The organism is Mesorhizobium sp. 1M-11, from assembly GCF_001303895.1.
Classification (GTDB): Bacteria; Pseudomonadota; Alphaproteobacteria; order Rhizobiales; family Rhizobiaceae; genus Mesorhizobium.
Genome location: NZ_LJSD01000050.1, coordinates 57,672 through 240,000 on the forward strand (window position 1 = coordinate 57,672; position 182,329 = coordinate 240,000).

Consider the following 182,329-nt stretch of genomic DNA (forward strand, 5'->3'; position numbering starts at 1 on the left):
GGCATCGCCCTTGCCGGCCTTGGCGATGGCCAATGCCACGATCGCACCCGCATCGTAGGAGCGGTCGGCAGCCGGCGCGTCGGGTTTGATGCCACCGGAGAAGGCTTCATAGGCGCCGTAGAAATAGTCGGTCGAGGCCGTCTTGCTGGTGCCCGACGAGGTGCCATAGGCCTCATTGAGATATTGCGCGCCGACGGCATCGATGAACTCGGCCGAGTTCATGCCGTCATTGAGCAGGAATTTCTGCGCGCCGCCTCCGGAGATCCAGGCGCGCGCGATCGTTGCGCCGTCGACCGGATAGCTGACGAGATAAAGCGCCTCGGGTTCGCCGGCCATCGCGGCGCTCGCCTCGGCCGAATAGCTCGCCTGCTTTTCGTTGTAAGGCGTCGTCGAGGTGATGGTGCCGCCGAGCTTCTTGTAGGCGTCGGCGAATTCCTTGACCATGTTGACGCCGAAGTCGTTGTTGACGTGGATGATGGCAAGCTTCTTCAGGCCCTGGTCGATGGCGTATTTCGCGGCGGCCGTACCTTGCAGCGCATCCGAGGTGATGGTGCGGAAGAAGACCCCGTTGGTCTTGCCGTCCTTGCCAAGCGCGGTCAGCGTCGGCGAAGACGAAGCCGGCGACACCTGCACGATACCTGCGGGCGCGGTCACAGAGGTCAGGATCGGGATCGACACCGACGAGATGATGCCGCCGATGATGACCGGCACCTTCTTGATGTTGACCAGCTGCGTCGCCTGGTCGACGGCGACATTACCCTGGCTCTGGCTGTCGCGCGTGTCGGTGACGAGCTTGCAGCCGCCGACGCCGCCGGCCTCGTTGAAATCGCGGAACGCCATCTCGACGGATTTCGCGCCGGCCTGGCCATACTCGCCGGCAGGCCCGGTCAGTTCCATGACCAGTCCGACGGTGATGTCGCAATCGGCGGCAAGCGCCGGCGCGGCCGAAGCTGCCAGTGCAGCCAGCATGGTGGTGGCGAAAAGATGTTTCTTCATGTCACTTCCCCTTTGTTATGGCCATGCTCCCGACACGGCCCTGTTTGGTCTGCGAGAGGTCCGAGCTGCCTTCGATCAGGCAGCTCCCTTGTTGAGGTTGTATTTCATGATCGAGCCGTGGCGGCCGTGGCGGTCGCGCTCGAGCGTGTAGACATCGCCTTCGATCTCGCTCGCCTTGGCGAGCACTGCAGCGATCTGTTCCTGATCCCGGTCGGTCAGGCTGATGTCCGAGATGGCGAGGTTCGAAGCCAGATGCGCCCGGCTGCGTGCGCCGACGATGACCGCCGCCACCGAGGGGCGCGACAGCATGGCGGCACTGGCGATGGTGGCGATGTCGGCGCCATGGCGGTCAGCCACCGCACGCAGGGTCCGCAACAGCTCCTGGAACAGGTTCCAGCCGCCGAAATCGTCGATGATCAGTTTGTATTTGACGAGCGAACGGTTCTCATAGGGCTCGGCGGGCTCAGCCGCACCGAGCCAGCGATCGCCCAGGAAGCCGCCGGCGACGGTGCCGTAACACAGGAACGCAATGCCGTTTTCCGCGGCAAGAGCGGCCATGCGCTTGGCCGGCCGCGCATCAAGCAGCGAATATTGCACCTGCATGGAGGTCAGCGGCACACCGGCCGCAACGATCGCCTCGACATGATCCGTATCGAAATTGGTGCCGCCGATCCGATCGATCTTGCCGGCCTGCCTCAGCTCGTTCAGCCAGCCCGCGGTCTCCAGCCACCGCGGCGCTTCGTAATCCCACCAGTGAAACTGCACCAGGTCGAGCCGGTCGAGATTGAGCCGCCGCAACGACTGGTCGATGACGCCTTCGACATAATTCTTGGTGATACGCGGCAGGACATCGAGATCGGGCACGAACTTGGTATGCACCTTGATGCGGTCGAGCGCTTCCTGCCCGCGCTCGTCCCTGTAGCGCAGCCGGAAACGGCCGATCAGTTCCTCGACGCCTGTATAGATATCGGCGCAGTCGAAGGTGGTGATACCGGCATCGGCAAAGGCGATCATGTCGGCAATGGGGTCGTCGCTGGAGGCAGCGCCGTGGCCGCTGGCCATCTGCCAGCCGCCGCGGATGACCCGCGAAATCTCATAATCCGATGCCAGTCTGGTTCTCTGCATGCTTGTCGTCTCAATCGTCGTTCAGCGGCACGGCCGTCGTCTCGGCATGGCTGAAGCGGCGCAGGCCGGTTCGGGTGATGCGGAAACGCGAGCTGCAATTGGGATCCGGACAGGCCACCTCGGCGTCGGTCGTCATCCAGTCGTTCTTATGGGTCGGCCGCTGCTTGGCCGGCAACAGCGGCAGAAGAGCCGCCAGCGAATAGATCGAGAAGCCCTGCCCGGGCGGCAGATGCAACATCTCGCCGCGCATCTCGAAATAATCTCCAACCTTGGCGCCGCAATAGATCGCTCCGCCTTCCGGCGCGGTCACTTCGACGCGCAGATCGTGGAGCTCGAAGGAATCATCTTGCCTTTCAGCCATGCCGCAGCTCCCGCGCTTCGATCTCCTCGGCGTCGAGGCGACCGCGAATCAGGTTGAACGAACGGGTGATGTCGTCGGTCAGCGCCTTGACCGAGCCGGCGACATCGCGGCGCTCCAGGGCCTCGATCAATGCCCAGTGATGATGGGTGGCCGGGATGTCGCGGTTCTCGTCATGGATCTGGGCCGCCTTGCGGACATAGGGACCGGATTGCAGCCACAGGCTTTCCACGATGGGGATCAGCACCGCTGAGCCGGCAGCCCGGTAGACGTAGAAATGGAAGGCATGGTTGAGCTCGGACGTCTTGTGCGCCTTGTCGCTGTCGTTGCTGGCGAAAGCGGCCTCGCAGGCCGAGGTCAGCTGCCTGAGTTCAATGAAATCGGCAGCAGCGAGATTGGGCAAGGCAAGTGCCGTGATCTGTCCCTCGATGAGACAGCGGGCGCGGGCAAGATCTTCCAGTCTTTCGCGCGTGATCAGAGGCACCCGGACGGACCGGTTCGGCAGCGCCTCCAGCGCCTGTTCTGAAACCAGACGGCCGAGTGCCTCGCGCACCGGCATGGTGCTGGTCGCCAGGGTCTCGGCGAGGTCGACGATGCGCATGATCTCGCCCGCGTCGAACATGCCGTGGATCAGCGAGCGGCGCAGTTCGGCATAGACGCGGTCGTGCAATGTCTCGCGCACGACCGGCGAAAGCGCGCGGCGACTCATGCCGCCGCCCTGTCACGGTGGTTCGGACCAGTTCTGCAAATTTCGCGATCAGGCATTTCGTCCACCATTCGGAGCCGGACACCTCAAGCCATTGCTCATTTTCGTAGTTGCAATTTGCTGCGATGTAAAGTTTGATCAAACATCACAGATCAAAATAATCGATCGGCCACGATGCAGCCTGTCGCACATGCCTCTTCGGATACACCCAACGGCCCGCTCGTCGAGGCGCGCGATCTGGTCAAGCAGTTCGGCGGCCTGCGCGCCGTCGACTGCATGTCGATCACCTTGCATCGCGGCGAGATGGCAGGGCTGATCGGCCCGAACGGCGCCGGCAAGACCACCCTCTTCAATTTGATCGCTGGCAGCCTGAACCCGACATCCGGCTCGATCCGGATCGGCGGTGTCGAGGTTGCGCAGGAGCGACCGGAACGGCGCATCGCACGCGGCATCGGACGCACGTTCCAGATTCCGCGCCCCTTCGCCGAAATGACGGTGCTGGAAAATGTCCTGACCGGCAGCCAACGGCAGTCCGGCGAACGCATATGGATGAATTTTCTCCAGCCGGCCCGTGTTGCCGCTGAGGAGCGCCAGGCCGTCGAGAAAGCGCGCGCCCTGCTCGACTTCGTCAAACTGTCCGGATTGGAAGCCGAGCCGGCACGGGTGCTGTCGGGCGGACAGCGCAAGCTCCTGGAACTGGCGCGCGTGCTGATGGCGGACCCTGAGACCATCCTGCTCGACGAACCGGCAGCCGGCGTCAACCCGACGCTGCTGGAGCTCATCATCGATCGCGTGCTCGAACTCAACGGCCAGGGCAAGTCGATCCTGCTGATCGAGCACAATATGGACATGGTTGCCCGGCTGTGCGGTCGCGTGGTCGTCATGGCGGCGGGAAAGCTGCTGACGGAAGGAACTCCCGACGAGGTCTCGCGCAATCGCACCGTGATCGAAGCCTATCTCGGCGAGGTCGCGGCATGACCGGACCGCAGCCCAGCGCGCTTTCGACGCGAGCCCTTGTCGCCGGCTACGAACCCGACCTGCCGATCGTGCGCGGCGTCGACTTTTCGATCCGCAGCGGCGAACTCGTCATCGTGCTCGGCCCCAACGGCGCCGGCAAATCCACCTTCGTCAAGGCGATCGCCGGCCTGGTGCCGATCCACTCCGGCGCCACGATGCTCGGCGGTTTCGACATCACCGCAGTGCCGACGCATGAGAAGATCCGCCACGGCCTGGCCTTCGTGCCACAGACCGAAAACATCTTCGCGACGATGTCGATCCACGACAATCTGCTTCTGGCCGCAAATGTGCTGCCCAAGGAAAAACGCAGCCGCCGCGTGGCCGACCTCTATGCAATGTTCCCCGATCTCGCAGCGCGGCCTTCGTTGCGTGCCGGCCAGCTTTCGGGTGGCCAACGGCAGATGCTGGCGGTGGCGCGCGCGCTGATCGTCGAGCCGAGCGTGCTGATCCTGGACGAGCCTTCGGCGGGCCTTTCGCCCAAGATCGTGCAGGAAGTGTTTGCCCAGTTGAAGGCGATCAACGACACGGGCGTCACCATCATCCTGGTCGAGCAGAATGTGAAGGCGGCACTGGCCATCGCCGATCGCGCGGCGATCCTGGTGGAAGGACAGTTGCGGCATGAGGGGCCGGCAGCCACGCTCGCCGAAGACCCGATCGTCGCCGAACTCTATCTCGGCGCCCGCCCTGCGGGAAAGGCGGCAACGCCATGAACCCGCAACTGATCATGGATGGCCTGATCGCCGGCGCGATGATCGGGCTTGGCGCCATCGGCATCACGCTGACCTATTCGATCCTGCGTTTCGCCAATTTCGCGCATGGCGAGATGATCAGCTGGGGCGCCTATCTGGCGCTCGCCACCAGCGGCCTGCTTGGCTCATTGTCGGGGGCGCTGCTCAAGCCGATCGGACCATTCTCCTTCGGCTGGTCGCTGCCGCTTGCCGTACTCGCCGCCGTGGCGCTGACGGCCGGTCTCGCGCTTCTGGTCGACGCGCTGTTGTTCGGCCCGCTGCGCAAGCGCCGCAGCGCCGTCATCATCATGGTGATGGCAAGCTTTGGCGCCTCTCTGGCGCTGCGCAGCCTGCTTGAATTCATCTTCACCTCGAAGCCCGTCTATTTCTCGAAGGCCTTGCAGATCGCGCTTCCCCTCGGCGGCGGTTTGAGGGCAACGCCCGACCAGCTGCTGTCGCTGGCCGTCGCGGCCATTCTCGTCGTCGCGATCCATATCCTGCTGACGCGTACGGCGATCGGCCGTTCCATGCGTGCGGTTAGCGAGAACCAGCAGCTTGCCGGCGTTGCCGGCATCGATGCGCGCAAGGTGATCCGCACCGTCTGGATGCTGGGCGCAGGGCTCGCCTGCATCGCCGGCGTCATGGCCGGCCTACTGGTGCAGATCCGTCCCTATATGGGCTTCGACCTGTTGCTGCCGCTGTTTGCGGCCGCGATCCTCGGTGGCATCGGCAGCGTGCCCGGAGCGATGCTGGCAGGCCTGATCGTCGGTCTTGCGGAAGCTCTCGGTGTGCAGCTGATCGGCGCCGAATGGCGCGCGGCCGTCGCCTTCATGATCCTCGTCTTCGTCTTATTGCTGCGCCCGCAAGGCCTGTTCGGGAGGGCGGAATGAGCGTCGAACTCGTCGCCTATGTCGCCTTTTTCCTGACAATGGCCCTGACCTATGCGGTCATGTGCCTGGGCCTCAACGTGCAATGGGGGCAGACCGGCCTGTTCAACGTGGGCGTTGCCGGTTTCGTCGCCATCGGCGCCTACGTCTCGGCGCTGCTGACCACGCCCGACGCCCCTGACCGCTTTGGCGGCTTCGGCCTGCCCATCCTGGTCGGCTGGCTGGGGGCAGCGCTTGCCACGGGCCTCGCCTCATTTCTCGTCGGTTGGCTGACGATCCGGCTACGCGCCGACTATCTCGCCATCGCGACCTTCGGTGTGGCGGTGACGGTGCAGCTTGTCGCGCTCAACCTGCAAAGCATCACCGGTGGTCCCTTCGGCATCGGCTTCATTCCAAGGCCCTTCGCCAATCTGGCCGGCGATCCGCTGGCCTTCAGCCTGCTCAATCTCGGCGTGCTGATCGTCGTGGTCGCCCTGCTCTATCTCGCGCTCGAACATCTGCTGCGCAGTCCATGGGGACGCGTGCTGCGCGCCATCCGCGAAGACGAGACGGCCGCGCTGGCGCTCGGCAAGAACGCCACCCGCTTCCGCTTGCAGGCCTTCGCGATCGGCGGTGCCATCATGGGGCTGGCCGGAGCAACCCAGGCCCATTTCGTCGGCTTTATCGCGCCCGACAATTATGTGCCGCTGCTCACCTTCCAGGTCTGGGCCATGCTGATCGTCGGCGGGTCCGGCAACAATCGCGGAGCCATCCTTGGGGCCATCCTGGTCTGGGGCATCTGGGCAGCTTCGGCCGGCGCCATCGCATCCCTGTTCCCGCCGGACCAGCAGGCACGTGCCGCCGCGCTGCGCATCGTGCTCATCGGCATCGGGCTGTGCGCCATCCTGCTTTTGCGGCCACGCGGCATTCTGGGAGAGGAGCGGATCGTTTCACGCCATCTTGCCCGCCTCAAGCCAGCGCGCCGGACAGCGTCCAACCCGACTTCTCCCGAACCCTGAGCGAGGCCCATGATGCCAACCACTCCCGAGCGCACGACGCTAGCCGGGCTCGACATCAGCCGGCTGCTGTGCGGGCTATGGCAGGTCGCGGACCTGGAGAAAAGTGGCGAAACACTCGACGCCGAACGCGGCGCCGATGCCCTGCAGGCCTATGCCAAGGCCGGCTTCGACACATTCGACATGGCCGACCATTACGGCAGCGCGGAGATCATCACGGGTCACCTGCTGACTCGCTACCCTGCCGGCAATCGCCCTCTGGCCTTCACCAAATGGTGCCCGGAACCCGGCCCGATGACGGCAGAGGTCGTGCGAAAGGGTGTCCAGGAAAGGCTTGACCGGCTCGGCGTCGAGAAGGTCGACCTGCTGCAGCTCCACTGGTGGAGCTTCGAGCACCCGGCATGGCTGGATGCTCTGCACGAAATGGCGCGGCTCAGGCAGGAAGGCCTGATCGGCGCGATCGGCGTCACCAATTTCGATGCCGCGCATTTGGCCCTGGCACTCGCCGACGGCATCCCGCTTGCCTCCAATCAGGTCTCCTTTTCCCTGATCGACCGCCGCGCCGCCGGTGCACTTTCCGAAGTCTGCGCGCGCAGCAACGTCAGGCTGTTCGCCTATGGAACCCTGTGCGGTGGTTTCCTCGCCGACAAGTGGCTTGGCGCGCCGGAACCGACCTCGATCCCCGACTGGAGCCGCTCGAAATACAAGCGCTTCATCGACACGGCCGGCGGCTGGGGTGCGTTCCAAGGCGTGCTCGCCGCAGCTGGCGAAATCGCGCGCAAGCACACCGTCTCGATCTCCAATGTCGCGACCCGCTGGGTGCTGGAGCATCCGTCGGTCGCAGTCGCCATCATCGGCGCGCGGCTCGGCGAAAGCGAACACCGTGACGACAATCTGAAAGCCTTTTCCTTCGCGCTCGATGGAGAGGACAAGGCCCGGCTCGAGGCGGCCTTTGCGGGCACGCAGCCGATCCCGGGCGATTGCGGCGACGAATACCGCCGTCCACCCTATCTCACTGCCTCGGGCGACCTCAGCCATCATCTCGACGCTCTGCCCTCGATCTTTGTGGCCGAGCCTGTCCCGGGGCGGCCGGAGCGCTCGCGCGTGTCGTCCGGCAGCATCTGGGAACCCATCGCCGGCTTCAGCCGCGCCGTGCGGGTGAAGGATACGATCCGGGTTTCGGGCACGACCGCCACCCATGGCGCCGACCGCTGCGTCGCTCCCGGCGACGTCGGCGCACAGACCACCTATGTCCTCGACAAGATCCTGGCTTCGATCGCGGCACTTGGCGGGCGCGCCGAGGATGTCGTGCGCACGCGCATCTATCTGCGCGATGCCTCGCAATGGGAGCCGGCATCGCGGGCACATGGCCGTTTCTTCGGCGAGATCAAGCCGGCCAACACCATGATCGCGGCGGGCGACCTGATCGGCGACTACGAGGTCGAGATCGAGGCGGAAGCGGTGGTAGACTGAGCACCGTTCCCGACTTTTCCGCCGACGTCAGCCGATCCCGCCAGTGGCGAGAGGCTGCGCGTACCCCGATTAAAGCCGTGCAGCCGTTGAGACAGGCACTCAGTCGCGCTTGTTGACGCGGAAGAACTCGACGCTGTAGCCTCCGGGATCGCGCATCAGGAAGGTGGAGACCATCTGCTCTTCCGCCTTGGCCGGATCGAAATGCACGACGATCTCGGCGCCATTGCCTTTCATGCGCTCGTACCAGGCCTCGATCTCCGGCGTTTCCATGCTCACCATGACCGCCTTGGCGTCGGAAGCCTGGTGATGTCCCTTCGCTTCATCGACGAGGCCGACATAAGAATGGTCGGTGATGCGGAAGAACTTGACCCAGCCTTTGTCGAAGGTCTTCTCGAAACCCAACTGCTCCCCATAAAAATGCTCGGGGGCCGCAAGGTCCTTGTAATAGAGGAAGGTGACCTGCGCATTGACCGGCAGTGTTCCCTTTTTTGTCGGTGTAGCCATCGTTTCTCCCCTCCGCGAATAAAGCTCTGCCTGAACGCCTTCGATGCCCTGGGTTACGCGTCGCAGGCTCCCTCATCAACCCACTTGCCAACCTCTCCAGCTTCTGGCGCTTGCGCGTGGCCTTTGATCTATTGCGTGGAAGAAACCGACAATACGGCCATCGGATCAGCCTGCCGCGAGCCTGCCCCCTTGCCGATTCAACTGCGTACGCTGGTATGCTGTTGATGGGATTCAGACGGGCGCGTCTGTCGCGGTGGCTCACATCGCCCCGATCGCCAGAGCAAGCGCCTCGATCTCACTCCCGCCTGTATCGTGCGAGGTCACAAATCGAGCTGCATTTCGGCCGTCCGGCTGCTTGATAAAATAATGCAAAAACCCTCTGTTTCTCAAGGCGTCGCTTTGGTCGCGGGTCATCTCGACGAAAACCATATTCGCTTCCACAGGATAGAGTGGCTCCATGCCACTGTCGCGCAATGCCTTGCCGAGAAGAGCGGCCATCGCATTGGCATGACCGGCCGATTGCAGCCAGAAATCGTTGGCGAGCCAGGCATCGATCTGCGCAGAAAGGAACCACATGCGGGCCCCAAGATGACCAGCGCGCTTCATCGTCCTGCGGAACTCCAAGGCATCCGCTTTCGAAAAAAAGATTACCGCCTCAGCCCCGATTGCGCCGCCTTTTGTGGCGCCAAGACACAAGACGTCGACCCCGGAACGCCAGCTCAGATCGGCAGGGGAAGCGCCTGTGAATGCAAGGGCATTTGCGAAACGAGTTCCATCCATGTGCACTCGCAGGCCAGCATCCTTGGCCTTTCCAGTCAGCAGCGCGATTTCCTCGCTACGATAGGCGATCCCTGTCTCGGTGCTCTGGCTCAGGGAAAGCACCGTCGGTTTGCCGCGGTGCACGTCGCCATCGTCCAGCAGCTCTGGAAGATCTTCCAGAGCCAGCTTGCCTTGTTGACCCGCGACAGGTCGAAGCCGTGCGGAGGAATGAAATTCGACAGCCCCGCACTCATCGACAAAAATATGGGAGTTGCGATGGCAGATGACCTCGCCGAAACGGCCGGAGATCTGGGATATCGCCAAGGCGTTGGCGGCCGTTCCAGTGAATATCGGGAAAAACTCCAGGTCGCATTCGAAAATCACCCTGAGCTTGTCCTGAACCTTCGCAGTAATCTCGTCTTCAGCATAAGCGGTCCGGCCGCCTGCCAGCACTTTCTGAAGATCCTCGAGAATAGCTGGAGCGACCGGACAGGTGTTGTCCGAACGAAAATCATTCATGCCATGGTCTCGATCGACCTCAGGATTTCGCCGCGCTCGATCTCACCCAGCAATTGAAACAAGCAATCGCCACTCCTGCTCCGACCCATGGCACGGATGACAGAAACGATCCCTCGGCTGGCGAAATGCAACTCCAAGGGCGGCTCCAGCGGGCGTTCCGGCGCGTGCAGATAGCCGGCAAGTTGCCCGACCTCGACGGTTTCGCCCAATCTCGCCAAGGGCTCGAAGACACCCTCTCTTGGCGCGTAGACGAAATCGTCCTGAACGTTAGAGACGAAGCGTGTGGAGATTTCAGTGCGCCACCGGTCTTCCATGTTCAGGATACCCAAATGGTCGAGCAGTCGGTAGACACAGCGTTCGGCAACTTCGAGCGCGTCGGCGCCGAGATGGCCACCACCGCCGAACTCGCCTGAAAGATGCATGGCTCCCTTTCGAACAACGGCACGCCCGGCAACCGAGCCGGCCGGACATCCGAACTGTGCCCAGGAAAGCGGGGCGTTCATTGCTTCCAGGGCAGCGAACGTTTTTTGAGCCATCGCCTTGTCGGTTCCAAGATCGGCATAGGAGCATGGCAGATGGTTCAGCGAGCTGCCCCCCGAATGCAAATCCAGAACCGCGTCGCAGCGCCCGATCAATTCCTGCGTGATGAACGCGGCAATCCTGCCGGTCGGGGTATCGATATGGCTATCCCCAAATGACCGGTTCAGGTTTCCTCCGTCGAGCGGTGAGATGCGCGACCCTTCAATGACCGCCGGCTGATTTGCCGCCGGCAGTACCAGAATCCGTCCATTGATCCGCTCCACGTCGATGGTTCGGATCAGACGTGCCAAGGCGAGTTGGCCTTCATATTCGTCGCCATGCGAACCGGCCATCAGCAGAAGCGTCGGCCCGAGGCCATTCGCGAACACAGCCAACGGAACGGGGATCGTTCCATAGGCCGAGCGATGCACGGAATGCTCGACACGTATCAGCCCGACCTGTCGACCTGGTGCGTCCAGATCCACATCAGTCCATGCCATAGCCAATGACATGAGAACCCTCCCGCAAGCGATTGATGGCCACTTCGACAGTGATCAGACGCTTTAGTTATTCGTCGAGCCAGACGCGTTCGATGATGCGATCTCCGGACAGATCCGACACGCCGCTCGGTTCAAATCCCTGAACTTTGACGGATCTGGCGTCCAGGAAATCAGCGAAGATCGGGATGATGCTTGGCCCCTCGTCATTCAGGATCGCCTGCAGTTCACCGTAGATTTCCTTACGCTTGTCGAAATCGAGGGTGGCTTTGCCTTCTGCCAGGAGTTTGTCAAACCGAGCATTGGACCAGTAGCTTTCGTTCCAGGCGGAGTCGGTGCCGTAGATCAGCGAAAAGGTCTGGTCGACCGGGCGGTTAAGCCAGCTCGAAACCGTGAATGGCCTCTTCATCCACGTGTCAGACCAGTAACCGTCTGCTGGACGCCTGATCACCTTGAGATCGATGCCCGCCGTACCCGCCTTGCTCTGATATACCTCCGACAGGCTGACAGCCTCAGGCAAGGCGGCATCCGATGTATAAAGATCGAGAGTCAGCCTTTCGAGACCGGCCTTCTTGAGGTGGAAACTTGCCTTATCGGGGTCAAACACGCGCTGTTCCAGCGCGCCGTTATAATAGGGATTGTTTGGTGCGATCGGATGATCATTTCCGAGCGTTCCGAGCCCGCGCATGATCAAATCCAGCATGGCCTGCCGATCGCAGCCGAACTTCAACGCCTGCCGGACATCATTGTTCTTTGTCGGCTCAGCATTGAAGGCGCCGATGAACGTCCAATGCACGGCCCCCGGGGAACGCACGACTTTCAGTGCCTGGTTTCGTTCGACAAGAGGAAAGACCTTGCGGTCAAGCTGGTTTATGACATCCGCCGCCCCGCTCTGAAGAGCAGCCAGCCGTGCGGTGGAATCGTTCATGACCGTCAGGGTGACCCGTTCGACGTGAGCGCGATCGGTTTTCCAATAGTTGCCGTTGCGATTCAACGTGGCGCGAATCCCCGGCTGGAAGCTCTCCAGAATGTAGCCCCCCGTCCCGACGAGTTTTTGCCAGTCTTCGAAACCCGCAGGCACGATCATTGCGTGGTAATCGGCAAATGTATGCATAAACTCCGCGTTCGGGCTTGCGAGTGTCACGGCGACTTCATGAGGGCCGTTTGCCTTGATTTCGGAGATCGCATCAAACAGGGACTTTGCGCCGGAGGTCGTTTTGCCCCGGTGAAGATTGATCGAGTAGACGACATCTTCGGCATCGAGCGCCTTGCCGTTGTGGAACGTGACGCCCTGGCGAATCTTGAGAATCCAATTGATTGCGTCGTTGCTTTGCCAGCTTTCGGCCAGCTCCGGTGTCAACGTTCCGTCTGGAAGGATTTCCACCAGCTGATTGCAGACAGCGACACCAATCACTCTTTGGACTTGTTGGGTAAATGCTCTCGGGTCGAGAGAGTTGTCGGAACTGCCGCCAGCCATGGCGAGGCGAAAATCACCACCTTTGCGCGGTGTGGCGGCACAGGCCGTCCCGAAGGGAAGCAGTAGTCCCGCAGCAGCGGTTGAGGCCAAAAAGCCACGTCTGGTTAGCGAGGATGTGAGGATAGCCATGTTTCCTCCTTCAAATGGCAAAATTACTGCGGGGGTTTGTTCTGCAGATCCTGCATATCGTCATGCAGGCTGCGCTGCGTATGGGCTCTGACAGCCGCCGCCGCAGCTTCCGGGTCCTCGCTGAGGACCGCGTCGAGGATGGGCTTATGCCAGTCGAGCAGGTTAATTCGTCTTGGCCAGCTGTTCTCCGACCAGCGATATAGCCACTCTGTCTGACCGGCGATGCTTTCATATTGCCGTATCAAGAGCTTGTTTTCGCTCGCCTGGATCATGCTTGCATGGAAACCCAGATCCGCTTGCAGACGAGACTCGGCGTCTCCGTTCCGTTCAGCCTCGATCAGCTGATCGTAGGCGGCCTCCAGGGTCTTACGTATGCTTTCATTCAACGACACGGCCACAAGGCGTGCCGAGAGTTCTTCAAAAGCACCTCGGACTTGATAGTGCTCGCGCAGCAACTCGTTGTTGACCGACTGCACGGTCCAGCCGGCATAGGGACGCCGCACCACCAGGTTTTCAGCGACCAATGCAGCCAATGCCGCGCGGACCGTGCCGCGAGCAACCTGCATTTCATCCGACAACTCCTGCTCGGTCAGACGCTGGCCCGGCGAAAGATCCGCTCCAACAATCATCTGGCGCAGTTGCTGCGTCGCACGATCCACAAGGCTGAGCTTTTCGAGTGCCACTGGTCAATCTCCTGCCTTATTCGTATTGCTAATTGTTAACAATTGTCAATACAACATCACCTACAACTCAATGCTGGGACATATGACCGTGTGATCATCCTGCCGATTGGCTACGGCGGAACAAATACCGTCGATTGGGCTGTCGGCGGCACGTTCAACTACAGGTTCAAACTCGCGTTCAAGCGGCTGGCGTCGATTGGCCTGTCAGCCGATTTCATCCTTCAGAGCCTCGGTGGCGCGGATCAGGCGCAAGCGAGGCCCACAGCCGAGGTGCGTGCAAACCTTAACTCGATCGTTTCAAGCATTAGGGAAGCCGGCTTTGCCAGCACGCCGATTCTCATGGCGATGAGTTCGTGGGGAACTGGTGGAACCGGTGGCGCTAACGGAACTGCGGTGCGAACCGGTATCACGCAAGCCATCGGCGACAACGCCCACCTATATGCCGGGGCCGATACCGATACGATCCCGCTCGGCAACCGCTACGACACGAACCATTTCGATGCCACGGGGTCGGACACAGCGGCAACGCTGTGGAAGAACACTATGGCAGCGATCTAGCAGCCGCCCTACAGGATGCTGTTCGCGATATAGAGCTTTTCGCCGGGCTTACATGCCGGATCGGCCTGAGCCAGTGCATAGCACGCAACAAGACCAATCACCGCTAACCCAGATCGAATGTACCACATCATTTGAAGCCCCCTTCAACCAGTAGTAACAGATAGGTTCAGGCATGTCTCGTTAGTAGCCGTCGAGATAAAATTTCTTTGAAACGTTTGGAATTCTCAAGCCATGGCGCAGTGGCCATGGCGATGCCGAGGGCGACGATCGCAGTCATGAAAAGGCTTAAGACGGCTCCGCGCCTAGACGTAAGGCCGGCGGCAATCGACAACGACAGCCCGAGTTCGATCAACGGGAAGTGCAAGACATAAAGCGTATAGGAGTAGCCGGCGCTCGCCATAAGAGGGCGGGGCCAGCGTCGTTCAGCATATTTTGGCAGCAGGTAGCCGACTGCAAACACCAAGCAGAAGAGCGCTTGTATTCCGACAGCGAACCTTGTCGCATCGAAACTGTTGCCCGGGTTGAACGGCGCGAAGACGAACACGCCCGCCAGAAGCAGGATGGCGCCGGAGACAGCCATCAGAGCTGTGGAGCGGAGATTGATGGATGCGCCAAAGGCCCACATAGAGGCGAAGAACCAGAAGCCGATGTCGACCTTTGCCCAGAAAAGCGCGACGAAGGCACAAACACATCCTCCGACGATGCGGCTCATGGCCGATTTGCCGAAAAAGACAAGAGCAACACCCATCGCCAACAGGTAAAGCTTGACCTCGATATAGAGCGTCCAGAGAGGACCGTTCATCGCAGTTAAGCCGCTATGGAGGAGCAGGGACTTCCAAAGCTCTTGCGGCGCGTAAACCAATCCATCGGGGCGCAACTGCCCAAGTGGCCCTGCGCCGCCCGGAAACCCAAAGAAGTGCACAAAGGCCGCCAGTCCGACCATGACGACAAACGCGAAGAGAAATGGCGGGTAGATGCGCGCTGCGCGACTGATCAAGTAGTCGGCAGGGTCGAATGCCCCGTTACGCCTGATGTTGGCAATAATGCTACCGGTGACCAGTAAGCCGGATAGCACGAAAAATGCGAGCACCGCGCCTCGAGCCGCGATTCCGCCGATGAATTCCAGCCAAGAATTCGGCGGAACCAGGGGATAGAGGAAAGCTTGGCTAAGATGAGCCGCGAACACGATGAGGGCAGCAACGCCCCGCGCCAAATCGTATCTGACAATCTCGTGCTGCACTAACCACCCCTGAACCTTCAGGGCAGGCATAGCTGGCAATCTCTAAAACGACAATCCGCGCAGCGAAGGCATGATGTAGCTATCTTCGCCTATAGGCCCCAGCCAGAAACGCAAGGACCGCGAACATCGGTCCGATCTGAATTAGCAACTCGCGCAAGACACACCTCCGTCTCGACGCCTTAAAGCGTAGCGGCGCACCAGTCGCGTCCCCCAAACGGGGCATCCTCCAAGAAAAGGACTATTCCATGACGAACGCACCTGCGGGCGCGGGCGACCGCTATGCTGCCTACCGCCCGATGCTCGACCTAATCGGCAAGTCAGAAGGCACCGACAAGGGCGACAGCTACAACGAGACGCTGAACTACGGCGCCTATACCGGTGGCGACGTGGATCTCGTCAGCATGACGCTCGACCAGATCGACGCGCTGCAGACGAAGATGTTGGCCAACCGGAAGAACAAGCTGAAGTCACCGGCGCTCGGCCGGTACCAGATCATCCGGACGACACTCCGCACCATGCGGCAGCAACTCGGGCTTACCGGCCGCGAGAAGTTCGATGCAGACATGCAGGATCGACTGGCCTGCTATCTGCTTGGCCAGCGCGGCATCGACAAGTGGCTCGCCGGCCGGCTGAAGCTGGACACGCTCATCGGCAATTTAGCGATGGAATGGGCGTCATTGCCCAAGCCGAACGGCAAGGAGCACTACGAGGGTCAGAACGCCGGCGTGTCCGTGTCCATGGTCAAGGCTGCGCTGGCAGAGGGTCGGCAAGCGCCATGCCCAAAGCCAGCCGAAGGTCGTTGAGAAGGTTCCAGTCACGGTCGAAACGCCTGTCGTGCCCAAGGAGGTAGACAAGGAGGTCAAGAAGAAGACCAACCTGTGGGGCCGGCTGACTACGATCTTCGGTTCTGGCGGCGCTGGTATTGCCGGTCTGCTCGGCGCGAACTGGCAGACCATCATCGCAATCGGGGGCACCGGCATTGTCATGCTGGTGATCGTCATCTTGCTTCGCCGGCAGATCATCGGGGCCGCGCAAGACATCCGCGGCGCTGTGGAGGGCTGACCATGTTGGCCTTCCTCAACTCCAAGATCGGCGTCCACGCCATCTGCGGCCTGATCGGGGCCGCCTTCATCGGATGGACCTACTACGAGGTCTACCAGTCCGGTCGAGCCTATGAGCGCTCGGCCGTGCTGGAAGCCACTGTCAAAGCACTCAGGGACCGCGCCAATGAAAACGCTGCTGTTGAAGCTCTCGATCCTCTTGCTCTGTGCATCGAGCTTGGCGGCCTGCCAGACGAATGCACCGCCGAGTTGCAGCGGCTGGGAGTGGATCTCGGTCAAACCGGCAACGGCGGTCTACCTCGCCGGTAACGACATCACCGCGGGGCAAGGCATCGCCTCGCACAACAAGCATGGCCGCAACGCCGGCTGCTGGAAATAGCAAGACAGGGGCACAGGGCATTGAAACAGGAAGGCGACGACATGGCGAACCTCTCTGAGAAGATCGTCAACAACATGTGGATGACCGCCATTGCGCGGCTGTCGATGACCCTTGCTCTGCCAACCTTGGGCTTCATCTTCTGGCTCTATGCCGGCTGGCAGGGACGAAAAGCTCAGCAAGTTTGAGGACAAGATCGAGACCTCGCAGAAGTCCGCTCAGACGGCCTCTGATCTCTCCACCAGGCTTTCGGAGCGCCTGACCACGGTCGAGACGAAGCAATCCGAGGCCGCCACCGTCAACGAAAGATTTCAGACCGCGACGCTCAATCGCCTGGATAGGGTGCAGGATTCGATTGTCGGATTGTCCAATACCGTCGCGGCTCTGACGGCCACCCTCCAGTCAATCGTCGAGGAGAAACGCCGCCAGCCACCGTAACCGGATCAAAATTCCACAGAACAATGATGCGCCCCGCTCGGCTTCGGCCTGGCGGGGCGCTTTTCTGCGTTTGGGGCACTTTTCCCCAAGGATGGGGAAAGGTGTTGCCATGATGGCAATGCCCAAAGGGGCGTCTCATGTCGCGTTCTATGTCGCGTGGACTGGCGGGGGCTTGGAAGAAGCCTTGCAAATCAAGGGAAACCGCGCGCAACACAACGCAACATGAAAGTTGCTCATAGCGGAAGACGGCTTCGCGTAAGCGCTTGAATTCACTTGGGAAAAGATGGCGCGCCCGAAGAGATTCGAACTCCTGACCCCCAGATTCGTAGTCTGGTGCTCTATCCAGCTGAGCTACGGGCGCGCAACAGGCTTTGCCTGATACCGATCGGGGCCAGCTTTCGGGGCCAGCCGCGATGCGAGGTGTTCCCTAACGACTCAAATTCCGAAAAGCAAGCCGATCGATGCAAAAGTTTTGCCGTCATTGTGAAAGGTGGCCGGAAGGCTCCATCAGGCTGACCGCCTGAGACCGCGGCGCGCGCGGTCAAGACTGACGGGCTGGTCGGGGATGCTGACCGAAAACACGGTGCGGCCACCAATGCTTTCGAGAAGTTCGAGCTTGCCGCCGTGAGCACGAACCAGTTCATGCGCGATTGCCAGGCCAAGGCCGGTGCCGCCGCTGCGCGCCGCGCCGCGAAAGGCCAGGAAAAGATTCTCCCGTGCCTTCGGGGGCAAGCCCGGGCCGGTGTCGATGACCAATATCTGGCTCACTCCGCCCATGCGCTCGGCTGAAATGGCAAGCTGCCGCACGACGGAGCCTTCGGTGTCGGCCGCCATCGCCTGCACGGCATTGCGCGACAGGTTGGTCAACACACGAAACAGCTGTTCCGAATCGGCATCCACCTCGAACCCGGCATCGACGCCGTTTTCGAACTCGATCCCGTCCCCCATGTCGAGCAGGCCATGCACCTCATCGACCAGTTGGCGCAGACGCAGCATGCGGCGGGCTGGTGGCGCCTCCTGGGCGCGGCCATAGGCCAGCACACCTTCGGTGTAGGAAACGGCGCGGTCCAGGGCCTTCAGCAATTTGGGAGCGAAGGCCTGAACGCTGGCATCCTTCACCTGCAGCAGGCGATCCGACAAGAGCTGCGCCGACGCCAATATGTTGCGCATGTCATGGTTGATCTTCGATACGGCAAGACCGAGATCCGCGAGATGCCGCTGTTCGGCGAGCATCTTTTGCAGACGCGTCTGCATCTGCGCCAGCTCACGCTCGGCAACGCCGATTTCATCTGCGCGGGTAGCCGGACAAACAATACGGGTCGGATCGTCAGGTGCCTCCGAGAAAGCCAGCATCGAGCGCGTCATCGTCCGCACCGGACGGATCATGATCCGGTCGACCGCGACATAGACGAGCATCGCGGAAAAGACCGAGATCAGCAGTCCGATCAGAGCGATGTTGCGTGAAAAGGACAGCATGGCCGCGCGCAGCCGGTAATCCGGCATGATCAGCTCGAATTCGCGACCCTGCTCCCCGACAGACCCGAAGATACGAAGCGTGCGATCTCCTCCCGAGAACAATGTCTCGAGCGCGCCTGAAAGCTGAGCGAACATGCCGGTGTTGGCCATATCGACATGCTCGTCCACCTTGGGGGGCATGGCCGCGACGGCAAGCAGGCGCGAGGCATCGCCGTCGCGGACCGCGATTGCCTTCGCGCCCAGCGCCATCAGAAGATCGTCCTGGGCTGTGCGGGAAAGGGCTCCCGGGTCGCCTTCAATCAGAACCACCGATACCGCGGCCGCCGTATTGAGGCGCTCGCGCAGCCAGCGCATTCTGTAGTCGGCAATCGAGGGCAGGAAAATCAGCACTTCGGCAAGCAGCACGAAGACGATGGTGAGCAGAATGAGTTTGGCCGACAGGCCGCGTGCCAGCGGCACAACCCGAGCCAGGGCGCCAGCCGCGGGCCTGGCGGCTTCCGTACTTTCAATCGTGGAAGGTTCGACGCTCATACACCCAGTGCCGCCATGCCTTGCCATGCAAACTAGGCAATTGTGACGGAATTTCCAGCCATATGACGAGATGGGCCAACGCGAGCGAATCTTTGCCGCCGAGTCGGATTGACTTCCAAAACCCTTCTACCTATAAGCCCCGCTCACGCTCGGGCCCCAGAACCCGGCGCGGTTTCGGTCGCGCCAAACAGGGCCCAGCCAACAAGCTCCTGTTACAGAGTGACAGACACAAGAAGGGCCGCACGCCGCGGTATTTAAACAAATGAAGCGCACCTACCAACCCTCCAAGCTCGTTCGCAAGCGCCGGCACGGATTCCGTGCTCGCATGGCCACCAAGGGTGGCCGCGGAGTCGTCGCTGCCCGCCGCAATCGCGGTCGCAAGCGGCTGTCCGCTTAAGCGGACGCTACGGCCGTTGCCCTCGACCCGGCCAATGGGACAGGCACCCAAACGGCTTCTGAAACGCACGGATTTCCTGACCGTCCGGCGCGGTGAAAAGCGGCGCGGGCGGTTTTTCCTCGTTGAAGTGCTGAACCGCGGCGATCGCGAAGCGCCGCGTGTCGGCTTCACGGTCACCAAGAAGGTCGGCAACGCCGTCGTGCGCAACCGGGTTCGCCGGCGGCTGAAAGAAGCCGTGCGCACTTATGCCGCCGCTGACATGGAAAGCGGCCATGACTATGTCATTGTGGGGCGCGAGGATGTACTCGCCGCGCCATTCGGTGAGCTGAAAGCCGAGCTTTCCCGCCGTATCCACGCAAAACGCTAGCGCGACAGGCCAAGGTCTCGATGGAAAACAACCGCAATTTCTTCATCACCATCGCCCTGTCGGTGCTGATCCTGACGCTGTGGCAGGTGTTCTACATGAACCCCCGCGTCGAATCCCAGCGCGAGACGGCACGCATCGAGGCCGAGCGCCAGGCCAAGACGGCACCAGCGGCGGGCACTCAGGCGCCGGCACAGCAGGGCGCCGTGCCGAGCTTGCCCGGCACTGATGGGTCGACCCCGGCCGGACGCGAACAGGCGCTTGCGGCCACCAGCCGCGTCAAGATCGACACACCGAGCCTCGAAGGCTCGATCAACCTGACAGGCGCACGCCTCGACGACCTCAAGCTGAAGCGCTACCGGCTGACGGTCGACAACAATTCGCCCGAGATCGAGCTGCTCAACCCATCGGCGCTGCCGAACGGCTACTATGCCGAACTCGGCTTTGTCGGCAATGAGACGACCGGCAAGGTGCCGAGCCCGGACACGGTATGGACTGTCGACGGCAACGCCACGCTGACGCCGACGACGCCGGTGACGCTGAGCTATACCAACGACAAGGGCCTGACCTTCAAGCGCACCATCTCGGTGGACGAGAACTACATGTTCAAGGTCTCCGACACGGTGCAGAATGCCGGCTCGGCCCCGGTTACCCTCTCGAATTATGGCCGCGTCACCCGCTTCGACAAGCCGAGCACGCCCTCGATCTACGTGCTGCATGAAGGCCTGATCGGCGTGACCGGTGAGGAAGGCCTGCAGGAGCACAAATACGCGTCCGTCGAAAAGGACAAGCAGTATGTGCCAGCCAAGTCGACCGACGGCTGGCTCGGCATCACCGACAAATACTGGGCGGTGACGCTGGTCCCGACTGAAAAGCAGCCGTTCCAGCCGCGCTTCGCCTATTTCGACGATGGCCGTCCGCGCTATCAGTCCGACTTCCTGACCGATCCGATCACCATCGAACCGGGGCAGTCGACCACGGTGGAATCGCTGGTCTTCGCCGGCGCCAAGGAAGTGTCGAAGATCACCGCCTACGAAAAGGATCTCGACATCCGCCGTTTCGATCTGCTGATCGACTGGGGCTGGTTCTCCTTCATCACCAAGCCGATGTTCTGGCTGATCGATACGCTCTACAAATTCTTCGGCAATTTCGGCCTGGCGATCCTTGCCACCACCGTCATCGTCAAGGCGATCTTCTTCCCGCTCGCCAACAAGTCGTACAAGTCGATGGCGAACATGAAGAAGGTGCAGCCCAAGATGCTGGAGATCCGCGAGAAATACGCGGATGACAAGATGAAGCAGCAACAGGCGATGATGGAGCTGTACAAGACCGAGAAGATCAATCCGATCGCCGGCTGCTGGCCGGTGGTGATCCAGATCCCGGTATTCTTCGCGCTCTACAAGGTGCTCTACGTCACCATCGAAATGCGGCACGCGCCGTTCTTCGGCTGGATCCATGACCTGGCCGCACCCGATCCGACGTCGCTGTTCAACCTGTTCGGTCTTTTGCCTTTCGCCACGCCGGCCATGCTGCACATCGGCATCTGGCCGCTGCTGATGGGCGTGACCATGTTCCTGCAGATGCGCATGAACCCGGCGCCGCCCGATCCGACACAGGCCGCGATCTTCACCTGGATGCCGGTGATCTTCACCTTCATGATGGCAGGCTTCCCAGCCGGTCTGGTGATCTACTGGGCCTGGAACAACCTTCTGTCGATCTTGCAGCAGGGTGCGATCATGAAGCGGCAGGGCGCCAAGATCGAGCTGTGGGACAATCTGGCCGGCATGTTCAAGAAGAAACCGACACCCGCCGAATAGCGGTTCTAAACCATCCCCCGAAAAAAGGCCCTGGCACAGCCGGGGCCTTTTGCTATTGGCGAAAAGATTGGGCTATCTTTCAGGTCCGCCGCAATCTCGCCGGAGATCACAATGAACGGCCCTAATCCCAACACCAAACATCCGACCCTGCATCACAATCGGGTCGGCTTCCTGAAGCCGATCGTCCACGCTCCCAACATCGAGATCGGCGACTACACCTACTATGACGATCCCGGCGGGCCGGAGAGTTTCGTCGAGACCTGCGTGCTGCATCATCATGCCTTCATCGGAGACAAGCTGATCATCGGCAAATTCTGCGCCATCTCCGAGGGTGCCCGCTTCATCATGAACGGCGCCAACCATGTCATGGGCGGCTTCTCGACCTATCCGTTCAACATCTTCAGCCATGGCTGGGAAAAGGGTTTCGACGTCGCGACATGGAAAGCCGAGCTGCGCGGCGACACCGTGATCGGCAATGACGTGTGGATCGGCATGAACACCGCGATCATGCCGGGTGTGAAGATCGGCGACGGCGCCATCATCGCCGCCAAGTCGGTGGTGACACGCGACGTGCCGCCCTATGCGATCGCCGCCGGCAACAGCGCCAAGGTGGTGAAGATGCGCTTCGACGATGAGACCATCGCGCGCCTGCAGCAGATCGCCTGGTGGGACTGGCCGGCAGACAAGATCACTCGCAACCTCGATGCCATCCGAGGTGCCGATATCGACCGGCTCGAGGCATCGGCGTGACGGCGGAAACGATCACCGCGGTCGGCGAGGACATCTTCACGCGGCCATGGGTCTTCATCCGCGGCGTGCCCGCCATGAAGTTCCTGCCGCCCGAAGGCCCGTCGGAGATCGCTTTTGCCGGCCGCTCCAATGTCGGCAAATCGTCGCTGATCAACGCGCTGGTCGGCCAGAAGGGGCTGGCCCGCACGTCCAACACACCCGGGCGCACGCAGGAACTCAATTATTTCGTGCCCGACGGGTTTTCCGGGGAAGGCGCCGACCTGCCGCCGCTGGCGCTGGTCGACATGCCTGGCTACGGCTATGCCCAGGCACCGAAGGATCAGGTCGACCAGTGGACCAAGCTTGTCTTCGACTATCTGAAAGGCCGGGTGACGCTGAAACGCGTCTATGTGCTGATCGACGCGCGGCACGGCATCAAGAAGAACGACGAGGACGTGCTGACACTGCTCGACAAGGCGGCCGTCTCCTACCAGATCGTGTTGACCAAGACGGACAAGATCAAAACCGCAGGCGTGCCGCGGCTGATCGAAGAAACACTTGCAAAGATCAAAAAAAGGCCGGCGGCTTTCCCGGGCGTGCTGGCAACGTCATCGGAAAAGGCGGGCGGGCTCGAAGAACTCCGCACAGCGATCGTTCTGGTCGCCAATGGCGGGTGATCGGCGCCCCGCCGTTTAAGCCTTACGCCTGGCTCTGTCCTGAGCGGCGAACACTTCCGTTCCATAGGCTTTCAGGAAGACGTCGACCCCCGACCGCACCACATGCCTGATTTCGTGCTCGGGGGGCGACTGGCGGCGGTAGCCATACAGGCGCTGCCTGAGCAGGCCTGCCATGCAGAGTTCGGAAAGCTGGTAGGCGGCAAGATCGACGTCGGATATCTCGAGCAGGCCTTTTGCAACGGCCCGGCTGAGGAACGCCCCCACCTTGGCGTGACCTTTCTTCGGGCCTTCCTCGTAGAAACGCAGGCCCAGCTCGGGAATCCGCTCGGCGGCACCGATGACGGTGCGCTGCGCCATCACCACCTTGTCCGAGGTGATCTTGTAGGAGAGGGCCATGCCGAAATCCTCAAGGACATCCCTCAGATTGTCCTCACGGTCCAGAACCTCATAGAGATTCTGGAATATCTTGCAGCGCTCTTCCTCGACCAGAGCCTCGAACAGCTCTTCCTTGTTGTCGAAATAGACGTAGATCGTGCCTTTCGAGACACCGGCCTCGCGGGTGACGTCGTTCATCGAAGCCGCGTCAAAGCCTTTGTCCATGAAGACGCGGCGGGCGCCCTCCATGATCTGGTCGCGTTTGACCGGATCCTGGCCAGCGGCGGGCCGGCCGCGCACCGAGGCCTCGTCGGCTTTGTCCGATTTCGCTTCGGTATCGATGAGTGTCTCGCTCATTTTCCCTGTACACGTAAATAATTCGAACCAACCGGTTCGATCACTCTTGATATGAGCCTGTTCTTACGTTAAGTCAACATCGAACCGAACGGTTCAGTTCGCAAACCACAAGAGCGTTGTCATGTCGAACTCCACTACACCGACCTCAGCCGAAGTCCATCCGTTTCCGAATGCCAAGGCGCCGGCTGCCGAAGCGCCGACGGCTCCCGTGGAAAATGCAGCCGCGCCTGCAGCTCCGGCAAAGAAGAAACGCTCGGCGCGTTCGCTGCTGTTGCCCATCATCGGAGCAGGCTTACTAGGCGCCGGCCTCTGGTATGGCTATGGCTACTGGACCGACGGTCGTTTCATGATCTCGACCGACGACGCCTATGTCCAGGCCGACATGGCTTTCGTGTCGCCGAAGGTTTCCGGCTACATCGACGAGGTCAAGGTCGAGAACAACCAGCAGGTGAAGGCTGGCGATGCGCTCTTTGTTGTCGACGCCGGCGACTACCGCATCGCGGTCGACCAGGCCGCCGCCCAGATCGCGACGCTGGACAAGACGCTGGCGCGTATCGATGCACAGGTCACCGCCGCGCACGCTTCCCTGCAGCAGGCGGAGGCGCAGAGGAATTCGGCTCAAGCCGCCGCCGACAATGCCCAGCGTACCCAAGCGCGCACCGCGCAACTGGTGAAGACCCATGTCGCCACGCAGGCGCAACTGGACGATGCGCAGACAGCGGTCGATCAGGCTCGCGCTTCGCTCGCCAGTGCCGAAGCACAGATCGCGGCGGCCAGCGCCAATATCGGCGTGCTGGAAGCGCAGCGCGCGGAGACGGCCAGCACACAGGCATCGCTGCGCCTGACCAAGGACAAGGCCGAGCGCGACCTCGGTTTCACCGTACTGCGGGCTCCTTACGACGGCATCGTCGGCAATCGCTCGGTCGAAAAGGGCAATCTCGTCAGCCCGGGCCAGAAGCTCGCCGTGATCGTACCGATGAACAAGCTGTACGTCGTCGCCAACTTCAAGGAGACACAGCTTGCCCGCCTTGTGCCGGGTGAGAAGGTGCGCATCGCGGTCGACGCCATGCACAACGAGATGCTCGACGGGACCGTCTCGTCGCTGGCACCAGCCTCGGGTGCGGTCTTCTCGATGCTGCCGCCGGAAAACGCCACCGGCAACTTCACCAAGGTGGTGCAGCGCGTTCCGGTGCGCATCGACGTGTCGCCCGAAGCCATCGCGACGGGCAAGCTGCGCGCGGGTCTTAGCGTCATTGTCGACGTGGACAGCCGCACCGCACCGGCTGCAACGAGCAAATAACAGGAAGCGACCATGTCGAGCGTCGACGCCGTTGCCGGAGCAAGGCCTGTCGATCATATCGAACCCAGACGCATCATCGCCTTCCTGGCGATGGTGTTCGGCATGTTCATGGCGATCCTCGACATCCAGATCGTGTCGGCGTCGTTGGCCGAGATCCAGGCCGGCCTTTCCGCCAGCTCCGACGAAATCCCGTGGGTGCAGACTTCCTATTTGATCGCGGAGGTCATCATGATCCCGCTGTCGGGCTTCTTGAGCCGCATGCTGTCCACGCGCGTGCTGTTCACGATCTCGGCTGCCGGCTTCACGGCGGCCAGCGCGCTGGCCGCGACCGCCACCAACATCGACCAGATGATCGTCTACCGCGCTATCCAGGGCTTCATCGGCGGCGGCATGATCCCTTCGGTCTTCGCGGCAGCCTTCACCATCTTCCCACCGTCGCGGCGCGCGATCGTGTCGCCGATGATCGGCCTGGTCGCCACACTGGCGCCGACCATCGGCCCGACGGTCGGCGGCTACATCAGCCACGCCATGTCCTGGCACTGGCTGTTCCTGATCAATGTCGTACCCGGCATCCTGGTTGCGACGGCAGCCTGGACGCTGATCGACTTCGACAAACCGGATATGAGCCTGCTGAAGAAGTTCGACTGGTGGGGCCTTGCCGGCATGGCCGCTTTCCTCGGCTCGCTGGAATATGTCCTGGAGGAAGGCCCCAATCACGACTGGCTGCAGGAACAGTCGGTCTTCATCTTCGCCGTCGTCATGACCATCGGCGCGATCGTCTTCTTCTGGCGTGTGTTCACCGCCGAGGAACCCATCGTCGACCTGCGCGCCTTCAGCAACATCAACTTCGCCTTCGGCTCGCTGTTCTCCTTCGTCATGGGTATCGGCCTTTATGGCCTCACCTATCTCTATCCGATCTATCTCGGCCGTATCCGCGGCTACGATTCCATGATGATCGGCGAGGCGCTGTTCGTGTCGGGCCTCGCCATGTTCTTCACGGCACCGGTCTCGGGTATCCTGTCGAACAAGCTCGACCCGCGCCTGATGATCGCAGTCGGCTTTGTCGGCTTCGCCGCCGGCACGTGGCAGATGACGCATCTCACCGCTGATTGGGACTTCTGGGAGCTGTTCGTTCCACAGATCCTGCGCGGGGCATCGATGATGCTGTGCATGGTGGCGATCAACAACATCGCGCTGGGCACCTTGCACCCGTCGCGGCTGAAGAATGCCTCAGGCCTGTTCAACCTGACCCGCAATCTGGGCGGCGCGGTGGGGCTGGCGCTGATCAACACCATACTGATCGACCGCAATGCCTTCCACTACGCCCGTCTGTCGGAACATGTGCAATGGGGCAGCGAAGCAGCGCAGGACAAGCTGCGCAACATGACTCTGAACTTCCAGACGCAGAGCGGACTGGATGCCAACAGCGCGGCCCTCTCCAAGCTCTCGGGCATCGTGCATCAGCAGGCCGCGCTGCTGTCCTTCATGGACGTATTCTATCTGCTGACGATGCTGTTTGCCTCGCTGGCCGCCTTCGTAATGGTCATCAAGCGGCCGCCAGCGGCAGCGGGCGGCGGCGGAGGCGACGGCCACTGAGCTTGCGTCGAATGGGTCAGGCCGTGACGGGCTTAAAGCTCAGCGCAACGCCGTTGATGCAATGGCGCTTGCCGGTGGGCGGCGGTCCGTCGTCGAAGATATGGCCGAGATGGCCGCCGCAACGGCGGCAATGGCATTCCACCCGCACCATGCCGAGCGTCCTGTCCTCATGAGTGCCGACGGCATTCGGCAAGGCTTCCCAGAAACTGGGCCAGCCGGTGCCTGAATCGAACTTCGTCTCCGACGCATAAAGCGGCAACTCACAGCCGGCACAGGCGAAGACACCCTTGCGGTGCTCATTCAGCAGAGCGCTGGTCCCGGGATATTCCGTATCCTCCTGGCGCAGCACCGCATATTGCTCGGGCGTGAGCCTGGCCTTCCATTCGGCATCGCTCTTCTGGATTTCGAAAGTCTCGGCCCGCGCCGGCTGCGGGCCGCCAAGGCGCGAGAATGCCCAGGCGCCTGCTCCGGCCGTCACAACAGCGGCTGTGCCAAGAAGGAAATCACGCCGATCCATGAGCCTCATTCCTTTTTTCGTATCCTGCCCTGTCCGGCACTCGTGGTGAAATCAATTGCTGTTGACCCGACAGGGGTTGATTGAGAACGGCCGCGCGCCAGTCTGGAAGGACCAACGCGCGACCGCCATGCCTTCTTCCTGCTTTTCGCTGGAAACCGGCCTGCCGTTACATCTTGGGCAGCAGAACCTTGTCGATGACATGGATGACGCCGTTCGACTGCTCGACATCGGCGATGGTGACATGGGCGACATTGCCGCTTTCATCCGTCACTGTGACCTTGCCGCCCTTGTCCTTCAGCGTCAGTTCGCAGCCCCCGGCGGTCTTGACCTTGTGCGCACCGCCATCGGCCTTGACCATCTTGGCGACGTCGCCCGACATCGCCTTGGCGGCGACGACATGGCAGGTGAGGATCTTGGTGAGCTTGTCCTTGTTTTCCGGCTTCAGCAAGGTTTCAACGGTGCCCTTAGGCAGTGCCGCAAAAGCCTCGTTGGTCGGCGCCAGGACCGTGAACGGACCCTTGCCCTGAAGGGTCTCCACCAAGCCTGCGGCCTTGACCGCGGCGACCAGCGTGGTGTGATCCTTCGAGTTCACCGCATTCTCGATGATGTTCTTCTCGGCGTACATCGGCGCACCGCCGACCATGGGATTCTTGGCGTAGGCGACGCCGGCAAGCGCGGAAATGGCAACGGCGCCGGCGAACAGCAGCTTGGTGATCTTGCGCATATTTCAATCTCCTCTGGTTCCAACCCTCTTTGGGGACGCGAGGAGATACGGGGCGTGATCTTTCCGAGTTTCAGCCGGTCGGAAATTTTTTGGCGGCGCTGGCTGAATCAGATGTCCTTCAGATCGCCGGCAGCTACCACGGGCCCGGTCGGCTGCCCGGTTGGCGAACCGCCTTTCGGTTCGAGGCTGATGGCGAGAACTGCACCTTGTGCCAGCTTCTCCTGAACGGGCGTCGACGGGGTCAATTGCGCGGTGGTGCCGGCGGGAACAACACCGACCGATACCGGCGCGTTCGTGCCTTCGATCAGCCAGAGTTCGAAATCCTTGTCCGATGCGAGCTGACCGGCAAGGCGGGACAGCCGCACCTCGTTGCGGACCCCATCATAGACCGCAACATAGCGGACGTCGCTGCCTTCGGCAGCCAGCGACGCGACCAGTTCCGCCTGCGGCGGCGAAGGTGGCGCGCCGAGATAGGGAATGGCGACGGCAAGCACCAGCGCTGCGACGGCAGCGGCAGCCAGACCGCGCCAGAAGGCGAGGCTGGACCAGACACCGCCACGATCCTGCTGGGTGGTACCGTTCGCAAACAGGCGACGATCGATCGCTGCTTTCACCGCTGCCGGCGCTTCCACCTCGGCATAGCCGGCAGCAAGAGGCGAAAGCCGACCCTCCCAGGCATCGACCAGGCGCGCGAAGGCAGGATCCTGTTCGGCCCGCTGTGCGGTCGCCCGACGTTCATCCGCCGAAAGCACGCCGAGCACATACTCCGCGGCCAAGGCGTCGTCGTCGCGTTCCGGTCCGGTGGGGTCGCTTGCCGTCATCGCTCCAGGCATTCCCGCAATCTGATCAGGCTGCGCCGCAGCCAGGTTCGCATCGTGTTGAGCGGAACGCCATGGCGTTCCGCAAGTTCGACATAACTCTCTCCCTTGAGATAGGCGCCCCGTACGGCATCCGCCCGATCCTGCTCAAGCTCCTCCAGGCAACGGTGGATGCGGTCAGCCTCGCCACCCGCCACCGCCATTGCCTCGGGTCCCGGCGCCGGATCGGCCACATCGAGCGCGGCGTCGATATCGGCAGCCGGTCTGCGACGCGCCCTGATGCGATCGATGGCATGGTTGCGCGCCACCGCGATCAGCCACGACATCGGGCTCAGCTCCGAGACGGCGAAGCGGTCGGCTTTCGTCCAGACCTTGACGAACACCTCCTGCAAAGCCTCCTCGGCCTCCGCGCGATCGCTCAAGACACGCAGGCAGACGCCGAAAAGTTTCGCGTTCGTCTGCCGGTAGAGCAGATCGAACGCGGCCCGGTCCTTCAGCGAAGTCCGGACGATCAGTCTCGCGATGTCCTCGGGCGTCATCGGCGCCAGATTATGATGACCGTCGCGTCTTGCATAGCGGCAGCAAGGAAGCTCCCGGCAGCGATCAAGCCTCGCGACAAAACGTGCCGAAGTGGAAATGCTGCGTCGCGCCCCACGGCGTAACATGGTCGTGGCGCCGGCCGTCGACGAGCCGGAAGCCGGCACCGAGCGCAGCGCCGAGGGATTGCGCGTCGTAGCGTTGCACCGTTAGGCCGCTGCATTTTTCCGGTCCATCGGGCGCAAACGTGCCGATGACCGCATGACCGCCGACACGCAGAGCTGAACGCAGCCGCTCGACATAGGCGGTCCGGCTCGCTTCCTCGACCAGGAAATGGAACGCGGCACGATCGTGCCAGACGTCATAGCTGCGTTCGGGACGCCATTGTGTGACGTCCGCGACAATCCAGTCGACCTTGCCGGCCGCAGCGCCGAGACGCGCCTGCGCCGCCTCAAGCGCAGCTTGCGAAACATCGAGTACGGAAAGATCGCTATAGTCGAGCGCGAGAAGCGTGTCGGTCAGGATCGACGCGCCGCCGCCGATATCGATGATGCCGGAGTCTGGCTTCGCGCCCACCAATTGCAACAGGTCGAGCGAGGGCGCCGGTGTCTCCTGGTACCAGCTGACGGCGGTCGTTGCCTTGCTGACATAGACGTCCTGCCAATGGGCTTTCGCATCGAACTCGGTCATCGTGACATCTCTCTGACAGTTTCACCGCTGTTCACGAACAGATGACGCCGGCTTCGCGCCAAAACAAGACTTGCGCGCCTCCTATCGATTGCCCCTCTCGTCGTTTCCCGCTAAGACCTCGCCGTTTCTTTCCAGCCAGCCGGGAAATTCGCCATGACGGACGTCGCCGCCAACGCCGAAATGCAGGCCGCGCTGCTCTCGAGGGCGCTGCCCTATATGCAGCGCTACGAGAACAAGACGGTTGTGGTGAAGTATGGCGGCCACGCCATGGGCGACATCGAGCTCGGCAAGGCATTTGCCCGCGACATCGCGCTTCTGAAGCAGTCCGGCGTGAACCCGATCGTCGTCCACGGCGGCGGCCCGCAGATCGCGGCCATGCTGGCCAAGATGGGCATCGAGTCGCGCTTCGAGGGCGGCCTGCGTGTCACCGACGAAAAGACCGTCGAGATCGTCGAAATGGTGCTGGCCGGCTCGATCAACAAGGAGATCGTGGCGCTCATCAATGCAGAGGGCGAGTGGGCGATCGGCCTGTGCGGCAAGGACGGCAACATGGTCTTCGCCCAGAAGGCCCACAAGACGATCAAGGACCCAGACTCCAACATCGAGCGCGTGCTCGATCTCGGTTTTGTCGGTGAACCCGTCGAGGTCGACCGTACCCTGCTCGACCTGCTCGCGCGCTCGGAAATGATCCCGGTGCTGGCACCGGTGGCGCCCGGCCGCGACGGCCACACCTACAACATCAACGCCGATACTTTCGCCGGCGCCATCGCCGGCGCGGTCAAGGCCACGCGGCTTCTGTTCCTCACCGATGTTCCCGGCGTGCTCGACAAGAACAAGAAACTCATCGACGAACTGACCGTGGCGGAAGCCAAGGCCCTGATCGCCGACGGCACGGTTTCCGGCGGCATGATCCCCAAGGTGGAGACCTGCATCGAGGCGATCGAACGCGGCGTCGAAGGCGTCGTCATCCTCAACGGCAAGACGCCGCATTCGGTGCTGCTGGAACTCTTCACCGAACACGGCGCCGGCACGCTGATCGTGCCGTAAAGCGAGGCATTCCCGTCAGTCTGTGTCGCTGGTCTTCAGCTTGCGCAGCTCGTTGTGCTGAAGGTCGGCCGCCGCTGTCATGAATTCCAGGATCGTGCCGAGCTCGGCATCGTTGAAGGCGCGCAGCATCTTTTCGCCCTCGCGCGCGATGCCGCCATAATAGCGCGCCGACAGATCACGTGTCTTTTGGGTGGCCCCGACCACCACTTTGCGCCTGTCCTCGGTGCTGCGGGTGCGTGTGAGAAAACCGCGCGCCTCCAATCTGTCGATCAGCGCCGTGACCGCCGCCGGCGTCAGACCCGAAACCCGCGCAATGGCGCCCGCCGACTGGGGTCCGTGATACAGCAGGCTGAGACAGCGGCCTTCGGCGCTGTTGATGCCCATTTTCTCGCGCACCGCCTCATCGAAACTCTGCGTCTCGTCCTGCCAGCGCATGATGGCGCTCAACAACGCGCTGAGCAGCTCGTCGCGATTCACGATTGACGAATTTGTTTCGATCATCTAACTATCAATCCATCGAACATTTCGACCAACGTATCATTAGATGAAAGTCGAGATGCCGACAAGTCGAACCTATGAAGAAGGAGAGGCCCGATGGCCCAATCACAGATGTCGCGAGAAGAAGAAATGCGTTTCGCCGAGCGTTCCATGGAATGGCACGGCTGGGGATCGCCGATCGGCATGGGCGTCATGATCGTTTCGCTGGCGATTGCGGCAGTGCTGCTGCGCATTGCCATCTACGGTTTCTGAGCGCCGGCGCGGTCAGGCTGCGCGAGAAACTGCAGCCCCAACGATCACCAGGTTGCGGCCGCGGCGCTTGGCTTCGTAGAGGCGCAGGTCGGCGCTGCGCATGAGATCGGGCAATGTCATCGTTTCCTGGAAAAGTGCGCCGCCGATCGACACCGTCAGTCTGACGATGCGTTCCATCGGCCTGAACAGGATCAGCTCGACTTCCGTGCGGATCCGTTCGGCGATGCGGGCGGCCTCCCGCTCGTCGGCACCATGCAGGAAGGCGGCGAACTCCTCGCCGCCGATGCGGCCGAGGGCGTCGCCGGTGCGCATCGCGCGCTTGATGGCGCCGGCAATCAGCAACAACGCCTCGTCACCGGTGAGGTGACCGTAGCTGTCGTTGATTGCCTTGAAATGATCGGCATCTATGATGAGCAGCGCGCCGCCGGTCTTGCCCCTGGCGCTTTCCAGCGCCGAAAAAAAACTCTCACGGTTGAGCATGCCGGTCATGTCGTCGCGGCTGGCCTTGTCGGACAGGCGCCTGTGCGCGACCGCCAGCTGCGCATGGGCCCGGGCAAGTTCGCGATGCGCGGCCTTCAGCCTGTCGCCCTGCGCAAACATGTACGCGCTTGTCGGCCCGGCGATGAGCAACGGACAGATCGTGCCGATGACCCAGGCATCGAGGCCAATGAGATTGCTGGACAGAAACCCGACGGCGAGAACGACCAGAAACGAGACGAGAACCGCGGCACCAGCGACAGCCGCGGAACGCATGACTATGCTGGTCATAACTGCCCTCCGTCCCCGCAAGCGGCCTTATGACGGCCAGACCTGAAGGTCTTCTTTAAGCGCTGGCTAAAATTTGAACGATCGCGCCAATTTGGCCCCAATCGGTCCGCAAAAGCGATCGACATAGCTGCTTCCGCTTCGCTGGTTTCATGCGATAACTGCGTCATGACCGAATCCCCCGATCCCGCTCGCTTTACCCATGTCACCGACTGGGTGTTCGACCTCGACAACACGCTCTATCCGCACCACTCCAACCTATTCTCGCAGATCGACGCGAAGATGACGGCTTATGTGTCGGAACTGCTCAGGCTACCGCGCGAGGATGCGCGCAAGCTGCAGAAGGAGCTCTATCTGGAATACGGCACCACGCTGAACGGCCTGATGGAGCGCCACAACATCAATCCGGACGACTTCCTGGAGAAGGTGCACGACATCGATTATTCCTGGTTGGTGCCGGACCCGGTTCTGGGAACGGCGATCCGGCAATTGCCGGGGCGCAAGTTCATCTTCACCAACGGCGATCGCGGCCATGCCGAACGTGCGGCACGCCAGCTCGGCATTCTCGATCATTTCGATGACATTTTTGACATCGTCGCGGCAGGGCTGACACCGAAGCCGGCGCGCCAGACCTATGAAAAGTTCGCGGCGCTCCATGCAGTCAGCGGCCCGAACTCGGTGATGTTCGAGGATCTGGCTCGCAATCTCGCTGTGCCGAAGGCACTCGGCATGGCGACGGTGCTGGTGGTGCCGCGCAATTTCGAGCCGACCTTCTCCGAGATCTGGGAGCGCGATCCGGACAACGCCGACGACGTCGACTACGTCACGGACGATCTCGCCGGCTTCCTGTCGACCATCATCGAAACGCCCGCTTGAGACGTCTCACCTCGTCGAAGCAGCCATCGATGACGGTTCACCGGCGACGGACGATGGGACCGTCGAACCTATAGCAATTCCAGCAAGATTGTGCATCGATCTTGCGTCCGGAATTACGAAAAAACAAAGGGTTAGAGCGTTTCCGGGAAAGCGGAAACGCTCTAGGGCCGCGCCTCAGAGCGTGTAGAAGCGGCGGACGATGTCCCAGGCTTCGTCGGCGGTGTCGACGAAGTCGATGATGTCCTGGTCGCCCGGCGTGATGGTGCCCTGCTCGGCCAGGTAATCCAGGTCGATGGCGCGTTGCCAGAATTCCTTGCCGAACAGGATCACTGGCACCCGTTCCATGCGCCCGGTCTGGATCAGCGTCAGCGTCTCGAAGAACTCGTCCATGGTGCCGAAGCCGCCAGGGAATACCGCCACGGCCTTCGCCCGCATGACGAAATGCATCTTGCGGATGGCGAAGTAGTGGAAGTTGAAACACAGCTCCGGCGTCACGTAGGGGTTTGGTGCCTGCTCATGCGGCAGCACGATGTTGAGGCCGATCGACGGCGCCCCGACATCGTCGGCACCACGGTTGCCGGCCTCCATCACACCCGGCCCACCGCCCGTGACGACCACGAACTCGCGATAATAGGATGCCGCCGAGTGCTGCGAGCACAACCGGGCAAATTTACGCGCCTCGTCGTAATAGCGGCTGTTCTTTTCGAGATTGCGTTTCTGCGTCTCGTTCTTGGCGGCCCAGGCCTCACCGCCCGGCTCAGGAATACGGGCACCGCCAAACAGGATGACCGTGGAGCGGATACCACGCTCGGCCAGAATCATCTCAGGCTTCAGCAGTTCGAGCTGCAGCCGCACCGGCCTCAATTCGCGCCGCGTCATGAACTCTTCGTCATTCCAGGCGAGACGGTAGGTGGAAGCCCGCGTCTGAGGCGTATCAGGTACGCTTCTGGAGCGCTCCAGGTCTTCGTCCGAATGAGGCAGGGGCGTCCAGCCCGTCTTTTCCATTGGGTTCATATCCACCCGTCCAAATCCCTTTCGAGCGTCGTCCCGTGACGCAGCTGCGATTGACCCTCACATTCCCTTCAAATAGGGTCCGCGCGGCTTTCAAACAGGTTAAGAGCCTGCCCTTCTCAGCATTGTAACGGAGCATTTGATGTCGAAGCCCGATCTGGCGAGCCTTGAAACGACCCTCGACAAGGCTTTCGAGGAGCGCGACGGCATTTCAACCGCGACTCGCGGCGAGATACGCGACGCCATCGAATCAGCGCTGGAACTGCTCGACAAAGGCACCGCACGCGTCGCCGAGCGCCAGGCCGATGGGCAGTGGAAGGTCAACCAGTGGCTGAAGAAGGCCGTGCTGCTGTCGTTCCGCCTCAGGCCGATGGAACTGATTTCGGGGGCGCCCGGCGGCGCTTCCTGGTGGGACAAGGTTCCGTCGAAGTTCGACGGCTGGGGGTCGCTCGAATTCGAAAAGGCGGGCTTCCGGGCCGTTCCGTCGGCGGTCGTGCGCCGTTCGGCCTATGTCGCGCCCGGCGCCGTGCTGATGCCTTCCTTCGTCAATGTCGGCGCCTATGTCGACAGCGGCACCATGGTCGACACCTGGGCCTCAGTCGGCTCCTGCGCGCAGATCGGCAAGAACGTGCATCTCTCCGGCGGTGTCGGCATCGGCGGTGTTCTGGAGCCCATGCAGGCCGGTCCGACCATCATCGAGGACAACTGCTTCATCGGCGCGCGTTCCGAAGTCGTCGAAGGCTGCATCGTGCGCGAGGGCGCGGTGCTCGGCATGGGCGTCTTCATCGGCAAGTCGACAAAGATCATCGATCGCACCACCGGCGAAGTCTTCTACGGCGAAGTGCCGGCCAATGCGGTGGTGGTGGCGGGCTCGCTGCCGGGCAAGCCGTTGCCGAATGGCGAACCTGGCCCGAGCCTGTACTGCGCCGTCATCGTCAAACGCGTCGATGCCAAGACGCGCGAGAAGACCTCCATCAACGAACTGCTGCGTGACTGAGCGGTGATCGCGTGAGCCTCCAGCAGACGCTTTGGGCGTTCTTCGGCTTCAACGGGCGACTGAGCCGGCAAGCGTTCGCGCTTGCCGGGCTGCTGCTCTATGTCATCCGCTCCTACCCGATCTACCGGCTCTACACAGCGCCCGATCAAGCGACGATGGAACAATGGGCTTCCATCTTCCTGGTGGTGCTCGGCGTGTTGATCCTGTCTCACCTGGCGCTCGCCGCAAAGCGACTGCATGATTTCGACAGGACCGGCTGGTATGGCCTGTTCTTCATCATCGGCGACATCATCGTATTTATTCTGCTCTGTCTGCCGCAGGGAACGCGTGGCGCAAACCGCTATGGCCGCGAGACCAACGCACCGGCCTGACGACAGGTCGACATCCTGATCGCCAGAGCAATCCCAGGAAAAGCTTGCAACGGTTTTCCGTCCGGAATTGCGCGAAGACAAAGAGGTGGAGCACTTCCGTGAAAAAACGGAAACGCTCCAGTCGTGTCGGCTGTAACAGAATCCTAAGAGATTCTTAGGTCATCCATGCAAGATAGAGGGGATGTTGTAGCGACATCTCAGGGGGAACGATTGTCCGACCCGGCAAAAGTTCTCGGCAGCGGCCTCGCCGAACATGCGGCGCGCCTTTTTGACTGGTTCTCGACTCCGCTGGAGAACGAACCCAAGGCTGTTCGCTCTCGTTTCCTCGAAACAACCTACGACCGAAAATTCGCCATCCTCTTCGCCAGCCTGAGCGTCCTCGTTCTTGCAGCGACGGCAATCGTGCTGACGGGGGCCTGGTGGCCCTTGTTATGGGTCGCAGCCGATCTTGCCTTGCTGGTTCTGCGGTTCACCTTGATCGTGCGCTGCGAGGCGGCGCGGCTTCACGGTGAAACTCCGCCCCTCGGTGCCCTGATGATTGCCGGCGGTGCCTGGTCTGCCGTCTTCGGGCTCGGCTGCTTCGGCTGCATCGCAAGCGAGAACTTGGTGCTTTCCGTGCTTGCCGGGCTGAATGTCGCGGGCGTAGTCGGCGTCGTCTCGTCGCGCAACGCGGCCACCCCGCGCTATGCCATCCTGGTCATGCTGCTGGTCAGCCTGCCCTTCATGCTGGGCGCCCTGCTGTCGCCGCAATCGGGCATGTGGGTGATCGGCCTCCAGATGCCGTTCTATGTCGCCGGCATCATCGGGGTTCTCGTCCACAACCATAAGATCAGCGTGCGCATGATCCGTGCGGAACTCGACAACCGGGACCTCGCGGTCAGAGACGCGCTGACGGGGCTGCCCAACCGCATCCTGCTGCAGGAAGAATTGCGCCGGATGTGCGGTCAATTGGCCACCCCGGCGGCCAATGGCGGCAAGCCCTTCGTCGTGCTCAGCATGGATCTCGACGGCTTCAAATATATCAACGACAGCCATGGCCACACCGCCGGCGACCGGCTGCTGCGTCTTGTCGGCGAACGGCTGAGAAAGACCTTTCGTGCCACCGATATGGTGTTCCGGATCGGTGGCGACGAATTCATCGTGCTTTTGCCGGGGACATCGGAAATCGAGGCCGCTCATCTCGCCAAACGGGCGATCGAAACGGTTTCCGAGGCCTTCGACATCGAAGTTGGCACTCCGGCCTATATCGGCCTCAGCGCCGGCAGCGCGCGGGCGCCGGTCGACGGGGACACCCCGGAACAGCTGCTCACCTGCTCCGATCTTGCACTTTACGAGGCCAAGCGCGCGGGCAAAGGCCGGCACCGCGCGCATCTGCCCAGCGCTGGCTGATTCGACGAACCGTGCCGTAAGGTCCGCTAGCGCAATTCCAGGAAAAGTGTGCAACGGTTTTCCGTCCGGAATTGCGTAAAACAAACAGTTAGAGCGTTTCAGCGTTTCAGTGAAAAACGGAAACGCTCTAGATCGCACCGGCGGACAGCTTCGGTGAACCTTGGCCCCGCTCTTCCGCATCCCGCACCAGGCCAGCAATGCGCTCCACCAATGGCGCTCGCACGCCTGACTTGACGGCAAGCCGGAGAATCGTCCCTTGTAACTCGTCGATTTCCGTCCTGCGTCCGCGCTGCAGATCTTCCCACATCGACGAGCGTGCCTGCGGATCGATCGCCAGCATACGTTTCGCCAGGCGAAGGAACAGGAAGTCGGGCAACCTCAGGATCGTCGGCAGCAGTGCGGGCGGCGGTCCGGCGACCCGACCGGGCTTGATACCCGCCGCCTTCATCACCGTCAGCGCTTCGGCAATCTGCGCAGCCAGGAGCAAGCGCCAATGTCGATCCGACAATTCGGTCGCCAAAGGCAGATCGGACAAGGCCACAAGTGCGTTGTTGAGGTTGAAGAGCAGCTTGCCCCATTGCACCGAGCGCATATCGGCATGCGTGGTGGTCGCGAAGCCTTCGACATTCAGCAGGCTCGAGATACCCGACGCGCCCCTCTCGATCAGAACCGTGCCCTCGCTGGCGCGATGCACCCTGAACGGGATCTCGTCTTCCTGCTGCACGACATTGAAGGGCACCATGCCGGCGAGCACGCGTCGGCCATCGACGGTCGAGGCCAAACGATCGGCATTGTCGACGCCGTTCTGCAGGCTGACAACGATCGCATGGGCAGGTGCGTGCGCAGCAATCTGTCGGCCGATCTCCTCCGTTGCACCGCTCTTGGTGGTGACGAGCACGATGTCGGCGCCATCGAGTGCCGCTTCCGCGCGTGTCTCGACCGCAAATGCTGCCTGGCCCAGGTGCCTGTCGCGCTTTTCGAGGTCGGTGACGCGCAGGCCGCCGCGCAGGAGCGCCTCCTCAATTCGCGGCCGGACCAACAGTGTCACCTTGCGTCCCGCCAGCGCCAGGCAACCGCCCGCGTAGCAGCCGATGCTTCCGGCCCCGGCAACAACGATGGATGCGTCGCGCAATGTCATCGCAATCTCCGAGCAAGGTGCCATCGGTTATTTGTCATGCCTGCCCATTGTCGGTCATATCAGGCAGTTTCGCCAAGGATAGCAACCGCATCGGTGCCAAGAGCCGTGACACGATCCCATCTTTCGAATAACGCTGCGCACATGACACTGCCGACCGATCCCGCCCAGAATCTCGCTGCCCTCATTCGTTGTCCATCCGTGACGCCAGCAGAAGGCGGTGCACTGTCGTCGCTGGAAATTATGCTGAAACCGCTCGGTTTCGCCATCGAGCGTCCGGTGTTCAAGGAAGACGGCACGCCGGATGTCGAGAACCTTTATGCGCGGCGCTCCGGCAATGGTCCGCATCTCATGTTTGCCGGCCATACCGACGTGGTGCCTGTCGGTGATGAAGCGGCCTGGACGCATCCGCCCTTTTCAGCGGCAATCGCCAATGGCGAGATGTATGGCCGCGGTGCCGTGGATATGAAAGGCGGCATCGCCTGCTTCATTGCCGCTCTCGCCCGTCATATCGCTCAGAAAGGTGCTCCCAAGGGCTCGGTTTCGCTGCTGATTACCGGCGATGAGGAAGGCCCTTCGATCAACGGCACGGTGAAGCTTCTGGAATGGGCTTCCGCCAAGGGCGAGACGTGGGATGCTTCGATCGTCGGCGAGCCTACCAACCCCGACACGCTCGGCGACATGATCAAGATCGGTCGGCGCGGCTCGCTGTCGGGCACCGTGACCGTCAATGGCCGGCAGGGCCATGTCGCCTATCCGCATCTCGCCGACAATCCGGTGCGCGGGCTGATGACGCTCACCGACGCGCTGCTCAACCCCGTCTTCGACAAGGGCACGAAGAACTTCCAGCCAACCAATCTCGAAGTCACGTCGATCGATGTCGGCAACCTCGCCACCAACGTCATTCCGGCCAAGGCGAGCGCCACTTTCAACATCCGCTTCAACGACACCTGGGACGCGGAAACGGTGCAGGCCGAAATCCATAACCGGCTCGACACCGCCAGTGGCCGCAAGAAGTACCGTAAGGGCCGCAAGGAAGCGATCGATTTCGACCTGACCTGGAAGGACCGGCCGAGCCACGTCTTCCTGACGCGCGACGACAAGCTGATCGAGACATTGAGCGGCTCGGTTGCCGCCATCACCGGGCGCAAGCCGCAGCTGTCGACATCCGGCGGCACATCCGATGCCCGCTTCATCAAGGATTATTGCCCGGTGGTCGAATTCGGCCTCGTCGGCAAGACCATGCATATGGTGGACGAGCGCGTGGCGTTGGACGATCTCGAAACGCTGACGGTGATCTACCAGCGTTTCATCGAGGACTGGTTCGGGTAAGCGGGCCATGCTTGCGGCGGATGAAATCCAATCGTCGTTGGCAGGCGCCTGGCGCATGATGCTGGGCAAGGCCGATGGGCTGCGCCTGCTCGATCTGTCGGCCGACGGATTCTGGAATTCCTTCTTCGCCATCGCGATTGCTGCGCCTGCTCTGATCGTGGGTTGGGTCGGGATTTCCAACACGGCCGGGGAAACCGCATCCGGCCGGTTCGAGTTGTTGCTGAAGCTGGCTTTCGTCGACATCGGCACCTGGGTCCTGCCCCTGCTGGCGCTGGCCGCAGTGGCCCCGCATGGGGGGCTCAGCGCCCGTTTCGTGCACTATGTCGTCGCCAGCAACTGGGCTTCCGCCATCATCGCCTGGCTGATGCTGCCGGGGGCACTCATTCGCCTGATTTTCCCGGCAGCGGATCAGGCGAGCGGTCTGGTTTCGCTGGTGCTTTTTTTCGCTTCGCTGGTGCTTAGCTGGCGCATGACCAATATCGCGATCGGCAAGGGTGCGGCGATGGCCACCGCGGTTTTTGCCGGCATGTTTGCCGTCTCGCTGATCGTGTTGTTCGCGCTGCAGAAACTATTGGGTATATCGACCCTTGGAGCCTGATGCATCCGGGCGCCATGCCGTGGTTCAGGGTGCCAGGCCCTGCGTCGGACGCTCCGCCCGATCTCGCGATCGCCAGCTTCCGGCGGCAGCTGCCACCAGCATCAGGATGAGAGCCGTCAGGGCCGCAAACGCAAATCCCCATGTCGCGTAAAGCGGGCCGAAACCCGTGGTTCCGGCAAACACCGCGAGATAGGTGACGGCACTGTTCAGGCCCATGATGGTGCCCCGGCGCGCCGGGTCGATCGCGGCTAGGCGCATGATCAACACATTCAGTCCGAAATGATTGGTCAAGCCCCACAGGAAGGTGAGCACCAGCACTGCAACGAAGCTGCCGCCTGCCAGCGCGAAACCAAGATAGACGGTTCCGACGGCCAGGAACGCGAAGGGCATGACGCGACGAGGCCCCAGCCGATCGACGATGCCGTCGAGAAGGGCTGCAGTTCCGAAGCCGATGCCGTAAACCAGCGCTACAATGCCGTTGGCGCTCACAGGCTCGCCGAGACCGGTGTGCAGGTGATCTCCCAGATAACCGTAGACACCATAGAAGGCGCTCATGAAGGCCGCGCAGGCAACGAGCAGCGGCTTGACACCGGCAATGCGCAACGCCGCCAGCGACTGCGGTACCGGACCTGCGGCTGGCAGATCACGGTAGCGGCTGGCCTTCAAAGTCAGGAAAGCGGAAAGCGCAAGCAGTGCGACGACAGCGTAAACCGCGCGCCAGTGGATATAGTCGGCAACAAAGGCCGACAGTGAGACACCGGCAACCATGCTCAGCGTCCAGCCGGTCAGAACCACGCCGATGGTGCGGCTTTCACGCCCGGTCGGCGCCACCGCTGCGGCGCTGGCGTAGATTGCCGGCAAAGCAATCCCCGATGCGACCCCGGCCGCCAGCTGGGCACCGGCCAGCGCCGGCGCGGCTGGCGAAACTGCGCTCAAGGCCAATGCCGCGGCCAGTCCGACAAGTGCCCACAGCAACATGCGCCTGGCGCCGAACCGATCGACATGGCGCGCTATCAGGAGCGCACTGGCAGCCGTACTCAGACCAAAGGCCGCCGATGCCGACATAACCAGCGCAACGCTTGTGCCGAGTGCCCGCGCCACCTCCGGCGCGATCGGTCCGAGCACCAGCGAGTTGGACCCTATGACGGCGATGCAGAAGGTCAGCACATAGGCGACCGCCGGCAACCGCGCGGCGCGTTCGGCGAACAAGGGAGGTGATTGATCCGTCTTCGTCATGGATGCATGATGACGGAATGACATTCCGCAACAAAGGGGAATTTCAGCGATGAAGCGAGAAACAGATGAGATTCGGCGAAACAGCGTTCCGGGACGGGACCTGGACGACATGGACCGAAAACTATTAGGCGCACTCTGCGAGGATGCTACCGTCAGCTATGCCGAACTTGGCGAGAAAGTCGGCCTTTCGGCGCCGGCCGCGCATGAACGCGTGAAGCGGTTGCGCCGCAGCCAGGCGATCCGCAGCACTTCGGTGCTGATCGATCCGGTCGCCGTCGATAAGCCGCTGCTCGCTTTCGTCCACGTCGACACGCGTGGCTGGGGCAAGACGCCCGAGCTGATGGCGATCTCCGCCTATCCGGAAGTCGAGGAGATCCATTCGGTGGCCGGCGATGCCTGCATGCTGCTGAAGGTTCGCGCCAAGGACACACGCGCGCTGGAGGGCCTGCTGGCGAGGCTCTATGACACACCGGGCGTCATGGCCACACGCAGCTATGTGGTGTTGTCGACCTATCTGGAACGGCCGGTGCAACCGGGCTCGACCAAAGTCTGGCCGATGCCGCGCCACATGGCACAGCCGATCGAGCACCGGCGTAATGTCGAAGTGATTGCCAAAAGCGAGTGAATGCGTCGCTTCAAAGTGTTAGAGTGTCCTTTGCGTCCGAAGGGACGCGCGGCGCTCTAACGGCCGGTGGTCAGGAGATCGGATAGTCGACACCGACGAGGAATAACCCGTCGGGTGGAGCGACTTGGCCGCAGGCAGCGCGGTCGCGCGCTTCCAGAGCTCCCTTGATATCAGCAGCCGTCCAGGCACCTTCGCCGACGCGCTTCAGCGAACCGACCATGGAGCGCACCTGGTTGTGCAGGAAAGAGCGCGCCGACGTGCGGATTTCGATCGTCTCGTCCTGCCGCGTGACATCCAGCCGTTCCAGAGTACGCAGCGGGCTGTTGGCCTGGCACTGCGTGGAGCGGAAGGTGGTGAAGTCATGCCGCCCCAGCAAAACCTTCGCCGCTTCGTGCATAGCCTCGGCATCGAGCCGCTTCGGCACCCACCACACCTTGCCCTTGTCCAGCGCCGGCGGAGCGCGGCGATTGGCGATGCGATAGAGATAGTGCCGGCCGACCGCCGAAAACCGGGCATCGAAATCATCCGGCACGGCAACCGCGCCCAGAATCGCGACACGTTCGCCGGCCCGTTGCAGGTAGGCATTGACGGCATCGCGCACCGTATCCGCCGGCCAATCCTTGGTCAAATCCGCATGCGCGACCTGAGCCGTCGCATGCACGCCCGCATCGGTGCGGCCAGCGCCCCGAATTGAGATCGCATCGCCACAGAAACGTTCGATCGCCTGTTCGATCGCCGCCTGGACGGAATGCTGGCCGGCAGCCTGCCGCTGCCAGCCGGAATAAGGCCCGCCGTCATACTCGATGTCGAGGCGATAGCGGGGCACGTCTGAGCGCTACGCTGCCAGGGCGGTGCCGAAAGCCGAAGCGTAGACCAGATCGCCGGTCTGGGGCGCTTCACCCCAGGCCTGCGCCTGCAACGCTTCGCCCTGATACTCGCTGGCAAAGCCGGCCGCACGCTCATGACTGTAGCCGAAGCGGCCGTAGTAGGCCGGATCACCCAGCACGATGGAAAGGTTCTCGCCGGCATCCTTCAAGCGGATATGCGCCTCGCGCACCAATGCGCCGCCGATGCCCGTCCCGTGGAAATCCGGTTCCACGGCGAGCGGCGCCAGCGCCACGGCCGGGAATTGGCGGCCATCATTCTCGACGTAGAGGCGCGAGAACAGGATATGGCCGACAACCTGGCCGTCTTCCTCGGCGACCAGTTCCAGCACTGCGTTACCTTCATCGACGATCGCATCGACCAAGCCAGCTTCGGTGTGCTGGCCGAAAGCATGTTCTTCGACGAGGCGGATCGCTTCGCGATCCCGCGGCGTCGCCGCGCGTATCGACATCATGCTCATGACAGTCTCATTCCTTCTTCCAACTTTGCCCCGCGCAGGAACTCCTGTGCGGTGACGGGCCTGCCGCCCGCACGCTGCACTTCGACCAGCCTGACCGCGCCTGCCCCGCAGGCGACCGTCAGCCGGTCGTCGAGAATTCCTCCCGGTTCCCCCGCACCTTCGGCGACGGTCGAACGCAGCAATTTCAGCCGTTCGACACGCCCCCCGATCGTGGCCTCGCACCATCCGCCGGGGAAGGGCGAAAGGCCGCGAATGTGGTTATGGACCTCGCCCGCGGAACGGGTCCAATCGATCCGGGTCTCCGTCTTATCGATCTTCGCGGCATAGGTCACGCCTTCGGCTGCCTGTTCCACAAAGCTCAGCCTCCCGGTCTCCAGCCTCGCCAGCGCTTCGACCACCAGTCCGGCACCTGCCGCCATCAGCCGGTCATGCAGATCGCCTGCCGTCATGTCGGGATCGATCGCCAGTTTTTCAACCAGCCCGACCGGGCCGGTGTCCAGCCCCTGTTCCATCTTCATGACCATCATGCCGGTTTCGGCATCGCCAGCCATGATGGCGCGCTGGATCGGTGCTGCACCACGCCACCGTGGCAAAAGCGAGGCGTGGCCGTTGAGGCAACCTAAGCGCGGCGCATCGAGGATCGGCTTCGGCAGCAGCAGGCCATAGGCGACGACAACGGCGACATCGGCATTCAGAGCACGAAAGGCCGCCTGTTCGGCCTCATTTTTCAGGGAAGCCGGAATGTGCACGGCTATGCCGAGCCGCTCGGCCTCGCGCTGCACCGGCGACGGGGTGAGTTCCAAGCCGCGGCGGCCGGCGGCACGTGGCGGCTGCGTGTAGACGGCGACGATGTCATGCCCGGCCTCGGCCAGCGCACGCAGCGTCGCAACCGAGAAATCGGGCGTGCCCATGAAGACCACGCGAAGTGCCATGGATTTTGCCCCGGATCAGCCGGCCAGACGGCTTGGCGCCTTGTCGCGAGCGAGTTTCTTGAACTTCTTGACCACCATGTCGCGCTTCAGCTTCGAGATATGGTCGATGAACAGCACACCGTTGAGATGGTCGATCTCATGCTGCAGGCAGGTGGCCATCAATCCCTCGGCCTGCATCTCCTGCAGGCGACCATCGCGATCCAGATAGCGGACCCGAACCGTGGCCGGCCGCTCGACCTCGGCATAATAGTCGGGGATCGACAGACAGCCCTCTTCATAGACCGACCGCTCGGTACCGCTTTCCAGAACGTCCGGATTGATGAAGACATGAGGAGCAGGCGGCTCGTCTTCCTTGGCGAGGTCGATTACCAGCATGCGCAGCGGTTCGCCGACCTGGATTGCGGCCAGGCCGATACCGGGAGCATCGTACATCGTCTCCAGCATGTCATCGGCCAGCTTGAGCAGCGGCTCGTCGACGCGCTCGACCAGCTTGGAAACCTGACGCAGGACGGGATCGGGAAGAATGATGAGCGGCTTGATCGACATATCGCTCACCTAAGACCTTCCCGATAAAGCGTCAACCGCACTGCCGTCAGCATGTTCATGGTTTGATCTTTTCCAGCTACAAGAATCATCTATGCTAAGCTGATGAACGACCTCGGCTCCATCCTTTCCGAACCCATCGCCCGGCTCGGCGCGACGACCATCACGCTTGGCCAGGCGCTCGGCTTCGTCGTGTTTCTCGTCCTTGTCCTGTTCGTCGCGTTGATTGTCGCGCTCTGGCGCGCTGCCAAGGCACGCAGCATCGCCGCGGCCGAAGCGGCCGACCACGCACGCGACGCCGAAGCCCGCATGGCCGGCATTCTGCAAAGCCAGGCCGAAATGCAGGGACGCATGGGGGCACTGACGGATGTGTTCGGTGCGCGCCAGGCGGAACTGACGCAGTCGATCGGCCAGCGGCTGGATGCCATGACCGGCCGCATCGGCCAGACCATGACCGAGCAGACCAAGTCGACGCACGAAAGCCTGGCCAAGCTGCAGGAACGGCTCGCGGTGATCGACACCGCGCAAGGCAACATCCAGTCGCTTGCCGGACAGGTCGTGCAATTGCAGGCGATCCTTTCCAACAAGCAGACGCGCGGCGCCTTCGGCCAGTCGCGCATGGAAGCGATCGTTGCCGACGGGCTGCCGCACGGTTCCTACGAATTCCAGGCCACGCTCACCAATGGCAATCGGCCGGATTGTCTGGTGAAAATGCCGAACAGCGCACCGTCACTGGTCGTCGACGCCAAGTTTCCGCTCGAGGCATGGAACGCCATCCGCGCTGCCGAAAGCCCCGAACTGCAAAAGGTGGCCGCGCAGGCATTCCGGCGCGATATCGAGGTGCATATCCGCGACATCGCCGAAAAGTACCTGATCCAGGGCGAGACCCAGGACACCGCCTTCATGTTCGTGCCCTCGGAGTCGATCTTTGCCGAGATCCACGAAAATTTCGAGGCGCTGGTGCAGCACGCGCATCGCGCCCGGGTCGTCATCGTCTCGCCGTCACTGCTGATGCTGTCGATCCAGGTCATCCAGGCGATCCTGAAGGATGCGCGCATGCGCGAGCAGGCGCATCTGATCCAGGGTGAAGTCATCCGCTTGATGGAAGACGTTTCGCGCCTCGACGAGAGGGTGCGCAAATTGCAGACTCATTTCGGCCAGGCCTCGAAGGATATCGACGATATCCTGGTGTCCTCCTCCAAGGTCACCAAGCGCGGCCAGAAGATCGAGGCGCTGGAATTCGGCGGCACGGAAGGATCGGACGAGGCCGACAAAGGGGGTGGGCAGCGCAAGGTCGAACCGGCATCACGCACGGCGGATTCCAAGACGGGACAGCTCAGGCTGCGGGTGATCGACCCCGACGACGCTTGACTGCTCCCGGGCTACTCCTTCCTACTGTGCTTCAATCGTGGTCTCGACACTTTCGAAATGCGGCAGCCAGCGCAGCGCCGAACCGTGCCATTTCTCCGACCTCGGCACGAGATCCTGGCGCTGGCGAGCGCTCCCGACCCTGATGCCGTAGACTTTCGGCCCGTCGCCCGCGCCGACGACATAAAGATGCGAACCGCAGTCGCCGCAGAAAGCCTGCAGGCGCTTGGCACCGCTGCTGCCGGTCTTCACATAGATTTTCGGCTCGCCCTTGATGAGCCTGAACTGCGCTTCCGGAGCGGGAACCGTGACGCGGAAAGCCGTGCCGGTGAGTTGCTGGCAGTCGGAGCAATGGCAGATCGAGGTTGTGCCAGGATCGACCTCAGCTTCATAGGCAATCGCGCCGCAATGGCAGCTTCCATCGATCTTCATGGTCTTTCTCCCGATGCTTGCACCAATGTAGCGCCGCAATGGAGCCGGGCAATGGCCGTTTCCAACTGGCATCATCACTGCCTGCAGGTGCCTTGCTCTTTCCGAGATCTGTTGTTTCACTGATCCCGTCTCAACGGAGGAACGAATCATGGCCAAAGGTTCGATGAAACCGGGCAAGGAGGCCCGTAAGCCCAAAAAAGACGCCAAGAAGCCCGCAGCGGCGCCGGCGATAAAGGCGCCGCCCGTGCAGGCAACGCGCATCAAGGACAAGTGAGGCGGCGGACACGCGGCGCACATCTCGCAGCCGGCGCAACGCGGCGCCGGCTGTGGCATCCGAGAAATCTCACGCCTCGCGCAGCCCGCGCCGGAACGCGGCCATGAACGGTTCCATCAGATAGGCAAGCACTGTCCGTTTTCCTGTCACGATCAGAACTTCGGCAGGCATGCCAGGCATCATGACGACGCCTTCATCCAGCGATTCCAGCTCGCTCGGCGGCACCTCGACCCTTGCAAGATAGTAGGACTGACCGGTCGCTTCGTCAGTGACCCTGTCGGCGGATACCGATTTGACCGTACCCGTCACGCGCGGCATGCCGCGACTGGAATAGGCGGTCAGGTGCACGGTTGCCTCCAGGCCCGCCGCAACGACGTCGATGTCGCTCGGCGAAACCCGTGCGTCGATCAGCAGCTCCTCATTGGTCGGGACGATGTCGAGGATCGCCTGGCCCGGTCCGATCACGCCGCCTGACGTCTTGAATTTGAGGTTGGCTATCTTGCCGGTGACGGGCGCTGTTACGACCGTACGATCCAATACATCCTTGCTGGCATTCAATCGTTCGGCAGCATCGATATAGCTCGCCCGGGCCTTCTCCAGCTGATCGGCGATATCGGCCGACTGTGTCGCCTTCAGCGACATGCTCTGGGTGTCGAGTTCGCCGATCTTCTGTTCGACCTCCGCGATCTGGCCAACAAAGCTGCCGCGATCGCCATCTAAAGCTGCCTTAGAGCGTTCCAGCTTCAGTGTTTCGGACCGCGCCAGCAGCGCCTTGTCGACCAGGCTCTTCTTGACCTTGTGTTCCTGCTCGGTCAGCGCGAGCTGTGCATCGACACTGACCACCTGCGCCCGCAGACCCGACAATTGTTCCTCGAACTGGCGTTTGCGCACGTCGAGGATCTGCAACTGCGCGTCGAGCGAAGAGCGGCGCTGGTTGAACAGCAAGGTCTGGCCGGCGATGATCTTCCTGGCGCGCTCGTCGGCGCTCGCCAGAAGGTCCGGCGGGAACAGGATCTCGCTCTTTTCCTCCTGCTCGGCACTCAACCGTGCCTGCGTCGCTTCCAGCGTCCGGGCCTGCTCCAGATAGAGATCATAGAGGGCAGCTGCCTGCGTGCTTTGCAGGGTGACCAGCTGATCGCCTGCGCGAACCAGGTCCCCGTCCCGTACCATCAATTCCTTGATGATCCCGCCCTCGAGATGCTGAACCGTGCGCCGGCTTCCATCCGGGCTGACAATGCCGGTCGCCGTGGCTCCCTCCGCCATCGGGGCCATAGCCGACCAGGCAATTCCGCCGCCGATGAACAGGCATACGAGCGCCATGCCGTAGCGAGCGGGCTTGCGAACGATGTTCTTCAATCCTGGCGGTTCGACCTTGACGTCGATGACGTCAGGCGGTTTTTTGAACAGTGCTTGCGACCTGGCGAACCGGTTTTCGGACATCCCAACCTCCCCTTGAAACATCTGACTCATCTGGGCCAACCCGTTCAGGCAATTTGCTCGATCTGTGGAGCGGGTGGCCCGATCTTCTGCGCTTTGGAGTCCGCGTTCTCATCGGCCTGCATTTCATCCGAAGCCCTGACCACATGCAGCGGTGTGCGCTCCCCTTCCTTGGCGATGGAACGCAGGCGGGTAAGGACTTCGTCACGCGGCCCGAACAGATGCATGCGGCCGTCGCGCAGGAAAAGCACCTTGTCGGCCTGCGCGAGCGTCGAAGGCCGATGTCCGACGATGATCAAAGTCGTACCCTGCGCCTTCAATTCGGCAATTGCAGCAGCCAGAGCCGACTCGCCGATCTGATCGAGATTTGCATTCGGTTCGTCGAGCACGACGATCCTCGGCGATCCGAACACGGCGCGGGCAAGGCCGATGCGCTGGCGTTGCCCTCCCGACAGGCGCGAACCGGCATCGCCGATCGGCGTCTCATAGCCCTGCGGCAGGCGCTGGATCATGTCATGGGCATGCGACAGCATCGCCGCATCGATCACCGCCCGATCCTCGGCCTTGGCCATGCGAGAAATGTTGTCACGCACGCTGCCGGAAAACAGCTCGACGTCCTGCGGCAGGTAACCCATCGCTTCGCCAAGCTGTTCGCTGTTCCAGTGCTGCACATCGGTGCCGTCGAGGCGGACGGTTCCCGAGTTCGGTAGAACGATGCTGGCGATCAGCCGACACAGGGTGCTCTTGCCGCTGGCAGAGGGGCCGATGATGGCGACAGCCTCACCAGGCTGGAACGCCACGCTCAGATTGTCGATGATGGCGGGCCGACCGGGCTGGGCAAAGTAGGAGACGTTTTCGAGCGTGATACGTCCCTCGGGCTCGGGCAGGCGGATCCGGTAGGGCTCCGCGCTGACATTCCGCAGGCGCTCCGTCAGGCGTGCATAGGCGATGCGCGTCTGGCCGAGATTGCGCCAGATCGCCATGAGATGCTCGACAGGGGCCAAGGCGCGACCGAGCAGGATGGAAGACGCAATCATGACGCCGCCGGTGGCTGCGCCCTGCAACAGCAGATAGGCACCCAGACCAAGCGTTGCCGACTGCACGAACAGCCGCACGAATTTGGTGATGCCGATGATGGTCGCCCCGCGCTGCGAGGCCTGGCCGGAGGCGCCGAGGAACGCATCGTTGCTGGCACGAAAGCGTTCCAGCAGGCCCGGCAGCATCCCCATCGCACGAACCACCTCGGCATTGCGGATCGCCATGTCGGCGTGCTGGAGGGCCTGGATCTGCGAGGTGTTCGCCACCAGGGAAGATTTCCGCGTCACCACCTCGTTCAGCACGCCGAGAAGGATCAGAAGGATCGTGGCTGCGAGCGCGAACGCACCGAGCGCCGGATGCAGCAGCCAGATCAACAGAAGGAAAACCGGCGTCCAGGGCAGATCGAACAGTGCGGTGGAAGCCTGGGACGACAGGAAGGACTGAACCTGGCCAAGGTCGCGCAATGGCTGGGTGCCGGCCTGGTCCCCAACCAAGCGCGCACGCACGCTGCCGGCGATAATGACGGGGCTCAGGCGATCGCTCAGCCAGTTCGCGGCGCGCGCCATGATGATGTTGCGCAACATGTCGAGCAGGCCGAGCAGAAGCAACGCGGCACCGGCCATGATCGTTAGCAGCACCAGTGTTTCCAGATGACCGGTGACCAGCACGCGATCATAGACCTGGAGCATGTAGATGGGAGATGCCAGCATCAGGATGTTGATGGCGAGGCTGAAGACCGCAACGATGACCATCGCGGACTTTACCTGCGCCATCGCGTCGTCCAGTTCCGTCTTTCTTGCTTTGCGAGCCCGCGAACCGACGACTGCCATGATATTACTCCGTTTTCAGATGGTTCAGGCCAAAAGCGCGGGATCGACGAACAGGTCATGCGAGACGAAGGTGTTGAACGCGTTGGTTATGGCGGCGTCCGGACTTTGGGTCGTGCGCTCGCCAAGCACCACAAAGGTCGAACTCTCCATGCCGGGCGCCGTGCTTGCGACCCTGGCAACCCAGTAGGCGAGGCCGCTGACCGTGAGCGACGCCAGCGCTGCCGATACGGCAGCAGGGTTGGAGCGGATAAAGACATCTTCGCCGGTCTGGTAGTCGAAGATCAGGTTGTTGGTGCCGCCCAGCACGCGGAAGGTATCCTGGCCAGCAACACCGCCATCGGAGACGCCATCGCCGAATACTGTCTTCGTCCCGGTACCAGTGATCGAAAGGATGTCGGCACCGCTGCCGCCGCGCATCTGGTCGTTGCCGCTGCCACTGATCAACCGGTCGGCGCCACCGGCACCGACCAGAGTGTTGGTCAGCGCATTGCCGACGAGCAGATCGTTGAAGCTCGACCCGGCCAGGTTCTCGATGCCGCTCAGCTGATCGCCCTGCGCATGGCCGCCGACGCCGGTCGCTGCACCGGTATTATCGAGTTGCACGAAGACACCCGCTGTCGAACTGGAGTAGGAAGCGGTATCGACACCGTCTCCTCCGATCAGCATGTCGGCCCCGCCACCTCCGATAAGATTGTCGTTGCCGGCGCCACCTTCGAGGCGATTTGCGCCCGACGCTCCGATGAGTTCGTCATTGAAGGCTGAACCCACGATGTTCTCCACCGCGACCAGCACGTCGTTTTGCGCATCGCCACCGCTCGACAGCACACCGGACGTCAGACTGTCGGAAAGGATCGCACGCACCGCCGCAGCGGACGTCGAATAATCGGCGGTGTCGACGCCATCGCCGCCGATCAGGAATTCATTGCCTGTATTGGCACCACCGCGGAGGAAATCGTTGCCGGCACCACCGTCGAGACGGTTGGTCGAGCCATCGCCGATGAGGGTATCGTCAAAGGCCGAGCCGATCAGGTTTTCGATCCCACTCAGGATATCGCCCGCTGCATCGCCACCACTGGCCGTCGCGCCAGCCAGATTGACCGACACGGCCGCGGAAGAGGTGGAATATTCGGCGGTATCATTGGTGCCCAAGCCGCCGTCGATGCGGTCCGCACCCGCGCCGCCGACAAAGATGTCGTTCAGCTCGCCACCGATCAGGGTGTCGTCGAAAGCCGAGCCGATGATGCGCTCGATCAACTGCAACTGATCGCCTTCGGCATCGCCACCGGTACCGGTGCCCATCGCCAGCGGATCGGCAACGGTCGTGTTGAGGTGGATCGTTATCGCTGCCGCCGAAGTGGAATAGTCCGCCGTGTCGACGCCGCCCTGGCCGATCATGGTGTCGGCACCGCCATTGCCGGTGAATGTGTTGGCATTGGCGTCGCCGACCAGGATGTCGTTCTGCGCAGAACCAACGATGTTCTCGATGCTGATCAGCTGATCGCCCGCCGCCGCGCCGCTGACGGAACCTGTGGCAAGATTGATGCCGACGGCGCCGCCTTGCGAATAGTTCACCGTGTCGGCACCTGCGCCACCATCCATGTAATCCGCACCGGCATCGCCCTGCAGCATGTCGTCGCCGGCGCCACCGAGAAGGCGATCGTCGCCCGACGATCCGATCAGCCTGTCATTGCCGTCGCCGCCATCAACCAGATCGTTGCCGTCGCCGGCTTGCAGGTCGTCGTCGCCGCCCTCGCCGAAGAGCTGGTCGTTGCCGATGGACGCAGCGACGAAGTCGTTGCCTTCGCCGCCATGCATGATGTCGTCGCCGAGACTGCCGATCAGCTCGTCGTCACCGCTGCCACCATCCATGAAGTCGTCGCCGTCGCCCGCGGTCAGCAGGTCGTCGCCGGAACCGCCATAGAGCGTGTCGTTGCCAAAGCCGCCGATCAGCGTGTCATTGCCGCTGCCGCCGAACAGGCGATCATCACCGAAGCCGCCGTCGAGCGTGTCGTTGCCGCCGCCGGGAGCGTCGATCCCATCCGGTATCCCATCGCCGTCGAGGTCGTCGGCGATGCCGTCCTGGTTGGCGTCATTGGCGCCGTCGCCGATCAGAACATCGTTGCCATCCATGCCACGCAACAGATCGTCGCCGGCATTGCCGATCAGCTGGTTGTCGAGCTTGTTGCCCGTCAGCGTATCGTTGAAAGCCGAACCGGTGACATTCTCGATCCCGCTCAATGTATCCAGCGCGGCGTCTCCGCCGGAGCCTCGCGAGGTGCGCTGCGGATCGAGGGGCAATGCAACCATCACCTTGAGGCTCGAGGCCGAATAGTCGGCCGTATCGATGCCTTCGCCGCCGTTCAGCGTGTCCGCGCCGGCACCACCACGCAGCAGGTCGTTGCCCGCGCCGCCGTTGAGGATGTCGTTGCCGGCTCCGCCGTCGAGAATGTCGTCGGTCGCGGACGCATTCAGCGTGTCGTTGCCAGCGCCGCCATCCAGATGGTCACCGCCAAGGGAGGAAGCAGCAACGGTAACGACGTCATTTCCGTCCAGCCCCTCGATGCGAAAGCTGCCATCCGCCGTCTGGGTGAAATTGTCCGCATTGCTGGAAAGCTGGATCAGCACGAAAGGATCCGCCGCCAATGCAGCCAGCCCCGCCGATATGCGTGGCGCCGCGGGCGCGGTCGGTACGGGCGCTGATGCTGCCTCATTGGCTGCAGCGGTGATCTTCTGGCTGCCGATCTGACGGGATATCGATATCTTGCGCATCTGAACCTCTCTCCGTCTGCCCTTTTTGCGCAGACAGGATTTCTGCGAGGGCACCCGACTGGAGATTAGCGGCGAAGCGACGCCGGCGGCACAACGCTTAGGTGGAGCTACACTTCAGGCGTAGACCGCACGTCCTTGGTATGATCGGATTGGCTTACCCGACGGCGGAACGAGATCTGTCCGCGTGGGGCTGGTCCGGAAGACGATGACCGAAACGCGTGATGTCGCTTCGCCGCGGCACACGAAAAAAGGCCCCGCGCGAAGCGGAGCCTTTTCGGTCAGGCTACGGCGATGGGAGGATGCGCTGCAGCCGACTGCGGGGTTGATCAGCCAGCGGCGGCGTAACCGGTCGCCGTGATGCTCGACCATTCGTCTTCCTGAACAGCCACGACGAGATTGAGATCGGTCGCGGTATCTTCGCCATAAGCCTGGACGTCGATCGCGAACGTGGCTTCGTTGCCCTCGATGTCGACGCAGACATCGATTTCGTGATCAACGTCGAGATAGCTGTCGACGTCGGAATACAGGTCGAAGTTGACGTCGATGTCCGATTCGAAATCGTACGAGGCGTCCAGGTTCACGTCAGAAGGATCGCAGTAGAAGGTCATGTCACTCTCCTTGTTGCTTTGATAAAGTCCGGTACTCAGGTCCGGCGCATTTGAAGATTAGGCCCTGTTTCATCGACTATCAAATATTCAAGTGGCGTAATTTCATTCTCTTGAAGAGTAATACTTTCGATACGCCTGCCATTGTCAAATCCTTGAAATGTAATAGGCGCCCGCCCTAATAAGGGTGAGCGCCTGAGGGAAATTATACGTTCAATATTCAACCAAAGACGGCCAGCAGATCCCCCAGCTGAAAGATGAGTTGCGTATCCGCCGATGCCGGATTCGCGTCGGCGTCCACGGCGATGGCATGCATGATCATGGCCGTTTGCTGCGGCGTGAAAGCGCCCCGCGTCGGCATCGAACCGAACTCGGGATTGTTGGAAAAGAACTCGTCCAGCGTGAGTGTCGAGCGTTCGCCATCCAGGCGCATCGTTACGACAAGGTCGTCCCGGTCGCCCCGATCGCGCTCCATCGAAAGGGCTCTCGGACCGGCGCCAAGCAATGCATCGAGACCTTCGATAGCAAGGCGGTCACCGCCTGTAACGGAAAAATCGGCGATGGTATCGTCGTCGAACGCGCCGACGATCCGATAGGTGTCGGCGTCGGCACCTCCCGTCATGAGGTCATCGCCGTCGCCGGAAGACGATCCCAGACGGAAGACGTCGTTTCCGGCGCCACCCGAAATGGTGTCGCGGCCGTCGCCACCATCGAGCAGATCATTGCCGCTGCCGCCTGTAATCAGGTCGTTACCGTCACCTCCGACAACCAGATCGTCGCCAGCGTCGCCGGACAAGGTGTCTTTGCCATCACCGCCGAACAGCCAGTCGTCGCCGTCGCCGCCACCGAGATTGTCGCGACCGTCGCCGCCAAAGGCGGTGTCGTTGCCGCCGCCACCGCTGATCCGGTCGTCACCCTTGCCGCCGAACAGCCAGTCGTCGCCATCGCCGGCGCGGATGACGTCGTCGCCACGGTCTCCCCGCACCAGCGAGTCGCCATCACCCGTCACGATGGTATCGTCCCATCCGGTGCCGACATATTCCGTATAGGTGACCTCGGCGTCGATTGCCGAAGTGGCGGACACGACGCTCGAAGAATATTGCTCCTCCAACGCGATCGCGTCAGCCTGAACATCGACGACGCTGTTCTCGCCCTGGGCGGTCACATTCGCATCGAAGGTCGCCAGATTGCCTTGCAAGGATCCGACATCCGATCGGCAGGCTTCAACTGCATCGTCATTGACCTGATGAGCCGGAGCCAGACCGGTTTCGAAAGCAAAGCTGGCGCCGATGGCCGATACGACCGTTTGCTGGCTTGTTCCGTGCGTATCCGAACCGGTGACGGTCCTGCTGTTGGTGACCGAAATATCGGCGTTGGCCATTGTGACCACGGCAGAAGCCATGGCGAACGGAGATTGATCGCCAGAGGCCTGCGCAGCCGCTTCTGCACCGACTGCCGCGATGGCGAACGATGCAAGACCACGATCGATGGTGGTCATATGGACCTGCGTGTTGGCGAGCGTGCCTTGACCGAAGGCATCCGCGCTCACTTGTGCTGAAACGCCGATTGCGCTCTGCGCCGTTACCGTTCGCACCTGCACGGTCTGCGGCGGATGGCTGCCGCAGCCGTGCTGGTGGCCTTTGCTTGAATTCGATGCGCCCATGGCAAGCTCCTCCATTGCCCGACAAGCATAGCCCGGGCGGAGGCGCCGAAAATGGTTTCATAACGCTGATCGCCTTGATTGCGGCCCTACGCCTTTCGGCGGTGCGCCCTTGGAGTGGATGGTGCGTCCAAGGCGGGTCTCATGATTTATTGTGTAGGGTAAGCCTTGGAAGACCCGGCGTATGTGTGTGCTTGTCCATCAGTCGCACAGGACACTTTCGATGAGCTCCCTTTGCATGTGAAGCGCCTCACATCGGAGACGTCCTCATTGCGATACCACTAGGTGAAACCGATACGGGAAGAGGGTTCTCGCGGCGCACAGGCAAGCGCCCACAAACCAAGGAGACCAAAATGACTGGGGATGCACAAAAGGCGGTTGTGCTGGTAGTGGATACTCTGGCGCTGAGATGCGCCGGTATCACGACTTTGATCAACGAATGGGTCAGCCCTCTGGGCAAGTCGGCCCATGCGATAGAACCGGAAAATCTCGGTTTCTATTCTCAATCAGGCACCATCGTTTCTCTTATTGTTTTAAACGTAGGCGGCTCATCGCTGCACGATCTGCAGACACGAACGATGCTGCGCGCCGTGCGGGACCAGTTCCCGACAACGCCATGCGCCATTCTTTCCGACCGAACGGAAGCCGACGAAGCTGTCGGCGCTGTAAGTTTCGGCTTCCAGGCCTTCATTTCAACCACCACGCCGCTGGCCGTGGTTCACCAGGCCCTCGCTTTCATCATGAATGGCGGCGCGTACTTCCCTCGCGAGGCCCTGCTGGAAATTGCGGATGGCAGAGACCGCGCCCGTCATCATCCTAGCGCGACGACAGGCAGCAGCCAGCTGACGCCGCGCCAGAGCCAGGTTCTCGACCGGCTTCGCTCGGGCAAGTCCAACAAGCTGATCGCACGCGAACTCGACATGCAGGAATCCACCGTCAAGGTCCATGTCCGCCAGATCATGAGCAAGCTCGGTGCAACAAACCGCACCCAGGTGGCGATCATGGCACTGATGAAAGGGGATCTGGCCGCGAGCGGACCAGAGCCGGCGATGGCATAGGCAGCAAAAGCCGCGCACCGAGGGACGACAAATACGCTTGCAGCCCGCTATCCAAGCCGTGCCGCCGCGCGTAGACTTTCTCGCGGACGAGATGATCGGCGAAACTGGACAATAAACGAAAACAGAATCTCACTTGAACTGAGATCACGCTCGGGGGCACCGATGTTGATGACCAGTCTGGACCAGGAACCAAAACACACGCTGGCGAAATTCGCCCACTATGATCGCGACTTGCTGGACAGGATGTTCGGCGACGCCAAGCCTGAAAGATACGCCGCGGGACGGCTGCTCTTTCTCCAGGATGATCCATCCGATCGCGTCTACGGCCTGCTTGCAGGATCCGTCGAGATCTCGATCTTCTCCGCCGAAGGCGACAAGCTGGTCGCCAACCTGCAATTCCCGCCGAGCCTGATCGGTGAAATCGGAGTGCTGGACGGGGGCCACAGGACAGCAACCGCTATCTGCAGGTCGGAATGCTCAATCGTGTCGCTGACGCGCAAACAGATGCTCGACCGCATAGAGCGGGATCCATTGCTCGGCCGGGCCATCATCGAACTCCTGTGCAAGCGGTTGCGATGGATCAGCGAAGAGCTCGGTGACCACACATTCCTCGCCATAGAAGCCAGGCTCGCCAAACGCCTGCTGCATTTGAGCGAACGACTTTCCGATGCTTCGGGCTGGATAGCGATCTCGCAGTCGGAGCTTGCCCAGACGCTTGGCGCGACACGGGAGTCCGTCAACAAACTTCTCAACGATTGGCGCGGCCGCGGCCTGATCGCCACGAAACGTGGCCATGTCAAAGTGAACGACCCGGCCCGCCTGCGGCGCGTCAGCTCCGAGTGAGCACGACGTCCGCAAAACCGGAAGCGCTTCCCCTCGCCACCCCTGAACCTGACCCTATTGCGGGCTGTGCCTCATGATCGTAGGACGGGCCGTCGTTGAGGACCTGGGATAACGAACGTCAGGGATGGCGTCTATTTTCCGCTTGCGCGTTGCAGGTAACTCCGAGAGCCAAAATCAATGGGCGCAAACCCGGTCGTTCGCATCTTTTGGCTTCAGGCGCGACTGTAGGTATTGCAACGCGGCCCGGCTCGGCATGAAGAAATAGCCGCCGCCACGCGTGGTGACAAAGGAAGGCAGGTTGGTCAGTTCGACCCCTCCTTCCCAGCGTGGGATGGTGAAACGACCCGCGCTGCCGTTCAGATCGATCTCCTGGTTGCCGATCAGCGGGTCCTTCTCGCCGCGCAGCCCTTGGAAATTCTGCGCCGACATCCAGGTCTGCTGGATGAACTCGTACTGCCGTTCGAAACTGGCGTTGAAGCAGATGAACAACAGGCCCTTTTCCGGCTTGCCATCGGCGCCGTTGTCCAGGCTGTAGCTGCGCCCGACACGCAGGATACGGTGACGTTTCGATATCCTGAGCTGGGTGTCTATATCGGTACCAAGCGAATCGCGCGGGTTTGAGCGCCTGATGTGCGCGCCCAGCGGACAATGCAGCCCTTGCGGATCTTCCGCACCATAGGTGAACTGGTTGTCGAGCTCGCGGCCGGGCTTGTCAGGATTGCGAATAAGCGAAGAGCCGTCCTTCCAGCGGCCCACGATGCGAGCCCCGACCCAATCGGCATCGACGGCCCGGTATGCGGCCAAGCCACTGCTGCGCAGATTGTCCGCTTCCATCCGGCAATAGGTGTTGAACCCTTCGACATCCTGCGCGAGCTGGCGAATGACGACGAAGGAGCCGTTGCGGCCAAAATCATGCACGATGCTTCTGCTGTTGACCGGCTTGCCATCGGCATCGATCGCCAGCAAGCGCCCCTCGGAGTCGAACTCGGAAGGCGTCGTGGGGCTGGGCGGATAATAGCCGTATTCGTCGCGGTAGCCGAAAAGGAACTCACCGGCGGCGATCTGGTGGATCGGGCTCGAATTGTGGTTTCGCCGGCGCCTCGTGCCTTTGATTACGGGTTGGGAGATGCCATCGATGAAACCGAAATGCTCTCGCGCCGGCGGCCGTTCTTCTTCACCATAGGGCAAAGGAGAAACAACCGATTTCGAACGCGAAGACCCGGCCACCTTTGCGGCCGTAGACTTGACCGGGCATCCAGGGCTGTCGCGGCCTATCTCGAGCGGAAGAACTGCCCGCGGAATAAGCCCGGCCGTCTTGGAGAAGCTGGCTGTTTCGAGGGTCATTTCATTCAACGCTTCCTCACAGTCGGCATAACAGAGAATGGCAAGATCCACCGGCGTTTCCTTGGAACCCCACCACCATTTCTCAGGGGCGCTGTCGCCTTGATCGTCCAGGATGCGGCTGCGATATTCATTGGCCATGCCCTGCCGAAAGGTCATCGGGAAACTGGCAAGCGGATCGCTGTTGGGACTGCTGGTCAGGCCCAGCCTCTTCAGCCCGTTCGGGCCGAACACGCAGAACATGGCTTTCCCAACCGGCTTTGTGTCGCCGAAACTCGTGTGATTCACGAGATGGTCGAGCACCTTAAGGCGCTGCGCTGCGGTGGTGTTCCTTTCATCGATTTCGAAAGCGAACATCTTGGCAAACGGAAGGCTGCCGAGCGGGCCGAAGATCAACGACTGGATTTCGCCGCTTTCCAGGCTTTCGACTGTAGTGTCTTCGGACTGGTAGAGAAGTTTACCAAGCGACGATTGCTTGACGCCTTCCTGCCGGGGCAGAGAGGTAAACAGGCTCAGCCAGTCACGTGCTTCGCTGGCGCGTGCACTATGAAGCCCTTGCCGTATCTGCGAGTTCTTCCGGATCAGCGTCGTGTTCAGTTTGGGATAGGCGGAATACCAGAAGGAGGTCGGGATCTGTTCAGCACGCGCCCAGCGCTTGAAGCGGTCTCCGTCGCGGCTGCCGTCGAGAAACAGAAAGCGTGAACGTGGAAAACCCTTGGTGTTGCTCCAGATCGCAGTGAGGCCTGCGGAAGCCTTGGTGACGAAATCCTCAAGATAGCTTTCCCAACTGCCACCATAGTTGCTGAAGAACACCAGCCGGTCGGTGCCGGGGATCCTGACCCAGCGTGCGAAATGGATCTGTCCGGTATCGCCAAGATGTCCAGGCCGGAAAGCCCATCTGGCCGTGATGGAAATCACATAGAACGAAAAACCGAGCAGGAACCACCGCAATAATCCAGGCTTCATGACGGAGACTGCCGTCATGTGGTTCTGAAGGTAACCCAGAGCATCCTCGTTCTTTTGCAATTGCTCAAGCAGCCCGAGCTTGATGCCGGCATTGCTGACCTCCTCCCGACGCTCGATGCTGCGCAGCCAGAAGGCGACCGCCGCGAACAACGCCCCTGCAGAGATGGTCAGCCCGACCACCGCCAGGATGAAAGAGTCGCCGATCCGCGCCACTGTGCGGAACCAGCTGCCGCTGGTGTCGAATTGCATCAAATAAGTCAGCCACGTGAAGACGGCGACGAGGACAGCCAGCGGAATGGCTGTTCGCAAGTTGAAGACGATATGATGCAATGCCCGCAGGAGAGTACCGCCCGGCTTTTCGAGCAGGCTGTCTGCGGGTGCGAAAACCCAGTCGAATTCCTTGCACTTGAGGCCGGACCGGACCTTCGTCAATATCGCTGCTGCCGACAGGTTGTCCGAAATCTGCGCTTTCGACGTGCTCAAAGGCGCTTTAGGGTCTTGCTTGAGCCAGATGTTCTCTTCGACGATTTCGGCGGCTTTTTTTACCAGTTTCTGCTCAGCCTTGATGCGGGCGACCGAATGTCCGGGCGTGCCGCAGAACACGAGCCCCGCCATGCTGCCGTATCGGGGCGACACCTCGACAGTATGCTTCAGCAGGAACGCTTCAAATGTCCCCTTGAGTGGGTCTGCCGCATAGCGTTCGAACAGCGGCACGAAATGACCGTGCACGGCATCGGCAAAAGCCTCTATGACTTGGTGTTTGGTGCCGTCACCCGACAATTCGAGCACCAGATAGAGATCGTCGCCGTCAGGCTTTCGGGAATCGCCGGTCGGTACAATGCTGAGGCTGGCGAAGTGAATGGTTCCGGCCTTGTCGAGATCCGCCTTGATCGCACCAATCGCCGGATTTCCGAGGCCGTCGACATCCTTTTGCAATTGCTTTTGATCGATACCGGCCTGCACCCTTGCACACACCGTGACCAGCGACTGTTCGGTGAGGCGATTTTCATCCGGAACGTCGAATTCCACCATGAGCCTGTCCGGATAAGGACCGAGGCGCGTCAGCTTGCCCTCCTTGCCGCGCGCGCGCCGGAAGCCTGGTTTTTCAAACAAGGCCCGGAAGGCTTCGGCGATTTGCACGCTGGCGATTGCGGCGCCGATACAGCGATGGATTCCAACGCCGAAGACCATGTTCTCGCTCAGGCTACGGTCCGGATTGAAAGCCCAGGGGTCGTTGACGACGGATTCGTCGAACATCGCCGAGCGTGTGGCGGGAAGGACCGCGACCCCGGCGGGGATGCTGTAGGGGCGGCCCCGCTTGACACCGATCGTCTTGGCTTCGCTGGCGTAACGCCAGGGCCAGATCCAGTGCGGCTTGAAGCGCATGGCCTCCAGGATCGCCTTGTCCAAGCGCGTGTTGTCCTTGTCCTTTATGGCCCTCTTGATGTAGTCGAAAATCTCCGGCCGGCTCAGAACGGCGTCCAGGCAGTTGATGCCCCCCAGCAGGTTCGTGGGCGCGAAGCCGACCACCATGCCGACCATGATGGAGCGCACCACCTCGCGGTCCGTCGCCTGCGGATTGGTTTCGTGCACGATCTCCATGACCCGCTTGAACGGATTATCCTTGTCGGATTGCGCCATGCGGACGAGCCGCCCGAGAGGCGTGTCGACCTCATCGCCGAGCTTGATCGCGTCTTCGGCGATGGTGATGGAACGATCGATTGTCGCGAAGAGGCTCGCAGCACCCGCCACAGCCAGCTCGCGCGTGACCGCGTCGGCGCCCCAATCTCCGAACAGGATCTGGTTGATGGAGATGGCCCAGTCGCCGAACTGTCGCGGATCCTCGATATCCAGTCCATAATAATCGCGGCAGATGAGGACCGGAACGATGCGCATCAATTCGCTGGCAGCATCGAACTTCTCGCCGGCGTGGCTCACGATCTCCCGCGAACGTTCGACCGCAATTTTGCGCACCCGGGTGTCCACCTCCTCTGGGGGAAAGGCGCTGAGCACCACGGACTTCTGTTCGCGATAGAGTTTCCCGTCCTTCAGGCTGAGAAGAAAATCGAATCCACCGGAAAATTCACGCAGCTCGCGGCCATAAGGCGTTTCGAATTCATCCTGACGCTCGAGAACCTCGCGCACATCCTCGAAGCGTGTGAGAAAGACGACTTTGCCCCAGCGCACGCGCGGAAAGAAGCGCCGGAAGAACCCAAGCCACCAATCGGGATGCTCGAAAGCCCAGGTGAAGATCCGTCCCGTAAAGGTCGTCTTGCGCAACCGTTCGCGGTCGAAAGGAGGCGCTTCCTCGCCGAACGGCAATTCAACCTGTCCCTTCAACACCCCGTCATAATATTTGGTCGAGAAGCCCATTCTGACGATCCCCCCAGGAAGGCGCAGAGAAATGCCGGCTATGCTATGGTTCGGCTTGCGCCGGGTAAGTGAACCTCTTCACATTCCCGCCGTGCGGAGCGACATAGGCTCCGGCCTTCACAGGGCTCAGCCGGCGGCGTCGAAATTGTCGAGCAGGCGCTGGTTGATGGAGCCGTCCGCAAAGGGAATCCAGTCGATCCAGCTGCGGTTGAATCTCGGATGCCTGGCCTCGAACAGCTCACGTTCGGCATGCGCCGCTTCGATCTGTCCACTCCGGACAAGCGCCCCGACCTTGAGGAAGCGCGGATAGAAATAGTCCTGGGCAAAAGACAGCGAGCGCTCGGCGGTCGTGATGACGGCGGGCCAATCCTCCATCAGCGTATACGCCGCCGTCAGCTCCCCAAGCGTATGAAACCGATAGTTCTCGAAAGGGGACAGGCGGTCGGCCCGCTTGAGCACGGTGATCGCTTCCTGCGGACGCGATGCCATGAGCCGCGCGCTGCCCATGGCCTGATAGGCCAGAACGAAACTCGGATTGTAGTGAAGCGCCTGTTGCAGGAAATCCAGCGCGACCAGCGGTCGTCGCTTCAGGACTTCGATGGAGCCCAGGAACGCATAGGGGCGGGCGTCCTGACTGTCCACGAGCAGCGCCCGCTGGGAAAGATCGGCCACGCGTGCAAGGTCACCGGGCTCGCCACGGTTGAGCCAGCCGCGCCACAGATACCACCATGCCAATTCGCTGAGCACCGTGCTCGAATTGGGATCTTCGTCGTAAGCCTGCTGGAACAGCTTGAGCGCGGCATCCATATCCGCGCGCGTACGCCGTTGCATATGCCAGCGGCCACGGCGCACCAGTTGCCAGGTCTGCAACCGCTCCCACGGAATCTGAAAGGTGCGCACCTGCTCGACGCGATCGACCTCGCGCTCGAGAGTGGACACGATTTCTCCGCCCAGATCGTCCTGGAGCTGGATGAGTTCCTCGAGCCCACGCTCGAACCGGCCGGACCAGACGACCCTGCCGTTGCTGCTGTCCGTGAGCGAAGCGCTCAAGCGAATGCGTTTGTCGAAGCTGGCAACGGAACCCGTCACGAGGTAACGCGCGCCCAGGAGATTGCCAATCGCGGCGGTCCCCAGCCACTGGTCGCGGAACTGGAAGCTGGAATCGCGCGCGATCACGGGGAGGGAGCGCGTGGCTGCAAGTCCGTGGATGATGTCATCGACGATGCCGTCCGCCAGATAGTCCGTCGACCGATCCGGACTGCTGTTCTGAAACGGCAACACTGCGATGGCCGGCTGATGATCCTTGGTATCGGCATTGGCTGGCTGGACGATGGATGAGCGAACCGCCGCGAATGCAAGAGACTTCGTCTGACCTGAAGCAGGAGCGGTGACCAGGATCCTGACCGGCAGGGCTATGTTCTTGAGCTGCATCGGGCCGAGATCGGTGAACTCGACCGAAAACCTTCCGCTGATATGTTCATGCGTCGTACCGGTGATGGCGACACCGCCCGGCGGCGAGAATTCCTGCAGCCGCGCCGATATGTTCACACAGTCGCCAAAGGTCCCATCCTCGCTCTGGATGACCACGCCTGTCGCCACGCCGATACGGAACGGCATGCGCAGCTTTTCCATGGCATTTGCATTGAGCTTGTCGAGGCGAAGCTGGGCTTCCAGCATCGATCGCAACGCTTCCACCGGGCTGCCGAACTCCGCCATCAGGCTGTCGCCCGCCGCCCCGAAAATGCGGCCGCCGAACTCACTGACCGTTTCGGCGATCAGATTTCGCCGTTCGTGGAAGATTTTGACGGCTGTTTCCTGATTTTCGTTCATCAGGCGTGAGAAGCCGACTGCGTCGATGGCGCAGATGGTGGAAAGCTGCCGGATCACCTGCTGATCAACCATTCATGTTGATCTCAAAACCTCTAAAGCCGTCAGGCCGACACAAGCCTGGACCGGCTGTCTCAAGGCCGATGGCAGATACTTTGAATCGCAGAACGATTAGAAGTACTTCGCCATTGCCCCCATCGAGCAAAGCGTCCCCACTTGGGCAAAGCCAAGAGCAACGCTAGCATGGATTTTGGCACCCGCAAAATCATTAGAGTACAAACAACCCCGACTTGCCTTGGAAATTCGTCCAAGGTCAGGGCCAGGCCGCAGAATTTCGATAAAATGAAACGCTCCGCGAAGAAAATCGTCGCGGAGCGTTCGGAACTTATTCGGTGATGTCGACGCTTTCGAAGCGATGCGAGCCGAGCGGATCCATGACATAGCCCGTCACTTTCTTCGACATCGGCAGCGACACGGTCGAATGGTCGAGCGTCGCCCAGGGCGCCTGTTCTTTGAACAGGACCTGCAGCTCATGATACATTTTGGTGCGCTCGGCCTGATCGGAGGTGACGCGGGCCTTTTGCATCAGATCCTCGACCGGCTGATAGCACCAGTTGGCGAAATTCGCGCCACCGACACCTGAACAGGCGAAGAAGTAGCTGATTAGATTATCGGGATCGCCGTTGTCGCTGGTTGCGCCGAGAATGATGGCGCCGTCGCGGTTCTTGTCGCGGGCGCGCTTCACATACTCGCCCCACTCGTAGGAAACGATCTCGACCGTGACCCCGACCTTGGCGAAATCGGCCTGGATCAGCTCAGCGGTCCGCTGCGCATTCGGCATGTAGGGACGGCTGACCGGCATGGCCCAGATCTTCATCTTGAGATCCTTCACACCGGCTGCATCCAGCATCTTCCTGGCGGCTTCAGGATCGTATTTGTCGTCGGCCACGGCATCGTTGTAGCCCCACATGCCCGGCGGCAACGGGTTCTTGGCGACCTGGCCGGTACCTTGGAAGATGGCGTCGATGATCGCCTGCTTGTTCATCGCCATGTTGAGCGCACGGCGTACCTCGGCCTTGTCGAAGGGCGGCATCAATGTGTTGTAGGCGAGATAGGCCACGTTCAGTCCCGGCTTTTCCATCACCGTGAGATTGGGATCGGCCTTGAGATCGGCGATGTCGGCGGGCGCCGGATAAGGCGCCATCTGGCATTCGCCCGCCCGCAGGCGCTGCATGCGTGCGGTCGGATCGACCGTAATGGCGAAAACCAGTTCGTCGAGCTTCGGCTTCTCGCCAAAATAGTCGGGATTGGCCTGGAACCGGATGACGGCATCCTGCTGGTAGTCGACAAAGCGGAAGGGACCGGTGCCCACCGGTTGCTGGTTGAGCTTTTCCTTTGTGCCCGCGGCGATGAGCTTGTCGGCATATTCCTTCGACAGAACGGAGCCAAAGTCCATCGCAAGCATGGCAAGCAGCGAAGCGGAGGGCTGGTTCAGCGCGATCTTCACTGTGTTGTCATCGACCTTGACGACGTCCTTGATGAGGTTCTGCATCTCCATGCCTTCGAAGATTTCCCAGCTCGAGCCGGCAATATAGCCGTACCAGGGATCGTCCTTGAGGCGCTGGCGATCCAGCGAGAAGATCACATCATCGGCGGTCAGCTCGCGGGTCGGTGTGAAATAGTCGGTGGTCTGGAACTTCACGCCCTTGCGCAGCTTGAACGTGTATTCGAGCTTGTCATCCGAGATCGTCCAGCTTTCGGCCAGGCCCGGGACCACGTTGGTGGTGCCCTGTTCGAATTCGACCAGGCGGCTGTAGATCGGCTTGGACGAGGCATCCCAGGTGGAGTTGGTTGAATAGAGCGCCGGATCGAACCCCTCGGGCGCGCTTTCCGAACAATAGACAAGGCCCTTGGCCAACGCCTGGCTGGCAAAAAGACCGGACAGGAGGGCGACGGCAACGCCTGCGGCGAGCCTTGCGGCCAGGCGGCCGCGCTGCGGAACAGTCATGATCTTCCCCTTTTTCTCGGTTATTGGCGTTCTTGGTTGTTGGCAATCGAGCGATGGCGGCCCATCCGAAGAGCCGCCACCAGACTGTGATCAGTCGGCCCTGCCGGCGGTGGTCTCCAGACCGCGACCAGCGCGCCAGACCGGATCCGGTCTGGTCCAGAGAATGTCCGACGTGATGAGTTTGGCGACTTCGCGGGCATGCAGCGCCAGGAATTTCTCACCCTTCTCGGCAGTGCCCTTGCTGGGGAAGCCCCAGGTACCGGTCTGCGGCGCGCGCTCCGAGAAAGAGTAGAAACGCGATGCGCCATGCGGCGCTTCGTTCTGGCCTGCCTGCAGGGCCTCGGCATCCTTGAACTTGTCGGTTTTGACGATGTCGCCGGCGATCGCCAGCATGACGGACGCTTCGCCCTCGCAGGCATGTTTCGGGCCATCGTCGGATTCGAACAGCGCCGAGGTTTCCTCCTGCGCCAGGAACCATGGCGTCGTCACCACGATCGGCATATCGAATTCCACCGCCAGTTCGCGCACCGCAACGGCCAGCGGGTCGACATTGCCGCCGTGGCCATTGACGATGAGCAGGCGGGTGAAGCCGATCGCCTTGAGTGAACGCACGACCGAGCGCAGCACGCCGTGGTAGGCGGCATAATCCAGCGTGATCGTGCCGCCGAACGGCAGGTGATGCTCGCTCATGCCCAGCCAGAGGCCAGGCAGGACGGCAAGCGGTACGTCGTCGGAAACCAGCCGCGCGCCGCGCACGGCGGCAGCCGCAGCACTTGCCGTGTCGGTGATCACAGGCAGATGCGGGCCATGCTGCTCCAACGAACCGACCGGCAGGATGGCCAGTGCATTGCCGCGCTCGGCGATCGCGCGCAGTTCCGGCGCCGTCATGCGCGCCCATTCGACTTCCCGAGCCATGATCTCCTCCTCGGTAGAATTTCGTTTTCCGATCCGCTAAATGATTTTCCTTGTTGCCGATATTGTCAACGGCTATCGTCTCACCGTCGAACTGGACCAACGATTGGGGACTGATGGCCAAGCACCCGAAACTCGGATCGAACCTCAAGGCGCTGCGCCAGAAACATGGCTGGAAGCTGAGCGATGTCAGCAGCAAGACCGGCGTGGCGATCTCGACCCTGTCCAAGGTTGAAAACGACCAGATGTCGCTCTCCTACGACAAGCTCCTCCAGATCGGTGAGGGGTTGGGCCTGTCGATGGCCGAACTGGTGGCCGAACCAGAAACTCCAGGCCATCTGCTGACCCGGCGCTCCGTCAATCTTCACGGCGATGGACTGCAGCAGAAGACCCAGAATTACGACTACCTCTACCTCAGCACGGACATCACCAAGAAACGCATGGTGCCGGTGCTGACGCGCATCACCACCCGCTCGCTGGAAGCGTTCGGTCCCCTCATCAAGCATTCCGGCGAGGAATTCCTCTATGTGCTCGAAGGTCCCATCGAAGTGCATACCGAGCACTATGCGCCGGTTCGCCTCGAGAAGGGCGAGAGCATCTACATCGACAGCACCATGGGGCACGCCTATCTCGCCGTCGGTGAAAGCGATGGGCTGGTGCTCGCAGTCTGCTCGAGCGCGCAGCCGGACTTCCAGTCCGCACTGATCGAGATGCTGGATCATTAGAGCGCCGCGCGTCCGCTCAGGAGGCTCCAACACGTTGAGTAGGCGCATAACGGGCGGCGGATGCCGCCTTTCCTTTCCGAAAATCGATGTCGATTTTCGCTGTCATGCGCCAGACCAGCGCTTGACGTGGTTTTCAAATTTTGAAAATGCTTAGCGTATAGGAAACGACTCTCCTCACTGGCGACCGCCGGTACCAAAGGACCGCGACGATGACGACGCAAGAGGCCGAACAAGAGCCGGTGAAAGCCGATGTGTTGATCATCGGCGGCGGCATTGCCGGCGCTTCCGTCGGCTACTGGCTGGCGCCGCATCTGAAGACGGTTCTGCTGGAACGCGAAAGCCAGCCTGGCTACCATTCGACCGGCCGCTCCGCCGCGCTGTTCAGCGAAACCTATGGCACGCGTCAGGTACGTGCCTTGGCTGCGGCGAGCCGCGCCTTTCTCGAAACGCCGCCCGCGGGCTTCGCGGAACATCCGATCCTGACGCCGCGCGGCATGCTCGTCGTGGCTTCCACGGAACAGGAACACCTTCTTGAGGAACATCAGGAAGCGGTCCGCTCGATCGGCCTTTCCGGCGAACGGCTCGATTTCGAAGGCGCCAAGGCCTGGATCCCGGTGCTGCGGCCGGAAAGCGTCGTTGGCGCCGTGTACAATCCGAATGCCGAGGACATCGACGTGCACGCCCTGCATCAGGGCTATCTGCGCGGGTTGAAACGTGCCGGGGGCACCGTGATCGGCAATGCTGAGGTGACCGCCGCCGAGCGAACGGGCGCCGACTGGCGCGTTGTCGCTTCAGGCAAGGAATACAGCGCGCCGATCGTGATCAACGCGGCTGGCGCCTGGGGCGACGAGGTCGGAACCCTGTTCGGCGCCAGACAGATCGGGTTGGAACCACGCCGGCGCACCGCCTTTGTCTTCAATCCGCCAGCCGGTCTCGAAGTGACCCGCTGGCCGATGTTCATCACCGCCGACGAGAGCTGTTACATCAAGCCCGATGCCGGCCTGCTGCTCGGCTCCCCGGCCAATGCCGATCTGATGCCGCCGCAGGATGTTCAGCCCGAAATGGAAGACATCGCGCTCGGTATCCACCGCATCGAGGAATTGACGACGCTTTCCGTGGGCCGCCCGAGCCGCGTGTGGGCAGGGTTGCGTTCCTTTGTCGGCGATGGGGATCTGGTCGGCGGCTTTGACACAAAGGTGCCGGGCCTGTTCTGGCTGGTCGCGCAGGGCGGCTACGGCATCCAGACATCCGCCGCCATGGGTGAAGCCTGCGCTGCCCTGGTGCGTGGCCAGCCGCTGCCGGCACGCATCGCCGATTTCGGGCTCGACAGCGCCATGCTCAGCCCGACACGGCTCAACGGATAGCAAGACCGGAACCAATCCGGCTACCAACCGCTTCGCGGCACATGCAAAAAGCCCGCTTCATCTCGCGTGAAGCGGGCTATTCTTTTTACCGCCGCGCGTCTTTCGGACGCGGTCAGGCACATGATCCTTTCCGAAAATCGATTCCGATTTTCGGGGTCATGCGCAATCAGCGTGCCGAGAAACCTGGCGGCGTGCGGCCAACGCGTTGCTTACGCGCCGCGTAGCGGGCGTCCCGCTTTGCCTTGCGCTCTGCCTCATCGGCCAGAAGACGAGCGATGCGTTCGTTCTCATCCGCCTCGCGCAACGCAGCTTCCTCGCGCGCCTTCGCTTCGGCCTCGAGCCTTGCGGCTTCCGCTGCGGCTTCACGCTCTGCCTTCTCGGCGGCTTCACGTGCCAGGCGTTCCTGCTTCAGCCGAGCCTTTTCGGCTTCACGAATAGCGCGTGCTTCCAGGATCGCCTTGCGTTCCGCCTGGCGGGCCAGCACTGCCGGATCGTCTGCTGCCGGTTTTGCCTTGAAGCGCTCCAGGAGCGCCTTCTTTGCCTCGTTCGCGGCATTGCGCCGCTCGAAAATGTCTTTTTCCCTGTAGATAGCCAAGTCCAGTTCCCTGAAATCCATGTGCGGGGCTTACATACGCGCGCGAAAGCAGAGATCAAGCACCAATTCGGTATGCCAGCCATGAATAGAACGCGTATGTTGCAGCGCAACGACATATTGGAGCGACGCATGTCCATTCGGAGGCGCAAAGGACGCTCCAACACTTTAAATCTATCCATCATGTTTTCCGAAAACTGAATCCGATTTCGGGCCGGTATGTCGGCACCTGGCCCAATCTCTTGATTTGGCGCTTCGCTAAGCTCGCCCTATATGCGGTCGAACCAGCCAGCGGGACACGCATATGACCGATCTTTCCGTTCTCGACCTCTCACCCGTTGGCGAAGGCAGCACGCCTGCACAATCGCTGGCCAATACGCTGGATCTCGCCCGCCATGCCGAACGGCTGGGTTACAAGCGCTATTGGCTGGCCGAACATCACAACATGCCGGGCATCGCCAGCGCCGCCACCGCCGTCGTCATCGCCCATGTCGCGGCGGGCACCAGGACCATTCGTGTTGGTGCCGGCGGCATCATGCTGCCCAACCATGCACCGCTGGTGATCGCCGAACAGTTCGGCACGCTGGCTGCCCTGCATCCCGGCCGCATCGATCTCGGTCTCGGCCGCGCACCCGGCACCGACATGATGACGGCACGAGCGCTGCGCCGAAACCTCGATGCCAGCGTCGACAACTTCCCGCGCGACGTCGTCGAACTGATGGCCTATTTCGAACCGGCAGATGAGGGCCAGCGCATACGCGCGGTGCCCGGCGAGGACGAAGACGTACCGGTCTGGATCCTTGGCTCCAGTCTCTACGGCGCGCAGCTCGCCGCCATGCTCGGCCTGCCCTACGCGTTTGCCTCGCATTTCGCACCGGCGGAACTCGACCATGCGCTCGAGGTCTATCGCACGCGATTTGAGCCGTCGCAGCATCTCGACAAGCCGCGCGTCATGCTTGGCCTCAACGTGATCGCCGCACCGACCGATGCGGAAGCACGGCTGCTGTTCACGTCGCTGCAGCAGGCCTTTGTGAACTTGCGCAGTGGTCGGCCAGGCCGACTGCCGGCACCGGTCGAAAATTATGACCACGATCTCGATCCCGTCGCGCGCACCATGCTGAACCAGGCACTGTCCTGTGCCGTGGTCGGTTCGCGGGAAACCGTGAAGCAAGGTGTCGAAGCCTTCATCGCACGCACTGGCGCCGATGAGCTGATGGTGACCGCGCAGGTCTTCGACCATGCAGCCCGCGTGCGCTCCTTCGAGATGCTTGCCGACATCCATCGCGACCTGTCTAAGGCTGCGTGACGGCCGTTCGGATGCGTTATTTCACCGCCCGCACCAACTCTGCATCGGGATAGCAGGTGGCAGGGCGGCCGTTCTTGACCTGCCACTCGCCGATCGAACGCCGCGTCTTGAACCCCGGAAGGCCGTCGGCGCTACCGACGTCATAGCCCTTCTTTTCAAGCACCCGCTGCAGAGCGGCTATGTCCGACCTGTAGAGTCCGCCGACTTCGCCCCAGTCAGCCGAAAAGCGATGGTCGCCGCGCGCGATGCGGTCGGCGCCCAGGCCAATGAACAGCGCATAGAGGTCGGAGGTGTTGTATTCCTTCAGCACATAGAAGTTCGGCGTAACCAGGAATGCCGGACCATGGCGCCCAGCCGGCATCATCAGGAAAGCTTTGGCGGCGCTCTCAGCGGACGGGAACGGCTTGCCATCGATACGGCTGACGCCGAGCCTGCCCCAGGCTGAGACCGGCTTGCCGCGATCCGGCCCCTCCAGCGAGCACGAAACCGCCTCGGGGGCGGTGACCTCGTAACCCCAGCCACGCCCCTTCACCCAACCATAGTGGACCAGATAGTTGGCGATCGATCCCATGACGTCCGGCACCGAGTTCCAGATGTCGGTCTTGCCGTCGCCGTCGAAGTCGACCGCATGTTTCAGGAAGGAAGTCGGCATGAACTGCGGCTGGCCGAGCGCTCCGGCCCAGGAAGACTTCATGGCACCAACCGGGGCCAGGCCGCGCTGTACGATTTCCAGCGCCGCCAGCAGCTCTTCACGGAACATGTCCTTGCGCGTTGCCAGGAAGGCCTTGGTGCCCAGCACCTCGAAAGCATCGTACGGCATCCTGGCCCCGCCGAAGCCGCTTTCCCGACCCCAGATCGCCAACACGACGGAACCCGGCACGCCATAGCGTTTTTCGATCTGGCGCAGCGTCGCGGCGTATTTTGCCGCACGAGCGCGCCCGCCATTCGAAACCGCCGCAACGATCTTTTCGGCAAAGTAGGCACCGGGAGAACCGAACTCGGCCTGGTGCTGTTTCTTCGGTGTCTTCGGCTTTTCGCCCGGCAACACAAGATCGGGCAGCTTGAGGTTGGGGCTCACACCATCGAAAGCAGCGTTGAACGTCGCTTGCGAGATCCCTTTCGCCTTGGCTTCGGGCCAGAGATCGTTCTGCAGCCAGGCACGGAACTGATCGTCGACGGACGCAGCGGAAACGGAGCCTTCAAAACCCGCCACAAGAGTGACGAGCAGAAGCAGGCGCCTCAACAAAGAAAACAGGAAGCGGCCAGAGAAGCGATCCATCCAGTCTTCCTCGAAAACCTCGTTTCAAAATGTCGTGCGCGACTTCAGCGCGGCGGCCAGCGTGCCCTCATCGAGATAGTCGAGCTCGCCGCCGACCGGCACGCCATGCGCCAGCCTCGTCACCTTCACGTCGAAGCTGGAGAGCTGATCGGTGAGATAGTGCGCCGTCGTTTGCCCCTCGACCGTGGCGTTGACCGCGAGAATGATTTCCTTGACCGCACCGGCAGCGACGCGATCGACGAGTGAGCGGATGTTCAACTGATCGGGACCGATGCCGTCGAGCGGCGACAGCGTGCCGCCGAGCACATGGTAGCGGACATTCATGGCGGCCGCCCGTTCCAATGCCCAAAGGTCCGAAACGTCTTCGACAACGATCAGCACGGCATCGTCGCGACGAGGATCGGTGCAGATCATGCAAGGATCTGCGGTGTCGACGTTGCCGCAGGTCGAGCAGATGCGCACCTTCTCGACGGCCTCGCCCATGGCATTGGCCAGTGGCGCCAGGAGCTGATCCTTCTTCTTGATAAGATGCAGCGCCGCACGCCGAGCAGAACGCGGCCCCAGCCCCGGCACCTTGGCCAGAAGCTGGATCAGGCGTTCGATTTCCGGACCGGCGATTCGCTTGGACATCGCACCGATTTAGGATTTTTTCGGCCGTTTTGGAACTGAGCAACCGCTTACGCTTCGCGGCCTCGAATCAGGCCGCAAAGCCAATCACTGCAGCGGGCGGCTTTCCGACACGATAAGGGCGCCGATGGCGTCCGTGTTTTCCGGCGTCGACTGGAACGACATTACCGGCTGAGGTTCGGACGTGGTGGCCGAGGCCAGAACGGGCTGGGGTCTCTCGCTGGGTACCGCCGAAGCGGTGATCACCGGCAACGGAGCTGGCTCGGCCGACGCCACCATCACAGGCGCGGCTGCCTTGGCTGCCGCCGGCTTTGTGGAAGCAAAGGCCGCCGTTGGAACCGTGGCAGCCGAAGCGACGGCAACGGTCTCAGCGGGAGCAGCCGGCGTCGCGGCGGCAATCATGGTCGGATTCTCGTCCGGCAGCGGTTTCCAGTTGCGGCCGCGCTTCTCGTAGAAGGCATTGCCGCCGGCGACCAGCACGTAGTGCATGTTCTTGTATGGGAACTTCAGGCCTGCCGTATGGAAGAACATCGAGTTCTTCGCCTTGGTCGAACGCTCGCCCTTGAGCACCGCCTCGGCGGCCTCGACGACATCGGGCAAGGCCTTGGAGTTCATGCGGCGGGTCATGACGCCGGGCGCGAACTGGCCGCGTTGACCGACGACGCCGCAAATGCTGTCGCCATATTTGCCGGAGCGCAGGCGGTTCATGACCACGGTGCCGACGGCGACCATGCCATCACGGCTCGAACGATTCGATTCGAAGAACATCGCGCGCGCCAGGCATTCCTTGTCACGGCTGGTGTAGCGGTAGCCACGGACCTTGGAGCTGGGAGCTGCTGAATCGGAAAGCTTGGCGACGGACAGGCCGTGACTGCCGGTGGTCTGGCTGCAGGCAGCCAGGAATAGCGGGCCCAGGACAACCGTCCCCAGGGCTATCAGCTTTTTCCAACGTGTGGCGATCAACAAACGTCCCTCATTCTTGCAGCCGCCTTGTCCCCAGATTATGCGGCAAGAATGAGACACTTTCGGGCAAAAAGATGGCTAAAGCCTTACTTTGCCGAACAAGGTGAACAATTCGTGGATTTAAGGAAGTCGTTACCGAGTGGTTAATCCCACGCTATAACGCAATATTTCATTCTGTAACAAAAAAGGAGCAAGAGACGCTTTCCAGATATTCTCAAGATCTTCTCTTGCTCTTGTTCAAAATACTTATTCCCTTAAATCAAAACGGCAGCTTCATGCCGGGTGGCAAAGGCAGGCCCGCAGTCAAAGCCTTGGTTTTTTCCTGCATGATCTGTTCGACCTTGACCTTGGCGTCGTTGTGAGCCGCCAGAATGAGGTCTTCGAGGATTTCAACCTCGTCTTCCTTGAACAGCGACGGATCGATCTTCAGTACCTTCATCTCGAACTTGCCGGTCAGCGTCACATTGACCAGTCCGCCACCCGCCTGGCCAGTGGCTTCGAGATTGGCGATCTCTTCCTGCATGGACTGGAACTTGGCCTGCATTTCCTTCGCCTTGCCCATCAGGCCGAGCAGATCTTTCATGGTCTGATCCTTCTCAAATATCGTTGTCGTCGTCTCCTGCCGGCTCTACCGGCAGGTCGGCATCTTCATTATCGGCAGCTGGTGAATCGGGAATGCGCACGTCGATGATTTTCGCGCCGGGAAAGCGGGCGAGGATGGCGGCCACCGCTGGATCGGCACGAGCGTCGGAAAACGCATTCTCGCGCCGCGTCGTCTCGACCTCGGCCAGCGTCTGGCCGCCTTCTTCCTTCGACAGCGACACCAGCCAGCTGCGGCCGGTCCAGGCGCGCAACTTCGACGTCATGTCGTTGAGCAGCATCTTCGGCGCATCTTCGGTCAGCGCCACATCGATACGTCCCGGCTCGAACCGCACGGGCCGCACATATCGCTTGATTTGCACCTTGAAGGCGATGTCGCGGTTCTGATCGGCAAGGGCAATGATATCGGCCAGCGATTTGACCGGTACAGACTGCTGCTCCTGCACCGGCTCGGGTGCCGGCGTGAAGGCCGGGGCTGGAGCCTGCTCGACCAGACGCATGGTCTGCCCCCCGCCAGTCGCAACCGGCATGCGCACCGAGGCAGTTGCCGTGGATCCGGTGTTTCCACCAACGGGGCCGGGGGCGCCATTCGCTCGCACTGCCGCACCGGGTGCTGGTTGGCCACTTTCCAGTGACTTCAGCGCTTCATCGAGGGTGGGCAGGTCTGCCGCGTGAGCGAGCCTGATCAGCACCATTTCAGCGGCGCTGACCGGCCGGTTGGAGCTCTGCACCTCCGGAATGCCCTTGAGCAGCATCTGCCAGCTGCGCGACAGCACCCGCACCGACAGGGTGCGCGAGAACTCGAGGCCGCGCGTGCGTTCGTCTTCGCTCAGCGCCGCATCGTCGGCCGCACCCGGTATGAAACGCAGGCGCGTGACGAGATGGGTGAATTCGGCAAGGTCGGTGAGAACGGCGGCGGGATCGGCACCGACGTCGTAGAGTGCCCTGAGGCCCTGCAGCGCCGAGGCGATGTCGCCTTTCATGAGATGTTCGAACAGGTCGACGATGCGGGCGCGGTCGGCAAGGCCGAGCATGGCGCGCACGGCTTCCGCCGTGACATTGCCGGCGCTGTGGGCGATGGCCTGATCGAAGATCGACTGGGCGTCACGCATCGATCCTTCGGCGGCGCGGGCGACCATGGCCAAGGCATCGTCGTCGGCCTCGATCTGTTCGAGGCCGGCAATGCGTTTCAGATCCGCCTTGATCATGGCTGCATCGATACGACGTAGGTCGAAGCGCTGGCAGCGCGACAGCACGGTGATCGGAACCTTGCGGATTTCGGTGGTGGCGAAGATGAATTTCACATGCGGCGGCGGCTCTTCCAGGGTCTTCAGCAGGCCGTTGAAGGCCTGCGTGGAGAGCATGTGCACCTCGTCGATGATATAGACTTTATAGCGGGCCGATACGGGCGCGTAACGAACACGGTCGATGATGTCGCGAATGTCGTCGATACCCGTGTGGGAAGCGGCGTCCATCTCGATGACATCGACATGGCGGCCCTCCATGATCGCCTGACAGTGTTCGCCAGGCACGGAAAGATCGACGGAAGGGCGATCGACCTCAGCAGTCTTGTAGTTGAGGGCACGCGCCAGGATGCGCGCTGTGGTTGTCTTTCCGACGCCTCGCACACCGGTCAGCATCCATGCCTGAGCGACACGCCCGGTGGAAAAGGCGTTGGTCAGCGTGCGGACCATCGGCTCCTGGCCGATCAATTCGGAGAAGTTGGACGGGCGGTATTTGCGTGCCAGGACGCGGTAGCCACCAGAGGCCTTTTCGGGTGCGGGATTGTTTCCGGCTTCGCTCATCCGCCCTGACTGCTCCCTGAAGCCTGTTTCCGCACATAGGTTTCGCCCGCTGAGCTGCGCGCCGTCATTGTTCGCGACAGAAGGACCGCGGGAGAAGAGCGAAGAGGCGGGAGGCTGGAACAATGACCCGTTCCGGGCTCGTTAGGGCTGCTTCCTTCCGGACCTGACCCGGTTGGCGAGTGGATCGTCCACCACCAACCTCCCACCCCCATATCGGCAATTTGGCACGAGAATGCAAGGGTCGAGAGTCTGCATCGGCCATTGAGACCGACCAAGGAGGGGCTTGCGACGAATCCAACGCCGTTTTAGCCTTCCCGCAAATCTCAGGGGGAATGCCGATGCTGCCTGGCCTGAAGGCCGGATTTTCGCTGGACGCCCGGTTGGAGGCAGACAGCGAACAATTGCTGTGGCTCGGCCTGTGCGAACTGCGCATCATGAACGATTGCCGCTGGCCCTGGTTGATCCTGGTGCCGCAGCGGCCCGGCATCGAAGAATTGCACGACCTTACCCCGCTCGACCAGGCCATGCTGACCTTCGAGGCCAATATGGTCGGTCAGGCGCTGAAGGAAGCCACCGGCTGCGCCAAGATCAACACTGCCGCTCTCGGCAACATTGTCCGGCAGCTGCATGTCCATGTCATTGCCCGCAACGAAGGCGATCCCGCCTGGCCCGGGCCGGTTTGGGGGCACGGGCCACGCGAACCCTACAAACGCTCCGATCTCCACCGGTTTGCCGAACTGATAAAGGCGGCGCTATAAGTCGCTGGCAATTCCGCCGAGTCTTCCGAGTCCCCATGACCTTTCGCCTGTTCGACGCGCCATTGCGCGAGCCCAGCCAATTCGTCGGCTTTGCCGGCAACCGCATCGATCGCCAGTCCGAGAATCGGTCCGACGATTGTGTTGAAGTCGCGCTGAAAGACCCGCGCGCGCGCATCCTGCCGATGCGAGACGGGCGGCTCTATCTGAAACTCAAGGACGGCGGTGCCTTCGATCCGTGGTTCGATCTGGCTGAAAGCACGGGCGTCGAAACAAAACTTTCCGAGGCAATCCTGCTGGGGTACGCCGACGGCCAACCGATCCTGGCGGCGCCGGCGGCCATGGCTTCGGAAACGCTGCCGGAAACCATCAAGGCCATCGATCACCGCTCGGTCTACATCCAAGGCCTGATCGACGAAGCGGCACTTGGCGCACTGGCACAGGGCGCCGCGCTGCTTTCCTGGAACGCCAGCCACCGCTTCTGCTCAAAATGCGGAAATCCGTCGGAAATGCGCGCCGGCGGTTACCGGCGGCATTGCCCGGCCTGCGGCACCGATCATTTTCCGCGCACCGATCCGGTCGCAATCATGCTGACGGTCTCGCGCGAACGATGCCTGCTGGGACGCGGCCCCCACTTCGCGCCCGGCATGTATTCCTCGCTCGCAGGTTTCATCGAGCCCGGCGAAACGATCGAAGCCGCCGTGCGCCGTGAGACCCTGGAGGAGGCCGGAATCCGGCTTGGCCGCGTCGTCTATCATGCAAGCCAACCCTGGCCGTTTCCCTATTCGCTGATGATAGGCTGTTTCGGCGAGGCTCTGAACGAGGACATCCAGGCCGATCTCACCGAGCTTGAGGACTGCCGCTGGTTTTCGCGCGAGGAGACGCGCCAGATGCTGGAGCGGCGTCATCCGGAAGGGCTGATGACCCCGCCGCCGGGAGCTATCGCGCATCACCTGATCAAGGCATGGGTGGACAGCGAAGACTGAGCGCATTGGCCTGGAAATCGCGGCCGGTCGCTCCGATATGACGGGCTCCACGCAACATGGTGCGGCGGCCCATCAACCTTCCGTCAGGAGCATTCCTTGACCCGACGCCAGACGCTCAATCCCGCCGGTCTCTTCGACAGCCAACAATATGGTTTCAGCCAGGCCCTCGTTGTCGAAGGCGGACGCAGGATGTTGCTGTCGGGCCAGGTTGGCGTCGATGAAAATGAAAAGACCGCCGAAGGCGGCCTCGGCCCGCAGGCCATCAAGGCGCTCGACAACATCGATTATCTGCTGAAACAGGCCGGCGGCGACCTTTCGCATGTGGTGATGCTGCGCATCTACATCGCCGAGGCGGCGCGCGATGACCAGGGGCCGATTGCTGAAGCCTTGCGCCGTTATTTCCCGGCCGATCCGCCGCCCTCGTCCTGGATCATCGTCACCGGCCTGTCGCTGCCGGAATGGCTGATCGAGATCGAGGCGGAAGCGGTCCTTCCCTGATGACGGGGCTTAATCCGCCACTTTCCACTGCTCGCGCGAATCGCTGGCCGGATAGACACCAAGGATGCGTACTTCCTTGGAGAAGAAGCGCAATTCCTCGAGCGCGTTCTTGACGCTGGGATCCTCCGGATGGCCCTCGATGTCGGCGTAGAACAGCGTCGCGGTGAAGGCGCCGAGCTGATAACTCTCCAGCTTGGTCATGTTGACGCCATTGGTGGCGAAACCGCCCATCGCCTTATAGAGCGCGGCCGGCACGTTGCGGACACGGAAGATGAAAGTGGTCATCATCTTGGTGTCGGGCAAGCTGCGTTCGACCCACTGCTTCGATTTCGTCAGCACGACGAAACGGGTGACGTTGGAATCGGTATCCTCGACATTTTCTTCCAGTATATCGAGGCCGTAGAGCGAGGCCGCAAGCCGTGGCGCCAAGGAGGCCATCGTGCGATCCTTCTCGGCAGCCACGAATTTCGCCGAACCCGCGGTATCGCCCGCCACCACCGGCTTCCAGCCATTCTTGCGGATATATTTCCGGCACTGGCCGAGCGCATGGATATGGCTGTGCACCGTCTTGATTTCGGAGCGCTGCACACCGGGCAGCACCATCAGCTGGAAATGGATCGGCAGGAAATATTCGCCGATGATGTGCAGCCTGGATTCCGGCAGAAGGTGATGGATGTCGGCCACACGCCCTGCGATCGTGTTTTCGATCGGGATCATGGCAAGATCGGCCTTGCCGGTCTCCACGGCATTGAAGGCGTCCTCGAATGTCGGGCAGGGCAACGGTTCCATCGTCGGAAACATGTTGCGGCTGGCAGTGTCGGAATTGGCGCCCGGTTCGCCCTGGAACGAGATGCGGTTGGTAGGGGCAGGAGACATTCTTGGCTAAGCCTTCGTCAGTGAGATAGGATTTCGCGCGCCCGCTCCAGGTCCTCGGGCGTGTCGACGCCGAGCGGAACCGAGCGCACGATCTCGGCGTCAATGCGCATGCCGGCTTCCAGCGCACGCAATTGTTCGAGGCTTTCACGCCGCTCCAGCGCCGATTGTTTCAGCGCGACGAACCGTTCGAGAGCGGTGCGGCGATAGGCATAAAGGCCGACATGATGGTAAAGTGGGCCTTCGCCCCAAGGGGCGGTGGCGCGCGTGAAATAGAGCGCCCTCAACCGCGTTTCGGACAGCGGTGAGCCAACGATCTTGACCACGTTCGGATTGGTCTTTTCTTCCTGGCGCACGATCTCGACGCCGAGCGTCGCGATGTCGACGGAGCTGTCCTCGAACGGCTTCAGCGCCGCACGGATGATGGCTGGTTCGATGGTCGGGAGGTCGCCCTGGACGTTGACGATCGTCTCGATCTCGCCTTTCGGATCGAATGTCCCGAGCGCCTCGAAAATGCGGTCGGAACCGGACTGGTGGTCGGCGCGGGTCATCACCGCATCGAAACCATGCGCGCGCACCGCTTCCGCCACCGCCTCGGTGTCGGTCGCCACCGCTACGCGGCCGAGGTCGGCTTCCGCGGCGCGGGCGGCCACATGCACGATCATCGGCTTGCCGGCGATATCGGCCAGTGGCTTGCCGGGCAACCGGGTGGAAGCCATGCGGGCGGGAATCAGGATCAATGTGGACATGGATGAAGCGGAACTGAACGGGCAGGGCGGAAAGTGGCAAAAGGTCTCACTGGAAGCGCCCTTATAAGTGTTGCAACCGAATAGCAAAAGACCTAGTTTCCGCCCGATTTGGCCCCCTCGACGGGGAGGGTCTCGATACCGACAGCCGGAAGGACGGAACGGTCTGCCGGAAAAGGGAGCTGGGGTTTATGGATTCCAACGAAGTCAACAAGGTACTGGCCGGCCTGCTCGGAACCGTGTTCGTGGTTTTTTCGGTCGGTATCGTATCCGACTCGCTGTTCGCCTCGCCCAAGCCCGAGAAGCCCGGCTTCACGATCGAAGCGGCTGAACCGGAGGCCGGTGCTGGTGGCGGCAAGGAAGCCAAGGCCGCAACGCCGGTTGCAGACCTTCTGGCTGCAGGCAAGGCAGAAGCCGGCGCCACCGTTTTCAAGAAATGCCAGGCCTGCCATAGCGGCGAGAAGGGCGGCCCCAACAAGATCGGCCCCGATCTGTGGGATATCGTCAATCGTCCGGTCGCGCATCACGAGGGCTTTGCCTATTCGGGCGGCATGAAGGATTTCGCCAAGGGCGGCGAGACGAAGTGGACCTTCGAGAACCTGAACCACTTCCTGACTTCGCCGAAGGGCTTCGTGAAGGGCACGGCCATGGGTTTCGCCGGCCTGCCCAAGGATGAGGACCGCGGCAACCTGCTCGCTTACCTGCGTACGCTGTCCGACAGCCCGGCGCCTCTGCCGGAGGCTGGTGCTGCGCCCGAGGCCACTCCTGCCGCCGCGCCTGCAGACGCCAAGCCTGCAGACGCCAAGCCTGCTGAAGGCGCGAACTGACGGTCTTATCGTTCTGACGACCACGAAAAAGCCGGGTTTGACCCGGCTTTTTTATTGCGCGGCCAAATAAGGCGGCTTCAGCCGGTTTTCGCAGGCCGCGAATAAGCTAAGGTGCCGGCTCGAACAGGCCAGCGACAGGCAGAAGGATCAGGAATGCAGCGTTTCCGGCTCGGGATGCCCTTGAAGTTCCTGGCGGCAGGTGCCGCCCTTGCCATCGGTATCCAGGCGGCAATGGCCGATGAATGGCGTACCACCTCTTCGCTGCTCGGCGAATCGAAATACGGCGAGAACTTCCAGCGCTACGACTATGTCAATCCGGACGCGCCGAAGGGAGGCACGCTGAATTCGACAGTTGTCGGCTCCTACGACAGCTTCAATCCTTACATCGTACAAGGCTCGCCGGCTGCCGGTTTCGCTCCGTTCGGGGGCGGCCTGCTTTACGAAACGCTGATGGAACAATCCATCGACGAAGGTGGCAATATCAGCCACCCGCTGGTTGCCGAAGCCTACAAATATCCGGCTGACTATTCGTCTGCCACCTATCGCCTCGACCCGCGGGCGAAATGGCACGACGGCAAGCCGATCACCGTCGATGACGTGATCTGGTCGTTCAACGTGCTGAAAACCAACAGCCCGATGTACAACCGCTATTTCGCGAACGTCACCGAGGCGGTGGCGGTTGGCGACCGGGAGGTGGAATTCCGCTTCGACCAGAAGGGCAACCGCGAGCTGCCGAAGATCATGGGCGACATGGTCGTATTGCCCAAGCATTGGTGGGAAGGCACGGACGCCAAGGGCAACAAACGCGACATAACCAAGCCGACGCTGGAAATCCCGCTGGGCTCGGCTGCCTACAAGGTGAAAAGTTTCAAGCCGGGTTCTGAAATCATCTGGGAGCGCGTGCCCGACTATTGGGGCGCCAAGCTGCCGGTGAAGATTGGCCGCGAGAACTTCGACACCAAACGCTACGTCTATTTCCTCGACGACAGCGCCGCATGGCTCGCCTTCACCAAGGGCGGCCTGGAAGACATCAATGTCGAAAATAGCGGCCGCAACTGGATGACGAAATACGACTTCCCGGCCTTGAAAGCCGGCGACGTCATCAAAAAGCAGTTCCCTGCGGCGGCGCTTGCCAATTTCCAGGGCTTCATCATCAACACCCGCCGGCCGCTGTTCCAGGACCGGCACGTGCGCCAGGCGCTGTCTTACCTTTACGATTTCGACACGATCAACCGCACCCAGTCCTTCGGCCTGAATACGCGGATCACCAGCTATTTCATGGGCAAGGATCTTGCCTCGAGCGGCCTGCCGCAGGGCAAGGAGCTCGAAATCCTCAACCAATACAAGGACAAGCTGCCGCCGGAGCTCTTTACCGAGGAATTCAAGATTCCCGCCTTCGACAATCCGCAGGCGGAACGCAAAATCCTGAAATCGGCAGTCGATCTGTTCAAGCAGGCCGGATGGGTGATCAAGGATGGCAAGATGGTCAACGCCAAGACCGGCCAGCCCTTTGCCTTCGAAATCCTCGATTTCCGGCAGGGCGCCGAGGCGACGCTCAATCCCTATGTCACCATGCTGCGCAAGATCGGTATCGTCGCCACGCTGCGCTTTGTCGACAGCAGCCAGTACGTCAATCGCGTCAACAGTTTCGATTACGACATGACCACGCAAGTGCTGCCGCAGTCTGATTCGCCAGGCAACGAACAGCGCGATTTCTGGTCGTCCAAGGCGGCCGATTCGTCCGGTTCCCGCAACTATGCCGGCATCAAGGATCCTGTCGTCGACGCGCTGGTCGACCGCGTCATCTTCGCCACCGACCGGAACGATCTCATTGCCGCCACCCGCGCGCTCGACCGCGTGCTGTTGTGGAGTTTCTACGCGGTGCCGCAATTCACGCGGCCGGATGTGCGGCTGGCCTACTGGAACAAGTTCGGCATTCCGGACAAGCAGCCGTCCTATATCGGGCCGGACATCGATTCCTGGTGGATCGATGTCGAGAAGGAGAAAGCCCTGGCCGCCAAGTACAAGGGCCTCAATTGATGGCAGGTCCGTCCCGCCGCGATGTGCTGGCTCTTGGAGCAGCGACGGCAGCGGTTGCTCTTTTGCCTGGCCAGGTCTTTGCCGGCAGTCCGACGGAAACACCCCTGCACGGGCTGTCTGCCTTCGGTGACCTGAAATACCCTGCCGGTTTCAAAAACTTCGACTATGTGAACCCGGACGCGCCGAAGGGCGGAACCTTCAATTTCGCGCCTTTCAGCTGGGTGTTCAACCAGAACCCGCAGACCTTCAACACGCTGAATTCATTCATTCTCAAGGGCGACTCACCGCCACGCATGGACATGTGTTTCGAAGCGCTGATGGCGTCGGCGCTGGACGAGCCCGATTCGATGTATGGGCTGGTCGCGGAAACGGTATCGATCGCGCCCGACCGCAACAGCTTCACCTTCAAGCTGAGGCCGGAGGCGCGGTTTCATGACGGCTCGCCGCTGACCGCCGAGGATGCCGCCTTCACCTACAAGCTTTTGAAAAACGAAGGCGCCCCGGATTTTTCCATTCCCTTGGCGCGCCTTGCCGATGCGATCGCCGATGACAAACAGACATTGAGGCTCGTTTTCGACGGCAAGCAGAGCGAACGGCTTATCCTGTCGGTGGTCGGATTCCCGATCCTGTCCAAGGCCGATATCGAAGCCAACGGCTTCAAGGGCGGCATGCGACCTTTGCTTGGTTCAGGTGCCTACAGAGTCGGGCGTGTGGCGCCCGGCCAGACCATTGAATACGAGCGCGTTGCCGACTATTGGGCACGCGATCTCAACGTCAATCGCGGCCAGAACAATTTCGACCGCATCCGCATCGATTTCTACCTTGATCGCCGGGCTGCTTTCGAGGCCCTGAAGAAGGGAGATACCTTCTATCGGGAAGAATCCGTCTCGCGCAGTTGGGCGATCGACTATGATTTTCCGTCGATACGGGAAGGCAAGGTCATCAAACATGAATTCGCAGCCGAGAAGCGGCCGCTCATGCAGGCGATGGCACTCAATCATCGCCGTGCACCCTTGAACGACATCAAGGTGCGGGAGGCTGTGGGGCTCTGCTTCGATTTCGAATGGGCGCGACGCAACTTTTTCTACGATCTCTACGACCGCTCGCAGTCCATGTTCGAGCTTTCCGACTATCGCGCGGAAGGCAAGCCGAGCGCCGAAGAACTCGCATTGCTGGAGCCGTTGCGCGGCAAGATCCCCGAGGCGGCCTTTGGCGAAGCCGTCCTGCAGCCGGTTTCCGATGGCTCGGGCCGCGATCGCAAGATGCTCGGCAAGGCATCGAAGCTGCTTGCGGAGGCCGGCTGGAAACGCAGCGGATCCTTTGTCCAGAACGACAAGGGTGAAAAGCTGACGCTGGAGATGCTGAGCGATGAGGAGGTGCTCTCGCAGAGGTTTTCACCTTTCATCGAAAACATGCGCGCCGTCGGCATCGACGCCACTTCCCGCATCGTCGACACGCCACAATATCAGCGCCGGCTGTCGGACTATGATTTCGACCTCGTCATCGCGGCAACTCTATTTTCGCCGTCGCCGACGCAGGACGAGATGGAGCAATTCTTCCATTCGCGCAGCGCGGCCATGCCGGGAACCCGCAACTATCCCGGCATTGCCGATCCAGGCGTCGACGCGCTGGTCGACGCCGTCGGCGCGGCCAAGGACCGGCAAAGCCTGATTGCCGTCATGCGCGCGCTCGACCGGGTCTTGCGCGCGCGGCACGACTGGATTCCAAACTATCACAAAGCGAATCACTGGGTCGCATTCTGGGACATGTTCGGCTTCAAGGAGCCGAAGCCGGATTATGCCTTCCCGATCGAGTCGCTGTGGTGGTTCGACAAGGACAAGGCGGCAAAGATTGGCAAAGGGTGACGTAGCTTTCCTCTCCCTGTTTACGGGGATGGGAAGCCGGCAGGCAGGTGAAGGGCGGCGCGAGCCTGGCAACATCGAGTGCTGCCCCTCATCCGTACGGAGTCTGTTCTCGGGCTTGGCCTCGGCAAGACCCTGGGAGGCACCTTCTCTCCTTGAACGGGAAGAAGGGAGAAGCTGATGGGCGCCTATATCCTTCGCCGGCTGCTTTTGATGATCCCGACGCTGTTCGGCATCATGGCGATTTCCTTCGTTGTGGTGCAGTTCGCGCCCGGTGGGCCGGTGGAGCAGGTCATCGCCAAGCTGACCAACCAGGGTGGCAGCGCAGCAGATCGCCTTGGAGGCGGTGGCGGCAGCGATCTCGGCGGCAGCAATTTCGACCCCGCCGGCAACGTCAGCTCCAAATACCGCGGCGCGCAGGGCCTCGACCCCGAATTCATCGCCAAGCTGGAGAAGCAGTTCGGCTTCGACAAGCCGCCGCTCGAACGTTTCGGACTGATGTTGTGGAACTACGCGCGCTTCGATTTCGGCGACAGCTATTTCCGCGACATTTCGGTGGTGAACCTGATCCTGGAAAAGATGCCGGTTTCGATTTCGATCGGCCTGTGGATCACGCTGCTTTCCTACCTGATCTCGATCCCACTCGGCATCCGCAAGGCGGTCAAGGACGGCTCTTCCTTCGATACATGGACCAGCGCCGTCGTCATTGTCGGCTATGCCATCCCAGGCTTCCTGTTCGGTATCCTCTTGATGATCCTGTTCGCCGGCGGCTCGTTCTGGGACTGGTTTCCCCTACGCGGCCTGACCTCCGACAACTGGGATCAGCTGTCCTGGCCTCAGCGCATTCTCGATTATTTCTGGCACCTCACCCTGCCGCTGACGGCGATGGTTCTAGCGGCCTTCGCCACCTCGACGCTGCTGACGAAGAACTCCTTCCTGGAAGAGATCCGCAAGCAATATGTGGTGACCGCGCGCGCCAAGGGCCTGTCCGAACGACAGGTGCTTTACGGTCACGTCTTCCGCAACGCGATGTTGATCGTCATCGCCGGTTTCCCCGGCGCGTTCATCTCCGCCTTCTTCTCCGGCTCGCTGCTGATCGAGAACATCTTCTCTCTCGACGGTCTCGGTCTGCTCGGTTTCAAATCGATCGTCGACCGTGACTATCCCGTCGTCTTCGCCAATCTCTACATCATGTCCCTGATCGGCCTCTTCGTCAGCCTGATCTCCGACCTCACCTACACCTGGATCGATCCGCGCATCGACTTCGAGCGGAGAGACGTGTGATGGCGGATGTCGCAGCCAATCCAGTGGCCGATACGGCGCCGATCGGTCGACCGAAGGTCTCACCGCTCAACCAGCGCCGCTGGGCCAATTTCAAGGCCAATCGCCGCGGCTACTGGTCATTGTGGATCTTCCTCGTGCTGTTCGTGCTGTCGTTGTTTTCGGAACTGATCGCCAACGACAAGCCGATCATCGCCTCCTACAAGGGCGAAATCCTGTTCCCGGTTCTCGTCGCCTATCCGGAAGAGAAATTCGGCGGCTTCTACGCGGTAACCGACTATCGCGATCCGGTGATCCGCGACGAGATCAACGCCAATGGCTGGATGATCTGGCCGCCGGTCCGCTACTCATACCGCACCGTCAACAACGCGGTGCCGGAAGCGGCTCCATCCAAACCGTCCTGGATGTACGATGCCGAGAAACGCTGCGGACAGTACCCGCAGAAGGCGGCTGATCCTGACTGCATCGTCGGAAACTGGAACTGGCTGGGTACGGACGACCAGGCGCGCGATGTGCTGGCGCGCGTGATCTACGGCTTTCGCATCTCGGTGTTGTTTGGCCTTATATTGACGTTGGGCTCGGCGCTGATCGGCGTTTCCGCCGGCGCGATCCAAGGCTATTTCGGCGGCTGGGTGGACTTGTTGTTCCAGCGTTTCATCGAAATCTGGTCGGCGATACCGGTGCTTTACCTGCTGCTCATCGTCGCCGCCGTGCTGCCGCCGGGCTTCTTCATCCTGCTCGGGCTGATGTTGCTGTTTTCCTGGGTCGCCTTTGTCGGCGTCGTGCGTGCGGAGTTCCTGCGCGCCCGCAACTTCGAATATGTCAACGCGGCGCGTGCGCTTGGTGTGCCGAACGCCACGATCATCTTCCGCCATCTGCTGCCCAACGCCATGGTGGCGACGCTGACCTTCCTGCCCTTCATCCTGAACGGTTCGATCTCGACGCTGACTTCGCTCGACTTCCTCGGGTTCGGCCTGCCGCCCGGTTCGGCATCGCTCGGCGAATTGCTGAAGCAGGGACAGCGCAACCTCAACGCACCCTGGCTCGGCCTGTCCGGCTTCGTCGTGATCTCGCTGATGTTGTCGCTGCTGATCTTCATCGGTGAAGCCACCCGTGACGCCTTCGACCCGAGGAAGACGTTCAAGTGAGCGAGACCCCCCTTCTCTCCGTCCGCGATCTCTCCGTCGCCTTCCTGCAAGGCGGCAAGATCTCGACTGCTGTCGACCACATCTCCTTCGACATCGCCAAGGGCGAAACGGTGGCGCTGGTCGGCGAATCCGGCTCCGGCAAGTCGGTCTCGGCGCTTTCGGTGCTGAAGCTTCTGCCGTATCCGCCGGCAAGCCACCCGTCGGGCCAGGTCCTGTTCGGCGGCCAGGACCTGCTCAAGCTGGACGAGCGGCAACTGCGCGGCGTGCGCGGCAACAAGATCACCATGATCTTCCAGGAGCCGATGACATCGCTGAACCCGCTGCACACCATCGAGCGGCAGATCGGCGAAATCCTGAAGCTGCACAGGGGCTTGGGCGAAGCGCAGGCACGCAAGCGCACCGTGGAACTGCTCAACGAAGTCGGTATCCGGGAACCGGAAAAGCGGCTCGATGCCTACCCACATCAGCTTTCCGGCGGCCAACGCCAGCGCGTCATGATCGCCATGGCGCTGGCCAACGAGCCTGAGCTTCTGATCGCCGATGAGCCAACCACGGCACTCGACGTAACGGTGCAGGCGCAGATCCTGGAGCTGCTGGCCAAGCTCAAGGAGAAGAACGGCATGTCGATGCTGTTCATCACGCATGACCTCGGCATCGTGCGCAAGATCGCCGACCGGGTCTGCGTGATGACCAAGGGCAAGATCGTCGAAACCGGCCCGACCAAGGAAATCTTCGCCAATCCGCAACATGCCTATACGCGCCATCTGCTCGCCGCCGAGCCGAAGGGCCGGCCACCAGCAGCCGACGAGAATGCCAAGGCGGTGATGCGCGGCGACGACATCAAGGTCTGGTTCCCGATCAAGCAGGGCTTCTTCCGCCGTGTCGTCGATCACGTGAAAGCCGTCGACGGCATCGACGTGACCGTGCGCGCCGGTCAGACGCTGGGCGTCGTCGGCGAATCCGGCTCCGGCAAGACGACGCTGGGCCTGGCGCTTTCGCGTATGATCTCGTCGACAGGCGCTATCCAGTTCGACGGCCGCGACATCAACAAGCTTTCCTTCAGCGCCATGCGGCCGCTGCGCAGCGAACTGCAGATCGTCTTCCAGGATCCGTTCGGCTCGCTCAGCCCACGCATGTCGATCGCCGAGATCATCGAGGAAGGGCTGAAGATCCACGAGCCGAAACTCAGCGCCGACGACCGCGACCAGCGCGTCGTCGATGTCCTGGACGAGGTCGGGCTCGATCCTTCGACGCGTTTCCGCTACCCGCACGAATTCTCCGGCGGCCAGCGCCAGCGCGTGGCGATTGCACGCGCCATGGTGCTGAAGCCACGTTTCGTCATGCTGGACGAGCCAACCTCGGCGCTCGACATGAGCGTGCAGGCACAAGTGGTGGATCTGCTGCGCAACCTGCAGGCCAAGCACAATCTGGCCTATCTTTTCATAAGCCACGACCTCAAGGTGATCCGCGCGCTCGCCAACGATGTCATCGTCATGCGCAACGGCAAGGTGGTCGAGGCTGGACCATCCGAACAAATTTTCGAGCGGCCGCAGACGGAGTATACTCGAGCCTTGATCTCGGCTGCATTCCGCATCGAGACCGCGCCGCTCGGCGCGGTCAACGAATAGCGCAATTCCAGGAAAAGTGTGTAACGGTTTTCCGTCCGGAATTGCGTAAAATAAAGAGCTAGAGCGTTCCGCGTTTCCGTGAAAAACGGAAACGCTCTAGCGGCAGAGTAGCTTCTGGGGAGAAGAAAGAAGAATGCCAGTTCTGGAAAAAGGCCGCGTCCTGCTCTCGGTCACCGGATTCCATCCGCAGCGCTGGCACGAACTGCTTTCGGCCGAACGCGAAGTGGTTACCGAACCCGCCGGCGCGGCTGACCCCTCGATCGCCTATGCGGTGGTCTGGAAGCACAAGCCCAACCTGCTTTCCAAACTGCCGAACCTGCGCGCCATCTTTTCGATCGGCGCCGGGGTCGACCATATCTTCAACGATCCGGGCCTGCCAGACGTGCCGATCGTCAAGGTGGTGGCCGACAACCTCACCCAATACATGACCGAATATGTGGTGTGGCGCGTGCTCGATCATCACCGCCAAGGCGCGCTCTATCGCCATCAGCAGCAGAAGAAGATCTGGCACGAGCCGCAGCAGCGGCCTGCCAGCGACATTTCCGTCGGCATCATGGGATTGGGCACGCTTGGCAGGGCCGCGGCTTCGGTGCTTCTGTCCCTGGGCTTCTGCGTCAACGGCTGGTCGCGCACCGCGCGGCCAATGGAGGGGGTCACCACCTATGCCGGTGACAACGGCCTGATCCCCTTCCTCAACGCCACCGACATTCTGGTGGTGCTGTTGCCGCTGACGCCCACCACGCAAGGCATCATCAACTACGGGCTCATCAAGGAGCTGCGGCGCAGGAACGGATTGGGCGGCGCCGTGCTGATCAATGCCGGTCGCGGCCGACTGCAAAAGGACGACGACATTGCGCGCGCGCTGGACGAGGGCGTTCTGAAGGAGGCGAGCCTGGATGTGTTCGAGGTCGAGCCCCTGCCCAAGACCAGTCCGCTATGGAGCCATCCGAAAGTGTATGTGACGCCGCACGCTGCCGCGACATCCGACCCCAACCACCTCGTTCCGATCATGCTGGCGCAGATGTCAGCCCTTGAACGAGGCGAACCGCTGCAGAATACGGTCGATCGCGCCGCGGGTTATTGAGCGGACGCAAAACCGCTACCCACTTTTGCTGGAATTGCTATCGCGCTCGCAACTTTGCGATCAGCTTTCCGCTGGCTTGGGAATGCATTGACGCCTGATCAGCGAACGGTTCATGGCGTCGACCTGGCCCGCGGCCTGATCGGCCGACTGCTTTTTCGTCGAGCGGATATCCGGCAGAACCGGACCGAGCCCAAGTGGCGTTTCGGCAAACACCGGCTTGGCATCGGTGGCGACGCCGCCGGCGCTCGCGACTGCGTTGCGCTGGGAAATCAGCCTCTTGCACTCGACCTTGTCATACTGGAGCGACGTCTGCACAGCCGCATCCTGACGCGATACCAGCGAGGCATCGCCGGCGCAGCCAGCCAGCAACAGCAGGAACAGACAAGCGGACGATCTCGGCGCCATCGGCGAATCTCCATCGGTCGGGCAGGGCAATTTCGCACGGCTGCCGCCGCTGCCGCAACCGTGGTTGCGCGTTGGCCCGAAAATCGGAACCCTATCCGCGCAATTCGCGTCTCAGGATCTTGCCGACATTGGTCTTCGGCAGTTCCGTTCGGAACTCGATGTATCTCGGCCGCTTGTAGCCTGTGAGGTTCTGCTTGCAATATTCCAGCAGCGCCTCGGCGGTGAGGTTCGGATCCTTCTTGACGACGAAGAGCTTCGGTATCTCGCCGGATCGCTCGTCCGGAATGCCAATCGCCGCCACCTCCAGCACGCCCGGATGCTGAGCAACGACTTCCTCCAGTTCGTTGGGATAGACGTTGAAGCCGGAAACCAGGATCATGTCCTTCTTGCGGTCGACGATCTTGGTGTAGCCCTTGTCGTCCATGAAGCCCATGTCGCCGGATTTGAAATAGCCGTCATCCGTCATCACCTTGGCGGTCTCGTCGGGCCGGTTCCAGTAACCGGCCATGACCTGCGGACCCTTGATGCAGATTTCACCCACTTCGCCCAGCGGCACGGCATTGCCGTCCTCGTCGCGGATGGAGATCTCGGTCGACGGGATCGGCAGGCCGATGGTGCCGGTGAATTCATCGGCGTCGAAACGGTTCGCCGTCGCCACCGGCGACGTCTCCGACAGCCCGTAGCCTTCCGAAATATTGACGCCCGTGAGCTGCTTCCAGCGCTCGGCAACCGGCCGCTGCGCGGCCATGCCGCCGGCAAAGACCAGAAGCAGCGGTTTGAAGTCGAGCTTGCGGAAGTCCTCGTTGTTGAGCAGCGCGTTGAACAGCGTGTTGAGCCCGGGGAAGACGTTGACCGGATATTTCTGCAGCTCCTTCACGAAGCCGGGAATATCGCGCGGGTTCGGGATCAGGATGTTCTGCGCGCCCTGCTGCATGCCCATCAGCGCATTCACCGTCAGCGCATAGATATGATAAAGCGGCAGCGCGCACACGAAGATCAGGCGATCCGGCCGAGCCCGCTTGATGAAGGCGGTTTCCTGCCACAGACGATTCTGTTCGACATTGGCGAGCACGTTGCTGTGCAGCAGGGTAGCGCCCTTCGAGATGCCAGTGGTACCCCCGGTATATTGCAGGAAGGCGATGTCGTTGCGCGACACCGCAACCGGCGTGAAGGCCTTGCCCGCACCTTCCCTGAGGGCGGCCGGAAATTTCACATGGCCGGGCAGCGACCATTCCGGCACCAGCTTCTTCACCTTGCGCACGACCAGATTGACGATCATGCCCTTCAAGCCGCCCAACATGTCGCCCATGGAAGCGACGACGACATGCTTGACCTGCGTGCGGGCAATGATTGCCTGCAGCGTGGTAGCGAAATTCTCCAGGATGATGATCGCTTCGGCGCCGGAATCCTTGAGCTGATGCTCGAGTTCACGCGGCGTATAAAGGGGATTGACGTTCACCACGGTGTAGCCAGCCCTGAGAACCGCCATCATAACGACCGGATATTGCAGCACATTCGGCATCATGATGGCGACCCGCGCCCCCTTCGCCAGCCCCTTCGACTGCAGATAGGCCGCGAACGCCGTCGAATGCCGTTCCAGCTCCGCATAGGTCATGGTCTTGCCCATGCAGGTGTAGGCTGGACGCGACGCGAACTGCTTGCAGGCCGTGACCAGGAGATCGCCGATCGACTCCGCTGGCAGGCCAGAGATCTTGGCCGGAACGACACTTGCGTAGCTGGCCAGCCACGGCTTCGTCGGCTGGCCAGCGGCGAGCGACGCGATTGCCCGGGGCAGGCTTTTGCCCGCGGGCCCGGCGTCTGAAGCCGGCGCTGTCGCCGCCTTGCTCGCCTTGGCTGAAGTCTTCGTGGCAGCGGTTGTCTTGACGGCAGCCGATTTCGCCGCCGCTGCGGGTTTGACAGCCGCCTTCACCACTTCGGACTTCGGTTTCGCTGCTTTGGCTTCCGCAGGTCTCGCAGCTGCCGTCTTTGGAGTTTTGGCCGGCTTGGCCTCGCTGGTCTTGGCTGGCGCCTTGGCAGCAGCGCCTGCTATGGTCGCAGCTGACTTCACCGTCCCTGCGTTTGGTTTGGTTGTCTTTGCAGCCGGAGCGGCCGCGGTTTTCGCCGCAGCAGTTGCAGTCGGCTTTGCCGTCCTGGATTTGTCGGTCGCCTTGGGCGTCACCGCCTTCTTCGAAGAAGCGGCTGGCTTTGCCGTGGCCGCTTTCACAGTCTTTGCCGTGGCCGGCGTCTTCGTTTCGGCAGGCGCCTTTGCGTTGCCTGCAGCCTTCACCGAGCCTGTTGTCTTCGTTGCCTTCGCCACCTGTTCCTCCCTCGACGACTGTGGGCCGGCTCGACCCCTCTTGGGCGGGGGCTGACGTGCCACGACTGGCGCTGTTCGCGCCGAAAACCCTGCTGCCGACTATGTATTGCGACTATTTGCTCCCGTGCAAGTCTTGCCCCAACGGCACCTTGACGGGAATCTGCAGCAGGTCGCTAACAAGCCACTGGGCGCGTCCTTTTTTGCATGAAATTGCCGTAGGAGGATTTTGCGCTTCAAGGAAAGATACGGGCGTTCATATTCTCGTGATGGACGCTTGAAGCAATAATATTATCAGGCTCTTGGCGCTTACTAGAATATTATTTCCATAACAGGACCGGGGACAGAGAGGGTGTTCCAATGCCGCAAAAACGGTGCTTATATGCGCCCTTCGCGAGCCTATAGAGGGGCTTGGCAGAACACCAGGGAGTGCTCAATGAAAACGAAACTGACTTTTGCGGCCGCGCTGCTGGCCGCAACCGTCATGGGTGGGATGGCGAACGCCAAGCAGTTGGTTTACTGCTCGGAAGCGTCGCCAGCTGGTTTCGACCCGTCGCCTTGGAGCGGCGGCAACGACTTCGACGCTTCATCGCGTACCATCTATTCCCGACTGGTCGAATTCGATCACGGCAAGACCACCATCTCGCCCGGCCTGGCCGAGAGCTGGACCGTTTCCGATGACGGCAAGGAATATACCTTCAAGCTGCGCAAGGGCGTGAAGTTCCAGACGACCGACTGGTTCACGCCGACCCGCGACCTCAACGCCGAGGACGTCAAGTTCTCCTTCGAGCGTCAGTGGAAGAAGGACAGCCCGTGGTACAGCTACCTGGCCGGCACCGGCTGGGAATACTTCACCGGCATGGGCTTCCCGGAGCTGCTCAAGGAAATCGTCGTGGTTGACGACAACACCGTCAAGTTCGTGCTGAACAAGCCGGAAGTCGCCTTCTTGCCGGACCTTGGCATGGACTTCTCCTCGATCGTGTCGAAGGAATATGCCGACCAGCTCGAGAAGGCCGGCACGCTGGCGCAGTTCTCGCAGAAGCCTGTCGGTACCGGCCCGTACCAGTTCGTCGACTACCAGGTTGACGCGGTCATCCGCTACCAGGCCTGGGACGGCTACTTCGGCGGCCGCCAGAAGATCGACGACCTGATCTTCGCCATCACGCCAGATGCAGCCGTGCGTGCGCAGAAGCTCAAGGCCGGCGAATGCGATATCATGTCCTATCCGGCACCGGCTGACATCGCCGGCCTGCAGGCTGATACCAACCTCAACGTCGCCGAGCAGGAAGGCCTGAACGTCGGCTACATGGCTTACAACACGACCGTCGCGCCGTTCGACAAGGTCGAGGTCCGCAAGGCCCTCAACATGGCCGTCAACAAGCAGGCGATCATCGATGCGGTCTATCAGGGCGCCGGCCAGGTGGCCGTAAATCCGATCCCGCCGACGATGTGGTCCTACAACAAGAACATCAAGGATGATCCATACGATCCTGAAGCGGCCAAGAAGATGCTGGCCGACGCGGGCGTCAAGGACCTGTCCATGAAGATCTGGGCCATGCCGGTGTCGCGTCCATACAATCCGGGCGCGCAGCGCGTTGCAGAGATGATCCAGGCCGACTACGCCAAGGTTGGCGTCAAGGCCGAGATCGTCTCCTACGAGTGGACCGAATACCGCGAACGCGGCAAGGCCAAGGATCGTGACGGCGCCTTCCAGCTCGGCTGGACCGGCGACAACGGCGATCCGGACAACTTCCTGTTCCTGCTCGGTTGCTCGGCCATCGGCCAGTCCAACTACGCGATCTGGTGCAACAAGGAGTTCGAGGACCTGCTCCAGGCGGGCAAGGCCACCACGGACGTCGCCAAGCGCACCGAGATCTATGAGAAGGCCCAGGAGGTGTTCAAGCGTGAGGCCCCATGGCTGACGATCGCTCACTCCAAGGTGTTCATGCCGATGAATAAGAAAGTCGTTGGCTTTGCCATGGATCCACTCGGTATTCACCGTTTCGACGGTGTTGACGTTACCGAGTAAGCCTTTCAACGCGAAATAGGGAACGGCGGCGCTGGACTTTCGGCGCCGCCGTTTTATTAAGGCCCATGTTCCGCTATCTACTCCACAAGCTGGCACTGATTGTGCCAACCATCTTCGGCATCTCGCTGGCGGCCTTCGCATTTGTGCGCCTGCTGCCAGGTGACCCGATCCTCGCTATGGCTGGCGAGCGCGGCGTGAGCCCCGAACGCTATGCCGAACTGATCGAACGGTTCGGTTTCAACCGGCCCTACATCGTCCAGTACTATGAATACATCAGCCGCGTTCTCGGTGGCGATTTCGGTATCTCGCTCTCCACCAAACGGCCGGTTTTCGGTGAATTCATGACGCTGTTCCCGGCGACGCTCGAACTTGCCCTCGTCGCCATGATCATCGCCATCCTCATCGGCATTCCTGCCGGCATCTTCGCCGCCGTCAAACGCGGCTCCTGGTTCGACCAGGCCACCATGGGCGTTGCGCTGACCGGCTATTCGATGCCGATCTTCTGGTGGGGCCTGCTGCTCATCATCTTTTTCTCCGGCTATCTCGGCTGGACACCGGTTTCTGGCCGCATCGGCCTGCAATTCTTCTTCAAGCCCGTCACCGGCTTCATGCTGATCGACAGTTTGATCTCCGGCCGCCCCGGCGCCTTCTGGTCCGCGGTCAGTCATCTCATCCTGCCGTCGATCGTGCTGGCCACCATTCCGCTCGCGGTCATCGCACGACAAACACGCTCGGCAATGCTCGAGGTGCTGGGCGAAGACTATGTGCGCACCGCACGTGCCAAAGGCCTGTCGCCACGCCGTGTCATCGGCCTGCACGCGTTCCGCAACGCGCTCATTCCGGTCATCACCACAATCGGCCTGCAGGTCGGTACGCTGATGGCCGGCGCCATCCTGACCGAGACGATCTTCTCCTGGCCGGGTATCGGCAAGTGGATGATCGACGCCATCGGCAAGCGCGACTATGCGGTCGTGCAGAGCGGGCTGCTCATCATCGCCCTCATCGTCATGGCCGTGAACCTCGTCGTCGACGTGCTCTATGCCGTCATCAACCCACGTATCCGGGTGCAGTGACATGACCGATCAAACAGCAGGCGAAACCACCGCCGCCACGGTGCCTTCAGGCCCGAAGCAGCGCGCGCTCGCCGAATTCTGGCACTACTATTCCATGAATACCGGCGCCGTCATCGGCCTGGTGGTGTTCATCCTCCTTGTCCTGGTGGCCATATTCGCGCCGCTGGTCGCGCCGCACCTGCCGGACGAACAGTTCCGCGATGCCCTGCTCACCCCTCCGGCCTGGCAGGAAGGCGGCAAGTCGACGTTTATCCTGGGAACCGATGCCGTCGGCCGCGATATCCTTTCGCGCCTGATCTTCGGCGCACGCTATTCGCTGTTCATCGGCTTTATCGTCGTCGTCTTCGCGCTGTCCTCGGGTATCGTGCTCGGCGTGCTGGCCGGTTACTTCCGTGGCTGGGTCGACGCGCTGATCATGCGTATCATGGACATCATCCTGGCCTTCCCGTCCTTGCTGCTCGCGCTTGTGCTCGTGGCGATCCTCGGGCCCGGCCTTTTCAACGCGATGCTCGCAATCGCACTGGTGTTGCAGCCACACTTCGCGCGCCTGACGCGCGCCGCGGTGATGGCTGAGAAGAACCGCGAATATGTCGTCTCGGCCAAGGTCGCCGGCGCCAGCCATTTGAGAATGATGCTGGTGACGATCCTGCCGAATTGCGTAGCGCCGCTGATCGTGCAAGCGACGATGTCGTTCTCCAACGCCATCCTCGAGGCTGCCGCGCTCGGTTTCCTCGGCATGGGCGCCCAGCCGCCGACCCCGGAATGGGGCACGATGCTCGCCTCCGCGCGTGAGTTCATCCTGCGCGCGCCGTGGGTCGTCACCTTCCCCGGCCTCGCTATCCTGATCACCGTGCTCGCCATCAACCTGATCGGCGACGGTCTGCGCGATGCGCTCGACCCCAAGCTGAAGAGGTCGTGACATGGCATTGCTAGAGATCAAGAACCTGACGGTCTCGTTCGACACGTCGAGCGGACCGTTCATGGCGGTGAAAGGCATCGACCTGTCGATCGAACCGCGCGAGGTGCTGGCTATCGTCGGTGAATCCGGCTCCGGCAAGTCGGTGTCGATGCTGGCGGTGATGGGTCTGTTGCCGTCGTCGGCGACGGTGAAGGCCGACCGCATGAGCTTCAACGGCAAAGACCTGCTCGCCCTCGATCCGGCAGAACGGCGCAAGATCATCGGCAAGGAGATCTCGATGATCTTCCAGGAGCCGATCGCCAGTCTCAATCCGTGTTTCGCGGTAGGCTATCAGATCGAAGAAGTGCTGCGCGTGCATATGGGCATGGACAAGGCCCAACGCCGCACGCGTGCCATCGAACTGCTCACACTGGTCGGCATTCCCGAACCGGCGGAGCGGCTCAACTCCTTCCCTCACCAGATGTCGGGCGGCCAGTGCCAGCGCGTCATGATCGCCATGGCCATTGCCTGCAACCCGAAGCTCCTGATCGCCGACGAGCCTACCACTGCGCTCGACGTGACGATCCAGAAGCAGATCCTCGATCTTCTGATGAAGCTGCAGGCCGAGCATGGCATGGGCCTCATCATGATCACCCACAATATGGGCGTGGTCGCCGAAACGGCCGATCGCGTCGTCGTGCAGTACAAGGGCACGAAGATGGAAGAAGCAGACGTGCTGTCGCTGTTCGAGAATCCGAAGAGCAACTATACCCGCGCGCTGCTTGCGGCATTGCCGGACAACGCCACCGGCGACCGGCTGCCGACCGTCTCAGACATGCTGTTCGAGCCCGCAGTTTCGGGAGCCGCGTCATGACCGTCGTCGTCGAAGGAAAAAACATCAAGCGCGACTACCATGTCGGCGGCGGTATGTTCCGGCCGGCGCGCACGGTGCATGCGGTGAAGGGTGTTTCCTTCTCCGTCGAGAAGGGCAAGACGCTGGCCATCGTCGGTGAATCCGGCTGCGGCAAGTCTACGCTTGCGCGCATCATCACGCTGATCGACGCGCCGAGCGCCGGCGAGTTGTTCATCGACGGCAAGAAAGTGGACATCGCCAAGGATGGTCTCACCAAGGAGATGCGCCGCAAGGTGCAGATCGTGTTCCAGAACCCCTATGGTTCGCTCAATCCGCGCCAGAAGATCGGCGACATACTGGGCGAGCCATTGGTGATCAACACCGACGTTCCGGCCTCCGAACGCCGTGACCGTGCAATGGCGATGCTGAAGAAGGTCGGCCTGGGAGCAGAGCACTACAACCGCTATCCGCACATGTTCTCCGGCGGCCAGCGGCAGCGTATCGCAATTGCACGCGCGCTGATGCTGAACCCGAGCCTGCTGGTGCTGGACGAACCGGTCTCCGCGCTCGACCTTTCGGTGCAGGCGCAGGTACTCAACCTGCTTGCCGACCTCCAGGACGAGTTCCAGCTGACCTACGTCTTCATCAGCCATGATCTGTCGGTGGTGCGCTACATCGCCGACGACGTGATGGTTATGTATTTCGGCGAAGCCGTCGAATACGGCTCTCGCGACGAGGTCTTCGCCAACCCGCAGCACAGCTACACCAAGACGCTGTTTGCCGCGACGCCGCGCGCCGACGTCGACAGCATCAAGGCAAGGCTTGCCCGCAAGAAGGCGGCCTGAGGCCGCCTTCCATGTCTCCCGTCTGCAATTTTTCGGGATCATGTTGTGACATGTGCGCCCGCTACCGGCGAGCCCGGGCGTTTGCCCGATGAGCACGCCGCGCCTGCCCGAACTGCCCGTTACCGCTGTACTGCCCGCACTGACCAGCGCACTCGATGCCGGCAGCAGCGCCGTGCTGGTTGCGCCGCCCGGAGCAGGCAAGACGACTTTGGTGCCGCTTGCTTTGCTCGACGCCTCCTGGCTCGCGTCCGGCAAGATCGTATTGCTGGAGCCGCGCCGGCTCGCCGCCCGGGCGGCGGCAAGGCGCATGGCTGCCCTGCTCGGCGAGGAGCCGGGCGGTACGGTGGGGTACGCCATGCGCATGGAGAACCGCACCTCGGCCAAGACACGCATTCTCGTCGTCACCGAAGGCGTGCTGGCGCGCATGATCCTCGATGATCCGGAGCTGCCGGGTATCTCGGCGGTGATCTTCGACGAATTCCACGAACGTTCGCTGGACGGCGATTTCGGCCTGGCGCTCGCGCTCGATGTGCAAGGCGCGCTGCGGCCGGACCTGCGCCTTCTGGTGATGTCGGCGACCCTCGACGGCGCACGCGTGGCGAAACTTTTGTCCGAGGCGCCGGTCATCGAAAGCGAAGGCCGCAGCTTTCCCGTCGAAATCCGCTATGACGAGCGCCCTGCCGGCCTGCCCATCGAAGACGCGATGGCCAAGGCCGTGCGAAATGCGCTCGCAGAAGAACCCGGCAGCGTGCTCGCCTTCCTGCCCGGTCAGCGCGAGATCGAACGAACGGCAGCGCAATTGGAAGGCCGCGTCGGCACGGACACCGATATCGTGCCGCTCTATGGCCAGCTCGACGGCAAAGCGCAGGACGCGGCCATCCGGCCGGCACAAGCGGGCCGGCGCAAGGTGGTGCTGGCAACCGCGATCGCCGAAACCTCGATCACCATCGACGGCGTGCGCGTCGTCATCGATTCCGGTCTGTCGCGGCTGCCGAAATATGAACCGGCCAGCGGCCTGACGCGGCTGGAAACAGTCCGGGCCTCGCGCGCCTCCGCCGATCAGCGCGCGGGGCGCGCGGGGCGAACACAACCGGGTGTCGCGATCCGGCTGTGGCGCGCCGAACAGACCGCTGCGCTGCCGGCATTCACTCCGCCTGAGATCCTGGAAGCCGATCTTTCCGGCCTGATGCTGGATTGCGCCGCTTTCGGTGTAGCCGATCCGGCCAGCCTCGCCTTTCTGGATACACCGCCGGCGCCGGCGCTGGCCGAAGCACGTGCCCTGCTCAAGGCACTGCATGCCATCGATGAGGCCGGGAGATTGACTGAAGCCGGTTCCGCCATGCGCAAGCTCGCGCTGCCGGTGCGGCTCGCCCATATGGTTGCCGAAGCCGCCAACCATGGCCATGCGCAACATGCCGCGCAGCTCGCAGTTCTGCTGACCGAACGCGGGCTCGGCGGCGACAGTGCCGATCTGGAGCGACGTCTGATGCGCTTTGCATCGGACCGTTCGCCGCGCGCCAATGCGGCGCGGCAATTGGCCGACAGGCTGGCGCGCACCGTTTCTTCCGCCGCGCCCGAAACCGGCGCCGCAGGCGCACTTCTTCTCAATGCCTGGCCCGATCGTGTCGCCAAGGCGCGTGGCGAACGGGGTCGCTTCGTTCTCGCCAACGGTTCCGGCGCAATGCTGGATGCAGCCGACCCGCTTGCCGGCGAGACGTTCCTCGTCGTCGCCGACCTGCAGGGCAAGGCACAGAACGCCCGCATCACCGCGGCAGCCCCTGTGAGCGAAGCGGAAATCCGCGACGCCCTTACCGACCGCATCGAAACGCGTCGCGAAGCCAGCTTCGATCGCGAGAAGCGCTCGGTGCGCGTGCGGGAAACGGTTCGCCTTGGCGCCATCGTGCTGGCCGAGCGGATGCTGCCTGCTCCAAAGGGAGCGGATGCCGACAACGCCATCATCGAGGCGGTGCGCGAACATGGTCTTGCCTTGCTGCCATGGAGCAAGGAAACGGAAAGCCTGCGCAACCGTCTCGCCTGGCTGCATCGCGGTCTTGGCGCGCCGTGGCCCGACATGAACGACGAAGCGTTGATCGGACGGCTTGACGATTGGCTGGCACCGTTCCTCACCGGCGAGGCTTCGCTCAACGCCGTTTCCGGCGGCGCATTGACGAGTGGCCTGATCGCAATGGTGCCGCATGACCTTCAGCGCAAGGTCGACGCGCTCGCCCCGACCCATTTCGGCGCGCCGTCCGGCAGCCATGTGCCGATCCGTTATGACGGGGAAGCGCCGGTGCTTTCCATTCGCGTGCAGGAGCTGTTCGGTCTCGATCGCCACCCTTCAATCGCCAACGGCACCGTACCGCTGACCCTGGAACTTTTGTCACCCGCGCATCGGCCGATCCAGATGACGCGCGACCTGCCTGGCTTCTGGCGTGGTTCATGGGCCGATGTACGTTCCGATATGCGCGGCCGCTATCCCAAACACGTGTGGCCGGAGAACCCGCTCGAAGCGGCGGCCACCAGCCGCGCCAAGCCGCGCGGCACCTGAAACTGGCGCGCGACCCATGCCGTCGCGCCAGAGCGAATTCATTCCGCTCTCTTCGTTGTTGGCGCACGATCTTATCCGAAAAGTCTACAACTTTTTCGGGATCATGCTTTAGAAAGCTTCATGATCAACATCCAGCGTTCTCCCGACTTCCAGCCAACCGACCGGTTGCGGCTCAACACGTTGATCTGGCTGCGCTGGCTTGCCATCGTCGGCCAGAGCATCACCGTGCTGGTCGTCGCCTATGGGCTGAATTTCCCGCTGCCGGTCAGCTTCTGCTTTACGCTGATCGCCTGCTCGGCCTGGATGAACCTGTTCCTGGCCTTTCGTTACCCGGCCGCGCACCGCCTTGCGCCGCCAGCCGCCTTCGGCATCCTGGTGTTCGACAGCCTGCAGCTTGCCGGCCTGCTGTACCTGACCGGCGGCCTGACCAATCCGTTCGCGCTGCTCCTCACCGTGCCGGTCGTCATTTCGGCAACGTCGCTGCCGCTGCGGCTCACGGCAATCCTCGGTGCGCTGGTCGTGGCCGCCGCAACGCTGCTTGTGTTTTTCCACGAACCCTTACCCTGGTACGAGAGCATCACACTGGTGATGCCGGTGCCTTACGTGGCGGGCGTTTGGGTGGCGGTGCTGTGCTCGATCGCCTTCACCGGCATCTACGCTTTCCGTGTCGCCAAGGAGGCGCGCCAGCTGGCCAACGCGCTCGCCGCGACGGAACTGGTGCTGCAGCGCGAGCAACACCTGTCTGCGCTCGACGGTCTGGCGGCAGCGGCGGCGCATGAACTCGGCACGCCGCTCGCCACCATCACATTGGTGGTGCGCGAGATGGAAAAGACGCTGGGCAAGGATCCGAAATACCATGAGGATGTTTCACTGCTGCGCACACAGAGCGAGCGCTGCCGCGAGATCCTGAAGCGCTTGACCAATCTCTCCTCGGAAGGAGAGCCATTGCTTGCGCAGCTGTCGTTGAGTTCGCTGGTCGAGGAAGTGGTGGCGCCGCATCGCGACTTCGGCATCAAGATCGAGCTCAAGCCGGGCGAATGCACCGGCCCCGAACCGGTCAGCCGCCGCAATCCCGGCGTGCTCTACGGGCTCGGCAATCTGGTCGAGAACGCCGTCGACTTCGCCCGCTCCTCGATCACCGTGCGCTGGGGCTGGAACGACCAGCATGTCACATTGTCGATAACCGACGACGGCCGGGGTTTCCCGCCGGAGATCATCGACCGCATCGGTGAGCCCTATATGTCGACCCGGCAAGGCACGGAACGCGGCGGCGGCGGGCTGGGGCTCGGCCTGTTCATCGCCAAGACGCTGATCGAACGCTCGGGCGCGAACATCGAGTTCCAGAATTCGGGAGGCCCGGGCGAAGGTGCGGTCGTCCGCATCGACTGGCCGCGCGAGGTGTTCGTCAACGCCAAGGTCATGTATCCGACGGGTCTCGATGCAGCGGAATAACGCAGGATGACACCGAGCGTGCGCATGCCCGCGAAATCGAAAAGGACGATGCGCCAACTCAAAATTGCTGGAACGCGCTTTGCGCGTCCAAAGGGCGCGACGCTCCAATGGAAAACCGGTGAAAATTGGACAATTAAGGCACAATCGCTATATCTGAGCCGAAAATAAAGAAGAAGGACAAGAACCAATCATGAGCGGTGAAGATGCCCAGGGCGGCATGGTGACGGGCGACGACACTTCCCTTTTGATCGTCGAGGACGACAAGCCATTTCTCACTCGCCTCGCTCGTGCCATGGAAGGGCGCGGTTTCGCGGTCGAGACCGCCGAAAGCGTCGAGGAAGCCCTGGCGAAAGCTCGCGCCAATCCACCGGCCTATGCGGTGGTGGACATGCGCCTCGGCGACGGAAGCGGGCTCGATGTCGTCGCCGCCATCCGCGAGAAGCGCGCCGACGCACGCGCGATCATCCTCACCGGCTACGGCAACATCGCCACCGCCGTGACAGCCGTGAAACTCGGCGCTGTCGACTATCTTTCCAAACCTGCCGATGCCGACGACATCTTCGCCGCTCTGACGCGCACCGGCAGCGAACGCGTCGCCCCACCGGAAAACCCGATGTCGGCCGACCGCGTGCGGTGGGAACACATCCAGAGGGTCTATGAAATGTGCGAGCGCAACGTTTCGGAGACGGCACGGCGTCTGAACATGCACCGCCGCACGCTGCAGCGTATCCTGGCCAAACGCGCGCCCCGCTGATTTCAAGCGAAGGCTATAAATTCGCCCTAGAGCATTTTGTAACCAAGTGGAATCACTTGGCGTTACAAGAATGCGACGAAAACAAAAACTTAGAGCGTTTCCGCGTTTCCGTGAAAAACGGAAACGCTCTAGTGTCGCAGACGGCACGGCTTTGCTTGCCGCGCCTCTCTGCCTTCGGCATCATCCGTCCAGCCGCAACCAGTTTCAGGAGCAGACATGGCGAATGACAACCCGCGCCCGATCTCGGTTTTCCGCGAATTCCTGGATGGCGAGGCTGCAGGCGGCATCATCCTGATCGCGGCTGCCGCACTTGCATTGATCGTCGCCAATTCGCCGCTGGCTGAAACCTATTTCGCCGCTTTGCACGCCTATCTCGGCCCGCTCAGCGTGCTGCACTGGGTGAACGACGCGCTGATGGCCGTGTTCTTCCTGCTCGTCGGCCTTGAGATCAAACGCGAGATGCTGGATGGCCAACTGTCGACCTGGCCGCGCCGCATGCTGCCCGGCATCGCGGCTGCAGGCGGCATGGTCGTGCCGGCGCTGGTTTATATCGCCATCAACCGCGACAATGCCGAAGCTCTGCCTGGTTGGGCGATCCCGACCGCCACCGACATCGCTTTCGCGCTCGGCGTTCTATCGCTGCTCGGCAACCGCGTGCCGGCTTCGCTCAAAGTGTTCCTGACCGCGCTCGCCATCATCGACGATCTCGGCGCCGTCATCATCATCGCATTGTTTTACACCAGCGGCCTGTCGTTCGCCTATCTCGTTGCGGCGCTTGCCGTCATCGTCGTTCTGATCGTGCTCAACCGCATGGGCGTGCTGACGCTCGCTCCCTATCTGGTGCTCGGCGCGGTGCTGTGGGTGCTGGTGTTGAAATCCGGCGTTCATGCGACCCTCGCCGGCGTAGCGCTGGCGCTCACCATCCCGCTCAGGGTGACGCCCGGCATCGCGCATGATCTGGAGCATTCGCCGCTGCATCGGCTGGAGCATGCGCTGCACCGCTTCGTACCGCTGATCATCATCCCGATCTTCGGCTTCGCCAATGCCGGCGTTTCCCTGGCAGGCTTCACCCCCGCCACGCTGGTCGAGCCGCTGACACTCGGCGTCGCAGCCGGTCTCGTCATCGGCAAGCTGGTTGGCGTGCTCGGCGCTTCGGCTCTCGCCATCAAGCTTGGTCTGGCCGACCTGCCGGTGCGGGCCGGCTGGATGCAGATGACCGGCATCGCGCTTCTGTGCGGCATCGGTTTCACGATGAGCCTGTTCATCGGACTGCTCGCCTTCGCCGACAACCCGGCGCTGCAGGATGCCGTCAAGGTGGGCATCCTCGCTGGCTCGCTGGTGGCAGCACTAGCAGGGGCGGCCCTGCTTCTGGCAGCACCAGGCGTGGCGGACCAGGGCGAGGACGAATAGACGCAAAAAAGCCGGCGCCTCCACACCGAAGACGCCGGCCCTTTGGTTTGAAAGATTGCTGCGTTACTTGACCGGATTGGCTGCCAGCCAGGCCTGCATTTCCTTGATTTCGGCTTCCTGCGCTGTAATCACCGCTTCGGCCAGTTTGCGCATTTCCGGATCCTTGCCGTTGGCCAGAAGCACCTTGGCCATGTCGATTGCCGCCTGATGATGCGGGATCATGCCGCGAGCGAAGTCGACATCGGCGTTGCCGGAATATTCGATCGCGGCCATCGCCTTGTGCATCTTGTCCATCGCTTCCTTGTACCCGGCGGTCGACGCGCCTTCCGCGCTCGTGGCCATCGCGCCCATGTCATGGCCGCTATGGTCTTCCTGCGCCGGTGCGGTCTCCAGGAGCACGGCGACCAGCATGCCGGCCGCCATCAGAGCGAGGACAATCTTCTTCATCAGGTTCATTCGGTTCTCCTTGTTGTAGGCCCTAGTTGGGGCCTGGGCCGGCGTCCGTCCAGAGGCGCGGATGCCGCAGGGATCAGAGCTTCAGCGTGCGCAGCCTGAGCGAATTGGCAATGACCGATACCGAGGACAGGCTCATTGCCGCCGCCGCCAACATCGGCGACAGCAGCGCGCCGAACACCGGGTAAAGGACACCGGCTGCGACCGGTACGCCGGCGACATTATACAGGAAAGCGAAGAACAGGTTCTGGCGGATGTTGGCCAGCGTGCCTTTGGCGAGCTTGCGCGCCCGCACGATGCCCGTGAGGTCGCCCTTCACCAGCGTGATGCCTGCGCTTTCCATCGCGACGTCCGCGCCTGTGCCCATGGCGATACCGACATCCGAAGCGGCAAGCGCCGGCGCGTCATTGACGCCGTCGCCCGCCATGGCGACGATGCCGCCGCGGCCGCGCAATTCCTCGATCAGCGCGCTCTTGTGCTCAGGCAGCATGTTGGCGCGCACCTGGTCGATGCCGAGCCGCTTGGCAATCGCCTTGGCGGTGCGCTCATTATCGCCAGTCGCCATCACGACGGTTATGTTCTCGTCATGCAAGGCACGGATCGCATCGGCAGCGGTCGCCTTAATCGGATCTGCGACGGCGACGATACCGGCCAGCTTGCCGTCGATCGCCACATACATCGCCGTCTTGCCTTCTGTCTGCAGCGCGCCGGCACGATCGGCCAAAGCTGCAGCGTCCAAGCCGAGCTCCGTCATCATGGCGGGGTTGCCGAGGGCCACCTTGTGGCCGGCCACGGTGCCGGACACGCCCTTGCCGGTGACGGCCTCGAAATCGGTAGCGGCGGCTATCTTGAATCCACGTTCCTCGGCGCCGCCGACGATCGCCTCGGCGAGCGGATGCTCGGAACCCTTCTCCAGCGCCGCCGCCAGTCCCAGGAGCTCGTCCTCGGACACGCCGTCCGCCGCGATGACGTCGGTGAGCTTCGGCTTGCCTTCGGTGAGCGTGCCGGTCTTGTCGACAACCAGCGTGTTGACGGAAGCGAAACGCTCAAGCGCCGCGGCATCCTTGATCAGCACGCCGGCCTGAGCGCCGCGCCCGGTGGCGGTCATGATCGACATCGGCGTCGCAAGACCCAACGCACAGGGACAGGCGATGATCAGCACCGACACTGCCGCGACGATGGCGTAGACCAAGCTGGGCTCGGGCCCGAAGACAGCCCACGCGATGAAGGCGACGGCAGCGACCAGCACCACAGCCGGCACGAAGTAGAAAGAAACACGGTCGGCCAGGCTCTGGATCGGCGCGCGGCTGCGCTGCGCCTTGGCAACCAGCTCGACGATGCGGGCGAGCGTCGTTTCCGAGCCGACCTTTTCGGCCAGCATGACCAGCGAGCCATTCTTGTTGAGCGTGCCGCCGGTCAGCGCGTCGCCTTCGATCTTCTCGACAGGCACCGGCTCACCGGTGATCATCGATTCATCGACCGAAGAACGACCCTCCAGCACGATGCCGTCCACCGGCACCGCTTCACCCGGCCGCACGCGGAGCCGGTCGCCGCCCTTCACCTCATCGAGCGGCACATCCTTTTCGGAACCGTCCGCATCGATCAACCGTGCCGTCTTCGGCGCAAGGTCGAGCAATGCCCGGATCGCCGAACCGGTTTTCTCGCGAGCGCGCAGTTCCAGCACCTGACCGAGGAAGACCAGCGCGATGATGACGGCGGCCGCCTCGAAATAGACCGGCACAGCGCCGCCATGACCACGGAACTGATGCGGAAAGATATCCGGAAACAATGTGGCGACGACGCTGTAGATATAGGCCGCGCCGACGCCGAGCGAGATCAGCGTCCACATATTCGGGCTGCGGTTGACGATGGAGGCCCAGCCCCGTTCGAAGAAAGGCAGCGCCGCCCACAACACCACCGGTGTCGCCAGAACGAGCTCGACCCACACGGCGGCCTGTTCGCCAAGCCAGTCGCGGAGGAAAGGCAGGCCGACCATCGGCCCCATGGTGATGATCAGCAGTGGAATGGAGAGCGCGGCGCTTACCCAGAAACGGCGGGTGAAATCGACCAGCTCCGGATTGGGTCCTTCCTCACCCGTCGGCATCATCGGCTCCAGCGCCATGCCGCAGATCGGGCAGGAGCCAGGCTTGTCGCGAATGATCTCGGGATGCATCGGGCAGGTGTATTGCGTACCCTTTGGCAACGGCGCGGGCACCGGCCTGTCACCGAGATAGGCCTTGGGGTCGGCCTCGAATTTCTTCTGGCAGTTTTCCGAGCAGAAATAGAGTTTCTCGCCCTCATGGCGCAGGAAATATCTGGCGCTGGCGCGGTCGACGTCCATGCCGCACACCGGATCCTTGGCGGTGAGAAACTCTTCCGGATGCGCTTCGAACTTGCCGCGACAGCCTTCCGAGCAGAAATGGAAAAGGCGGCCGCCATGTTCAAAGGTCGGCTTGCCGGCATTCGGGTTGACCTCCATGCCACAGACCGGATCGCGCAGGACACCTTCGCCCACAGCCTTGGCGCTCGAGCAGCATGACCCGTCCTTGGCGTGCTGGTGGTGGCTGTGGTCGTGATGCGCCTTCGTCATGGCCGAATCCCTTAAATCATCCGCTTTCGACCGCAGATAGGGGTTCCAGCAACTGGAAGGTCAAGAGGTAAACCATGCGCCGTTTCCGGTCGGCGTGTGCCCATACCCATAGCCGTCAAAACAGGCTATAGACGCCGCCGGAAAGGCGCTACCGAAGGCCAATGGCGAAGATCCCCCTCAAGCTCCACGAGATCATCGACGGCACGCAGCTGCGCGAAGAACTGTCCGCGCTGACCATCGAGACAAGCGGCGATGGATCAGGCGCCACGGTGCGGACGGCCGCGTTGAAGCTGCTCAAGACCAAGATGGCGGAAGGCCGCGAAGTCGCCGAACGCCTGCTGATGAACGATGGCGGCGGTACGGCTTGCGCAGCCAGACTCTCCCATCTGATGGACGAGATCATCGCCGCGCTCTACGATTTCGCCGTCACCCATGTCTATCGCGCCAAGAACCCGTCCGCCGCCGAGCGCATGGCGATCGTCGCCGTCGGCGGCTATGGCCGCGGCACGCTCGCGCCGGGTTCGGACATCGATCTGCTTTTCCTCCTGCCCTACAAGCAGACACCGTGGGGCGAGCAGATCGTCGAATACATGCTTTACATGCTGTGGGACATGGGGCTGAAGGTCGGCCACGCCACCCGCAACATCGACGAATGCCTCAGGCTGTCGCGCTCTGACATGACGATCCGAACCGCCGTGCTGGAGGCCCGTTTCGTCTGGGGCGAAAAAGCGCTGTGCGACGAACTGATCACCCGTTTCGACCGCGAGGTGGTCCGCAACACAGGCGCCGAATACGCGCAGGCCAAGCTGGCCGAGCGCGACGAACGGCACCGCAAGGGCGGCGAGAGCCGCTACCTGGTCGAGCCCAACATCAAGGACGGCAAGGGTGGCTTGCGCGACCTGCAGACCCTGTTCTGGATCGGCAAGTATTTCTATCGCGAGCGCACGGTGGAGGAGCTGGTCGCCCAGGGCGTCTTCACGACCGACGAGTTCAATCAGTTCCAGAAGGCCGAGGACTTCCTGTGGGCGGTGCGCTGCCACATGCATTTCCTGACCGGCAAGGCCGAGGAGCGGCTGCATTTCGATATCCAGCGCGATATCGCCGACCGGCTCGGCTACAAGAGCCATCCCGGCCTTTCGGCTGTCGAGCGCTTCATGAAGCACTACTTCCTGGTTGCCAAGGATGTCGGCGATCTCACCCGTATTTTCTGCGCGGCGCTGGAAGAAGAGCAGGCGAGCCATGTTTCCGGTTTCAACCGGCTGTTCCTCACCTTCTCGCGCCGCCGCCGCAAGCTGGCCGGCACCGCCGACTTCATCGTCGACAATGACCGCATCAACATCGCCGACAACAAGGTGTTCGACCGCGACCCGGTGAATCTTTTGCGCCTGTTCTGGTTCGCGGACCGGCACGCGCTGGAATACCACCCGGACGCGCTGAAGCTGGTGACACGCTCGCTCAAGCTGGTCGACCGCAACCTGCGCCGCGACCGCGAGGCGAACCGGCTGTTCCTCGATATCCTGACCTCGGACCGCCAGCCGGAGCTCAACCTGCGCCGCATGAACGAGGCCGGCCTGCTCGGCAAATTGATCCCCGATTTCGGCAAGATCGTCGCGATGATGCAGTTCAACATGTACCACCACTACACGGTGGACGAGCACCTGCTGCGTTGCATCGACGTGCTCTCGGAGATCGAACGCGGCGGCGGCGAGAAGATCCATCCCCTCTCACACAGGCTGATCGGCGAATTGAAGAGCCAGCGCGAGGCGCTTTACGTCGCCGTACTGCTGCACGATATCGCCAAGGGCCGGCCTGAGGACCACTCCGAAGCCGGCGCGAGGATTGCCCGGCGTATCTGCCCGCATATGGGGCTTTCGGCCACCGACACCTCGACCGTCGCCTGGCTGGTGGAAAACCATCTGGTCATGTCGATGACGGCGCAGACGCGCGACCTGAACGACCGCAAGACCATCGAGGATTTCGCCGATGTCGTGCAGTCGGTCGAGCGGCTGAAAATGCTGCTGATCCTTACCGTCTGCGACATCCGTGGCGTCGGCCCCGGTGTCTGGAACGGCTGGAAAGGCCAGCTGCTGCGAACGCTCTACTACGAAACGGAGCTGCTTTTGACCGGCGGTTTCTCCGAGGTGTCGCGCGCCGAGCGCGCGGCCGCTGCTCGCGAACAGCTGGAAGAGGCCCTGTCCGACTGGCCGCAGGAGGAACGCAAGCGCCTGGTGGGCCTGCACTACGAGAATTATCTGCTCACCGTCGATCTGAAAGACCAGCTGCGCCACGCCGCGTTCGTGCGTGAGGCCGATGCCGCGGGCAGAAAACTCGCCACCATGGTCAAGACGCACGAATTCGAGGCGGTGACCGAAGTGACGGTGCTGGCGCAGGATCATCCGCGCCTGCTCTCCGTCATAGCGGGAGCCTGTGCGGCGGCCGGCGGCAATATCGTCGACGCGCAGATCTTCACCACCGCTGACGGCCGGGCGCTCGACACGATCCTGATCAACCGGGAGTTCGACCGCGATGAGGATGAACGCCGGCGCGGCGAACGGGTAGGCAAGCTGATCGAAGACGTCCTGTCCGGCCGCGCCTGGCTGCCGGAAATGATCGAGAAACGCACCAGACCGAAACGCGGCGCGAAAACCTTTCGCATCCAACCGCGTGCCGAAATCCGCAACACGCTGTCCAACCGCTTTTCGGTGATCGAGGTCGAAGGTCTGGATCGGCCCGGTCTGCTCTCCGAGATCACCGGCACACTATCGGATCTGTCGCTCGACATCGCTTCGGCACACATCACCACCTTTGGCGAGAAGGTGATCGACACTTTCTATGTCACCGACCTGACCAACCAGAAGCTTGAAAGCCAGAGCAGGCTGAAGACCATCCGCGAACGGTTGATCGCGACGCTCGAGGGAAACCAGGGCGCGCGCGGCAAGACGAAAGCAGCAGCTGAATGAGACAAGTGCAGAAAGTCTCCCCCCTCGAGGGGGAGATGTCGCCGAAGGCGACAGAGGGGGTTGTCTCAGAGGGCACCATCGTAACCCCACCTGGCCGCTACGCGGCCACCCTCCCCTCAAGGGGGAGGGAAGGCGCATGAGCCTCGTCAAGAAATTCGCCACGGTTGCCTCAGGCACGCTGATGAGCCGCATCCTCGGCTTCACGCGCGAGATGTTCATGGCTGCGGCACTCGGTACGGGACCTGTGGCCGATGCCTTCAACGCCGCCTTCCAACTGCCGAACACCTTCCGGCGCCTGTTTGCCGAGGGTGCCTTCAACGCAGCCTTCGTGCCGCTGTTTTCCAAGGAGATCGAGGCGAACGGCATCGACGGCGCCAAGCGCTTCTCCGAGGAAGTCTTCGGCGTTCTGTTTTCGGTGCTGCTCGCACTGACGATCGCGATGGAACTGGCGATGCCGCTGATCGTGCGCTACCTGGTGGCACCCGGCTTCGCCGACATCCCCGGCAAGTTCGACGTGACGGTGCGGCTTGCCACCATCATGTTCCCTTATCTCATCTGCATGTCGCTCGGCGCCATGATGGCCGGCATGCTGAATTCGCTGCGCCGCTATTTCGCTGCCGCCGTGGCACCGGTGTTCCTCAACATCATCCTCATCGCCGTGCTCGCCTATGCCTGGTACGAAGGCAAGGACGCGCATTATGTCGGCTACGGGCTGGCCTGGGGTGTGCTGGCGGCGGGCATCGTTCAGCTCGCGATCGTGTGGATTGCCGTCCGCAACGCCGGCATGCGCATCGGCTTCCGCTGGCCGCACATCACACCCAACGTCAAGCGGCTGCTGTGGCTGGCGCTGCCCGCGGCGATCACCGGCGGCATCACCCAGATCAACCAGCTGATCGGTACGGCGATCGCGTCCGGCCAGAACAGCGCGGTCTCCTCGCTCGCCTATGCCGACCGCGTCTACCAGCTGCCGCTCGGCGTCGTCGGCATCGCGGTGGCGATCGTGCTTCTGCCGGAACTGTCGCGCGCGCTGAAGTCCGGCAACATGATCGAAGCCGGTAACCTCCAGAACCGCTCGGTCGAGTTCACGCTGTTCATGACGCTACCCGCAGCGGCGGCATTGCTGGTGATGTCCGAGCCGATCGTGCGGCTTCTTTACGAACGTGGCGCATTCGCCGCCAACAACTCGACCCCGACGGTGGCCGCGATTCTTGCCATCTTCGGCCTCGGCCTGCCGGCCTTCGTGCTGATCAAGGCCTTCACGCCAGGCTATTTCGCGCGCGAGGATACCCGCACGCCGATGATCTTCGCGGCAATCTCGGTGGTGGTGAACGTCGCCATCGCGCTCACGTTGTTCCCATCGATGGGCGCGCCCGGCATTGCAGTGGCATCCGCCGTCGCCGGCTGGCTCAATGCCGTCATGTTGCTTGCGGTGTTGATCAGGCGTGGCCATTGGGGCCGCGACATCCCCCTGCTGAAACGCATCCCCCGGCTGGTGCTGGCGGCTGCGCTGATGGGCGTCGCGCTCTATTTCGGCGAACGTTGGTTTGCCACGGAACTGTCGTCGGCCTCGCATCTGGCAACCAAGGCGATCACATTGACCGCACTGTGTAGCGCCGGCGCCGTGATCTATTTCGTGGTCGCGTTTGCCATAGGCGGCGCCGATCTCGGCATGATCCGACGCAATATCAAGCGCGGCGGCACCAAAACACCATCGGCGCAAGCCGACATGGAGTAAGGCAGGCTGCCATTGTTGCCGAAGCCGGTCCAACCGGCTTCGGCTCGCCGATCCCAATCTCGCCGATCAAGGAGCGGAGACAGTGATCCTACCCTTCATGTTCGGGTGGAAACGACAGAAATAGTCGAGCGTACCTGCCTTATCCAAAACGACGCTTCCCGATTTCGCGACGGGCAGCATCACTTCCCATCCTCCCTTCACTGTCGCGGTATGAGCAAACGTGTCCTTGTTCACCCATTGGACGGTGTCCCCCACGCTGGCGCTGATTTCTGCCGGAGAGAATGCCATCTTTTCGATCGTGACCGTTATTGTCTCGGCGTGAGCCGATAGTGGACCCGTGCCGAGAGCCAGCACCACAACCGGCAGAAGGCGACGATGTGTGGACATGGCCGATCCCTACTTCAGGCCGGCCGCGACCATCTCGGCATGCTGTTCGTGGCCCTGGAACAGCTTCAGTCCCGTTTCGAGCAGGCTCTTGAGTTCAGCATTCTTCGCCGACGGGATCAGCACCGTCTCCAGCGCTCCGTTGACCTGCTTGTGATAGGCAACCTCGTTGGCAACATAGGCCTTGTCGAAGGCGGCCCCGTCGAGCTTTTCAAGCTTGGCCTTCTCGGCGGCACTCGCTTCGCTCAACGCCTTGCTGGTTGCGTTGTCTTCCGGCGTCACCTTGAGTTTCTTGACGAGGTCGAGCGCCTGCACGTTGACGGCTTCGTGGTCGCGCACCATGCCGTTGGCAAAGTCCACGACATCCTTGTTCTTGGATTTGGAAATGGCCAGCTTGGCCATATCGACGTCGAGTGCGCCGGCGGTATAGGCGATGTGAGCGATCTGGGGATCGGTCGGCTTGTCCGCCGCTGCCGCGGCTCCGGCCGTGCCAAGTATCAGGGCGGCGGCAAGTGCCATATGCAATCTCGTGGTCATCGGATGAACTCCTGTTTTCATGCCCGCAACAACGAGCATTTCGGTTCGACATCCATTGGATGACCCGTTTGGCAAAACGTTCCCGCGATTGCGTGAAAATCGTCAGTCGGGGAAACCCAACCGCTTCATCACCGCCTCGGTCATGCGCTCGCAGCGGCGGCCCGCAAAGGGAAATGCCTCGAGCAGCACCGGCCCGATCTGCGCGTCGAGCTGCGCGCGCAGCAGCTTGCGGGCACGGTGCAGGCGGGTTTTGACGGTTTCGGGCCTGATGCCCAGCAAATCAGCGGTCTCTTCCACACTTAGACCCTCAATGACGCGTGCGACGAAAACCGTGCGGAAAGCTTCGGGAAGGCCGTCGGTGGCCTGTTCGACAAATCGCAGGATCTCACGCTGAGCCATGTTTCGTTCCGGGTCGACTACACTCGCGTTGAGGGGGAAGGGAATGATCCGGGTCGCCCCGGGCTCTTCAGGCAAGGGCACCATTTCGGCGCGGCGGATCTTGCGCAGGCGGCCGTATGCCTCGTTGATCACGATCCGCGACAGCCAGGTGGCCAGGGAGGAGTCGCCCCGGAAACCGGCGAGGCTGGCGAAGGCGCGCAGATAGGCTTCCTGAACGACATCTTCTGCTTCGGTGTCGTTGTGCAGGATCGAGCGCGCGAGCCGATAGAGCCGCTGATTGTACCGCGTCATGATGGCGCGAAAGGCGGCGGCCTCGCGCGCCAGCGTACCCCGCACGAGGTCGATATCGCTGGCGGCGTCGGCGGGCATCGGCGCGGATCTGACGGGCTGCATCGAAACCTCCTCATTTGGAAGTCAGATGGCGAAACTGCGATAAGGTTCCCGCCGCATGAACAAAATTGCAATCCCGTCAGGTTGGGGCAAATCCACTCGGTTTGACGGAGTGCCTCGAGTTGCTCCCACGCGAGGAATGTGACTCCCAATTTGCTGTTTTCTTAACGAAGCAAAGGTAAAATCGCGCGCGAAAACTGCCCTTCGGCAGGTGGCGTTCGCGCTGGAGCCTTCGCTATGCAGCCAACCGGCCACCGCCTCTACTATGTGGACGCCCTGCGCGTCCTGGCCTTCGGCCTGCTCATCCTCTACCATTCGTCGGCGGCGTTCCTCTACGATCTCGACTGGCTGCTCAACAGCCCCGAGAAGAGCCAGACCCTCTCGCTGATCACATTGTTTCCGCGTGCGTGGCGGCTGGCGCTGCTGTTTTTTGTCTCCGGCATGGGCACCTGGTTCGCCTTCCGCTCGCAAACCGTTTTCGGCTTCCTGAAGGGTCGTTGCGTGCGGCTGTTCCTGCCGCTGATCTTTGCCATGTGCGTGATCATCGTGCCGCAGGTCTGGTACGAGCGCCTGCTTGACGGCCGCTTTCAGGGTTCGCTGCTGGAATTCTGGGTGCTGCGCTATTTCACCGAAGGCCGCTATCCGACCGGCAACTTCTCCTGGGCGCATATGTGGTTCGTCGCCTATCTCCTGGTGATGACGGTGATCTGCACGCCGATCTTCTGGCTGCTCACCCATTCCTCGGGCCGCGGGCTGGCCGACTGGTTCGAACGGACGGCCCGCACGCACGCCATCTATCTGTTCGTGCTCCTGCCGTTGGTGCTGCACCTGATTTTTCTGCCGTTCTTCCCGCGCGAAACCAATGTCCTCTACAATGATGGCGCCTGGTTTGCGGTGTGGGCGAGCTGGTTCGGCCTGGGTTTTCTGGTCGCCAAGCATCATCAGGCGGTGGTCCCGACCATTGTCGCCAAACGGTGGTGGAGCCTCGCGCTCGCCGCAATCCTGACCGTTTGTCTCTGGCGTTACTCGTGGGTGAGCAAAGCCGCTGGCGTCGGCGGCGAAACCGGCGGCTTGCAAATGGCGCTTTACAAGGCGCTGACCTTCTCCCTGGCCTGGACGGTGATCCTCGCAGCCATCGGCTTCGCGGCGGTTCATTTGAATCGAAAGAGTGCCGCACTCTCCTGGCTGAACGCCAAGATCTTTCCGCTCTACATCGTCCACCAGACCTTCGTGGTGATGGCGCTCTACTATGTGCTGCCGCTCGACCTGTCGCTGTGGAGCAAACTTGCTCTGGTGATCGCCATCACCGCGTTCTGGTCGCTGCTTGCCGCCATGCTCGCCGATCTCTGGCCCGCGCCTTATCGTATTCTGGTCGGCCTGCCGGATGGACGCAAAGCTGGTGCCGAAAGCCGAAAGATGGCGACGGCAAACGGCGCTACATCCACCTGACAGCACCATTTCCGGGTCGCGTGAAACAAAGTCGGCGCGCCCCCTCTTGATCGGCGTCGCGGCGTCGGCCATAACGCGCCGTCCGAAATTTCGCCGCGCGCGAAACGGCCCTCCACAAGCCAAGGAAACGACCATGACCGCCTTCAAACCGCTTATCTTTTCCGGCGTCCAGCCGACCGGCAATCTCCATCTCGGCAATTATCTCGGCGCGATCAGGAAGTTCGTCGCGCTGCAGGACACGATGGATTGCATCTATTGCGTCGTCGACCTGCATTCGCTGACCGCCCAGCTCGTGCACGGGGACCTCAGGGACCAGACCCGGCAGATCACCGCCGCTTTCCTTGCCGCCGGCATCGACCCGAACAAACACATCGTCTTCAACCAGAGCCGCGTGATGCAGCACGCCGAGCTTGCCTGGATTTTCAACTGCGTGGCGCGCATCGGCTGGATGAACCGCATGACGCAGTTCAAGGACAAGGCCGGCAAGGACCGCGAGAATGCCTCGCTCGGCCTGCTTGCCTATCCAAGCCTGATGGCCGCGGACATCCTGGTCTACCGTGCCACTCACGTGCCGGTGGGCGACGACCAGAAACAGCATCTGGAACTTACCCGCGACATCGCCCAGAAGTTCAACAACGACTTCTCCGATCGCATCGCCGAGCTCGGCGTCGGCGTGGAAATCCAGATGGGCAATGAGACGGTGAACGGCTTCTTCCCGCTGACTGAACCGGTCATTGGCGGGCCGGCCGCCCGCATCATGAGCCTGCGCGACGGTTCCAAGAAGATGTCGAAATCGGACCCGTCGGACCTGTCGCGCATCAACCTGACCGACGACGCCGACACGATCTCCAAGAAGATCAAGAAGGCCAAGACCGATCCCGAGGCGCTACCTTCCGAAATCGCCGGCCTGGCCGGCCGCCCGGAAGCGGAAAACCTGGTCGGCATCTATGCCGGGTTGGCCGACACCAGCAAGGAAGCCGTGCTGAAAGAGTATGGCGGTCAGCAGTTCTCGGTGTTCAAGCCCGCACTCGCTGACCTCGCTGTCGAAAAGATGGCGCCTATTGCCGGTGAGATGCGCCGCCTGATGGCCGATCCCGCTCATATCGATGGCGTTTTGCGCAACGGCGGCGAGCGCGCCGGCGTATTGGCCGAAGCGAACATGAAGACGGTGCGCGACATCATCGGCCTGTTGCAGGGCTGAACAGATCGCCAGCCTAATCCTCAAAAGGGCGGCCGCTACACGGCCGCCCTTTTTCGCAAGACATCGCCAAGGGTTGCGCTCGGCGTCGTTCGATCGCACGATACCTTGGCTGCTCCGTCCGGAATTGGACCGCCGATGAAATTCTCCATCGCCATAGCGTTTGCCGTCCTTGCCGGTTTCGTCACAGAACCTGCGAACGCAGCCGGCTTCCAACCGGTTGATATCACGATTGTCCTTTCACCCAGGGCGGCGGCTACTCTCAGCAAGCATAAGGAGGCGATAATCGTTTCCGCCTCTTATTCCGGCGATCCCGAGAAGTCGGCTGAAAAACATGCGGACGAGATCGGCCGAATCGATCTCGGCACCGAGGAGCATTCTATGCCAGGCACGGGCGGAACGGTGCGGCTCACCGGCCCAAAAACCGACGAGGAGAAATTCGGCTGGATCAAGGGCCCGGTCCTGATCAACGTCAACGTCTATTCGGCCCGCAAGAGTTCGCAGGACAATCTGCTCAATTGCGATTTCATCGATGGGCCGTTGCCTCAGGTCGCCAAAGCGCCGGTCACGCTCAACTGCAGCTTGATTGCAGAAAACAAGTCGACACGGGCGTTGCCCTGACGGTATGGCGGAGCCGCTTGCAAGGCACCCCGCCCGAGTGGCAGATTGCGGCCAAACTCATGAAACAGGTCCCGCATGGTATCCAAACGTCTCAGCCGTGAAGCCGGGCATCGCCGCAAGTTCCTGTCGGTCATCGACGATACGCCGGAATGCGAGCGCGCCGTGGCCTATGCCTCGAAGCGAGCCCAGAGCACGGGGGGTGTTCTGGTGCTGCTTTATGTCATCGAGCCGGACGATTTCCAGCACTGGCTGGGCGTAGAGAAGATCATGCGGGAGGAAGCCAACACCACGGCCCGTTCCGCCCTCGACGCCTATGCCGGCAAGGTGCGCCAGAAGGCCGGCATCGAACCGGAGCTGGTGGTGCGCGAAGGCAAGCGCGCCGAAGAGATCCACAAGCTGATCGAAGAAGACCAGGATATCGCCATCCTGGTGCTGGCCGCCGGTGCCGGCAAGGAGGGACCGGGCCCGCTGGTCGCCTCCATTGCAGGCAAGGGTGCTGCCTTCCCCATCCCGGTCACCGTCGTGCCGCAGAATCTCTCCGACGACGAGATCGAAAGCCTGGCCTGAGGTTCCTATATAAAAGCAGTTCCAGGAAAAGTGTGTCACGGTTTTCCGTCCGGAATTGCGTAAAACAAGGAGTGAGAGCGTCTCCGTAAAAACGGAAACGCTCTGGATTCGACAGCCTTGCCGGCTTTTGCTTGAATGCCGGACGGATTGGGCTTATTTAGAACCATTCCAAACTATCGCCCGCACGATACGGGCCGGAGACAGCCATGTTCATCCAGACCGAGTCGACCCCCAACCCGGCGACGTTGAAGTTCCTGCCTGGCAAGGAAGTCTTGCGTGAAGGCACTGCCGATTTCCGCGATGCCGACGCCGCACGGGAGGTTTCGCCGCTGGCTGGCCGCCTGTTCGATATTCCCGGCGTGACCGGCGTGTTCTTCGGCTATGACTTCATCACCGTGACCAAGGACGGTCCCGACTGGCAACATCTGAAGCCGGCGATCCTCGGCGCCATCATGGAACACTTCATGTCGGGTCAGCCCGTGATGGCCAGCACCGCTCCATCCACGACCTCTGATCATGAAAGCGAGTTCTACGACAAGGAAGACGAGGAGATCGTCGTCACCATCAAGGAACTTCTCGATACGCGCGTACGCCCGGCTGTGGCGCAGGATGGCGGCGACATCACCTTCCGTGGCTATGAGAAGGGCACTGTCTTCCTGCACATGAAGGGCGCCTGCGCCGGCTGCCCGTCTTCGACAGCGACGCTGAAGCATGGCATCCAGAACCTGCTCCGCCACTTCGTGCCCGAAGTGGAACATGTCGAGCAAGTGTCGTAAGCACCGACATTCTTTCCGCGAACCCCGGGACCTCGTCTCGAGGTTCCGGATCCATCAACAAAAAACCGGGCGTCATGCCCGGTTTTCTGTTTGGGGACGTCTGTGTTGCCTAGACGGTCCGCGTACGAAACTCATGCTTGCCCGGACGGGCGAAATCACATCACGATTACCTTGGCGCCGACCTCAGCACGATTGTAGAGGTCGATGATGTCCTGGTTCATCAGCCGGATGCAGCCCGACGACATCGCCTTGCCGATCGACCACCATTCCGGGGTGCCGTGCAGCCGATAGCCAGTGTCCCCCTTGTTGAACAGATAGAGGGCACGCGCACCGAGCGGGTTCTTCAGTCCCGGATCCATGCCGTTGCGGAACTGAGCGAGCTCCGGCTGGCGCTTGATCATCTGCGACGGCGGTGTCCAGGTCGGCCATTCGCGCTTGATCGCGACGCGCGCCGTGCCATTCCATTCGAAACCTTCGCGACCGACGCCAATGCCGTAGCGGACGGCTTCGCCTTCAGGCAGCACGAAATAGAGGAACTTGTTGCCGGTATCGACGACAATCGTGCCCGGCTTTTCAGCTGTATCGTAGGCGACGATCTGACGATGGTACTTGCGCGGAACTTTTTCGATCGGGATGCGCGGCAGTTGGTAGCCAGCATCGCTGACGCCACCGTAGTCGTTGGAGAAGAGCCGCATCTGGCCCACAGTGCTGCAGCCAGCAAGCGAAGCGGCCAACGCCGCGACTACAATGGCAGATTTCAAACGCATGAACCGTTTCTACGCTCCGTCCCGTTGACCCGCGGCGATTCGGTAAAAATCGTTAACGCATTCATGCTGGCATTTCTTTTGCTTGCCAAGCAGCCGATGCTTATATGGAGGGGTGTGCTTGCCGGTAAGGCGCCAGCTATGGCATTTCGGCAACATCTGCCACGGGATTATCGAGCAAAAACAAAGAAAGCGGCCTGAAAAACATCCCGATTGAGGCCGCCAGAGGACGAGATCATGAACATCGGCGATGCCGCCCGCCGCTCCGGACTGCCAGCCAAGACCATCCGTTACTACGAAGAGATCGGGCTGATCTCGCCCGAGCGCAGCGACAACAGCTATCGCGACTATTCGGGTGACGACGTACATCGCCTGGCTTTCCTGAAGCGAGCCCGCAATCTTGGCTTTTCCATCGAAGACTGCCGCCAGCTGATGGCGCTCTACCAGGACCGTGAGCGGGCCAGCCAGGACGTCCGTGCGATCGCGGCGGCGCATGTTGCGGCGATCGAGGAAAAGGTGCGCGAACTGCAGTCCATGCGCGCGACCCTGAACAAGCTGATCCACGCCTGCCATGGCGACAACCGCCCGGATTGCCCGATCCTGGAAGAGATGGCAGGAGAGGTCGAGACGGTGGGCTGAAGGGTTCAAACCGTGAACGGAATCGGGCATGATGGGTCATGCCCATAGTCTCACCGGTATCGCAGAATCCCCTGATCGACGGTCGCCAGTCGGAGCGCGCCATGCTGGTGCGCCGCGGCGTGCAGCGGCTGCTTACCGAAATGGGAGCGCATGTGCTGCCGGAACTGTCGCTGGCGACCGGGCGGCGCGCCGACCTCGTCGCGCTGACCCGTCAGGGCGACATCTGGATCATCGAGGTCAAATCCTCCATCGAGGATTTCCGCGTCGACCGCAAATGGCCGGATTACCGGCTGCATTGCGACCGCTTCTTTTTCGCCACACACCCAGGCGTGCCGGCCGAGATCTTTCCCGAGGAGTGCGGCTTCATCCTGTCCGACGGCTACGGCGCCGAAGTGCTGCGCGACGCACCCGAACACCGCATCGCTGCGGCCACCCGCAAGGCGCTCATGCTGAGGATCGCACGCGCCGGGGCTGCCCGACTGCTGGCTGCCGAGATCGCCGGCGTTTCCGTGCCCGCGCTGGACGGCGAGAGCGAATAGCACCTGCCGGCCATCTCCTGAAACACAGCTGACTTCTCGCCATTTCGCGCGACCTTGACTCTCACCCTTTCTCGTAACATATAAAGTTGCATGAAACGAGACAGTCGACTTTCCGGTGTCCTGCACGTCCTGCTTCACATGGCCGAGGAAGGCAGGCCGATGACCTCGGAGCAGCTTTCCAAAACGCTGAGTACCAACCCTGTGGTGATCCGGCGCATTATGGCAGGCCTGCGTGACATGGGCATCGTGCGTTCCGAACGCGGGCATGGCGGCGGCTGGACGATCAGTCGAGATCTCGCCACCGTCTCCTTGCGCGATGTCTACACGGCGCTCGGCGAGCCGATGGTTTTTGCGCTCGGCAACCGACAGGAGATGCCGGACTGCCTGGTCGAGCAGGCTGTCAATGCCGCGCTGGACGACGCGTTCCGCGCCGCCGAAGTGCTACTGATCGAGCGGCTCGGCGAGGTGACGCTGGCCGACCTGGCGGCGGATTTCCACGAACGTTGGAAGCAAAACAAGACAAAGAAGGCCAATCCCCATGCAGCCTGATGTGCAGATGTTTGCAAAATCATTCGATGCCGCCGTGATCGGCGGCTCCTATGCCGGCCTGTCCGCCGCCATGCAGCTCGCGCGGGGACGGCGCCATGTGGCCGTCATCGATGCCGGCAAGCCACGCAACCGCTTCGCCACCGCCTCGCACGGCTTCTTTGGCCAGGACGGCGCTGAACCGGCGCACATGATCGCTGCCGCCCGCGAAAAACTCACCGCTTACCCGAACGTCTATTTCATCGCGGACGAAGCTGTCGACGCCTCCGGGCAGGAGGGTGCCTTTGCAGTTACCCTTGCTTCGGGGCAGACGCTGAGGGCCTCCCGCCTTGTGCTGGCAACCGGCATCACCGACATTCTGCCAGATTTGCCCGGGCTGGCCGAGCGCTGGGGCGTCAGCGTGCTGCATTGTCCCTATTGTCATGGCTACGAATTCGGCGGCGCACCGCTTGGCGTGCTGGCAACCACGCCGCACTGCGCCGAAAAAGCGATGATGATCACCGAGTGGGGCCCGACGACACTGTTCCTCAATGGCCAGCCTATGCCGGACGCCGGTGTGCTGGCAAAGCTCGCGCGGCGTCGCGTGACCGTCGAGCCAATCTCAATCACGGGCCTCGATGGCCAGGGGCAAGCCCTTCAGGCTGTCGTGCTTTCAGACGGCCGTCGACTTGCCACGACGGCCATCTACCTGACCCCGCGCACGGTGATGGCGAGCCCGCTGGCCGAACGGCTGGGCTGCGCCTTCGAGGACGGCTTCTTCGGTCCGATCATCGTCACCGATGGCAAGAAAGCGACCAGTGTGGCCGGTGTCTTTGCCGCCGGTGATGCGGCGCGCGGCATGCACAACGCCACCTGGGCATCCGCCGACGGTGTCACCGCCGGTGCGGCCGTTCATCACAGCCTGATCTTCGAAGGCTTGGACGCGGCTTGAGGAGGCCGTCCAGACCGATCAGGCGCGGCCAACATCCAGCCGTTCGCGGATGTTCGCCATCGCGCGAGAAAACACGGCGGGATCGTCAAAAGCCCGCGCCAGCGTGAGCGCACCCTGGATGCCCGCGACACTCTCCTCCGCCAGTCGTCCGGCATCCGCTGCTTCCAGGCCCGCTCGCCGCAACGCGCCTGCAAGGTCCGCCACCCAGCGCCCGAAATAGGACCTGATCTCGGCGGCGAAACGGTCGCGCGCGTCGTCCAGCGCAAAGGCTCCGACCAGGCAAACGCGACGGCCGGAATGGAAGTAAGCATCCGTTGCCGCGAGCATGCGGGCGATGCCTTCCTGCGGGCTCTCCACTTCCCGCAGCGGCGAAAACACCGCGTCCTCGAACCAGCGATCGATATGCGCCAGCACCGCTGCCGCCATCTCATCCTTGCCGCCGGGAAAGAAGTTGTAGAGGCTGCCCTTGCCGAGCCCGGTCGTCTCGGTGATCAGCGACAGGCTGGCGCCGGCATAGCCGTGCGCGCGAAACACCTCGGCAATCGCAGCTATCAACTCATCCCGACCCGGAGCGATCCTGCGCATCGCATTCCGCTCTAGAGACCGAGTTCCGTGAGGCCCGGATGATCGTCGGGCCGGCGGCCAAGCGGCCAGTGGAATTTGCGCTCCGTCTCGGCGATCGGCAGGTCGTTGATCGAAGCAACGCGCCTGCGCATCAGTCCGGCCTCGTCGAATTCCCAATTCTCGTTGCCATAGGAGCGGAACCAGTGGCCGCTGTCGTCGCGCCACTCATAAGCGAAGCGCACAGCGATGCGGTTTTCGTTCCAGGTCCACACTTCCTTGATCAGACGATAGTCCAACTCGCGCGCCCATTTGCGCGCGAGGAAGGAAACAATCTGCGGCCTGCCTTTGACAAACTCGGCGCGGTTTCGCCACTCACTCTCCTCGGTATAGGCGAGTGACACCTTTTCGGGATCGCGGCTGTTCCAGGCGTCCTCGGCCTTGCGCGCCTTCTCGGCGGCGGTCTCGGCATTGAATGGCGGCAGCGGCGGACGGCTCATCGTGATCTCTCCATCGGCTCATTTCAGGAACAGGTGTATTTGTACCAATCGGTACAATGGAGTCAAGGGAGGAGTCGTCTTCCTGTGTCGACCACGACCGGCGCTGGCCGTGCCCTCGTGGCAATGCTACGGATAAGCCATGCAGCTCAGGCATTTGAAGACGTTTGTCGCCGTCGCTTCCGATCTCAACGTCACGCGGGCCGCGGAGCGCATCCACCTTGCCCAGTCGAGCGTGAGCGAACAGATCCAGGCGCTGGAAGCCGATCTGAACGCAGTGCTTTTCGACCGCAGCGGACGCAAGCTGAAACTGACCGAAGCAGGGCAGCGGCTGCTCGATCATGCCGACGAACTTCTGGCCCGCGCCGACGAAGCGCGGGCAGCGGTAGCGACAGCTGCAAACATAACGGCAGGCACGCTGGCGATTGGCGGACTCGAAACGCTGTGCGCCAGCTACCTGCCTCCGCTCCTGGCGCATTTCGGCGCCGAGCATCCGGCGGTGCGGCTGCAACTGAAGAGCGCCGGCAGCGGTGACCTGCGCGGTGGCGTGAAGAGTGGCGCCCTCGATGTTTCTTTCGTTTTCGGCGAGACGCCCGAGACACCGGAACTCAAACACGAAGTGGTGGCCGAAGAGGAACTGGTCTTCGCGCTACCGCCCGGCCACAGGCTCGCTGGACAAGTCGCCGCAGGCCCCGACGACCTGCACAACGAGCCCTTCCTGGTGACCGAGCAGGGATGTGTCTACCGCCAGATGTTCGAAACCGCTTTCGCAAAAAAGGACACGCGGCCGCGCGTTGCCGTTGAGCTCGGCTCGATCGCGGCGATCCAGAAACTCGTGGCGGAAGGTGCGGGCTGCGCCCTCATTCCACAGGTCGCTGCCAGGGCCGGTGACGGGCGGATCGTGACGCTGCCGTGGACCGGCGACAACTCGCTGGTCCCTATTTCCATGATCTGGCACGGCCGGCGCGGCAAGCGGCCGGCTGTGCGTCTTTTCCTGGAGGCCGCGCGTCAAAAGTTCAAACCAGGCGATGCCCTCCCTCAGCGTGCAGCACCGTCCCGGTGACGAAGCCGTTTCGCATCAGGAAGCGGATCGCATCGGCGATGTCTTCCGGCCGGCCGATGCGGCCTACCGGCAGGCGAGCGGCCATGGCATCCAGCGTCGCCGTCTTGGCGTCGCCTGCGACATGCTGCCAGATCGGCGTGTCGACCCAGCCTGGCGATACGGCGTTGACCCGGATCGGGCCAAGCTCGACGGCAAGCGCGCGCACCAGCGAGGCAAGCGCACCATTCATCGCCGCCGTCACCGAACCGCGCGCCGCCGGACGATAGGCATTGATGCCTGATGTGAAGGTGATCGAACCCTTCTCGGACAACACCGGCACGCCATGCTTGGCCAGCAGCAATGGGCCGAAGAACTTCGAATCGACCACTTTCCGCGCTTCCGCAATGTCGAGCTCCGGCAACAGCCGATAGGAGGCACCGATGTCGGCGGCAGTCGAGACGATGTGATCCAGCTCGCCAGTGCCGGCAAAGAGCCCACTGACCTCATCTTCCCGCGAGATATCGGCGACCGCGGTGCGCAAGGAAGATGGATTGCCGAGACTGCCGCTGGCCGCATCGAGTTTCGCTTGCGAGCGCCCGGCAATCGTCACCTCGGATCCTTCCGACAGAAGCTGCCTGGCAAGCGCCAGTCCCATGCCGGAGCTGCCGCCCACGACGAGAACGCGTCCGGTGACGTTTTCAATTGGTGTGTTCATGAAATCTCCATTGCGGCCGCCTGTCGAAGGGGCAGCTCTGGCACGGAGTTGTCTGCGCCAGCGCGCGCAAAGGGAAACGGGAAGATACGAATGTCTCCATCGGAAACTCCGATGACAGCATTAGGCGAAAGCGTTCAGCCGGGGCTGCGCGCCACCATGGCCCGGATCGTCTGATACAGTTCGTCGCTGGCTTCGCGCGCGGTGATTTCGCCGGAGGCTGCAGCAGCGGACAGACCGGCGGCCGCTCCCAGCATGCCGCACAGGCGCGCAGTGGTAATCCCGCGCGAAAAAGGTGTCAGCGCAACCCGGCATTTTTCCAGGAACACCGCCTCGTGTTCGCGCTTCATGGTCGCCAGCTCCGGCGTGCCGACAAGGGCTGCAACCACGCCGGGGATCTCGCGACCCTGCTCCAGCACGCAGTCGACATAAGAGGAAGCGATCACCGAGGCGCGTCCGTCGAGCGTGGGTTCGCTCGCGGCCAGAGCGGCATCGATCACCTGGTTCTGGCGCGCGTCGAACTCCTGATAGAGCGCCGCCAGCAGAGCTGAGCGCGTGGCGAAGTGATCGTAGACAACTGGCTTGGTCACCGCCGCCTGCTCCGCAAGCCGACCAAGCGTGAGGGCCTCCGTGCCTTCCTCGCGCGCAATGCGCCAGGCGACATCGAGAAGCTGCCGATGCCGCTCTTCCCGCAGCAGACGCTGGCGGCGTGGAGGCGCAGATGGATTTTTCCCGCGATCGCTTGACATCACTATATACCAAAAGTAACTTACTAAAAGTATATAAGCCTAAGTCCTTCTCTGCAACATCCCAGGAGCCCTGTCATGCACGCGCTCATCGTCGTCGCGCATCCCGATCCCAATTCGCTCACCCACGTGATTGCCAACAGTGTCGGCGAGGGCGTCGCCGCTTCCGGGCCCGGCAACAGTTTTGAAATCGCCGATCTGGCTGCCGAGGGTTTCGATCCGAACTTCAACAAATCCGACATCGCCACCTTTCAAGGCCAGGCGCCGGCTGCCAGCGATGTCGCGGCGGAGCAGGCGCGTATCGATCGCGCGGACACGCTGGTGCTGGTCTATCCGGTCTATTGGTGGTCGATGCCCGGGCTGCTCAAGGGCTGGATCGATCGCGTGTTCATGAATGGCTGGGCTTACGACGAGCCGCCGGGCGGCAAGCTGACGAAGAAGCTGCAGCGGCTGAACGTGCATCTGGTCGCGGTTGGCGGCGCCAGTCAGCGTACCTATGCCAGGCACGGCTATTTCGGTGCCATGAAGACCCAGATCGACCACGGCATTTTCGACTATTGCGGCGCCAGGGTGGTCACCTCCGAACTGCTGCTCTTTCCGGAAGCGCAGGATCACGCGCAACTTCCTGCCGAGGCTCACGCGATCGGCTGCAGGCTGTTCCTGAAACAGCAGCGCGCCGCGGCGTAGAATTCTTCGCCGCATGGGACCTCAGGAGGAAGCTCCCATGCGGCAGCCAACATCGACAACCCTGCTGAACGCAACCGTTGCTCTCCTCGAACACATGCTGCTTGCCTTCCGGCTACGTTATGTTACAACGTAACAATTCTGTAGTGACCTTCCACGAATTTGGTCACTCCTCCTCAAGACGAACCACGCCCGGGTCCGTCCCCACCAAAGCCTCTGGAAAACAGTCATGCCCCCGTACAATCGAAGGCGTCTTCCCGTAACTGTCCTTTCCGGCTTTCTCGGCGCCGGCAAGACCACGCTTCTCAACCACATCCTGCACAATCGCGACGGCCGCCGGGTCGCTGTCATCGTCAACGATATGAGTGAGGTCAACATCGACGCCACGCTGGTGCGCGACGGCGGCGCCAACCTGTCGCGCACCGATGAACAGCTGGTCGAGATGACCAATGGCTGCATCTGCTGCACACTGCGCGACGATCTGCTGGCGGAAGTGCGTCGTCTCGCCGAACAGGGCAGGTTCGACTACCTGCTGATCGAATCGACAGGCATTTCGGAGCCGCTGCCCGTTGCCTCGACTTTCGAATTCCGTGACGAGGCCGGCGCCAGCCTCTCCGATGTCTCCCGCCTCGACACCATGGTGACGGTTGTCGATGCCGCGAACCTGCTGCGGAACTATTCCTCATCGGATTTCCTGCGCGACCGCGGTGAAGCGCTGGGCACGTCCGGCGAGCGCGTGCTCGTCGATCTTCTGGTCGAGCAGATCGAGTTTGCCGATGTCATCGTGCTCAACAAGGTTTCGGACACGCCCGCAGGAGATCTCGATCTGGCACGCAGGATCATACGCTCGCTCAACCCGCAGGTTGAGCTCATCGAAACAGATTTCGGCCGCGTGCCGCTCGACAAGGTGCTCGACACCGGACGATTCGATTTCGAGAAGGCCGAACAACATCCGCTCTGGTTCAAGGAACTGAACGGCTTCAAGGATCACGTTCCCGAAACCGAGGAATACGGCATCCGTTCCTTCGTCTATCGCGAACGTCGCCCTTTCGATCCGGCAAGGTTGAAGAGGTTCATCGGCCAACCTTGGCCAGGAGTGGTGCGCGCCAAGGGTTTTTTCTGGCTGGCCACGCGTCCAAACCATGTCGGCGAATTGAGCCAGGCCGGCGCGCTGGTACGGACCGGCAGGCGCGGGCTCTGGTGGGCAGCGGTTCCCCGCAACCGTTGGCCCGACAACCCGTCATGGCATGAGGCGATGGAACCCTATCTCGATCCGATGTGGGGCGACCGTCGGCAGGAACTGGTCTTCATCGGCTGCGATCCGATGAACGAAAACCGCATTCGCGCCGAACTCGATGCCTGCCTGGTGGATGAGCCCGTCTTCGCACCGGAACTGTGGCGTGACCTGCACGACCCGTTTCCAAGCTGGAGCGGGCAAGCCGCATGATCGTCAAATCCTTGCTCGCCCTGTTCAAGGGGCGCCATCATGCCTGCGACTGCCATCCGCGGCTTGCCCGCTACGTTCCGCCGGCCGAGCGGCACACCGCGACGAGCCAGGTCCTCGGCAAAGAATCGCCATTGCCAGGCGAGGGCGGTCACAATAGGGTTCCAGGCGATGGTGCTCCGAATCGAAAGGTTCGGGGTGAAAAGGGAATACGGTGAGGTTCGCAAGAACCAAGACCGTGGCTGCCCCCGCAACTGTAAGCGGTAGCAAAGTCCGAAGACGCCACTGGCCAAGCGCCGGGAAGGCAGGACAGCGCAACGACCCGCGAGCCAGGAGACCTGCCATCGCAGTGAGTTGACCGGACGGGGTGTGCCGGGAGGACGCTACAAGGGCGGCCCTGCCGTCATTTTTGGCCATCCTTCCGCACCTGATCGAATGAGGGATCGGTTGGAAGGTTTTGCCGTTTTTCGCCGCGATGATGCGTCGCACCTGGACCGCCTGCCGCGACCGCGGAGGGCTCTTTCGTGAGCGACATTGTCCTGCAAGCGTGCGGCCTTTGCTGTCGACCCGAAAAAGGCGTCACGCTCGTCGAAGACGTCAGCCTTGACGTACGTGCCGGCGAAAGGCTTGCCATCATCGGTCCGAACGGCGCCGGCAAGTCGACGCTGCTGCGCATGCTTTGCGGCATGCTCAAGCCTAGCAGCGGTCTGGTCAGCCTCGACGGCGAACCGCTCGACCGGCTGCCGACAGCAGAGCGGGCACGCCGTATTGCCGTGGTCGGCCAATCCGACCAACCAGATGCACAGCTTGCCGTCAGCGATTATGTCGGGCTGGGCCGTATCCCGCACATGGGGCTTCGCCGCCGCAGCGACGACCGCGATGTCGTGCTCGACGCGCTGGAACGAACGGGCCTGCTTGTCTTGCGGGAACGCCGAATGGGATCACTCTCCGGCGGCGAACGCCAGCGCGCGCAGCTGGCGCGCGCGATTGCGCAGCAGCCGCATGTGCTGTTTCTCGACGAGCCGACCAATCATCTCGATCCGCGCGCTCGCGGTGAATTGCTCGAATTCGTCGCCAGGCTGGGCATCGCCGTTGTTACCGTGCTGCACGATCTGCCGCTGGTTGCGCCCTTCGCCACCCATGTCGCGGTGATGAGCAAGGCACGCCTCGTCGCGCTCGGCACCCCGCGTGAGACGTTGACGGCGGCGCTGGTGCGCGAGGTCTTTGCCATCGATGTGCTGAGACTTCCTCACCCGGCCGAGCAGGACCGCGAGTTGACGGTCTTCGACGTTCCGATCCGCCTTTCCCGCTGAATCAATTTCCCCAACGGAGCCGCCATGAAACGCCTCGCCCTTTGCCTTGCCGCCACGCTTCTTTCGTCGACTGCCTTTGCCTTCCCGGTCACCGTCGACAGCTGCGGCATTCCGCTGACTTTCGACGTCGCACCGAAACGCGCGGTGATCAACGATCTCAACATGTCGGAAATGGCCTTCGCGCTGGGCTTGCAACCCGAGATCGTCGGCCTGACCGGCATCACCGGCTGGTACAAAGTGGATGACGCGTTCAAGAAAGCGCAGGGCTCGATCCCGGAACTCGCACCGAAATATCCGACACTGGAGAACCTGCTGGCGGTCGAGCCCGACTTCTTCTTCGCTGGCTGGTATTACGGCATGAAGCCGGGCGGCGACGTGACGCCCGACACCTTGGCGCCACATGGCATCAAGACGCTGGTGCTCAGCGAAAGCTGCGTCCATCTCGACAAGAACCGACCAGCGGCTTCGATGGATCTCCTGTTCGGCGACATCGAGAAACTCGGCAAGATCTTCGGCAAGGAGACCGAAGCCGACACCCTTGTCACCAAGTGGAAGCAAAGGCTTGCCGATATCACCGCCAAGGTCGGCGCCCGCAGCGGCACGCGCGTTTTCCTCTATGATTCCGGCGAGGACAAACCCTTCACCGCGGGCAAATTCGCGATCCCGAGCGCGATGATCGAAGCTGCCGGCGGGAGGAACATCATGGCCGACATGGAAACCAACTGGGGCAATACCGATTGGGAAACCGTCGCCACCCGGAACCCGGAATTCCTGATCCTGCTCGACTACCAGGACGACGCGGGCTACCGAAAGCTGCTGGATTTCCTGAAGCAGCACCCGGCGATGAAAGAAACTGACGCGGTGAAGAACGGGCGCTTCGTTGCTCTCCGTTATGCCGAATTGACGCCCGGCCCGGCCAATATCGAAGCCATCGACAAGATCGCAAAGGCAATGCACCCAGAGGCCTTCTGAGCATGCCCAGCGGGTCGTACGGTCTGGCCATCGGCACGGGTCTGGCGCTTGTCGTGTTGCTGGCGCTGCTGTCCATCGCCTATGGCTCGACCGTCATTCCGCTCGGCGACGTGATCGCAGCGCTTGGGCACGCCATCGGCCTCGACGCCGGGAGCGTTACAGCGCCGGTACAGAAGATCATCGTCGACCTCAGGCTGCCCCGCGCCATTCTCGCCATCTGCGTCGGCGCCGGCCTCGCCGTGGTCGGCGCGCTTCTGCAGACGGTGACGCGCAACGATCTCGCCGATCCGTTCCTGTTCGGCCTTTCCTCGGGCGCTGCCGCCGGCGCGGTTTCGGTCATCACCGTTTTCGGCGACCGTCTTGGCGTGTGGACGCTTCCGATCGCTGCGTTTGCCGGCGGCATCCTCTCAGCCGTCGTGGTGCTTCTGCTCGTCACCCGCATTCGTGGCCAAGGGCCGGAGCGGCTGATCCTTGCAGGTCTTGCCGTATCTTTCCTGTTCACGGCGCTGACCAACTATCTGGTCTTTGCCGGTGACCAGCGCGCCGCCCATTCGGTGCTGTTCTGGACCATGGGCGGGCTGGGCCTCGCCCGTTGGGGCAATATCGGCCTGGCAGTTGCCGGCGCCGCCGTCATCCTTGCCTTCACGCTGCGCTATCATCGCTGGCTCGACGCGTTCCTGGCTGGCGAAACCACCGCCGAAAGCCTCGGCGTTCCGGTGGCGCGCTTTCGGACTCTGACATTCCTGGCCGCGGCGCTCGCAACAGCAATCCTGGTTTCCGTCGCCGGCGTCATCGGTTTCGTGGGATTGATGATCCCGCATGTCGCGCGCCGCTTCGCCGGCCCGCTGCATCTGCGGCTGGCGCTTGCCTGCGCCGTCTTCGGCGCGGTGCTCCTGCTCGCCAGCGATCTTCTGGCGCGCACGCTCCTGCCGCCGCAGGAATTGCCGATCGGCATCATCACCAGTTCGATCGGCGCCTTGTTCGTGGTGGCCACCCTGCTGCGCAAACGGTTCTGAGCGGTCGGCCATCCAGTCGATCCGGAATAGCGCCACACTTGTTACTCACACTGTTCGGTTTCCGAAGCCAAACTGTCCGACGACGGTAAGCGATGAACCGCGAAGCTCGTCGTGCTTCGACCCTCGAGGCGCGAGACTTCGCCCAGAAGAGGAGAACAGACCTCATGACCGACAAACGCGACGATATCCTGGCCGCCATGCACAAGCCGCCGGTGGTTACGCCCGAGGCATGGGAACAGGCGCGCCAGCAACTGCTCGCAAAGGAAAAGGCCCATACCCATGCCCGCGATGCGCTGGCCGCCGAGCGCCGTCGCATGCCCTGGGTGGAAGTGACCAGGGATTATGTGTTCGAGACACCGAACGGCCGGGCGAGCCTTCTTGACCTGTTCGACGGCCGCCGCCAGCTGATCATCTACCGGGCATTCTTCGAGCCGGGCGTCTATGGCTGGCCGGAGCATGCCTGTCGGGGCTGCTCCATGGTGGCCGACCAGGTCGCCCATGTGTCCCATCTCAATGCGCGCGATACTACGCTGGTCTTCGCTTCGCGTGCGCCGCAGCCGGACATCCAGCGCGTGAAGGCGCGGATGGGATGGGATCGCATTCCCTGGGTCACAATCGTCGACAGCTTCGATGCCGATTTCGGCGTGGATGAATGGCATGGCCACAACGTGTTCCTGCGTGATGGCGATCGCATCTTCCGTACCTATTTCATCGCCGACCGCGCCGACGAACAGATGGGCGGCACCTGGAATTACCTGGACATCACGCCGCTCGGCCGCCAGGAGGCCTGGGAGGATTCGCCTGAAGGCTATCCCCAGACTCCGCCCTACAAATGGTGGAACTGGAACGACAGCTATGTTGCCGAGACCGAACCCGACAAAGGGTGGGTCGAGATTTCCGACGCGGGCGAAGAGGCGATGCGCGCCAAAGCGACGAGCGCGAAGCCATGAGCCGCTCCTGCTGCTCCATCTGGTCCGACGAGGAGGCACCTCGCCGGACCAGCGCCCGCTCAGCTATCGACGGAGCGAATGCCGCCAGCGATGCAGCCGTGCCTACGGCCAACGACGCACCCGCGCTGATGGCGTCAGACTGGCTGGCGTTAGCGGCGTCGCCAACATTCGCGGCCATGGCATTGCTGACCGGCGTCATGGGAGGGCCAGCGGAGATGTGCTCGTCCACGATGGGCATGCCGCTCGGCGGTATGATGGTGATGTATCTCCTGATGAGTGCCTTCCATCTGGCGCCCTGGCTGAGGCTGGTGCGGACCGCTATTTGACGAAATGGCCACGGCAGAGGTTGCATCCGGCGTGGTCATGAATGCCCAATCAATCCCTCCCATCAGTCGGTGCCGTCAGAGCTGCCGCGCGATCGCTGCCTTGTCGATGATCGACCAGACCCTTTCGATCCGCGCTCCGGCGAACTCGTAGAACACGTTCTCTTCGAATTGGACGCGCTTGCCGTTGACAGGCAGGTCAAACAAGGCACCGACCGGGGTGCAGTCGAAGCGCAGGCGGCTGGCGACGCGGGGAGGGTCGCCGATCAGCAATTCGATCCGAAAGTGAAGGTCTGGAATCGCGCGAAAATCGCCTTCCAGCATCGAACGGTAACCGGCAAGACCCACCTGAGCTCCGTTGTAACGGACATCGTCATGAACGAACTCTCCGAGAGCGTTCCAATCCTGCCTGTTCAGGCAATCGATATAGCAGTGATAAATGGTGATGAGATCGTTGCGGGTCATCGGATATCCGTGATGGTTTGGCGCCCGAGATAGACAATGCAGGGATCGGCATCCGGTTGCCAATATCAGACCGGATTGGTGGAAGTACTTGCCTGCGAACAGCGAATGACCGCAGCTCGGAGGTGGCCGCGATCGATGCCTTCTCCCCTCTCATCGCCAAAGGCGGATGAAATTAGCCGGGCAAGGATAAAAAGGGCTGGCGGGTACGTTAACTATCGCCACTATCAGAATATTAGCGTTTGCTTGGCAACGTCTTCGGGACGACAGTTGCGGTTTGGATGCGGCAACAACCAAACGACGATTGTCCTGACATAATAGCGCCGGGGGGGCGTTGTTCATGCGTGTCGTCTCATGCCTCGTCACAGAGCATAATCCGTGGCTCGTACTGCTCGCCGTCTTCGTCTGCATAGCTGGCAGTTGGGTCACGTTCCGGCTTTTCCGGCAAGCCGAGGTGCGTGGCGGCTGGCCGCGAGCCGGGTGGATATTCTTGGCCGCCCAGGCCGCGGGGTCCTCGATCTGGTGTACGCATTTCATCGCCGTCATCGCTTATGAGCATGATGCCCCCGTCACCTTCGATCCGACATTCACGATGCTGTCGCTGCTGATAGCGGTTGCCGGTTGCGCCTACGGCTTCTGGCTGTCCCTCAGTTTCCGCTTCCCCCTGGCCGCAGAGATCGGCGGGGGCGTGGTGGGTATCGCAATCTCGGCGATGCATTACAGCGGCATGCTGGCCTATCGCGTCGATGGCCTGATCGAGTGGAGTGCCGACTATGTGGCGGCATCGGTGGCACTGTCGGTTCTGTTCGGCGGAATTGCCATGAGACAAGCGGCAAAACCGCTCTGGGGCGAGACCACATATGTACCGGTCGCCTTCTTCGTGCTTGCCGTGGCCTCGCTGCATTTCACCGGTATGACCGCCATCTCGGTCACCCCGTTCTCGACAGCCGTCGATAACACCGCCTCATCGACGCTGGCGGCCTTCGCGGTTGTCGGCGTCGGCATGCTGGTCCTGGGCGCCGGCGTCATCAGCTACCTGATCGACGAGCAGAGTTCGCAGGAAGCATTCGATCGGCTGCAGAAGCTGGCGCTGACCGATTCTTTGACCGGCCTGCCCAATCGCGCCAGTGCCATCGAGCGTCTGGACCGTGAACTCGAACAAGCGCATTACACGGCTGCAAAGGTCGCTATCATCGGCATCGACCTTGACCGGTTCAAGGAAATCAACGACCTGCGCGGCCATCAGGCTGGCGATGAAACACTCGCGACGATCGGCCTTCGCCTCGCCGATCTTCTCGAAGACGACGAATTTGCCGCGCGCATCGGCGGCGATGAGTTCATGTGCGTCAAGCGCTTCGTCGACCGCCATCAGCTCGACGACTTCCTGACGCGCCTCGAAAACGCCTTTTCGCAGCCGCTTCGCATCGGAAATGTCGATCTTGCTGCGGGCGCAAGCCTGGGGGTCGCGCTCTACCCCGATGATGGCCATGACCGGCAAGTCCTCATCAGCAATGCCGACCTGGCCATGTACCGTGCAAAGGCCGACATCACCCGCGCGCTCTGCTTCTACGAACCCCAGATGGACACGGCGGCGCGCGAGCATCACGCCTTGGCATCGGATCTCAGCCATGCCATCGAACTCGAACAGTTCGAACTCCACTATCAGGTGCAAAAATCCGTCCAGTCCGGCGATGTGCTTGGATATGAAGCGCTGCTGCGCTGGAGCCACCCAAGCCGTGGTGCCGTCTCGCCTGCCGTTTTCATCCCCATCGCGGAAGAGACCGGTCTGATCCTCACCATCGGCGAATGGGTTTTGCGAACGGCCTGCAGGGATGCAGGCAGGCTAGGCAGGCCCTCCAAGATCGCGGTCAATCTTTCGCCGGTCCAGTTCGTCCATAATGATCTGGCCGGACTGATCCGCGACATCCTTGTGGAGACAGGATTGTCGCCAAGCCGGCTGGAACTCGAAATCACGGAATCCACCTTCATTACCGACAAGAGCCGTGCCTTGCACGTTCTGCGGCAAATCAAAGCGCTGGGCGTGAAGATCTCGATCGACGATTTCGGTGTCGGCTATTCGTCCTTCGATACGTTGCGCAGCTTTCCCTTCGACAAGATCAAGCTGGACGGCTCCTTCACGCGGGAGATGGAACGCAACGCGCAGGCCATGGCCATTGTCCGCTCCGTGCTCGCGCTAGGACAAAGCCTTGGAATTCCAGTCCTTGCCGAAGGTGTGGAAACCGTCGCCCAGTTGCAGATCCTGCGCATCGAAGGCTGTCACGAAGCGCAGGGCTACTACCTGGGACGCCCAGGGCCGAGGGAGAACATTTTGCCGGCTTCAGTGGAGCAACCACGAATACCTGTTCCAGGTCGCGGTGACGATCTTGTGATCTCGTCTGCTTGACGCGAATGCGCGGTCCGCATGTGAAAACCCCGGCGAGCAGCCGGGGTTTGTCGTTCTGCCAGACTCAACGCCAGACCCGCTCGCGCCAGCAGCGGACGTGCCAGCGACCGCGGCGGTAAACGCGGCGGCACACACGCCGCCAGCGGGGACGTCCGCCCCAATGCCTGCGCCAGGGCCTGCGGCCGGGTCGATGCCCCGGACGGTGATAGACGAGTTCGACATCGGCCTCCGCTCCGTCGTCGAGCACAGCCGCCTCAGCATCGGACTTTTCAAGTTCATCCAATATGCCACCGCGCCCCATGGGCACACCGGCGACTGCCTGGCCTGGACGTATCGCCGTCGCGATAACCGCGGCACCCGCGACGCCAAGTATTCCCGTCAGAAATAGCCGTCGATCCATTGCTTCCTCCAACACGCGCTCCCTGCCACCGCAATTAACATAGCCGCATCTGAATTGTTCCTGGAATGCTTTTTTTGGTTTTGGTCCAGGCACCTCGCGACGGCTTTCATTCCACTCTGGCAAACACCTTCGCGAAAGCATTCGCATGATCGATGCGCTCGAGGAACCGGCGGGCACGCGGAATGGCATTATGCAGATACTGATCCGGCCCCCTCATCTTCCGTGCGTTCAGCGCTGCCATATCGAGCAAGCTGAAATCGACCTTTTCGATCTCACAGCACCAGCCGGGGTGCTGTGTCGACCAGCTACGCCCGTGGTGTTCCAGAAGCCGGTTTCGATGAGAGTAGCCATGATAGTCGAAGGCGATGACGCCGTCCGTCACGTAGACGTGATTGCCGGCTAAATTGCCGGTCGGAACAATCCGCTCGGCATGAAACCCGGAAAGTGGCGGCTGCTCCAGATAGACTCCAGCCAGGATATGGCACGCCCCGTGACCAAAGAAGATACGGTCCGGCAGAGCCCATTGTCTCGGAAGGTCCTTCTTTATCCCCGGTTTGAGGACGTACATCCGGCTTCCACCTTCCAGGACTTCGCCTTAACCCTGCTTCATAAGCCCCTTCAGCCGATAGATAGCCTCCAGCGCCTCGCGCGGCGTCATCTCGTCTGGGCTGAGGGTGGCCAGTGCCTCGCCAAGCGCATCGGTCTTGACCGGCCTGGGCGCCTCCCGCTTCACCGCCACCGAAAACAGCGGCAGGTCGTCGACCAGCCGATCGGCCTTGCCGGAGGTTTCGCCTTCCTCCAACTGATGCAGCACTTGCTTGGCGCGCGCCACCACCGCTTCGGGCAAGCCGGCAAGCCGCGCCACCTGCACGCCGTAACTGCGGTCGGCAGCCCCCTTGCCGACTTCGTGCAGGAAAACGACATCGCCTTCCCATTCCTTGACCCGCATGGTCACGTTGTGAAGCCGATTAAGCTTGTTGCTCAGCGCCGTCATCTCATGGAAATGCGTGGCGAAGATCGAGCGGCAGCGGTTCTTCTCGTGCAGATATTCGACCGCAGCCCAGGCGATCGAAAGCCCGTCGAAGGTGGCGGTGCCGCGACCGATTTCATCCAGGATGACCAGCGCGCGCTCGCCCGCCTGATTAAGGATAGCGGCGGTCTCGACCATTTCCACCATGAAGGTCGAGCGGCCGCGCGCGAGATCGTCGGAAGCGCCGACGCGCGAGAACAGCCGATCGACCACACCGATATGCGCGCTTGCCGCCGGCACGAAGGAGCCGGTCTGGGCCAGGATGGCGATCAGCGCGTTCTGGCGCAGGAAGGTCGACTTACCGCCCATGTTCGGACCGGTGAGCAGCCAGATGGCGCCGTTCTTCGCGCCTCCCTCCGGCGAGAGATCGCAGTCATTGGCGACGAACGGCCCTTCTCCGGTGTGGCGCAGCGCCTGTTCCACCACCGGATGACGCCCGCCGACCACTTCGAAGGCGAGCGAGGCGTCGACCTGCGGCCGGCACCAGTTCTCGCTCGCCGACAAAGCGGCGAGCGCGGCCGATACATCGAGCACGGCCAATGCGTCGGCGCCGGCACGGATCGCATCCGCTTCGCCGACCACTTCGGCAAGCAACCGGTCGAACGCGGCAAGCTCGATGGCGAGCGCACGATCGGCGGCGTTGGCGATCTTGGTTTCCAGCCCCGCCAGCTCAGTCGTGGTGAAGCGCATTGCGTTGGCCATCGTCTGGCGGTGGATAAAGCGCGCCTTGGCTTCGTCCGTCCCGGTCATGATCGCTTGATGGTTGACCGTCACCTCGATGTAGTAGCCCAGGACATTGTTGTGCCGGATCTTGAGCGAGCGGATGCCGGTCTCTTCGATCAGGTCGCGTTCCATGCCGGCGATGACCTTGCGCGTCTCGTCGCGCAGCGCCCGCATCTCGTCGAGTTCGGCATCGTAACCGCTGCGCAGGAAGCCGCCGTCACGTTTCAGCAAAGGCAGCTCGTCGGCCAAGGCTCCGGCGAGATGTTCGGCAAGCGTCTTCGGCAGGGCGCCGATCGCGGCAAGCGCCGCAGCCAGTTCGGCCGGCGGCGCGACGCGCGCAAAGACCTGCGCAATGTCGCCGGCGGCGAGGAAGCCGGCGCGCAACGCACCGAGGTCGCGCGGGCCGCCACGGTTCAGCGCCAGTCGCGACAACGCGCGCGGCATGTCGGCAACGCCTTTGAGCGCCAGTCGCAACGCCTCGGCCAGACGCGTCTCGTCGCGGAAGAAGGAAACCGAATCGAGCCGCGCCCCGATTGCGGCTGCATCGGTCAACGGCGCCATCAGCCTGTCGGCCAGCAGTCGCGCGCCGCCGCCGGTGACGGTGCGGTCGATGGCCTTGAACAGCGAGCCGTCGCGGCTGCCGGAAAGCGTGCGCAGCAGTTCCAGGTTGGCGCGCGTTGCCGGATCGATGAACAGCGTCGCGCCGTTTTCCTCGCGCTCCGGCCGTGACAGCGGCGGGCGCTCGGCCTTCTGCGTCTTCTCGACATAGGCAATCGCGCCGGAGATCGCGGAAAGCTCGGCGCGGCTGAACGAGCCGAAGGCGTCCGGCGTCGCCACGTTGAAGAAACGGGCGATGCGTGCCGTTGCCGAGGCAGAATCGAACAGGCTGGCCGGCTGCGGGCTGGCGACACGGCCAAGCACGTCGAAAACGGGCTTCAGCTCGGGATCGTAGAAGACCGGTTCGGCGACGATCAACTCACGCGGATCGACGCGGAAGATGTCGGCCAACAGGCGCTCGACATTGGTCTCGGCGACGCGGAAGACGCCGGTGGAGATCTCGATCCAGGCCAGCGCGAAGCTCTGTTCGGTGCCTCCCTTGATCCTGCCCAAGGTCATCAGGAAGCTCGATTCCGACGGGGCCAGCAATTTGTCTTCGGTGATGGTGCCCGGCGTGACAAGTCGGACGACGTCGCGCTTGACCACCGATTTCGAGCCACGCTTCTTGGCTTCTGCCGGATCTTCGATCTGCTCGCACACCGCCACGCGGAAACCGAGCCCGATCAGCTTCTGCAGATAGTCGTCCGCCGCATGCACCGGCACGCCGCACATCGGGATCTCGGAGCCCTGGTGCTTGCCGCGCTTGGTGAGCACGATGCCCAGCGCCTGGCTTGCCTTCTCCGCATCCTCGAAGAAGAGCTCGTAGAAATCGCCCATGCGGTAGAACAGAAGCGAATCCGCATTCGCCGCCTTGATCTCGAGATACTGTTCCATCATCGGCGTGGCGCCGGCCGTGGACGGCACGGGTGCAGCACCGCTTGCCAGCGGCGCGCTGTCTTCCGTTGCGATGGGGGTTTCGTCGTTCAAGAAACTGTTTCCAAAAAATCCGAAGGCAATTGCTTGGCGCTTTACTCACCCGAAGTGTAGCCTTAATCCCGAACGCTCCACAAAGAAATTGAGTGCGCCTCAGGCACGCCGAAGGGGAAGAAACAAAGCATGGCCCGCAGGAATGGACAGGACGGACAAGGCCCTTCGGTGAGCTCCGAGGAAGCGCTGGAATTCCACGCCATGGGGCGGCCGGGCAAGCTGGAGATCGTGCCGACCAAGCCGATGGCGACGCAACGCGACCTGAGCCTTGCCTATTCGCCCGGCGTCGCGGTGCCGGTGAAGGCGATCGCGGAAGACCCGTCGCGCGCCTTCGACTACACCACGCGCGGCAACATGGTCGCCGTCATTTCCAACGGCACCGCCATCCTCGGCCTGGGCAATCTCGGCGCGCTGGCCTCCAAGCCGGTGATGGAGGGCAAGTCGGTGCTGTTCAAGCGCTTCGCCGACGTCGATTCGATCGACCTTGAAGTGGCGACCGAAGACGCCGACGAGTTCATCAACTGCGTCAAGTTCCTCGGCCCGTCTTTCGGCGGCATCAACCTGGAGGACATCAAGGCGCCCGAATGCTTCATCATCGAGCAGCGCCTGCGCGAGCTGATGGATATCCCGGTGTTCCATGACGACCAGCACGGCACCGCCATCATTGCCGCCGCCGGCCTGATCAACGCCCTGGCGATCACCGGCCGCGACATGAAGACGACCAAGCTTGTCTGCAACGGCGCCGGTGCCGCCGGCATCGCCTGTATCGAGCTGGTGAAGTCGATGGGCTTTTCGCCGGAAAACGTCATCCTGTGCGACACCAAGGGCGTCGTCTATCAGGGCCGCACCGAAGGCATGAACCAGTGGAAGTCGGCGCATGCGGTGAAAACCGAAGCGCGCTCGCTGGCGGACGCGCTGGACGGAGCCGACGTGTTCTTCGGCCTTTCCGCCAAGGGCGCGCTGACGACGGCGATGGTGCAGTCGATGGCCAAGAACCCGATCATCTTCGCCATGGCCAACCCGGACCCGGAGATCACGCCGGAGGAAGTGGCCGAGATCCGCACAGACGCCATCATGGCCACGGGCCGTTCGGACTATCCGAACCAGGTCAACAATGTGCTGGGTTTCCCCTACATCTTCCGCGGCGCGCTGGATGTGCGGGCAACCACCATCAACGACGCCATGAAGGTTGCCGCTGCCCAGGCGCTGGCCGAACTTGCCCGCAAGGATGTGCCGGACGATGTCGCCGCAGCCTATCAGGGCAACCGGCCGAAGTTCGGGCCCAACTACATCATCCCGGTGCCATTCGATCCGCGCCTGATCTCGGCTATCCCGATCGCGGTGGCGAAGGCGGCGATGGAAACCGGCGTGGCGAGGAAGCCGATCCTCGACCTCGACCGCTACGCACAGGAACTGTCGGCCCGCCGCGACCCCATCGCCTCGACGCTGCAGCGCATCTACGACCGCGTGCGGCGCCAGCCCAAGCGCATCGTCTTCGCCGAGGGCGAGGAGGAACAGGTGATGCGCGCGGCTGTCGCCTATGTGAACCAGAAACTGGGCACCGCCATCCTTCTCGGCCGCGACGACGTCATCAAGGAAAACGCCCGCCATGCCGGCATCGAGCTGGACAAGCCGGGGCTGGAGATCATCAATGCGCGGCTGTCGCGCAAGAACGCCATCTATGCCGACTTCCTCTACGAGCGCATGCAGCGCAAGGGTTATCTGTTCCGCGACTGCCAGCGCCTGATCAACAACGACCGCAACCATTTTGCCGCCTGCATGGTGGCGTTGGGCGATGCCGACGGCATCGTCACCGGCGTGACGCGCAACTATTCGACGGCGCTCGACGACGTGCGCCGCGTCATCGACGCCAAACCCGGCCACCGCGTCATCGGCGTGTCGATCGTGCTGGCGAGGGGGCGCACCGTGCTGGTGGCCGACACCGCCGTGCACGACATGCCGAATGCCGAGCAGATTGCCGACATCGCCGAGGAGGCAGCCAATTTCGCCCGCCGCATGGGTTACGAGCCGCGCGTGGCGATGCTTGCCTATTCCACCTTCGGCCACCCGCAGGGCGAACGCTCGGAGCGTGTGCAGGAGGCGGTGCGCATCCTCGACAAGCGTCGCGTCGATTTCGAATATGACGGCGAAATGGCCGCGGACGTAGCGCTGAACCCGCGCGTGATGGCGCAATACCCATTCTGCCGGCTGACCGGGCCGGCCAATGTGCTGGTGATGCCGGCGTTCCACTCGGCTTCGATCTCGACCAAGATGCTGCAGGAACTGGGCGGCTCGACCGTGATCGGCCCGCTGCTGGTCGGCCTCAACAAGCCGGTGCAGATCGTCGGGCTCAACGCCAAGGACAGCGATATCGTCAATATGGCAGCCATCGCGGCGTATAGCGCGGGAACTTGAGGCGCATCTTACCTCCACATCCGTGTTCCGTTTTCCAGGACCATGAACGACGAACCCATCGTCATCGAAATGAACCGTACCGACCAGCTTGCCGTCTTCATCGCGACGGTGGTCGGCGGCGGTGCGTTCGTGGCCTTTCTGCCCGACCTTGCCGGCTGGCTGCTGGAACTGCCTTGGGTGCCGTGGGAAGAACCGCTCAATCTCGCGCGGACGATCGGCCAGAAACTGTCGCCCTGGGCGCTCGCCATCATAGGCGGCCTGCTTGGCCTGGGCGGCGGCTTCCTGATCGTTCATGACGAACCGACGGTGAGTGTTTCGGCCGACGAACTGATCGTTCAGAGAGGCGACAAGCGCTACCGCTTCGCGCGCTCGCAGGTGCGCACGGCGATGATCTCGAACAAGCGTCTCCTCGTGCGCGACCATGACGATGTAGAGCTGCTCTACATCAAGCTCGCCCAGCGCAGGGAAGTGGCCGGTGCGCTGCGCGAGAAGGGTTGGGCGGTCGGGTAGTCCCGACTCTTTTCTTCACGCGACAACTTCGGCCACCACTTCCCTTCCCGCTCTCCGCCCCATGAACAGGAACACCACGACCGCCGTGACGATCGTGATGATGGTGAGCACGACCAGCAGACTGGAGAAGGCGAGGCCATACTGAGCCACCAGTTGGTGCTGGCCGGTACCCGGCAACAGCGTTTGCGCTGCCGGGAGATCGCCGGTGACGAGACGCTGCGCGACGGCTACCAGTTTCTCGGGCTGGCCAAGCCCGGCTGCGGCGAGGTGGCCTGCCGTCAGCGCCGACAGCACCGCGCTGACCACGGCCAGCGCCAGGCCTTCGCCGGCGACGCGCGTGGTGTTGAAGATGCCGGTGGCCATGCCGGCGCGCTCGGTCGGCACCACCGAAACGGCGAGCCCGTCCATCAGCCCCCAGGGCAGGCTGATGCCGACGCCGATGGTGAGCATGGGCAGGAGCAACGCCGCGGCAGTCGCACCGGCCGGCACACCGGACAGCCAGAACAGGCCGGCGGCTGAGACGAGGAGGCCGGTGGCGCACAGCACCGAGGCCGGCAGCCAGCGCGTGAGCCAGCCGGCGACAAGCGGCAGAATCAGCAGCGGCGCCGACAGCGCGATCATCAGGCGGCCGGCGGCGATCTCGCCCATGCCTTCGACGCCAACGAAGCGGACCGGAAGCAGCACCAGCAGCACCACGAAGGCATAGGCCGGCGCCGCCGCCAGCAATTGCACGCCGACGAAGCGCGGATAGCGGAACAGGGAAAGGTCCAGCATCGGCCGCGCCACCTTGCGCTCGATGATGCCGAAGGCAGCGAAGAACAGCACGGCGCCGGTCAGCAGGCCGATGACTGCCAGATCGTTCCAGCCGGCCTCCGGTGCCTTGAGGAAGCCGTAGGTCAGCAAAGCGAGCGCGGCGGTGAAGCTTGCCGCACCCGGCCAGTCGAGACCGGTTGCGGCGGGATCGCGGCTTTCACGCATGAAGCGAGCAGCGATGAGGAAGGAAAATGTGGCGGCGGCAACCACGGGCAGGAAGATCGAGGTCCAGCCAAAGGCATCGATGAGCAAGCCAGAGGTGATCGGGCCGAAAGAGAGGCCGATGCCGAAGGACGTGCCGAGCATGGAAAAGGCGCGCATGCGCCCTGCCCCTTCGAACTCCTGCGCCAGCGCTGCCGCCCCGCCGGCAAAGGCAAGGGCTGCCGCCAGACCTTGCGCGGCACGGGCAAGATCGAGCCAGAGGATCGAGGGCGAGACCGAAGCAAGCGCCGAAAGCAGCCCGAAGGCGGCCACGCCCGTCAGAAACATGCGCTTGCGGCCATAGGCATCGGCCAGCGCGCCGGCCGCCATCAGCGAGGAGCCGAAGGTCAGCATGAAGGCGTTGGTCACCCAGTTGAGCGCGATCGGGCTGCCGCCGAGTGCTCGGCCGATTGCCGGAAGCGCCACGGCTGGGCCGGTGAAGGTCAGCGGCATGGAGAGTGCCGCCAGGCATACCGCAACGAGAACAAGCGCTTTTTCGGCCGCGCCTGGGGCCTTTTTCGAAACTGACATGATGTCCACGGGGTTTCTGCCCCGGCAGCCTCGCTTTGCGCGACTGGCCGGTGGGCTTGTTGAATGACCCGTTCATGATAGATTTGCGCTAATTGGAGCTGAATACGGCTCTTATTCCGATCATAATGGAGAAAAACGCTCGAATGGATCGTTCGCTGGATCGATTGAGCGGACTTGCCGCCTTTGTGCGCACGGCCGATCTCGGCAGCTTCGTCGCCGCTGGACGCGTGCTGCGGCTGTCGCCGTCGGCGGTCGGCAAGGCGGTGACCAGGCTGGAAGAGCAATTGGGGGTTCGCCTGTTGCAACGCTCGACGCGCAGCCTGAGACTGACCGAAGAAGGCCGGCTTTTCCATGAGCGCTGCCGGCGCGTGCTGGACGATCTCGACGACGCCCAGGCGATGCTGGCCGAGGCGATCGAGACGCCGCGCGGGCGCCTGAGGGTGAGCGCACCGGTGGTGAGCTATCACCTTTTCCTGCCGGTGCTGCCGGAATTCACCCGGCGCTATCCGGAGGTCGAGCTCGATCTCGATTTCAACGACCGCATCGTCGACCTGATCGACGAGGGCGTCGATGTGGCCTTGCGCAGCGGCGACCTGCCGGATTCCCGGCTGATGACGCGGGCGCTACGGCCCTTCCAGCAATTGTTGTGCGCTTCACCTTCCTATCTCGAGCGCTACGGCACGCCAGCCTGTCCGCGCGATCTCGACGGCCATCACTCGGTCCGCTTCCGCTTTCCCAACAGCGGCAAGCTCTACGACTGGCCGCTTGTCCTGCCGGCCGGCGAGGCGGAACCGCGCCCCAGGATCGTGCTGACCTGCAACAACATGGAAGCGCTGCGCGGTGCCACACTGGCTGGGCTCGGCATCGGCTGCATGCCGGACTTCCTGGCGCGCGGGCCGATTGCTAGAGGCGAACTGGTGACACTGCTCGACCGCTATCTCGATGCGCCCGGTCAGTTCCGTTTGCTCTGGCCGTCCAACCGGCAATTGTCGCCCAAGGTCAGGGTGTTCGTGGATTTCCTGTCGGAACAGCTGTTCACCGACCGCTGTGAGGTGCTTGCCCGGCCGGAGCCAGCAGCTTCATAGTCGGCAGCGGCAGATCAGGTCTGGTTCCAGCGACGCACCACCGGTTCGCCCATGTCATGTTCGTAACCGAGAATGGAGATGCTTGCCGTGTCGAGCACGAGCAGCGCGCCTTGCAATGCCGGCAGGCCGAGCCAGCGAGCGGTGAGCGTGCGCAGGAAATGCGAGGAGGAAAACAGCAGCACATTGCCGCTCACCTCGCGCAGTGCCGTCACAACGCGGTCAGCACGGGCACCAGCCTGCATCACGCTCTCCCCATCCGGGCAGCCATCGCGAAACAGGCTCCAGCCGGGGCGCTCAACCAGGATTTCCTTGGTCTTCAGGCCCTCGTAAGCGCCATAATCCCATTCGGCGAGGTCGGGCTTGATTTCGGCAGCACCGAAACCGGCCAGTTCCGCCGTTCGCCGGGCGCGCGAGGAGGGACTTGTCCAGATAGTGCTGAAGGTCCCGTCCCGCAGCCGCTCAGCAAGTTTGCGGGCAGCGTCCTCGCCTTTGGCAGTCAGTGGAATGTCGCTGCGGCCGGTATGTTTGCCGGTGGCGCTCCATTCGGTCTCGCCATGCCGCACCAGGGTGATCTCGGGGTAGGGGCTGGCCATGACATGTCCTTGCTGGCTAAGCAGTTCCAGGAAAACCGTTACGCACTTTTCCGTCTGGAATTGCGCAAAGTTGGAGCGTTTCCGCGTTTCCAAAACAGGAAACGCTCTAAGATTAACCCAACCCTGCCTGTTCGGCCTCGTGCTTGAGGTTCTGGCGCGGGCGCGGGCCGATCTGCTGGATGACCAGGCCTGCGGCCAGCGAACCGAGGTCGCCGCAGGTCTTGAGATCGCGACCTTTGGTGTAGCCGTGCAGGAAACCGGCAGCATAGAGATCGCCGGCGCCGGTCGTGTCGACGAGCTCGTTGATCCTGGTGGCTTCGATGACGAAAGTGTCATCGCCATTGACGATGACGGAACCCTTTTCCGACCGGGTCACGGCAGCGATGCGGCAATCCTTGCGGATCTGCGCCAACGCCTCGTCGAAAGACGAAGTCTGATAGAGCGACTTGATCTCGTGGCTGTTGGCAAAAATGATGTCGACCGTGCGCGAGCGCATCAGATCCAGGAATTCTGCACGATAGCGGTCGACACAGAAACTGTCCGACAAGGTCATCGAAACCTCGCGGCCAGCGGCGTGCGCATGCTGGGCAGTAAGCCGGATGGCTTCCTTGGCGCGCGGCGGATCCCACAGGTAACCCTCGAAATAGGTCACTGCCGCACCGGCCGCCTTGTCGGCTTCGACATCCTCCGGGCCAAGCTCGACACAGGCACCGAGATAGGTGTTCATCGAGCGCTCGCCGTCCGGGGTGACGAAGATCATCGAACGTGCCGTCGGCGGCGTGCCTGTCAGCGGCCTGGTATCGAAGGCAACGCCCTGGGCATGGATGTCATGGGTGAAGATCTCGCCGAGATGGTCCCTGGAGACCTTGCCGAAATAGGCCGCCCGACCGCCGAAACTGGCAATGCCGGCCGCCGTGTTGCCGGCGCTGCCGCCTGAGGCTTCCACGGCCGGCCCCATGCGGCGGTAGAGAAGTTCCGCACGATCGGCGTCGATCAGATTCATCGCGCCCTTGATGATGCCGTTGTCGGCGAGGAAGGCTTCATCGCACTGGGCGATGATATCGACAATGGCATTGCCAATGCACAGAACGTCATAATCCGGCATTCAGGTCTCCGCGCGAGGCTCCAAATCAAAGTTTTAGAGCATCCTTTTGCGCGTCCGAGGGACGCGCGGCGCTCTGACGGCCCAAACCCCGGCTTTCTGCCACGCCGGCCGGGCGCGGGTCTAGCGGAATGCCGATTTTTTGCAAGTTATTGCTGTGAAGTGGGAGGTATTGCCGAAAGGGCGAAGGTAACAACGATTTCGCCCAAATTCTCAAGGTAATCGGCGCTGAACATATTAAATGGAGCGCATTTCCGAATAGCTCGTATCGCGCTATTCGCAAAATCCTGAAATTCCTTACCCGGTTTCGGACTTTGAATTCTTGGGGCTTTCGCAAGCGAGCCGTCTGGCTTCAATTCGATGACCACTTTCACCGTCAACGAGTCCAAATTCGGTGAATCTGGGATAGACCAACAGCTGGAGAGCTTGTCTCTCATCACATCCAAAGCTGCGTTGCTGATTTTTCCCTTTGCGAGAGGCGGTTTTTCCTCAGCGTGGGCCGTCGGCGTCAAAGCGCATATCGCCGAGATTGCCACAACATACCAGATGCATGTTCGCATGCTTCGCGCGCCCCAATGCTCATCTATCGCAGATGGAACCGGGAACGAAGCACAGTGGCAATCAGAAAGTGAAAAGATGCCTCAGAACATCGGCGCGAAATTCAGCTTCAGTTCACGCCATCGCTCGTAGGGGACGCGGGTGCGCTTCATGCTGCGGAAGGGCGCGCAACGCTCGACAGCGCGCACGGCGCTGGCTGCGAGCAATTTGGCTTCCTTGGCCTTGGGTGGATTTTCGACCGTCGGCCTGGCAGCCAGCGACCCATCGCGCTTCAGGCGGACCTTGATGATCACAGGCCCGGGTTTAGCGCCCCTCATATCCGGCGGCATCCAGCAGCCGGCGATCTCGTTGTGCAATGCCTCGACCAGCACGGCAAACTCGCCCTTGGTGTCGGCGAGCGCCACCGAGCCGGAACCGACCGACAGCGCGGCGGCGAAAAACACGGCACGTATCGCAACGTTCATCTGAGCAGGACCCTTGGCGCGCCATCCGCCTTGACGATGAAGTCGGCGCGGTCGCCATAGTAGGCGCGAGCGCCGACCTCTGCAACGATGGCCGTGTGCAGGCCTGTTCTAGTTTTGCGCCACGCCGCCCGACGACAACAGCTCGGTCATCTTCTTGTAGGTCATGGTGTTGGACCGATTGAAGGTGAAAGACCCGACATCGAGCAGCTCGCGACCTGCCCGTTCGAGCGCACTGAAGGCGGCGCAAGCGAGCTGCGAGCCGACGGAAATCCGCTTGGCGCCAGCCTGTGCCAGCGCCGGGACAGTGAAATCCGCCGTCGACAGCACGTTGACCGGCTTTTCAAGAGCCTGACAGACCGCGCGCACCGACGCGATGTCGGAAAGACCCGGCGCATAGAGCACGTCGGCGCCCGCCTTCTCATAAGCCTGCAGGCGGCGGATGGTGTCGTCGAGATCGGGACGGCCATGCAGGAAGTTCTCGGCGCGGGCGGTGAACACGAAATCCCGCTTCAAGGCTCGAGCGGCTTCCGATGCAGCGGCGACCCGCTCCACAGCCTGTGTGAAATCATAGATCGGCCTTTCGGCATCGCCGGTGTGGTCCTCGATCGAACAGCCCGCTAGTCCAGCCGCCTCGGCGGCGAAAATGGTTTCGGCCGCGCTCTCGGCGCTGTCGCCCTTGCCCTTTTCCAGATCGGCCGATACCGGCAGGTCGGTCGCCGAGACGATGTCACGGCAATGCTGGATCATCTCCTCGAAACCGATCGCGCCATCCGGAAGGCCGCGTGAGAAGGCATAGCCGGCGCTTGTGGTGGCCAACGCCTTGAAGCCCATGAAGGACAGCAGCTTGGCCGACCCGAGATCCCACGGGTTGGGGATGACAAAGGTCTCGGCGTGCAGGTCCCGGAAAATCTTGCCCTTATCCATCGAAGTCTCTCCACAAAAGACGTGCTGGCCACAGTTCAGATCTGACGATTTTCGACGTTCGTAACCCCGCTCGACCCAGAGCGCCGAGCGAACTGCAAAAATCCAAACAACAAGCTGTGGCAAATTTCAGGATCGCGACCCTAGCGAGCCCGCCCGGGCCCAGCAAACAAATGCGATTGGTTCAGGCGGCCATTGCGGAACACTCCTGCCAATGCGCTGGCAGCAGGTGAGATGAAACAGTCATGAACGATGAAGGGCGCTCAGCGCAGCGGGACCAGCCCAGGCAGATCACGCATGTCCGAGAACAGCACGCCGCCCGCCTTTTCCAAACCTTCGGGATCGGAATGCGGATCGCCATGGTAGGAGAAGACCCGCATGCCGGCGGCAATGCCGGCCTTGGTACCGGCCACCGAATCCTCGATGACGATGCAATTCGCGGGCTCGACACCCATTTCCCTGGCGGCGTGCAGGAACAGGTCCGGGAACGGCTTCGAGCGGCCAACCATGGTAGAGCTGAACATGGCGTGCTCGAAGAACGGAAGAAGGCCGGTGACGCCCAGCGTGATATGCATCTTGGACACGCGTGCCGAAGAGGCGACGCAATAGGGAACGTTGGCCGCACGTACGGCATCGATCACGTCACGCACATATGGAATCTCGTCGACGCCGTTCGCAAAAAGATCCGGCAGGCCGACGTTCCAGCGGTCGGCGAAATCCTCGCCGAGATCGATGCCCGCCACTTCCAGGATCTCGTTGCGCACGGAGATCATCGAGCGACCGGAAAACTGCTTGCGGCAATAGTTGAAGTCGACGGGATAGCCGGCTTCGGTGAGCCACAGCGCGAGGCGCTCATTGGCCATGTTCTCGGTATCGACCAGGATACCGTCGCAGTCGAAGATGACCAGGCCGGGCAGCAGCATCACGCGGTTCCGGTGGATCCGAAACCACCGCCGCCACGCTCGGTGCCGCCGGCGAGGCTGCGCTCTTCGGAGCGTACCTGCACCACGGGTGCGAAGACGATCTGGGCGATGCGCATGCCGCGCTCGACATAGAATTCTTCATCACCGTGGTTGATCAGCAGCACCTTGACCTCGCCGCGATAGTCACTGTCAACAGTACCGGGCGTGTTGAGGCAAGTAATGCCGTGTTTCAATGCGAGGCCGGAGCGGGGGCGAACCTGACCTTCCAGCCCTTCGGGTAGTTCCAAGACCAGGCCGGTCGGTACCAGCGCGCGCCGGCCGGGAAGGATGAGCAGCGGCCGGTCCTCGGGAACGGCAGCCCTGAGGTCCATACCGGCGGCGCCGGCGCTTTCATAGGCCGGCAGCGCCAGCCCCTCGCCATGCGGCAGGCGGACGAAACCGACCGTCTGGCCGAAGACGGATTGATTTTGAGGTGTCGGTTGCATGGCGCGATCCTATCGGGCGAGCAGTGCATCAAGTCAACCGGTTACGGGTATTTCAACGCGAATCTTTCATTGACCATTGGGCATCGACAGCCGGGCCCGCACGGGCAGCAGGCCGACAAGCGTCACAAGAGCAAAGGCGGCACCAGCCAGGAAAGTGGCCTGCGGGCCGATCTGATCCCACAGGAAGCCCGCTAGGACGCTGGCGACAAGCAGGGCGATGCCGGTGATCAGGTTGAACATGCCGAAGGCCGTGCCGCGCAGTTCCGCCGGCGCCGCGTCTGCAACCAGAGTTGCCAGCAGCCCCTGCGTAAAGCCCATATGCAGCCCCCACAGAACGACGCCGATGAGAAGACCGGCGATATCGGGTATCAAGGCGAGTACGAGGTCGGCCGCCACCAGAAGCACGAGACCGACGGCCAGAAGCATCGGCCGGCTTGCCTTGTCGGCGAGCACGCCTACCGGATAGGCCGACAGCGAATAGGCCAGGTTCATCACCACGAGCACGATCGGCACCAGCGCCAGCGACAAGCCGATCGACTGCGCGCGCAGGATGAGAAAAGCTTCACTGAAACGAGCGAGCGTGAAAATCGCCGCCACGGTCACCACCAGCCAGAAGGTCGCATCCAGAAGGCGCAGCTCCGAACGCCGCAGCGGCATGCGCACACGGCGCAGGCCCGCCGGCCGCTCGGGCTCCTTCACGGCAAAAACGATCAGGGCAACGGCGACAAAGGCCGGAATGACGGCGATCCAGAAAACCGCCTGGAAATGATCGGCGGTCGCCCACATCAGAGCGATTGCCAGCAGCGGGCCGGCGAAGGCGCCGATGGTGTCGAGCGACTGCCGCAGGCCGAAGCCGGCACCGCGCTGTTCAGGCGGCGTGATATCGGCGATCAGCGCGTCGCGCGGGGCGCCGCGAATGCCCTTGCCGATGCGGTCGATGAAACGCGCGGCAACCAGCCAGCCGATCGAAGGCGCCAGCGGAAAGATCGGCTTGGTGATCGCAGCCAGCCCATAGCCGAGTGCGGCCAGCAGCTTGCGCTTGCCCAGCCAGTCGCTTAGCGCGCCGGAGAATATCTTGGTGATCGAGGCCGTTGCCTCGGCGATGCCTTCGATGATGCCCACGGTGAGGCTCGACGTGCCGAGCACCGTCACCATATAGACCGGCAGCAGCGCGTGGATCATCTCCGAGGAGATATCCATGAACATCGACACGAAACCGAGCGCCCAGACGCCGGCTGGAAGACCCTGGCGGGGTGCGGCGGCGTTGTCTGCTGTATTCATTGCCTAGCGAACCTCCACCGGCACGACGGTTGTTTCCTTGATTTCCTCCATGACGAAGGAAGCAGAGACGTCGGACAACGGCACCTTGGCGATCATGCGCTGGTAGAGACGGTCATAGGCCTTCACGTCGGCGACACGGGCACGAAGCACGTAGTCGAGATCGCCGGACATGCGATAAACACCTGTGATCTCTGGAAAGGACGTCACCGCCGCGCGGAACTTCGCCAGCCAGTCCGGATCATGGCTGGAGGTACGCACGATGATGAACACCGAAAGACCGAGGCCAAGCTTCTCGGCATCGACCAACGCAACGCGGTCGGTGATGACGCGCTCGTCTTCCAGCCTTTTCACCCGGCGCCAGCAGGCGTTGCGCGACAGGCCGACCCGTTCCGAAATCTGATCGACAGACAACGTGCCGTCGCGCTGCAGTACAGCGAGGATTCTTCGGTCAATCGTATCGAGTTCGTATTCCATATTGGGATAATTGTCCCAATAAATGATGGTCTACAAGGATAATTTGGGACCAAAGCTCCGATATTGCGTGAGAGGATGGCGCAACGAATGGGAGAATCACCATGACGACGCGCATCGCCCGCCTGTTCACCGACCATCCGCATTCGGTCGACGAAAGCTATTTCGAGCACATGCGCTTTGCCGGCTGGTTCGCCGGCAAGCTGTTCCTGGCCGCTTCGGCCGCGCTCATTCATGCTTTGTTACCCTTCCTGTTCGAGACTACGGCAAGCGGGATCATCCGCCAGCTTTACGAGCGTACGCACAACCGGCGTCCGCAGGCGTGATCCCAGGACCGGGTTGGCCGGCCATTCTTCAGGCGTACCCGAGGGACGTTGACGCATGTGCCGATGGGCGGCCTATCTCGGTGAAGAAGTCTTCCTCGAAGACATCGTCAGCGCGCCCTGTCACTCGCTGATCGCGCAGAGCCACTGCGCACAGGAGGCGAAATCGCCCACCAACGGTGATGGTTTCGGCCTTGCCTGGTATGGCGGCCGCACTGAGCCCGGCCTCTATCGCGACATCCTGCCGGCCTGGTCGGATCCCAATCTCAAAAGCCTGTGCAGGCAGATACGTGCCGGACTGTTTCTGGCACATGTGCGTGCGTCGACCGGCGGCGCCACCAGCCGTGCCAATTGCCATCCGTTTGTTTCCGGCCGCTGGTCGTTCATGCACAATGGCCAGATCGGCGGTTTCGACCGCATTCGTCGTGCGCTGGAAGCAGCCTTGCCGGATGCGCTCTACGACCAGATCGAAGGCACGACCGATTCCGAACTGTTCTTCTTCCTGATGATCGACCAGGGACTGGACACCGATCCGCAAGGCGCGCTCGAACGGGCTACCAAACGTGTGCTCGAAGCCGCACACCGCGCCAGCGTCGATCCGGTGCTGAAACTGACCGCAGCCTTCTCCAACGGCGAAACCGTTCATGCCGTGCGCTATTCGACCGACGGCCATGCGCCGACACTCTACACCGCCGCTTTTCACGGGGGGCGCTGCATCGTCTCCGAACCGTTCGATCGCGAAGGCGCTGCATGGCAGGCCATACCATCGGCAAGCTTCGTGACCATGACGAAGGCAGGCATCGTCATCCGCCCCTTCATGCAAACAGCGGAAGAGCTCACTGCAGCAGAATAGAAAGCAGGTCCGGTCAAAAGACGGACTGCGTTTCAGGATTTCATCCTTCCAACAGCACGCGGCATGTTATAGCCGAAGGCTAACAAGCCTGCGGAGGTAGAATGCCCGTAAAACTCATCCTGGCGTCAGGCAGCCCGTTTCGGCTGGCCATGCTGAAGAATGCCGGCATCGATGTCGAAGCGGTGCCGGCCAAGGTCGACGAGCGCGCGCTGGAGGCGCCGCTCAAGGACAGCGGCACTTCGCCGGAGGACGTCGCGGCGATCCTGGCCGAGGCCAAGGCCGTCGAAGTGAGCGAGCGCCTGCCCGGGGCTTTGGTTCTGGGCTGCGACCAGACGCTGTCGCTGGGTGACGAGGTCTTCCACAAACCGGCCGACATGGAAGGCGCGCGCCGCCATCTGCTGGCGCTGTCGGGTAAAACGCATCAGCTGAACAGCGCCGCCGTGCTGGTGCGCGACGGCACGGTGCTGTGGCGCCATGTCGGCATCGCCAATCTCACCATGCGCAAGCTCGATCCTGCCTTCATCGGCCGTCATCTGGCGCGCGTCGGCAAGAAAGCACTCTCCAGCGTCGGCGCCTACCAGATCGAAGGCGAAGGCATCGAGCTGTTCGAGAAGGTCGAAGGCGACCACTTCACCATCGTCGGCCTGCCGCTCCTGCCGCTGCTTGCCGAACTCAGGTCGCTCGGTGCCATCGATGGCTGAGATGAACAAGGCATTCGTGATCGGCCATCCGATTGCTCATTCGCGCTCGCCGAAGATCCACGGACATTGGCTGAAGACCTACGGAATTGCCGGCAGCTACGAAGCCATCGATGTCGCGCCCGCCGATCTGCCAGCGTTCCTGTCGGCGCTTGCCGAGAGGGGTTTCAGCGGCGGCAACGTCACCATCCCGCACAAGGAAGACGTGTTCGCGACCGTCAAACGCCGGGATGCTGCAGCCGAGCAGATCGGCGCCATCAACACGCTGTGGCTCGAAAATGGCGAACTTTGCGGCGGCAACACCGATGCGCATGGGTTCGCCGCCAATCTCGATGAACATGCGCCAGGCTGGGCCAGCAACGGCCCTGTTCTGGTTCTGGGTGCCGGCGGAGCCGCGCGTGCCATAATCCACGCACTGAAGGAGCGCAATGTCGGCGACATCCGCGTCGTCAACCGCACGAAAGCGCGCGCCGAAGAGCTGCGTGACCAGTTCGGCGCAAGCGTTTCGGCGCATGGCAGCGAAGCGATCGCGGAACTCTCCGCCGATGCCGGCCTGCTCATCAACACCACCGCGCTCGGCATGCACGGCAATGAGGGCCTGCCTGCCGATCCCGCAGGCCTGCCGGCGCACGCGGTCGTTACCGACATCGTCTATGTGCCGCTGGAAACGCCGCTGCTGGCCGCCGCGCGGCTGCGCGGGCTGAAAACGGTCGATGGGCTGGGCATGCTGCTGCATCAGGCGGTGCCCGGTTTCGAACGCTGGTTCGGCAAGCGGCCGGAAGTGACACCGGAATTGCGCGCCATCATCGTCGCCGATCTGGGAGCCAGGCCTTGATCGTTCTCGGCCTCACCGGCTCCATCGGCATGGGCAAGTCGACCGCCGCGAAGATGTTCCGCGAAGCTGGCGTGCCTGTGCATGATTCCGACGAAGCGGTGCATCGGCTCTATGCCGGCAAGGCGGCACCGTTGATCGAGGCGGCCTTTCCAGGCGTGACCCGAGACGGCACGGTCGACCGCGCGCTGCTTGGCCAGCGTGTTCTGGGCGATGCCGCCGCGCTGAAAACGCTGGAAGGCATCATCCATCCGCTGGTGCGTGCCGACGCCGATGCCTTCCTCGCTCGTCACCGGGACGCTGGAGCTCCGCTTTCCGTGCTCGACATTCCCCTGCTGTTCGAAACGGGCGGCCGTGGCCGCGTCGACAAGGTGGTGGTGGTGAGCGCGCCTGCCGAACAGCAGCGCGAGCGCGTGCTGGCACGACCCGGCATGACTGAGGAGAAATTCGAATCGATTCTCGCCAAACAGGTCTCGGACACCGAAAAACGGGGTCTGGCCGACTATGTGGTCGACACCGGCAGCGGCTTTGAAGTCACCCGCAAGGCCATCGGGGCGATCATTGCCGAGCTATCAGGGGAAAATGGCAGCAATCACGCCGGGTGATCTTGCGGGAAGGCCGGCCGGACTCCATTTTCGATCCGAACGAACAAGCGCCGACGTCTCTTCGCATGGGATGGTCCAGGCCGCGGAGTGTCGCCGATGCGCGAAATCATCTTCGATACAGAAACCACCGGGCTTGATGCGCGCGAGGACCGCATCATCGAGCTCGGCTGTATCGAGCTGGTCAATCGGTTCCCAACCGGCAATACCTTCCACCACTACATCAATCCGGAAGGCCGCATGATCAACGCCGAGGCGGAGGCCGTACACGGCATCAGCGCGGCGCAACTGGTCGGCAAGCCGACTTTTTCCGAAATTGCCGATCTTTTCCTGACCTTTATCGACGGCGCCAAGTTGATCGCGCACAATGCCGGCTTCGATATGGGCTTCATCAATGCCGAATTTGCCCGGCTTGGCCATCCGGCTGTCGGATCCGAGCGAGTGATCGATACGCTGGCGCTGGCGCGCCGCAAGCACCCGATGGGCCCCAATTCGCTGGACGCGCTCTGCCGTCGCTACGGCATCGACAACAGCCACCGCACCAAACACGGCGCCTTGCTCGACTCCGAACTTCTGGCGGAAGTCTATGTCGAGCTGATCGGCGGCAAGCAGGCAGCACTTGGGCTGGATGGTGGCCTGTCCCAGGCCGGTCGCCGCGGCGGCACCGAGGTGGAGCTCACGATTGCAATGCGGCCGATCCCGTTAGCCTCGCGGCTGACGGAGGCCGAACGTGACGCCCACAAGCGATTGGTCGAATCGCTTGGCGAAAAAGCGCTGTGGGCGAAACTTGCTGGCGGTAATTCGGAAGCGGCCGAATAGCTCAAACATCCGACAGAACCGGATCAAACAAAAAACCCGGCGCGAGGCCGGGTTTTTCATCGAATATCGGGAGGTCAGCTTAGCTGACCATCACCTTGGAAGCGGCCTGGTCCTCGGCCAGCTTCTGCTGGAACATCTGCGCGAAATCGATCGGATCGAGCATCAGCGGCGGGAAACCGCCGTTGCGGGTCGCGTCCGAGATGATCTGGCGCGCGAACGGGAACAGCAGGCGCGGGCATTCGATGAACAGGAGCGGCAGCATGTGCTCCTGCGGGAAGCCAGAGATGTTGAAGACGCCGCCATAGACCAGCTCGACGTTGAACAGCACTTCCTTGTCGAAGGAAGCCTTGGCGTTCAGCGTCAGGTTGACGTCGAACTGTTCGTCGGACAACGGATTGGCGTTGACATTGACGCTGATGGCGATGCCGGGCGCCTTGTCGCGGCCGCGCAGCGAATTCGGTGCGCCGGGGCTTTCGAACGAAAGGTCCTTCACATACTGGGCCAGAACGTTCAGCGTCGGCTGCGCTCCGTTGCCGTTGCTAGCCTGCGCTTCATTGTTGTCGGCCATGAGCCAAAATCCCCTTGCTGGGCCAGCAGGCCCCTATTGAAATCGGGCGTTGGCTATCACGGCAGGCGCTTCAAGACAAGATTTGGCGCCTGTTCATTCATCCTTCAGCCGCCGCCAGGGCGAATCCGGGTTGGGATCGCGCGAAAAATCCTCAGTGTCGAGATCGATGGTCTTTTCACGCTGGCGCGGCCTGAAACCGCTCTCGCCGAAGGAAGACACCACCGAAACGCGGCTCTTCAGGAAGCGCCAGGCGTAATCACGCACTGCGGGAATCAGGAAGACCAGGCCGATGATGGAGGTGATGAAACCCGGCACCATCAGAAGAAGCGCCGAAAAGATCGTCATGGCACCGTGCGCCAGCGGACGGCTGGGGTCACGGCCAGCTTCGATCTCGGCGCGGGCATTGACCATGGTGCTGAAGCCCTGGCGCCTGAGCAGCATGGCGCCGGCAATGGTCGAGGCGAGCACAAGGGCGACCGTTGCCAGCGCGCCGATCTGTTTACCGACCACGACAAAGCCGGCGATCTCCAGCAAGGGAAGCGCCAGTATGAAGAAAGGGAGAAAAGAAGTACGCAAAACCCGCCCAATCGCTGTATGTTAGCCAAGCGACCAATCGCCGCTGGCGTTCACTATATCAAATAGGTATGCGCTGCTTGCGTTTGAATGATGGCGCGGCACGTTCTATATGCTTTTATAGTTATGATCAGTCGCGAACCGGAGGCGCGACCGGTTGAGTTGGTTGGCCGCTTCGAGGGTGATTGGCACAGGACATGGCATTTTTCGACTTCGGCACGATATTCTTCCTGGTCGCGGCGGTGGTGATCTTCTTCCAGCTGCGCAATGTGCTCGGCCGCCGTACCGGCAACGAGCGTCCGCCGTTCGACCCCTACACGGCTGGCCGTACTCGCGACAAGGATGCCGCCAAGGCTTCGGAGAATGTCGTTTCGCTGCCGCGCAAACGCGCGCCGGGCGATGCGCCGGCACCCGACGCCTATGCCGATATCGACGCCTTCGCCAAGCCGGACACTGATCTCAACAAGGGCCTGCGCGCCATCAAGGACGCCGATGGAAGCTTTGAGCCCAAAGGTTTCGTCGATGGCGCCAAGATGGCCTACGAAATGATCGTAATGGCCTATGCCGACGGCGATCGCAAAACATTGAAGAATCTCCTGTCGCGCGAGGTCTACGACGGTTTCGTTGCCGCCATCGGCGAACGCGAGGCCAAATCGGAGAAGATCCAGTCCTCTTTCGTCGGCATCGACAAGGCCGATATCGTTTCGGCCGAGATGAAGGGTTCGGAAGCCCATGTCACGCTCCGCATTGTTTCCGAACTGATTTCGGCCACTCGCGACAAGGCGGGCACCGTCATCGACGGCGATCCGGAAACAGTCGCTGAGGTCAAAGACGTATGGACCTTCGCGCGCGACACCCGTTCGCGTGATCCGAACTGGAAGCTTGTCGCCACCGAGGAAGAAGATTGAGCCGCGCAGGTGCCGCTGTCGCCACTCCTTTCGGCGCGATCCTATGACGATCTGCCCGGTTGGGCCGACGACGACCACCTTGCCGCATTCGAAGCTTTCCGCCGTTCTGCCTTCCATGCTCCGATAAAACCGTACCGCACCGGTTCGCTCGGTATCGATTTCGCGGCTTTTCAGCCGGCCTATGAGGCTGCAAGAACGGCACCGCTGGCGAATAGGATCGAGGCGCGAGCGTTCTTCGAGCGCCATTTTGCTCCGGCCCATGTTTCCCCCGACAAGGATGCCGGTCTGGTCACAGGCTTTTACGAGCCCGTGGTCGAGGCTTCACCGGTGCGCAGCGAACGCTATCGCTGGCCGTTGCTGTCGCGTCCGGCTGATCTGATCGACATCGACGATGCCAACCGGCCAGCCGGCATGGACGCTTACCTGGCGTTCGCCCGCCAGACGACAGAAGGCCCCGTGGAATATCACGACCGCGGCGCCATCGAACGTGGCGCACTTGCCGGGCAGGGGCTGGAAATCGCCTGGTTCGCCGACAAAGTCGACGTCTTCTTCATTCACGTGCAAGGTGCCGCCAGGCTCGACATGACCGACGGCCGGCAGTTGCGCGTCACCTATGCTGCAAAGTCCGGACAGCGGTTCACCGGACCGGGCCGTGTTCTGGTCGATACAGGTGAGATCCCGCTGGAAAAGGTGACGATGCAGTCGATCCGCGCCTGGTTCAAGGCGAACCCGGATCGCGTCGACGAGATCCTCTGGCAGAACCGCTCCTTCATCTTTTTCCGGCTGGCGGCAGTGGAAGATCCGGAACTAGGGCCGATCGCGGCGGCGAAAGTGCCGCTCTCGGCTGGTCGCTCCATGGCGGTGGACCGGTTGCTGCACACATTCGGCACGCCTTTCTACGTCGACGCGCCGACGCTCATGGCATTCGACGACAGACCGTTCCGACGATTGATGATCGCGCAGGATACCGGCTCCGCCATCACCGGTTCGGCACGAGGAGATCTGTTTGCCGGTTCCGGCGATGCCGCGGGGGAAATCGCCGGCGTGGTGCGCAACGTGGCCGATTTCTACGCGTTGGTGCCGCACTCGCTGCTCGATGAGGCGCCAAGATGAGCCGGCGCCGCGACCAAGACCTATCCGAAGAAGATCGTGTGCTGTGGAACCTCGTTGCCCGATCGGCCAAGCCGCTCAAGGGCAAGTCGGTGCCGGAACTGCCGGATCTGATCGAGCGAAAGCCACCGCAGAAGGAACCGGCGCCTGCCAGCATCGTCACCGTGTCGTCAGCCAAGCCGAAGGCGCAGCCGGTGCGCCATACGCTCGACGAACCGACGCTGGACAAGCTGTCCAAGGGGCGGCTGCAGATCGAAGGCCGCGTCGATCTGCACGGCATGACGCAGGACGAGGCCTATTCGCTGCTGTTTTCCTTCCTGCATCGCGCCCACGCCAATGGCGTGCGCTATGTGCTGGTCATCACCGGCAAGGGTTCATCCTCCGGCGGTGACGGCATCTTGAAACGCTCCGTGCCGGCCTGGCTTTCCACACCCGCTTTCCGGATGCTGGTTTCCAGCCACGATCATGCCGCCCGCCATCATGGCGGCGGCGGCGCGCTTTACGTGCGCCTGCGGCGGACACGGCCGTGACCCCGCTCGGTGAACGCATCCGCGTGCTGCGCGAAGAACGCGGGGTGAGCCAGAAGCAGATGGCCGAAGCGATCGGGGTGAGTGCCGCCTACCTGTCAGCACTCGAGCACGGCAAGCGCGGCGTGCCGAGCTGGCCGCTGATCCAGAAGATCATCGGCTATTTCAACATCATCTGGGACGATGCGGAGGACCTGCAGCGGCTGGCCGAGAATTCGCATCCCAAGGTGAAGATCGACACGGCTGGCCTGTCGCCTGCCGCGACCGAGCTTGCCAACCTTCTTGCCGAAAAGATCGGCAGGATAAGCGAGGCGGATATCCAGCGCGTGACCGCGCTTCTGCGCGAGATCCCATCCGCGAAATGACGGCGCTCTAGGCCGCCTTGTCGCGCACCTGGTAATCCTTGATGGCGGCGAAGCGGACGGCTTTCCAGCGCTCTGCCTCGTAGTTCAACGAAAATTCGTGCTGCGCAAGGAAGACCGGATCGTTGTCGAGGTCGCGGGCGATATCGCCACGATGTGCCTCGACGAAACGCTGCAGGTCGAGCTTGTCGTCGGCGTCGATCCAGCGACAGATCGAAAACCGCGACATCTCGAAATCGACGGGCAGTGAATATTCGATGCTGAGGCGTTCCTTCAGCACGTCGATCTGCAGCGCGCCGACGACACCGACGATGGCCGGCGAGCCGTCTTCCGGCTGGAACAATTGAACCACACCTTCCTCGGCCATCTGCTGCAGGGCTTCCTTCAGCTTCTTGGCTTTCATGGCATCGCCGAGGCGAACGCGGCGCAGGATTTCCGGCGCGAAATTGGGCACGCCGCGAAACAGGATATCCTCGCCTTCGGTCAGCGTATCGCCGATGCGCAGCGTGCCGTGGTTGGGGATGCCGACAACGTCTCCGGCGTAGGCTTCGTCGGCGGTGATGCGCGAGCGCGCGAAGAAGAACTGCGGCGCGCTCAGCGACATCGGCTTGCCGGTGCGCACGAGCTTCGCCTTCATGCCACGCTGCAACGTGCCGGAGCAGACGCGGACGAAAGCGATGCGGTCGCGATGGTTGGGGTCCATGTTGGCCTGGATCTTGAAGACGAAGGAGGTCATCTTCTGCTCCGTCGCCTCCACCTTGCGGGTATCGGCTTCCTGGGCGCGCGGCGCCGGGCCGAAGGCGCCGAGTGCCTCGATCAGGTCGCGCACGCCGAAATTGCGCAGCGCCGAGCCGAAATAGACCGGGGTGAGATGGCCCTGACGGAAGGCATCGAGATCGAATGGCCGGCATGCCTCGCGTGCGAGTTCCAGCTCCTCGATGAAGGCGGGACGATCATTGTCGGGCAGCAGGCCTGCGGCACGGTTGGAATCCGGCCCGTGCACTGGTGTGCGCTCGACCTCCTCGTCGTGACGGCGTACCGCGTTTTCAGCGAGGTGATAGGTGCCGGCAAACGTCTTGCCCTGGCCGATCGGCCAGGTGATCGGTGCGGTGTCGAGCGCCAGCTTCTGTTCGATCTCGTCGAGGATTTCGAACGTATCGCGCGCCTCGCGGTCCATCTTGTTGACGAAGGTGATGATCGGGATATCGCGCAGGCGGCACACCTCGAACAGCTTCAGCGTGCGCGGCTCTATACCCTTGGCGGCGTCGATGACCATGACCGCCGAGTCGACGGCCGAGAGCGTGCGATAGGTATCGTCCGCGAAGTCTTCGTGGCCAGGCGTGTCGAGCAGGTTGAAGACGTTGTCGCCATATTCGAAGGTCATCACCGAGGTGACGACTGAAATACCGCGTTCGCGCTCGATCTTCATCCAGTCCGAGCGGGTCTGGATGCGGTCCTTCTTGGCCTTGACTTCTCCGGCAAGCTGGATGGCCCCGCCGAACAGCAGCAGCTTTTCGGTCAATGTGGTCTTGCCGGCGTCCGGGTGCGCGATGATCGCGAAAGTGCGGCGGCGGGCAACCGCCTTCTCGATGGTTTCGGTCATTTTCCAGGAATTCCGTTCGTTGCGCCGGCTTCTAGCAGCGACAAACCCGCCTGTCGAACGGAAACGCGGCCTTAAAGCACCGCCAGCAGCTCGCCATAGGTCGGCCCTAGCGTCCTCAGTGCGGCAGCGGCGCGCTCATCATCTCCAACCACCAGCGAATGCTGCAACGAGCCAATCAGGCGGGCTTGACTGGCCATGATGCGCGCTGCCTCTTCATGCCCGATGCGCGCAAGGCATGCCGCGGCATCGTTGGCGCGACGCGCGCCGACCCGGACTGCGAAATGGATGAGATGGGCGCGCAGGCTTTCGTCGCAGCCACCGCCAACCAATCCAGCCAATGCCTCAGCCGCCGCGCCATTTCCAAGGCTGCCCTCGGGCATGCCCGACACACCTGCCATGGAGAGCCAGCGGCGCGCCGCCGGAATGGAGGCGCTTATGGCGTCACGTTCGGAAACCTCCCGCTGTCTGACAAAGCCTGTGCGCGTCGTGTAGGGCGTTCCGTAACTCAATGTCCTGGCAGACCAGGCGGCCATGAAATCTGCCAGCGGCAGCGTGGCATAGGGATAGCCTTGCGGATCGTGCATCAACACCTGGTCGCCGTCCATTTCAAGCACCACGACATAGTGGTCGGCCTCGATCGGACCGGACATGCCCGGCTGATGTCTGAGATGTCCCATCTCGACCGGGCCGACCCAGACGGGACCGTCGACAAGCGCAGCCTTGAGCCGGAGCAAGGCCTCTTCCGCCGTGCCGCCTTTGACCACCTCGGATGTCCAGCCAAGCGCGGCAAGCGTATCTTCGAAGCTGAGCTCGGGGTCCCAGCCATAGGGGTCGAAGAAGGGCAGCTTGCCGCCGGTCAATTGCATGCCGAAAGGGCTCGACGTGGCGAACTCGATCACCGCTGTCGAGGGCGCCGCCGAGCCGAACATCATCGCGAAGGCGTTGGCATAGCAATAGGGGCCGGAGCCGGTATAGGAAATGTGCATGGCTGAGAGCTTCCTTCAGGAATTGACCGGATAGGCGATGTCGAAATCGGCGGCGCCGCTGCCGGCATAGATTTCATACGGGCTGTCGATGGCGATCAGGCCTTGCCTATCGATCCAGGCTTCGAGTGCGTCGTAGATGGAAAGCACCAGCGGGAAGTTCTGATGGTTCGCAGGCACCGGAACGAACGCTTCGCGGCGGGCCGGCAACAGGCGGATCGCCAGGTCGCCCACCGGTTCGATCGGACCCGCACAGGCAATCGCAACCTCGACCGGACCTTCATTGTCGCGCGTGGTGAGATCGTGGTGGTGGACACTCATCGGTCCGTCATGGGCAAAGCCCGAAGCGGCAAGATGTGCGCGGATATCTGCTTCCGCCTCCGCCATGTAAGCGTCGAGATCGACTACGGTCACCATTCGTCGCCGGCTGACGATCTTGGTGGCGGCAACATCGCGCAGCGCGATCGAGAGCGACGGTGTTGGGGTATCAGCCTGGCACGCCATCGCCTCGACCAGTTCCACATGACCGGCAAGGCGCTCGCTTTGCGCTTCCAGCCATGTACGCAATTCGATTGCACGCGCCCGGGGCGACAGTTCCAGCAAGGCCGCGATGCGTGTCACCGGCAGGCCGAGCTGGCGTAGCCTCGCAATCAGCCGGGCACGCGGCACCTGCTCGGCCGCATAATAGCGGTAGCCGGTCTGCGGATCGACATGCGCCGGCACAAGCAGACCCTGCTCGGCGTAGAGCCGCAGCGCTTTGGGCGAAAGTCGGGTGGCCGCGCCGAAGCGACCGGCGAGCAGATGAGAACGTGTCATGGCGCCTGTCTAAGGCCTGCCCCAGGGGCGGGGTCAAGCAACCGAATGGCGCTGTCTTGTCGGTCGCTTTTTCAGGCCTTACAGTGCGAGATCGAATCCGCTCGTGGCCAGGATCTCGCCGTTAACGATCAGTTCGACGCGGTGATGGCCGGCATGGTGCTTGCGAGTGGTGAAGTCGCGCACGACCTGGCTGATGGAAAGCTCTGCCCTTGCCGATGGCGCCAGTTCGATTTCCTTGAGCTTGAACACCTTCTTCGAAGCCGATCCCGCCTTCTTCACATAGTAGACAGCATAATCGATCACGAGCTTCTGGTCGCTGCTTGCCGTGGAAGCAATCCGCGCATCGAGCGTGATGCGCGCGCCGAGGTGAATTCTTGCCGGCTTCACCGCGAAATGTTCGACGCTTACCCGGGGCGTGCCTGTGCTGCCGATAAGGTGGAGGGCCCGCGCATCACCTTTCTTGACCAGTGTGCGCAGCGCGTGCTTGACGATCCAGGCAGTGTGGGCGTTTTGCATGTCCCAGCCCTTAACGCGTTCAATGACCCTGTCCGGATTGTCCTTGGTGATGTCATTGAGATGATTGGCCACCGACTTGCGGACATAGAGGCTGGTGTCGCTCTTCAGCGCTTCAAGGATCGGCGCCGTCGGCGAGGGATCGGCGATCAGGGCCTTCAGGTTGAACGACCACGGCAGACGAGGCCGCGAGCCCTCGCTGGCCAGCCGCCTCACATGTTCGTTGTCATCTTCCGCCCAGTTCACCATCACGGCCAGCGTGCGTTCGAAATCGCGCAGCAGGAAATGACGGATGGCGAACTCGGCCGAACCGTAGCGGGTGAAGTTGTGCAACGCCCGCATGGAAAGATCGAAATGGTCTTGCCCGTAGAGCGCAACGAATTCCGGCAGGACGATCGAAGCGAAGCCATGGTTGATGCGCGGAGCAAGCGCATCGAGGACTTCCAGCGCCTCGCCGTAGTTGGTCGGCAGGGTTGCCTGGAAACTGACAGCGGTCTGGCGCAGCCGCTGCATGATGCCAAGCGCGTCGAGATTATCGGTCGCAAGCAGCAGGAAGCGCTCGGCATCGAAGCCCGGTGCGATCGCCGCGGTCTCACTTGCGAATCGGCCAAGCCGTGCGCGATCGAAGATTTCCTTCAGCGCCGGCGCTGCCTGTGCTTCTGTCATGCCTGTTTGCCTCGGCTTCCGAACCATCCGCTCCCAATCTGAATTGCGGTGGTACGCCATCAAGCCTGCTGACACGTGATGGCAGGAGAATCTGCTGGCGATCCGGAAGACTTACCGCGTCTTTTCGCGCAGCAGCGCAACAATGGCGGCCGCCGTTTCCTCGATCGAGCGGCGGCTGACATCGATGGTCGGCCAGCCATGACGCCCGCAGAGTTGGCGGGCATAGGTCAGCTCCTCGTTGATCGCGGCGCGATCGACATAGGCGGTGGAATCGAAGCCGGTGGTCGAACCCAGCAGGCGGTTCTGCCTGACATGCGAAATGCGCTCGGCCGTCGCCACAAGGCCAATCACCAGAGGGGTTTTGGCTTCGATCAACGCCTGGGGCACCGGGACGCCAAGCACGATCGGGATGTTGGCTGTCTTGATGCCGCGATTGGCCAGATAGATCGAGGTCGGCGTTTTCGAGGTGCGGGAAATGCCGATCAGCACGACATCGGCCTGTTCCATGTCGAGCGGCAACTGCCCGTCGTCATGCTCCATCGTGAAGTTCAACGCGTCAATGCGGCGGAAATATTCAGCGTCCAGCACATGCTGGGCACCGACGCGCCGGCCCGCCGGTGTACCGAGGTAGGATTGGAACACCGAAAGCACCGGCTCCAGCACCGACACGCAAGGCAGACCCATGGTCGCACAACGCTCATCGATACGGTGGGCAAGCGCCTGATCCACGACCGTGTAGAGCACGATGCCCGGTTCCTCCTCGATATCGTCGAACACCTTCATCAGCTGCTTGTCGGTGCGGATGAGCGGATAGATGTGCTCGATGGCGCGCGCATCCTTGTATTGCGCCGAAGCCGCGCGGCCGGCAGCCAGCAAGGTCTCTCCAGTGGCGTCGGAAATCAGGTGCAGGTGAAAGAAGCTTTGCGGTTTGTTCACAAGGGCTCGCGTGATGCTGTGGGTGGGTGTGGAAAAGTCGGGACCAATCCGGCGGGTGTGCAAAAGCGACTGTATCAGATGGCCGCTTGTCCACAATTGATGCCGCTGTCAGCTTTTTTCGCCGGCTGGGGACAAATCTGGGGAGGACGGAATCTGACCGGATGCCGCTCACAGCCGGGACAAAAGATCACGGCAGTCAGTACTTTGATTCCAAATATGGATTCGGGTTTTCCCCACTGTTCCCAAAGCCGCGATGAAAAGCGCGCGACATTATGGAGACTGGCGTTCCGGTGCCCGATGATGGACAGCTCGGCATCCCCGATTCAAACAGACTCGTAGAATCAGAAGACTCTTTAAGAATCCTTTTTAGTTATAAATAGGCTTTCGAAAGCGGGCTCATGACTACCAAACGGACTGTGCTGGAAGTGCTGAAAGGGGAGACGGTTTCACCGCCTCCGCTATGGATGATGCGCCAGGCTGGCCGTTATCTGCCCGAGTACCGAGAAACCAGGAAACGGGCGGGCAGCTTTCTCGATCTCTGCTACAATCCGGACCTCGCGGTCGAAGTGACATTACAACCGATCGAGCGCTTTGGTTTCGATGCCTCGATCCTGTTCTCCGATATCCTGGTGGTGCCGCATGCACTTGGCCGCGATCTGCGCTTCGAGGAAGGCCGCGGGCCGCTTCTGACGCCGATCCAGGCCAATGAAATCGACGCGTTGAACACAGAGATGTTTCACGTGAATCTGGCGCCGGTTTACGAGACAGTGCGCCAACTGCGCCGAAAACTGCCGGATGAAACCACGCTGATCGGCTTCTGCGGGGCGCCCTGGACCGTGGCGACCTATATGATCGCTGGTCACGGCACGCCAGACCAGGCGCCAGCAAGGCTGTTTGCCTATCGAGAGCCGGAAGCCTTCAGGAAGCTCTTGAAGACGCTGGCCGATCAGTCGGCAACCTACCTCATCCGCCAGATCGAGGCCGGGGTTGATGTCGTGCAGATATTCGATTCCTGGTCGGGAGTTCTGGATGAGGCATCGTTCCAGGCCTTCTGCGTGGAGCCGGTGGCCGAAATCGTGCGGCAGGTACATGCTGTGCATCCAGAGGTTCCGGTGATCGGCTTTCCCAAGGGCGCGGGCGCCAACTACGCCTCCTATCGCTCCAAGACCGGTATATCAGGCCTCGGGCTTGACTGGACCGTGCCGTTGACCGCTGCCAAGGCGCTGCAGAAGGGCGGTGCCGTGCAGGGCAATCTAGACCCCTTGCGGCTCGTTGCCGGCGGGCGGGCTCTTGAGGAAGGGGTTGGCGCCATTCTCGATGCGCTGAGTGCTGGGCCGCTGATCTTCAATCTTGGCCACGGCATCACGCCGGAGACGCCGATCGCGCATGTCGAGGCGATGGTGAAGCAGGTGAGGAGCCGCCGATGACCGATACCAACAATGCAGCCAGCGGTGGGCAAGCCTTGCGGCGGGCGGCGATCGCGATTGCCGTCTTCCTGTTTCTGACGGCGCTGCTTTACCTGGTGGCTCCGGAAGACTTCTATCCCTGGGCCAAGGCTGTCCACGTGATTGCAGTGATTTCCTGGATGGCCGGCATGCTCTATCTGCCAAGGCTGTTCGTCTATCACGCCGAGACCGAGCGCGGCTCCCAGCAGTCAGAGACCTTCAAGGTGATGGAGCGGCGCCTGCTGCGCGGCATCATCAATCCGGCGATGGTGATCAGCTGGGCTTTCGGTCTGTGGCTCGCCTGGAAGGGCTTCGGCTTCCAGGGTGGCTGGCTGCATGCCAAGCTTGCCGCCGTTGTCGCGCTGTCGGCCGTGCATGGCTATCTATCGGCTGCCGTGCGTAAATTCGCCGAAGATCGCAATGAAAAACCGGCCAGGCACTGGCGGATGGTCAACGAGATCCCCACATTGCTGATGATCATCATTGTTGTGCTGGTGATCGTAAAGCCGTTCTAAGCGGCGAAAGCGAGGCGGAACCTGTGATTTCGCGCCTTGCTCTTTGTTTGGTGTGACGGTAAAAGACGGGTCTCTCCTCGTCACGCGCCCCATTCAGTTTCCTACCTTCCGGTCGCGTTCGGCTTTTTCTCTCGCCGGCCCATTTTCCCATTTTTACACTTAGGCTCCTCTCATGCAGGAAATGAAACTCCAAGAATTCAAGAACAAGAAACCGACCGATCTGATCGCGTTTGCCGAATCGCTCGAGGTCGAGAACGCCAGCGTGATGCGCAAGCAGGAGCTGATGTTCGCGATCCTCAAGAAGCTGGCTGCGCAGGACATCGAGATCATCGGTGACGGCGTCGTCGAGGTTTTGCAGGACGGCTTCGGCTTTCTGCGGTCGGCCAACGCCAACTATCTTCCGGGTCCGGACGATATCTACATCTCGCCCTCGCAGATTCGCCGCTTCTCGCTGAAGACCGGCGATACGGTCGAGGGACCGATCCGCAGCCCGAAGGAAGGCGAGCGCTATTTCGCGCTGCTCAAGGTCAACACCATCAATTTCGACGACCCGGAGAAGATCCGGCACAAGATCCATTTCGACAATCTGACCCCGCTCTATCCCAATGAGCGGCTGAAGATGGAAATCGAAGTGCCGTCCAAGGATCTGTCGGCGCGTGTCATCGATCTGGTGGCGCCGATCGGCAAAGGCCAACGCGCGCTGATCGTGGCGCCGCCGCGCACCGGTAAGACGGTGCTGCTGCAGAACATCGCGCATTCGATCACCGCCAACCACCCGGAATGCTATCTGATCGTGCTTCTGATCGACGAACGTCCGGAAGAAGTGACCGATATGCAGCGCTCGGTGAAGGGCGAGGTAGTGTCGTCGACATTCGACGAGCCGGCCGCCCGCCACGTGCAGGTCGCTGAAATGGTCATCGAGAAGGCCAAGCGCCTGGTCGAGCATGGCCGCGATGTCGTTATCCTGCTCGATTCGATCACGCGTCTCGGCCGCGCCTACAACACCGTTGTGCCGTCATCCGGCAAGGTCTTGACCGGCGGTGTCGATGCCAATGCCCTGCAGCGCCCGAAACGGTTCTTCGGTGCTGCCCGCAACATCGAGGAGGGCGGTTCGCTGACCATCATTGCGACCGCGCTGATCGATACCGGCAGCCGCATGGACGAAGTCATCTTCGAAGAGTTCAAGGGTACCGGCAATTCGGAAATGCACCTCGACCGCAAGGTGGCCGATAAGCGCATCTATCCGGCCATGGATATCCTCAAGTCCGGCACGCGTAAGGAAGACCTTCTGGTCGCGCGGCAGGACCTGCAGAAGATCTTCGTGTTGCGCCGCATCCTTGCACCGATGGGCACGACCGACGCGATCGAGTTCCTCATCGACAAGCTGAAGCAGACGAAGACCAACGGCGACTTCTTCGATTCGATGAACACCTGACCGGTTGGTCTCTAACGAGATCGATACAGCTAAAAAGGCGCGCCTGAACAAGGCGCGTCTTTTCGTTTCTGGCGACTAGGCGTCTCCTCGTGGCCACCTATCGAGACGAAATCTACTAACTTATTGTATTTATTATATTTCTACAGGCTTTACCGGAGAGGCGAGACATCAACCCGCCTTCGGGCGTAGAAGGCGCTGCAGTTCATCTGGGTCCGTGACGGCGGGTAGGCAGGTCTGAGCCGCGCAGAGATAGGCACCGGGCTTGTCCGTTGGAGGAACCACGTCGCCCGGCAAGGATGGTGCCGAGCCGCCGAGTGGAACGATGATATCGATCCGACGGATGTCGGGATTTCGATTCGCTACCGCAACGAGATTTGCCTGGTCTGGATTTTCCACGATAACCAGCTTCAACGGTTCCAGTAGCAGCGCGCAGGAATTGACGATGCCGACCTGGCCATAGGTCTGCTGACTTGCTCGGCCCATGGCGTGTTCGGCTACCGAGAGCGCTTTTTCATGGAGTGCGAGATCGCCAGTTGCCGTTGCCAGCCGTGCCAAGGCTTCGATGATCTGTCCGGTCGCGGACGGTATGGCTTCGTCGACATCACCCCGGATGCGGACTGGAACATCCTTGCTGTCCGAGGCGGAAAGGTAGTAGCCGGCATGCTCTGCGTCGCCATGCCAACGGTCGAGTTGCTCGGCCAGTGCCCTGGCGGTGCCGATATAGTTGGTGTCGCCTGTTGCTTCGAACAACGCCACGGCGGCGGTGATCATGGCGCCATAGTCGCTGGACAAGGCAGGGAACAGCTTCTTGTCTCCAAGGATGGAGTGCGGCAGGCGGCCGCCTTCAGCGGCGGCAAGGATGCCGGCAAAGGCCTGGGCAGCCTGATCGATCCAGTCGTTTCGCCCGAAGCTTCGACCGCATTCGGCCAGGGCTGTGATGAGCAGCCCGTTCCAGTCGGCCAGTACCTTGTCGTCGCGTCCTGGGCGGATACGCCGGGCTCGCTCGGCAAGGAGCTTTGCCTTCAAGTCGGCTACGGTTGAATGGTTGGCGACTTCTCGTTCACGCTGTTCGTCGTTCTGCCGCAAGATCGGTTTGCCTTCCCAGTTGGCTGGAGCGGCCAAACCGTAGTGATCGGCAAAGGCGGGAAGGTCGGTCTCGAAAGCGTTGGCAAGCTCCTGGTCGTTCCAGGTGTAGAAAAGACCCTCTTCGCCGTCGCTGTCTGCGTCCAAGCTGGAAGCGAACGCCCCGTGTTCGGTGCGCATCTCACGGGAAAGCCAGGCGATGGTCTCTTCGATTCGTATCCGGAACAGTTCGTCGCCGGTTGCTGCATAGGCCCAGTTGGCCATCCGCAGAAGCTGGGCGTTGTCGTAAAGCATCTTCTCGAAATGCGGCACGGTCCATTCGGCGTCCGTGGAGTAGCGGCAGAGGCCGCCACCGACATGATCGTAGATGCCGCCGGCAAGCATCTTTCGCAGGGACAACAAAACGGCGTCCCGATGGGTCGCATTGCCGGCTTGCAGCCAGGAAAGCCAGAGTGTCGTCATGAAGGGCGCGTTCGGGAATTTTGGAGCGCCTTTCAAACCGCCTTCATTCCAGTCAATCATACCCTCGATGCCGTCCGCGAGACGCAGGAGGGTATGCTGACTGAGCACGCCTTTGGGCTGCGTGGCCGACAGCCGGGCAGCAACATGCGTGAGGAGCCCGCCAGCGCTTTGGATTAGGCTGTCCCGCTTTTCCCGCCACGCCTTGTCGACGGCCTCGAGTACCTGCACGAAACCCGGCCGGCCATAACGCGAGCGTGGCGGAAAGTAGGTCCCGCCCCAGAAGGGCTGACCATCGGGTGTCAGAAACATGGTCAGTGGCCAGCCGCCTTGTTCTCCCATGGCCGAAAGCGAGGCCATATAGATCTGGTCGATATCCGGGCGCTCTTCCCGATCCACCTTGATGTTGATGAAGAACCGGTTCATGACGCCGGCGATTTCGTCGTTTTCGAAGCTTTCATGCGCCATGACATGGCACCAATGACAGGCGGCATAACCGACGGAAAGCAGGATGGGACGTTCCAGCGTGCGCGCTTCATCCAGGGCTGCCTGTGACCAGGCTCGCCAGTGAACGGGATTCTGCGCATGTTGGCGCAGATACGGACTTGCCTCGTCAGCGAGCAGGTTCTTCTGCGGTAAGGTCACGGTTCCAGCCTGTTATCGACCCTAGAAGGTTAGGGCATTTCGAAGAGCGAACAATGAAATTCTCGGATTCAATCGTTGCGTTATCGAGCGGAAAGCTGCCTGCCGGAGTTGCGGTTGTCCGGTTGTCGGGCTCAAAGACTCGATTCGCTATCGAAACGATAGCGGGAACGACAGCGTCTGAGCGCGAGGTGACGTTGCGCCGGCTGAGGCAGGCCGATGGATCGTTGATCGATACCGGCCTGGTGATCTTTTTCGCAGGGCCGGCAAGCTTTACCGGTGAGGACGTCGCCGAGTTTCAGGTGCATGGCGGTAAAGCCGTGGTGTCGGCCCTGCTGCAGGCTTTGACTGCAATCGATGGAATCCGTCATGCCGAGCCTGGTGAGTTCACGAGGCGAGCGTTCCTCAACGGGAAGCTCGACCTCGTCGAAACCGAAGCCCTTGCCGATCTCATCAACGCCGAAACGGAATCGCAGCGTCGTTTCGCCTTGCTCAATGCCGGAGGCGCCCAGAGTGAGCTCTATGACGCCTGGCGTCGTCGGCTTGTCCACGCCCGCGCGATGATCGAGGCCGAGATCGATTTCGCGGACGAAGACGATATTCCCGGCTCGGTCTCGGACACGATCTGGTCTGATATGCGTAGGCTTTCCAATGAGATCGCTGAGCATATTGCCGGATTTCGTTCGGGTGAGATCATTCGCGAGGGCTTCGATGTGGTGATCCTCGGCGCGCCCAATGCAGGAAAGTCCAGCTTGTTCAACGCCCTGGCCAGACGGGAAGCTGCCATCGTCAGCGACGAGCCTGGCACGACACGAGATTTGCTGGAGGTCGCGCTGGATTTGCACGGCCTTAAGGTCCGGCTGACCGATACGGCGGGGTTGAGGGAACATGCCGGAACCGTTGAAGGCATCGGCATCGAGCGAGCCAGGAAACGCGCCGAGAAAGCGGATCTGGTGGCGGTGCTGCAGGACATGACCGCCACGGTTCCGGACATCGAGTTGCCAACGAGGTCGCGGGTGCTCCGCATTGGAACGAAGGCCGATTTGCTTTCTGAAGGAAAGAAGAATCGCCCGGAATTCGATCTCATACTCTCTGCGAAGACGGGTGAAGGCATTACCCAGCTTCTCGAGACGTTGGGCGATATGGCAGAAGAGGCTGCTGGATCTGCGGGGAGTTTACTACCATCACGGCTTCGGCATGTGGAATTGCTGAACGATGGCAGGGCGTTTGTCGAGCACGCCCTCGGACAACGCGATCTCGAGTTGCGGGCAGAAGACCTGCGGCTGGCCGGCGAGCGGCTTGGCCGAATTGTTGGTGTCGTCGATGTCGAAGATCTCCTAGACGTTATCTTCTCGCAGTTCTGCATCGGTAAGTGACTCACGTGAAACAGTGACTCTCACAAACAAAAACGTGACTCACGTGAAACACCGCCCGGCGGGTGACTCACGTGAAACAGTGGATGGGGTGGTTTGCTTCACAACTGTCGCGTGTTTCACGTGAAACGTTCGGTTTTTCTTGACAGGAATCGTTCGGGAGAACATGACAGCGCAAGCGAAACTCCAGGAGCATAAGCAATGATCAGCAGCTACGACGTTGTCGTGGTTGGAGGCGGCCATGCCGGTTGCGAGGCGGCCAGCGCAGCCGCGCGCGCTGGTGCGCGCTGCGCCTTGGTCACGCTGCGCTTCGACACCATTGGCGTGATGTCATGCAATCCGGCGATTGGAGGCCTGGGCAAAGGTCATCTCGTTCGGGAGATCGATGCGATGGACGGCCTGATGGGCCGCGTCGCAGACGCCGGGGGCATCCAGTTCCGCCTGCTCAATCGTCGTAAAGGTCCTGCGGTGCGCGGACCTCGAACGCAGGCTGATCGAAAGCTGTATCGGCTGGCCATGCAAGATGCCATCCAGGCGCAGCCTAATCTCGATGTTGTTGAAGGTGAGGTTTTCGATCTCGAAGTCGAGAACAGCACCGTAACGGCGGTTGTGTTGGCAGACGGTCGGCGGCTGTCCTGCGGTGCCGTGGTTTTGACCACAGGCACGTTCTTGCGCGGATTAATCCATATCGGCGACCGCAAGATCGTTGCGGGGCGTATGAACGAGCAAGCTTCGGTCGGCCTTTCTGCTACGATGGAGCGCATCGGCTTCAAGCTCGGGCGTTTGAAGACAGGCACGCCGCCCCGGCTGGATGGACGAACGATTGACTGGAAAATCCTGGAAAGCCAGGCCGCGGACGAAAACCCGGTGCCTTTTTCTCTGATGACGGATCGTATCCGCAATCCTCAGATCGATTGCGGCATCACGCGCACGACCCCGGAATCGCATGCCGTGATTCGCGCCAATCTCAATCGCTCCGCCATGTATTCCGGGGAGATCGAAGGGGTCGGGCCGCGCTATTGCCCCTCCATCGAGGACAAGATCGTCAAGTTCGGCGATCGCGAAGGACACCAGATTTTTCTGGAGCCGGAAGGTCTCGACGATCCTACGGTTTATCCGAACGGGATTTCGACATCCCTGCCGGAAGATGCACAACTCGAATTGCTCAAGACAATCCCGGGTCTGGAGCGCGCGACAATGCTTCAGCCGGGTTACGCCATCGAATATGATCATGTCGATCCGCGTGAGTTGCACCAGTCGCTCGAGACCCGAAAGGTCCAGGGATTGTTTCTCGCCGGTCAGATCAATGGCACGACCGGTTATGAAGAGGCAGGGGCGCAGGGACTTGTCGCAGGTTTGAACGCCGCGCGTCGCGCCGGCGGCTGCAGCCAGGTCGTGCTCAGCCGGACCGAGGCATACATCGGCGTTATGATCGATGACCTGACGAGCCGGGGCATCGCGGAACCTTATCGCATGTTCACATCGCGCGCGGAGTTTAGGCTGTCATTGCGTGCCGACAATGCCGATGAACGTCTGACGGGCAAAGCGATCGAGCTTGGTATTGTGTCGGCGGATCGTTCTCGTCGCTTCGAGGAGATCAAGACGCGAATCGATCGCGCACGTGAATTGGCCAAACAGATCCGGTTTACCCCGAACGAAGCCGCCGGCTATGGCTTGGAGATCAACAAGGACGGTGTCCGGCGTTCAGCCTACGATCTGCTGGCGTATCCGGATGTGGATATTGCCTGGCTGGCGAAGATCGATTCGCAATTCGCCGGGATCGACGCCAAGACGGCGGAAGCTCTCGAAATCGAAGCGAAGTATTCCGTCTATTTGGATCGCCAGAAGACGGATGCCGAACAACTGCGTCGGGAGGAAAACCGGCTGATCCCGGCCCAACTGGATTTTGGCGGTGTCTCCGGGCTCTCCAATGAGCTCAAGCAGAAGATGCGGGATCGCAAGCCGCGATCGATCGCCGAGGCGCAGCGTATGGAGGGCATGACGCCCGCGGCTCTGGCTGTGATTGTCGCGCATATTCGAAATGCGGAAATCGCCGAGAAGGGTGCCGCGTGAGCGCTGCATCTTATGAAAGCTTGCGGGCGGCGGCGGGGGACGTTTCACGTGAAACGTTTGCGGCGCTCGAAGCTTTTGAAGCACATTTCCTGAAATGGAACAGAAGCATCAATCTCGTTGCGGCATCCACCGAAAATGATGTCTGGCAACGTCATATCCTGGACAGCGCCCAGCTCGCCAAGATCGAACCGGCCGCAAAGCGGTGGGTCGATATTGGGTCTGGCGGCGGGTTTCCGGGCTTGGTCATGGCGTTTTTGCTTGGCGAGCGCGGCGGTTCGATCTCTCTTGTTGAGAGCAATCGCAAGAAAACCGGCTTTCTGCAGGCTACGGTCGGACAGTTTCGATTGCCCGCGCGAATCATCGCCAGGCGTATCGAAGACTCATACCCATTTGTGGATGCGCCGGAGATCGTCACCGCCCGCGCCTTGGCTTCATTGACCGATCTCCTGGCTCTGACGGAGCCTTGGTTGGCGGCCGGTGCCCGGGCTTTGTTCCACAAAGGCAGGGATTATCAGCGGGAAATAAAAGAAAGCTCTCTCCGCTGGCGTTTCGATCTGCTAGAACATCCAAGCACCGTCGACCCACAAGGGGTTGTGCTTGAGCTGCGCAATGTTCGCAGAATTTGATTCAACGCGTGATGCTAGCGAAATGAATTTGTGGCGGAAAACCATGACCACCACCGGACCAAGGATCATTACCGTTGCCAACCAGAAGGGTGGTGTCGGCAAGACGACCACCGCCATAAATCTGGCAACGGCGCTCGCGGCGATCGGCGAGCGCGTGCTCATCGTTGACCTTGACCCACAGGGCAATGCCAGCACGGGGCTCGGCATCGACCGTCGGGATCGCACCGTTTCTTCCTACGACGTCCTCACCGGTCAGCTTGATCTGGAAGCCGCGGCAATGCCCACGGCTGTGCCGGGTCTGTCGATCGTGCCGTCGACGCTCGACCTGCTTGGCATCGAGATGGAGATCGCCTCGGCACCGGATCGCGTGCTGCGCCTGCGCAACGCGATCCACGCTTCCGATCAGTACAGCTATGTTCTGATCGATTGTCCACCATCGCTCAATCTGCTGACGCTGAATTCGATGGCGGCCGCCGATTCCGTGCTGGTTCCACTGCAATGCGAATTCTTCGCGCTGGAAGGCCTCAGCCAGTTGCTCGAGACGGTCGAGCAGGTGCGCGGCTCGATCAACCCGAATTTAAGCATTCAGGGCATCGTGCTCACCATGTTCGACGGCCGCAACAATCTCGCCAACCAGGTTGTGCAGGATGTGCGCGCCTATATGGGCGACAAGGTCTATGAGACGGTCATCCCGCGCAATGTTCGGGTTTCCGAAGCGCCATCCTATGGCAAGCCGGCGATTCTCTACGATCTCAAATGCTCCGGCAGCCAAGCCTACCTGCAATTGGCTTCGGAGGTGATTCGCCGCGAGCGCCAGCTGCGGGCCGCATAAGATTCGATACGTTACCGAAACGATGACCTGGAAGACCTGAGATGAACGACGATCCTTCGAGAAAGCGGCTGGGACGAGGGCTTGCGGCGCTGATCGGCGAAATCGACCGACCGGCGGCGGCCACCGAACAGCAGCGGACGGCGGCGGACGGCAAAGTGCCGATCGAGTTCGTTTCCCCGAATCCGCGCAATCCGCGACGTCATTTCGGCGATGCCGAACTGACGGACCTGTCTCAGTCGATTCGCGAACATGGCGTGGTCCAGCCTGTGGTGGTGCGGTCGTCGCCAACACAGCAGGGGCGCTATGAAATCATCGCCGGCGAGCGGCGCTGGCGGGCCGCGCAACGCGCTGGCCTGATCGAGATTCCGGTGATCGTGCGGGAGGTCAATGATCGAACGGCGCTGGAGCTGGCGATCATTGAAAACGTTCAGCGTGCTGATCTCAACGCGGTTGAAGAAGCACTTGGCTATCAGCAGCTGATCGATGATCACGGCTACAGTCAGGCCGATCTCGGTCAGGTCATCGGCAAGAGCCGCAGCCATGTCGCCAACACGCTGCGGCTTCTGAAACTGCCGGATGTGATTCAAGACATGCTGGTGGATGGCTCTTTGTCAGCAGGCCATGCGCGCACGCTGGTCACCGCGCAGGATCCGGCAGGACTTGCCAAGCGCATCGTGGAAGAAGGGCTTTCCGTGCGCCAGGCTGAGGCGCTCGCGCAGATGCCGGTCCAGGCGCAGCGCGAGGCCAAGCTTTCGACACCCGCTGAGAAGGATCCGGATACGCTGGCGCTGGAAAAGCTCCTGTCCGATGTCACCGGCATGAAAGTGGTGATCGCGCACAAGAGCGGCGGCGGCGAACTGCGGGTGTCGTATCGCTCGCTCGATCAGCTCGATGATCTCTGCCGGCGGCTGAAACAGACCTGAGCCTTCGACGGCATATATCGGTTGATTCGTTCTAAGTCATTGTAAAACAAAAGTTTTAACGCAAGGCAGGTTTTGCTCAGCGTCGTTGCGCCAGTCTCGCGCTTTCCACGGCGATGCCGAGCAAAGCCTGCCGAGCGATCGGCTCGGCGAGATCGGACCGCCGCCGCGTCTGCAGGACAGCGGCTTGAAGCCGTGCAAGTGCCCGGCTCAAGGCTTCGGAATTCCATCGTTCCAGCGCAGTCTCGATCAAGCGTCGGCGGGTAAAGAAAACCGGCGGCTTGTGCGCGGCAACGACTGCGGCCGCGTTGCGACCGCCGCCGGCATCCACGGCACCGCGCATCGAATGCAGGGCCTGGAACTGGCGCATCGCGGCAGCCAGCGCCAGGAAAGGCTGGCCGCCGGCCTGGCATTGCAGGGTAAAGGCCGTATCGAAATCGTCCAGCCTGCCGGCCAGCACCGCGTCGACCGCATCGTCAAAGGATTGCCCGGAGACATCCCCGGTAAGAGCGCGCACGTCCTCCAGCGTGATTTCACCGCGACCATGCGCATAAAGCGCCAGCTTCTCGACCTCGCCGCGCGAGGCGAGGCGATCGCCGCCGAGGTTGCGGCGCAAGGCCTGGCGCGCCTCCAGCGTCATCGTCATGCCGGCCTTGCCGAGTTCGTCGTCGATGACGGTTTCGATGTCGCGCGCATCGTCTGCATAACAGGGCAGCGCCATCGCGCCGCTCGCTGCCTCGACGGTTGCGCGCAACCCGACACCCTTCTTCAGATCTCCGGCCTCGATCAGAACAACGGCATCGCGCGGCGGCTCGGCCAGCAAGGCCTTGACGTCATCCGCGAGGTTTTTCTGGGCACCGGCGTTGCGCAGCCACAGCAGGCGCCGATCGGAAAACATCGGCACGGTGCGCGCTTCATCGAGCAGACGGCCTTGGTCGCGGTCGGCATCGTCAGCATCCAGCTTCACCACGGAAAAGGGGTCGTCGAGCGGCAGTCCGGTGCGCGTCGCATAGGCACGCGCCCGCTCCGCCACCAGTCCGCGGTCCGGACCATAGATCAGCACCAGCCAGGTGCTGGGATCCGGCCGGGCCAGCCACGAATCGACTTCTGAGGCTTTTTTCTGTGCCATGCTGGTCCCCTAGCACGATGTGGCACTCAAAGCATGTGGCGCAAAAGCGTGCGGCAGTTTTGCGCCAACCGTGTGAGCGAGATCAAGCTCGCGACTGCCCAGAGCGCTTTCCGGCAGCATTTGGAATGGAAACGGCGACAAGCAATCTCGTTTGTTGCCGCAAGAGCCATGGATGAGACGGGATATTACGCGCGTTTCCTGCAACATTGCGCCGCCGTCGGTGCCTCGTGCGCCGAGCAGGGAGAGGCAAACGCGGTGGACGTACTTTGACGCTGCTTCGGCGTCGAAGATATGCAAACATCGCAGATTGAAAGTGATGGAGCGTCTTTTGCGCGTCCGCATGGACGTCCGGCGTTCCAATGCAGTGGAGGACGAGAGCCCATGGCCGAAGCCGGGAAGTTGCGCTTTCATGTTCCGGAACCGGAGGTAAGGCCGGGTGGAACACCGGATTTCTCCAACGTTCCCATTCCCAAGGCCGGCTCCGTGCCCAAACCGCCGATCGATGTCGATCCCCGCGAAATCCGCGATCTGGCTTTTTCGATCATCCGCGTCCTGGATCGCGCCGGCGAGTCGGTCGGTCCCTGGGCCGGCATGCTCAGCGATGAAGAGCTGTTGGAAGGCCTGCGTCACATGATGACGCTGAGGGCCTTCGATGCGCGCATGCAGATGGCGCAACGCCAAGGCAAGACCTCCTTCTATATGCAGCATCTGGGTGAGGAGGCGGTGAGCTGTGCCTTCCGCAGGGCGCTCGACAAGGGTGACATGAATTTCCCGACCTATCGGCAAGCCGGGCTTTTGATCGCCGACGACTACCCGATGGTCACGATGATGAACCAGATCTATTCGAACGAAGCCGACCCGCTGAAGGGGCGGCAGCTGCCGATCATGTATTCGTCGAAAGAGCACGGCTTCTTCTCGATCTCCGGCAATCTGGCTACGCAGTACATCCAGGCAGTGGGTTGGGCGATGGCCTCCGCGATCAGCGGCGACACGCGCATTGCCGCTGCCTGGATCGGCGACGGTTCGACGGCGGAATCGGATTTCCATTCGGCCTTGGTCTTTGCCTCGACCTACAAGGCTCCGGTCATTCTCAACATCGTCAACAACCAGTGGGCGATTTCGACCTTCCAGGGCATTGCACGCGGCGGCGCCGGCACCTTTGCGGCGCGTGGCCTGGGTTTCGGCATTCCGGCCTTGCGGGTCGACGGCAATGACTATCTCGCCGTGCATGCCGTGGCGAAATGGGCGGCCGAACGTGCGCGCGCCAATCTCGGGCCGACACTAATCGAATATGTGACTTATCGCGCCGGCGCGCATTCGACCTCGGACGATCCGTCGGCCTATCGGCCGAAAGCTGAATCGGAGGCCTGGCCGCTCGGTGATCCGGTGGTGCGGTTGAAGAACCATCTTGTCCATCGCGGCGTCTGGTCAGACGAACGCCACGCACAGGCTGAAACCGAAATCCTCGAGACCGTCATCGCAGCGCAGAAGGAAGCCGAGTCGCACGGCACACTGCATGCCGGCGGCAAACCGTCGATCCGCGACATGTTCGAAGGGCTCTATGCCGAGATGCCGCCGCATCTCAGGCGCCAGCGCCAGCAGGCGGGGATCTGAACCATGGCACGCAAGACCATGATCGAGGCTATTCGCGATGCCATGGATGTCGCGATGGGGCTGGACGAACGCGTCGTCGTTTTTGGCGAGGATGTCGGTTTTTTCGGTGGCGTGTTTCGCTGCACGCAGGGCCTGCAGGCAAAATACGGCAAGAGCCGCTGCTTCGATGCACCGATCAACGAATCCGGTATCGTCGGTGCGGCGATCGGTATGGCCGCCTACGGCTTGAAGCCCTGCGTCGAGATACAGTTTGCCGACTATATGTACCCCGCATACGACCAGTTGACCCAGGAAGCCTCGCGTCTGCGCTATCGCTCCAATGGCGATTTCACCTGTCCGATCGTCGTGCGCATGCCGACGGGTGGCGGCATCTTCGGCGGCCAGACCCACAGCCAGAGCCCCGAGGCCCTGTTCACCCACGTCTCGGGCCTGAAGACCGTGGTGCCGTCCAATCCATCAGACGCCAAGGGCCTGCTGATCGCGGCCATCGAAGATCCGGATCCGGTCATCTTCCTGGAGCCCAAACGGCTCTACAACGGTCCGTTCGACGGCCATCACGACAAGCCCGTCACGCCGTGGTCCAAGCATGAACTGGGCGAAGTCGCCGACGGTCACTACACAGTGCCGCTCGGCAAGGCGGTTATCCGCCGCCCGGGCAATGCCGTGACGGTGCTTGCCTATGGAACCATGGTCTACGTCGCCCAGGCTGCGGCCGAGGAGACCGGCATCGACGCCGAGATCATCGATCTGCGCACGCTGCTGCCGCTCGACCTTGATACCGTCGTGGAGTCGGTGAAGAAGACCGGACGCTGTGTGGTGGTGCACGAGGCGACCTTGACCTCCGGCTTCGGTGCAGAACTGATGTCGCTGGTGCAGGAGAACTGCTTCTATCACCTCGAGGCACCGGTCGTGCGTGTTGCCGGCTGGGACACGCCCTATCCGCATGCTCAGGAGTGGGATTATTTCCCTGGACCGGCCCGCGTCGGCCGCGCGCTCATCGCCACGATGGAGGCCTGACATGGGTGAGTATGTCATCAAGCTGCCTGATGTCGGCGAAGGTGTGGCCGAGGCAGAACTCGTCGAATGGAGCGTGAAGGTCGGCGACCTCGTGCGCGAAGACACTGTGCTGGCGGCCGTCATGACCGACAAGGCGACGGTGGAGGTCCCTTCACCTGTGGACGGAGAGATTCTCTGGCTCGGCGCCGAGATCGGCGACACGGTGGCGATCGGTTCGCCGATCGTGCGGCTCAAGGTGGCCGGCGAAGGCAATGTGACGGCAACAGCGGACACCAAGCCCGTGGCCGCCGGCAAAGCCGAGAAACTTGCGAAGGTTGAGGTCGCGAAAGAAGCTCCGGCGGAAGCGGCGCCCAAGGAGCCGGTTGAGGCCAGGCCAGCGGCATCGTCAGTTCCAGCGGCAACGAAGAACGTATCCCGTCCGTCCGCCTCTATCGGTGGCGCGCCGCGTCCCGAAGGTGAAAAGCCGCTGGCGTCGCCGGCGGTACGGCTTCGCGCCAAGGAGGCCGGCATCGATCTGCGCCAGGTCGCAGGCACCGGACCGGCCGGCCTTATCCGGCACGAGGACATCGACGAATTCCTCGCACGGGGACCGCAGACGATGCGGCCGGCGACCGGCCTTTCGCGCAACGAGAACGTCGAGGAGATCAAGGTCATCGGACTTCGGCGCAAGATCGCCGAAAAGATGAAACTCGCCAAATCGCGCATCCCGCACATTACCTATGTCGAGGAGATCGATGTGACGGCGCTGGAAGAACTGCGCGCCGCACTCAACAAGGAGAAGCGCGCGGATCGGCCGAAACTGACGCTGCTGCCTTTCCTGATGCGGGCAATGGTCAAGGCAATCGGCGAGCAGCCGCTGCTGAATTCGCTGTTCGACGATGAGGCCGGCATCATCCACCAGCATGGCGGCATCCACATCGGCATCGCTGCCCAGACCGCGAATGGGCTGGTCGTGCCTGTGGTGAAACATGCCGAGGCGCGCGACCTGTGGGATTGCGGCGCCGAGGTCAATCGTCTGGCGGAAGCCGCCAAGACAGGCACGGCGACCCGCGACGAGCTTTCCGGTTCGACCATCACCATCACCTCGCTGGGGGCCATGGGCGGTGTTGTGACCACGCCCGTCATCAATCATCCAGAAGTCGCAATCATCGGCGTCAACAAGATGATGGTGCGACCGATGTGGGACGGCACCCAGTTCGTCCCGCGCAAGATGATGAACCTGTCATCCAGTTTCGATCATCGCATCGTCGATGGCTGGGACGCGGCGGTATTTGTCCAGCGCATCAAGGCGCTTCTGGAAACCCCGGCGCTGATCTTCGTGGACAACTGAAGATGCATTGCTTTCACGATCATCAGCCAGCGAACCTTCCTCAACGGGGACTTGGGCAATGAAGGACATTTCCTGCAAACTGCTCGTCGTCGGCGCCGGTCCCGGCGGCTATGTCTGCGCCATCCGCGCTGGCCAGCTCGGCATCGACACCGTGATCGTCGAAGCGGCGAAGCCGGGAGGAACCTGCCTCACCATCGGCTGCATTCCCTCCAAGGCGCTGATCCATGCCGCCGAGGAGTTCGAGAAAGTCGCGCATATGGCCGAAGGCATCAGTCCGCTTGGCATAACGACAGCAGGCCCTTCCATTGATTTCGGAAAGACCATCGCATGGAAAGACGGTATCGTAAGCCGGCTTACAAATGGCGTTTCCGGACTGCTCAAGAAGGCCAAGGTCAAGCATGTTTCCGGTTGGGCGACATTCAGGGACGGCAAGACCGTGGAAGTCGAAACCGAGACCGGCCTGCAGGTGATCCGTGCCGAAACCGTCGTCATCGCCACCGGTTCGGCCCCGGTCGAGCTGCCGTTCCTGCCTTTCGGCGGTTCGGTGATCTCTTCGACCGAAGCGCTGTCGCTGGCCGAGGTGCCCGAGAGGCTCGCCATCGTCGGTGGCGGTTACATCGGGCTGGAACTCGGCATGGCCTTTGCCAAGCTCGGCTCCAGGGTGACGGTGGTGGAGGCGTTGCCGCGCCTGCTCGCACAATATGATGCTGAACTGACCAAGCCGGTGACGAAGCGACTGGCCGAGCTTGGGGTGGACGTGCTGACGGAGGCCAGGGCCAAGGGTCTCTCGAGCAAAGGCGACGCGCTGCTGGTGGAAACCGCTGCCGGCAAGGACGTGAAGATCGAGGCCGACAAGATTCTCGTCACGGTTGGGCGCAAGCCGGTAACGGAAGGGTGGGGCCTCGACCAGATCGATCTGGATATGAATGGCCGCTTCATTCGCATCGACGAGCAATGTCGCACCTCGATGCGTGGTGTCTTTGCGATCGGCGACGTGACCGGCGAGCCGATGCTGGCACACCGCGCCATGGCGCAGGGCGAGATGGTGGCCGAGATCGTGGCTGGACACAAACGCAGCTGGGACAAACGCGCCATTCCGGCGGTCTGCTTCACCGATCCGGAAGTGGTGAGCGTGGGATTGTCGCCGGATGAAGCGAAGGCCTTAGGCGGCGAGGTCAAGACGGGACTGTTTCCGTTCACCGCCAATGGCCGTGCCATGACGAAGCTCGGCGAAAGC

The 182,329-nt window shown here is 62.0% G+C and carries 176 protein-coding genes, 1 tRNA gene, 1 other RNA gene and 1 riboswitch (2 of these 179 only partly in view); of the genes, 97 read left to right on the plus strand and 81 right to left on the minus strand.

The window, feature by feature from the left end; all coding sequences use genetic code 11:
• From AO692_RS19930 to AO692_RS19945, 4 genes are all read right to left on the minus strand, one after another.
• Positions 1–996 carry the 5' portion of an ABC transporter substrate-binding protein gene (locus tag AO692_RS19930; protein WP_054311794.1) on the minus strand. 270 nt of this gene lie to the left of the window's left edge, so only the first 996 of its 1,266 coding nucleotides appear in the window; its start codon is at positions 994–996; its stop codon lies off the left edge, out of view.
• 75 nt (positions 997–1,071) lie between these two features.
• Positions 1,072–2,121, minus strand: coding sequence for an aldo/keto reductase (locus AO692_RS19935; protein ID WP_054311795.1), 1,050 nt, complete (start codon positions 2,119–2,121; stop codon positions 1,072–1,074).
• 10 nt (positions 2,122–2,131) lie between these two features.
• Positions 2,132–2,482 (minus strand): TIGR04076 family protein, encoded by a 351-nt coding sequence (locus AO692_RS19940; protein ID WP_054311796.1) that lies wholly within the window; start codon positions 2,480–2,482, stop codon positions 2,132–2,134.
• Complete coding sequence (locus AO692_RS19945; RefSeq protein ID WP_054311797.1) at positions 2,475–3,188, minus strand: GntR family transcriptional regulator; 714 nt, start codon at positions 3,186–3,188, stop codon at positions 2,475–2,477. Before AO692_RS19945 ends, AO692_RS19940 begins: the two co-directional genes overlap by 8 nt.
• A 171-nt stretch (positions 3,189–3,359) precedes the next feature.
• Between AO692_RS19945 and AO692_RS19950 the strand changes: the two genes are divergently transcribed.
• Genes AO692_RS19950 through AO692_RS19970 form a run of 5 tightly spaced genes read left to right on the plus strand, consistent with a single transcriptional unit; the run spans position 3,360 to position 8,285 of the window.
• A complete protein-coding gene (locus AO692_RS19950) occupies positions 3,360–4,163 on the plus strand; it encodes an ABC transporter ATP-binding protein (protein WP_054311798.1) in 804 nt (267 codons plus the stop codon).
• Positions 4,160–4,912, plus strand: coding sequence for an ABC transporter ATP-binding protein (locus AO692_RS19955; protein ID WP_054311799.1), 753 nt, complete (start codon positions 4,160–4,162; stop codon positions 4,910–4,912). Before AO692_RS19950 ends, AO692_RS19955 begins: the two co-directional genes overlap by 4 nt.
• Positions 4,909–5,820 (plus strand): branched-chain amino acid ABC transporter permease, encoded by a 912-nt coding sequence (locus tag AO692_RS19960; RefSeq protein WP_054311800.1) that lies wholly within the window; start codon positions 4,909–4,911, stop codon positions 5,818–5,820. The genes AO692_RS19955 and AO692_RS19960 overlap by 4 nt, the downstream gene beginning before the upstream one ends.
• On the plus strand, positions 5,817–6,815 hold the full coding sequence (locus AO692_RS19965) for a branched-chain amino acid ABC transporter permease (protein ID WP_054311801.1): 999 nt from the start codon (positions 5,817–5,819) through the stop codon (positions 6,813–6,815). The genes AO692_RS19960 and AO692_RS19965 overlap by 4 nt, the downstream gene beginning before the upstream one ends.
• 12 nt (positions 6,816–6,827) lie before the next feature.
• Complete coding sequence (locus AO692_RS19970; RefSeq protein WP_054311959.1) at positions 6,828–8,285, plus strand: aldo/keto reductase; 1,458 nt, start codon at positions 6,828–6,830, stop codon at positions 8,283–8,285.
• Between the two features lie 99 nt (positions 8,286–8,384).
• Here AO692_RS19970 and AO692_RS19975 read toward each other — a convergent pair whose 3' ends face one another.
• From AO692_RS19975 to AO692_RS19995, 5 genes are all read right to left on the minus strand, one after another.
• Positions 8,385–8,789, minus strand: coding sequence for a VOC family protein (locus AO692_RS19975; RefSeq protein ID WP_054311802.1), 405 nt, complete (start codon positions 8,787–8,789; stop codon positions 8,385–8,387).
• Positions 8,790–9,047: 258 nt separating this feature from the next.
• Entirely contained in the window at positions 9,048–10,067 is a 1,020-nt protein-coding gene (locus AO692_RS19980; protein ID WP_054311803.1) for a beta-eliminating lyase-related protein, read from the minus strand.
• Positions 10,064–11,098 carry a succinylglutamate desuccinylase/aspartoacylase family protein gene (locus AO692_RS19985; protein ID WP_082407457.1) on the minus strand — a complete coding sequence of 345 codons (1,035 nt, stop codon included), beginning with the start codon at positions 11,096–11,098 and terminating at the stop codon, positions 10,064–10,066. Before AO692_RS19985 ends, AO692_RS19980 begins: the two co-directional genes overlap by 4 nt.
• Positions 11,099–11,153: 55 nt before the next feature.
• Complete coding sequence (locus tag AO692_RS19990) at positions 11,154–12,689, minus strand: ABC transporter substrate-binding protein (RefSeq protein WP_082407458.1); 1,536 nt, start codon at positions 12,687–12,689, stop codon at positions 11,154–11,156.
• Positions 12,690–12,712: 23 nt separating this feature from the next.
• The gene (locus AO692_RS19995) at positions 12,713–13,372 is read right to left on the minus strand and encodes a GntR family transcriptional regulator (protein WP_054311806.1); all 660 of its coding nucleotides are present in this window, start codon (positions 13,370–13,372) and stop codon (positions 12,713–12,715) included.
• A 90-nt stretch (positions 13,373–13,462) separates the two neighbouring features.
• On the opposite strand from AO692_RS19995, the gene AO692_RS20000 reads away from it, so the two are divergent.
• Entirely contained in the window at positions 13,463–13,930 is a 468-nt protein-coding gene (locus tag AO692_RS20000) for a hypothetical protein (RefSeq protein ID WP_054311807.1), read from the plus strand.
• A gap of 166 nt (positions 13,931–14,096) precedes the next feature.
• Here AO692_RS20000 and AO692_RS20005 read toward each other — a convergent pair whose 3' ends face one another.
• On the minus strand, positions 14,097–15,200 hold the full coding sequence (locus AO692_RS20005) for an acyltransferase (RefSeq protein WP_054311808.1): 1,104 nt from the start codon (positions 15,198–15,200) through the stop codon (positions 14,097–14,099).
• 215 nt (positions 15,201–15,415) lie between these two features.
• Here AO692_RS20005 and AO692_RS20010 point away from each other — a divergent pair, with 215 nt between their 5' ends.
• The 4 genes from AO692_RS20010 (at position 15,416) to AO692_RS33170 (ending at position 16,795) form a co-directional block, all read left to right on the plus strand.
• The gene (locus tag AO692_RS20010; protein WP_244483424.1) at positions 15,416–15,973 is read left to right on the plus strand and encodes a hypothetical protein; all 558 of its coding nucleotides are present in this window, start codon (positions 15,416–15,418) and stop codon (positions 15,971–15,973) included.
• Positions 15,974–16,004: 31 nt separating this feature from the next.
• Entirely contained in the window at positions 16,005–16,232 is a 228-nt protein-coding gene (locus AO692_RS33725; RefSeq protein WP_244483425.1) for a hypothetical protein, read from the plus strand.
• A 2-nt stretch (positions 16,233–16,234) separates the two neighbouring features.
• Positions 16,235–16,540: a hypothetical protein gene (locus AO692_RS20015; RefSeq protein ID WP_054311809.1), complete on the plus strand. Its 306-nt coding sequence runs from the start codon at positions 16,235–16,237 to the stop codon at positions 16,538–16,540.
• A gap of 90 nt (positions 16,541–16,630) precedes the next feature.
• A complete protein-coding gene (locus AO692_RS33170) occupies positions 16,631–16,795 on the plus strand; it encodes a hypothetical protein (protein WP_161808095.1) in 165 nt (54 codons plus the stop codon).
• Between the two features lie 534 nt (positions 16,796–17,329).
• Here the strand turns inward: AO692_RS33170 and AO692_RS20025 are convergent.
• Together AO692_RS20025 and AO692_RS20030 are read right to left on the minus strand one after the other, a co-directional pair.
• Positions 17,330–17,406: transfer RNA gene (locus tag AO692_RS20025), tRNA-Arg, on the minus strand.
• 146 nt (positions 17,407–17,552) lie between these two features.
• The gene (locus tag AO692_RS20030) at positions 17,553–19,052 is read right to left on the minus strand and encodes a HAMP domain-containing sensor histidine kinase (RefSeq protein ID WP_054311811.1); all 1,500 of its coding nucleotides are present in this window, start codon (positions 19,050–19,052) and stop codon (positions 17,553–17,555) included.
• A gap of 262 nt (positions 19,053–19,314) precedes the next feature.
• Here AO692_RS20030 and rpmH point away from each other — a divergent pair, with 262 nt between their 5' ends.
• From rpmH to yihA, 5 genes are all read left to right on the plus strand, one after another.
• Positions 19,315–19,449 (plus strand): 50S ribosomal protein L34, encoded by a 135-nt coding sequence (gene rpmH / locus AO692_RS20035; protein WP_008833937.1) that lies wholly within the window; start codon positions 19,315–19,317, stop codon positions 19,447–19,449.
• Between the two features lie 34 nt (positions 19,450–19,483).
• Positions 19,484–19,816, plus strand: coding sequence for a ribonuclease P protein component (gene rnpA, locus AO692_RS20040; protein ID WP_200911762.1), 333 nt, complete (start codon positions 19,484–19,486; stop codon positions 19,814–19,816).
• A 20-nt stretch (positions 19,817–19,836) separates the two neighbouring features.
• Positions 19,837–21,630 carry a membrane protein insertase YidC gene (yidC, locus tag AO692_RS20045; protein ID WP_054311813.1) on the plus strand — a complete coding sequence of 598 codons (1,794 nt, stop codon included), beginning with the start codon at positions 19,837–19,839 and terminating at the stop codon, positions 21,628–21,630.
• Positions 21,631–21,741: 111 nt separating this feature from the next.
• Complete coding sequence (locus AO692_RS20050) at positions 21,742–22,380, plus strand: CatB-related O-acetyltransferase (protein ID WP_054311814.1); 639 nt, start codon at positions 21,742–21,744, stop codon at positions 22,378–22,380.
• Complete coding sequence (gene yihA / locus AO692_RS20055) at positions 22,377–23,036, plus strand: ribosome biogenesis GTP-binding protein YihA/YsxC (RefSeq protein ID WP_054311815.1); 660 nt, start codon at positions 22,377–22,379, stop codon at positions 23,034–23,036. Before AO692_RS20050 ends, yihA begins: the two co-directional genes overlap by 4 nt.
• A gap of 15 nt (positions 23,037–23,051) precedes the next feature.
• On the opposite strand, the gene AO692_RS20060 is transcribed toward yihA, so the two are convergent.
• Complete coding sequence (locus AO692_RS20060) at positions 23,052–23,768, minus strand: TetR/AcrR family transcriptional regulator (protein WP_054311816.1); 717 nt, start codon at positions 23,766–23,768, stop codon at positions 23,052–23,054.
• Positions 23,769–23,889: 121 nt separating this feature from the next.
• Between AO692_RS20060 and AO692_RS20065 the strand changes: the two genes are divergently transcribed.
• Together AO692_RS20065 and AO692_RS20070 are read left to right on the plus strand one after the other, a co-directional pair.
• Positions 23,890–25,068 (plus strand): HlyD family secretion protein, encoded by a 1,179-nt coding sequence (locus tag AO692_RS20065; RefSeq protein WP_054311817.1) that lies wholly within the window; start codon positions 23,890–23,892, stop codon positions 25,066–25,068.
• Between the two features lie 12 nt (positions 25,069–25,080).
• On the plus strand, positions 25,081–26,664 hold the full coding sequence (locus AO692_RS20070; RefSeq protein ID WP_054311818.1) for a DHA2 family efflux MFS transporter permease subunit: 1,584 nt from the start codon (positions 25,081–25,083) through the stop codon (positions 26,662–26,664).
• A gap of 16 nt (positions 26,665–26,680) precedes the next feature.
• Here AO692_RS20070 and msrB read toward each other — a convergent pair whose 3' ends face one another.
• The 5 genes from msrB to AO692_RS20095 all read right to left on the minus strand — a co-directional run bounded on the left by msrB (position 26,681) and on the right by AO692_RS20095 (position 29,950).
• The gene (msrB, locus tag AO692_RS20075; RefSeq protein WP_054311960.1) at positions 26,681–27,181 is read right to left on the minus strand and encodes a peptide-methionine (R)-S-oxide reductase MsrB; all 501 of its coding nucleotides are present in this window, start codon (positions 27,179–27,181) and stop codon (positions 26,681–26,683) included.
• Positions 27,182–27,347: 166 nt separating this feature from the next.
• Positions 27,348–27,905, minus strand: a complete 558-nt coding sequence (locus AO692_RS20080; protein WP_054311819.1) for a fasciclin domain-containing protein — start codon at positions 27,903–27,905, stop codon at positions 27,348–27,350.
• Between the two features lie 107 nt (positions 27,906–28,012).
• Complete coding sequence (locus AO692_RS20085; protein ID WP_152979898.1) at positions 28,013–28,726, minus strand: anti-sigma factor; 714 nt, start codon at positions 28,724–28,726, stop codon at positions 28,013–28,015.
• On the minus strand, positions 28,723–29,262 hold the full coding sequence (locus AO692_RS20090) for a sigma-70 family RNA polymerase sigma factor (RefSeq protein ID WP_054311821.1): 540 nt from the start codon (positions 29,260–29,262) through the stop codon (positions 28,723–28,725). The genes AO692_RS20085 and AO692_RS20090 overlap by 4 nt, the downstream gene beginning before the upstream one ends.
• 64 nt (positions 29,263–29,326) lie before the next feature.
• Positions 29,327–29,950 (minus strand): class I SAM-dependent methyltransferase, encoded by a 624-nt coding sequence (locus AO692_RS20095; RefSeq protein WP_054311822.1) that lies wholly within the window; start codon positions 29,948–29,950, stop codon positions 29,327–29,329.
• Between the two features lie 153 nt (positions 29,951–30,103).
• Here AO692_RS20095 and argB point away from each other — a divergent pair, with 153 nt between their 5' ends.
• On the plus strand, positions 30,104–30,997 hold the full coding sequence (argB, locus tag AO692_RS20100) for an acetylglutamate kinase (RefSeq protein ID WP_054311823.1): 894 nt from the start codon (positions 30,104–30,106) through the stop codon (positions 30,995–30,997).
• 15 nt (positions 30,998–31,012) lie between these two features.
• On the opposite strand, the gene AO692_RS20105 is transcribed toward argB, so the two are convergent.
• A complete protein-coding gene (locus AO692_RS20105) occupies positions 31,013–31,498 on the minus strand; it encodes a MarR family transcriptional regulator (protein ID WP_054311824.1) in 486 nt (161 codons plus the stop codon).
• A 93-nt stretch (positions 31,499–31,591) separates the two neighbouring features.
• Between AO692_RS20105 and AO692_RS33395 the strand changes: the two genes are divergently transcribed.
• The gene (locus AO692_RS33395; RefSeq protein ID WP_162839667.1) at positions 31,592–31,747 is read left to right on the plus strand and encodes a hypothetical protein; all 156 of its coding nucleotides are present in this window, start codon (positions 31,592–31,594) and stop codon (positions 31,745–31,747) included.
• A gap of 12 nt (positions 31,748–31,759) precedes the next feature.
• Here AO692_RS33395 and AO692_RS20110 read toward each other — a convergent pair whose 3' ends face one another.
• A complete protein-coding gene (locus tag AO692_RS20110; RefSeq protein WP_054311825.1) occupies positions 31,760–32,515 on the minus strand; it encodes a GGDEF domain-containing protein in 756 nt (251 codons plus the stop codon).
• A gap of 165 nt (positions 32,516–32,680) precedes the next feature.
• On the opposite strand from AO692_RS20110, the gene AO692_RS20115 reads away from it, so the two are divergent.
• Positions 32,681–33,388: a pyrimidine 5'-nucleotidase gene (locus tag AO692_RS20115; RefSeq protein WP_054311826.1), complete on the plus strand. Its 708-nt coding sequence runs from the start codon at positions 32,681–32,683 to the stop codon at positions 33,386–33,388.
• A gap of 174 nt (positions 33,389–33,562) precedes the next feature.
• On the opposite strand, the gene AO692_RS20120 is transcribed toward AO692_RS20115, so the two are convergent.
• A complete protein-coding gene (locus tag AO692_RS20120) occupies positions 33,563–34,402 on the minus strand; it encodes an LOG family protein (RefSeq protein WP_152979899.1) in 840 nt (279 codons plus the stop codon).
• Positions 34,403–34,541: 139 nt separating this feature from the next.
• Between AO692_RS20120 and dapD the strand changes: the two genes are divergently transcribed.
• The 3 genes from dapD to AO692_RS20135 all read left to right on the plus strand — a co-directional run bounded on the left by dapD (position 34,542) and on the right by AO692_RS20135 (position 37,156).
• The gene (gene dapD, locus AO692_RS20125; protein ID WP_054311828.1) at positions 34,542–35,396 is read left to right on the plus strand and encodes a 2,3,4,5-tetrahydropyridine-2,6-dicarboxylate N-succinyltransferase; all 855 of its coding nucleotides are present in this window, start codon (positions 34,542–34,544) and stop codon (positions 35,394–35,396) included.
• 11 nt (positions 35,397–35,407) lie between these two features.
• Positions 35,408–35,767: a DUF805 domain-containing protein gene (locus AO692_RS20130; RefSeq protein WP_054311829.1), complete on the plus strand. Its 360-nt coding sequence runs from the start codon at positions 35,408–35,410 to the stop codon at positions 35,765–35,767.
• 210 nt (positions 35,768–35,977) lie between these two features.
• Positions 35,978–37,156, plus strand: coding sequence for a GGDEF domain-containing protein (locus tag AO692_RS20135; RefSeq protein WP_054311830.1), 1,179 nt, complete (start codon positions 35,978–35,980; stop codon positions 37,154–37,156).
• 127 nt (positions 37,157–37,283) lie between these two features.
• On the opposite strand, the gene AO692_RS20140 is transcribed toward AO692_RS20135, so the two are convergent.
• Positions 37,284–38,294, minus strand: coding sequence for a 2-dehydropantoate 2-reductase (locus tag AO692_RS20140; RefSeq protein WP_054311831.1), 1,011 nt, complete (start codon positions 38,292–38,294; stop codon positions 37,284–37,286).
• Between the two features lie 141 nt (positions 38,295–38,435).
• Between AO692_RS20140 and dapE the strand changes: the two genes are divergently transcribed.
• Both dapE and AO692_RS20150 read left to right on the plus strand, forming a co-directional pair.
• Positions 38,436–39,623, plus strand: coding sequence for a succinyl-diaminopimelate desuccinylase (dapE, locus tag AO692_RS20145; protein WP_054311832.1), 1,188 nt, complete (start codon positions 38,436–38,438; stop codon positions 39,621–39,623).
• A 7-nt stretch (positions 39,624–39,630) separates the two neighbouring features.
• Positions 39,631–40,221 (plus strand): hypothetical protein, encoded by a 591-nt coding sequence (locus tag AO692_RS20150; RefSeq protein ID WP_054311833.1) that lies wholly within the window; start codon positions 39,631–39,633, stop codon positions 40,219–40,221.
• A gap of 24 nt (positions 40,222–40,245) precedes the next feature.
• Here the strand turns inward: AO692_RS20150 and AO692_RS20155 are convergent, their stop codons facing one another.
• Positions 40,246–41,457, minus strand: coding sequence for an MFS transporter (locus AO692_RS20155; protein ID WP_054311961.1), 1,212 nt, complete (start codon positions 41,455–41,457; stop codon positions 40,246–40,248).
• 49 nt (positions 41,458–41,506) lie between these two features.
• On the opposite strand from AO692_RS20155, the gene AO692_RS20160 reads away from it, so the two are divergent.
• On the plus strand, positions 41,507–42,082 hold the full coding sequence (locus AO692_RS20160; RefSeq protein ID WP_054311834.1) for an Lrp/AsnC family transcriptional regulator: 576 nt from the start codon (positions 41,507–41,509) through the stop codon (positions 42,080–42,082).
• 70 nt (positions 42,083–42,152) lie between these two features.
• Here the strand turns inward: AO692_RS20160 and truA are convergent, their stop codons facing one another.
• From truA to def, 4 genes are read right to left on the minus strand one after another with little or no spacing between them, the layout of a single operon-like run.
• Positions 42,153–42,908 carry a tRNA pseudouridine(38-40) synthase TruA gene (gene truA, locus AO692_RS20165; RefSeq protein ID WP_054311835.1) on the minus strand — a complete coding sequence of 252 codons (756 nt, stop codon included), beginning with the start codon at positions 42,906–42,908 and terminating at the stop codon, positions 42,153–42,155.
• 9 nt (positions 42,909–42,917) lie between these two features.
• Entirely contained in the window at positions 42,918–43,427 is a 510-nt protein-coding gene (locus tag AO692_RS20170) for an N-acetyltransferase (RefSeq protein ID WP_054311836.1), read from the minus strand.
• Complete coding sequence (fmt, locus tag AO692_RS20175) at positions 43,424–44,359, minus strand: methionyl-tRNA formyltransferase (RefSeq protein WP_054311837.1); 936 nt, start codon at positions 44,357–44,359, stop codon at positions 43,424–43,426. The genes AO692_RS20170 and fmt overlap by 4 nt, the downstream gene beginning before the upstream one ends.
• Positions 44,360–44,374: 15 nt before the next feature.
• Positions 44,375–44,905, minus strand: coding sequence for a peptide deformylase (gene def / locus AO692_RS20180; protein ID WP_054311838.1), 531 nt, complete (start codon positions 44,903–44,905; stop codon positions 44,375–44,377).
• Positions 44,906–45,007: 102 nt separating this feature from the next.
• Between def and AO692_RS20185 the strand changes: the two genes are divergently transcribed.
• The gene (locus tag AO692_RS20185) at positions 45,008–46,273 is read left to right on the plus strand and encodes a DNA recombination protein RmuC (protein WP_054311839.1); all 1,266 of its coding nucleotides are present in this window, start codon (positions 45,008–45,010) and stop codon (positions 46,271–46,273) included.
• Positions 46,274–46,294: 21 nt separating this feature from the next.
• Here AO692_RS20185 and AO692_RS20190 read toward each other — a convergent pair whose 3' ends face one another.
• Entirely contained in the window at positions 46,295–46,702 is a 408-nt protein-coding gene (locus AO692_RS20190) for a GFA family protein (RefSeq protein WP_054311840.1), read from the minus strand.
• Between the two features lie 148 nt (positions 46,703–46,850).
• On the opposite strand from AO692_RS20190, the gene AO692_RS33895 reads away from it, so the two are divergent.
• Positions 46,851–46,976: a hypothetical protein gene (locus tag AO692_RS33895; RefSeq protein ID WP_152979900.1), complete on the plus strand. Its 126-nt coding sequence runs from the start codon at positions 46,851–46,853 to the stop codon at positions 46,974–46,976.
• A 69-nt stretch (positions 46,977–47,045) separates the two neighbouring features.
• Here AO692_RS33895 and AO692_RS20195 read toward each other — a convergent pair whose 3' ends face one another.
• The 5 genes from AO692_RS20195 to AO692_RS20215 all read right to left on the minus strand — a co-directional run bounded on the left by AO692_RS20195 (position 47,046) and on the right by AO692_RS20215 (position 55,318).
• Entirely contained in the window at positions 47,046–48,416 is a 1,371-nt protein-coding gene (locus AO692_RS20195; protein ID WP_244483426.1) for an HlyD family type I secretion periplasmic adaptor subunit, read from the minus strand.
• 44 nt (positions 48,417–48,460) lie between these two features.
• Positions 48,461–50,281: a type I secretion system permease/ATPase gene (locus AO692_RS20200; RefSeq protein ID WP_054311841.1), complete on the minus strand. Its 1,821-nt coding sequence runs from the start codon at positions 50,279–50,281 to the stop codon at positions 48,461–48,463.
• A 24-nt stretch (positions 50,282–50,305) separates the two neighbouring features.
• The gene (locus AO692_RS20205; protein WP_054311842.1) at positions 50,306–53,050 is read right to left on the minus strand and encodes a calcium-binding protein; all 2,745 of its coding nucleotides are present in this window, start codon (positions 53,048–53,050) and stop codon (positions 50,306–50,308) included.
• 326 nt (positions 53,051–53,376) lie between these two features.
• The gene (locus tag AO692_RS20210) at positions 53,377–53,658 is read right to left on the minus strand and encodes a hypothetical protein (RefSeq protein ID WP_054311843.1); all 282 of its coding nucleotides are present in this window, start codon (positions 53,656–53,658) and stop codon (positions 53,377–53,379) included.
• 217 nt (positions 53,659–53,875) lie between these two features.
• Positions 53,876–55,318 carry a calcium-binding protein gene (locus tag AO692_RS20215; protein ID WP_054311844.1) on the minus strand — a complete coding sequence of 481 codons (1,443 nt, stop codon included), beginning with the start codon at positions 55,316–55,318 and terminating at the stop codon, positions 53,876–53,878.
• A gap of 350 nt (positions 55,319–55,668) precedes the next feature.
• On the opposite strand from AO692_RS20215, the gene AO692_RS20220 reads away from it, so the two are divergent.
• The gene (locus AO692_RS20220; RefSeq protein ID WP_054311845.1) at positions 55,669–56,373 is read left to right on the plus strand and encodes a response regulator transcription factor; all 705 of its coding nucleotides are present in this window, start codon (positions 55,669–55,671) and stop codon (positions 56,371–56,373) included.
• Positions 56,374–56,535: 162 nt separating this feature from the next.
• The gene (locus tag AO692_RS20225) at positions 56,536–57,216 is read left to right on the plus strand and encodes a Crp/Fnr family transcriptional regulator (protein ID WP_054311846.1); all 681 of its coding nucleotides are present in this window, start codon (positions 56,536–56,538) and stop codon (positions 57,214–57,216) included.
• A gap of 174 nt (positions 57,217–57,390) precedes the next feature.
• On the opposite strand, the gene AO692_RS20230 is transcribed toward AO692_RS20225, so the two are convergent.
• From AO692_RS20230 to AO692_RS20245, 4 genes are all read right to left on the minus strand, one after another.
• Entirely contained in the window at positions 57,391–61,896 is a 4,506-nt protein-coding gene (locus AO692_RS20230) for a cytochrome P450 (protein WP_054311847.1), read from the minus strand.
• Between the two features lie 126 nt (positions 61,897–62,022).
• Positions 62,023–63,798: an adenylate/guanylate cyclase domain-containing protein gene (locus tag AO692_RS20235; RefSeq protein WP_054311848.1), complete on the minus strand. Its 1,776-nt coding sequence runs from the start codon at positions 63,796–63,798 to the stop codon at positions 62,023–62,025.
• Positions 63,799–64,108: 310 nt separating this feature from the next.
• A complete protein-coding gene (locus AO692_RS20240) occupies positions 64,109–65,731 on the minus strand; it encodes an ABC transporter substrate-binding protein (RefSeq protein ID WP_054311849.1) in 1,623 nt (540 codons plus the stop codon).
• A gap of 90 nt (positions 65,732–65,821) precedes the next feature.
• Positions 65,822–66,646 (minus strand): creatininase family protein, encoded by an 825-nt coding sequence (locus AO692_RS20245; protein WP_054311850.1) that lies wholly within the window; start codon positions 66,644–66,646, stop codon positions 65,822–65,824.
• Between the two features lie 53 nt (positions 66,647–66,699).
• On the opposite strand from AO692_RS20245, the gene AO692_RS20250 reads away from it, so the two are divergent.
• On the plus strand, positions 66,700–67,368 hold the full coding sequence (locus tag AO692_RS20250) for an XRE family transcriptional regulator (RefSeq protein ID WP_244483427.1): 669 nt from the start codon (positions 66,700–66,702) through the stop codon (positions 67,366–67,368).
• A 209-nt stretch (positions 67,369–67,577) separates the two neighbouring features.
• Entirely contained in the window at positions 67,578–68,732 is a 1,155-nt protein-coding gene (locus tag AO692_RS20255; protein WP_054311852.1) for an FAD-binding oxidoreductase, read from the plus strand.
• A gap of 166 nt (positions 68,733–68,898) precedes the next feature.
• Here AO692_RS20255 and AO692_RS20260 read toward each other — a convergent pair whose 3' ends face one another.
• Positions 68,899–69,327: a DUF6481 family protein gene (locus AO692_RS20260; protein ID WP_054311963.1), complete on the minus strand. Its 429-nt coding sequence runs from the start codon at positions 69,325–69,327 to the stop codon at positions 68,899–68,901.
• 301 nt (positions 69,328–69,628) lie between these two features.
• Between AO692_RS20260 and AO692_RS20265 the strand changes: the two genes are divergently transcribed.
• The gene (locus tag AO692_RS20265; protein WP_054311853.1) at positions 69,629–70,630 is read left to right on the plus strand and encodes an LLM class flavin-dependent oxidoreductase; all 1,002 of its coding nucleotides are present in this window, start codon (positions 69,629–69,631) and stop codon (positions 70,628–70,630) included.
• Positions 70,631–70,646: 16 nt separating this feature from the next.
• Here AO692_RS20265 and AO692_RS20270 read toward each other — a convergent pair whose 3' ends face one another.
• The 6 genes from AO692_RS20270 to ffs form a co-directional block, all read right to left on the minus strand.
• Positions 70,647–71,909 carry a lytic murein transglycosylase gene (locus AO692_RS20270; RefSeq protein WP_082407463.1) on the minus strand — a complete coding sequence of 421 codons (1,263 nt, stop codon included), beginning with the start codon at positions 71,907–71,909 and terminating at the stop codon, positions 70,647–70,649.
• 24 nt (positions 71,910–71,933) lie between these two features.
• Positions 71,934–72,539 carry a recombination mediator RecR gene (recR, locus tag AO692_RS20275; RefSeq protein WP_054311854.1) on the minus strand — a complete coding sequence of 202 codons (606 nt, stop codon included), beginning with the start codon at positions 72,537–72,539 and terminating at the stop codon, positions 71,934–71,936.
• 84 nt (positions 72,540–72,623) lie between these two features.
• Positions 72,624–73,499: a cell wall hydrolase gene (locus tag AO692_RS20280; RefSeq protein WP_054311965.1), complete on the minus strand. Its 876-nt coding sequence runs from the start codon at positions 73,497–73,499 to the stop codon at positions 72,624–72,626.
• 259 nt (positions 73,500–73,758) lie between these two features.
• Positions 73,759–74,082: a YbaB/EbfC family nucleoid-associated protein gene (locus AO692_RS20285; protein ID WP_054311855.1), complete on the minus strand. Its 324-nt coding sequence runs from the start codon at positions 74,080–74,082 to the stop codon at positions 73,759–73,761.
• 13 nt (positions 74,083–74,095) lie between these two features.
• Positions 74,096–75,904 carry a DNA polymerase III subunit gamma/tau gene (locus tag AO692_RS20290; RefSeq protein ID WP_054311856.1) on the minus strand — a complete coding sequence of 603 codons (1,809 nt, stop codon included), beginning with the start codon at positions 75,902–75,904 and terminating at the stop codon, positions 74,096–74,098.
• Positions 75,905–76,010: 106 nt separating this feature from the next.
• Positions 76,011–76,107: signal recognition particle sRNA small type (gene ffs, locus AO692_RS32350), an RNA gene on the minus strand.
• Between the two features lie 135 nt (positions 76,108–76,242).
• Between ffs and AO692_RS20295 the strand changes: the two genes are divergently transcribed.
• The 3 genes from AO692_RS20295 (at position 76,243) to AO692_RS20305 (ending at position 78,143) form a co-directional block, all read left to right on the plus strand.
• Positions 76,243–76,662 (plus strand): HIT family protein, encoded by a 420-nt coding sequence (locus AO692_RS20295; RefSeq protein WP_054311966.1) that lies wholly within the window; start codon positions 76,243–76,245, stop codon positions 76,660–76,662.
• A 35-nt stretch (positions 76,663–76,697) separates the two neighbouring features.
• Positions 76,698–77,645 carry an NAD(+) diphosphatase gene (nudC, locus tag AO692_RS20300; protein ID WP_054311857.1) on the plus strand — a complete coding sequence of 316 codons (948 nt, stop codon included), beginning with the start codon at positions 76,698–76,700 and terminating at the stop codon, positions 77,643–77,645.
• Positions 77,646–77,741: 96 nt separating this feature from the next.
• Positions 77,742–78,143 carry a RidA family protein gene (locus AO692_RS20305; protein ID WP_054311858.1) on the plus strand — a complete coding sequence of 134 codons (402 nt, stop codon included), beginning with the start codon at positions 77,742–77,744 and terminating at the stop codon, positions 78,141–78,143.
• 9 nt (positions 78,144–78,152) lie between these two features.
• Here the strand turns inward: AO692_RS20305 and AO692_RS20310 are convergent, their stop codons facing one another.
• Both AO692_RS20310 and AO692_RS20315 read right to left on the minus strand, forming a co-directional pair.
• Complete coding sequence (locus AO692_RS20310; RefSeq protein WP_054311859.1) at positions 78,153–79,019, minus strand: prephenate dehydratase; 867 nt, start codon at positions 79,017–79,019, stop codon at positions 78,153–78,155.
• A gap of 17 nt (positions 79,020–79,036) precedes the next feature.
• Entirely contained in the window at positions 79,037–79,765 is a 729-nt protein-coding gene (locus AO692_RS20315; protein ID WP_054311860.1) for a 3-deoxy-manno-octulosonate cytidylyltransferase, read from the minus strand.
• 188 nt (positions 79,766–79,953) lie between these two features.
• On the opposite strand from AO692_RS20315, the gene AO692_RS20320 reads away from it, so the two are divergent.
• The 7 genes from AO692_RS20320 (at position 79,954) to AO692_RS20350 (ending at position 89,632) form a co-directional block, all read left to right on the plus strand.
• Positions 79,954–80,589, plus strand: coding sequence for a cytochrome c family protein (locus tag AO692_RS20320; protein WP_054311861.1), 636 nt, complete (start codon positions 79,954–79,956; stop codon positions 80,587–80,589).
• A gap of 174 nt (positions 80,590–80,763) precedes the next feature.
• Positions 80,764–82,629 carry an extracellular solute-binding protein gene (locus AO692_RS20325; RefSeq protein WP_244483431.1) on the plus strand — a complete coding sequence of 622 codons (1,866 nt, stop codon included), beginning with the start codon at positions 80,764–80,766 and terminating at the stop codon, positions 82,627–82,629.
• Positions 82,629–84,494 (plus strand): extracellular solute-binding protein, encoded by a 1,866-nt coding sequence (locus AO692_RS20330; RefSeq protein ID WP_054311863.1) that lies wholly within the window; start codon positions 82,629–82,631, stop codon positions 84,492–84,494. The genes AO692_RS20325 and AO692_RS20330 overlap by 1 nt, the downstream gene beginning before the upstream one ends.
• 177 nt (positions 84,495–84,671) lie before the next feature.
• On the plus strand, positions 84,672–85,775 hold the full coding sequence (locus AO692_RS20335; RefSeq protein WP_054311864.1) for a microcin C ABC transporter permease YejB: 1,104 nt from the start codon (positions 84,672–84,674) through the stop codon (positions 85,773–85,775).
• Positions 85,775–86,920 carry an ABC transporter permease gene (locus AO692_RS20340; protein ID WP_054311865.1) on the plus strand — a complete coding sequence of 382 codons (1,146 nt, stop codon included), beginning with the start codon at positions 85,775–85,777 and terminating at the stop codon, positions 86,918–86,920. Before AO692_RS20335 ends, AO692_RS20340 begins: the two co-directional genes overlap by 1 nt.
• A complete protein-coding gene (locus AO692_RS20345) occupies positions 86,917–88,548 on the plus strand; it encodes an ABC transporter ATP-binding protein (RefSeq protein ID WP_054311866.1) in 1,632 nt (543 codons plus the stop codon). The genes AO692_RS20340 and AO692_RS20345 overlap by 4 nt, the downstream gene beginning before the upstream one ends.
• A gap of 142 nt (positions 88,549–88,690) precedes the next feature.
• A complete protein-coding gene (locus AO692_RS20350) occupies positions 88,691–89,632 on the plus strand; it encodes a glyoxylate/hydroxypyruvate reductase A (protein WP_054311967.1) in 942 nt (313 codons plus the stop codon).
• 60 nt (positions 89,633–89,692) lie between these two features.
• Here the strand turns inward: AO692_RS20350 and AO692_RS20355 are convergent, their stop codons facing one another.
• Positions 89,693–90,037, minus strand: a complete 345-nt coding sequence (locus AO692_RS20355) for a hypothetical protein (RefSeq protein WP_054311867.1) — start codon at positions 90,035–90,037, stop codon at positions 89,693–89,695.
• 91 nt (positions 90,038–90,128) lie between these two features.
• A complete protein-coding gene (locus AO692_RS20360; protein WP_244483432.1) occupies positions 90,129–92,087 on the minus strand; it encodes a long-chain fatty acid--CoA ligase in 1,959 nt (652 codons plus the stop codon).
• A gap of 700 nt (positions 92,088–92,787) precedes the next feature.
• On the opposite strand from AO692_RS20360, the gene AO692_RS20370 reads away from it, so the two are divergent.
• The 9 genes from AO692_RS20370 to nhaA all read left to right on the plus strand — a co-directional run bounded on the left by AO692_RS20370 (position 92,788) and on the right by nhaA (position 104,213).
• On the plus strand, positions 92,788–94,380 hold the full coding sequence (locus AO692_RS20370) for an ABC transporter substrate-binding protein (protein WP_054311869.1): 1,593 nt from the start codon (positions 92,788–92,790) through the stop codon (positions 94,378–94,380).
• Positions 94,381–94,445: 65 nt separating this feature from the next.
• Complete coding sequence (locus AO692_RS20375) at positions 94,446–95,453, plus strand: ABC transporter permease subunit (protein ID WP_054311870.1); 1,008 nt, start codon at positions 94,446–94,448, stop codon at positions 95,451–95,453.
• Between the two features lies 1 nt (position 95,454).
• Complete coding sequence (locus AO692_RS20380) at positions 95,455–96,372, plus strand: ABC transporter permease subunit (RefSeq protein WP_054311871.1); 918 nt, start codon at positions 95,455–95,457, stop codon at positions 96,370–96,372.
• Position 96,373: 1 nt separating this feature from the next.
• Entirely contained in the window at positions 96,374–97,225 is an 852-nt protein-coding gene (locus AO692_RS20385; RefSeq protein WP_054311872.1) for an ABC transporter ATP-binding protein, read from the plus strand.
• Positions 97,222–98,049 (plus strand): dipeptide ABC transporter ATP-binding protein, encoded by an 828-nt coding sequence (locus AO692_RS20390; RefSeq protein WP_054311873.1) that lies wholly within the window; start codon positions 97,222–97,224, stop codon positions 98,047–98,049. Before AO692_RS20385 ends, AO692_RS20390 begins: the two co-directional genes overlap by 4 nt.
• Positions 98,050–98,137: 88 nt before the next feature.
• Entirely contained in the window at positions 98,138–100,597 is a 2,460-nt protein-coding gene (gene hrpB, locus AO692_RS20395) for an ATP-dependent helicase HrpB (RefSeq protein WP_054311874.1), read from the plus strand.
• A 120-nt stretch (positions 100,598–100,717) separates the two neighbouring features.
• A complete protein-coding gene (locus AO692_RS20400) occupies positions 100,718–102,049 on the plus strand; it encodes an ActS/PrrB/RegB family redox-sensitive histidine kinase (protein WP_054311875.1) in 1,332 nt (443 codons plus the stop codon).
• A 190-nt stretch (positions 102,050–102,239) separates the two neighbouring features.
• Positions 102,240–102,803 (plus strand): ActR/PrrA/RegA family redox response regulator transcription factor, encoded by a 564-nt coding sequence (locus tag AO692_RS20405; protein ID WP_054311876.1) that lies wholly within the window; start codon positions 102,240–102,242, stop codon positions 102,801–102,803.
• Positions 102,804–103,019: 216 nt separating this feature from the next.
• Positions 103,020–104,213, plus strand: a complete 1,194-nt coding sequence (gene nhaA / locus AO692_RS20410) for a Na+/H+ antiporter NhaA (protein WP_054311877.1) — start codon at positions 103,020–103,022, stop codon at positions 104,211–104,213.
• A 63-nt stretch (positions 104,214–104,276) separates the two neighbouring features.
• On the opposite strand, the gene AO692_RS20415 is transcribed toward nhaA, so the two are convergent.
• Complete coding sequence (locus tag AO692_RS20415; protein ID WP_054311878.1) at positions 104,277–104,669, minus strand: DUF305 domain-containing protein; 393 nt, start codon at positions 104,667–104,669, stop codon at positions 104,277–104,279.
• Positions 104,670–104,742: 73 nt separating this feature from the next.
• Complete coding sequence (locus tag AO692_RS20420) at positions 104,743–107,256, minus strand: heavy metal translocating P-type ATPase (RefSeq protein WP_054311879.1); 2,514 nt, start codon at positions 107,254–107,256, stop codon at positions 104,743–104,745.
• 161 nt (positions 107,257–107,417) lie between these two features.
• Between AO692_RS20420 and AO692_RS20425 the strand changes: the two genes are divergently transcribed.
• Together AO692_RS20425 and murJ are read left to right on the plus strand one after the other, a co-directional pair.
• Complete coding sequence (locus tag AO692_RS20425) at positions 107,418–110,216, plus strand: [protein-PII] uridylyltransferase (RefSeq protein WP_054311880.1); 2,799 nt, start codon at positions 107,418–107,420, stop codon at positions 110,214–110,216.
• A gap of 136 nt (positions 110,217–110,352) precedes the next feature.
• Positions 110,353–111,951 carry a murein biosynthesis integral membrane protein MurJ gene (gene murJ, locus AO692_RS20430; protein WP_054311881.1) on the plus strand — a complete coding sequence of 533 codons (1,599 nt, stop codon included), beginning with the start codon at positions 110,353–110,355 and terminating at the stop codon, positions 111,949–111,951.
• Positions 111,952–112,017: 66 nt separating this feature from the next.
• Here murJ and AO692_RS20435 read toward each other — a convergent pair whose 3' ends face one another.
• The 3 genes from AO692_RS20435 to AO692_RS20445 form a co-directional block, all read right to left on the minus strand.
• Positions 112,018–112,338 (minus strand): cupredoxin family copper-binding protein, encoded by a 321-nt coding sequence (locus tag AO692_RS20435; protein ID WP_054311882.1) that lies wholly within the window; start codon positions 112,336–112,338, stop codon positions 112,018–112,020.
• Positions 112,339–112,347: 9 nt separating this feature from the next.
• Positions 112,348–112,872: a DUF4142 domain-containing protein gene (locus tag AO692_RS20440; protein ID WP_054311883.1), complete on the minus strand. Its 525-nt coding sequence runs from the start codon at positions 112,870–112,872 to the stop codon at positions 112,348–112,350.
• A 102-nt stretch (positions 112,873–112,974) separates the two neighbouring features.
• Positions 112,975–113,664, minus strand: a complete 690-nt coding sequence (locus tag AO692_RS20445) for an RNA polymerase sigma factor (RefSeq protein WP_054311884.1) — start codon at positions 113,662–113,664, stop codon at positions 112,975–112,977.
• 234 nt (positions 113,665–113,898) lie between these two features.
• Here AO692_RS20445 and AO692_RS20450 point away from each other — a divergent pair, with 234 nt between their 5' ends.
• The 5 genes from AO692_RS20450 to AO692_RS20470 all read left to right on the plus strand — a co-directional run bounded on the left by AO692_RS20450 (position 113,899) and on the right by AO692_RS20470 (position 118,272).
• Positions 113,899–115,110, plus strand: coding sequence for an acyltransferase family protein (locus AO692_RS20450; protein WP_054311885.1), 1,212 nt, complete (start codon positions 113,899–113,901; stop codon positions 115,108–115,110).
• 133 nt (positions 115,111–115,243) lie between these two features.
• Positions 115,244–116,311 carry a tryptophan--tRNA ligase gene (trpS, locus tag AO692_RS20455; protein ID WP_054311886.1) on the plus strand — a complete coding sequence of 356 codons (1,068 nt, stop codon included), beginning with the start codon at positions 115,244–115,246 and terminating at the stop codon, positions 116,309–116,311.
• 135 nt (positions 116,312–116,446) lie between these two features.
• Positions 116,447–116,929, plus strand: coding sequence for a hypothetical protein (locus AO692_RS20460; protein ID WP_054311887.1), 483 nt, complete (start codon positions 116,447–116,449; stop codon positions 116,927–116,929).
• A gap of 75 nt (positions 116,930–117,004) precedes the next feature.
• Positions 117,005–117,496: a universal stress protein gene (locus tag AO692_RS20465; protein WP_054311888.1), complete on the plus strand. Its 492-nt coding sequence runs from the start codon at positions 117,005–117,007 to the stop codon at positions 117,494–117,496.
• Between the two features lie 206 nt (positions 117,497–117,702).
• On the plus strand, positions 117,703–118,272 hold the full coding sequence (locus tag AO692_RS20470) for a NifU family protein (RefSeq protein WP_054311889.1): 570 nt from the start codon (positions 117,703–117,705) through the stop codon (positions 118,270–118,272).
• 155 nt (positions 118,273–118,427) lie between these two features.
• On the opposite strand, the gene AO692_RS20475 is transcribed toward AO692_RS20470, so the two are convergent.
• The gene (locus tag AO692_RS20475; RefSeq protein WP_054311890.1) at positions 118,428–119,039 is read right to left on the minus strand and encodes a L,D-transpeptidase; all 612 of its coding nucleotides are present in this window, start codon (positions 119,037–119,039) and stop codon (positions 118,428–118,430) included.
• Positions 119,040–119,273: 234 nt separating this feature from the next.
• Here AO692_RS20475 and cueR point away from each other — a divergent pair, with 234 nt between their 5' ends.
• The 4 genes from cueR (at position 119,274) to AO692_RS20495 (ending at position 121,691) form a co-directional block, all read left to right on the plus strand.
• On the plus strand, positions 119,274–119,675 hold the full coding sequence (gene cueR, locus AO692_RS20480; RefSeq protein ID WP_054311969.1) for a Cu(I)-responsive transcriptional regulator: 402 nt from the start codon (positions 119,274–119,276) through the stop codon (positions 119,673–119,675).
• Positions 119,676–119,713: 38 nt separating this feature from the next.
• Positions 119,714–120,214, plus strand: coding sequence for an MmcB family DNA repair protein (locus AO692_RS20485; RefSeq protein WP_054311891.1), 501 nt, complete (start codon positions 119,714–119,716; stop codon positions 120,212–120,214).
• A gap of 90 nt (positions 120,215–120,304) precedes the next feature.
• The gene (locus tag AO692_RS20490) at positions 120,305–120,763 is read left to right on the plus strand and encodes an Rrf2 family transcriptional regulator (RefSeq protein WP_054311892.1); all 459 of its coding nucleotides are present in this window, start codon (positions 120,305–120,307) and stop codon (positions 120,761–120,763) included.
• Between the two features lie 7 nt (positions 120,764–120,770).
• Entirely contained in the window at positions 120,771–121,691 is a 921-nt protein-coding gene (locus AO692_RS20495; protein ID WP_054311970.1) for an NAD(P)/FAD-dependent oxidoreductase, read from the plus strand.
• A gap of 18 nt (positions 121,692–121,709) precedes the next feature.
• On the opposite strand, the gene AO692_RS20500 is transcribed toward AO692_RS20495, so the two are convergent.
• Together AO692_RS20500 and AO692_RS20505 are read right to left on the minus strand one after the other, a co-directional pair.
• Complete coding sequence (locus AO692_RS20500) at positions 121,710–122,276, minus strand: TetR/AcrR family transcriptional regulator (RefSeq protein ID WP_054311893.1); 567 nt, start codon at positions 122,274–122,276, stop codon at positions 121,710–121,712.
• An 11-nt stretch (positions 122,277–122,287) separates the two neighbouring features.
• The gene (locus AO692_RS20505; RefSeq protein WP_054311894.1) at positions 122,288–122,752 is read right to left on the minus strand and encodes a nuclear transport factor 2 family protein; all 465 of its coding nucleotides are present in this window, start codon (positions 122,750–122,752) and stop codon (positions 122,288–122,290) included.
• Positions 122,753–122,891: 139 nt separating this feature from the next.
• Here AO692_RS20505 and AO692_RS20510 point away from each other — a divergent pair, with 139 nt between their 5' ends.
• A complete protein-coding gene (locus tag AO692_RS20510) occupies positions 122,892–123,812 on the plus strand; it encodes a LysR family transcriptional regulator (RefSeq protein WP_082407465.1) in 921 nt (306 codons plus the stop codon).
• Here AO692_RS20510 and AO692_RS20515 read toward each other — a convergent pair.
• Positions 123,766–124,506, minus strand: a complete 741-nt coding sequence (locus AO692_RS20515; RefSeq protein WP_054311895.1) for an SDR family oxidoreductase — start codon at positions 124,504–124,506, stop codon at positions 123,766–123,768. The two genes, AO692_RS20510 and AO692_RS20515, sit on opposite strands and share 47 nt — an antisense overlap.
• A gap of 134 nt (positions 124,507–124,640) precedes the next feature.
• Positions 124,641–125,252: a helix-turn-helix domain-containing protein gene (locus AO692_RS20520; RefSeq protein ID WP_152979902.1), complete on the minus strand. Its 612-nt coding sequence runs from the start codon at positions 125,250–125,252 to the stop codon at positions 124,641–124,643.
• A gap of 75 nt (positions 125,253–125,327) precedes the next feature.
• Between AO692_RS20520 and AO692_RS20525 the strand changes: the two genes are divergently transcribed.
• The 7 genes from AO692_RS20525 to AO692_RS20560 all read left to right on the plus strand — a co-directional run bounded on the left by AO692_RS20525 (position 125,328) and on the right by AO692_RS20560 (position 131,954).
• Complete coding sequence (locus AO692_RS20525; RefSeq protein WP_054311897.1) at positions 125,328–125,936, plus strand: NAD(P)H-dependent oxidoreductase; 609 nt, start codon at positions 125,328–125,330, stop codon at positions 125,934–125,936.
• Between the two features lie 226 nt (positions 125,937–126,162).
• Positions 126,163–127,380, plus strand: a complete 1,218-nt coding sequence (zigA, locus tag AO692_RS20530; protein ID WP_054311898.1) for a zinc metallochaperone GTPase ZigA — start codon at positions 126,163–126,165, stop codon at positions 127,378–127,380.
• A 152-nt stretch (positions 127,381–127,532) separates the two neighbouring features.
• Positions 127,533–127,738: riboswitch (cobalamin riboswitch) on the plus strand.
• 172 nt (positions 127,739–127,910) lie between these two features.
• The gene (locus tag AO692_RS20540; protein WP_152979910.1) at positions 127,911–128,690 is read left to right on the plus strand and encodes an ABC transporter ATP-binding protein; all 780 of its coding nucleotides are present in this window, start codon (positions 127,911–127,913) and stop codon (positions 128,688–128,690) included.
• A gap of 24 nt (positions 128,691–128,714) precedes the next feature.
• Positions 128,715–129,662, plus strand: a complete 948-nt coding sequence (locus AO692_RS20545) for an ABC transporter substrate-binding protein (RefSeq protein WP_054311901.1) — start codon at positions 128,715–128,717, stop codon at positions 129,660–129,662.
• 2 nt (positions 129,663–129,664) lie between these two features.
• Positions 129,665–130,678, plus strand: a complete 1,014-nt coding sequence (locus tag AO692_RS20550; protein WP_054311902.1) for an iron ABC transporter permease — start codon at positions 129,665–129,667, stop codon at positions 130,676–130,678.
• A gap of 164 nt (positions 130,679–130,842) precedes the next feature.
• Complete coding sequence (locus tag AO692_RS20555) at positions 130,843–131,628, plus strand: DUF899 domain-containing protein (RefSeq protein ID WP_054311903.1); 786 nt, start codon at positions 130,843–130,845, stop codon at positions 131,626–131,628.
• Positions 131,625–131,954, plus strand: coding sequence for a hypothetical protein (locus AO692_RS20560; protein ID WP_244483428.1), 330 nt, complete (start codon positions 131,625–131,627; stop codon positions 131,952–131,954). Before AO692_RS20555 ends, AO692_RS20560 begins: the two co-directional genes overlap by 4 nt.
• Before the next feature lie 75 nt (positions 131,955–132,029).
• Here AO692_RS20560 and AO692_RS20565 read toward each other — a convergent pair whose 3' ends face one another.
• A complete protein-coding gene (locus AO692_RS20565) occupies positions 132,030–132,416 on the minus strand; it encodes an ester cyclase (protein ID WP_054311904.1) in 387 nt (128 codons plus the stop codon).
• 337 nt (positions 132,417–132,753) lie between these two features.
• On the opposite strand from AO692_RS20565, the gene AO692_RS20570 reads away from it, so the two are divergent.
• Positions 132,754–134,817, plus strand: coding sequence for a bifunctional diguanylate cyclase/phosphodiesterase (locus AO692_RS20570; protein WP_054311905.1), 2,064 nt, complete (start codon positions 132,754–132,756; stop codon positions 134,815–134,817).
• A gap of 64 nt (positions 134,818–134,881) precedes the next feature.
• On the opposite strand, the gene AO692_RS32355 is transcribed toward AO692_RS20570, so the two are convergent.
• The 3 genes from AO692_RS32355 to mutS form a co-directional block, all read right to left on the minus strand.
• Positions 134,882–135,217, minus strand: coding sequence for a hypothetical protein (locus tag AO692_RS32355; RefSeq protein WP_082407466.1), 336 nt, complete (start codon positions 135,215–135,217; stop codon positions 134,882–134,884).
• Between the two features lie 106 nt (positions 135,218–135,323).
• Positions 135,324–135,785: a hypothetical protein gene (locus AO692_RS20580; RefSeq protein ID WP_054311907.1), complete on the minus strand. Its 462-nt coding sequence runs from the start codon at positions 135,783–135,785 to the stop codon at positions 135,324–135,326.
• 27 nt (positions 135,786–135,812) lie between these two features.
• Entirely contained in the window at positions 135,813–138,464 is a 2,652-nt protein-coding gene (gene mutS / locus AO692_RS20585; protein ID WP_152979911.1) for a DNA mismatch repair protein MutS, read from the minus strand.
• Positions 138,465–138,683: 219 nt separating this feature from the next.
• Here mutS and AO692_RS20590 point away from each other — a divergent pair, with 219 nt between their 5' ends.
• Both AO692_RS20590 and AO692_RS20595 read left to right on the plus strand, forming a co-directional pair.
• Positions 138,684–140,969: an NADP-dependent malic enzyme gene (locus AO692_RS20590; RefSeq protein WP_054311909.1), complete on the plus strand. Its 2,286-nt coding sequence runs from the start codon at positions 138,684–138,686 to the stop codon at positions 140,967–140,969.
• A 42-nt stretch (positions 140,970–141,011) separates the two neighbouring features.
• Positions 141,012–141,479 carry a hypothetical protein gene (locus AO692_RS20595; RefSeq protein WP_054311910.1) on the plus strand — a complete coding sequence of 156 codons (468 nt, stop codon included), beginning with the start codon at positions 141,012–141,014 and terminating at the stop codon, positions 141,477–141,479.
• A 15-nt stretch (positions 141,480–141,494) separates the two neighbouring features.
• On the opposite strand, the gene AO692_RS20600 is transcribed toward AO692_RS20595, so the two are convergent.
• Positions 141,495–143,024: an MFS transporter gene (locus AO692_RS20600; RefSeq protein ID WP_054311973.1), complete on the minus strand. Its 1,530-nt coding sequence runs from the start codon at positions 143,022–143,024 to the stop codon at positions 141,495–141,497.
• Between the two features lie 155 nt (positions 143,025–143,179).
• Here AO692_RS20600 and AO692_RS20605 point away from each other — a divergent pair, with 155 nt between their 5' ends.
• The gene (locus AO692_RS20605; RefSeq protein WP_054311974.1) at positions 143,180–144,109 is read left to right on the plus strand and encodes a LysR family transcriptional regulator; all 930 of its coding nucleotides are present in this window, start codon (positions 143,180–143,182) and stop codon (positions 144,107–144,109) included.
• Positions 144,110–144,123: 14 nt separating this feature from the next.
• Here the strand turns inward: AO692_RS20605 and AO692_RS20610 are convergent, their stop codons facing one another.
• From AO692_RS20610 to AO692_RS20645, 9 genes are all read right to left on the minus strand, one after another.
• Positions 144,124–144,702, minus strand: coding sequence for a histidine phosphatase family protein (locus tag AO692_RS20610; protein WP_054311911.1), 579 nt, complete (start codon positions 144,700–144,702; stop codon positions 144,124–144,126).
• Between the two features lie 112 nt (positions 144,703–144,814).
• A complete protein-coding gene (locus AO692_RS20615; RefSeq protein WP_054311912.1) occupies positions 144,815–145,807 on the minus strand; it encodes an adenosine kinase in 993 nt (330 codons plus the stop codon).
• A gap of 146 nt (positions 145,808–145,953) precedes the next feature.
• Complete coding sequence (locus tag AO692_RS32855) at positions 145,954–146,316, minus strand: cell envelope integrity protein TolA (protein WP_152979903.1); 363 nt, start codon at positions 146,314–146,316, stop codon at positions 145,954–145,956.
• 129 nt (positions 146,317–146,445) lie between these two features.
• A complete protein-coding gene (locus AO692_RS20620) occupies positions 146,446–146,826 on the minus strand; it encodes a hypothetical protein (protein WP_054311913.1) in 381 nt (126 codons plus the stop codon).
• 108 nt (positions 146,827–146,934) lie between these two features.
• A complete protein-coding gene (locus tag AO692_RS20625; protein ID WP_054311914.1) occupies positions 146,935–147,750 on the minus strand; it encodes an isocitrate lyase/phosphoenolpyruvate mutase family protein in 816 nt (271 codons plus the stop codon).
• A gap of 260 nt (positions 147,751–148,010) precedes the next feature.
• The gene (locus AO692_RS20630; RefSeq protein ID WP_054311915.1) at positions 148,011–148,670 is read right to left on the minus strand and encodes an HAD family phosphatase; all 660 of its coding nucleotides are present in this window, start codon (positions 148,668–148,670) and stop codon (positions 148,011–148,013) included.
• Complete coding sequence (dut, locus tag AO692_RS20635) at positions 148,670–149,155, minus strand: dUTP diphosphatase (protein WP_054311916.1); 486 nt, start codon at positions 149,153–149,155, stop codon at positions 148,670–148,672. Before dut ends, AO692_RS20630 begins: the two co-directional genes overlap by 1 nt.
• A gap of 66 nt (positions 149,156–149,221) precedes the next feature.
• A complete protein-coding gene (locus AO692_RS20640; protein WP_054311917.1) occupies positions 149,222–150,436 on the minus strand; it encodes an MFS transporter in 1,215 nt (404 codons plus the stop codon).
• Between the two features lie 3 nt (positions 150,437–150,439).
• Positions 150,440–150,910: an Lrp/AsnC family transcriptional regulator gene (locus AO692_RS20645; RefSeq protein WP_054311918.1), complete on the minus strand. Its 471-nt coding sequence runs from the start codon at positions 150,908–150,910 to the stop codon at positions 150,440–150,442.
• A 101-nt stretch (positions 150,911–151,011) separates the two neighbouring features.
• Here AO692_RS20645 and AO692_RS20650 point away from each other — a divergent pair, with 101 nt between their 5' ends.
• From AO692_RS20650 to dnaQ, 6 genes are all read left to right on the plus strand, one after another.
• Positions 151,012–151,233: a DUF6356 family protein gene (locus AO692_RS20650; RefSeq protein ID WP_054311919.1), complete on the plus strand. Its 222-nt coding sequence runs from the start codon at positions 151,012–151,014 to the stop codon at positions 151,231–151,233.
• A gap of 55 nt (positions 151,234–151,288) precedes the next feature.
• Positions 151,289–152,083 carry a class II glutamine amidotransferase gene (locus tag AO692_RS20655; RefSeq protein ID WP_054311920.1) on the plus strand — a complete coding sequence of 265 codons (795 nt, stop codon included), beginning with the start codon at positions 151,289–151,291 and terminating at the stop codon, positions 152,081–152,083.
• Between the two features lie 101 nt (positions 152,084–152,184).
• The gene (locus AO692_RS20660; protein ID WP_054311921.1) at positions 152,185–152,784 is read left to right on the plus strand and encodes a Maf-like protein; all 600 of its coding nucleotides are present in this window, start codon (positions 152,185–152,187) and stop codon (positions 152,782–152,784) included.
• Positions 152,777–153,616, plus strand: a complete 840-nt coding sequence (locus AO692_RS20665; RefSeq protein ID WP_054311922.1) for a shikimate dehydrogenase — start codon at positions 152,777–152,779, stop codon at positions 153,614–153,616. Before AO692_RS20660 ends, AO692_RS20665 begins: the two co-directional genes overlap by 8 nt.
• The gene (gene coaE / locus AO692_RS20670) at positions 153,613–154,218 is read left to right on the plus strand and encodes a dephospho-CoA kinase (RefSeq protein ID WP_054311923.1); all 606 of its coding nucleotides are present in this window, start codon (positions 153,613–153,615) and stop codon (positions 154,216–154,218) included. The genes AO692_RS20665 and coaE overlap by 4 nt, the downstream gene beginning before the upstream one ends.
• Before the next feature lie 96 nt (positions 154,219–154,314).
• A complete protein-coding gene (gene dnaQ, locus AO692_RS20675; RefSeq protein WP_054311924.1) occupies positions 154,315–155,034 on the plus strand; it encodes a DNA polymerase III subunit epsilon in 720 nt (239 codons plus the stop codon).
• Between the two features lie 79 nt (positions 155,035–155,113).
• Here dnaQ and secB read toward each other — a convergent pair whose 3' ends face one another.
• Positions 155,114–155,602, minus strand: coding sequence for a protein-export chaperone SecB (secB, locus tag AO692_RS20680; protein WP_054311925.1), 489 nt, complete (start codon positions 155,600–155,602; stop codon positions 155,114–155,116).
• A gap of 93 nt (positions 155,603–155,695) precedes the next feature.
• The gene (locus AO692_RS20685) at positions 155,696–156,178 is read right to left on the minus strand and encodes an FxsA family protein (RefSeq protein WP_054311926.1); all 483 of its coding nucleotides are present in this window, start codon (positions 156,176–156,178) and stop codon (positions 155,696–155,698) included.
• Positions 156,179–156,372: 194 nt separating this feature from the next.
• Here AO692_RS20685 and AO692_RS20690 point away from each other — a divergent pair, with 194 nt between their 5' ends.
• From AO692_RS20690 to AO692_RS20705, 4 genes are read left to right on the plus strand one after another with little or no spacing between them, the layout of a single operon-like run.
• Positions 156,373–157,083 (plus strand): Tim44/TimA family putative adaptor protein, encoded by a 711-nt coding sequence (locus tag AO692_RS20690; protein WP_054311927.1) that lies wholly within the window; start codon positions 156,373–156,375, stop codon positions 157,081–157,083.
• A gap of 9 nt (positions 157,084–157,092) precedes the next feature.
• Positions 157,093–158,196, plus strand: coding sequence for a murein transglycosylase A (locus AO692_RS20695; RefSeq protein WP_054311928.1), 1,104 nt, complete (start codon positions 157,093–157,095; stop codon positions 158,194–158,196).
• On the plus strand, positions 158,193–158,723 hold the full coding sequence (locus AO692_RS20700) for a Smr/MutS family protein (RefSeq protein ID WP_054311929.1): 531 nt from the start codon (positions 158,193–158,195) through the stop codon (positions 158,721–158,723). The genes AO692_RS20695 and AO692_RS20700 overlap by 4 nt, the downstream gene beginning before the upstream one ends.
• Positions 158,720–159,085 carry a helix-turn-helix domain-containing protein gene (locus AO692_RS20705; RefSeq protein WP_054311930.1) on the plus strand — a complete coding sequence of 122 codons (366 nt, stop codon included), beginning with the start codon at positions 158,720–158,722 and terminating at the stop codon, positions 159,083–159,085. Before AO692_RS20700 ends, AO692_RS20705 begins: the two co-directional genes overlap by 4 nt.
• A 7-nt stretch (positions 159,086–159,092) precedes the next feature.
• Here the strand turns inward: AO692_RS20705 and AO692_RS20710 are convergent, their stop codons facing one another.
• From AO692_RS20710 to AO692_RS20730, 5 genes are all read right to left on the minus strand, one after another.
• A complete protein-coding gene (locus tag AO692_RS20710) occupies positions 159,093–160,685 on the minus strand; it encodes a peptide chain release factor 3 (protein WP_054311931.1) in 1,593 nt (530 codons plus the stop codon).
• A gap of 71 nt (positions 160,686–160,756) precedes the next feature.
• Complete coding sequence (locus tag AO692_RS20715) at positions 160,757–161,671, minus strand: hypothetical protein (protein ID WP_054311932.1); 915 nt, start codon at positions 161,669–161,671, stop codon at positions 160,757–160,759.
• 15 nt (positions 161,672–161,686) lie between these two features.
• Positions 161,687–162,484, minus strand: coding sequence for a MerR family transcriptional regulator (locus AO692_RS20720; protein ID WP_054311933.1), 798 nt, complete (start codon positions 162,482–162,484; stop codon positions 161,687–161,689).
• A gap of 78 nt (positions 162,485–162,562) precedes the next feature.
• Complete coding sequence (locus tag AO692_RS20725; protein WP_054311934.1) at positions 162,563–163,663, minus strand: DNA alkylation repair protein; 1,101 nt, start codon at positions 163,661–163,663, stop codon at positions 162,563–162,565.
• A gap of 111 nt (positions 163,664–163,774) precedes the next feature.
• Positions 163,775–164,599: a pyruvate, water dikinase regulatory protein gene (locus AO692_RS20730; protein ID WP_054311935.1), complete on the minus strand. Its 825-nt coding sequence runs from the start codon at positions 164,597–164,599 to the stop codon at positions 163,775–163,777.
• Positions 164,600–164,997: 398 nt separating this feature from the next.
• Between AO692_RS20730 and hemE the strand changes: the two genes are divergently transcribed.
• The 3 genes from hemE to rho all read left to right on the plus strand — a co-directional run bounded on the left by hemE (position 164,998) and on the right by rho (position 167,994).
• The gene (hemE, locus tag AO692_RS20735; protein WP_054311936.1) at positions 164,998–166,026 is read left to right on the plus strand and encodes a uroporphyrinogen decarboxylase; all 1,029 of its coding nucleotides are present in this window, start codon (positions 164,998–165,000) and stop codon (positions 166,024–166,026) included.
• Positions 166,023–166,559 (plus strand): protoporphyrinogen oxidase HemJ, encoded by a 537-nt coding sequence (hemJ, locus tag AO692_RS20740; RefSeq protein ID WP_054311937.1) that lies wholly within the window; start codon positions 166,023–166,025, stop codon positions 166,557–166,559. The genes hemE and hemJ overlap by 4 nt, the downstream gene beginning before the upstream one ends.
• 172 nt (positions 166,560–166,731) lie before the next feature.
• Entirely contained in the window at positions 166,732–167,994 is a 1,263-nt protein-coding gene (gene rho / locus AO692_RS20745; RefSeq protein WP_152979904.1) for a transcription termination factor Rho, read from the plus strand.
• A 168-nt stretch (positions 167,995–168,162) separates the two neighbouring features.
• On the opposite strand, the gene AO692_RS20750 is transcribed toward rho, so the two are convergent.
• Positions 168,163–170,181 carry a thioredoxin domain-containing protein gene (locus tag AO692_RS20750; protein ID WP_054311938.1) on the minus strand — a complete coding sequence of 673 codons (2,019 nt, stop codon included), beginning with the start codon at positions 170,179–170,181 and terminating at the stop codon, positions 168,163–168,165.
• 53 nt (positions 170,182–170,234) lie between these two features.
• Here AO692_RS20750 and mnmE point away from each other — a divergent pair, with 53 nt between their 5' ends.
• The 5 genes from mnmE (at position 170,235) to AO692_RS20775 (ending at position 176,005) form a co-directional block, all read left to right on the plus strand.
• Positions 170,235–171,554 carry a tRNA uridine-5-carboxymethylaminomethyl(34) synthesis GTPase MnmE gene (gene mnmE, locus AO692_RS20755; protein ID WP_054311939.1) on the plus strand — a complete coding sequence of 440 codons (1,320 nt, stop codon included), beginning with the start codon at positions 170,235–170,237 and terminating at the stop codon, positions 171,552–171,554.
• 198 nt (positions 171,555–171,752) lie between these two features.
• A complete protein-coding gene (mnmG, locus tag AO692_RS20760) occupies positions 171,753–173,624 on the plus strand; it encodes a tRNA uridine-5-carboxymethylaminomethyl(34) synthesis enzyme MnmG (RefSeq protein ID WP_054311940.1) in 1,872 nt (623 codons plus the stop codon).
• Positions 173,621–174,250, plus strand: coding sequence for a 16S rRNA (guanine(527)-N(7))-methyltransferase RsmG (rsmG, locus tag AO692_RS20765; RefSeq protein ID WP_054311941.1), 630 nt, complete (start codon positions 173,621–173,623; stop codon positions 174,248–174,250). The genes mnmG and rsmG overlap by 4 nt, the downstream gene beginning before the upstream one ends.
• Positions 174,251–174,293: 43 nt before the next feature.
• Positions 174,294–175,082, plus strand: a complete 789-nt coding sequence (locus AO692_RS20770) for a ParA family protein (RefSeq protein ID WP_054311942.1) — start codon at positions 174,294–174,296, stop codon at positions 175,080–175,082.
• A 41-nt stretch (positions 175,083–175,123) separates the two neighbouring features.
• Entirely contained in the window at positions 175,124–176,005 is an 882-nt protein-coding gene (locus tag AO692_RS20775; protein ID WP_054311943.1) for a ParB/RepB/Spo0J family partition protein, read from the plus strand.
• 76 nt (positions 176,006–176,081) lie between these two features.
• On the opposite strand, the gene holA is transcribed toward AO692_RS20775, so the two are convergent.
• On the minus strand, positions 176,082–177,131 hold the full coding sequence (gene holA / locus AO692_RS20780) for a DNA polymerase III subunit delta (protein WP_054311944.1): 1,050 nt from the start codon (positions 177,129–177,131) through the stop codon (positions 176,082–176,084).
• 381 nt (positions 177,132–177,512) lie between these two features.
• On the opposite strand from holA, the gene AO692_RS20790 reads away from it, so the two are divergent.
• The 4 genes in view from AO692_RS20790 to lpdA are tightly spaced (at most 58 nt apart) and all read left to right on the plus strand, a layout consistent with a single transcriptional unit that may run on beyond the window.
• The gene (locus AO692_RS20790) at positions 177,513–178,745 is read left to right on the plus strand and encodes a 3-methyl-2-oxobutanoate dehydrogenase (2-methylpropanoyl-transferring) subunit alpha (RefSeq protein ID WP_054311946.1); all 1,233 of its coding nucleotides are present in this window, start codon (positions 177,513–177,515) and stop codon (positions 178,743–178,745) included.
• 3 nt (positions 178,746–178,748) lie between these two features.
• The gene (locus AO692_RS20795; RefSeq protein WP_054311947.1) at positions 178,749–179,762 is read left to right on the plus strand and encodes an alpha-ketoacid dehydrogenase subunit beta; all 1,014 of its coding nucleotides are present in this window, start codon (positions 178,749–178,751) and stop codon (positions 179,760–179,762) included.
• Between the two features lies 1 nt (position 179,763).
• Positions 179,764–181,092, plus strand: a complete 1,329-nt coding sequence (locus AO692_RS20800) for a dihydrolipoamide acetyltransferase family protein (protein ID WP_054311948.1) — start codon at positions 179,764–179,766, stop codon at positions 181,090–181,092.
• Positions 181,093–181,150: 58 nt separating this feature from the next.
• On the plus strand, positions 181,151–182,329 hold the 5' portion of the coding sequence (gene lpdA / locus AO692_RS20805; RefSeq protein WP_054311949.1) for a dihydrolipoyl dehydrogenase. It continues 219 nt past the right edge of the window; the window shows 1,179 of its 1,398 coding nt (coding positions 1–1,179); its start codon is at positions 181,151–181,153; its stop codon lies beyond the right edge, outside the window.

Excerpts from the sequence above, each read along its gene's own strand:
- AO692_RS20105 (WP_054311824.1), bottom strand. The coding sequence starts at position 31,498 with ATGATCGAAACAAATTCGTCAATCGTGAATCGCGACGAGCTGCTCAGC.
- rho (WP_152979904.1), top strand. The coding sequence starts at position 166,732 with ATGCAGGAAATGAAACTCCAAGAATTCAAGAACAAGAAACCGACCGAT.
- AO692_RS19940 (WP_054311796.1), bottom strand. The coding sequence starts at position 2,482 with ATGGCTGAAAGGCAAGATGATTCCTTCGAGCTCCACGATCTGCGCGTC.
- AO692_RS20620 (WP_054311913.1), bottom strand. The coding sequence starts at position 146,826 with ATGAACGTTGCGATACGTGCCGTGTTTTTCGCCGCCGCGCTGTCGGTC.
- AO692_RS20725 (WP_054311934.1), bottom strand. The coding sequence starts at position 163,663 with ATGACAGAAGCACAGGCAGCGCCGGCGCTGAAGGAAATCTTCGATCGC.
- AO692_RS20450 (WP_054311885.1), top strand. The coding sequence starts at position 113,899 with ATGCAGCCAACCGGCCACCGCCTCTACTATGTGGACGCCCTGCGCGTC.
- AO692_RS20065 (WP_054311817.1), top strand. The coding sequence starts at position 23,890 with ATGTCGAACTCCACTACACCGACCTCAGCCGAAGTCCATCCGTTTCCG.
- AO692_RS20645 (WP_054311918.1), bottom strand. The coding sequence starts at position 150,910 with ATGGAATACGAACTCGATACGATTGACCGAAGAATCCTCGCTGTACTG.
- AO692_RS19990 (WP_082407458.1), bottom strand. The coding sequence starts at position 12,689 with ATGGCTATCCTCACATCCTCGCTAACCAGACGTGGCTTTTTGGCCTCA.
- AO692_RS19965 (WP_054311801.1), top strand. The coding sequence starts at position 5,817 with ATGAGCGTCGAACTCGTCGCCTATGTCGCCTTTTTCCTGACAATGGCC.
- AO692_RS20170 (WP_054311836.1), bottom strand. The coding sequence starts at position 43,427 with ATGAGCATGATGTCGATACGCGCGGCGACGCCGCGGGATCGCGAAGCG.
- AO692_RS20465 (WP_054311888.1), top strand. The coding sequence starts at position 117,005 with ATGGTATCCAAACGTCTCAGCCGTGAAGCCGGGCATCGCCGCAAGTTC.
- AO692_RS20720 (WP_054311933.1), bottom strand. The coding sequence starts at position 162,484 with ATGACACGTTCTCATCTGCTCGCCGGTCGCTTCGGCGCGGCCACCCGA.
- AO692_RS20615 (WP_054311912.1), bottom strand. The coding sequence starts at position 145,807 with ATGCCGGATTATGACGTTCTGTGCATTGGCAATGCCATTGTCGATATC.
- AO692_RS20185 (WP_054311839.1), top strand. The coding sequence starts at position 45,008 with ATGAACGACCTCGGCTCCATCCTTTCCGAACCCATCGCCCGGCTCGGC.
- AO692_RS20690 (WP_054311927.1), top strand. The coding sequence starts at position 156,373 with ATGGCATTTTTCGACTTCGGCACGATATTCTTCCTGGTCGCGGCGGTG.
- nhaA (WP_054311877.1), top strand. The coding sequence starts at position 103,020 with ATGGCGAATGACAACCCGCGCCCGATCTCGGTTTTCCGCGAATTCCTG.
- AO692_RS20475 (WP_054311890.1), bottom strand. The coding sequence starts at position 119,039 with ATGCGTTTGAAATCTGCCATTGTAGTCGCGGCGTTGGCCGCTTCGCTT.
- AO692_RS20570 (WP_054311905.1), top strand. The coding sequence starts at position 132,754 with ATGCGTGTCGTCTCATGCCTCGTCACAGAGCATAATCCGTGGCTCGTA.
- AO692_RS20770 (WP_054311942.1), top strand. The coding sequence starts at position 174,294 with ATGACCACCACCGGACCAAGGATCATTACCGTTGCCAACCAGAAGGGT.
- AO692_RS20270 (WP_082407463.1), bottom strand. The coding sequence starts at position 71,909 with ATGGATCGCTTCTCTGGCCGCTTCCTGTTTTCTTTGTTGAGGCGCCTG.
- AO692_RS20495 (WP_054311970.1), top strand. The coding sequence starts at position 120,771 with ATGTTTGCAAAATCATTCGATGCCGCCGTGATCGGCGGCTCCTATGCC.
- AO692_RS20205 (WP_054311842.1), bottom strand. The coding sequence starts at position 53,050 with ATGCGCAAGATATCGATATCCCGTCAGATCGGCAGCCAGAAGATCACC.
- AO692_RS20085 (WP_152979898.1), bottom strand. The coding sequence starts at position 28,726 with ATGACGGCAAGCGACCCCACCGGACCGGAACGCGACGACGACGCCTTG.
- AO692_RS20215 (WP_054311844.1), bottom strand. The coding sequence starts at position 55,318 with ATGGGCGCATCGAATTCAAGCAAAGGCCACCAGCACGGCTGCGGCAGC.
- AO692_RS20325 (WP_244483431.1), top strand. The coding sequence starts at position 80,764 with ATGCCCTTGAAGTTCCTGGCGGCAGGTGCCGCCCTTGCCATCGGTATC.
- AO692_RS20315 (WP_054311860.1), bottom strand. The coding sequence starts at position 79,765 with ATGTCCACATTGATCCTGATTCCCGCCCGCATGGCTTCCACCCGGTTG.
- cueR (WP_054311969.1), top strand. The coding sequence starts at position 119,274 with ATGAACATCGGCGATGCCGCCCGCCGCTCCGGACTGCCAGCCAAGACC.
- AO692_RS20660 (WP_054311921.1), top strand. The coding sequence starts at position 152,185 with ATGCCCGTAAAACTCATCCTGGCGTCAGGCAGCCCGTTTCGGCTGGCC.
- AO692_RS32355 (WP_082407466.1), bottom strand. The coding sequence starts at position 135,217 with ATGGATCGACGGCTATTTCTGACGGGAATACTTGGCGTCGCGGGTGCC.
- AO692_RS20560 (WP_244483428.1), top strand. The coding sequence starts at position 131,625 with ATGAGCCGCTCCTGCTGCTCCATCTGGTCCGACGAGGAGGCACCTCGC.
- AO692_RS20445 (WP_054311884.1), bottom strand. The coding sequence starts at position 113,664 with ATGCAGCCCGTCAGATCCGCGCCGATGCCCGCCGACGCCGCCAGCGAT.
- AO692_RS20195 (WP_244483426.1), bottom strand. The coding sequence starts at position 48,416 with ATGTCCGAAAACCGGTTCGCCAGGTCGCAAGCACTGTTCAAAAAACCG.
- AO692_RS20225 (WP_054311846.1), top strand. The coding sequence starts at position 56,536 with ATGTTGATGACCAGTCTGGACCAGGAACCAAAACACACGCTGGCGAAA.
- AO692_RS20665 (WP_054311922.1), top strand. The coding sequence starts at position 152,777 with ATGGCTGAGATGAACAAGGCATTCGTGATCGGCCATCCGATTGCTCAT.
- AO692_RS20600 (WP_054311973.1), bottom strand. The coding sequence starts at position 143,024 with ATGTCAGTTTCGAAAAAGGCCCCAGGCGCGGCCGAAAAAGCGCTTGTT.
- AO692_RS20390 (WP_054311873.1), top strand. The coding sequence starts at position 97,222 with ATGACCGTCGTCGTCGAAGGAAAAAACATCAAGCGCGACTACCATGTC.
- AO692_RS20510 (WP_082407465.1), top strand. The coding sequence starts at position 122,892 with ATGCAGCTCAGGCATTTGAAGACGTTTGTCGCCGTCGCTTCCGATCTC.
- yidC (WP_054311813.1), top strand. The coding sequence starts at position 19,837 with ATGGAAAACAACCGCAATTTCTTCATCACCATCGCCCTGTCGGTGCTG.
- AO692_RS20775 (WP_054311943.1), top strand. The coding sequence starts at position 175,124 with ATGAACGACGATCCTTCGAGAAAGCGGCTGGGACGAGGGCTTGCGGCG.
- dnaQ (WP_054311924.1), top strand. The coding sequence starts at position 154,315 with ATGCGCGAAATCATCTTCGATACAGAAACCACCGGGCTTGATGCGCGC.
- dut (WP_054311916.1), bottom strand. The coding sequence starts at position 149,155 with ATGCAACCGACACCTCAAAATCAATCCGTCTTCGGCCAGACGGTCGGT.
- AO692_RS20200 (WP_054311841.1), bottom strand. The coding sequence starts at position 50,281 with ATGGCAGTCGTCGGTTCGCGGGCTCGCAAAGCAAGAAAGACGGAACTG.
- AO692_RS19985 (WP_082407457.1), bottom strand. The coding sequence starts at position 11,098 with ATGTCATTGGCTATGGCATGGACTGATGTGGATCTGGACGCACCAGGT.
- AO692_RS20415 (WP_054311878.1), bottom strand. The coding sequence starts at position 104,669 with ATGAACCTGATGAAGAAGATTGTCCTCGCTCTGATGGCGGCCGGCATG.
- mnmE (WP_054311939.1), top strand. The coding sequence starts at position 170,235 with ATGAAATTCTCGGATTCAATCGTTGCGTTATCGAGCGGAAAGCTGCCT.
- AO692_RS20080 (WP_054311819.1), bottom strand. The coding sequence starts at position 27,905 with ATGCGCAAGATCACCAAGCTGCTGTTCGCCGGCGCCGTTGCCATTTCC.
- AO692_RS20435 (WP_054311882.1), bottom strand. The coding sequence starts at position 112,338 with ATGTCCACACATCGTCGCCTTCTGCCGGTTGTGGTGCTGGCTCTCGGC.
- AO692_RS19970 (WP_054311959.1), top strand. The coding sequence starts at position 6,828 with ATGCCAACCACTCCCGAGCGCACGACGCTAGCCGGGCTCGACATCAGC.
- AO692_RS20485 (WP_054311891.1), top strand. The coding sequence starts at position 119,714 with ATGCCCATAGTCTCACCGGTATCGCAGAATCCCCTGATCGACGGTCGC.
- AO692_RS20140 (WP_054311831.1), bottom strand. The coding sequence starts at position 38,294 with ATGACATTGCGCGACGCATCCATCGTTGTTGCCGGGGCCGGAAGCATC.
- mutS (WP_152979911.1), bottom strand. The coding sequence starts at position 138,464 with ATGATGGAACAGTATCTCGAGATCAAGGCGGCGAATGCGGATTCGCTT.
- AO692_RS20565 (WP_054311904.1), bottom strand. The coding sequence starts at position 132,416 with ATGACCCGCAACGATCTCATCACCATTTATCACTGCTATATCGATTGC.
- hemE (WP_054311936.1), top strand. The coding sequence starts at position 164,998 with ATGACTACCAAACGGACTGTGCTGGAAGTGCTGAAAGGGGAGACGGTT.
- AO692_RS19955 (WP_054311799.1), top strand. The coding sequence starts at position 4,160 with ATGACCGGACCGCAGCCCAGCGCGCTTTCGACGCGAGCCCTTGTCGCC.
- AO692_RS20220 (WP_054311845.1), top strand. The coding sequence starts at position 55,669 with ATGACTGGGGATGCACAAAAGGCGGTTGTGCTGGTAGTGGATACTCTG.
- argB (WP_054311823.1), top strand. The coding sequence starts at position 30,104 with ATGACGGACGTCGCCGCCAACGCCGAAATGCAGGCCGCGCTGCTCTCG.
- AO692_RS20240 (WP_054311849.1), bottom strand. The coding sequence starts at position 65,731 with ATGACTGTTCCGCAGCGCGGCCGCCTGGCCGCAAGGCTCGCCGCAGGC.
- AO692_RS20700 (WP_054311929.1), top strand. The coding sequence starts at position 158,193 with ATGAGCCGGCGCCGCGACCAAGACCTATCCGAAGAAGATCGTGTGCTG.
- AO692_RS20310 (WP_054311859.1), bottom strand. The coding sequence starts at position 79,019 with ATGTCTCCTGCCCCTACCAACCGCATCTCGTTCCAGGGCGAACCGGGC.
- AO692_RS20290 (WP_054311856.1), bottom strand. The coding sequence starts at position 75,904 with ATGAGCGAAGCCGGAAACAATCCCGCACCCGAAAAGGCCTCTGGTGGC.
- dapD (WP_054311828.1), top strand. The coding sequence starts at position 34,542 with ATGTCGAAGCCCGATCTGGCGAGCCTTGAAACGACCCTCGACAAGGCT.
- AO692_RS20405 (WP_054311876.1), top strand. The coding sequence starts at position 102,240 with ATGAGCGGTGAAGATGCCCAGGGCGGCATGGTGACGGGCGACGACACT.
- AO692_RS19935 (WP_054311795.1), bottom strand. The coding sequence starts at position 2,121 with ATGCAGAGAACCAGACTGGCATCGGATTATGAGATTTCGCGGGTCATC.
- AO692_RS20420 (WP_054311879.1), bottom strand. The coding sequence starts at position 107,256 with ATGACGAAGGCGCATCACGACCACAGCCACCACCAGCACGCCAAGGAC.
- AO692_RS20500 (WP_054311893.1), bottom strand. The coding sequence starts at position 122,276 with ATGCGCAGGATCGCTCCGGGTCGGGATGAGTTGATAGCTGCGATTGCC.
- AO692_RS20095 (WP_054311822.1), bottom strand. The coding sequence starts at position 29,950 with ATGACCGAGTTCGATGCGAAAGCCCATTGGCAGGACGTCTATGTCAGC.
- AO692_RS20525 (WP_054311897.1), top strand. The coding sequence starts at position 125,328 with ATGCACGCGCTCATCGTCGTCGCGCATCCCGATCCCAATTCGCTCACC.
- AO692_RS20285 (WP_054311855.1), bottom strand. The coding sequence starts at position 74,082 with ATGAAAGATCTGCTCGGCCTGATGGGCAAGGCGAAGGAAATGCAGGCC.
- AO692_RS20515 (WP_054311895.1), bottom strand. The coding sequence starts at position 124,506 with ATGAACACACCAATTGAAAACGTCACCGGACGCGTTCTCGTCGTGGGC.
- AO692_RS20715 (WP_054311932.1), bottom strand. The coding sequence starts at position 161,671 with ATGCACATTTCCTATACCGGCTCCGGCCCCTATTGCTATGCCAACGCC.
- AO692_RS20330 (WP_054311863.1), top strand. The coding sequence starts at position 82,629 with ATGGCAGGTCCGTCCCGCCGCGATGTGCTGGCTCTTGGAGCAGCGACG.
- AO692_RS20255 (WP_054311852.1), top strand. The coding sequence starts at position 67,578 with ATGACGACGCAAGAGGCCGAACAAGAGCCGGTGAAAGCCGATGTGTTG.
- AO692_RS20070 (WP_054311818.1), top strand. The coding sequence starts at position 25,081 with ATGTCGAGCGTCGACGCCGTTGCCGGAGCAAGGCCTGTCGATCATATC.
- AO692_RS20460 (WP_054311887.1), top strand. The coding sequence starts at position 116,447 with ATGAAATTCTCCATCGCCATAGCGTTTGCCGTCCTTGCCGGTTTCGTC.
- AO692_RS20545 (WP_054311901.1), top strand. The coding sequence starts at position 128,715 with ATGAAACGCCTCGCCCTTTGCCTTGCCGCCACGCTTCTTTCGTCGACT.
- AO692_RS20005 (WP_054311808.1), bottom strand. The coding sequence starts at position 15,200 with ATGCCTGCCCTGAAGGTTCAGGGGTGGTTAGTGCAGCACGAGATTGTC.
- AO692_RS20230 (WP_054311847.1), bottom strand. The coding sequence starts at position 61,896 with ATGGGCTTCTCGACCAAATATTATGACGGGGTGTTGAAGGGACAGGTT.
- AO692_RS20650 (WP_054311919.1), top strand. The coding sequence starts at position 151,012 with ATGACGACGCGCATCGCCCGCCTGTTCACCGACCATCCGCATTCGGTC.
- dapE (WP_054311832.1), top strand. The coding sequence starts at position 38,436 with ATGACACTGCCGACCGATCCCGCCCAGAATCTCGCTGCCCTCATTCGT.
- AO692_RS20155 (WP_054311961.1), bottom strand. The coding sequence starts at position 41,457 with ATGACGAAGACGGATCAATCACCTCCCTTGTTCGCCGAACGCGCCGCG.
- AO692_RS20120 (WP_152979899.1), bottom strand. The coding sequence starts at position 34,402 with ATGAACCCAATGGAAAAGACGGGCTGGACGCCCCTGCCTCATTCGGAC.
- AO692_RS20790 (WP_054311946.1), top strand. The coding sequence starts at position 177,513 with ATGGCCGAAGCCGGGAAGTTGCGCTTTCATGTTCCGGAACCGGAGGTA.
- AO692_RS20555 (WP_054311903.1), top strand. The coding sequence starts at position 130,843 with ATGACCGACAAACGCGACGATATCCTGGCCGCCATGCACAAGCCGCCG.
- AO692_RS20320 (WP_054311861.1), top strand. The coding sequence starts at position 79,954 with ATGGATTCCAACGAAGTCAACAAGGTACTGGCCGGCCTGCTCGGAACC.
- AO692_RS20380 (WP_054311871.1), top strand. The coding sequence starts at position 95,455 with ATGACCGATCAAACAGCAGGCGAAACCACCGCCGCCACGGTGCCTTCA.
- AO692_RS20110 (WP_054311825.1), bottom strand. The coding sequence starts at position 32,515 with ATGACCAGCATAGTCATGCGTTCCGCGGCTGTCGCTGGTGCCGCGGTT.
- AO692_RS20370 (WP_054311869.1), top strand. The coding sequence starts at position 92,788 with ATGAAAACGAAACTGACTTTTGCGGCCGCGCTGCTGGCCGCAACCGTC.
- AO692_RS20400 (WP_054311875.1), top strand. The coding sequence starts at position 100,718 with ATGATCAACATCCAGCGTTCTCCCGACTTCCAGCCAACCGACCGGTTG.
- murJ (WP_054311881.1), top strand. The coding sequence starts at position 110,353 with ATGAGCCTCGTCAAGAAATTCGCCACGGTTGCCTCAGGCACGCTGATG.
- AO692_RS20425 (WP_054311880.1), top strand. The coding sequence starts at position 107,418 with ATGGCGAAGATCCCCCTCAAGCTCCACGAGATCATCGACGGCACGCAG.
- AO692_RS20520 (WP_152979902.1), bottom strand. The coding sequence starts at position 125,252 with ATGTCAAGCGATCGCGGGAAAAATCCATCTGCGCCTCCACGCCGCCAG.
- AO692_RS20010 (WP_244483424.1), top strand. The coding sequence starts at position 15,416 with ATGACGAACGCACCTGCGGGCGCGGGCGACCGCTATGCTGCCTACCGC.
- AO692_RS33395 (WP_162839667.1), top strand. The coding sequence starts at position 31,592 with ATGGCCCAATCACAGATGTCGCGAGAAGAAGAAATGCGTTTCGCCGAG.
- AO692_RS20580 (WP_054311907.1), bottom strand. The coding sequence starts at position 135,785 with ATGTACGTCCTCAAACCGGGGATAAAGAAGGACCTTCCGAGACAATGG.
- AO692_RS20265 (WP_054311853.1), top strand. The coding sequence starts at position 69,629 with ATGACCGATCTTTCCGTTCTCGACCTCTCACCCGTTGGCGAAGGCAGC.
- nudC (WP_054311857.1), top strand. The coding sequence starts at position 76,698 with ATGACCTTTCGCCTGTTCGACGCGCCATTGCGCGAGCCCAGCCAATTC.
- AO692_RS20800 (WP_054311948.1), top strand. The coding sequence starts at position 179,764 with ATGGGTGAGTATGTCATCAAGCTGCCTGATGTCGGCGAAGGTGTGGCC.
- mnmG (WP_054311940.1), top strand. The coding sequence starts at position 171,753 with ATGATCAGCAGCTACGACGTTGTCGTGGTTGGAGGCGGCCATGCCGGT.
- AO692_RS20235 (WP_054311848.1), bottom strand. The coding sequence starts at position 63,798 with ATGGTTGATCAGCAGGTGATCCGGCAGCTTTCCACCATCTGCGCCATC.
- AO692_RS20335 (WP_054311864.1), top strand. The coding sequence starts at position 84,672 with ATGGGCGCCTATATCCTTCGCCGGCTGCTTTTGATGATCCCGACGCTG.
- AO692_RS20210 (WP_054311843.1), bottom strand. The coding sequence starts at position 53,658 with ATGACCTTCTACTGCGATCCTTCTGACGTGAACCTGGACGCCTCGTAC.
- msrB (WP_054311960.1), bottom strand. The coding sequence starts at position 27,181 with ATGGATCGGCGTGATTTCCTTCTTGGCACAGCCGCTGTTGTGACGGCC.
- AO692_RS20115 (WP_054311826.1), top strand. The coding sequence starts at position 32,681 with ATGACCGAATCCCCCGATCCCGCTCGCTTTACCCATGTCACCGACTGG.
- AO692_RS20610 (WP_054311911.1), bottom strand. The coding sequence starts at position 144,702 with ATGGCCAGCCCCTACCCCGAGATCACCCTGGTGCGGCATGGCGAGACC.
- AO692_RS20710 (WP_054311931.1), bottom strand. The coding sequence starts at position 160,685 with ATGACCGAAACCATCGAGAAGGCGGTTGCCCGCCGCCGCACTTTCGCG.
- recR (WP_054311854.1), bottom strand. The coding sequence starts at position 72,539 with ATGTCCAAGCGAATCGCCGGTCCGGAAATCGAACGCCTGATCCAGCTT.
- holA (WP_054311944.1), bottom strand. The coding sequence starts at position 177,131 with ATGGCACAGAAAAAAGCCTCAGAAGTCGATTCGTGGCTGGCCCGGCCG.
- AO692_RS20015 (WP_054311809.1), top strand. The coding sequence starts at position 16,235 with ATGTTGGCCTTCCTCAACTCCAAGATCGGCGTCCACGCCATCTGCGGC.
- AO692_RS20340 (WP_054311865.1), top strand. The coding sequence starts at position 85,775 with ATGGCGGATGTCGCAGCCAATCCAGTGGCCGATACGGCGCCGATCGGT.
- AO692_RS20630 (WP_054311915.1), bottom strand. The coding sequence starts at position 148,670 with ATGCTGCTGCCCGGCCTGGTCATCTTCGACTGCGACGGTATCCTGGTC.
- fmt (WP_054311837.1), bottom strand. The coding sequence starts at position 44,359 with ATGGCACTTCGCGTGGTCTTCATGGGCACGCCCGATTTCTCGGTTGCG.
- def (WP_054311838.1), bottom strand. The coding sequence starts at position 44,905 with ATGTCGATCAAGCCGCTCATCATTCTTCCCGATCCCGTCCTGCGTCAG.
- AO692_RS20355 (WP_054311867.1), bottom strand. The coding sequence starts at position 90,037 with ATGGCGCCGAGATCGTCCGCTTGTCTGTTCCTGCTGTTGCTGGCTGGC.
- rnpA (WP_200911762.1), top strand. The coding sequence starts at position 19,484 with ATGGGACAGGCACCCAAACGGCTTCTGAAACGCACGGATTTCCTGACC.
- AO692_RS20640 (WP_054311917.1), bottom strand. The coding sequence starts at position 150,436 with ATGAATACAGCAGACAACGCCGCCGCACCCCGCCAGGGTCTTCCAGCC.
- AO692_RS19980 (WP_054311803.1), bottom strand. The coding sequence starts at position 10,067 with ATGAATGATTTTCGTTCGGACAACACCTGTCCGGTCGCTCCAGCTATT.
- AO692_RS20060 (WP_054311816.1), bottom strand. The coding sequence starts at position 23,768 with ATGAGCGAGACACTCATCGATACCGAAGCGAAATCGGACAAAGCCGAC.
- AO692_RS20550 (WP_054311902.1), top strand. The coding sequence starts at position 129,665 with ATGCCCAGCGGGTCGTACGGTCTGGCCATCGGCACGGGTCTGGCGCTT.
- AO692_RS19950 (WP_054311798.1), top strand. The coding sequence starts at position 3,360 with ATGCAGCCTGTCGCACATGCCTCTTCGGATACACCCAACGGCCCGCTC.
- AO692_RS20295 (WP_054311966.1), top strand. The coding sequence starts at position 76,243 with ATGCTGCCTGGCCTGAAGGCCGGATTTTCGCTGGACGCCCGGTTGGAG.
- trpS (WP_054311886.1), top strand. The coding sequence starts at position 115,244 with ATGACCGCCTTCAAACCGCTTATCTTTTCCGGCGTCCAGCCGACCGGC.
- zigA (WP_054311898.1), top strand. The coding sequence starts at position 126,163 with ATGCCCCCGTACAATCGAAGGCGTCTTCCCGTAACTGTCCTTTCCGGC.
- AO692_RS20655 (WP_054311920.1), top strand. The coding sequence starts at position 151,289 with ATGTGCCGATGGGCGGCCTATCTCGGTGAAGAAGTCTTCCTCGAAGAC.
- AO692_RS20470 (WP_054311889.1), top strand. The coding sequence starts at position 117,703 with ATGTTCATCCAGACCGAGTCGACCCCCAACCCGGCGACGTTGAAGTTC.
- AO692_RS20595 (WP_054311910.1), top strand. The coding sequence starts at position 141,012 with ATGAACGACGAACCCATCGTCATCGAAATGAACCGTACCGACCAGCTT.
- AO692_RS20490 (WP_054311892.1), top strand. The coding sequence starts at position 120,305 with ATGAAACGAGACAGTCGACTTTCCGGTGTCCTGCACGTCCTGCTTCAC.
- AO692_RS20050 (WP_054311814.1), top strand. The coding sequence starts at position 21,742 with ATGAACGGCCCTAATCCCAACACCAAACATCCGACCCTGCATCACAAT.
- AO692_RS20150 (WP_054311833.1), top strand. The coding sequence starts at position 39,631 with ATGCTTGCGGCGGATGAAATCCAATCGTCGTTGGCAGGCGCCTGGCGC.
- secB (WP_054311925.1), bottom strand. The coding sequence starts at position 155,602 with ATGGCCGACAACAATGAAGCGCAGGCTAGCAACGGCAACGGAGCGCAG.
- AO692_RS20090 (WP_054311821.1), bottom strand. The coding sequence starts at position 29,262 with ATGACGCCCGAGGACATCGCGAGACTGATCGTCCGGACTTCGCTGAAG.
- AO692_RS33895 (WP_152979900.1), top strand. The coding sequence starts at position 46,851 with ATGGCCAAAGGTTCGATGAAACCGGGCAAGGAGGCCCGTAAGCCCAAA.
- AO692_RS20030 (WP_054311811.1), bottom strand. The coding sequence starts at position 19,052 with ATGAGCGTCGAACCTTCCACGATTGAAAGTACGGAAGCCGCCAGGCCC.
- rpmH (WP_008833937.1), top strand. The coding sequence starts at position 19,315 with ATGAAGCGCACCTACCAACCCTCCAAGCTCGTTCGCAAGCGCCGGCAC.
- AO692_RS20160 (WP_054311834.1), top strand. The coding sequence starts at position 41,507 with ATGAAGCGAGAAACAGATGAGATTCGGCGAAACAGCGTTCCGGGACGG.
- hemJ (WP_054311937.1), top strand. The coding sequence starts at position 166,023 with ATGACCGATACCAACAATGCAGCCAGCGGTGGGCAAGCCTTGCGGCGG.
- AO692_RS20795 (WP_054311947.1), top strand. The coding sequence starts at position 178,749 with ATGGCACGCAAGACCATGATCGAGGCTATTCGCGATGCCATGGATGTC.
- hrpB (WP_054311874.1), top strand. The coding sequence starts at position 98,138 with ATGAGCACGCCGCGCCTGCCCGAACTGCCCGTTACCGCTGTACTGCCC.
- AO692_RS20590 (WP_054311909.1), top strand. The coding sequence starts at position 138,684 with ATGGCCCGCAGGAATGGACAGGACGGACAAGGCCCTTCGGTGAGCTCC.
- AO692_RS20440 (WP_054311883.1), bottom strand. The coding sequence starts at position 112,872 with ATGACCACGAGATTGCATATGGCACTTGCCGCCGCCCTGATACTTGGC.
- AO692_RS19945 (WP_054311797.1), bottom strand. The coding sequence starts at position 3,188 with ATGAGTCGCCGCGCGCTTTCGCCGGTCGTGCGCGAGACATTGCACGAC.
- AO692_RS20625 (WP_054311914.1), bottom strand. The coding sequence starts at position 147,750 with ATGGATAAGGGCAAGATTTTCCGGGACCTGCACGCCGAGACCTTTGTC.
- AO692_RS20375 (WP_054311870.1), top strand. The coding sequence starts at position 94,446 with ATGTTCCGCTATCTACTCCACAAGCTGGCACTGATTGTGCCAACCATC.
- AO692_RS20245 (WP_054311850.1), bottom strand. The coding sequence starts at position 66,646 with ATGGCTCGGGAAGTCGAATGGGCGCGCATGACGGCGCCGGAACTGCGC.
- AO692_RS20385 (WP_054311872.1), top strand. The coding sequence starts at position 96,374 with ATGGCATTGCTAGAGATCAAGAACCTGACGGTCTCGTTCGACACGTCG.
- AO692_RS20505 (WP_054311894.1), bottom strand. The coding sequence starts at position 122,752 with ATGAGCCGTCCGCCGCTGCCGCCATTCAATGCCGAGACCGCCGCCGAG.
- AO692_RS19960 (WP_054311800.1), top strand. The coding sequence starts at position 4,909 with ATGAACCCGCAACTGATCATGGATGGCCTGATCGCCGGCGCGATGATC.
- AO692_RS20190 (WP_054311840.1), bottom strand. The coding sequence starts at position 46,702 with ATGAAGATCGATGGAAGCTGCCATTGCGGCGCGATTGCCTATGAAGCT.
- AO692_RS19975 (WP_054311802.1), bottom strand. The coding sequence starts at position 8,789 with ATGGCTACACCGACAAAAAAGGGAACACTGCCGGTCAATGCGCAGGTC.